The 221,495-nt window shown below is 62.9% G+C and carries 230 protein-coding genes and 2 riboswitches (1 of these 232 running past the window's edge); of the genes, 118 read left to right on the forward strand and 112 right to left on the reverse strand.

The annotated features are described in order from the left end of the window. The 13 genes from KBY86_RS02705 to KBY86_RS02765 form a co-directional block, all read right to left on the reverse strand. The coding region (locus KBY86_RS02705; RefSeq protein ID WP_255140075.1) for a hypothetical protein at window positions 1-1,172 on the reverse strand (1,172 nt) is incomplete at its 3' end. Further along, window positions 1,162-2,712, reverse strand: coding sequence for a class I adenylate-forming enzyme family protein (locus tag KBY86_RS02710; RefSeq protein WP_255140076.1), 1,551 nt, complete (start codon window positions 2,710-2,712; stop codon window positions 1,162-1,164). The genes KBY86_RS02710 and KBY86_RS02705, both read right to left, overlap by 11 nt. A gap of 150 nt (window positions 2,713-2,862) precedes the next feature. After that, entirely contained in the window at window positions 2,863-3,549 is a 687-nt protein-coding gene (locus tag KBY86_RS02715; RefSeq protein WP_255140077.1) for an LrgB family protein, read from the reverse strand. Further along, on the reverse strand, window positions 3,546-3,908 hold the full coding sequence (locus KBY86_RS02720; RefSeq protein WP_255140078.1) for a CidA/LrgA family protein: 363 nt from the start codon (window positions 3,906-3,908) through the stop codon (window positions 3,546-3,548). Before KBY86_RS02720 ends, KBY86_RS02715 begins: the two co-directional genes overlap by 4 nt. Before the next feature lie 50 nt (window positions 3,909-3,958). Further along, a complete protein-coding gene (locus KBY86_RS02725) occupies window positions 3,959-4,408 on the reverse strand; it encodes a 2,4'-dihydroxyacetophenone dioxygenase family protein (protein ID WP_094510770.1) in 450 nt (149 codons plus the stop codon). Between the two features lie 337 nt (window positions 4,409-4,745). After that, on the reverse strand, window positions 4,746-4,949 hold the full coding sequence (locus KBY86_RS02730; RefSeq protein WP_255140079.1) for a hypothetical protein: 204 nt from the start codon (window positions 4,947-4,949) through the stop codon (window positions 4,746-4,748). Window positions 4,950-4,961: 12 nt separating this feature from the next. Further along, window positions 4,962-5,195, reverse strand: a complete 234-nt coding sequence (locus tag KBY86_RS02735; protein WP_255140080.1) for a DUF433 domain-containing protein — start codon at window positions 5,193-5,195, stop codon at window positions 4,962-4,964. A 142-nt stretch (window positions 5,196-5,337) separates the two neighbouring features. Next, window positions 5,338-5,838 (reverse strand): GNAT family N-acetyltransferase, encoded by a 501-nt coding sequence (locus KBY86_RS02740; protein WP_255140081.1) that lies wholly within the window; start codon window positions 5,836-5,838, stop codon window positions 5,338-5,340. Continuing rightward, window positions 5,835-6,128 carry a DUF1778 domain-containing protein gene (locus tag KBY86_RS02745; protein ID WP_255140082.1) on the reverse strand — a complete coding sequence of 98 codons (294 nt, stop codon included), beginning with the start codon at window positions 6,126-6,128 and terminating at the stop codon, window positions 5,835-5,837. Before KBY86_RS02745 ends, KBY86_RS02740 begins: the two co-directional genes overlap by 4 nt. A gap of 211 nt (window positions 6,129-6,339) precedes the next feature. After that, complete coding sequence (locus KBY86_RS02750; RefSeq protein WP_255140083.1) at window positions 6,340-6,705, reverse strand: type II toxin-antitoxin system VapC family toxin; 366 nt, start codon at window positions 6,703-6,705, stop codon at window positions 6,340-6,342. Next, a complete protein-coding gene (locus tag KBY86_RS02755) occupies window positions 6,705-6,953 on the reverse strand; it encodes a CopG family transcriptional regulator (protein WP_255140084.1) in 249 nt (82 codons plus the stop codon). The genes KBY86_RS02750 and KBY86_RS02755 overlap by 1 nt, the downstream gene beginning before the upstream one ends. Window positions 6,954-7,108: 155 nt before the next feature. Further along, entirely contained in the window at window positions 7,109-7,378 is a 270-nt protein-coding gene (locus tag KBY86_RS02760; RefSeq protein WP_255140085.1) for a hypothetical protein, read from the reverse strand. Then, window positions 7,375-7,656 (reverse strand): toxin, encoded by a 282-nt coding sequence (locus tag KBY86_RS02765; protein WP_255140086.1) that lies wholly within the window; start codon window positions 7,654-7,656, stop codon window positions 7,375-7,377. Before KBY86_RS02765 ends, KBY86_RS02760 begins: the two co-directional genes overlap by 4 nt. Window positions 7,657-8,129: 473 nt before the next feature. On the opposite strand from KBY86_RS02765, the gene KBY86_RS02770 reads away from it, so the two are divergent. From KBY86_RS02770 to KBY86_RS02780, 3 genes are all read left to right on the forward strand, one after another. Continuing rightward, a complete protein-coding gene (locus KBY86_RS02770) occupies window positions 8,130-8,336 on the forward strand; it encodes an addiction module protein (RefSeq protein ID WP_255140088.1) in 207 nt (68 codons plus the stop codon). A 2-nt stretch (window positions 8,337-8,338) separates the two neighbouring features. After that, window positions 8,339-8,497 (forward strand): hypothetical protein, encoded by a 159-nt coding sequence (locus tag KBY86_RS02775; RefSeq protein WP_255140089.1) that lies wholly within the window; start codon window positions 8,339-8,341, stop codon window positions 8,495-8,497. Between the two features lie 446 nt (window positions 8,498-8,943). Next, window positions 8,944-9,294 carry a nucleotidyltransferase domain-containing protein gene (locus tag KBY86_RS02780; RefSeq protein ID WP_255140090.1) on the forward strand — a complete coding sequence of 117 codons (351 nt, stop codon included), beginning with the start codon at window positions 8,944-8,946 and terminating at the stop codon, window positions 9,292-9,294. 68 nt (window positions 9,295-9,362) lie between these two features. On the opposite strand, the gene brnA is transcribed toward KBY86_RS02780, so the two are convergent. Together brnA and KBY86_RS02790 are read right to left on the reverse strand one after the other, a co-directional pair. Then, window positions 9,363-9,593: a type II toxin-antitoxin system BrnA family antitoxin gene (gene brnA / locus KBY86_RS02785; protein ID WP_015109348.1), complete on the reverse strand. Its 231-nt coding sequence runs from the start codon at window positions 9,591-9,593 to the stop codon at window positions 9,363-9,365. Further along, window positions 9,580-9,843 (reverse strand): BrnT family toxin, encoded by a 264-nt coding sequence (locus tag KBY86_RS02790; protein WP_255140091.1) that lies wholly within the window; start codon window positions 9,841-9,843, stop codon window positions 9,580-9,582. Before KBY86_RS02790 ends, brnA begins: the two co-directional genes overlap by 14 nt. A gap of 312 nt (window positions 9,844-10,155) precedes the next feature. On the opposite strand from KBY86_RS02790, the gene KBY86_RS02795 reads away from it, so the two are divergent. Continuing rightward, window positions 10,156-10,326 carry a hypothetical protein gene (locus KBY86_RS02795; protein ID WP_255140092.1) on the forward strand — a complete coding sequence of 57 codons (171 nt, stop codon included), beginning with the start codon at window positions 10,156-10,158 and terminating at the stop codon, window positions 10,324-10,326. Between the two features lie 47 nt (window positions 10,327-10,373). On the opposite strand, the gene KBY86_RS02800 is transcribed toward KBY86_RS02795, so the two are convergent. From KBY86_RS02800 to KBY86_RS02820, 5 genes are all read right to left on the reverse strand, one after another. Continuing rightward, complete coding sequence (locus KBY86_RS02800; protein WP_255140093.1) at window positions 10,374-10,703, reverse strand: DUF86 domain-containing protein; 330 nt, start codon at window positions 10,701-10,703, stop codon at window positions 10,374-10,376. An 18-nt stretch (window positions 10,704-10,721) separates the two neighbouring features. Next, window positions 10,722-10,988, reverse strand: a complete 267-nt coding sequence (locus tag KBY86_RS02805; protein WP_255140094.1) for a nucleotidyltransferase family protein — start codon at window positions 10,986-10,988, stop codon at window positions 10,722-10,724. Window positions 10,989-11,133: 145 nt separating this feature from the next. After that, window positions 11,134-11,343 carry an addiction module protein gene (locus KBY86_RS02810; protein WP_255140095.1) on the reverse strand — a complete coding sequence of 70 codons (210 nt, stop codon included), beginning with the start codon at window positions 11,341-11,343 and terminating at the stop codon, window positions 11,134-11,136. Between the two features lie 131 nt (window positions 11,344-11,474). Then, the gene (locus KBY86_RS02815; protein ID WP_255140096.1) at window positions 11,475-11,828 is read right to left on the reverse strand and encodes a DUF5615 family PIN-like protein; all 354 of its coding nucleotides are present in this window, start codon (window positions 11,826-11,828) and stop codon (window positions 11,475-11,477) included. Then, window positions 11,825-12,058, reverse strand: coding sequence for a DUF433 domain-containing protein (locus KBY86_RS02820; RefSeq protein ID WP_255140097.1), 234 nt, complete (start codon window positions 12,056-12,058; stop codon window positions 11,825-11,827). The genes KBY86_RS02815 and KBY86_RS02820 overlap by 4 nt, the downstream gene beginning before the upstream one ends. Window positions 12,059-12,216: 158 nt before the next feature. Between KBY86_RS02820 and KBY86_RS02825 the strand changes: the two genes are divergently transcribed. Beyond that, on the forward strand, window positions 12,217-12,510 hold the full coding sequence (locus KBY86_RS02825; RefSeq protein WP_255140098.1) for a hypothetical protein: 294 nt from the start codon (window positions 12,217-12,219) through the stop codon (window positions 12,508-12,510). On the opposite strand, the gene KBY86_RS02830 is transcribed toward KBY86_RS02825, so the two are convergent. The 4 genes from KBY86_RS02830 to KBY86_RS02845 form a co-directional block, all read right to left on the reverse strand. After that, on the reverse strand, window positions 12,445-12,945 hold the full coding sequence (locus KBY86_RS02830; protein WP_255140099.1) for a GNAT family N-acetyltransferase: 501 nt from the start codon (window positions 12,943-12,945) through the stop codon (window positions 12,445-12,447). The genes KBY86_RS02825 and KBY86_RS02830 overlap by 66 nt on opposite strands. Then, a complete protein-coding gene (locus KBY86_RS02835; RefSeq protein ID WP_255140100.1) occupies window positions 12,945-13,217 on the reverse strand; it encodes a DUF1778 domain-containing protein in 273 nt (90 codons plus the stop codon). Before KBY86_RS02835 ends, KBY86_RS02830 begins: the two co-directional genes overlap by 1 nt. 543 nt (window positions 13,218-13,760) lie before the next feature. Then, window positions 13,761-14,045 carry a HigA family addiction module antitoxin gene (locus KBY86_RS02840; protein WP_198948224.1) on the reverse strand — a complete coding sequence of 95 codons (285 nt, stop codon included), beginning with the start codon at window positions 14,043-14,045 and terminating at the stop codon, window positions 13,761-13,763. 4 nt (window positions 14,046-14,049) lie between these two features. Further along, window positions 14,050-14,328 carry a type II toxin-antitoxin system RelE/ParE family toxin gene (locus KBY86_RS02845; protein ID WP_255140101.1) on the reverse strand — a complete coding sequence of 93 codons (279 nt, stop codon included), beginning with the start codon at window positions 14,326-14,328 and terminating at the stop codon, window positions 14,050-14,052. Between the two features lie 72 nt (window positions 14,329-14,400). Here KBY86_RS02845 and KBY86_RS02850 point away from each other — a divergent pair, with 72 nt between their 5' ends. From KBY86_RS02850 to KBY86_RS02860, 4 genes are read left to right on the forward strand one after another with little or no spacing between them, the layout of a single operon-like run. Then, entirely contained in the window at window positions 14,401-15,189 is a 789-nt protein-coding gene (locus KBY86_RS02850) for an HNH endonuclease (RefSeq protein ID WP_255140102.1), read from the forward strand. Window positions 15,190-15,215: 26 nt separating this feature from the next. Then, complete coding sequence (locus KBY86_RS15260) at window positions 15,216-15,317, forward strand: hypothetical protein (protein ID WP_399221010.1); 102 nt, start codon at window positions 15,216-15,218, stop codon at window positions 15,315-15,317. A 3-nt stretch (window positions 15,318-15,320) separates the two neighbouring features. After that, window positions 15,321-15,866 carry a DnaJ domain-containing protein gene (locus KBY86_RS15205; protein ID WP_255140104.1) on the forward strand — a complete coding sequence of 182 codons (546 nt, stop codon included), beginning with the start codon at window positions 15,321-15,323 and terminating at the stop codon, window positions 15,864-15,866. An 8-nt stretch (window positions 15,867-15,874) separates the two neighbouring features. Continuing rightward, the gene (locus KBY86_RS02860; RefSeq protein WP_255140105.1) at window positions 15,875-16,954 is read left to right on the forward strand and encodes a hypothetical protein; all 1,080 of its coding nucleotides are present in this window, start codon (window positions 15,875-15,877) and stop codon (window positions 16,952-16,954) included. Window positions 16,955-17,176: 222 nt separating this feature from the next. Here KBY86_RS02860 and KBY86_RS02865 read toward each other — a convergent pair whose 3' ends face one another. Beyond that, a complete protein-coding gene (locus KBY86_RS02865) occupies window positions 17,177-21,466 on the reverse strand; it encodes an NACHT domain-containing NTPase (protein ID WP_255140106.1) in 4,290 nt (1,429 codons plus the stop codon). Between the two features lie 364 nt (window positions 21,467-21,830). Here KBY86_RS02865 and KBY86_RS02870 point away from each other — a divergent pair, with 364 nt between their 5' ends. From KBY86_RS02870 to KBY86_RS02880, 3 genes are read left to right on the forward strand one after another with little or no spacing between them, the layout of a single operon-like run. Further along, a complete protein-coding gene (locus KBY86_RS02870; protein ID WP_255140107.1) occupies window positions 21,831-24,995 on the forward strand; it encodes a DUF3427 domain-containing protein in 3,165 nt (1,054 codons plus the stop codon). Between the two features lie 29 nt (window positions 24,996-25,024). Continuing rightward, on the forward strand, window positions 25,025-25,351 hold the full coding sequence (locus KBY86_RS02875; RefSeq protein WP_094510609.1) for a nucleotidyltransferase family protein: 327 nt from the start codon (window positions 25,025-25,027) through the stop codon (window positions 25,349-25,351). A 1-nt stretch (window position 25,352) separates the two neighbouring features. Then, a complete protein-coding gene (locus KBY86_RS02880) occupies window positions 25,353-25,706 on the forward strand; it encodes a DUF86 domain-containing protein (RefSeq protein WP_255140108.1) in 354 nt (117 codons plus the stop codon). A 317-nt stretch (window positions 25,707-26,023) separates the two neighbouring features. Here the strand turns inward: KBY86_RS02880 and KBY86_RS02885 are convergent, their stop codons facing one another. Then, window positions 26,024-26,455 carry a hypothetical protein gene (locus tag KBY86_RS02885; protein WP_255140109.1) on the reverse strand — a complete coding sequence of 144 codons (432 nt, stop codon included), beginning with the start codon at window positions 26,453-26,455 and terminating at the stop codon, window positions 26,024-26,026. A gap of 313 nt (window positions 26,456-26,768) precedes the next feature. Between KBY86_RS02885 and KBY86_RS02890 the strand changes: the two genes are divergently transcribed. Continuing rightward, on the forward strand, window positions 26,769-28,049 hold the full coding sequence (locus KBY86_RS02890) for a hypothetical protein (RefSeq protein ID WP_255140110.1): 1,281 nt from the start codon (window positions 26,769-26,771) through the stop codon (window positions 28,047-28,049). Between the two features lie 97 nt (window positions 28,050-28,146). Here KBY86_RS02890 and KBY86_RS02895 read toward each other — a convergent pair whose 3' ends face one another. Further along, complete coding sequence (locus KBY86_RS02895) at window positions 28,147-29,880, reverse strand: YdiU family protein (protein ID WP_255140304.1); 1,734 nt, start codon at window positions 29,878-29,880, stop codon at window positions 28,147-28,149. Between the two features lie 90 nt (window positions 29,881-29,970). After that, window positions 29,971-31,551: an FAD-dependent monooxygenase gene (locus KBY86_RS02900; RefSeq protein WP_255140111.1), complete on the reverse strand. Its 1,581-nt coding sequence runs from the start codon at window positions 31,549-31,551 to the stop codon at window positions 29,971-29,973. A 76-nt stretch (window positions 31,552-31,627) separates the two neighbouring features. On the opposite strand from KBY86_RS02900, the gene KBY86_RS02905 reads away from it, so the two are divergent. Further along, a complete protein-coding gene (locus KBY86_RS02905; protein ID WP_255140112.1) occupies window positions 31,628-31,825 on the forward strand; it encodes a hypothetical protein in 198 nt (65 codons plus the stop codon). Window positions 31,826-31,855: 30 nt separating this feature from the next. Next, window positions 31,856-32,515 (forward strand): glutathione S-transferase family protein, encoded by a 660-nt coding sequence (locus KBY86_RS02910; protein WP_255140113.1) that lies wholly within the window; start codon window positions 31,856-31,858, stop codon window positions 32,513-32,515. Window positions 32,516-32,554: 39 nt separating this feature from the next. Here KBY86_RS02910 and thiD read toward each other — a convergent pair whose 3' ends face one another. Next, window positions 32,555-33,349, reverse strand: coding sequence for a bifunctional hydroxymethylpyrimidine kinase/phosphomethylpyrimidine kinase (gene thiD, locus KBY86_RS02915; RefSeq protein ID WP_255140114.1), 795 nt, complete (start codon window positions 33,347-33,349; stop codon window positions 32,555-32,557). Window positions 33,350-33,373: 24 nt separating this feature from the next. Then, window positions 33,374-33,910 carry a PadR family transcriptional regulator gene (locus KBY86_RS02920; protein WP_255140115.1) on the reverse strand — a complete coding sequence of 179 codons (537 nt, stop codon included), beginning with the start codon at window positions 33,908-33,910 and terminating at the stop codon, window positions 33,374-33,376. Window positions 33,911-34,109: 199 nt separating this feature from the next. Here KBY86_RS02920 and KBY86_RS02925 point away from each other — a divergent pair, with 199 nt between their 5' ends. The 4 genes from KBY86_RS02925 to KBY86_RS02940 all read left to right on the forward strand — a co-directional run bounded on the left by KBY86_RS02925 (window position 34,110) and on the right by KBY86_RS02940 (window position 39,548). Then, entirely contained in the window at window positions 34,110-35,324 is a 1,215-nt protein-coding gene (locus KBY86_RS02925; RefSeq protein WP_255140116.1) for an efflux RND transporter periplasmic adaptor subunit, read from the forward strand. Beyond that, a complete protein-coding gene (locus KBY86_RS02930) occupies window positions 35,324-38,455 on the forward strand; it encodes an efflux RND transporter permease subunit (RefSeq protein ID WP_255140117.1) in 3,132 nt (1,043 codons plus the stop codon). Before KBY86_RS02925 ends, KBY86_RS02930 begins: the two co-directional genes overlap by 1 nt. Before the next feature lie 65 nt (window positions 38,456-38,520). Continuing rightward, window positions 38,521-38,727, forward strand: a complete 207-nt coding sequence (locus tag KBY86_RS02935) for a hypothetical protein (RefSeq protein ID WP_255140118.1) — start codon at window positions 38,521-38,523, stop codon at window positions 38,725-38,727. Continuing rightward, on the forward strand, window positions 38,724-39,548 hold the full coding sequence (locus KBY86_RS02940) for an HlyD family efflux transporter periplasmic adaptor subunit (RefSeq protein WP_255140119.1): 825 nt from the start codon (window positions 38,724-38,726) through the stop codon (window positions 39,546-39,548). The genes KBY86_RS02935 and KBY86_RS02940 overlap by 4 nt, the downstream gene beginning before the upstream one ends. A 34-nt stretch (window positions 39,549-39,582) precedes the next feature. Here the strand turns inward: KBY86_RS02940 and KBY86_RS02945 are convergent, their stop codons facing one another. Continuing rightward, window positions 39,583-40,755 carry an SAM-dependent methyltransferase gene (locus KBY86_RS02945; protein ID WP_255140120.1) on the reverse strand — a complete coding sequence of 391 codons (1,173 nt, stop codon included), beginning with the start codon at window positions 40,753-40,755 and terminating at the stop codon, window positions 39,583-39,585. 47 nt (window positions 40,756-40,802) lie between these two features. On the opposite strand from KBY86_RS02945, the gene KBY86_RS02950 reads away from it, so the two are divergent. Beyond that, window positions 40,803-41,651 carry a TPM domain-containing protein gene (locus KBY86_RS02950; protein WP_255099271.1) on the forward strand — a complete coding sequence of 283 codons (849 nt, stop codon included), beginning with the start codon at window positions 40,803-40,805 and terminating at the stop codon, window positions 41,649-41,651. Between the two features lie 17 nt (window positions 41,652-41,668). Here KBY86_RS02950 and KBY86_RS02955 read toward each other — a convergent pair whose 3' ends face one another. The 3 genes from KBY86_RS02955 to KBY86_RS02965 all read right to left on the reverse strand — a co-directional run bounded on the left by KBY86_RS02955 (window position 41,669) and on the right by KBY86_RS02965 (window position 44,837). Continuing rightward, entirely contained in the window at window positions 41,669-42,439 is a 771-nt protein-coding gene (locus KBY86_RS02955) for an endolysin (protein WP_315855830.1), read from the reverse strand. Window positions 42,440-42,918: 479 nt separating this feature from the next. Next, complete coding sequence (locus tag KBY86_RS02960) at window positions 42,919-43,992, reverse strand: hypothetical protein (protein WP_255140121.1); 1,074 nt, start codon at window positions 43,990-43,992, stop codon at window positions 42,919-42,921. Beyond that, on the reverse strand, window positions 43,986-44,837 hold the full coding sequence (locus tag KBY86_RS02965) for a TIGR04168 family protein (protein ID WP_094510775.1): 852 nt from the start codon (window positions 44,835-44,837) through the stop codon (window positions 43,986-43,988). Before KBY86_RS02965 ends, KBY86_RS02960 begins: the two co-directional genes overlap by 7 nt. A gap of 123 nt (window positions 44,838-44,960) precedes the next feature. On the opposite strand from KBY86_RS02965, the gene nadA reads away from it, so the two are divergent. From nadA to KBY86_RS02990, 5 genes are all read left to right on the forward strand, one after another. Beyond that, entirely contained in the window at window positions 44,961-45,908 is a 948-nt protein-coding gene (gene nadA / locus KBY86_RS02970; RefSeq protein ID WP_255140308.1) for a quinolinate synthase NadA, read from the forward strand. A gap of 68 nt (window positions 45,909-45,976) precedes the next feature. Continuing rightward, window positions 45,977-46,990, forward strand: coding sequence for a ligase-associated DNA damage response exonuclease (locus KBY86_RS02975; protein WP_255140122.1), 1,014 nt, complete (start codon window positions 45,977-45,979; stop codon window positions 46,988-46,990). 348 nt (window positions 46,991-47,338) lie between these two features. Beyond that, complete coding sequence (locus KBY86_RS02980; protein WP_255140123.1) at window positions 47,339-47,683, forward strand: hypothetical protein; 345 nt, start codon at window positions 47,339-47,341, stop codon at window positions 47,681-47,683. A gap of 579 nt (window positions 47,684-48,262) precedes the next feature. Further along, on the forward strand, window positions 48,263-49,897 hold the full coding sequence (locus tag KBY86_RS02985; protein WP_255140124.1) for a M10 family metallopeptidase C-terminal domain-containing protein: 1,635 nt from the start codon (window positions 48,263-48,265) through the stop codon (window positions 49,895-49,897). A gap of 179 nt (window positions 49,898-50,076) precedes the next feature. Then, the gene (locus KBY86_RS02990) at window positions 50,077-51,789 is read left to right on the forward strand and encodes an ATP-dependent DNA ligase (protein ID WP_255140309.1); all 1,713 of its coding nucleotides are present in this window, start codon (window positions 50,077-50,079) and stop codon (window positions 51,787-51,789) included. Window positions 51,790-51,856: 67 nt separating this feature from the next. On the opposite strand, the gene KBY86_RS02995 is transcribed toward KBY86_RS02990, so the two are convergent. The 4 genes from KBY86_RS02995 to KBY86_RS03010 form a co-directional block, all read right to left on the reverse strand. Beyond that, on the reverse strand, window positions 51,857-52,483 hold the full coding sequence (locus KBY86_RS02995) for a DUF4178 domain-containing protein (protein ID WP_255140126.1): 627 nt from the start codon (window positions 52,481-52,483) through the stop codon (window positions 51,857-51,859). A gap of 93 nt (window positions 52,484-52,576) precedes the next feature. Next, complete coding sequence (locus KBY86_RS03000) at window positions 52,577-54,124, reverse strand: polyamine aminopropyltransferase (protein WP_094510624.1); 1,548 nt, start codon at window positions 54,122-54,124, stop codon at window positions 52,577-52,579. Beyond that, a complete protein-coding gene (locus KBY86_RS03005; RefSeq protein WP_094510625.1) occupies window positions 54,121-54,354 on the reverse strand; it encodes a hypothetical protein in 234 nt (77 codons plus the stop codon). Before KBY86_RS03005 ends, KBY86_RS03000 begins: the two co-directional genes overlap by 4 nt. A 30-nt stretch (window positions 54,355-54,384) precedes the next feature. Then, the gene (locus KBY86_RS03010; protein WP_255099278.1) at window positions 54,385-55,398 is read right to left on the reverse strand and encodes a hypothetical protein; all 1,014 of its coding nucleotides are present in this window, start codon (window positions 55,396-55,398) and stop codon (window positions 54,385-54,387) included. Window positions 55,399-55,462: 64 nt separating this feature from the next. Here KBY86_RS03010 and KBY86_RS03015 point away from each other — a divergent pair, with 64 nt between their 5' ends. The 5 genes from KBY86_RS03015 (at window position 55,463) to KBY86_RS03035 (ending at window position 62,560) form a co-directional block, all read left to right on the forward strand. Beyond that, window positions 55,463-55,672: a DUF350 domain-containing protein gene (locus KBY86_RS03015; protein ID WP_094510627.1), complete on the forward strand. Its 210-nt coding sequence runs from the start codon at window positions 55,463-55,465 to the stop codon at window positions 55,670-55,672. An 82-nt stretch (window positions 55,673-55,754) separates the two neighbouring features. Continuing rightward, entirely contained in the window at window positions 55,755-58,271 is a 2,517-nt protein-coding gene (locus KBY86_RS03020) for a DEAD/DEAH box helicase (RefSeq protein ID WP_255140312.1), read from the forward strand. Between the two features lie 47 nt (window positions 58,272-58,318). Continuing rightward, window positions 58,319-59,041 carry a PspA/IM30 family protein gene (locus tag KBY86_RS03025; RefSeq protein ID WP_094510628.1) on the forward strand — a complete coding sequence of 241 codons (723 nt, stop codon included), beginning with the start codon at window positions 58,319-58,321 and terminating at the stop codon, window positions 59,039-59,041. After that, entirely contained in the window at window positions 59,038-60,003 is a 966-nt protein-coding gene (locus tag KBY86_RS03030) for a substrate-binding domain-containing protein (RefSeq protein WP_255140127.1), read from the forward strand. Before KBY86_RS03025 ends, KBY86_RS03030 begins: the two co-directional genes overlap by 4 nt. Before the next feature lie 340 nt (window positions 60,004-60,343). After that, complete coding sequence (locus tag KBY86_RS03035) at window positions 60,344-62,560, forward strand: PhoX family phosphatase (protein WP_255140128.1); 2,217 nt, start codon at window positions 60,344-60,346, stop codon at window positions 62,558-62,560. A gap of 15 nt (window positions 62,561-62,575) precedes the next feature. Here KBY86_RS03035 and KBY86_RS03040 read toward each other — a convergent pair whose 3' ends face one another. Both KBY86_RS03040 and KBY86_RS03045 read right to left on the reverse strand, forming a co-directional pair. Beyond that, on the reverse strand, window positions 62,576-64,720 hold the full coding sequence (locus KBY86_RS03040; RefSeq protein ID WP_255140129.1) for a 4Fe-4S binding protein: 2,145 nt from the start codon (window positions 64,718-64,720) through the stop codon (window positions 62,576-62,578). 188 nt (window positions 64,721-64,908) lie between these two features. Then, window positions 64,909-65,547 (reverse strand): hypothetical protein, encoded by a 639-nt coding sequence (locus KBY86_RS03045; RefSeq protein ID WP_255140131.1) that lies wholly within the window; start codon window positions 65,545-65,547, stop codon window positions 64,909-64,911. Window positions 65,548-66,784: 1,237 nt separating this feature from the next. On the opposite strand from KBY86_RS03045, the gene KBY86_RS03050 reads away from it, so the two are divergent. The 3 genes from KBY86_RS03050 (at window position 66,785) to KBY86_RS03060 (ending at window position 67,955) form a co-directional block, all read left to right on the forward strand. Next, entirely contained in the window at window positions 66,785-67,297 is a 513-nt protein-coding gene (locus KBY86_RS03050; RefSeq protein ID WP_255140132.1) for a hypothetical protein, read from the forward strand. Beyond that, complete coding sequence (locus KBY86_RS03055; RefSeq protein ID WP_255140134.1) at window positions 67,294-67,548, forward strand: DUF1651 domain-containing protein; 255 nt, start codon at window positions 67,294-67,296, stop codon at window positions 67,546-67,548. Before KBY86_RS03050 ends, KBY86_RS03055 begins: the two co-directional genes overlap by 4 nt. Window positions 67,549-67,667: 119 nt before the next feature. After that, the gene (locus tag KBY86_RS03060; RefSeq protein WP_255140135.1) at window positions 67,668-67,955 is read left to right on the forward strand and encodes a helix-hairpin-helix domain-containing protein; all 288 of its coding nucleotides are present in this window, start codon (window positions 67,668-67,670) and stop codon (window positions 67,953-67,955) included. Window positions 67,956-68,081: 126 nt separating this feature from the next. On the opposite strand, the gene KBY86_RS03065 is transcribed toward KBY86_RS03060, so the two are convergent. From KBY86_RS03065 to KBY86_RS03080, 4 genes are all read right to left on the reverse strand, one after another. Next, window positions 68,082-68,882: a hypothetical protein gene (locus KBY86_RS03065; RefSeq protein ID WP_255140136.1), complete on the reverse strand. Its 801-nt coding sequence runs from the start codon at window positions 68,880-68,882 to the stop codon at window positions 68,082-68,084. 92 nt (window positions 68,883-68,974) lie between these two features. Further along, window positions 68,975-70,489 carry a DUF1254 domain-containing protein gene (locus KBY86_RS03070; protein ID WP_255140137.1) on the reverse strand — a complete coding sequence of 505 codons (1,515 nt, stop codon included), beginning with the start codon at window positions 70,487-70,489 and terminating at the stop codon, window positions 68,975-68,977. Window positions 70,490-70,654: 165 nt separating this feature from the next. After that, complete coding sequence (locus KBY86_RS03075) at window positions 70,655-71,149, reverse strand: type IV pilin-like G/H family protein (protein ID WP_255140138.1); 495 nt, start codon at window positions 71,147-71,149, stop codon at window positions 70,655-70,657. Between the two features lie 104 nt (window positions 71,150-71,253). Further along, complete coding sequence (locus KBY86_RS03080; protein ID WP_255140139.1) at window positions 71,254-71,901, reverse strand: hypothetical protein; 648 nt, start codon at window positions 71,899-71,901, stop codon at window positions 71,254-71,256. Window positions 71,902-72,675: 774 nt separating this feature from the next. On the opposite strand from KBY86_RS03080, the gene KBY86_RS03085 reads away from it, so the two are divergent. Next, window positions 72,676-73,047 (forward strand): AbrB family transcriptional regulator, encoded by a 372-nt coding sequence (locus tag KBY86_RS03085; protein ID WP_255140140.1) that lies wholly within the window; start codon window positions 72,676-72,678, stop codon window positions 73,045-73,047. 31 nt (window positions 73,048-73,078) lie between these two features. Here KBY86_RS03085 and KBY86_RS03090 read toward each other — a convergent pair whose 3' ends face one another. The 6 genes from KBY86_RS03090 to KBY86_RS03115 form a co-directional block, all read right to left on the reverse strand. Beyond that, complete coding sequence (locus KBY86_RS03090; RefSeq protein ID WP_255140141.1) at window positions 73,079-73,540, reverse strand: hypothetical protein; 462 nt, start codon at window positions 73,538-73,540, stop codon at window positions 73,079-73,081. A gap of 381 nt (window positions 73,541-73,921) precedes the next feature. After that, window positions 73,922-74,749, reverse strand: coding sequence for a class D beta-lactamase (gene blaOXA, locus KBY86_RS03095; protein WP_255140142.1), 828 nt, complete (start codon window positions 74,747-74,749; stop codon window positions 73,922-73,924). A 39-nt stretch (window positions 74,750-74,788) separates the two neighbouring features. Then, window positions 74,789-75,148 carry a VOC family protein gene (locus KBY86_RS03100; RefSeq protein WP_255140144.1) on the reverse strand — a complete coding sequence of 120 codons (360 nt, stop codon included), beginning with the start codon at window positions 75,146-75,148 and terminating at the stop codon, window positions 74,789-74,791. Window positions 75,149-75,205: 57 nt separating this feature from the next. Further along, window positions 75,206-75,448 (reverse strand): hypothetical protein, encoded by a 243-nt coding sequence (locus KBY86_RS03105; RefSeq protein WP_255140145.1) that lies wholly within the window; start codon window positions 75,446-75,448, stop codon window positions 75,206-75,208. A 107-nt stretch (window positions 75,449-75,555) separates the two neighbouring features. Continuing rightward, complete coding sequence (locus tag KBY86_RS03110; RefSeq protein WP_255140146.1) at window positions 75,556-76,110, reverse strand: DUF4236 domain-containing protein; 555 nt, start codon at window positions 76,108-76,110, stop codon at window positions 75,556-75,558. A 5-nt stretch (window positions 76,111-76,115) separates the two neighbouring features. Further along, window positions 76,116-76,589: a MerR family transcriptional regulator gene (locus KBY86_RS03115; RefSeq protein ID WP_255140147.1), complete on the reverse strand. Its 474-nt coding sequence runs from the start codon at window positions 76,587-76,589 to the stop codon at window positions 76,116-76,118. A gap of 97 nt (window positions 76,590-76,686) precedes the next feature. Between KBY86_RS03115 and KBY86_RS03120 the strand changes: the two genes are divergently transcribed. The 6 genes from KBY86_RS03120 (at window position 76,687) to KBY86_RS03145 (ending at window position 79,400) form a co-directional block, all read left to right on the forward strand. Further along, window positions 76,687-76,938 carry a DUF3721 domain-containing protein gene (locus KBY86_RS03120; protein ID WP_255140149.1) on the forward strand — a complete coding sequence of 84 codons (252 nt, stop codon included), beginning with the start codon at window positions 76,687-76,689 and terminating at the stop codon, window positions 76,936-76,938. 14 nt (window positions 76,939-76,952) lie between these two features. Further along, the gene (locus KBY86_RS03125) at window positions 76,953-77,378 is read left to right on the forward strand and encodes a hypothetical protein (RefSeq protein WP_255140150.1); all 426 of its coding nucleotides are present in this window, start codon (window positions 76,953-76,955) and stop codon (window positions 77,376-77,378) included. Between the two features lie 56 nt (window positions 77,379-77,434). Continuing rightward, complete coding sequence (locus KBY86_RS03130) at window positions 77,435-78,040, forward strand: HupE/UreJ family protein (protein ID WP_255140152.1); 606 nt, start codon at window positions 77,435-77,437, stop codon at window positions 78,038-78,040. Further along, window positions 78,037-78,588, forward strand: coding sequence for a hypothetical protein (locus tag KBY86_RS03135; protein ID WP_255140153.1), 552 nt, complete (start codon window positions 78,037-78,039; stop codon window positions 78,586-78,588). The genes KBY86_RS03130 and KBY86_RS03135 overlap by 4 nt, the downstream gene beginning before the upstream one ends. Before the next feature lie 19 nt (window positions 78,589-78,607). Further along, a riboswitch (cobalamin riboswitch) is annotated at window positions 78,608-78,772 on the forward strand. A 23-nt stretch (window positions 78,773-78,795) separates the two neighbouring features. Next, a complete protein-coding gene (locus tag KBY86_RS03140) occupies window positions 78,796-79,077 on the forward strand; it encodes a HupE/UreJ family protein (protein ID WP_255140154.1) in 282 nt (93 codons plus the stop codon). Further along, entirely contained in the window at window positions 79,047-79,400 is a 354-nt protein-coding gene (locus tag KBY86_RS03145) for a hypothetical protein (protein WP_255140155.1), read from the forward strand. Before KBY86_RS03140 ends, KBY86_RS03145 begins: the two co-directional genes overlap by 31 nt. Before the next feature lie 10 nt (window positions 79,401-79,410). On the opposite strand, the gene KBY86_RS15265 is transcribed toward KBY86_RS03145, so the two are convergent. From KBY86_RS15265 to KBY86_RS03165, 4 genes are all read right to left on the reverse strand, one after another. Next, window positions 79,411-79,614, reverse strand: coding sequence for a DUF3721 domain-containing protein (locus tag KBY86_RS15265; RefSeq protein WP_399221027.1), 204 nt, complete (start codon window positions 79,612-79,614; stop codon window positions 79,411-79,413). Beyond that, entirely contained in the window at window positions 79,611-80,888 is a 1,278-nt protein-coding gene (locus KBY86_RS03155) for a di-heme oxidoredictase family protein (RefSeq protein ID WP_255140156.1), read from the reverse strand. The genes KBY86_RS15265 and KBY86_RS03155 overlap by 4 nt, the downstream gene beginning before the upstream one ends. Next, window positions 80,888-81,793: an imelysin family protein gene (locus tag KBY86_RS03160; RefSeq protein ID WP_255140158.1), complete on the reverse strand. Its 906-nt coding sequence runs from the start codon at window positions 81,791-81,793 to the stop codon at window positions 80,888-80,890. The genes KBY86_RS03155 and KBY86_RS03160 overlap by 1 nt, the downstream gene beginning before the upstream one ends. 247 nt (window positions 81,794-82,040) lie before the next feature. Next, window positions 82,041-82,706 carry a Fe2+-dependent dioxygenase gene (locus KBY86_RS03165; protein ID WP_255140159.1) on the reverse strand — a complete coding sequence of 222 codons (666 nt, stop codon included), beginning with the start codon at window positions 82,704-82,706 and terminating at the stop codon, window positions 82,041-82,043. Window positions 82,707-82,887: 181 nt separating this feature from the next. Between KBY86_RS03165 and KBY86_RS03170 the strand changes: the two genes are divergently transcribed. Both KBY86_RS03170 and KBY86_RS03175 read left to right on the forward strand, forming a co-directional pair. Beyond that, a complete protein-coding gene (locus KBY86_RS03170) occupies window positions 82,888-83,100 on the forward strand; it encodes a hypothetical protein (protein WP_255140160.1) in 213 nt (70 codons plus the stop codon). 141 nt (window positions 83,101-83,241) lie between these two features. Then, the gene (locus KBY86_RS03175; protein ID WP_255140161.1) at window positions 83,242-84,831 is read left to right on the forward strand and encodes an iron uptake porin; all 1,590 of its coding nucleotides are present in this window, start codon (window positions 83,242-83,244) and stop codon (window positions 84,829-84,831) included. Between the two features lie 56 nt (window positions 84,832-84,887). Here KBY86_RS03175 and KBY86_RS03180 read toward each other — a convergent pair whose 3' ends face one another. The 7 genes from KBY86_RS03180 to KBY86_RS03210 form a co-directional block, all read right to left on the reverse strand. Further along, window positions 84,888-85,298, reverse strand: a complete 411-nt coding sequence (locus KBY86_RS03180) for a hypothetical protein (protein WP_255140163.1) — start codon at window positions 85,296-85,298, stop codon at window positions 84,888-84,890. Between the two features lie 115 nt (window positions 85,299-85,413). Continuing rightward, the gene (locus KBY86_RS03185) at window positions 85,414-88,863 is read right to left on the reverse strand and encodes a DEAD/DEAH box helicase family protein (RefSeq protein WP_255140165.1); all 3,450 of its coding nucleotides are present in this window, start codon (window positions 88,861-88,863) and stop codon (window positions 85,414-85,416) included. Further along, the gene (locus KBY86_RS03190; RefSeq protein WP_255140166.1) at window positions 88,860-89,063 is read right to left on the reverse strand and encodes a HEPN domain-containing protein; all 204 of its coding nucleotides are present in this window, start codon (window positions 89,061-89,063) and stop codon (window positions 88,860-88,862) included. Before KBY86_RS03190 ends, KBY86_RS03185 begins: the two co-directional genes overlap by 4 nt. After that, window positions 89,056-89,400: a nucleotidyltransferase domain-containing protein gene (locus tag KBY86_RS03195; protein WP_255140167.1), complete on the reverse strand. Its 345-nt coding sequence runs from the start codon at window positions 89,398-89,400 to the stop codon at window positions 89,056-89,058. The genes KBY86_RS03190 and KBY86_RS03195 overlap by 8 nt, the downstream gene beginning before the upstream one ends. A gap of 13 nt (window positions 89,401-89,413) precedes the next feature. After that, on the reverse strand, window positions 89,414-91,552 hold the full coding sequence (locus KBY86_RS03200) for a DUF262 and DUF1524 domain-containing protein (protein ID WP_255140169.1): 2,139 nt from the start codon (window positions 91,550-91,552) through the stop codon (window positions 89,414-89,416). Beyond that, window positions 91,549-92,733 (reverse strand): restriction endonuclease subunit S, encoded by a 1,185-nt coding sequence (locus tag KBY86_RS03205; RefSeq protein ID WP_255140170.1) that lies wholly within the window; start codon window positions 92,731-92,733, stop codon window positions 91,549-91,551. The genes KBY86_RS03200 and KBY86_RS03205 overlap by 4 nt, the downstream gene beginning before the upstream one ends. Beyond that, window positions 92,730-92,888 carry a hypothetical protein gene (locus KBY86_RS03210; RefSeq protein ID WP_255140171.1) on the reverse strand — a complete coding sequence of 53 codons (159 nt, stop codon included), beginning with the start codon at window positions 92,886-92,888 and terminating at the stop codon, window positions 92,730-92,732. The genes KBY86_RS03205 and KBY86_RS03210 overlap by 4 nt, the downstream gene beginning before the upstream one ends. 13 nt (window positions 92,889-92,901) lie before the next feature. On the opposite strand from KBY86_RS03210, the gene KBY86_RS03215 reads away from it, so the two are divergent. Genes KBY86_RS03215 through KBY86_RS03230 form a run of 4 tightly spaced genes read left to right on the forward strand, consistent with a single transcriptional unit; the run spans window position 92,902 to window position 94,205 of the window. Next, window positions 92,902-93,165 carry an antitoxin MazE family protein gene (locus tag KBY86_RS03215; protein ID WP_255140172.1) on the forward strand — a complete coding sequence of 88 codons (264 nt, stop codon included), beginning with the start codon at window positions 92,902-92,904 and terminating at the stop codon, window positions 93,163-93,165. Beyond that, the gene (locus tag KBY86_RS03220; protein WP_255140174.1) at window positions 93,162-93,491 is read left to right on the forward strand and encodes a type II toxin-antitoxin system PemK/MazF family toxin; all 330 of its coding nucleotides are present in this window, start codon (window positions 93,162-93,164) and stop codon (window positions 93,489-93,491) included. The genes KBY86_RS03215 and KBY86_RS03220 overlap by 4 nt, the downstream gene beginning before the upstream one ends. 43 nt (window positions 93,492-93,534) lie before the next feature. Beyond that, a complete protein-coding gene (locus KBY86_RS03225; protein ID WP_255140175.1) occupies window positions 93,535-93,852 on the forward strand; it encodes a CopG family ribbon-helix-helix protein in 318 nt (105 codons plus the stop codon). Then, entirely contained in the window at window positions 93,849-94,205 is a 357-nt protein-coding gene (locus KBY86_RS03230; RefSeq protein WP_255140176.1) for a type II toxin-antitoxin system PemK/MazF family toxin, read from the forward strand. The genes KBY86_RS03225 and KBY86_RS03230 overlap by 4 nt, the downstream gene beginning before the upstream one ends. Window positions 94,206-94,231: 26 nt before the next feature. Here KBY86_RS03230 and KBY86_RS03235 read toward each other — a convergent pair whose 3' ends face one another. The 3 genes from KBY86_RS03235 to KBY86_RS03245 form a co-directional block, all read right to left on the reverse strand. Further along, entirely contained in the window at window positions 94,232-96,097 is a 1,866-nt protein-coding gene (locus KBY86_RS03235; RefSeq protein ID WP_255140177.1) for a class I SAM-dependent DNA methyltransferase, read from the reverse strand. 105 nt (window positions 96,098-96,202) lie between these two features. Further along, window positions 96,203-96,511 (reverse strand): chaperone modulator CbpM, encoded by a 309-nt coding sequence (locus KBY86_RS03240; protein WP_255140178.1) that lies wholly within the window; start codon window positions 96,509-96,511, stop codon window positions 96,203-96,205. Continuing rightward, window positions 96,504-97,556 (reverse strand): DnaJ C-terminal domain-containing protein, encoded by a 1,053-nt coding sequence (locus KBY86_RS03245; protein ID WP_255140180.1) that lies wholly within the window; start codon window positions 97,554-97,556, stop codon window positions 96,504-96,506. The genes KBY86_RS03240 and KBY86_RS03245 overlap by 8 nt, the downstream gene beginning before the upstream one ends. Before the next feature lie 242 nt (window positions 97,557-97,798). Between KBY86_RS03245 and KBY86_RS03250 the strand changes: the two genes are divergently transcribed. The 5 genes from KBY86_RS03250 (at window position 97,799) to KBY86_RS03270 (ending at window position 103,259) form a co-directional block, all read left to right on the forward strand. Continuing rightward, window positions 97,799-99,109, forward strand: a complete 1,311-nt coding sequence (locus KBY86_RS03250; protein ID WP_399221035.1) for a CobW family GTP-binding protein — start codon at window positions 97,799-97,801, stop codon at window positions 99,107-99,109. Window positions 99,110-99,231: 122 nt separating this feature from the next. Continuing rightward, window positions 99,232-99,415: riboswitch (cobalamin riboswitch) on the forward strand. Between the two features lie 26 nt (window positions 99,416-99,441). After that, entirely contained in the window at window positions 99,442-100,071 is a 630-nt protein-coding gene (locus KBY86_RS03255; RefSeq protein ID WP_255140181.1) for a HupE/UreJ family protein, read from the forward strand. A gap of 77 nt (window positions 100,072-100,148) precedes the next feature. Beyond that, a complete protein-coding gene (locus KBY86_RS03260; protein ID WP_255140182.1) occupies window positions 100,149-100,292 on the forward strand; it encodes a hypothetical protein in 144 nt (47 codons plus the stop codon). 335 nt (window positions 100,293-100,627) lie between these two features. Beyond that, a complete protein-coding gene (locus KBY86_RS03265; RefSeq protein WP_255140183.1) occupies window positions 100,628-101,680 on the forward strand; it encodes an extracellular solute-binding protein in 1,053 nt (350 codons plus the stop codon). A gap of 61 nt (window positions 101,681-101,741) precedes the next feature. Then, window positions 101,742-103,259, forward strand: coding sequence for an iron ABC transporter permease (locus tag KBY86_RS03270; protein ID WP_255140185.1), 1,518 nt, complete (start codon window positions 101,742-101,744; stop codon window positions 103,257-103,259). Between the two features lie 40 nt (window positions 103,260-103,299). On the opposite strand, the gene KBY86_RS03275 is transcribed toward KBY86_RS03270, so the two are convergent. Beyond that, window positions 103,300-104,454 (reverse strand): esterase-like activity of phytase family protein, encoded by a 1,155-nt coding sequence (locus tag KBY86_RS03275; protein WP_255140186.1) that lies wholly within the window; start codon window positions 104,452-104,454, stop codon window positions 103,300-103,302. 187 nt (window positions 104,455-104,641) lie between these two features. Here KBY86_RS03275 and KBY86_RS03280 point away from each other — a divergent pair, with 187 nt between their 5' ends. Both KBY86_RS03280 and KBY86_RS03285 read left to right on the forward strand, forming a co-directional pair. Then, on the forward strand, window positions 104,642-104,971 hold the full coding sequence (locus KBY86_RS03280; protein ID WP_255140188.1) for a hypothetical protein: 330 nt from the start codon (window positions 104,642-104,644) through the stop codon (window positions 104,969-104,971). 459 nt (window positions 104,972-105,430) lie between these two features. Further along, window positions 105,431-105,697, forward strand: coding sequence for a hypothetical protein (locus KBY86_RS03285; protein ID WP_255140190.1), 267 nt, complete (start codon window positions 105,431-105,433; stop codon window positions 105,695-105,697). A gap of 20 nt (window positions 105,698-105,717) precedes the next feature. On the opposite strand, the gene fldA is transcribed toward KBY86_RS03285, so the two are convergent. Next, window positions 105,718-106,242, reverse strand: coding sequence for a flavodoxin FldA (gene fldA, locus KBY86_RS03290; RefSeq protein WP_255140191.1), 525 nt, complete (start codon window positions 106,240-106,242; stop codon window positions 105,718-105,720). Between the two features lie 247 nt (window positions 106,243-106,489). On the opposite strand from fldA, the gene KBY86_RS03295 reads away from it, so the two are divergent. Beyond that, window positions 106,490-106,708 (forward strand): hypothetical protein, encoded by a 219-nt coding sequence (locus tag KBY86_RS03295; RefSeq protein ID WP_255140193.1) that lies wholly within the window; start codon window positions 106,490-106,492, stop codon window positions 106,706-106,708. Window positions 106,709-107,167: 459 nt separating this feature from the next. Here the strand turns inward: KBY86_RS03295 and KBY86_RS03300 are convergent, their stop codons facing one another. Both KBY86_RS03300 and KBY86_RS03305 read right to left on the reverse strand, forming a co-directional pair. After that, window positions 107,168-108,193, reverse strand: coding sequence for a chlorophyll a/b binding light-harvesting protein (locus KBY86_RS03300; protein WP_255140195.1), 1,026 nt, complete (start codon window positions 108,191-108,193; stop codon window positions 107,168-107,170). 271 nt (window positions 108,194-108,464) lie between these two features. Continuing rightward, window positions 108,465-109,004: a ferritin gene (locus tag KBY86_RS03305; protein WP_255140196.1), complete on the reverse strand. Its 540-nt coding sequence runs from the start codon at window positions 109,002-109,004 to the stop codon at window positions 108,465-108,467. A 494-nt stretch (window positions 109,005-109,498) separates the two neighbouring features. On the opposite strand from KBY86_RS03305, the gene KBY86_RS03310 reads away from it, so the two are divergent. Beyond that, on the forward strand, window positions 109,499-109,735 hold the full coding sequence (locus KBY86_RS03310) for a hypothetical protein (protein ID WP_255140197.1): 237 nt from the start codon (window positions 109,499-109,501) through the stop codon (window positions 109,733-109,735). 145 nt (window positions 109,736-109,880) lie between these two features. Here the strand turns inward: KBY86_RS03310 and KBY86_RS03315 are convergent, their stop codons facing one another. After that, on the reverse strand, window positions 109,881-111,077 hold the full coding sequence (locus KBY86_RS03315; protein WP_255140199.1) for an ABC transporter ATP-binding protein: 1,197 nt from the start codon (window positions 111,075-111,077) through the stop codon (window positions 109,881-109,883). Window positions 111,078-111,555: 478 nt separating this feature from the next. Between KBY86_RS03315 and KBY86_RS03320 the strand changes: the two genes are divergently transcribed. Next, complete coding sequence (locus KBY86_RS03320) at window positions 111,556-112,131, forward strand: ferritin (RefSeq protein ID WP_255140201.1); 576 nt, start codon at window positions 111,556-111,558, stop codon at window positions 112,129-112,131. Between the two features lie 134 nt (window positions 112,132-112,265). On the opposite strand, the gene KBY86_RS03325 is transcribed toward KBY86_RS03320, so the two are convergent. The 7 genes from KBY86_RS03325 to KBY86_RS03355 form a co-directional block, all read right to left on the reverse strand. Continuing rightward, window positions 112,266-112,541, reverse strand: a complete 276-nt coding sequence (locus tag KBY86_RS03325; RefSeq protein WP_255140203.1) for a hypothetical protein — start codon at window positions 112,539-112,541, stop codon at window positions 112,266-112,268. A 65-nt stretch (window positions 112,542-112,606) separates the two neighbouring features. Next, the gene (locus tag KBY86_RS03330) at window positions 112,607-113,203 is read right to left on the reverse strand and encodes a helix-turn-helix domain-containing protein (protein WP_255140205.1); all 597 of its coding nucleotides are present in this window, start codon (window positions 113,201-113,203) and stop codon (window positions 112,607-112,609) included. Window positions 113,204-113,945: 742 nt separating this feature from the next. Further along, entirely contained in the window at window positions 113,946-114,428 is a 483-nt protein-coding gene (locus KBY86_RS03335) for a Fur family transcriptional regulator (RefSeq protein ID WP_255140206.1), read from the reverse strand. A 101-nt stretch (window positions 114,429-114,529) separates the two neighbouring features. Next, entirely contained in the window at window positions 114,530-115,522 is a 993-nt protein-coding gene (locus KBY86_RS03340; protein WP_255140207.1) for a lysylphosphatidylglycerol synthase domain-containing protein, read from the reverse strand. Further along, complete coding sequence (larC, locus tag KBY86_RS03345; RefSeq protein ID WP_255140209.1) at window positions 115,522-116,763, reverse strand: nickel pincer cofactor biosynthesis protein LarC; 1,242 nt, start codon at window positions 116,761-116,763, stop codon at window positions 115,522-115,524. Before larC ends, KBY86_RS03340 begins: the two co-directional genes overlap by 1 nt. Window positions 116,764-116,768: 5 nt before the next feature. Beyond that, entirely contained in the window at window positions 116,769-117,467 is a 699-nt protein-coding gene (locus tag KBY86_RS03350) for a hypothetical protein (protein WP_094510889.1), read from the reverse strand. Window positions 117,468-117,471: 4 nt separating this feature from the next. Next, window positions 117,472-118,257, reverse strand: coding sequence for a hypothetical protein (locus KBY86_RS03355; RefSeq protein ID WP_233132805.1), 786 nt, complete (start codon window positions 118,255-118,257; stop codon window positions 117,472-117,474). Window positions 118,258-118,423: 166 nt separating this feature from the next. Here KBY86_RS03355 and KBY86_RS03360 point away from each other — a divergent pair, with 166 nt between their 5' ends. Beyond that, window positions 118,424-119,374, forward strand: a complete 951-nt coding sequence (locus KBY86_RS03360; RefSeq protein ID WP_255140211.1) for a M48 family metallopeptidase — start codon at window positions 118,424-118,426, stop codon at window positions 119,372-119,374. Here the strand turns inward: KBY86_RS03360 and KBY86_RS03365 are convergent. Continuing rightward, window positions 119,319-119,615, reverse strand: a complete 297-nt coding sequence (locus KBY86_RS03365) for a hypothetical protein (RefSeq protein ID WP_255140213.1) — start codon at window positions 119,613-119,615, stop codon at window positions 119,319-119,321. The two genes, KBY86_RS03360 and KBY86_RS03365, sit on opposite strands and share 56 nt — an antisense overlap. Window positions 119,616-119,680: 65 nt before the next feature. Here KBY86_RS03365 and xth point away from each other — a divergent pair, with 65 nt between their 5' ends. Both xth and KBY86_RS03375 read left to right on the forward strand, forming a co-directional pair. Beyond that, entirely contained in the window at window positions 119,681-120,526 is an 846-nt protein-coding gene (gene xth, locus KBY86_RS03370) for an exodeoxyribonuclease III (RefSeq protein WP_094510887.1), read from the forward strand. Window positions 120,527-120,692: 166 nt separating this feature from the next. Beyond that, window positions 120,693-121,166 (forward strand): hypothetical protein, encoded by a 474-nt coding sequence (locus tag KBY86_RS03375; protein ID WP_094510886.1) that lies wholly within the window; start codon window positions 120,693-120,695, stop codon window positions 121,164-121,166. A 77-nt stretch (window positions 121,167-121,243) separates the two neighbouring features. Here KBY86_RS03375 and KBY86_RS03380 read toward each other — a convergent pair whose 3' ends face one another. From KBY86_RS03380 to KBY86_RS03390, 3 genes are all read right to left on the reverse strand, one after another. Then, window positions 121,244-122,035, reverse strand: coding sequence for a DUF305 domain-containing protein (locus KBY86_RS03380; RefSeq protein WP_255140214.1), 792 nt, complete (start codon window positions 122,033-122,035; stop codon window positions 121,244-121,246). Between the two features lie 121 nt (window positions 122,036-122,156). Further along, entirely contained in the window at window positions 122,157-122,876 is a 720-nt protein-coding gene (locus KBY86_RS03385; protein ID WP_255140216.1) for a glutaredoxin, read from the reverse strand. 221 nt (window positions 122,877-123,097) lie between these two features. After that, window positions 123,098-123,751: a TMEM165/GDT1 family protein gene (locus tag KBY86_RS03390; protein ID WP_094510883.1), complete on the reverse strand. Its 654-nt coding sequence runs from the start codon at window positions 123,749-123,751 to the stop codon at window positions 123,098-123,100. Between the two features lie 1,160 nt (window positions 123,752-124,911). On the opposite strand from KBY86_RS03390, the gene KBY86_RS03395 reads away from it, so the two are divergent. From KBY86_RS03395 to KBY86_RS03405, 3 genes are all read left to right on the forward strand, one after another. Next, entirely contained in the window at window positions 124,912-126,048 is a 1,137-nt protein-coding gene (locus KBY86_RS03395; RefSeq protein ID WP_255140219.1) for an alpha/beta hydrolase, read from the forward strand. Window positions 126,049-126,868: 820 nt separating this feature from the next. After that, window positions 126,869-130,144: a beta-ketoacyl synthase N-terminal-like domain-containing protein gene (locus KBY86_RS03400; RefSeq protein WP_255140314.1), complete on the forward strand. Its 3,276-nt coding sequence runs from the start codon at window positions 126,869-126,871 to the stop codon at window positions 130,142-130,144. Window positions 130,145-130,321: 177 nt separating this feature from the next. Continuing rightward, the gene (locus KBY86_RS03405; RefSeq protein WP_255140221.1) at window positions 130,322-130,933 is read left to right on the forward strand and encodes a hypothetical protein; all 612 of its coding nucleotides are present in this window, start codon (window positions 130,322-130,324) and stop codon (window positions 130,931-130,933) included. 2,061 nt (window positions 130,934-132,994) lie between these two features. On the opposite strand, the gene KBY86_RS03410 is transcribed toward KBY86_RS03405, so the two are convergent. The 3 genes from KBY86_RS03410 to KBY86_RS03420 are packed head-to-tail and all read right to left on the reverse strand — an operon-like array spanning window position 132,995 to window position 135,391. Further along, a complete protein-coding gene (locus KBY86_RS03410; protein ID WP_255140223.1) occupies window positions 132,995-133,978 on the reverse strand; it encodes a sulfotransferase in 984 nt (327 codons plus the stop codon). Beyond that, window positions 133,965-134,492, reverse strand: coding sequence for a hypothetical protein (locus KBY86_RS03415; RefSeq protein WP_144036916.1), 528 nt, complete (start codon window positions 134,490-134,492; stop codon window positions 133,965-133,967). Before KBY86_RS03415 ends, KBY86_RS03410 begins: the two co-directional genes overlap by 14 nt. After that, window positions 134,489-135,391, reverse strand: a complete 903-nt coding sequence (locus tag KBY86_RS03420) for a hypothetical protein (RefSeq protein ID WP_255140224.1) — start codon at window positions 135,389-135,391, stop codon at window positions 134,489-134,491. Before KBY86_RS03420 ends, KBY86_RS03415 begins: the two co-directional genes overlap by 4 nt. A 1,008-nt stretch (window positions 135,392-136,399) precedes the next feature. Between KBY86_RS03420 and KBY86_RS03425 the strand changes: the two genes are divergently transcribed. Then, window positions 136,400-137,404 (forward strand): lipopolysaccharide assembly protein LapB, encoded by a 1,005-nt coding sequence (locus KBY86_RS03425; RefSeq protein WP_255140225.1) that lies wholly within the window; start codon window positions 136,400-136,402, stop codon window positions 137,402-137,404. 35 nt (window positions 137,405-137,439) lie between these two features. Then, on the forward strand, window positions 137,440-140,040 hold the full coding sequence (locus KBY86_RS03430) for an HlyD family secretion protein (RefSeq protein ID WP_255140226.1): 2,601 nt from the start codon (window positions 137,440-137,442) through the stop codon (window positions 140,038-140,040). A gap of 2,178 nt (window positions 140,041-142,218) precedes the next feature. Here KBY86_RS03430 and KBY86_RS03435 read toward each other — a convergent pair. The 3 genes from KBY86_RS03435 to KBY86_RS03445 form a co-directional block, all read right to left on the reverse strand. Beyond that, window positions 142,219-143,040, reverse strand: a complete 822-nt coding sequence (locus KBY86_RS03435) for a hypothetical protein (RefSeq protein WP_255140228.1) — start codon at window positions 143,038-143,040, stop codon at window positions 142,219-142,221. Between the two features lie 1,212 nt (window positions 143,041-144,252). After that, window positions 144,253-145,554 carry a hypothetical protein gene (locus tag KBY86_RS03440; RefSeq protein ID WP_255140230.1) on the reverse strand — a complete coding sequence of 434 codons (1,302 nt, stop codon included), beginning with the start codon at window positions 145,552-145,554 and terminating at the stop codon, window positions 144,253-144,255. Window positions 145,555-145,706: 152 nt separating this feature from the next. Continuing rightward, window positions 145,707-147,074 (reverse strand): sulfotransferase, encoded by a 1,368-nt coding sequence (locus KBY86_RS03445; RefSeq protein ID WP_255140231.1) that lies wholly within the window; start codon window positions 147,072-147,074, stop codon window positions 145,707-145,709. Window positions 147,075-148,835: 1,761 nt separating this feature from the next. Here KBY86_RS03445 and KBY86_RS03450 point away from each other — a divergent pair. The 3 genes from KBY86_RS03450 to KBY86_RS03460 all read left to right on the forward strand — a co-directional run bounded on the left by KBY86_RS03450 (window position 148,836) and on the right by KBY86_RS03460 (window position 159,439). Further along, window positions 148,836-154,643, forward strand: coding sequence for a type I polyketide synthase (locus tag KBY86_RS03450; RefSeq protein WP_255140232.1), 5,808 nt, complete (start codon window positions 148,836-148,838; stop codon window positions 154,641-154,643). Window positions 154,644-154,942: 299 nt separating this feature from the next. Next, window positions 154,943-157,195, forward strand: coding sequence for an SDR family NAD(P)-dependent oxidoreductase (locus KBY86_RS03455; protein ID WP_255140233.1), 2,253 nt, complete (start codon window positions 154,943-154,945; stop codon window positions 157,193-157,195). A gap of 1,950 nt (window positions 157,196-159,145) precedes the next feature. Then, entirely contained in the window at window positions 159,146-159,439 is a 294-nt protein-coding gene (locus KBY86_RS03460; RefSeq protein WP_158217425.1) for a hypothetical protein, read from the forward strand. A gap of 178 nt (window positions 159,440-159,617) precedes the next feature. Here the strand turns inward: KBY86_RS03460 and KBY86_RS03465 are convergent, their stop codons facing one another. Beyond that, window positions 159,618-160,247, reverse strand: coding sequence for a metallophosphoesterase family protein (locus KBY86_RS03465; protein ID WP_255140234.1), 630 nt, complete (start codon window positions 160,245-160,247; stop codon window positions 159,618-159,620). Further along, window positions 160,234-160,470 (reverse strand): hypothetical protein, encoded by a 237-nt coding sequence (locus KBY86_RS03470; protein WP_255140235.1) that lies wholly within the window; start codon window positions 160,468-160,470, stop codon window positions 160,234-160,236. The genes KBY86_RS03465 and KBY86_RS03470 overlap by 14 nt, the downstream gene beginning before the upstream one ends. Before the next feature lie 192 nt (window positions 160,471-160,662). Between KBY86_RS03470 and KBY86_RS15270 the strand changes: the two genes are divergently transcribed. The 6 genes from KBY86_RS15270 to KBY86_RS03495 all read left to right on the forward strand — a co-directional run bounded on the left by KBY86_RS15270 (window position 160,663) and on the right by KBY86_RS03495 (window position 165,570). Next, window positions 160,663-161,277, forward strand: coding sequence for a M28 family peptidase (locus KBY86_RS15270; RefSeq protein WP_399221050.1), 615 nt, complete (start codon window positions 160,663-160,665; stop codon window positions 161,275-161,277). Between the two features lie 581 nt (window positions 161,278-161,858). Further along, entirely contained in the window at window positions 161,859-162,050 is a 192-nt protein-coding gene (locus tag KBY86_RS03475; protein WP_094510869.1) for a Thivi_2564 family membrane protein, read from the forward strand. A gap of 90 nt (window positions 162,051-162,140) precedes the next feature. After that, a complete protein-coding gene (locus KBY86_RS03480; protein ID WP_255140236.1) occupies window positions 162,141-162,848 on the forward strand; it encodes a cupin domain-containing protein in 708 nt (235 codons plus the stop codon). Window positions 162,849-162,930: 82 nt separating this feature from the next. After that, complete coding sequence (locus tag KBY86_RS03485) at window positions 162,931-163,320, forward strand: hypothetical protein (RefSeq protein ID WP_094510868.1); 390 nt, start codon at window positions 162,931-162,933, stop codon at window positions 163,318-163,320. 554 nt (window positions 163,321-163,874) lie between these two features. Continuing rightward, window positions 163,875-165,206, forward strand: a complete 1,332-nt coding sequence (locus KBY86_RS03490) for a hemolysin family protein (RefSeq protein ID WP_255099511.1) — start codon at window positions 163,875-163,877, stop codon at window positions 165,204-165,206. Window positions 165,207-165,348: 142 nt separating this feature from the next. Further along, window positions 165,349-165,570 (forward strand): hypothetical protein, encoded by a 222-nt coding sequence (locus KBY86_RS03495; RefSeq protein WP_094510866.1) that lies wholly within the window; start codon window positions 165,349-165,351, stop codon window positions 165,568-165,570. A gap of 320 nt (window positions 165,571-165,890) precedes the next feature. Here the strand turns inward: KBY86_RS03495 and KBY86_RS03500 are convergent, their stop codons facing one another. Both KBY86_RS03500 and KBY86_RS03505 read right to left on the reverse strand, forming a co-directional pair. Continuing rightward, a complete protein-coding gene (locus KBY86_RS03500) occupies window positions 165,891-166,562 on the reverse strand; it encodes a DedA family protein (RefSeq protein ID WP_255140237.1) in 672 nt (223 codons plus the stop codon). Window positions 166,563-166,572: 10 nt separating this feature from the next. Beyond that, window positions 166,573-169,374 (reverse strand): cation-translocating P-type ATPase, encoded by a 2,802-nt coding sequence (locus KBY86_RS03505; protein ID WP_399221053.1) that lies wholly within the window; start codon window positions 169,372-169,374, stop codon window positions 166,573-166,575. 18 nt (window positions 169,375-169,392) lie between these two features. Here KBY86_RS03505 and KBY86_RS03510 point away from each other — a divergent pair, with 18 nt between their 5' ends. The 3 genes from KBY86_RS03510 to KBY86_RS03520 all read left to right on the forward strand — a co-directional run bounded on the left by KBY86_RS03510 (window position 169,393) and on the right by KBY86_RS03520 (window position 172,924). Beyond that, entirely contained in the window at window positions 169,393-170,553 is a 1,161-nt protein-coding gene (locus tag KBY86_RS03510; protein WP_255140239.1) for a cation:proton antiporter, read from the forward strand. A gap of 66 nt (window positions 170,554-170,619) precedes the next feature. Then, complete coding sequence (locus KBY86_RS03515) at window positions 170,620-172,023, forward strand: TrkH family potassium uptake protein (protein WP_255140240.1); 1,404 nt, start codon at window positions 170,620-170,622, stop codon at window positions 172,021-172,023. 115 nt (window positions 172,024-172,138) lie between these two features. Beyond that, a complete protein-coding gene (locus KBY86_RS03520; protein ID WP_255140241.1) occupies window positions 172,139-172,924 on the forward strand; it encodes a methyltransferase domain-containing protein in 786 nt (261 codons plus the stop codon). Between the two features lie 10 nt (window positions 172,925-172,934). On the opposite strand, the gene KBY86_RS03525 is transcribed toward KBY86_RS03520, so the two are convergent. After that, on the reverse strand, window positions 172,935-173,843 hold the full coding sequence (locus KBY86_RS03525; RefSeq protein ID WP_255140243.1) for a lipid kinase: 909 nt from the start codon (window positions 173,841-173,843) through the stop codon (window positions 172,935-172,937). A gap of 533 nt (window positions 173,844-174,376) precedes the next feature. Between KBY86_RS03525 and KBY86_RS03530 the strand changes: the two genes are divergently transcribed. Then, window positions 174,377-174,592 carry a Nif11-like leader peptide family natural product precursor gene (locus KBY86_RS03530; protein ID WP_094510861.1) on the forward strand — a complete coding sequence of 72 codons (216 nt, stop codon included), beginning with the start codon at window positions 174,377-174,379 and terminating at the stop codon, window positions 174,590-174,592. Between the two features lie 161 nt (window positions 174,593-174,753). On the opposite strand, the gene KBY86_RS03535 is transcribed toward KBY86_RS03530, so the two are convergent. Then, window positions 174,754-175,140 (reverse strand): hypothetical protein, encoded by a 387-nt coding sequence (locus KBY86_RS03535; RefSeq protein ID WP_255140244.1) that lies wholly within the window; start codon window positions 175,138-175,140, stop codon window positions 174,754-174,756. A gap of 96 nt (window positions 175,141-175,236) precedes the next feature. On the opposite strand from KBY86_RS03535, the gene KBY86_RS03540 reads away from it, so the two are divergent. From KBY86_RS03540 to KBY86_RS03560, 5 genes are all read left to right on the forward strand, one after another. Beyond that, window positions 175,237-175,704, forward strand: coding sequence for a TspO/MBR family protein (locus KBY86_RS03540; RefSeq protein WP_255140245.1), 468 nt, complete (start codon window positions 175,237-175,239; stop codon window positions 175,702-175,704). Window positions 175,705-175,717: 13 nt separating this feature from the next. Then, window positions 175,718-176,380, forward strand: coding sequence for an HD domain-containing protein (locus KBY86_RS03545; protein ID WP_255140246.1), 663 nt, complete (start codon window positions 175,718-175,720; stop codon window positions 176,378-176,380). 207 nt (window positions 176,381-176,587) lie between these two features. Continuing rightward, complete coding sequence (locus KBY86_RS03550; protein ID WP_094510858.1) at window positions 176,588-176,728, forward strand: chlorophyll a/b-binding protein; 141 nt, start codon at window positions 176,588-176,590, stop codon at window positions 176,726-176,728. A gap of 299 nt (window positions 176,729-177,027) precedes the next feature. Then, a complete protein-coding gene (locus KBY86_RS03555) occupies window positions 177,028-177,264 on the forward strand; it encodes a chlorophyll a/b-binding protein (protein WP_094510857.1) in 237 nt (78 codons plus the stop codon). 93 nt (window positions 177,265-177,357) lie between these two features. After that, window positions 177,358-177,789: an Rrf2 family transcriptional regulator gene (locus KBY86_RS03560; protein WP_255140247.1), complete on the forward strand. Its 432-nt coding sequence runs from the start codon at window positions 177,358-177,360 to the stop codon at window positions 177,787-177,789. Between the two features lie 75 nt (window positions 177,790-177,864). On the opposite strand, the gene KBY86_RS03565 is transcribed toward KBY86_RS03560, so the two are convergent. The 3 genes from KBY86_RS03565 to KBY86_RS03575 form a co-directional block, all read right to left on the reverse strand. Continuing rightward, window positions 177,865-178,674, reverse strand: a complete 810-nt coding sequence (locus KBY86_RS03565) for a class II glutamine amidotransferase (RefSeq protein WP_255140249.1) — start codon at window positions 178,672-178,674, stop codon at window positions 177,865-177,867. Between the two features lie 7 nt (window positions 178,675-178,681). Beyond that, a complete protein-coding gene (locus KBY86_RS03570; protein WP_255140250.1) occupies window positions 178,682-179,737 on the reverse strand; it encodes a sulfate ABC transporter substrate-binding protein in 1,056 nt (351 codons plus the stop codon). A 123-nt stretch (window positions 179,738-179,860) separates the two neighbouring features. Then, window positions 179,861-180,925, reverse strand: coding sequence for a sulfate ABC transporter substrate-binding protein (locus KBY86_RS03575; RefSeq protein ID WP_255140251.1), 1,065 nt, complete (start codon window positions 180,923-180,925; stop codon window positions 179,861-179,863). Between the two features lie 194 nt (window positions 180,926-181,119). On the opposite strand from KBY86_RS03575, the gene KBY86_RS15210 reads away from it, so the two are divergent. Further along, entirely contained in the window at window positions 181,120-181,674 is a 555-nt protein-coding gene (locus tag KBY86_RS15210) for a Crp/Fnr family transcriptional regulator (protein WP_144036909.1), read from the forward strand. 172 nt (window positions 181,675-181,846) lie between these two features. Here KBY86_RS15210 and KBY86_RS03585 read toward each other — a convergent pair whose 3' ends face one another. Next, window positions 181,847-182,911, reverse strand: coding sequence for a sulfate/molybdate ABC transporter ATP-binding protein (locus tag KBY86_RS03585; RefSeq protein WP_255140252.1), 1,065 nt, complete (start codon window positions 182,909-182,911; stop codon window positions 181,847-181,849). 122 nt (window positions 182,912-183,033) lie between these two features. Between KBY86_RS03585 and cysT the strand changes: the two genes are divergently transcribed. Next, window positions 183,034-183,903, forward strand: a complete 870-nt coding sequence (gene cysT / locus KBY86_RS03590; protein ID WP_094510851.1) for a sulfate ABC transporter permease subunit CysT — start codon at window positions 183,034-183,036, stop codon at window positions 183,901-183,903. An 86-nt stretch (window positions 183,904-183,989) separates the two neighbouring features. Continuing rightward, window positions 183,990-184,865: a sulfate ABC transporter permease subunit CysW gene (cysW, locus tag KBY86_RS03595; protein WP_255140253.1), complete on the forward strand. Its 876-nt coding sequence runs from the start codon at window positions 183,990-183,992 to the stop codon at window positions 184,863-184,865. Window positions 184,866-185,158: 293 nt separating this feature from the next. Here cysW and KBY86_RS03600 read toward each other — a convergent pair whose 3' ends face one another. Continuing rightward, window positions 185,159-185,731 carry a peroxiredoxin gene (locus KBY86_RS03600; RefSeq protein WP_094510848.1) on the reverse strand — a complete coding sequence of 191 codons (573 nt, stop codon included), beginning with the start codon at window positions 185,729-185,731 and terminating at the stop codon, window positions 185,159-185,161. Window positions 185,732-185,880: 149 nt separating this feature from the next. Beyond that, on the reverse strand, window positions 185,881-186,717 hold the full coding sequence (locus KBY86_RS03605) for a hypothetical protein (RefSeq protein ID WP_255140254.1): 837 nt from the start codon (window positions 186,715-186,717) through the stop codon (window positions 185,881-185,883). A gap of 76 nt (window positions 186,718-186,793) precedes the next feature. Between KBY86_RS03605 and KBY86_RS03610 the strand changes: the two genes are divergently transcribed. The 3 genes from KBY86_RS03610 (at window position 186,794) to rdgB (ending at window position 188,581) form a co-directional block, all read left to right on the forward strand. After that, the gene (locus tag KBY86_RS03610; protein WP_094510846.1) at window positions 186,794-187,453 is read left to right on the forward strand and encodes an NAD(P)H-dependent oxidoreductase; all 660 of its coding nucleotides are present in this window, start codon (window positions 186,794-186,796) and stop codon (window positions 187,451-187,453) included. A gap of 154 nt (window positions 187,454-187,607) precedes the next feature. Continuing rightward, the gene (locus tag KBY86_RS03615) at window positions 187,608-187,982 is read left to right on the forward strand and encodes a hypothetical protein (RefSeq protein ID WP_144036908.1); all 375 of its coding nucleotides are present in this window, start codon (window positions 187,608-187,610) and stop codon (window positions 187,980-187,982) included. Next, the gene (rdgB, locus tag KBY86_RS03620) at window positions 187,979-188,581 is read left to right on the forward strand and encodes an RdgB/HAM1 family non-canonical purine NTP pyrophosphatase (RefSeq protein ID WP_255140255.1); all 603 of its coding nucleotides are present in this window, start codon (window positions 187,979-187,981) and stop codon (window positions 188,579-188,581) included. Before KBY86_RS03615 ends, rdgB begins: the two co-directional genes overlap by 4 nt. 67 nt (window positions 188,582-188,648) lie before the next feature. On the opposite strand, the gene KBY86_RS03625 is transcribed toward rdgB, so the two are convergent. After that, window positions 188,649-189,359, reverse strand: a complete 711-nt coding sequence (locus tag KBY86_RS03625; RefSeq protein WP_094510844.1) for a BMC domain-containing protein — start codon at window positions 189,357-189,359, stop codon at window positions 188,649-188,651. Window positions 189,360-189,585: 226 nt separating this feature from the next. On the opposite strand from KBY86_RS03625, the gene KBY86_RS03630 reads away from it, so the two are divergent. The 4 genes from KBY86_RS03630 to KBY86_RS03645 all read left to right on the forward strand — a co-directional run bounded on the left by KBY86_RS03630 (window position 189,586) and on the right by KBY86_RS03645 (window position 191,425). Next, window positions 189,586-189,885: a hypothetical protein gene (locus tag KBY86_RS03630; RefSeq protein WP_255099494.1), complete on the forward strand. Its 300-nt coding sequence runs from the start codon at window positions 189,586-189,588 to the stop codon at window positions 189,883-189,885. Window positions 189,886-189,922: 37 nt separating this feature from the next. Next, complete coding sequence (locus tag KBY86_RS03635) at window positions 189,923-190,405, forward strand: hypothetical protein (RefSeq protein WP_233132800.1); 483 nt, start codon at window positions 189,923-189,925, stop codon at window positions 190,403-190,405. 70 nt (window positions 190,406-190,475) lie between these two features. Beyond that, window positions 190,476-190,949, forward strand: coding sequence for a VOC family protein (locus KBY86_RS03640; protein WP_255140257.1), 474 nt, complete (start codon window positions 190,476-190,478; stop codon window positions 190,947-190,949). Then, a complete protein-coding gene (locus KBY86_RS03645; protein ID WP_255099493.1) occupies window positions 190,949-191,425 on the forward strand; it encodes a cupin domain-containing protein in 477 nt (158 codons plus the stop codon). Before KBY86_RS03640 ends, KBY86_RS03645 begins: the two co-directional genes overlap by 1 nt. Here the strand turns inward: KBY86_RS03645 and KBY86_RS03650 are convergent. The 3 genes from KBY86_RS03650 to KBY86_RS03660 are packed head-to-tail and all read right to left on the reverse strand — an operon-like array spanning window position 191,404 to window position 194,094. Continuing rightward, window positions 191,404-192,036, reverse strand: a complete 633-nt coding sequence (locus tag KBY86_RS03650; protein ID WP_255140258.1) for a DUF2808 domain-containing protein — start codon at window positions 192,034-192,036, stop codon at window positions 191,404-191,406. The genes KBY86_RS03645 and KBY86_RS03650 overlap by 22 nt on opposite strands. A 19-nt stretch (window positions 192,037-192,055) precedes the next feature. Then, entirely contained in the window at window positions 192,056-192,784 is a 729-nt protein-coding gene (locus KBY86_RS03655) for a DedA family protein (RefSeq protein ID WP_255140259.1), read from the reverse strand. Beyond that, complete coding sequence (locus tag KBY86_RS03660) at window positions 192,781-194,094, reverse strand: glutathione S-transferase family protein (protein ID WP_399221062.1); 1,314 nt, start codon at window positions 194,092-194,094, stop codon at window positions 192,781-192,783. The genes KBY86_RS03655 and KBY86_RS03660 overlap by 4 nt, the downstream gene beginning before the upstream one ends. A gap of 747 nt (window positions 194,095-194,841) precedes the next feature. On the opposite strand from KBY86_RS03660, the gene KBY86_RS03665 reads away from it, so the two are divergent. From KBY86_RS03665 to KBY86_RS03690, 6 genes are all read left to right on the forward strand, one after another. Further along, window positions 194,842-195,594 carry a hypothetical protein gene (locus KBY86_RS03665; RefSeq protein WP_255140260.1) on the forward strand — a complete coding sequence of 251 codons (753 nt, stop codon included), beginning with the start codon at window positions 194,842-194,844 and terminating at the stop codon, window positions 195,592-195,594. Between the two features lie 431 nt (window positions 195,595-196,025). Then, on the forward strand, window positions 196,026-196,160 hold the full coding sequence (locus KBY86_RS03670) for a hypothetical protein (protein ID WP_255140261.1): 135 nt from the start codon (window positions 196,026-196,028) through the stop codon (window positions 196,158-196,160). Between the two features lie 240 nt (window positions 196,161-196,400). Next, complete coding sequence (locus tag KBY86_RS03675; protein WP_094511054.1) at window positions 196,401-196,706, forward strand: helix-turn-helix transcriptional regulator; 306 nt, start codon at window positions 196,401-196,403, stop codon at window positions 196,704-196,706. Beyond that, entirely contained in the window at window positions 196,707-197,318 is a 612-nt protein-coding gene (locus KBY86_RS03680; RefSeq protein WP_094510835.1) for a pentapeptide repeat-containing protein, read from the forward strand. Between the two features lie 65 nt (window positions 197,319-197,383). Beyond that, complete coding sequence (gorA, locus tag KBY86_RS03685) at window positions 197,384-198,790, forward strand: glutathione-disulfide reductase (RefSeq protein WP_255140262.1); 1,407 nt, start codon at window positions 197,384-197,386, stop codon at window positions 198,788-198,790. 259 nt (window positions 198,791-199,049) lie between these two features. Further along, entirely contained in the window at window positions 199,050-199,775 is a 726-nt protein-coding gene (locus KBY86_RS03690) for a response regulator transcription factor (protein WP_094511053.1), read from the forward strand. A gap of 41 nt (window positions 199,776-199,816) precedes the next feature. Here KBY86_RS03690 and KBY86_RS03695 read toward each other — a convergent pair whose 3' ends face one another. Together KBY86_RS03695 and KBY86_RS03700 are read right to left on the reverse strand one after the other, a co-directional pair. Continuing rightward, on the reverse strand, window positions 199,817-200,164 hold the full coding sequence (locus KBY86_RS03695; RefSeq protein ID WP_315855832.1) for a ribbon-helix-helix domain-containing protein: 348 nt from the start codon (window positions 200,162-200,164) through the stop codon (window positions 199,817-199,819). A gap of 360 nt (window positions 200,165-200,524) precedes the next feature. Next, the gene (locus KBY86_RS03700) at window positions 200,525-201,040 is read right to left on the reverse strand and encodes a DUF3122 domain-containing protein (RefSeq protein WP_255140264.1); all 516 of its coding nucleotides are present in this window, start codon (window positions 201,038-201,040) and stop codon (window positions 200,525-200,527) included. 309 nt (window positions 201,041-201,349) lie between these two features. Between KBY86_RS03700 and psbA the strand changes: the two genes are divergently transcribed. From psbA to petC, 3 genes are all read left to right on the forward strand, one after another. Next, a complete protein-coding gene (gene psbA / locus KBY86_RS03705; RefSeq protein ID WP_255140265.1) occupies window positions 201,350-202,429 on the forward strand; it encodes a photosystem II q(b) protein in 1,080 nt (359 codons plus the stop codon). 52 nt (window positions 202,430-202,481) lie between these two features. After that, window positions 202,482-203,126, forward strand: coding sequence for a DUF3365 domain-containing protein (locus tag KBY86_RS03710; protein WP_255140266.1), 645 nt, complete (start codon window positions 202,482-202,484; stop codon window positions 203,124-203,126). A gap of 69 nt (window positions 203,127-203,195) precedes the next feature. Beyond that, window positions 203,196-203,744: a cytochrome b6-f complex iron-sulfur subunit gene (gene petC / locus KBY86_RS03715; RefSeq protein WP_255140267.1), complete on the forward strand. Its 549-nt coding sequence runs from the start codon at window positions 203,196-203,198 to the stop codon at window positions 203,742-203,744. Between the two features lie 28 nt (window positions 203,745-203,772). Here petC and KBY86_RS03720 read toward each other — a convergent pair whose 3' ends face one another. Next, window positions 203,773-204,696 carry an ion channel gene (locus KBY86_RS03720; protein ID WP_255140268.1) on the reverse strand — a complete coding sequence of 308 codons (924 nt, stop codon included), beginning with the start codon at window positions 204,694-204,696 and terminating at the stop codon, window positions 203,773-203,775. 127 nt (window positions 204,697-204,823) lie between these two features. Between KBY86_RS03720 and KBY86_RS03725 the strand changes: the two genes are divergently transcribed. After that, on the forward strand, window positions 204,824-206,119 hold the full coding sequence (locus KBY86_RS03725) for an FAD/NAD(P)-binding oxidoreductase (protein ID WP_255140269.1): 1,296 nt from the start codon (window positions 204,824-204,826) through the stop codon (window positions 206,117-206,119). On the opposite strand, the gene KBY86_RS03730 is transcribed toward KBY86_RS03725, so the two are convergent. Further along, window positions 206,120-206,467 (reverse strand): helix-turn-helix transcriptional regulator, encoded by a 348-nt coding sequence (locus KBY86_RS03730; protein WP_255099481.1) that lies wholly within the window; start codon window positions 206,465-206,467, stop codon window positions 206,120-206,122. A gap of 128 nt (window positions 206,468-206,595) precedes the next feature. Between KBY86_RS03730 and KBY86_RS03735 the strand changes: the two genes are divergently transcribed. The 7 genes from KBY86_RS03735 (at window position 206,596) to KBY86_RS03765 (ending at window position 211,846) form a co-directional block, all read left to right on the forward strand. Continuing rightward, a complete protein-coding gene (locus tag KBY86_RS03735; RefSeq protein WP_255140270.1) occupies window positions 206,596-207,717 on the forward strand; it encodes a rhodanese-like domain-containing protein in 1,122 nt (373 codons plus the stop codon). A 70-nt stretch (window positions 207,718-207,787) separates the two neighbouring features. After that, window positions 207,788-208,342, forward strand: a complete 555-nt coding sequence (locus KBY86_RS03740) for a rhodanese-like domain-containing protein (protein ID WP_094510829.1) — start codon at window positions 207,788-207,790, stop codon at window positions 208,340-208,342. Next, complete coding sequence (locus tag KBY86_RS03745) at window positions 208,339-209,217, forward strand: sulfite exporter TauE/SafE family protein (RefSeq protein ID WP_255140271.1); 879 nt, start codon at window positions 208,339-208,341, stop codon at window positions 209,215-209,217. Before KBY86_RS03740 ends, KBY86_RS03745 begins: the two co-directional genes overlap by 4 nt. Next, the gene (locus tag KBY86_RS03750; RefSeq protein WP_094510827.1) at window positions 209,214-209,660 is read left to right on the forward strand and encodes an OsmC family protein; all 447 of its coding nucleotides are present in this window, start codon (window positions 209,214-209,216) and stop codon (window positions 209,658-209,660) included. Before KBY86_RS03745 ends, KBY86_RS03750 begins: the two co-directional genes overlap by 4 nt. A 244-nt stretch (window positions 209,661-209,904) precedes the next feature. Beyond that, entirely contained in the window at window positions 209,905-210,435 is a 531-nt protein-coding gene (locus KBY86_RS03755; RefSeq protein WP_094510826.1) for a DUF3122 domain-containing protein, read from the forward strand. Between the two features lie 399 nt (window positions 210,436-210,834). Continuing rightward, entirely contained in the window at window positions 210,835-211,239 is a 405-nt protein-coding gene (locus KBY86_RS03760) for a hypothetical protein (protein ID WP_255140272.1), read from the forward strand. A gap of 76 nt (window positions 211,240-211,315) precedes the next feature. Then, window positions 211,316-211,846, forward strand: coding sequence for a cytochrome b/b6 domain-containing protein (locus KBY86_RS03765; RefSeq protein ID WP_255140274.1), 531 nt, complete (start codon window positions 211,316-211,318; stop codon window positions 211,844-211,846). A gap of 16 nt (window positions 211,847-211,862) precedes the next feature. On the opposite strand, the gene KBY86_RS03770 is transcribed toward KBY86_RS03765, so the two are convergent. After that, window positions 211,863-212,258 carry a hypothetical protein gene (locus KBY86_RS03770; RefSeq protein WP_255140276.1) on the reverse strand — a complete coding sequence of 132 codons (396 nt, stop codon included), beginning with the start codon at window positions 212,256-212,258 and terminating at the stop codon, window positions 211,863-211,865. 157 nt (window positions 212,259-212,415) lie between these two features. Here KBY86_RS03770 and KBY86_RS03775 point away from each other — a divergent pair, with 157 nt between their 5' ends. The 4 genes from KBY86_RS03775 (at window position 212,416) to KBY86_RS03790 (ending at window position 215,415) form a co-directional block, all read left to right on the forward strand. Next, window positions 212,416-213,495, forward strand: coding sequence for a DUF389 domain-containing protein (locus KBY86_RS03775; RefSeq protein WP_255140277.1), 1,080 nt, complete (start codon window positions 212,416-212,418; stop codon window positions 213,493-213,495). A 4-nt stretch (window positions 213,496-213,499) separates the two neighbouring features. Continuing rightward, window positions 213,500-214,315, forward strand: coding sequence for a hypothetical protein (locus KBY86_RS03780; RefSeq protein WP_255140278.1), 816 nt, complete (start codon window positions 213,500-213,502; stop codon window positions 214,313-214,315). 429 nt (window positions 214,316-214,744) lie between these two features. After that, window positions 214,745-214,993, forward strand: coding sequence for an AbrB/MazE/SpoVT family DNA-binding domain-containing protein (locus tag KBY86_RS03785; protein ID WP_255140279.1), 249 nt, complete (start codon window positions 214,745-214,747; stop codon window positions 214,991-214,993). Window positions 214,994-214,998: 5 nt separating this feature from the next. Beyond that, complete coding sequence (locus tag KBY86_RS03790; RefSeq protein ID WP_255140280.1) at window positions 214,999-215,415, forward strand: type II toxin-antitoxin system VapC family toxin; 417 nt, start codon at window positions 214,999-215,001, stop codon at window positions 215,413-215,415. Between the two features lie 190 nt (window positions 215,416-215,605). Here the strand turns inward: KBY86_RS03790 and KBY86_RS03795 are convergent, their stop codons facing one another. The 3 genes from KBY86_RS03795 to KBY86_RS03805 all read right to left on the reverse strand — a co-directional run bounded on the left by KBY86_RS03795 (window position 215,606) and on the right by KBY86_RS03805 (window position 217,200). Then, entirely contained in the window at window positions 215,606-215,899 is a 294-nt protein-coding gene (locus KBY86_RS03795) for a nucleotidyltransferase family protein (protein WP_255140316.1), read from the reverse strand. Then, the gene (locus KBY86_RS03800) at window positions 215,823-216,599 is read right to left on the reverse strand and encodes a phytochelatin synthase family protein (protein WP_255140281.1); all 777 of its coding nucleotides are present in this window, start codon (window positions 216,597-216,599) and stop codon (window positions 215,823-215,825) included. The genes KBY86_RS03795 and KBY86_RS03800 overlap by 77 nt, the downstream gene beginning before the upstream one ends. Before the next feature lie 184 nt (window positions 216,600-216,783). Beyond that, window positions 216,784-217,200 (reverse strand): PIN domain-containing protein, encoded by a 417-nt coding sequence (locus KBY86_RS03805; RefSeq protein WP_255140282.1) that lies wholly within the window; start codon window positions 217,198-217,200, stop codon window positions 216,784-216,786. Window positions 217,201-217,230: 30 nt separating this feature from the next. Here KBY86_RS03805 and KBY86_RS03810 point away from each other — a divergent pair, with 30 nt between their 5' ends. The 4 genes from KBY86_RS03810 to KBY86_RS03825 all read left to right on the forward strand — a co-directional run bounded on the left by KBY86_RS03810 (window position 217,231) and on the right by KBY86_RS03825 (window position 219,834). Next, window positions 217,231-217,917, forward strand: a complete 687-nt coding sequence (locus KBY86_RS03810) for a DUF6629 family protein (protein ID WP_255140283.1) — start codon at window positions 217,231-217,233, stop codon at window positions 217,915-217,917. 90 nt (window positions 217,918-218,007) lie between these two features. Next, on the forward strand, window positions 218,008-218,703 hold the full coding sequence (pdxH, locus tag KBY86_RS03815) for a pyridoxamine 5'-phosphate oxidase (RefSeq protein WP_255140284.1): 696 nt from the start codon (window positions 218,008-218,010) through the stop codon (window positions 218,701-218,703). A 136-nt stretch (window positions 218,704-218,839) separates the two neighbouring features. Continuing rightward, the gene (locus KBY86_RS03820; RefSeq protein WP_255140285.1) at window positions 218,840-219,322 is read left to right on the forward strand and encodes a DUF4079 domain-containing protein; all 483 of its coding nucleotides are present in this window, start codon (window positions 218,840-218,842) and stop codon (window positions 219,320-219,322) included. A 35-nt stretch (window positions 219,323-219,357) separates the two neighbouring features. After that, entirely contained in the window at window positions 219,358-219,834 is a 477-nt protein-coding gene (locus tag KBY86_RS03825; protein ID WP_255140286.1) for a rhodanese-like domain-containing protein, read from the forward strand. Window positions 219,835-219,861: 27 nt separating this feature from the next. On the opposite strand, the gene KBY86_RS03830 is transcribed toward KBY86_RS03825, so the two are convergent. Further along, a complete protein-coding gene (locus tag KBY86_RS03830) occupies window positions 219,862-220,308 on the reverse strand; it encodes a DUF3122 domain-containing protein (RefSeq protein ID WP_255140287.1) in 447 nt (148 codons plus the stop codon). A 266-nt stretch (window positions 220,309-220,574) separates the two neighbouring features. Between KBY86_RS03830 and KBY86_RS03835 the strand changes: the two genes are divergently transcribed. After that, window positions 220,575-221,168, forward strand: a complete 594-nt coding sequence (locus tag KBY86_RS03835; protein WP_255140289.1) for an FAD/NAD(P)-binding oxidoreductase — start codon at window positions 220,575-220,577, stop codon at window positions 221,166-221,168. Between the two features lie 69 nt (window positions 221,169-221,237). Here KBY86_RS03835 and modB read toward each other — a convergent pair whose 3' ends face one another. After that, window positions 221,238-221,495, reverse strand: the end of a protein-coding gene (gene modB, locus KBY86_RS03840) for a molybdate ABC transporter permease subunit (protein WP_315855833.1). It continues 1,644 nt past the right edge of the window; 258 of the gene's 1,902 nt are visible here — the last part of the coding sequence; its start codon lies off the right edge, out of view; the stop codon is at window positions 221,238-221,240.

A 221,495-nucleotide genomic window follows, 5' to 3' on the forward strand; every position in this document is an offset into this window, starting at 1 on the left:
TTCAGCTGGGGATCGGCGTGGCGGGCCGCCTGGGCCCAGGCCTGACGGCGGAGATTGCGGGCGGCGATGGCGCGGTTGCGCCAGTGCTGCAGCGGCAGGCGGGCCAGGGGCAGGAGCAGCAGTAACAGGGCGTAGCCGATGGCGAATCGGGCCAGCCAGGCCACGGGAGGCAGCCAGGTGGGCGTGATCGCCAGCAGCCACGGCGAGAGCACCAGCAGGGCCCCGACGGCAGCGCTATAGGCGACCCGTTGCCCGCGTCCGGCCCGACTGAAGCGAAAGGCCCGCTCACGCAGGGGCGGCACCGGCCCATCAGCGCGGGCCGGTCTGGCCGGCAGGGAGGGGAAGCCATAGATCAGATCCCCGTCCTCACTCACCTCGGGGCGGCCGTCGAAGCGCAGCAGCACCGGCAGCATGGCGGCATCGGCGAGGTCACGGCGGCGGTCGGGATCGGAGGGGCAGTCGGGTAGATCGAGCAGGGGGGCGAGGTCCTCGGCGATCACCACGCCACCGCGCTTGTGCAGGAAGGCGCCGATGCGGCGCCAGCGCTGCGGTTCGAAGCGGGCATTGGGATCGCCATCGCCGAACAGGATCGAGAACACGGCGCTGAGGAAGCCCAGGGCGGCCGGATCAGCGCCCTCGCCGGGCAGGTCCCAGAGCAGGCTCCACAGCTGCTGCGGCGTGACGGAGGAGGAGCTCTCGCGCGCCGCCGGGGCCCTGATGCCGGAGGCGAGCAGATCCAGGATCGAGAGGGGCACCTGGGCCAGCCCCTGCAACAACGCCAGACCGGCATCGTCGCCGTCGTCGCTGGTAAACAGCCGCACGATCAGCAGCACCGACAGGATCAGCACCACCAGGGTGGTGACCAGCAGCAGCACCAGCCCGAAGCTGAGCCGGATCAGCCGGGCGGCCAGGCGCAGGGCCACCTGCAGCCGGGCCTGCAGGCGCCGGCGGCCGCTGCGGGCCAACAGCCGCATCCGCAGCGCGGGGGGGAAGACGAACAGCAAGGTGCCGTCCTCGGCCACCTGCAGGCGACCGGACACTTCGGCCACAAGGGCCAGCAGCCCCGGCTCGATTTCCTGCAGGGACAGCCCGGTGCCTGCGGCCGCCTCGCCGACGCTGCAGCGGCGGCCGCGGTTGCCGATCCAGTCGAGCAGGGAGGCCTCAACCGGCATGCAGCCCCTCCGCCGGCAGCTGACGCAGGGCCAGCCGGTCGGTCTTGCCCACGGGGGTGAGGGGCAGCTCAGGCAGCACGCGGATCTCCTCCGGCGCCTTGTAGCCAACGCGGGCCCGGGCAAAGGCGATCAGTTCGGCTTCGCTGGGGGCGGGCTGGTCCGGGCGGAGGGTGATGTAGGCCCGCACGTTCTCGCCGTGCACCGGGTCCTGGATGCCGATCACTCCCACCAGATCCACAGCCGGATGCTCCGAGAGCGCCTCCTCCACCTCCTGGGGGCAGATGTTGGAGCTGTCGTGGACGATGATCTGCTTGCGGCGGCCGCAGAACCAGACGTAGCCGTCGGCGTCGATGCGCATCTCATCGCCCGTGTCCAGCCAGCCCTGCCGGATGGTGTCGGCGGTGGCCTGGGGGTTGTCCCAGTAGCCCAGCATCTGGGAAGGGGCCTGGATCCAGAGGCGTCCCTGCTCGCCCGTGGCCACCTCGGTGCCGTCCTCGTCGCGCAGGCTGGCGCTGAACCCCGGGCAGAGCCGGCCGACGGAGCCGATCCGGTTCTGGCCCGACGGGGGCGCCAGGGTGGCGTAGCCGATCTCGCTCATGCCGAAGCATTCGTCGATCCCGAAGCCGGCGGCTCGGCGGAAATCCTCCTGCAACTGATGGGGCACCTTGTCGCCGCCGCTGATGCAGAGCCGCACCGAGCCCAGATCCGTCTGCTGGAGCTGGTCATCGCGCAGCAGCTCGAACAGGGCGGCGGGCAGCATCAGCAGCAGCGAGGGCCGGTGGCGCCGCAGCAGGGTTTCCACGGTGGCCGCATCGATGCGGCTGGCGATCGCGGCGGTGGCGCCGGCGGCCAGGGCGGCCAGCACGAGAGCACTGGAGGCGATGTGGGCCAGGGAGCTGCCGGCCAGCACCTCCTCGCCGGGCCGCAGTGCGACGGCCTGGATCAGCGAGGTGAGCACGGCGGCGAAGCTGACCCGGCTGTGGGTCACGCCCTTCGGCCGGCCGGTGCTGCCAGAGGTGAAGTGGATGAAGCAGGGCTCGTCGTCGGCCAGGGGGGGCCAGGGCAGGGCCTCGCCGCCGGCGGGGGCCGCGGCCAGCAGCTCGTCGAACCCGGTGGGATCGTCGATCCGGTGGCAGCCAAGGGGCAGCTGGCCCGCCACGGCGCTGGCCTGCAGATCGGCCAGCCGTTCGCCGTGGAACACCAGGGCTGCGGCGCCGCTCACCGTCAGCGCATGGTCGATCTCCGGGGACACATAGCGGTAGTTGAGCGGGGTGAGCACCAGGCCGCTGCGCAGGCCGGCCAGGTAGTGGACGACCAGCTCCACCCGGTTGGGAATCAGGGAGGCGAGCCGGTCGCCCCGCCGCAGACCCAGCCGCTGATAGGCCCTGGCCAGCTGCTCCGCCTGCCGATCGAGCTCGGCCCAGCCGATGCTGTGGTGCAGGTCCTGCAGCGCCGGTGCCGCCGGGTCGCGCCCCAGGCCGGCCGCCAGGAGGCGGTTCAGGTCGATGGATGGGGCCAGGGGCGGGCCGTGGTGGGGCATGGAATGCCGCTCGCCCGCCCACTCTGGCAGCGGTTTGGGGTCGCGCAGGAGCCGTTGCGGCAGCGCGTCCCGATCAGCGCCTGGGCAGGTCCAGCCACCCCTGCCAGCACCACCTCACATGCCGGTTGGAACCCATGGACCTCCAGCCGCTCAGGAGCGGCCGAGGCAGAGCGCCAGGGGCAGGGCCAGCAACGCCACCGCCACGGCCGCCAAAGCCATGGCCACGGAGGCGATCGCGCCGGTGAGTTCTCCCTCGCGGAACGCCTGGGCCACTCCCTGGCCGCTAGAGATGGTCCCCAGCGCCAGCCCCCGACCAAGGGGGCTGCGGACCCCAAGGTGGGTGAGCAAGGACGGACCGAGAATCGTGCCGAGCAGCGCCGATGCCACGACAATGCCCGCCACCACGGGAGCGTCGGCACCCACCTGGTGGGCCAGGGCGATGGCGACCGGGGCCGTGGCGCTCTTCAGGCCCAGGGCGGCCTGGAGTGGGACGTCCAGCCCCAGCAGTCGCGCCAGGGTCACGGCTGTGACCATGGCCACCAGGGTGCCGCCCACCACGGCCGCCGCCACCCTGACGCCATGATCCAGAAGAACCTGGCGATGGCGATGCAGCGGCACGGCCAGCGATACGGTGGCGGGCCCGAGCCACCAGGTGATGGCGTCGCTCGCGCCGCGGTAGCCGTCCAGCCCGCTGCCGGCCAACATGATCGCCACCATCACCATGGGGGTGCTCAGCAGCACCGGCACCGTGAGGGGCGAGGGATAGCGGCGGTTGATCCAGCGGCTCAGCGCATAGGCCAGCACCGTGAGCGCGATGCCCAGGAGGGTGAGGGTCATGGCGCGGGCGCCGGCGGCCGTTCCCTGAGAGCGGGCCGGGCGCCGATCCAACCCGCCGCTGCGATTCCTGCCGCCGTGCTGACCAGGATCACCAGCAGAAGCATCAACCCGTGCTTGCGCAGCAGGCTGCCGTAGGCCATCAGCCCCACCGCGATCGGCACAAAGAAGAAGGCGAGGTGACGCTGAAACAGAGCCGCCGCCTGCCCCAGCCACGACTCCCGCACCAGCCCGGTGAGCAGCAGCAGGGCCAGCAGCAGCATGCCGACGAGATTGGAGGGAAGCGGCAGCGGCAGATGGGGCGTCATCACAATCGCCACCCGGTCGATGGCGATCAGGCCCGCGAACTGGAGGGCGAGCACGGTGATGGGGCGGAGGACCGGGCTCCGTGATGGGCCGCCCTGGGGAGCGCTCACAGCACCAGCACGGGAGGCCGTCCGAATCCCTGCTCCTCGCACAGCTTCAGGTAGGTGTCGAGGCGCGCCTTGCCGAAGACGATGCTGGCGATGGATCCCTCGGCGTCGATGTTGAGATTGGCGCCATGGATGTGCCAGCGCACGTGGGTGTTGTCCTCAAGGATCTTGAGGGTGTGCACCGATGAAGCGGGTTCGAACAGAAAGGAGCCGGCACGGTTGACGAAATCCGATTCCAGGTACTTCCAGGAACCGGAAAAGGTATGGCCCCACACACTGCCGGTGTGCATGTGCATCGGGCTTTCGAAATCTTTCATGAAGATGTTCTCGGTGACCCACACGTTCTCGGTGGGAAACACCTGGAGCACCCGCAGCAGATTGCCGGCACCAATGTCCACGAATGGCAGATCGTCGGCGCCGAGATGCACCGCCGAAGGAGCCTGCTCCATCCACTCCCTGTGAATGGGGTGATCACCATCAACTCCGATCAACATGGTTCCGCTTGGTCTTGCCGTTGTGCCCCCATTCTCTTCCAGCCATTGGCGCGGAGAAAGGCGCAGGTCTGCGACCGTCGCCAAACGCCAACACCAGCAGGGATCCCAGCAAGGGGACTGGCGCGACGTGCCGCCCACAACCAGACCTGGCCCGGCCGCCCGGCAGCCGCCAGCATCGCTCCATGCCCCCGCCCCCCTCCGCCACCTACCAGCGCCTACGGCACTACGTCGACGAGCGGAAGCGCATGAGCCAGGTGGTCAAGCGGTTCATCGGCGCCGAGTTCACTGACGTTCAATGCCTCACAACCAATGCCTTCCGGCTCAACTCGATGAGGACATGGGTTTCAAACTGCCGGTTCAGCTCCGGCAGAACACGAAGCAGCAGAGCGCTGAGATCCTGGTTGCCGATGTTGCCTGTAGCCACAATCAGAAGCCTGGCGGGAGTGCCGCGCAAGAGATGACTGCGGCCAAACGAGAGATCGAGGGAGCTGGGCATCCAGCCGGATCCTCATGCAGAGAGGAGATCAACCCACTGAATACGAGAAAGCTGGGTTACGTACTCAAGCACTGCGGTGATGTCTTCAGCCTCGAGATCTGGATAATCGGCAAGAATGTCAGCCGCACTCATCCCTGCTGGTAACAGTTCGAGCACCATCTTCACGGGATAACGCAAGCTGCGGATGGTTGGCTTTCCATGGCAGATCTCAGGGTTGAGGGTGATGCGCCCAAGCTGGTCTGTCATGACGATTTCCTGGCTTCCCCAGCCTAAGGGGGACAGCAGATCACGACCGTGAGCTGGTTGTGGCGCTGGCATGGGGATCTTTTGGGCCTCTCCCTCACCAGTGCCACCCCCCGTCTCACACCCGCCAAGATGCCCCCATTGCTTACTGGAGGATCTTCCTAGCGTCCTTGAGCAGCAGAAGCAGTTGCTGCTGGCGCAGCGGAGATGCAGTGAAACCGAACCGTGTGTAAAAGCGTGCCGCGTCTTCGTCGATGGGATGGGTCAGGATCGCCCGAATTGCGGCCTGCTCGGCGATCACCAACGTCCGACGGATCGCGTCCTGAAGCATCCCGACTCCGAGGCCACATCCATGGTTCTCCCGTGACACGGCGAGCCTGGCCAGGATGACCACGGGCAGGGGGAATCGCCCGATGCCCTGACGGATGAGCTCTGGGGCCTCCAACGTGTCGACCTGGCCCACGGTGAGGCTGAAGTAGCCGGCGACGCTATTCGCCTGGTCGGCGACGACGAACGCTCGGGTGGAGCCACTGGTCTGAGCCTGGCGAGCGTGGTGCAGTAGCCAGTGATTCAGAGTGGGCCTGCCGCAGTCAAAGCCTTCCAGCCGGTGCTGGACGGCCAGCGGCTCCGGCGGCCGCCAGGTCAATGGGCGTCCCAGGGTGCCTGCCTGGCGAACAGATCACGCAGACCCTCGTTGGTCTGTTCGGGGCGGTCCAGCAGATCCATCAGGGCCTGGGCCTGGGAGCCCGAGACCATGAACAGGCGCTGATCAAGAAGCGTCTGCTCGGCAGCGAGACAGGCACTGTCGAGGATGAAGTCGGTGAGCGACTTGTGGGTCACCTCGGCGGCACGGCGCAGCACGGCTTCCTGTTCCGGCGTGGCGCGCAGGCCGAGCCGGGCTGAGCGCGCAGGAGGCGAAGCTCCGATGGCAGCCATGGCGAACCGTCTCCACCTTGAGTAGCTGGACAACGTTAGTACAAACGACGCACGCAAGGGCGTCCCGCAAGGCTTGGCCCAGGGCATGACGGAGGACATGGCATCGCGACAGGGCTTCCGCTCCACAAGTGCCACCCCCGTCTCACCCCAGCGGAACTGCCCCATGCCCCTGGTGTTGCCCCAGCGGCAGCTGCTCAGGGCCTGCTCAGGATCACCCTCCCTTTGCATAGGGAACCAGCACATTGGCCAGCATCGGGAAATGGCGTCGATTGAGCGTGGCCAGAGTTGCTCCGGCAGCCTGCACACACGCGGGAATCAAGGCCTCCGCGAGGCCCGTGCCATGGCTGCGGCCGTACTGACGGCGACACAGCCCCGCCTGCATCGCCGCCTCCTTCTCCAGCGGCAGCACCTCGAAGGCCGACACAAAGGCATCCAACCGCTGGCGCTCCACCCCCTCGCGCACACCCACAGACAGCTCAGCGATCGACACCACAGAGGCCGCCAGGGGCTGATCGCGGAGATAGTCGATCAAGACATCCGTGTCGATGACGAGCAAGCCGTTCGCGGCGGACGGCATCAGCCGCCTTCGGGGGGGATGCGGTCAAGTTCCTGGCGCAACTTCAGCCCATCCAGCGGACGAGTTCCGGCTGACCAGAGGCCCCTTCCCTTTCGAAGCTTGGCGAGCCGCTCTTCAGGCTGTTTGTTCTCGAGAAAGCGATCGATGGCTTCGCGGATCAGGGCGCTCTGGCTGCGTCCGCTGCGTTGGGCCAGGGCCAACAGGCCTTGCCGCTCCGGCTCCGACAGGTAGATCCGGGTGCGCTGCATGGCCAACCTCCTGGTGTATGCACCACACACCGCAGGCATGGACAATCACGAACGACTGGCCGGGTTGGCTGCAGCCGCAGCTCTCCCACGCCAGAAGGGATCCCAGCAGGGGCAATGGCCTGACGGGCCGCCCTAAGCCACGAAGCTCCACACGCTCAGGGGCGATCGAGAAGCCTGCCGCTCACGTACTTGTGAAGGACACTGCTGATCAGGGTCTGGTAGGGCATGCCCTCCTGCAGGGCACGGGCACGCAAGGCGCCTAGATCCTCACTGGTGAGGCGAATGTTGATGCGCTGATCCTTGGTGGCCGTTGACCTTGCGGAGGCTTCCAGGCGGGAGCGCTCTGCAGCAGTAGCCACCGAACGGAGCGTGCCCGCTTCGAAGGCTTCCAGGATCTCCTGCTCTTCGTGATCAAGAGGGTTCATGGTGCGTCTCCTGGGCGGTAGGCGATGGTGGCTTTGCGGCTGGGAATGATGGTTTTGAGAAAGAGGTGATCGTCGGCCTCGACATAAGGCACCAGATGGGCATAGCCGGAGATCAGAACGACAAGAATGCGCTGGCCTGGGTATCGAGCCTGATTCGGATGCTCAACGATGTCGAGCAGATCACCGGATTCGATGGCAACCACCACGGCCTCGAAGGAAACGCCTCGTTGAAGCTGAAGGACCTCGTTCTTGCCTGCGCTCCAGCGAAAGGGCTTCATGGCAACACCATAAGACCCTGTGTGCCTTTTGTCATCAGCGTTTGGGTGGGTGGGAGGCTAGGGCGGCATTGCCAGAAGGAATCCCAATAGGGGCGATCGCCTGACGGGCCGCCCAAAGCCAAACCTGGCCCGGTCGCCCGGCAGCCGCCACCATCACTCCATGGCCTCCAGCCCCTCTGCTGCCTTCCTTCGCCTGAGGGCGTTCATCGCCGAACGCATGCGCATGAGACCCATCGACCAACCGCTGATGCTCTAGCCGAAGGCTTCCGCGCAGCGGTTGGAACTGCTGGGCCACGGCGTTGCCTGGCAGGAGGCTGCCCTGCCCCGGCGCAGGACGTGGCCCGGCGGATCATGGGAAGCGCATGGTGGGCAAGGTGCTGCCGGAAAAGCGCTAGGGCTGCGAGGGCGACGCATCTGCAGGCCCCCGCTACCGTCAAACCATCTGGTCTCCGGCTCTGCCGGCACGGCATGTGGTGAATGACCTGCTGGCCCTGCCCCTGGCGCAACGCCTGGAGTTGGTACAGGCCCTTTGGGACTCAATCGCCACTGAACAGATCGGCCCTGAACTCACGGAAGCCGATCGGCAGCTGATTGATCAGCGGCTGGAGAACTTCCTGGCGGACGGCGACCCAGGCCTTGATGCAGATGCGGTGCTGGACTCCCTGGAGCAGACCCTCTGAGCATGGTGCTTCGGCTGCGCCCGGAATCCCAGCTCGATCTCGAGGCTGCGGCCCGCTGGTACGAATCTCAGGAGCAGGGCCTGGGTCGGCTTTTTCTGGAACAGGTGCGCGTGACCTTCCATCGCATCCGCAGCAACCCTGAGGCTTACTCCGTCGGCTAACGCGGCACCCGCAGAGCTCTAATCCGGCGCTTCCCCTACGGCATCATCTACTTGCCGGTTCCCGGGCAGGACATCATCGTGGTGCTGGCCGTTCTGCATTGCGGCCGTGATCCAAAACTCTGGAGGCAACGCTCCACACCTTGAGATGGGTGGTCTCCGAGGCCATAACCACCATCAGATGTGGCTGGAGCCCTTGTTTCCCTGGCCGAGGCGTGCTGCGAGCGTAGGTCCAGCACTGGGGCGGCATATCCACACCCGGAGCCAGGTTGGCTGCAGCCGCTCAACCCCACGCCAGAAGAGATCCCAGCAGGGTCGCCCTCCTGACGGGCCGCCCAACACCAAACCTGGCCCGGTCGCCCGACAGCCTTCGCCTGCGCGCGTTCATCCAGACCGCAGCGATGGTGTGCCTGCTACCGGGCGAAGCCAGTGGCCGTCAGAATGGAGAGATGACTGCCACCACAGCCTCCAAACCGATCGAGCCGAGGCTGGCGGACATGGTTGCCGGCATTCGCCAGCTGATTCCCGCTGCCGATGTCCGTCTGTTCGGATCGAGGGCCCGAGGTGATGGCCGGGCCGATTCCGATGTGGACCTGCTGATCACCGTGCCTGATGCCTGGCTGGCGCAACGCGACCGCTTTGCGCTGCTCGCTGACCTGTGGGGTGCCGTGGCCCAGCCGGATCTGTCGGTCGACCTGGTGCTCCACTCGAGCAGCGAAGTGGCCCGACGAGCCAAAGAGCCAGGCTCCCTGGTGTGCGAGGCCCTGCGAGAAGGCGTTCTGCTCGATGGCCAGGCCTGAAGCGCTGCGGCTGCTCGATCCCTTTGGGTGCGGCTTCACCCTTCTGGATAGAAGCCACAGCTCGGGGTTCAAGCAGACGTCCGCTGCTCCAGCCGCTCCGCGAGCCACACCTTGATGATCGACTGACGGGTGACGCCGAGGCGGCTGGCTTCGCGATCGAGCTGGTCGATCATCCACACGGGGATGTCAACGTTGACGCGTTTCTGCTCCAGCCGACGGCGACGGGCACCGCCGAGGTCGAGGGCGTCGAGCACGGACTCGCCGGCATCGAAACGTTGATCGAAATCAGAACTGTTCATAGAGCTCCACCTCTTCTGGTCTGGACCGCCGAACGGAAATCAATCGGATGCACCGGTCGCGATAGGTGATCACGGCCGACCAGTGCTTGAGGCCAATCTTGCCGATCACTAGAAATCTTGGCTCTCCGGTGGTGCGGGCCGGAACCTCCAGGAGCTCCGAATCGTTCCAGAGCTGCTGGGCAGCAAGGAAGTCGATGCCGTGCTTGGCAAGGTTGGAGTCACTCTTGACCGGATCGAACGCGAACTCCATAGGGTGCTTATTCTATACCTTTTCGGCTCTCTGGCGCATCTCCAAATCAGAAAGCCCCCGTCCTCGGGACAAGCTGTTGGATCCCGGTTCTCTCCCTTCTGCCGGCCGTCCACCCTCACAACGACGGGCCCTTTTCCACGCCACGGTCGAGAGCACGGGTCGGGGACTGGGGCGGCACGGCCACACCCGGAACCAGGTTGGCTGCAGCCGCCACGCGCCCACGCCAGAAGGGATCCCAGCAGGGGCAATGGCCTGACGGGCCGCCCAAAACCAAACCTGGCCCAGTCGCCCGGCAGCCTCCACCATCACTCCATGCCCCCGTCCCCCTCCGCCACCTACCAGCGCCTGCGCGAGTACACCTCCAAACCCATGCGCATAAACCCCCACGACCAACCGCTGGTGCTCATGGAACTCCTGGGCCGCCGCACCCCAATCAGCGGCTCGGTGAACGTCCTGGTTGGTTTTTCCGTGATCCGGAGCTGAACAGCTAGGGATGGATCTGCGCAACGCAATCGGCGCAACAGCCGCTATCAGAGCTCAGCCTCAACCACTTGGTCCAACTGGTCAGCCAGGGCTGGAATGCTCTCGGAAACAATCTGCCAGATGGTGTCTTCTTCCAGGCCGAAGTAGGCATGCGCTAGAACATCGCGGTGGCCAGCAATGCGTCGCCAGGGCAGCTTGGGGTGCCGCTCACGGACCGCTGGCGGGATCTGTTTCGCTGCTTCACCCAGCACCTCCAGGTTGCGGAGTACGGCGTCAACCAACATCTCGTCTGCAAGAAAGTGCTGCTTGGTAAGCCCCTGGCTGTATCTGAGGATCTTCGTGCAGCACCCTGCATGTCCAGGAGGAACAGCGACCAATTGCGGGCGCTTCCCCGTTCAGGCAAGCGGAATGGCCTCCTGCTCGATCAGCTGCCGCAGTTCAGGGCGAAGACCGCGGCGCGTCACCAGGTCCACCCGAGCGCTGAGCAGGTCTTCCAGGGCCAGCTTGAGGTCCATGTACTGCTCAAAACTGGGGCTGGAGGGGAAATCCACCAGCAGGTCCACGTCGCTCTGCAGCCCTGCCGCACCGTGGATCACAGAGCCGAAGACGCGTAGATCCCGGCCACCGTGGGCGGCTGTGAGCGCGAGCAGCTCGGGGGCCATCTGCCTGAGCCGCTGAAGCGTGGGTGGCTGTCTGGGATCCATGGCTCCCATTCTGCTGTCAATGCCGGCTCAAGCCATCCTTACCAGCGCTGGGTTTCGAGCAGATCCTCCACCGCCTCCGGCAGGAAGCGAACCGCTGGCATGGTCATCCGATGCCGAGCTGGCTCCGCACGTCATCCCAGGGCACTGCCGCTTCGGGGTTGGCGACATGGGTCGCCCAGCGCCGGTCGAGCTCGGCGCAGAGGGCAGGGTCCACCGGCAGCGCCCCATCACGGGACTGGTCATCGAGGCAGTCCCAAAGGGCGATCGCGAGGGCCAGCCGCTCGTTCTGGGGCAGTTGCAGCAGGTCAGACATGGGCATCATCGCCACTCCTCCCGGCAAGACGTCCACCGTAAGCGCGGTCGAAGCCGGGCAAAGGGACTGGAGAGATGGATGCCCATGAGCCAAGTGGTCATGCGGGTCATCACCGCCGAGTTCACTGACGTTCAATGCCTCACAACCAATGCCTTCCGGCTCAACTCGATGAGGACATGGGTTTCAAACAGCCGGTTCAGCTCCGGCAGAGCACGAAGCAGCAGAGCGGTGAGATCATGGTTGCCGATGTTGCCCGTGGCCACAAGCAGAAGCCTGGCGGGAGTGCCGCGCAAGAGATGATTGCGGACGAAATCTGCATCCTTGCTGAAGATAACTCTCCCATCGCTGTCGGCAATGGAGGAAATCATGTTGTCGGCGCTGCGATTCCCATCAGGCAGATCAAGGGTGTGCAGGACGTCACAACCCAATTGCTCCAGCGGCCGAACGAGAGATCGAGGCAGCTGGGCATCCAGCAGGATCCTCATGCAGAGAGGAGATCAACCCGCTGAATACGGGAAAGCTGGGTTGCGTACTCAAGCACTGCCGTGATGTCTTCAGCCTCGAGATCTGGATAATCGGCAAGAATGTCAGCCGCACTCATCCCAGCTGACAACAGTTCGAGCACCATCTCCACGGGATAACGCAAGCCGCGGATGATTGGCTTTCCATGGCAGATCTCAGGGTTGATGGTGATGCGCCCAAGCTGATCTGTCATGACGGTTTCCTGGCTTCCCCAGCCTAAGGGGGACAGCAGATCACGACCGTGAGCTGGTTGCGGCGCTGGCATGAGGGTCTTTTGGGCCTCTCCCTCACCAGTGCCACCCCCGTCTCACCCCGCCAAGATGCCCCCATGCCCCTGCCCAGGCGCAGGACGTGGCCCGGCGGATCCTGGGAACCGCATGGTGGGCAAGGTTCACTTTCAACGGCATCACCGCCTATGGCGATGGCCACGACAGCCTGATCCGCAGCGACGAGCTGAGCGATGGCGAGCGCGACGAGCTGCAGAAGCTCTGCCGCCAGCGCCTCGATGCCTTTCGCAAGCACCCCGATCAGCGGCTTGGTGAAGTACAGGGTTCCCCGCTGCGCCCTGCGCCGCACAGATCAGAACGGCAAGGTGGCCGCCACATCGGAGAGACGAATCAGCAGGGTGTCGGGATCGATGGGTGAGGGATCAAAGCCCATGTGGAGATAGAAGCTGCGGGCTTCCGCGGAGGCGGCATGAACCACGATGCCTCGCACGCCGATCTGTGTGCTGGCCTGCAGCACCCGTTCGAACGCATCGGCGAGCAGGGCGCGAGCGATGCCGCGTCCCTGGACACTGCGACAGACCGCCAACCGCGCCAACACCACCACTGGAATGGGATCGGGCATGTTGCGCCTGAAACGCCCAGGGGCTGAGGCCACGGCCACCGCCCCGGAGGCCAGAGCCACATACGCCTTGACGATGCCGTCGCCGTTGCACACCACAAAGCTTCGGGTCGCACCGCTTTGCTGGTTGGCCAGGGCACGCTGCTGGAGCCAGTGGTCGAGGCTGGAGTCACCGCAGTCAAAGCTGACGGTGCTGTGGTGCTGCGCCAGCGGCTGGGGCGCCAGCAGATCCATCAGCGTTGCCAGGGCCTCGGTGCCGTCATGGTGCGCTGCAGGCGATCCGTGGGGCTGGGCGGAGCATCGAGCTGGCGGAGAAACTGGTCAAAGTGCTCGGGCGAAACGGCCTGCCAGGCCTGCTGCACCAGCAGTTCACGGGCAGCATTGCGGGCCGCCTGCAGAACGAAGTCGGTTCGGGTGAGGCCAGAGGTACGGACCGCGCGATCAATCAGCGCCTGATCGTCGGGCGTGACCCGCAGATTCCAGCTGAGGCGAGGGGTGGCAGCCACGGATGAACAGCAGGCCTGAAGCCACCCTAGCCCCTTCAGGTAGACGGTGTCTATCCACATGATGATGGTGCATGGCGACAAGGGCATCACGCTGGGGCGCCGTCGTGGTGAACGTGATGGCAGCGCGAGTGGACAAGGGGGTGGAGCGGATGCTCTTGTCCGTTCCCCCGCTGGATGAGGCCCAGGCGTTGCCGTGGCCTGCCTATTGGTTCTGCGGATGAAGGGGACTGGGGCGGCATAACCACACCCGGAGCCGGGTGGGCTGCAGCCGAATCACGCCCACCCCAGAAGGGATCACAGCAGGGGCAATGGCCTGACGGGCCGCCCAAAACCAAACCTGGCCCGGTCCCCCGGCAGCCGCCCGCATCCCTCCATGCCCCCGCCCCACCGCACGACGTGGCCCGGCGGATCCTGGAAAGCGCATGCTGGACCGGGTTCACCTTCAACGGCATCACCCGCTGCGAGAAGGGCACCGTCGACCTGGTGGGCGGCGAGCAGCTGAGCGACAGGCGGCATCTGCTGGCACTGAACCGCCAGGCCTGCTCACGCCATTGGTTGAATTGGCACGATTGCCGGCAGCACGGTTTCCAAGGCTTGCTTGGCCAGCTTCAAATCATGGCTGGCCTGCATCCGCAGCCAGAAGCCCTCGCTCAGGCCGAAGAAACAACAGAGGCGCAGGTCGGTATCGGCGGTGATCGCCCGCCGACCCTTCACGATCGCGTTGATGCGGCTCTCCGGCACGCTGATGGCCAGCGCCAATCGGTACTGGCTGATCCCCATCGGCTTGAGGAACTCCTCCAGCAGCACCTCGCCCGGGGGCACGAGCATCACGTCAGTGGTAGTCAACGATCTCGACCTCCTCTGGCCCGGCTTCCGTCCAGATGAAGCAGAGCCGGAACTGGTCGTTGATGCGGATGCTGTGCTGGCCATGGCGGTTCCCCCTGAGTGGCTCCAGGCGATTGCCTGGTGGAACTTGTAGATCGTTGAGGCAGGCGGCCGCATCGAGGATGGCGAGCTTCCGGAAAGCGACGCGAGCGAAGCCTCCAAAGCGGCGCCCCGGCTTGCCTTCAAAGAGGGCCTGGGTGTCGCGGCAACGAAACGACCTGATCACACCGTTACCTTACCCCCGCTGGACGTAGGCACGCCAGGCAGTGGGGCCGGGTGAAGGCGATCACTCGCTGACATGGCGGCCTGGCTTGCCTGTGTTCCTCCTCTTGCAAGTGCCACCCCCGTCACACCCCCGCCAGGATGTCCCCAGGCCCCCGCCCCAGCACAGGACATCGCCCGCCAGATCCTGGAAAGCGCATGCTGGGCCAGGTTCACCCTCAACGCCATCACCGCCTATGGCGATGGCCACGACAGCCTGATCGGCGGCGACGCGTTGAGCGATGGCGAGCGCGACGCGCTGCTGGAGCTCTGCCGCCAGCGCCTCGATGCCTTCCGCGAGCAGCGCGGCGACGAGGTGTTCGCCCACCACAGCCGCCACCGCAGCCCGATCAGCGGCTCGGTGAAATACCAGGAGCTCACCCGCGCCCGGGGCCGCTGCGAGTGCAGCGGAACCCATGAACACCAGCGTGCCCTGGAGGTGGCACCCATCATCCCCAGGAACCACGGCGGCTCCGACGCCATCAGCAACCTGCAGGCGCTTTGCTTCCGCTGCAACGCCGGCAAGCGCGACGGCTGTTTGCCTACGCAAGAGGGCGCACCGACTTCCGCGGTGTGCAGGCCAGCTACGGCCACCGCGAAGCGGGCTGTGTGTTCTGCGCGCTGGAGGGCAGCGGCCGGGTGCTGCTGGAGAACGAGGGGGCACAGCCTGGTGATCCCGCGTCGCCATGGGGCCGGAGCTGGAGCTGCACCAGCCGGAGTGGAACGCCGTGGTGGAGCTGGTGAAGCTGCGGCGGGATCAGCTCAGTGCCCAGGACGCCACGATCAGCCGCTGGGCTGGTTTCACTCAACGCAAGAGGGGGGCTGAACTCAGGCGAGGCGGCAGGGCAGACGGTGTTTCATGCGCACTGGCATCTGATCCCCCGGCGAACAGATGTTGACAAATCCCCCCGCGGAGGCGTTCGGGGAGTTATCAAGGGCAAACAGCACTACTGAGACGTGGCCACCAAGACGCCAACGCGCAAGAAGCTCGATCGGCCAGCGGTCTTAGCAAGGATCGATGAGATCCTCTCGGCTGGGGATTTGGATGCTGAAAGCCTATTGGCGTTCGCGGAGTTTATCAACGGAAAGCCGTTTCCTGAACCTGTTCTCACGCTGACAGAGCTCAGATCGGCAGTGTGCAAGGTGTTTGACAGCAAGAATGCCACGGAGCTACGTAAGTCAAGTGAGTTCAACCTCGCGATGGCAGGCCGCACATTTGATCTCAAAACAAAGGCCGATTGGCTCAAGCTCTATCGGGAGTGGGTTGGAGTTCCCCATAGCGAGCGTGCTAAAACTGGCAAAACATCGATTAACGGCATCGATGTCTTAGAAAACTTCAGACCATGGCATGTGTTCTCACTTGATCCATCAACAGCGAGCGCCGAGGACATCAAAGAGGCCTTTCGCAGGCTTGCCAAGGAACACCATCCCGATGTTGGCGGCGATCCGCGCGTCATGGAGCGGCTCCAAAAAATGCGTGACTCCCTCCTTGCCTTCCTTTAACCAAGCCGATGACGACGACATCCAAGCGATCACGTGATGCCTTCTCCTTTCAGGAGACCGCCAGAATTCTTGGCATCAGCGCCAAGAAGCTCAACGGCATCTGCCAGTTCTTTGATGCCCACAATGATGATGAGTGGGAGTTGGTAGAAGGAGAATTCTTTGAATACGAGCCTGGCCAAGCACGCAGCCGGCGCTTTTACGAAGAAGGCGTGATGGCGCTGGCGAAGTATTTGGAGGAGAAGGAAGGTGGGAGCATTTTAGCCAAGATTCATGAGTTCTTTACCCAGCACCGTACACGGGTGACACGCACACTCGTTAAACGGCGCATTATTCAAGTCACTCAAGATCGGAGCGCCATCCAGATCCGAGGTGATCTTGTTTTCCTGGAGCAGCGCTCAGTCGTCAGGGTGCTGGGCACCAATGGGAAAGGGATGGCTGGCACCATCACCCGGATACAGGAAGAGAGCTCTGGCCTAGAAGGTGCTGAGGGGTTAGAGATCGGTGTACATTTTGATAGCTTTGAGGGCAACGATCAGCGCCATTGGAGCCAGCGCGGCATCGTGCGCCTGGCGAAGACGATGAGGGACAAAGGCAGAATCACCAAAGCACGAAAGGCTTGGGTGAAAGCAGTTGCCGATGTGGCGGAAGAGTGCTTTGAGGTCCAGCGAAAGCTGCTCGAAAGCCACGAAGCGAGGGTGAAGACAGCGAAGGATAAAGTTCGGCAGAGGGCGCTCCGTAAAGATGGTGCTGGCTGTGCCGTCTCCGGCCAAAAACCGTCAGCCTCCGATCAGCATCCAGTTGAACTAGAGGCGCATCATCTGTTTGATGCCAGTTCACGTCCCGACCTGGCAGCCTACGAAGAAAACTTGATTGCTATCAGCAGCAGTATTCATCGAAACTTCCATAAGTGGATGGGCTCAAAATCTTGCGAGCCCAAAGACTTTGTTGACTATCTCCTAGGCAATGAGATGAACCATTTTGATGGGCCACCCAGTGTTAAAAAAAGGAAGGAGCAGAAGCTCCAAAAGCTTATGAATCGGCTTGAACTGCTTCAAGCCAGATTTGAGGGGAATCACTTGCTGTACTAACTTGTAAACTCAGCAGGCGCGTTAGCGATCGACTGGAGTGCCTTGTTATGTGCTTTATATCACTTCACTTATATTCTCTACATCTGTTTTCGGGCAGAAGAGGACATTCGCAGCCCGAATTCTTGGCAAATCGCTCAACCTATCCTAGAAGTTCCAGAAACAGTCGCGAGCAGGCTTTGGGCTTCGATTTGGCTCTTGCTCCGATCCCATAGGCCTTGCCACTTATGAATCTGAGGCGTGTTCTCGTAATGTCAGATCTATGACGATTACTTCGATCGTCTCCACCCCGGGAAAACTTGCGGAGATCTCGTGCCAATAGCCTTTTAGGGCATTGGCCAATTCAACTAATCTGATCCTACGTTGATTGACCATCCATCTTCTCTCGGAATTCCTTCCTTGCCAGACCAGCAGCATTACGCCACATCCCGCACTTTCCTCTCTGAGGTAATCACCCGCCAGTTGGTTGCGCAGCCGCTCGCAAAGCTGTGGGCCGGACCAGCCCTTGTCGAGCAGCTTTAACTCGATAGGAACTGGTGATTGCACATACGCGTTCTGCAGCCAGATATCCATACGCTGGCTGTTGGCGAGTTCCGGCTCTTGTGCAGTCGTGTATTGATCACGGCAGTGCTGGTTGAGCCAGCCCGCTATCAATGTGCGCATCTCAGTTTCGCCGTCGACACGCTGCCAGGTTCTCCAGGGGCTGTCGTTTCCCCGTTCCAGCCAGTTCTTTAGGTCCTGCAAACGATGCACAGCAAGGTCGAAGAGCTGATGATGCGTTGCGGGCGTTATAGTTTGGAACATATCAAACGCGTTGACCTGCTCAGCTGTCCAAGGCTCAATGTCGCCATCTTCTTCAGCTCGCTTGTATGCCTGCTTGGCCATCCACGTACGATAATTAGGGTCCGGGTGCTCGTGGATCAGTCGCTCAATGGCTGTATAAGTGGCTTTGCCCGGCATTTCAGATAGGAGCTTGAACAAACTTTCTCGCGCATTCTGAGCATCATCGCGCAGCCTTGGAGAATCCTCGCGCCCACCACCACGATTGATGTGATCCGACGCCCGAACATAGCGGTGCGCCAGGGTATAGAGTTTTTTCAGATGCTCTGCTGATTGAAAGTGGCCGAATCCAGGGCCTCTATCTCTCGGTCCCTCCCTATCGATAAGCGCCTTAACGAATACCTGCGCCGCGGTTATTGCAACATTCCCGTCAAGACCCGAGAGCCACTGTTCGAGTTCCGGGATACCATTTTCCGGCTCGCAATCGACTCGGAGAGCATACCACGACGCAATACTGTTCGCGTCTGTTGTTTGAGCTATCTGGTGATTTGCCAATTCGGCAAGACTTGCTGCCTCCGTACCGCCGTTCACCAATATGTATATGCAGTAGTTCCGGTTGGCGTGAATGCACAAGGGGTGAGATTCGACCCATTCGAGTATCGCAGGAGCAATGTGGGTATGCAGCCAAGGTGCATGATAGGCCAAGTCATGGAGAATGTAGTGCATGGGCTCGTCTGGACTGGTGTTCTCAATCTCCCAGAACAATTCGCTGGTCACCGCCTCTTGGACCAAGCCCGGGAAAGCCTGGTGCATCCTCTCGAACCACGACGGAAATCCGTTAAGCGGCCAGGCGAGATAGCGTATAGCTTGGCGTGCTTGCGCTTCATCCAGATAGCCTGGGAAATCCGCATTCTCGGTAGCCTCAATTTCCAGTCCGGCTAGGCCAAAAATTAGAGCGTATGGGATGCTGTTACCTGGGTCTCCCTCGGACCTTAGGGATGGAACATAGCTACGCCAATGATTAATGGCGGCTTCACGATACTCCTGCGCGACGCCCTCACCGAAATCTGAAGTCAGCGCCGGCCAGTTAGAGTACTCAGAGCGGCTTGTAGCTAAGCAACTATTCTGCAGCTCGCGCATAAGGCAGTACTGGTCGCTCATGAACGTACCGGACTCCATTTCAGGTGGGGTGCGGACCCGCTCTGGGTTAGCACGTAACTCCGCTATCCACTCGGCTCGCTGCTTCTTTTGTCGCTCTTCCTCCTCACTGCGCCTCTGTAGGCGTTCTGCACGTTCCGCCTCATGCCTCCGAACCGTCTCCGATACCGGCGGATCGATCAGAAGTCCCAACTTATTTGTCAATTCAGAATCTTCGGAAACGACATTTTGTAGTTGGGCAAGAATGTCCACCGGTCGGTCATTGCGCGCATAAACTTGAAACGCCGTACTGAGCGCGACCGATCTATCGTCGTGCAGCGCGCGGGAGCCAATACATTCGAGTAGCCTCGGGAAACTATCAGCATCGAACTTCCAGAATGGGCCTAGCCATGAAGCTGGCCAATCATCGGTCAAGGATTCACCTGTACGCTCCGCCTGCGCTAATCGAGCTTGTTCAATGCTGAACCAATAAAGGGAATCGTTGAGCTCCGGCCATGTGGGTACAAGCTCATGAAGCCTGGTTTTGTACTCACTGAGCTCTTCATCTTGCCAATTACGCAAGGTTGTGACCATTAGCAGGATAGAGAGAGATGTTTCGCTTAAAGCGGCGTCGCTTCGAGCGACAACCAGCTTTTCTACTGCGTGTGAGGCTGGCCCTAGCAACCACGCACATTCCTTCGAAACAAGGCACTCTCGCCTCTCGACATAAGGTGGCTGTTCCAGATAAGCATGTAGACCACTTATCAATTGAGCGATGGCCTGATCCTCTTCAACATTCAGCAAGCGTTCCACCAAGCCGTGTAGAGCGCGAGCAAGGCCAGATGTCTCGTACCTTTGATGGGGCGGCAACTTGCCCAGTGCAATCACCAGCTTTTCGACAACTTCACTATCAGGCGAAGATTCTTCCACCAGCTCTGCGAGCAGTTCGCGGGGAATCGGGTCATCGCCATCGATAAGTTGTTGCCACACACTGGTTTTCTGCTCTACGGTCCCGCACGACATCACCGCGCGTGCCGATGCTATTCGGGCATAAATTCCCCGAGAAGCATCTGCTGCAATAGGAACCAGAGAGGCCACGCAACCTGCCATTTCTCCTTGCCAGACCAGCCGGCCTAGAAAGAAGATGGCGTCGTCATTGTCGCCGTAGGCGTTTATGAGCTGCTGAGCGTTGGCCGAGAGGTCTGGATTGGCGATTCGCGCGATTGCACTATTTTCTCGTGCGGAGCGATTATCCTGATCCGAAGTGATGCGCTTGACGATGTCTGCCAATATCCCCTGTCGTTCTGCCAATGGTAGGCATGATGGATCGCCACCTTCGACAGCAATCTCAGGGTGAATCTGAAGCGCCTTGCTCCGAATCGCGTCGTCAAACAGGATGAGCCACGGCAATATCGCTCGAAGTCTGGGGGTAACAATCTTTTGCCCATATTGCTCACGGAAGAAGAGAGCTTCGACTGAATGGCGACTGTTGCCCGACCTTAACAAGCCAAAGAACCACTCTGCAGCAAGCAACTCGCGCACTTCCCGATGGCGAAACCGTACTGCCCCATAAATGATGTCGTTGAAAATTCCGCGTTCAAGTAGAGCCCGAACATCTTCGGGATTCCAAGCAGCAAGGACGGTTTCAGCATCAACCCCAGGTTTGAGCGGCGTCGCATCCGGGACATTAAGGCCCGCCCGCCCGGACAGCACGACCGCAGCAGCCAAACAACGCGCGCCCTGTCTTGCTTGTTCCAGATTCAAGGGTTGACGTTGCGCCCTGTCAGTACTGTGCTCATCGCGTAGGCGCTTTTCGATGTTGTAGCGGAGCAGGTCTAAACGGCCACCTAGGACGTTGTCCTCAGCCCATTTGGCCAATATGCCTTCAAGGTCAAATGGACGCTCCGCCAAACTCCAAACGTCGGCACGATCGATTTCCCTGATCAGGCCGTCGACATTCTGTGCCGCCCGAGCAACGCAGAAACGCCGAATCCGCCCTTCATCCAACGGGCGCATAGTGAAAACGGTGAGGGCGCTTTGCGGCGTGGCTTGCCGATCACCATCCTCTTCTGTCTGTGCTGCGGGGAGATACAGAAGTTGATCTAGCAGTTTTTGGTCTTCCTTTGGCCGCCATGCATAGGGGCGACTCGAAATGTAGATATGAGCTCTGTGCGCGCCATTTGCGACCCCCCTGGCAAAGCTGCGAAGAGCCTTCTGCAAGGCTCTCGGGTGCTCTAGCCGAGCCTCATCAACAGAATCCAGGAAAAACCATGCCTCGTCCGTCGACTGCAGCCATGCGTGAAACTGGGCTTCTGTGCCTATTTCAAACGCGGTATAGAAATCAGTTTCGATATCTTCAATTCGGAGAAAGAAGGCTGCTTTTCCTTCGCCCCTGAGAGAATCGGCACGTTGCCGCAACTCCTCCGTCTTCCCCGCACCCGCTTCCGCCAATATGATGCAGCGGAATCTTTCCTCCAACCCTTCCCAAGCTATCGGTTTGGCATGCCCCCAAGCCAAGAGGATTTCGCCACTCTCCGCTTCTTTTTCACTTTTGTAGACAGGTGAAAATTCGCGATCTAACGGGACATAGTCTTCCATTTAGTATCCTCATGGCTCGTAAATGAAGAGCTATTATGGATCAGGATGACAAAATTACCCTGATGATCAAGAGCGAGCATGTTCAGCAGAGCTGTTCGATTCGGGTCGAAACCCGCCATTCCAAAACACATAACGCTGATTGGGCGGATCCCCATAAACTCCCTCTTGCTATCCCTGCATCCGCATAAGACGAATAAAAGAGCTTGGCTTCACTGAGCATATCCCTCGCTGGAACAAGCATCCGGCCTTGGTCGTCAATGCTGCCTGACACGTTATCCGGACCCGCATAACATCGCCACAGCCCAGTCCGATTCCTGGCTGGCGATCCACAGCAAGTACCGCAGCACAGGCACCTGGCCAGCCCATGCCCCACCAGGCCCTCCCCCCAGGCCCATACCAGCAACTCCTCACCGAAAGCCTGGAGCAGCAGCTGCGCGACCTGCAGGAAACCCTGGTCGCCACCGACGGCTTTGATCCCCAGGAAGCCCCGCGCCTGTTGGCCCGGCACCTGGCGCGTCTGGCCCTCATTGCCCTGGAGCACCTGAGCGGTGGCGCCACCCCTGAGCACCAGCTGGCCCTGGTGAACCAACTGGTTGGCCTGCTCCAGAGCCAGGCGCCGCGCGCCATCTCCATGGGCGACCTGCTGCACCCCTCCGCCCGGCTGCTCTCGGAGATCCGATCCACGGCGCTTCTGCCCGGCCAGGCCGCAACCATCCGCCCGCTCATCCCCCTGGCCGACAGCACCCTGCTGGTGAACGCCAGCGGCGAACCGTCGGTGGGGCAGGCGCTGATCCACGAAATCCCCTCCGCCCAGCGGATCGACTTGCTCTGCGCCTTCATCAAGTGGAGCGGTCTGCGCCTGCTCCAACCGGCACTGTCTGAGTTCCTGCAGGCCCAGCCCCGCCGCTCGTTGCGGGTGCTCACCACCGTCTACCTGGGCGCCACCGACCGCCGCGCCCTTGATTGGCTGGTGGCCCACGGTGCCGAGGTGCGCGTCAGCTACGACACCCGCCGCACCCGCTTGCACGCCAAAGCCTGGCTGTTCCATCGGCCTGGCCTCTCAGGTAGCGCCCCTTCCTCCACCGCTTACATCGGCTCCTCCAACCTCTCCACCGCCGCGCTGCACGACGGCCTGGAGTGGAACGTGCGTCTCTCCGCCCACGACAACGAGGGCATCCTCGCCAAGTTCCAGGCCGCCTTTGAGAGCTACTGGGAGGAGGGCGAGTTCGAGCCCTACCGAGCCAGCGAAATCGAGCAGCGCCGCTTTGATCGGGCCGCGCGCGAGGAGTCGGCGGGGGACCCAGCAGCAGACGCCACCCCGCTCAGCTTTTTCGACATCCGCCCCTACGCCTACCAGCAGGAGATTCTCGACAAGCTGTCGGCCGAGCGCAGCCTTCATGGCCGATGGCGCAACCTGGTGGTGGCCGCCACCGGCACGGGCAAAACCGTGATCGCCGCCCTCGATTACGCCCGCCAGGCCAGTTCGGGGCGCCCGAGCTTGCTCTTCGTGGCCCACCGGCGCGAGATCCTGCAGCAGAGCCTCGCCACCTTCCGCCAGGTGCTACGCGATGGCTCCTTTGGCGAGCTGCTGGTGGATGGCCAGCGCCCCAGCCAGTGGCGCCATGTGTTCGCCTCGGTGCAGTCGCTCGCTGGGCTGGATCCGGCAGACCTGGCGCCGGACACGTTCGACGTGGTGATCGTCGATGAGTTTCACCACGCCGCATCCGCCAGCTACGAGCGCTGGCTGCGCCACCTGGCGCCCGTCCTGCTGATGGGCCTCACCGCCACCCCCGAGCGCACCGGCGGCGAGCACATCCTGCATTGGTTCGATGGCCGCATCGCCGCCGAGCTGCGCCTCTGGAGCGCCTTGGAGCAGGGCCTGCTGTGCCCGTTCCACTACTTCGGCCTCCACGACGGCACCGACCTGTCGCGGATCGAATGGCGCCGCAACGGCTATGCCAGCGAAGCCCTGTCCAACCTCTACACCGCCGACGACGCCCGCCTGCGCCTGATCCTGCGCGAACTGGCAGACAAGGTCACCAACCTGGCGGCGATGCGGGCCCTGGGCTTCTGCGTGAGCGTGGAGCACGCCCATTGGATGGCCCGCAAGTTCGTGGCCGCCGGCCTGCGCGCCGCCGCCCTGGATGCCTCCAGCCCCCGGGAGCAGCGCGCCGAGCAGATCCGCCGCCTGCGCTCCGGCGAGCTGCAGATCCTGTTCGCAGTGGATCTGTTCAACGAAGGCCTCGACATCCCCGAGATCGACACGGTGCTGTTCCTGCGGCCCACCGAGAGCGCCATCGTGTTCCTGCAGCAGCTCGGCCGCGGTCTGCGCCTCTGCCGGGGCAAGAGCTGCCTCACGGTGCTGGATTTCATCGGCCAGGCCCACCGGAGCTTCCGCTTCGATTTGCGCTACCGCGCCCTGCTCGGTGGCACGCGCGACCAGCTGGAGCAGCAAATCAAAGATGGCTTCCCCTTCCTGCCGGCCGGCTGCAGCCTGCAGCTCGATCGGGTGTCGAGTGAGCGGGTGCTTGCCAATTTGCGCGAGTCGCTGCCCACGCGCCGGCCCCAGCTGCTCGCCGAGGCCCGCCGCCTCGGGCGCTGTTCGCTGGCGGGGTTGCTGGAGGGGCTTGGGATGGAGCTGGGGGAGTTTTACAAGGTGGCGGGCTCCTGGGCGTTGCTGCAGCGGGAGTTGGGGTGGGTGGCGGCGGGGGCGGCCTCAGGGGAGCCCACGGCGGATGAAGAGAGGTTGGGGCGGGGCATCGCTGGCGGCCTGCTCCACCTGGATGACCCGGAGCGGTTGCGCTGGCTGGCGGATCAGCTGCGGCGACCCATCGCGCCTGATCCAGCGGGCTTCGATCCGGAGACGGAACGCAGCTGGCGCATGCTGATGGCCCAGCTCTGGGGCAGCGGCCGGCAGCACGTGCCCCTGGCCGAGGCCCTGGTGCGGCTCTGGGCCGCCGCTGACCTGCGCGCCGAGCTGGTGGAGTTGTTCGAGCTGCTGCACGAGCGCACCGACCACCTGGTGAGCCCGCTCGACTGGGACCGCGCCGATCCGCCCCCCATCCCCCTCAAACTCCACGGCCGCTATTCCCGCGCCGAGGTGTTCGCCGCGTTTGGGTTGTTGAACGAAGCGCGGTCCTTCCCCGGCCGGGAGGGGGTGTTCTTTGACGAAGCCACCCAGTGCGACGTCTTCTTCATCACCCTCAAGAAATCAGAGCGGTTGTTCTCCCCCACCACCCGCTACAACGATTACGCCATCTCCCCGTGGGAGTTCCACTGGGAGAGCCAGAGCCTCACCCGGGAAGCGTCCACCACTGGGCAGCGATACATCCACCACGTTGAGCGCGGGAGCCGGGTGATGCTGTTCGTTCGGGAGGAGAACAGGCGTGGTGGGGTGACGCTGCCGTTTCTTTGCCTGGGCTTTGCCGACTACGTGAGCCACGAGGGCGAGCGGCCCATGGCGATTCGCTGGCGGCTGCACCGGGCGATTCCGGCTGCGTTCGTGCCGGAGCTGGCGTTGGCGGTGTGAGGGACTGAAAGGTCCATTAACCTGACCCCATGGACACGGTTGCCCCGCTGCTGCCCTTACTGGCCGATCGGTTGGAGCCGCTCAGGCACCTCTGCAACCGCTACGGCGTGGATCGGCTCGAAGTGTTCGGCTCGGCGGCGAAGGGCCTGTTCGACCCCGCCAGCAGTGACCTGGACTTCATCGTGCAGATGACAGGCCAACGGGAGCCTGGCTACGCCCGACGCTTCTGTTCCTTCGCCGATGAATTGGAAGCCCTCTTCGGCCGTCCGGTCGATCTCTTGACGGAATCCATGATTCACAATCCCTATTTCCGGAAGGACGTGGACGCCTCACGCCGGCTTCTCCTGGAACTCTGACATGCGAAGGGAGGCGCTGAAACGCCTGCTTGACGCCTTGGAGGCAATCGAAGCAATTGAACGCTTCATCGAGAACTGCACGCTTGACCACTACCTTGACGATGAGCTGATCCAATCAGCTGTGGAGCGCAAATTTGAAATCATCGGAGAGGCTCTCAAGCGAGCACTTGAAGCCGATCCAAGTGTGCTCGTGATCATTCCAGATGTACGTCGCATCGTTGGAACACGGAACAGAATCATCCATGTGTACGAAGCCGTGGATCAGCTGATTCTCTGGGATTCGATCCAGAATGACCTGCCTGGCCTGAGATGCTCTCTCTTGGCAGCGTTGGACAAGGATCCTCCCACCACTTAGCCATTGCTACTCTCACCGCCGACGCCCTGTGCATCCACCGCGAAGGCGTGATCTGGCACCGGACCTGCGCGACCGACCTACAGTTCATCAGCCTGCGCAAAAGCTAAGCCCTCTTCTCCCCCACCACCCGCACCCGCGACCTGGCCCTTGGCCCCTCTCGGTTCCATTGGCGGAGCCAGAGCACCGGCGCGAGGCCGGCCGGGCCGGGGGTGTCACCGAGCCGTTCCGGTGTCTGGGGTTTGCCCGCGATGAGAGCCACGAGGGTGAACGCCGCTTGGCCACCCGCCAACGCCTTGGTCGCCGAAAAGGTGTAGACCCTACTCAGCCCCGGTAGAAGCGTCAGGAACATCATCGAGCTTCTGGCAGACACCCTTTGAGTTCCACTTGGCGGGTTCAAGATCCGTGAACGAACCGGTTTCACCCTTGTAGCTGAGGTTTTGGAGATCGACGGTGTTGGTCTCCCACTCCATCTGGGGGCGATACCGTTTGACCTCCCAGTGAACCTCCTGCGAGGTGATCCTCACGAGCGTCTCATCCACCAGACCTCGCGCAGCCGGATCTGGGATGTCGGAGTTCCAGAAGGTGTTCGTCCTGTCCAACGTACGGGGATCCAGTTCCTGTACTTGTTGCTGGCGGGGATTGACGCGGACGGCCTTCAGCGAACCTTCCTCCAGCTGGCAACGCAGCAGAAAGGGCTTCGGCTTCAGGAGATGCTCACAGCCAGCGAGAAAGAAGGCCAGTGTCACCATCACCAGGTGCCGTGTGCAGAGTGGGAGCATCAGTGGAGGACCCAACGCTGAATCCAGATCCAGACCAGCAGCTTGGTTCAGGTGTCCTGCCTCGCTACCAAGGTGTTCACGAACCGCATCAACCAACCGCAGACATCAACCATCTCAGCGATAACCTCCGTGTGGCTGCCGCCCTGCTTGCAGCTGGGGGTGGTGTTGCTGTCTTTCCTGTTTGTTGGCCCGTGGGATTGGGCGCACGCCGGGCAGCATCGTTCCCACCCGAACTCCGCGGCGGTGCTGATGCTCGGTTCCATCCTCCACTGCCACAACCTCGATGATCCGTCTCACTGCAGCTCAACCTGAGCTATTGCGGTTGCTGGGGGAGCGCGGTGGGGCGCTCACCGCCGGAGAGGCGGCATCCCGCACGGGCCTCTCCCTGGAGCTGGTGGAGCGCCAGCTGCTGGAGCTGGCGGTAGCCGTTGGGGCGTCTCTGCGGGTAAGCGACGACGGCAGCGTGGCTTATCACTTCCCACGCCATCTTTGGCGAAGGTTGCTGGCGCGTTCCTGGCGGTTGCGGTTGGGGGCCACGCTCAACTGGCTCTGGCGGCAGTCCACCCGGCTGGTCCGCCTTGTGATCGGCACGCTCCTGACGTTGCTGGCGTTGCTGCTGGTCACTGGCCTGATGGTGACCGGCCGGATTCCGGCCTCCGCGGAGTTCCTCAAAGCCATGGCTGGTCTGCTGCTGCACGTTGTGCTGGGCGTGGGCGACAGCGTGGCCGGCCTCGCCAGGGGCCGCCGCCGTCAGCATGATGATCCGGTCGCCTTGCAACGGCAGAAAGCCATCCAGGACGACCTGGAGCTTCTGGAGTCGCTGTTTTCGGTGCTCTTCGGCGATGGCGATCCCAACCGCAACCTGGAGCAGCGGCGTTGGCGCCGCATCGGCTGCTTCATCGCCCATCGTGGTGGAGCCGTGATTGCCGAGGATCTGGCCCCTCTGCTGGATCTGCCCCGCCGGCCCGCCGACGGTGAACGGGCCGGTGAGATCGCCGATGCCGCGATGCTGCCGGTGCTGCTGCGCTTCGATGGCCGCCCGGAGGTGAGTGAACAGGGCGAGTTTGCCTATCACTTCCCGAGCCTGCAGGTGTGCTCCGGGCTCGCCAAGCCTGCACACGGCCGTGGCCAGGCCCTTGCTGCGGATCGCCCCTCACCACCGCTGCGGGAGCGGCGGTGTGTCTTCAGCCGGGCAAGCTCGGACGTGCGCTGGGCCTACGCCGTGCTCAGTGGCGCCCTGCTTCTGCTCGCCCCGATGCTGTTCGATATCCTTCGGACCACGCCGCCCCTGCTGGCGGGCCTGGCCTGGTTCAGCATCGGTTACGCCCTTCTGCTGATCGCGATCCCGCTGCTGCGGCTGGCGGCCCTGCGCTGGCGCAACCGCCCCATTGTGGAACGCAACAGTCTTCGCACCGGCTGGGCGCGCAGCGCCAGCTCCCCCACAGGGCGCCTCGACCGCAAACGATCCTTCGCCCGCAGCTTCGCCCGCCACCGGCACCTCGGCACAGACGGCTTGGCCTACACGACCGAGAAGGGAATGCTTGAGCAGGAGATTGAGTCCTGATCGCTGCTCAGCATCACCTTGGCGAAGCTCCGCGGGAAGGGGCACGGACTCGCTGTTGCCCCGCATGGACACACGGCTGGGTGTGGACAGGTTCGGCTCAGGACGAGCAGCTGTAGTGGGACACCCCTCCGGCGTTGAAGAACTCCCTGGGCTTGAGGCGGTCGTAGGTAGGCGCCAGTTCCGGGCTCAACTCTGCGTAGGGATGGCGAAACACCGCCTGTAACTCCTGGATCGCTGTGGTGTCGCCTTCGGCAGCCTGTTGATAAGCCGGTGCGATCAGCCATTCACGCCAGGTCACTGCCGGGTTCACACGCTTCATCGCTGCAGATGTCTCGTTGAGGTTGCCATTGGCCGTGACTTGTGCACGCCAGCGTTGCAACCACTGCGTCCATTGCGCATCGAGCTCATCTGAATTCGGCAGGTAGAAGCTCTCATTCAAAGCGGAGAGTTGCTCGGGAATGGCAGACAGCCTGCGGAAAAAGATCGTGTAGTCGACCTTGGAGTGCACCATCAGTTGCAGCAGCTCGTTCACCAACGTGGTGTCGTAGGAGATCAGGCCGAGCTTGCTGGCCCACATCGCCTCGATCTCCTGCTGCATCGCTTCGGCGAAGCCGTCGCGGATCTGATCCAGCCTGGCCAGGGCCTCCGTGTTGTCCTCGAGCAGTGACCGCAGGGCGGACCAGAACATCTGGAAGTTGGCTTCAGCCGCTGCCGGTTGATTGAAGAAGCTGAAATGCTCGCCGCCGCCGGTCCAGGGTTGAAATCTGGGATCAAACAGTTCACAGAAGCCGAAGGGCCCGTAGTCGAGGGTGTAGCCGCCTGCCGCGCAGTTGTCGCTGTTGAAATTCCCCTGGCAGTAGCCCACGCGGATCCAGTTCGCCACCAGTGAAGTGAGCCGCGCGCGGAACAATCCCGCCAGCTCCAGCACCTGGTCGCTGAACTGCAGACCCGGATCAATCTCCTGCCGGTAGTTGCGCTCGATCAGGTGGGCCACGATCATCCGCAACTCGTTCAGCGCCTCCGGATGGGCCTGGCGGCGGACACGGCGGGCGAACAGCTCCAGCTGGCCCACACGCAGGAAGGAGGGCGCCACGCGTGTGGTGATCGCTGCCGGGTTGTTCACCAGGATGTCGGGATCGAACGAGCGGGAGTTCGGCGTGTACCAGGGCCGGCGCACGGTTTCGGATCGGGACACATAGAGCGTGAGGGAGCGCGAGGTGGGCACCCCCAGGGCGTGCATGAACTCCTGCGCCAGAAACTCGCGCACGCTGGAGCGCAGCACGGCGCGGCCATCGGCGCCACGGCAATAGGGCGTGGGCCCACCGCCCTTCAGTTGCATCTCCCAACGCCGGCCGTTGAACACGCCTTCGAACACGGAAAGGGCCCGGCCATCGCCGTAGCCGTTGCCGGTGCCGAACGGGCACTGCTGGATGTATTCGCTGCCGTAGATCGAGAGGGCGTAACCAGTGGCCCAGCCGTAGGGCCGCATCGGTTCTGTGGCCGCGCTGATGTCGCCGGAAAACAGCCGCCGGAACTGGTCGTCGCGGACCAGTGATTCGCTCAGGCCCAGCTCGTGGAAGAGGGTGCTGCTGTGTGCCACCAGCTCTGGCGCTGGAAGCGGCGTGGGCGTGACCGGCACGTAATGACCGGAGAACACCTGACGGGGCTGGTGATCAACGCCATCGACCGTGGCCTGCGGATCCGCCCGTAATGAATCCAGCAGCGAGTAGTCGGCCCGTTGGGCAAACGCCGCGAACGTGGTTGTTGTCGGCTCAGCTGTTGTCGGCGCTGGTGCCGCGGCTGGTGCGGGCTCTGTTGACGGCGCGGATATCGGCACGGATGACGGCACGGAACGTTCGGGTTGGGGCGGCCTGGGCAGGGCCCTGACGCTGAGGCCCCCATCCTGGCGAAGCGGAGCGCATCAGCGGCCCTTCAACAGCGCCACATACCGCTGCACCGCGCTGCGGTGATCGGTGTCGGCCCGCAGGGCGATGAAGCCGTCGGGCCGCACGGCCAGAAGCGTGAGGGGCCCCAGACTCAGGCTGGACGCTTCCTCCAGCCGTAGGGACACCACCGCCTCCACCAAGACCTGCGGGACCGTGCCGGCAGCCCTGTCGGCCTCCAGTTCGGCCTGCAGGCACGCGAGTGCCTCCGGGGGCGTCTCGGGGCCCGCCAGCAGCAGCAGCGTGTGGCCGCACCGGTGTGTGAGCGTGTGCAGAAGGCTCGCGCCGGCATCGGGTGGCACCGCGATCGTGGTGGGCAGCCGTTGGCCGGCGCCTAAGCCGAAGGCTTCTGCGAAGCCGTGGGGCTGGCCCTCGCTGCCGCTCAAGATCGCCGAGCTGGCGTAGCTCACGTTCATCTCGGCTTCCGCCACCGCTTCCTGCTGGCTGGCCACCGGATTGGCCAGCATGGCGGCGATCGCCCGGTCGCGGGCGGCACGCTCGCCGCTGTCCTGCAGTAAGTGGGCCTGCTCGGTGGCGTCGCTGGAGCGGCAGATCTGCTGCGCCACCGGACGCCGCTCCTGCTCGTAGCTGTCCAGCAGGGAGGAGTCAGCGGCGCCTTGGTGCACCAGGGCCAGCTTCCAGGCCAGGTTGGCGGCATCGTGCAGCCCGCAGTTCATGCCGTGCCCCTCGGCGGGGGAGCACACGTGGGCGGCATCGCCGGCCACAAACACCGGCCCGGCGCAGAAGGCGCTGGCCACCCGGCTGTGGCAGTGGAAACGGCTGGGATTTTCCACGGCGCTGAAGCGGGCCTCTGGCAAGTAGCGCCCCAGCACGGCGGCGGCCTCCGCCACCAGGTCGCCCTGGTCGCCTGCGGGCCGCAGGTACACCCGCCAGCGGCCCTCGGGCAGGGCCGTGAGGATCAGGGGCGATGGGTCGAGGTAGGCCGCATTGACCTCGTGGCTCTCAGCCCAGCCCTCCACCGCGGCATCGAACACGGCCCAGGGGCGGGCGATGCCATGGCCATCGAAGCTGAGCCCGCTCAGTTCGCGGGTGGTGCTGCGCAGGCCGTCGCAGCCCACCACCCAGCGGGCCTGCACGGTCTGCTCCCGCCCATCGCAGTCCACCGTGGCGGTCACGCCGTCGTTGTGGGGCTGGAGAGCCACCAGCCGGCAGGAGCGGTGCACCGTGCCCCCCTCCCCCTCGAGATGGTCCTTGAGGATCGCTTCGGTCACCTCTTCGGAAAGGCCGAGATTGAAGCCGTAGCGACTGCCGCAGTCGGCCAGATCCAGTTCCCCCAGCCGCTGGCCATCGGCGTGGATCAGGATTCTTCGCTGCCGGCAGCCAGCTTCGAGAAACCGGTCCACCAGCCCGAGCGCCTCGAAGATTTCCAGCGAACGCGGGTGGATCACCGTGGCCCGGTCCCAATGCAGGGCTTCAGCGCGGGCGTCGATCAACAGGTTGGGAACGCCGCGGCGCTGCAGCTCTCCGGCCAGCAGCAATCCGGTGGGGCCAGCTCCCACCACGAGCACGCAGGTTTGGCTGGGAAGGGACAGAACCATGGCGCCCGGGCAGGTCAAGTCACCGCGAGGCACAGTAAATCGACCCAGGGGCGCGGGCGCAGTCGAGGCCTTGGCGATGCGATACGCCTGGTGTGGAGGGTGCACCCGCTGGCACGCCCAGCGGTCAGCCTCCCTGGCCGATGTCGTGGTGCTGGAGCGCGGCCCTTACGAAGCCGGAACCACCGGCCAGAGGATCACCGTTGCCACCGGCGGCATCGCTGCGCCGATGCTGGCCGTGCGCCTGACGGGTCGCGTTCTCCACCCAGAGCCCTGAAGCGGCCCTGCCGCCGAGCTGTTTCCCCCCATGACCATCGCCCAGCTCAAGCTGTTTCACGCCCCCGCCACCCGCAGCGCCCGTGTGCGATGGGCGCTGCACGAGGTCGTGGGCGAGGCCTTCGTGTTGGAGCGCCTCGATCTGGCGGCGGGCGACCAGTTCGCCCCCGCCTTTGCGGCCCTCAACCCCAACCGTTCCGTGCCGGTGCTGCAGGTGGTCCGCGACGACGGCAGCGTGCAAACCCTGATCGAGAGCGCCGCGATCGTGCTGTTCCTGGCGGACGCCTCCCCCGCCGCCTGCCTGCTGCCCCCCGAGCCCGCCTCACCGCAGCGCGCCGACGTGCTCCAGATGCTCCAGTTCGGTGCCACCAGCGTCGATCGCCTGCTCTGGCAGCTCCGCCTGCACGAGAAGCTTCTGCCACAGCCGGAACGAGACCCCGGTGAGGTCGAACGCGCCCGCCGCCGCTTCCAGCAACAGGTGGAACCCCAGCTGGCCGAGCGCCTGCGCCAGCACCCCTACATCTGCGGCAGCGCCTTCACTGCCGCCGATCTGGTCATGGGCCACAACGTGCTCTGGGCCCGGTCCATGGGTCTCTGCGGCGAGCGCATCTTCCAGCGCTACCTGGCCCTGCTGGGCCGCCGCCCCGCCTTTGCGCGCGCCTTCGATGACATCAAGACCGTCACCCCTTGACGCCTGCTGCGCAGCAGCAAGGGGCAATGGATCGCAGTTTCAGCCCAACGCCTGATGCCAATGGCAAAGCGGCCCCTGGCCGCCGCCGATCGCCAGGGCATGGCGCAAGCCGCCCGCCACGAAGGCCTTGGCGGTCTGGATCGCCGCTGCCAGTGCGGCGCCACGGGCCAGCTCCGCTGTGATCGCCGCCGAGAGGGTGCAACCGCTGCCGTGGCTGTGGGGCGTGTCGATCGGGGCCAAGCGAAACCACTGGATGCGGCCGTCACGCCACAGCACGTCGCTGCCGCGCAGGCCCCGCAACCCGCCGCCCTTGATCAGCACCGCCTTGGGCCCCAGCGCGGCGATGCGCTCCGCCGCCAGTTCCAGATCGTCGGCGCTCTCCAGCGGCCGCCCGACCAGCAGCCGTGCCTCCTGCACATTGGGGGTGAGCAGGTCTGCCAGCGGCAGCAGCTGGGCCTTGAGGGCCTCGATCGCCTCCGGCTCCAGCAGCACCGCCCCTGCCCGCGACACCATCACCGGATCGATCACCCGGGCGGCCGCCAGCGGGGCGATCGCGGCGGCGGTGGCCTCAATCAAGCCCTGGTTGAGCAGCATGCCGGTCTTGAGGGCCGCCACCGGCAGATCCCGCGTCACTGCCTCCACCTGGGCCCGCAAGGCCTCGGGGGGCAGGGCGTCCACCCGCTCCACGCCGCGGGTGTTCTGGGCCGTGACGCAGGTGATCGCCGAGCAGCCATGCACCTGCAGGGCGCTGAACGTTTTGAGGTCGGCCTGGATGCCGGCGCCGCCGCCGGAGTCGCTGCCGCCGATGGTGAGCGCAATCGGGATCAAGGCCATGGCAAGGGCAGCGACGCACCGTCTCTATCGCAGCCCCTCCAGGAAGGCGATCACTTCATCGCACCAGAGAATCCACTCCTGCTCGAACAGGATGCCGCGGCGCAGGGTGAGGTAGCGGTACTGCTCCTGCAGCGGCAGATCGGTCTGGCTGAGGAACAGCGCTTCCTTCTCCCGGTAGGACGCGAGCTGGCCGGCATGCACGCCGCGGCGGCGTTGCACCTCCGCCAGCAATTGGTCGGGATCGGCGTAGGGGCCGCCGAGCACCTTCACCAGCAGGTCTTCGCGGATCGGCGTGGGCATCGAGGGTTCGCTGGCCCACTGGCTCAGCTCCCGCCGGCCCGCCTCGGTGATCGCATACACCTTGCGGTCCGGCTTGCCGTGCTGCGGCACCACCTGGCAGCAGGCCCAGCCGTTCTGCTCAATCCGCCTCAGCTCCCGGTAGATCTGCTGCTGGCTGGCCGTCCAGTAGCAGGCCATCGATTCCTCGAACTGCTTGCTGATGTCGTAGCCGCTGGCCTCCTGCTCGCAGAGCACCGTGAGGATCGTGTGCGCCAGGGCCATGGCAGGGCAGAGATCGCAACGGCTGGCACCTGATCCTCACCCAGCCGCCGGCGGCAGTGATTGACCTACTCAAAAAGTTGTGCATACACTGACGCACATACTCAACCTATTGAGTAACTAGTTGAGCGGCCAACGCCGGGGGCCACTCCCTCTGCCCGCACGTCACTCCCCGCACGCCACTGCCCGCCTCCAGCCCGCCATGGATTCCGCACCCGCTGCCACGCCTGCCCGCCCCGACACGGCGTTGCGGCAGGCGTGGCGCGGTTCCCTCCAGGGCCGCTGGGTCCGCTGGGGCCTGCCGCTGGCTGCCACCACGGCCGTCGCCCTCGCCCTCTCGCCGGGCCTGCGTCCCCGCCCACCCGCGATCCGCCCCCTGCCGGTGGCGGTGGTGAGGGCCGAACCGGTGAGCAGCTACCTCACCACGCGCGCCTACACCGGCGAGGTGGTGGCCGGCCGCAGCAGCAAACTCGGCTTCGAGCTGGGCGGCACCCTCGAGCAGGTGCTGGTGGAGGAGGGCGACCGGGTGGCCAGCGGTGAGCCCCTGGCCCGGCTCGACCGTCGACGCCTGCAGGCCCAACGCCAGCAGGTGCTGGCCCAGCGGCGGGTGGCATTGGCCGGGGTGGAGGAGGTGCGCCAGCAACTGGTCCTGGCCGAGCTGCAACGCAAACGGCGCCAGCAGCTGCTCGCCCAGGGCGCCATTGCCCGCGAGGAACTCGACCAGCAGACCCAGAGCAGCGCCGTGCTTCGCAGCCGCCTGCTTCAGGCGGAAAGCCAGGTGGACGATGTGAACGCTCGCCTGCGCCAGATCGATGTGGACCTGGCCCGCAGCGTTCTGGTGGCACCCTTCGCCGGCACGGTGAGCCAGCGCCTGCTGGATGAGGGTGTGGTGGTGAGCAGCGGCCAGGCCCTGCTCACCCTGGTGGAGGCGGCCCCGCAGGAGGTGCGGGTGGGCCTGCCCCCTGCCGTCGCCAGCGGCCTGCGCCCGGGCGAGAGCCATCCCGTGCAGGTGGGCGATCGCCGCCTGCAGGCCAGCGTCAGCGCCCTGCTGCCGGAACTTGATGCCGCCAGCCGCACCGTCACCGCAGTGTTGCGGCTGCCGGTGAACGATCTGCCGGTGGGAGCCACCGCCCGGCTCAGCCTGGAGCGCCGCGAGCAGGGCGAAGGCTTCTGGCTGCCCACCACGGCGCTGGTGGCGGCGGAAGGGGGGTTGTGGTCGGTGTATGTGCTGGAGGCGGCGGCCGGTGGCAGTAGCGCCCCGTCCCAGGGGCAGCAGGTGGGTCGCCGCCTGGTGGACATCGTGCACAGCGAAGGGGAGCGCTCGCTGGTGCGCGGCACCCTGCGCCCCGGCGAGCGCGTGATCGCCACCGGCACCCAGCGCGTGGTGCCGGGCGTGTGGGTGCAGGAGGCGAACTGATGGGCGAGCTGTTCCATCGCAACCGGCAGCTGCTGCTGCTCAGCGTGCTGCTGGTGCTGGTGTGGGGGGTCAGCTCCCTGCTCACCCTGCCGCGGCTGGAAGACCCGCTGATCAGCCAGCGCAATGCCCTGGTGATCACCACCCTGCCCGGCGCCACGCCGGAGCGGGTGGAGGCGCTGGTCACCAAACCGCTGGAGGAGGCCCTGCTGGAACTGGAGGAGGTGGAGGAGGTGTCGTCCACCTCCGGCTCCGGCAGCTCGGTGATCGCCGTGGAGCTCAAGGATGCGGTGCGCCCGGTGGCGCCGGCCTGGAGCAGGGTGCGCAGCAAGCTGGACGACGCCACTCCGCTGCTGCCGCCGGAGGCCAGCGAGCCGGAGTTCCGCGACGGCAACGTGGGCGCCAGCGCCCTGATCGTGGGTCTCACCTGGGAGCTGCCCGGCCCCGCCGATCTGGGTCTGCTCTCCCGCCTCGCCGACGACCTGCAGACCCGCCTGCGCGCCCTGCCCGGCACCAACAAGGTGGAGATCAGCGGCGAACCCCAGGAGGAGATCCTGGTGGAGATCGGCGCCCGCGACCTGGCCCAGCTGGGCCTCACCGCCCGCGACCTCTCCGAACGGATCGCCGCCAGCGACGCCAAGGAGGCCGCTGGGCAGGTGCGCAACGAACGCGGCGAACGACTGCTGCAGGTGGATGGCGCCCTCGATTCGCTCGAGAGGATCCGGGCCATCCCGCTCAGCAGCGGCGCCGATGGCGCCACCGCCCGCCTCGCCCAGGTGGCAGTCGTGAGCCGGGGGGTGCGCAGCCCCGCCGCCCAGCAGGCGCTCGTGCGCGGCCGCCCCGCCGTGGTGGTGGCGGCCACGGTGGCCCCGGACGTGAGGCTCGACCACTGGGCCCAGGGCGCCCGCCAGTTGCTGGAGGAGGTGCGCAGCACCCTGCCGGCGGGCCTGGGCCTGCACACCGTGCTCGATCAGAGCCGCTACGTGGAGGAGCGCCTCGATGGGGTGATCGGCAACCTGATCAGCGGCTCGCTGCTGGTGGTGGCCGTGTCGGCGTTGATGCTTGGCGGCCGCGCCGCCCTGGTGGTGGGGGCGGCCCTGCCGCTCACGGCGCTGATGGTGTTCGGTTGCCTGCGGCTGCTGCAGGTGCCGCTGCACCAGATGTCGGCCACCGGGCTGGTGATCGCCCTGGGCCTGCTGATCGACAACGCCATCGTGGTGGTGGAGGAGCTGCAGCAACGCCTGCGGGCGGGCACCGCTCCCGGCGAGGCCGTGCGGCAGACCGGCCGCTACCTGCTGGTGCCGATGCTGGCCGCCACGCTCACCACCGTGCTCTCCTTCGTGCCGATCGCCACCTCACCGGGGGCGACGGGGGAATTCATCGGCAGCATCGGCCTCACGGTGATCCTGGCGCTGCTCTGCTCCCTGCTGCTCTCGCTCACGGTGATCCTGGCCCTGGCCGCCCGGCTGCACCGCTGGCAGCCACTGGGGCCCGGCGTGCGCTGGTGGGAGCAGGGCCTGGCCATTCCCGCCCTCGACGGCCCCTACCGCGCCGCCCTGCAGCAGGTGCTGCGCCGTCCCTGGCGCGGCCTGGCGCTGTGTCTGGTGCTGCCGGTGGTGGGCTTTGCCAGTTTCGCCAGCCTGGAGCGCCAGTTCTTTCCCCCCACCAACCGCGACCAGTTCCAGATCGAGCTGCACCTGCCGCAGCAGAGCGCCATCGCCCGCACCGAAGCGCTGGCGCTCCAGGCGCGGCGCCACATCCGCAGCCATCCCCACGTCGACGACGTGCACTGGTTTCTGGGCGAAAGCGCGCCGCAGTTCTTTTACAACGTGATAGCCGACCAGGAGAACGCCCCCCACTACGCCCAGGGCCTGGTGCAGCTGCGCAGTGCCGAGGGCCTGCGCGACACGATCCGCGCCCTGCAGCAGAGCCTGGATCGCCGCTTCCCGGAGGCGCAGGTGCTGGTGATGCAGCTGGAGCAGGGTCCGCCGTTCGTAGCGCCGATCGAGCTGCGCCTGCAGGGCCCCGACCTGCAGCAACTGCGCCGGCTCGGCGACGACCTCAGGCAGCGACTGGCCCAGCTGCCGGCGGTGACGCACACCAGCGCCAGCCTGAGCGAGGCCCTGCCACGCCTGGCCCTGGCGGTGGATGAGGAGCAGGCCCGCCGCAGCGGCCTCGACAACCGCGCCATCGCCCGCCAGCTGCAGGCCGGCCTCGATGGTGCCGTGGGCGGCTCGATCCAGGAGGGCACCACCACCCTGCCGGTGCGGGTGCAGGTGGCCGAAACGCAGCGGGGAAACGCGGGGCAGGTGGCGAGCCTCGATCTGGTGGCACCCAGCGGCGCCGGCACGGTTCCCCTGGCGGCTTTGGCCTCCTTGCGGCTGGAGCCTGAGCTGGCCTCGATCGCCCGCCGCGACGGGCAGCGCATCAACGCCGTGTACGCGTATCTCGCCGCCGGCACCCTGCCCAGCTCGGTGCTGGCCGAGTTCAGCCAGCAACTGGAGCGCGACGGCTGGCAACTGCCGGCTGGTGTGGAGCTCAGCTACGGCGGCGAAGCCGACGCCCGCGGCGATGCGGTCAGCAGCCTGCTCTCCACGGCGGGGGTGCTGATGGTGCTGATGACCGCCACGCTGGTGCTCTCCTTTCGCTCCTTCCGGCTGGCGGCCCTGATCGGTTCGGTGGCGGTGCTGGCGGTGGGCCTGGCGGCGCTGGCGCTCAGGCTCAGCGGCTCGCTGTTCGGCTTCACGGCGATCCTGGGCACGCTCGGCCTGATCGGGCTGGCGGTGAATGACTCGATCGTGGTGCTCAACGCCCTGCGCACCGATCCGGCCGCCGCCGGCGGCGATCCGGCCGCCAGCACCACCGTGGTGCTGCACAGCACCCGTCACGTGCTCGCGACCACCCTCACCACCGTGATCGGCTTCCTGCCGCTGATGCTCGATCCCACCGGCTTCTGGCCGCCACTGGCAATTGCGGTGTCCGGCGGGCTGGTGGGCGCCACCGCCTTGGCGCTGTTCTATGTGCCGGCCGCCCACTCCCTGCTGATGCGAAAGCCGGCGCGGGGGCCGGTGGCGACGCAGGGGCCTGTGGCAGCAGGGGTGAAGGCGACGGCCATCGCCCCACCCCGATGCTGATCTCACACCCTGTCACAACTTGGCCATGGCGCTTCCCGGCAGGCTGGGTAGGGTCTGCCCATCTGTTGGCTGCCTGGTTGAAGATGCCGCTCACGGGTCGATCTGGCCATGTCCTGGTGCTGGCCGCCGCCCTGGTCGGCGCGGAGCCGGTCCAGGCGCAGCAGTCGAAGCAGCAGGCGGAGGCCAACCGCGACCGCTGCTGCAATGGTGTGCTGATCGGCGGGGCCAGCGGCGGTTGCGTGATCAACCGGGGCGTGAACGAAGGCACATGAGGAGCTCCCGCCTCCTCGGTGTGATCGTGCTGCTGGCCTCAGGGGCCGGGGTGGTGCAGGCCCTGCGTGCCAGCGGGCCCTTCGAGCCGCTGTCGGCGCCCGGCCGGCTGGAGCTGGCGGGTGAGACCCGCAAGCTGGCCGCCCCGCTCAGCAGCAGCGGCGTCAGCCCGCGCCTGGTGCAACTGCTGGTGCAGGAAGGCGACAGCGTGCAGCGCGGCCAGGTGCTGGCCCGCTTCGACAGCGGCCCTGCCCTGCAGGCAGAGCGCCAGTTGCTGCAGCGCCGCTCCGAGCAGCTGCGCCTCCAGGCAGACCGCGTTCAGGCCGATGTGGAACGCTTCCGGCCGCTGGTGCAGGTCGGGGCCCTCTCCCGCGCCGATCTGCAGCAGCGCGAGCAGCAGTTGGTGGAGCTCCAGGCCGGCATCGAGAGCAACCGCCAGGCCATCGCCCGCACCGACGTTGAGCTGGAAAACAGTGCCTTGCGTGCCCCGATGGACGGCAAGGTGCTGCGGCTTTACGCCCGCGTGGGCGAGCGGCCGGGGGTGATGAACGTGCTGGAGCTGGGCACCAGCGACCGGCTCGAAGCGATCGCCGAAGTGGATGCCAGCGATCTGACCCGCATCCGTCTGGGCCAGCCGGCCCGGATCAGCAGCCTCAGCGGCGCCTTCCCCGGCAGCCTGGCGGCGCGGGTGCGCCAGGTGAATCCCGCTGATGGCGCCCCCACCGATGGCGTGGTGGATGTGCAGCTGGAGCTTGACCCCGCCGATGCCCGCCGTGTGCGGCAACTGGTGGGACTGCGCACGATCACCCGGTTTGCCACCTGATCCGGAGCCAGGGATCCCTCAGCTCGCTGCAGCGTCAGCCAGCTTCGGTGGGATCGGGGTCCTGCAGAAACTGGCTTGCCGCCGGGATCTCACCCTCGCTAGCGCTGCGCTGGAAGGCCAGCCAGCGGAAGTCACCCAGGGCGGTGGGATCCACCAGCCGTAGCAGTGCTTCGCGGCGTGCCAGCAAATCGGCCAGATCCATGCCGTGCCCGCTCGATTGCTGCAGCCCGTGCAGGCGCTGGGCCAGGCCCAGGGCGAGCAGGGCTTCGCCCTGGCGGCGCTGGCCCAGCAGCTGCCAGCCGCTGGCCGCCGCTGCCGCCACCAGGCTGTCGATGCACAGGTGGGCGGTGAGATCCCACGCGCCCGGCTCCAGCAGGGGATCGCCGCTGGCCCGCTGCTCCCGGTAGGCCATCAAGGTGCCGTCGCAGCGCGAGGGCGCGTAGTAGCGCCAGGCCTCCAGGGCGTAGTCGATCACCAGCAGCCGTCCTTGCCCCAGCGCCGCGCCGCAGGCCGCCAGCCAGGGCTCCAGGCCAGGATGCAATTCGCTGCACCAGCCCGCAGGCCGCTGGGCGCCCGGCGTCGCCAGCCCCAGGGGTTGCAGCCGCGCCACTGCCTCCGGCTCCAGGGGGTCGCCCGGCTCCAGCCGCAACGTCCCCTCGTGGAGTGTCACCCGCTGGCGGCGCCAGGCCGACCCGTCCGAAACGATCCGCTCCACCGCCAGGGCATCGAGCACCTCATGGGCGACCACCACGCCGGCCAGCGGAGCGTCCGCCAGCTGCCGAAAACTGCTCCAGCGCACCGGCAGCGGGCAGTGCTGCAGCCGCTCCCGCTGGCGGGCGGCCATCCCGGCATTGGGTTCCACCAGCACCAGTTCGGTGCGAGCAGCCAGCTGGGGCCAGCCGGCCACCAGTGCCTGCGCCAGTTGCGCCGCCAGCTGCCCCTCGCCCGGGCCTGTCTCCACCAGCGACAGCGTCCTGGCGGCGTCCAGCTGCTGCAGCCACTGGGCCAGCTGGGGGGCCAGCAGGGCGGCGAATTCCGGGCCGAGCGCAGGGGCGGTCACGAAATCACCGGCGCGGCCGATGCGCAGACGGCCAGCGCCGTAGGCGCCGTGCTCGGGATCGTGCAAGGCCCACTCCATGTAGGTGCGGAAGGGCACGCTGCCGCCTGCCGCTTGAAGGCGCTGTTGCAGCCAGAGGGGAACGGACACGGGCAGGCCTGGCGTTAAGGAGAATCGGAGCACATTGAACCTGCCGCATGGGCCGCTCCTCCGTCTCCCGCTCGCCGGCCTCGCCCGCGCCCCGGCGTCACGCCGCGGCAGGGTCCTGGCTGGCGCTGCTGGCCGCCCTGCTGCTGCTCTGGCCCTCGCCGGCCGCCTTCGCGGCCGACAACCCGGAGCTGCTGCCTGATCACCCCACACCCGTGATCGATCTGGCACGGGCGCTCACCGATGGCCAGCGCGCCGCCCTGGAAGACAAGCTCGACCGCTTCGAGGATTCCAGCGGCTGGAAGCTGCGGGTGCTCACCCAGTACGAGCGCACTCCGGGCCTGGCGGTGAAGCAGTACTGGGATCTCGACGAGCGCAGCGTGCTGCTGGTGGCCGACCCCCGCGGCGGCAACCTGCTGAACTTCAACGTGGGCGATGCCCTGTTCGCGCTGATGCCGCGCACCTTCTGGGTGGAGCTGCAGACCCGCTACGGCAATCAGTTCTATGTGCGCGACAACGGCGAAGACGGCGCGATCGTGGCCGCCCTCGGCGCCGTGCAGACCTGCCTGGAGCGCGGCGGCTGCCAGGTGGTGCCGGGCCTGCCTCAGGAGCAGTGGCTGCTCACCTTCTGCACCTCAGTGCTGGGCGGCCTGATCGTGGGCTTCGCCGCCTACCCGCGCAAGGAGGGCGACACCGTCGCCTGGAGCTGGGTGCTGCTGCTCTCACCGCTGTGGGTGATGCTCTTCGTGGTGTTCGGCCTCGGCCCGGTGGTGACCCGCACCTCCGATTGGCTGCCGGTGCTGCGCAACAGCCTCGGTTTTCTGGGCAGCTCTCTGGCCGCTTACCTCATCGCCCAGCGCACGGTGGGCAAACCTCCGGTGGGCAATGCGGGCGGGTGATCTCAGCGGCTGAGCGCTCAGGGGGTAGGCGTCACCTGCTCTAGCGCACAGGAAAGAGTGTCGTTGTCGCAGACCGGGGGCGGCGTGGGGATGGTGGCCACTTCGATGCGCACGTTGAGTGAAGCGCGCAGCTCGGCCAGGTTGGCTTCGTAGAAACGACGCAGCTCATCGAAGCGCTTCACCGGCTGGCCGTAAAAGCTGTTGCCGGCCAGGGTGGGGAAGGACGCCCATTCCGGGGCCAGCCGGGCGGCCAGCTGGGGGGTGAACACGCCACGGTCGGCTTTTTCGAGTGCGCCGCGGCGCTGAATCAGGAAGATGGCGGCCTGATCCTGCACATGCGGCCCGAAGCCATTGAGGCCCATGCGGCTGCTGGCCATGGTCCAGGTGAAGGGCATGAACTGGTAAGCGCCGGCGGCAGCACTGGCGTAGCCAGGTGTGCGGTTCACCCGGTTGGGATGACGATCAAGCGAGGGCATCAGGCTGCCGCCGAACATGATCCAGTAGCCCCGGTCTTCACCGCGGGCCCAGGTGCCTTCGGCGAAGCGAATGGTGTTGAGCAGCGCGCGGCGCTCCGGGGTGATCACGAAGAAGCGGGGATCCTGCGGCACTTCACTGGGCAGGGCCACCGCCATGGAGTGAGGACCGGTGATGGCGGGGGCCGGAGCCGGGCGACGGATCTCCTGCCACAGGAACGGCGTTCTGGGCACTGCAGCGTGGGCAGGAGCCGCCAGAGCGAGCGCGGCGGCGGGCAGCAGCAGGTGGCGGGCAGCGGAGCGGAGAGTGCGCAAAACGGGGATCGGAGTGAAGGGGACGTGGGAAAGGAAGAGGGCGGAATCCTGAGGGGGACTGCCGGTGGCTAGGCGCAATCGGTCAAAGGTTTGTTGTTTCCGTTGCGCATTCGCGTGGGAATGAAAAGTCTGTGAATCGGCTGAGAAGTGACCCTGAACCTTGACGTAGCGGCTCAGATGTGCAGGTCAGTTTCTTGTTTCTGGACCGTCGTAGAGAAGGATGAATCCATCGCGGCGGGTTTGGTTCGGCACAATGTGACAAACGCCAACATGGATCCAAGGGTTATATGTGCCAATCGCACGACTGTCCACCAGTTATCTTGAGGCGCCGCACGGTTCTGATCACTGTTGAGCACTGAGTTTTTTGCTGCTCCGATCAATCTGCGCTGGTTGATCAGATCTGCTGATTGAAGCCACTCAGTAGTGAAATACACCAGAACGGCTGCGCTGCAATGCTCCCCAGCGATCAGCGCTGTTGTTCAGGGCTCCATCCCTTCGGCCAGTTGCACCAACTGAGCCGCCGCTTGCTGAGCGCCATCGGCTGCCAGCGGACCGTCGCTGGGGGGCAGCAGCGGCTGGTCGAGCTGCCAGTCGCCGGCCAAGAGCTGCGGCTGGCTCAGCAGCCGGTGCCGGCCGTGGCGCCGCAGCCAGCCTTCCAGCACCGCCGCTTCAGCGAAGCCATGGCGCTCCACCAGATGCACCCCCGTGCCCTGGCCCAACGCCTCACAGAAGGTGCTGTAGCCGGCCTTGCTGATCTGGCGGCCGCACAGCCGCATCAGCTCCAGGGGGCGCACGTCCGCCGGCAGCAGGTGCACATTCGGCGCCGCCGCCGCGCTGGCGTCGGTGGTCACAAAGGTCCAGCCGGTCCAGCGGGCGTAGGGCTCAGGGCCCAGGGCAAAACCCAGCCCACCGAAGCTCACCATCACGCAGCGCTCCCGCTCGGCCGGCAGGTCGAGCCGCTGCCGCAACGCGTCCGCCGCCAGCTGCGGCGCTGCTGCCGTCAGGCCCACCGCCGTCTCCGGCAGGCCCCAATCCATCGCCATCGAAAACGGGCAGCGGATCACGTGCGTGCCGCGGCGGTAGTCGTGGTGGAAGCGCTCGGCCCAGTCGAGGAAGGCCCCCCCCATGGGCGCGTAGATGTCGTCCCAGCCGAAGTTGCCCATCCACACCAGCGGCCGCCGCACCAACGCCGCCAGCCGCGCCGCCGCCGGCGGCACATCCCCCAGCAGCAGCACCGGTTCCCCCTGCTGCTGCAGCCAGTGCGCTTCCGCCTCCAGCAGCGGCGGCAGCGAGGCAGTCACGGCCTCCAGCGCCGCCAGGGTGGCGTCTCCATCCACACCGAGCGCATCGGCCTGAATCGCGCCCACATCCCAGCGCAGCGGGCGATGCTCGAACGGCACCCCCGCCAGGGCCAGCTGGAGAAAGGAGGGCGGCAGCGAAGTGGAGAGCACCAGCCGCCAGCGTGGCCGGAGCGCCGCCAGCGCCAGCAGCACCGAGGCCACCCGGGAGCCATGGCCGAAGCCGTGGCCGCTCACGCACGTATAGATCAGCACGGCACGGCCAACGGTTGCTGCACCAGCAACTGTTCATAGAGCAGCTCACCGCCGGGGTGGTACCAACGGTGGCTGGCGCGCCGCACCCTGCCGTCCACCAGTTCCACCCAGGAGAAGTGGCGCAGGGCGCGGCCCTCCTGATCGACGCCGTGGCGCGGCACACAGGCGCTGTTGAGATAGGCGGTGCCGCTGCGGTCGATCACAAAGCTGCGGCGCAGGCCCCGGCCGCGCTTGAGCGCGTGGTGCATGTGGCCGAACACCACCAGCGGCACGGGCCGGTGGCGGCGGATGCGCTCGATCGCCAGGGTAAGGTCCTGGTCGCCCCAGTCACACGCGGGTGGTTTCCAGTCGCGACCGCAGGGGTCCTGGGCCTCGCTGCCCAGACCGGCCGGCCCACTGTGGGCCAGCAGCAGCAGCGGCAGGGCCGGATCGGCCGCCAAGGCGGCGTTGGTGATGCGCTGGGCTGAATCGTCGACGCTCATCGGCCCCCAAACCGCCTGCACCGCCTGTGAGAGATGGAAGCCACCGCCGGCGCTGCCGGGCCGGGCGCCCACCACCGCCAGCCCCGGGGGCTGCAGCTGCCGCAGCGCCCAGCCGCAATGGCGATCACCCAGCAGCTCGATCTGGCGCCGCAGGCAGCGGCCGCTGGCATCACGGCCGGCGTCATGGTTGCCGAGGATGCAGGCCAGGGGCAACTCCAGCCGCCCCAGGCTGGCGGCGATGCGCTCCTGGCCATCGCTGAGGTCGCCGACCACCAGCACCGCATCAGGAGCGAGCCGGTGGAGCAGATCCACATCGCTGGCATCCCATTGCCCGTGCAGGTCGCCGGCGATCGCAATGCGCATGCGGGCCGGGCCCCGTCCCTAGGGTGGTGTCATCTTGGCCCAGAAGCCTTCTGGGCGCCGTCCGCGACACCCTCCACTCCCGCCATCGACACCGTCACCACCAGCCCGCTCCCTACCAGGCCGCTGATCGTCGGCCCCGTTCCCGCCCGGCACGCGTTGCCGCAGGCGATCCGGGAGCTGGCCAGGCAACGCCGCGCCGTGATCCTGGCGCACTACTACCAGAACGCTGAGATCCAGGACATCGCCGATGTGATCGGCGATTCGCTCGAACTCTCCCGCCGCGCCGCCGACACCGACGCCGAGGTGATCGTGTTCTGCGGCGTTCACTTCATGGCCGAAACCGCCAAGATCCTCAACCCCGGCAAAACGGTGCTGCTGCCCGATCTGGAAGCGGGCTGCTCCCTGGCCGATGCCTGCCCCGCCGAAGCGTTCGCCGCCTTCCGCGCCCAGCACCCACACCACTACGTGGTGAGCTACATCAACTGTTCGGCGGCGGTGAAGGCGCAGAGCGACCTGATCTGCACCAGCAGCAACGCCGTGAGCCTGGTGCAACAGCTGCCCGCCGACCGGCCAATCCTGTTCGCACCGGATCAGAACCTGGGCCGCTGGGTGGCGCGCCAGAGCGGCCGTGAACTCACCCTCTGGCCCGGCAGCTGCATCGTGCACGAAACCTTCAGCGAGCAGGCGCTGCTGAAGCTGCGGCTCGATCATCCCGGGGCCGAGGTGATCGCCCACCCGGAATGCCTGCCCAACATGCTGGATCTGGCCGACTTCATCGGCTCCACCAGCAAGCTGCTGCACCGCGCCGAAACCAGCGAGGCCACCGCTTTCATCGTGCTCACCGAGCCGGGCATCCTGCACCAGATGCGCCTGAAGCTGCCCCATAAAACCTTCTATGAAGTGCCCGGGCAGGACGGCTGCAGCTGCAATGCGTGCCCTTACATGCGCCTGAACACGCTCGAGAAGCTCTGGCACTGCCTGGCCACGCTGGAGCCGGCGATCGAGCTGGATGAAGCGGTGCGCACCCGGGCGCTGCTGCCGATCCAGCGCATGCTGGAGATGAGCCGCTGAGCGTGGCCTTCGCGCCCTGCCCTGGCTCGAGGCCGGCGACCGAGCCCGGCTGTTGATCGCGCATCGCCATGCTGCCGCCGGGCTCCCTGATCCAGCACACCCCCCAGGGGCTCTACTGCCCGGCCGCCGACGCCTGGATCGACCCCTGGCGCCCGGTGCCACGCGCCCTGCTCACCCACGCCCACGCTGACCACGCCCGGCCCGGCAGCCAGGTGTACTGGGCGGTGGGCAGCGCCGCCGGCGTGCTGCGCCAGCGACTGGGCCAGGGCATTGATCTCCGCCAGATGGCCTACGGCCAGGAGCTGCGCCTCGGCGATGCCACCGTGTCGTTTCACAGCGCCGGGCATGTGCTGGGTTCGGCCCAGGTGCGGATCAGCGCTGGCGGTGAAACCTGGCTGATCAGCGGCGATTACAAGCGTGATGCCGACCCCAGCTGCGTGCCGTTCGAGTCGGTGCAGGCCGATGTGCTGATCACCGAGGCCACCTTCGGTCTGCCGGTGTATCGCTGGCGGCCTGGCCAGGAGGTGGCCGCCGAGATCCACGCCTGGTGGAAAGGTGCCCCGGAGCGGCCCTCGATCCTGTTCTGCTACGCCTTCGGCAAGGCGCAGCGTCTGCTGGCGGAGCTGCACCAGCTGGGCGTGCGTGAGGAGGTGCTCCTGCATGGCGCCGTGCAGACCCTGATGGCGCCTTACCGCGAGCAGGGGATCGCCATGCCGCCCACCCGGCCCGTGAGTGAGCTGCCCCGCAGTGAGCCATTGGCGGGCCGGCTGGTACTGGCGCCACCGTCGGCGCATCGTTCGGTGTGGATGAAGCGGTTCAAGGCACCGCAGACGGGCTTCGTGAGCGGTTGGATGGCGGTGCGCGGTGCCCGGCGGCGGGGCGGCTACGAGCGGGGCTTCGTGCTCAGCGACCACGCCGACTGGAACGGTCTGCTCACCACCGCGCGCCAGAGCCGCGCCCAGCAGGTGTACGTGACCCACGGCCAGAGCGACGTGCTGGCCCGCTACCTGCGCGACGTGGAAGGCATCAGCGCCGAGCCCCTCAGCGGCGGCATTGCGGCGGAGCGTGGGGAAGAGACGTAGGGGGGGGTGTGACCGTTGATCTGGTGTACGGAATCCGCGAGCCCTGAAGCTCTGCATCAGACGGCACACCTTGGCGTCGCGACTTGACTGCCTTCGTGCGTCGATGGGTTCGCTGTTGCCGGCCTTAACGGGCAGAGTTGCTTGCCTTCGGATGGAGGGTTGCCGGCGAATGATGAAAGCGAATGGCTGCTGACTGCAGGCTGAACCTTCATGAATTGCCGGTACACTTGCAGCGGCGACCCCTCCAATGCTGTTGCTCCCGGTTGTCCTCCGTGCCGGCTGCATGCGTGGGTCAGGCCGCAGGGAATGGTCGCCACACTGCAGATTTGATCACACACCACGGCTGCCATGACTGCATTCCGCACGTTGCTGATCTCGATGTTTCTTGCCCTTCTCGGCTACACGGCGGTGGTGATCAGCCAGCAAGGGTTTGGCCTGTTGGCTGTCTTCATCGGCAACCTGCAGCAGCTGAAGTGGTCCGGGCAGTTCAATCTGGATTTCTCGTTCATGCTGATGATCTCCGCCCTCTGGGTGATGTGGCGTCACCAGTTCAGTGGCGTGGGGGTGATGCTTGGCCTTGCTGCTTTTGTGGGCGGTGTTCTGTTTCTCAGCACGTATCTGTTCATCCAGAGCTTCCGGCTGAATGGAAAGATGGTGCCCCTGTTGATCGGCCCCCAACGGGTGTCTGCCTGAAACGCTGCCCAAGGAGCCCGTGTTTCCAGAACGACACGGACTGCGTGCAAGTCGCGAGACTGCCAGCATGAACCAGCGCAACCAGACGCCCTTGCCCTATGGGAGACAGTCGTCGTCGGTTCTGTAGGCAGAAGACACCGAACGAGCCCCTTGCCCTGCAGGAAGGTGTGAACCATTGGCAGAACAACGGCTGCTTTGGCCAGGATGAGGGGGTGACTGTCTTGTCGCTCTGTGGGGTAGTGGCTCTTCATCTCCCGTGGAAGTTCTTGTTGGTCACCACCACACGAGGCTGCAGGACTCACCGACGATCAGCCAGGCGCATCGACGCCAACAAACCATTGTCAACCTGCCACGCCTTGCTGGCTCCTTGGCGTGCGCCCGTTGAGGGATGCTGTGCATCCCAGGGGAAACCAATCAGTCGGCACGGCGTGATCGGCACCCCTGCAGGCCAGCGACTGATCACACGCACGACAGCATGGAAAGCCTGCAGCGCTCTACAAAGCTGTGGCATCGTCATGCAGTGCTCAGCAGAAGGGTTCTCTGTAGAGTTCAACCGAAGCTACACATCCGGATCATCGAATGACAACCGGCAGCCTGGCGATCAACAACAGCAGTGGCGAGCCGCTGAGCTACTGGGTGGTGTCCAATGGCTACACCTCCGAGCAGATCGTGAGCACGGGAACGCTCACTACAGGAACGAACAGCATCTCTGTGCCATCAGGCAGCAACTTAAGAATCTATGTGTCGAGCACGGATATCTTCACGAGCCAGAACAACGCCGGTGGCGGCGAACCGAGTGGGCTCTCCATCCGAGATGCCTTCAGTTTTTATGAGTACACCTGGGATGGAACCTACAGCAGCACGGGATTCAGTGCTGATGTGAGCTATATCAACGACTGGGCCTATCCCATTCAGTCGAACCTCAATGGCGTTACCTACGGATTCCTGGATGCCACGGCGATCGCCCAGGCCATGGCTGCCCTGCCTCCACAGAACTTCCTGCCCCAGAGTGCGGCAAGTCTGGCGGCCGTCGGCACCGTTTCCGACCTCTACGACGCTGCCAACCGTCGTTTCATCGGCCCGATGTCGATCTGGCAATGGCAGGCCGGTGAGTCTTTCTGGACCCAGCAGGCGGCGGCCGTCTCGCTGCCGCCGGCGATGGCGGCGGGATGGGCCAGCTTCGGTGCCGACGTGCCCTGGGGGCCGATGCCCTGGGGAGGAGTCTCCCCTACGGCCAGCGGGCTGCAGCCGTCCGGCCAGGCCAGCCAGCTGTCTGCGGGGGGAACCCCCGCCCTGCCCGCCCTGGCGGCCGGGGTGCCGCCGCCTGCTGGCTACCCTTCGCCCACCTTCGGCTTCGATTTCTCCAGCAATTTGAACTGGAGCACGATGAACAATGGAGCCGGATCGAGTGTGGATCCCTCCGGCGACTCACTATTCTATGCGTCCAACTTCAATGTGTGGAATTTCGGCTATGCCTTTGGCTCGCCGGATGCTCCTGCTGGCAATTATGCGCCGGACGATCCCTCCAATCCGAACGCTTACACGTCAATCCTGCGTGCCCAGGCCAATACCGATGGCGGGATGGGTCTTTATGCGAATGGCAACCAGAACTTCGTTGGATTCTACACCTTCGCCAAGGACGACTACAACGTCAATTATCAAGGCAATCTTCAGCAGCTCACCATCACCATCGGTGCGCTGGCTTCCGCCTCCACCGGCGGCTCCGGCAATGATGAAGTGGTGGGCACCCGCCGCAATGATGTGATCTCCGGCGGTTACGGAGCGGATCTGCTCTCCGGGGGAGCAACGCCGCCCAGTGGCCTGCAGGAACCCGGCCGTGATGCCATCACCCGTCAGCCCTTGGGGGGATCCAGGCAGGCTCTGCCAGGCCGTGATGGTCGCGATGTCTTCGTCTACGTCCGGGCCGACAGCAGCCTCAACACCAATCACCAGCGCGATGTGATCACCGACTTCGATCCTTCCGATCAGATCGATCTCTCAGCGGTGGATGCCCGTTCACTTCAAGCGGGGCAGCAACGCTTCAGCTGGATCGGGCAGCGGCAGTTCAATGGTACGGCGGGCCAGTTGAGGATTGATGTCTCCCCTTTCCGCCATGCTTTGTTGCAGGGTGATGTCGATGGCAACGGCAAGCCTGACTTTGAGGTGAAGCTCCTGGGCGTCGATCTGTTCACACGCTCCAACCTCCTGCTCTGAAGGAATTCACGTTCCGAGGGTTCTGCCAGGGCTGGCTTTGGCGCTTGAGGCTTCCGGCGCACGTGGCGGATGGCGCTCATCCTCCCGCTGATTGCCGATTGCCCATTGGTCACGCCACCTCACCTCTGATCGCTACAACCGGCGCCAGGGCCGATGCCCTGCCCACCCATCCCCTACCTGTGCACGCCTTCTGTGACCTGTTCGAGTGCCTGGATCGCAGCAGCGGCACCAAGGCGCGCGTGGCGGCGCTGGTGGGTTACTTCCGCGAAGCGCCCGCGGGCGATGCGGCCTGGGCACTTCAGTTGCTGCTCGGCAAGCGGCGCCGTCGGCTGCTCACCGGACGGCGTTTACGGGAGATCTGCCTCGGGGCGGCCGGGCTGCCGGAATGGTTGTTCGAGGCCTGCCACTCCCAGGTGGGGGATTCGGCGGAAACGATCGCCTTGCTGTTGCCCCAGCTGAAGCTGCCGGCTGGCGAACCGCTCGACCTGCCGCTGTCGGTGTGGATGGCAGAGCAGTTGCCGGCGCTGGCTGCGCTCGACGGCGAAGTGCAGGCGCAGGCGGTGCTGCAGATCTGGTCATCCCTGCCGCCAGCGCAGGTGTTCGTGTTCAACAAGCTGCTGACTGGCGGTTTCCGGGTGGGGGTATCCACCGGCCTGGTCACACGAGCCCTGGCCGAGGTGAGCCAGCTGGAGGAGGCGGAGCTGGCCCATCGGCTGATGGGTGGCTTCGAGCCCAGTGCCGCCGCCTTCACCGCCCTGCTCACCCCCACCGCCAGCGGTGAGGACGCACCGATCAGCCGCCCCTATCCCTTTTTCCTGGCCAGTCCACTGGAGCCGGAGCGGCTGCTGACGGACGACCCCGCTGATTGGCGCGCCGAGTGGAAATGGGACGGCATCCGCGGCCAGCTGATCCGCCGCGCCGGCACCACCTTTCTCTGGAGCCGTGGCGAAGATCTGGTCAACGAAAGCTTCCCGGAGCTGGTGGCCCTGGGCGATGCCCTGCCGGACGGCACCGTGCTCGATGGGGAAGTGATCGTGTGGCCGCCGGCGGCGGACCGTCCGCTCGGATTTGCGGCCCTGCAACGGCGCCTGGGGCGGCGCAGCGTGAGTCGAGCGCTGCGTCAGGCCTGCCCGGCTGCGTTCGTTGCCTATGACCTGCTGGAAGCGGGCGGCCGTGACCAGCGCCAGCACCCCCTGGCGGCGCGGCTGCAGGACCTGGTCCAGCTCGGCGCGGGGTTGGGGGAGACCGCCGCTGAGGAGTTGAAGGGGGTTCTGCGCCTGTCGACCGGGCTGCCGTTCCAGAGCTGGGAGGAGCTGGAGCCGCTGCGCAGCCAGGCGCGCCAGGCCGGCGCCGAGGGCCTGATGCTCAAGCGGCTGGATTCGCCGTATCTGGCGGGCCGCAAGCGGGGCCACTGGTGGAAACACAAGCTCGAGCCGATGGAGCTCGATGCAGTGCTGCTCTATGCCCAGGCAGGCAGCGGCCGCCGCGCCAACCTCTTCACCGACTACACCTTCGGGCTATGGGCCAGCGCACCATCTGACTCGGTGGATCCGGAACCGTCAGCACAAGGGACCAGCCCGCGCCAGTTGGTGACCTTCGCCAAGGCCTATTCCGGTCTTGATGATGCCGAGATCTCTGAGCTTGATCGCTGGATCCGGCGCCACACCACCGAACGCTTCGGACCGGTGCGGGCGGTAGAGCCGCTGCAGGTGTTCACCCTCGGCTTCGAAGGCCTCCAGCGCTCCGGCCGGCACCGCAGCGGGGTGGCTGTGCGCTTCCCTCGCATCCTGCGCTGGCGCCGCAACAAACCGGCGGCTGAGGCCGACACCCTGGCGGCCGCCGAAGCCCTGCTGGAGGATGGCAGGCCAGGACCAGGGTCCGCAGAAGGATGACGGCTGTAACCGTGGGATGGCAGCCACCTCCTGGCGGCAGGGTCACCGCCCCTTGCGGTAGACCAACTCAGCGGTACACCGAGCGCCCATCGCCGGGCAAGAGGCTGAGCTGGCCGGGATCGATCAGGCGGCCCACACTGAGCTCGGGTGGGTCGGGGGTCTGACCGGCAGCGGCAGCAGCGGCCAGATCCCACTGCTCCAGCGACAGCACCAGGCCGTCGCTGGCGGTGTAATCGGCGTAGCAGCAGCCGCTCTGGCGCCGGTTCATCACCCGCGCGCTGGAGCTGATCGAAGCCCGGCCCTGCTCCTTGAGCGCATAGGTGACACCGTCGAGCTGCAGCCGCGCCGGGAAGCGGCCCGCGCCGGAACCGGCCAGCGACGCTGGATCCAATGCCGAAGCGCTGACCCTCTCCAGCCAACTCACCTCCAGCCAGTCGTCTTCGCTGACGCTCAACCAGCGGGCGTCGTTGCCGTCACGCAGCAGATACTCCAGCCACTCGAAGCCTTCCTCGGCACACAGCAGCCTGTCCTCCACCACCCAGTCGCGCCCTTCGAACTGCACGATGTCGCCGTAGCGGAGGGTGAACAGGGTGCGGTCCTGGGGCAGGGCAGCCGGGCGGCGGCACCAGCGCCGCAGCTGCAGCACCACGACAGCTGCCACCAGCAGCCCCAGCAGCAAGATCCACACCGTCATCGGCTCGATTCCAAGGGCCGGCCACGGCCGCCGGTAGCGGCGAGCCTATCGACACCACCCTGGCGGCCAGGCACATCGCCACCATTGCTCAGCTCACGGCCCCGACCAGCGGCTCTGGCGCTGGTACTCGGACAGCACAGGACGCAGCAGGCGGTTCGGCCGCACCTGCTCGCCGGCCGGCAGGCGCAGGTCCCGCGGCAGCGGGAACAGGCGTGCGATCTGGGCGTCATCGGCCCAGCGGCCGCTGAACGGCAACGGGGCGGCCTGCAGGGTCTGGCCCGCGCGGTAGGCGATCACGAAGCCCCAGGGGCCGAAGCTGGGCACATCCACGCTGTAGGCGCGCGTGGTGAGCGGCAGTTGCTCGAAAGTGGCCTGGATCGAGGCCAGCACTTTGGGGGTGAAGAAGGGCGTGGAGGCCTGGGTCACCAGCCGCCCGTCCGGCGCCAGCAACTGCAGCAGACGGCCGTAGAAGCTGACGCTGTAGAGACGCGCCAGCGGTGCAGTGGCGGGATCCGGAAAGTCGGCGATCACCACGTCGTAGGCGCCTGGCAGGTGCCGCACCCGCTCGAAGGCGTCGCCACTGTGGAGATGCACCCGCGGGTCGTCAAGGCTGCCCTGGTTGAGCCGCCGCAGGAAGGGGTGCCGGCGCGCCAGCTGGAGCATGGCGGGATCCAGCTCCACCAGATCCACTCGCTGCACACCCGGCCAGCGCAGCACCTCCCGCAGTGCCAGGCCATCACCGGCACCGAGCAGCAGCACGCGATGGGGCTGCCGGTGGAAGGCCATCACCGGATGCACCAGCGCCTCGTGGTAGCGGTATTCGTCGAGGCTCGAGAACTGCAGGTTGCCGTCGAGGAACAGGCGCAGGTCATCGCGGCGGCGCGTCAGCACGATGCGCTGGTGACGGCTCTGCACCCGGCCCACCACCGGGTCGTCGTAGAGGCTGTCTTCGATCCTGTCGCCCAGGGGCAGCACAGCCCAGGCCACCAGAGCCACCAGCGGCAACGTGCCCCCCACCAGCCAGCGCCAGCGGCGGCTCAGGGGGAACACCCGGCAGATCACCAGGCAACTGAGCAGCGGCACCAGCGCCAGCAGGCCGGCGGTGGGCAGCAGGCCCAGCCAGGGCAGCAGCACCAGCGGGAACAGCAGCGCCCCCACCAACGCGCCCAGGTAATCGAGCGCCAGCACCCGTGCCAGCGCCGTGCGCAGGTGCTGCTGGGTCTCCAGCAGGCGGGTGAGCAGCGGCACCTCCATGCCGCCCAGCACCCCCACCAGCAGGGTGAGCACCACCAGCCCCAGCCAGACCGGCCCGCCGGCACCGAACAGGGCGAACAGCCCGAGCGGCGCCAGCAGGCAGAGCGGGCTGAGCAGCAGTTCCACCAGCAGGAACAGCCGCAGCAGCCGGGCGAACGGGTTGGGGCCACAGGCGAGGAACTGGCTCAGCCAGGCCCCCAGGCCCATCGCCGCCAGAAAGGTGCCCACCACGATGCCGGTGGCCAGGGTGTGGTCGCCCAGCAGGTAGCTGGCCTGGGTGGCGAGCATCAGCTCCAGCACCAGGCTCACGGTGGAGGACACCGCTGCCGCCGCCAGCAGCACCCACACCTGCAGGGGGCGCAGCGGCGGGGCGGCAGCGGTGGTCACTTGGCGGAGCCCGGTCCTCGCCCCTGAAAGCCCGACCAGCTGCGCGAGCGGTCCGGCGCCGCCACCCAGCGGCCCGCCCGGTAGCTGCCGCCGTAGCGCACGCCGCTGAAGCTGGCCGGCGTGCCCTCCTGGCCGAGGCGGAACAGAGCCGGCTGCAGGATGGCCGTGCCGGTGCCCACGCCCACGGCGCCGACGGCCAGCAGCAGGATCACCGCTTGTTCGCGGGGCATGGCGAGCGGTCTCCCAACTCTCTGAGCATCTCAGGCGCGGGCGCCCGGTGGGCGGATCGGCAGCAACGGCACCTGGAAGGCCGTATTGATGCCATCCTCCACCCACAGCTCCAGCCATTCGATCTCCCAGGGGTCGTCCTGGGGAGCGAAGGCTTCCGGCACTGTCACCCGCACCCGGTAGCTGCCGGGTTCCGCCAGCCGCAGGTAGTACGCCTCAGAAAGCGTGAGCCAGTGGTCGCCATCGCTCGCCTGCTTGACTAACGGCAGAGTGACCTGATGATCGAGGCGACGCTCGCCGGCCGCATCGCTGAGGCTTAAGCAGAGCAAGGCCGTGGTGGGCGGATACGTCTCAGGCTTGGCGCCATCGGGAAGCTCCCAGTGAGCGTTCACCACCAGCTTCACCAGCCCCGGCCCGCCTAGCGGCAGGCGGGCAGCCGCCACCCCGTGCTCCACCCGCAGCAGGCGCCGCGAGCGCGCCGCGCCGTACACCGCCCCCAGCAGGCAGAGCACGATCGCCTGGGTGACCACCGCCGTGAACACCAGCAGGCCAGCGGCAACGCTGTGGTTGCGCACTGTGCCGCGCAGTGTCACCGGTGCCTGGAGCGGTAAGCCGCTCGCGTCGAGCAGCTCTTCGGGCGTCACCTCGAGTTGGAAACGGCCGCTGCTCTGTGGGCGGAGCTGGAGCAGCAGGGCCGTGTCCTGCTCCTGCCAGCTGCCGCTGTTGCCGCCATCCGTCCAAAGTCCGCTCTCACGCCAGCCATCCTTGTAGAGCTCCAACACCGTTCTGCCTGCCTGATCGAGCAGGCGCACTTCCAACACCACCGTGCTGTTGGAAGGGATGTCCGCCTCCATGGCGATCCGCGGACTCCCCAGCCAGCCATCGCGCAGCTCGAAGGGCTCGCTGCGGCCCGGCTGCTCCTCCGTCGCCACCAATACCAGCCGTTGCGGTGGTTCGAGCGCGGAGAGCGCCAGCACCGCAAGGGGCAGCAGCGGCAGCAGCAGCAGGGCCAGCAGCGGCCAGCGCACCGTCGTGGCCGCCGTCACGCTGCCGCCAGGTCGGCCTGCTCCCGGGGAGTCCCTACCCTGACGGCGAAGGCGTGACGTGGTCATGGTCAAACCGCTGCTCCAGTTGCTGCTGACAGTTGGCTGGACGTTCTTCGGCGTCATCCTCATCTACGGCGGCCTGCTGCTGTTCGATCGCCTCTCGCCGATCGACTACCGCAGCGAGATCCGCAAGGGCAACATCGCTGCCGGGGTGGTGCTCGGCGCCGTGATCCTGGCGATCGCCGCCGTGGTGGTGGCCGTGCTCTCCAGCTGACGGGCGGCGCGTCTTGGCCAGCCGCAGGGGCGCGCCGCTCCGCCCGATCGAAGACTGGTTCCAGCTCCAGGGCTGGCGGCCGATGCCGTTTCAGCGCCAGTGCTGGAAGGCCTATCTGGAGGGCCGCGACGGGCTGATCCAGGTGCCCACCGGCGCCGGCAAGACCTACGCCGCCGTGATGGGTCCAATCGCCCGCATGCTGGCGCGTCCAGGTGCGGGCATCCGGCTGCTTTATCTCACGCCGCTGCGGGCGCTCAGCCGCGATCTGGCCCTGGCAATGCGCGCGCCGATCGAGGCGATGGGCTGGCCGCTGCGCGTGGGCATCCGCAATGGCGACACCGCCAGTGCCGAACGCAGCCGCCAGCTGCGCCAGCCACCCCAGATCCTGATCACCACGCCGGAATCGCTGTCGGTGCTGCTGGCGGGGGCCAAGGCCGACGAGCTGTTCGGCGGCCTCGAAACGGTGGTGCTGGATGAATGGCACGAGCTGATGGGCAGCAAGCGCGGCAGCCAGTGCGAGTTGTGCCTCAGCTGGTTGCGCCAGCGCCGGCCGGGCCTGCGCACCTGGGCGATCAGCGCCACGATCGGAAACCTGGAGGAGGCGGCGCGCGCGGCGGTGGGGGCAGCGGCTCCGCCGCCGTTGATCGTCACCGCCAAGCTGCGCCGCCACACCGAGATCCGCAGCCTGCTGCCCGACCAGATCGACGGCTTCCCCTGGGCGGGTCACCTGGGCCTACGCATGTATGAAGAGCTGGTGGCGGCACTCGATCCCACCGTCTCCACGCTGCTGTTCACCAACACCCGCAACCAGTCGGAGCGGTGGCATCAATGCCTGCGGTATGCCTGCCCGGAAATGGAGGGGGCACTGGCGCTGCACCACGGCTCGATCGACCGGGCCGAACGGGAGGCGATCGAAGCGGGGGTGAAGACAGGCGGGATCCGCTGGGTGGTGTGCACCAGCTCGCTCGACCTGGGCGTTGACTTTCAGCCGGTGGAGCGGGTGGTGCAGATCGGCAGTGCCAAGAACCTGGCGCGGCTGCTGCAGCGGGCCGGCCGCTCCGCCCATTGCCCCGGCGGCACCTCCCAGGTGCTGTTCATGCCCACCAACGCCCTGGAGCTGCTGGAGGTGAGCGCGATGCGGCGCGGTCTGGCGGCGGGGCTGGTGGAACGGCGCCGGCCACCGCAGGCGCCCCTCGATGTGCTGCTGCAGCACCTCACCACCCTGGCCTGCGGGCCGGGCTTTGAGCCGGCGCAGGAGCTGGCCAGCGTGCGCAGCGCCTGGAGCTACCGCCAGCTCAGCGACGACGACTGGCACTGGTGCCTGCGCTTCCTCGAGCACGGCGGCGACTGCCTCGGCGCCTATCCCCGCTACCGCAAGCTCGAGCGCGAGCCGTTGGCGGCGCCAGCAGGAACCACGGCAGTGGAAGGCACCCCGCTGGCGGGTGCGGTGCCTGAACGCACGCGTGAACCGCAAGACCACGCAGAAGCTCCCTTCCGTTACCGGGTGCGCGAGACCGCCATCGCCCGGCTGCACCGCCTCAACATCGGCACGATCACTGCCAGCCGTTCGATCACGGTGAAGGTGGTGCGGGGCGCCACGCTCGGCCATGTGGAGGAGGGGTTCGTCAGCCGGCTCAAGCCCGGCGATGTGTTCTTTTTCGCCGGCCGCCAGCTGGAGTTCGTGCGCCTGCGCGACATGACCGCCCTGGTCAAGGCCAGCACCCGCAAGAGCACCCTGGTGCCGGCCTGGGCCGGTGGGCAGATGGCCCTCTCCGACCTGCTCAGCGAACACCTGCGCCAGGAGGTCGACCGCTGCGCCCGGACCCTGGCGGCCAGCCGCGACCCCGAGGATGCCGCCACGCTCGACACCCCCGAGCTGCGCGCCCTGGAGCCTCTGCTGCGCCGCCAGCACGAGGTGTCGGCGTTGCCACGCGCGCATGAGTTTCTGGTGGAGATCACCCGCAGCCGCGAAGGCAGCCACCTCTACGCCTATCCGTTTGAAGGGCGCTTCGTGCATGAGGGCCTCGGCTTCCTCTGGGCCGGCCGCCTGGCGCGGCTTCAGGCCGGCACGATCACGGTGTCAGTGAACGACTACGGCTTCGAGCTGCTGGCGCCGCGCGGCTATCCCTTCGCCGAGCTGTTCGAGCAGGCCGGCGACGCGCTGCTGGAAGCGGCGGGGCTGCAGGACGACCTGGAACGCACGATCAACCTGTCGGAGTTGTGCCGCCGCCGCTTCCGCGCGATCGCCCAGGTGAGCGGGCTGGTGCTGAACGGCTTTCCTGGCCAGAACAAAACCGGCGGCCAACTGCAGATCAGTGCCAGCCTGCTGTTTGATGTGTTCCAGCAGCACGAGCCGGCCAACCGCCTGCTGGCCCAGGCACGCCGTGAGGTGCTCGACGAGCAGCTGGAGCTGGGCCGTCTGCAGGCCGCCCTCACGCGTCTGCGGGCCAGCGAGCTGCGGCTGGAGCACACGCCGCGTCCGGGGCCGTTCGCCTTTCCGCTGCTGGCCGAGCGGCTCAACAACCGCATGAGCAATGAATCGGTGCTGACCAGGCTGGAGCGGCTGATGGCGGAGGCGAGGCGGGCCGAGGGGATCTGAGCCGCACTGGACGGGCTACGTACGCTGGGGCGACGGCGCACCTTCCCGTGAAGCGACTGATCTACTGGCTGATGGGCGATCGAGCCGGCCGTGTGGTGGTGGGTAGCTGGCGCTGGCTGTGGGGGCGGCCGGTGGAATCCGGCGGCCAGGTGGCGGTGGCGGTGGCGGAGGAATCCCTGCAGTCGATGCAGCTATCCGTGCAGAAACTCGCCCAGGCGGTGGCCATGCAGGTGGGCGCCTATGAGCGGGCCAAGAAGAAGTACCAGACGAAAACGATCGAGCTCAGCACCTACGAGCAGCAGGCCCAGCTGGCCCAGCGGGCCGGCCAGATCGACGGCGCCAAGCTGGCGATGGGCCGCGCCATCCAGATCGAGAAGCTGTTGCCCGCCCTGGAGCAGCAGGTGCAGCAGGCTGAGGCCTATGTCACCGCCTCCAAGGACAAGCTCAACCGGGAGCGCCTCAAGCTCGAGCACTACAAGAGCGACATGCAGAACATGAAGGATCTGGCGGAAGTCAACGCCGCGCTGGAATCGATCGCCAAGGTCAACAACGACTTCGACATCGGCTCCGCCCGCTCCTCCTTCGAACAGGCAAGGAACGCGGTGGAGGGTCGAAATCTGCGCAACGCCGCCCTCGCCGAACTCAGCGAAAATCCGCAGGAAAAGCTCACGGCCGATCTGGAACAGCTTTCGCTCGATGCGGAGGTCACCCAGCGGCTTCAGGCCCTTGAAGCTGCCCCCCTGCCCCAGTTCGAAGACAGGCAACCATGAACGGTGAGACCCCGAGCGGCAAACGCAGCGGACCGCCGCCGATCGTGTACATCCTGCTGCTGGTGATCGCAGCCGGTGCTCTCTGGGGTGGCCGCAACCAACTCCTGGGCCTGCTGGGTGCCCGTCCTTCCCTGCCCGGCCTGCCGCAAGGGGTCCCCAGCCTGCCGCAGGGGCTGCCCGGTCTACCGGGCCAGGAGCCTGCGGCGGCCGCCTTCCCGCCGCCCAGCGCCGTGCCGGCCGGCACGGCCGTCAGCATCGATGGCTCCACCAGCATGGTGCTGATCAACGAAGCCCTCAAGGCCGGCTTCATGGCGGCGTTTTCGGGCACGGAGGTCACCACCGCCGCAGTGGGCACCGACAACGGCATCCAGGCGCTGCTGGGCGGCTCCGTGACCCTGGCGGCGATCTCGCGGCCGCTGACCTCTGAAGAGCAGGGGCGGGGCCTGAGAGCCGTGCCGGTGGCCGACGACCGGATCGCCCTGGTGGTGGGCATCGACAACCCCTTCCGCCGTGGCCTCTCCCGCAGTCAGGCGGTGCAGATCTTCCGCGGCGAGATCATCAACTGGGCCACGCTCGGCGGCCCAAATCGGGCCATTCGGGTGTTGAACCGCCCCAGCGTCAGCGGCACCCATTCGGCCTTCCGCGCCCTGGTGCTGGAGGGGCAGCCCTTCGGCAGTGGCCCCACCATCACCACCATGGAGCGCGACGCCACCACGCCCATGCTGCGCCTGCTCAGCGCGGACGGCATCGGCTACGCCACTTACGCCCAGGTCGCTGATCAACAGACGGTGCGCGTGGTGCCGATCGACGGCAGCACCCCGGAAGCGCAGGATTACCCCTTCAAGCGTCCCCTCTTCTATGCCTACCGGGAGCCGGCCGGCCCCGCCGTCCAGGCCTTCCTCGGCTACGCCCTCTCACCCCAGGGCAGCGCGGCGATCGCCGCAGGCGTGAAGGGGCCCTGAACCAGGAGCAGCCTGGCGACAGGCCCATCGCCGTGACCAACGCTCCACCGAACCGAAGACGGCCCTCACCACAACCCAACCCACCCTTGAGCGCAGCTTGAGCCAGCCTTAACCCCGCTCCGACAATCTGAGGGGAGGACAGTCCCGCCGGCAATGCCCGGAGCACACACGTCAGCGAGGGAGTGGGTTAGCCAGGCTCGCTCGAGCAGCCGCGCTGACCACCCGAACAGGTTCAGGCACGCTGGCCTGGCCGCCTGGATCGGACTCCCTCCCGTCCGGCGCATCCGCCAGTATTGCGATGGCCTCTCGGGCGTGCGCCCCCTGCGCATCGCCATGACCCATGGCTGCTGATCCGCTCCTGCGCCGCCGCGAGCTGCTCGCCCTGCTGGGGGTATCGGCTGCCGCTGCCGCCGCTTCTGGCGGGGCCAACCCGCCGGCCGCCCAGGCCCTTTCCCGCACGGCCGCGCGGCGGCCTCCCTCCCTGAACGCCCTGCCCTTCAAGCCCCTGCCCGGACCCCTGCCGTTGCCGGTGGCCGGGCTCAGTGGCGCCGAGCAGGAGCGGCTGTTCAGCACGATCACGCTCGATGACCGGCTGGTGGTGCCGGACGGCTACCGCGCCGAGCTGGTGGCGGTGTGGGGGGAGCCAGTGGCCGCAGGCCGCTTTGGCTACAACAACGATTACCTGGCCCTGCGGGAGCTGGGCGATGGCCAGGCCTTGCTGACGGTCAACTTCGAGTACATCAGCCCGCGGCCCTGGCTGGAAGGCTTCAAGGAAGCCACCGGTGCGGAGCTGCCCGGCCGTGCCGTGATCCAGGCGCTGCTGGAGCGGGGCGGGGCTGTGGACGTGCCGTCGCTCGATCCCAGCGACCCCCTGGCGCGGCAGTGCCGCCAGCTGGCGGCGGAAGCCCTGCGCGATCTGGGCGTCGGCGTGATCGCCCTGCGCCGCGATGGCGAGGGCAGCTGGCGGCGCGAACCGGGCCGCTACGACCGGCGCATCGATGGGCTCAGCGGTCTGGAGGATCCGACCGCCCTGCTGCGCGTGAGTGGGCCAGCGGCGGCTGTGTTCCGCGCCCGCGAGCGCCTCGGCTACGACGACGGCCTCGGTGATCGGGTGATCGGCACCTTCGCCAACTGCGCCGGTGGCGTCACCCCCTGGGGAACCGTGCTCAGCGCTGAGGAGAACATCCAGGATCAGGTGGTGGAGGCGGTGCATGCCGATGGGAGCGCCTCGTCGCCGGCCCAGCTGCCATTCCAGTTCGGCGAACAGCGGGTGAAAGGCCTCGGCAATCCCTTCGCCCTGGCCGGAAACAAGTACGGCTGGATGGTGGAGCTGGATCCGCAGCGGCCTGAGCAGCCCGCCGTGAAGCACAGCTGGCTGGGGCGCTTCCGCCATGAGGCGGTGGCGGTGCGCGCGCAGGCGGGTGAACCGCTGGTGGTGTATTCCGGCTGCGACCGCATGGGCGGCCATCTCTATCGCTTCGTGAGCGCAGGGCGGATCCGCGATGCGGCCGACCCTGCCAACTCTCGCTTGCTGGAGGACGGCCGCCTTGAGGCGGCCCGCTTCGCCGCTGACGGCAGCGGCCAGTGGATTCCGCTGGCGCCGGCCACCGCCGTCGATCCGCTGCTGCCCAGCCACTTCGAACGCCACGGTGTGTCGCAAGCCTGCCGGCTGCCCCACAGCGACCGGCGCCAGGCCGGCGCCGAAAGCTTCAGCAGCGATGCCCAGGTGGCCGACTACCGCCGCCGCTTCCCCACCCTCGGCGACCTCTACCCGGGCAAGGGGGAGCAACGGATGGGGGCGATCCTGATCGATGCCCATCTGGCCGCCAGCGCCGCCGGCGCCACGCCCTCCGCACGGCCGGAGGACACCGATCTCGATCCGCTCAACGGCGACCTGTTGGTCGCCTTCACTGCCGGCGGCGCCAATGACGACGGCCGCGCCGATCCCGCCATCTTCCGTGGCCCGGCCGGTGAAGCCAGCTGGCCGCACGGCTGGATCCTGCGCCTCAGCGATGGCGACCCCGAAGCGGGCAGCCGTTTCCGCTGGAGCATGGCGGCCACCGGTGGCACGCCATGGCAGGGCGGCGCCGGCTTCTCCAACCCCGACAACCTCGCCTTCGATCGGGCCGGCAACCTCTGGATGGTCACCGACCATTCCGGCCGCGGCAGTGAGATCCAGCAATTCGGCAACAACGGCTGCTGGCTGCTGCCCCGCAGTGGCCCGGCTGCGGGCGAGGCGCTGCTGTTCGCCACAGGGCCGATGGAATGCGAGCTGTGCGGTCCCTGTTTCGATGCCGCCGAAACCAGCCTGTTTCTTGCCGTGCAGCACCCTGGCGAAGTGCACGGCGCCAGGGCCGGTGAAGCCCGCGAAGGCCAGGGCTATCCGCTCGTGAACCGCGATGGCCGCACCTTCGAGCAGTTGCGGTGGGTGCCGCTGGGCTCGAATTGGCCGTCAGGGGTGCCGGGTCGGCCACCCATGCCAGGGGTGGTGGCAATCCGGCGCCTGGATGGCGCTCCGCTGCTGGCGCCCACCAGCCCGCGCCCGAGTGATCAGTGATCAACGATCAGTGCATCAGCCCACCGCCACCAGCCAGCGGCCCGCCGCCGCCAGCAGCAGCGCCGCCAACGAGCCGCCCCACAACGACAACCGCCCCGGCGTCAGCAAGCGGCGCAGCAGCAGCAGTGAGCCTGCGGCGCCCACCAGCACCACCACGCTCTGACAGAAGGCGATCACGTGGGGGTCGGCGCTCCAGGCCGGTAGCGGCGCCTGGAAGCTGACCGGCAGCACCAGCCCCGCCTCCGCCATGCCGAGCGGCAGATGGCGCGCCAGCAGGAGCGCCCACAGCAGCGGCAGCAGGCCATAGAGCGACAGGCGGAGACCGGGAGCTGGCACGGAGGCCCGCAGCGCCGCCACCGGCCGGACCAGCAGGAAGAGCGCGGACGGCAGCGCCAGTGCCACAGCGGCGAAGGCGAGCCGGGGCAGCAGCGGACCCTCCTGCAGGCTGGCGGGCGCCAGCGGCAGGCCGCCCAGCAGGCGTTGCCACACGTGAAGGCAAACGCCACCGGCCAGCACCAGGATCAGGCCGGCTTCCCCCGCCGGCGGCCGCATGTCGCGCTGCAGATCGGCGGCGGGGGGCCGCACACTGAGCTGTACCGAGCGGTGCGGACAGGCCTGGACGCAGGTAAGGCAGAGCACGCAGTTACGGTTGTCGGCCAGGTGGGCGGGATGGGTGCCGAGCGGGCAGCCGGCCGTGGCCAGCCCCTCGCCTTCCGCCGGCCCCCCCTTGAAGCAGGCGTAGCTGGTGCAGCTGCCCCCGCAGACGCCGGCCTGGGCACGCAGCTCCAGCACGGAGAGCTTGGCGAACAGGCCGTTCATGCCCCCCACCGGGCACAGATAGCGGCACCAGAAGCGCTTCTCGAACAGCACCGAGCAGATCACCGCGCCGGCGGTGATCACCAGCAGCAGGCTGCTGCTCAGCCGGGCCTGGTTTTCCATGCCGCTGAGCTCCTCCCACAGCAGGATCGCCGCGAAGCCGGCCGCCAGGCAGGGCGCCGCCCAGGCGTCGGTGTCGCCGTGGGGCCAGGCGGCGGGACGCCAGCCCACGGCGCGGGCCAGCCGCTGGGCGATCTCCCCCCACACCATGAACGGACAGAACGAGCACCATAGGCGCCCCACCAGCGGGTAGCCGATCAGGATCAGCGGCCACCACCAGGCCCAGAACAGCACCAACCCACCGTTGTGGGCGCGGTCCTGGGGGCCGGCCCACAGCCAGATGTTCACCAGCACGAACACCCAGCTCACCACGCCGAACAACAGCGCGTTCCAGAAGCGCGGCGAACGCATACGGGGGCGCAGAGAGGGCTTCCAGCGCCACAGATCGAAGCGCAAGCGCGGCTGACGTGGCGCCAGCCAGAACACCTCCTCAGGCAGTTGCGGTGGTGGGCGCTGGGTGGCGGCATCGGCAGACGGCACAGGCAGCTGGCGCAGGGCCCGCTCCACCAGCTGCTTGAGCTCGCGGATGTTGCCCGGGAAGTCGTGGGTCTGAAGCCGCCGGATCACCTCCGCCCCCACCGCCGGCGCCAGCGGCCAGCCCAGGTGGCGGCTCTGCTGGCGCAGCAGGTAGCGCAACCATTCGCCCAGGTCCTGGCGCCGCACCCGCAGCGCCGGCACCCGTATGCGGCTGCAGACCCGATCAAAGGCCGGCAGAGCGGATTCGGCGGTGAAGAACACCCGCCCGGCGAAGTGATGCTGCTCGCCAGCTTGGCCCTGGGGCGGCTCCCCCGGCGCTTGCCAGCTGCCGTCACGGGCCAGTTGCAGCAGCGCGGGCTGCAGGACGGGATCGACCCGATCGAGCTGGCAGATCAGCAGGGCGCCATCGCCGAGGGCCTCCAGCAGAGAGCCGCGCCCGCCACTGCCGGCGGCACCGAACAGGTCACTGCCATCGGCGCGCAGCAGCGCCCCATCCAGCCGAACCATCAGGCGGCGGCGGTGGCTGGAGCCACGGTGAATCAGGGCCGCCAGGTTGTCCTTCTCCAGCCCCGGCTCCCCCGAGAGCAGCACCGGCCCGTGGGCGGGGTCGGCGGAAGCGCGGTGCACCGCCTCACGCAAGGTGCGGGCGTAGCGGCTGGAGCCCACCACGCCCCGCCGCGCCGGGCCCACCAGAAACGGAGCCAGCCGCAGGAAGGCCTCGGGCACGTTGGACGAATCCTGCGTCACTGATGGTGGAGCCGGTTCCCTTTCGCGAGGCAAGGCGAGAGAGCCTTCGGAGTCCGGGGGCAGGGGCACGTTCAAGGCCAGTGCCTGCGAATAGCTCCACTCTGATGCGCTTTTGTGCGTTGCAACCGTGCTGCTGTGCGATGCAACCAAGCCAGGACGGCTGAGCCGCAACCAACCGGGCCTGCGCCTCAACGCTGCGGGCCGTAGGGCTGGGAGGGAATCGCCAGGGAGGGAGGCAGATCCGACAGACGCTCCGGCAGAGGGGAGCCGGTGCGCTGCAGCTCGGCGATCGGACGAACCTGGCCCATCGCCAGACCGGTGAGCATCGGCAGTTCTGTCTTCAGCTGATTGGCCGGTTTCGGATTCACAAAGCGAAAACTGAGCGTGGTTTTCTGGCCGGCGGTGTCATAGCCCACCACCGTGAAATACAGGTCGGCCGACTTGCCAGCCCTGGAGCCCGCGAAGGCTCCGCCCACCATGCCCCCCACCAGACCGATCGGGCCCAGCAGCACGCCGCCGGCAATCGCACCGGCGGTGCCGCCGCCGATCGCGCCCACCGTGCCGTTGGTGGTGTCGAAGGTTTCCTGGCCGCCCGTGAACCACTGGGCCACCCGACCGATCGGGATGAAACGCCCCTGAGCAGCGATACCGGTGGCGTCGAGGTTCACGGTGCAGGCACTGGTTCCGCAGAGCGCCTGGTAGGTGGAGGCCCGCGCCGGCAGATGCAGAAGCAGCCCCAGGACCAGGGAATAGGGAAGCAGCGAGGTGAACAACAGGCGTTGCAAGCGTCCGTCCATCGTTTCGGCACTCAGAGCCCTGTCAGTCAATCGAACTGCTCGCCAGGAGCAAGCATTGCCACAGAGCCAGCGGTGACCGAATGTGACCCAGGCCGCCTAATCGAGGCGCGTCATTACACCATGGTCTGAACAGACCAGTGGCCGTTGTGGCACAGGTGTGAGTGTCTGCTTCAGGCGATGCCTGCATCCCTCCACTCTTTTGCAGCGGTTGCAATCCAAGTCCATCAGCCGCTCATCAAGACTCCCAAGGGCGCCATCCGATCGAAGGACTGTCGATCCGAATGCATTTGCGGCCTCTACCAGCAGAACCACTCAGGGCAACGGAAAACTTACAGAGTCAGATGTCACTTGCAGGAGTGGATAACGTCAGATTTCAATCGCAAGACTATACGAAGTCAGATTTCAATTGCAAGCCGGCAACGTTCTTACCCCCCGAACGAAGCCTCATCAACGCTACGGCCGCCGAGGCCAGCACGGCTTCATTGAGGCCAACATTGAGCCCAGCGTCAGTTCGTTTCCGGTTCCATTCACAGCCAAGGGCCCAAGGGAGTAGGCGCGCGTCTCTCACGGGATGCCGACCATTGATGGAGTCATGCGTGAAACAGCCCCTTCGGTGCTGTCTTGACTCCGGCAATCAGCCATTGGCTTGCCGGCCAAGCTGATCGGCAACCCCAGGCCTTCCTGCCGAAAGCGGTGATGGGTTGATCGGGCAGCACAACCTGACCCATGGCGGCTGTGCACGAACCCTCATGGACACAACGTGCATGAGCATGGTGATTCATGCATGAGCAGAACGTGCCCTTGGTGATGACGATGCAACGAGAGTCAGTGGAAAGAACGCCATGCCGACTGGATCGTCTTTCTTTGGCTGGTAGGCGCCTGGGGCTTCAGTGGTAGGGCCACCACCGCTGTCGCCACCGGCGACCATCTCCTGGTAGTGGTGTCTTGTGCCTGAGATCCTTTGCCATTACAGGGCTGGGCTTGAGTTAGTCAAAGCTGGTGGACCAATAATGGACCGCTGACCGGATTATGTACCAATATTACTAGTCTTATTAGATCTGGCATACATTGCTTTGGTTCATGTCAGCCAAGGCTTATCCGAACACATGGGCCGGTGTAACCCCCGCAGCAATTGATGCTGGTGCTCGTTTTCCAGAGCTGGTAGCTGCACAGTGGGCGCTAGAGAGTGGACGGAGCACCTCACCCGCCGGTGCCATGGTTGGACCGAGGACATGACGCGCCAGCGGGGCTGGTGCCCAGAGGTGGCATGAGCATCCGGCGAACGGTGGTGGGCGTGATGGGTGCCGGAGAGGGCGCCTCCGCTGAGGCTGTGGCCCTGGCCGAGGAGCTGGGGGAGCGCATCAGCGTCAGGGGTTGGGTGCTGCTCACCGGTGGCCGCCCGGCGGGGGTGATGGCGGCGGCCAGCCGTGGCGCGGCTCGGGTGGAGGGGCACCTGGTGGTGGGGGTGTTGCCCGATGAAGGGAAGGGTGACGACAGGCAAAGCACGGCGGAGCTGGATCTGGCCCTGTTCACCGGCATGGGCAAGGCCCGCAACGTGATCAACGTGCTCAGCGCCGATGTGGTGGTGATCTGCGGGGGCGGAGGCCCCGGCACAGCCTCAGAAGCCGCCCATGCGCTCAATGCGGGCAGGCCGCTGATCCTGCTGGCGGTGCCGCCGCTGTGGCGTGAGTTCTTCTGCTCGCTCGGCAAGGGGGTAGAGAGCGCGAGCGATGTGCAGGAGTGCTGCCGGTTGATCGCGGCCCGACTCACAGAGGCATGAGTCGGCCATCACCTCGTGTCCCCCTGACGCCAAAGGAGGGCTGGCTGAGCAACGGCCGTCAGGTGCTGCGCTTTCGCCCGACCCGCTGGGAGCGCCAAGTGCAGCGGCTGGAGATCACCAGCGGCGAGTTGCTTCCCGGCGAGCAGGTGCCGCTGCTCAAGAACCGCCGGGAGATCAGCCGGGATGAAGCCCTCAAGCTCTGGGGTGAGAAACGCAAGGCGGGCTGGAGTCCCTGCAGCGCCCTGTGGTGATCGTCACCATCACCCAAACCGATCCACCCCTCCACCAAGCTGAGCTCTGAACCGATGGCCACCTCCTTGCCGATCATCAGCAGCCGTCAACCCCGGCGCTATCGCTTGGTTGCCCGGGGATGATCCGCGGCATCGGCCCGATCTACGCCAGCAAGCTCGTGGCGGTGTTCGGCGATCAGGTGTTCGAGGTGATCGAGCAGAGCCCGGAGCACCTGCGGGAGGTGCCCGGCATCGGCCCGGTGCGGGGCCAGCGGATCCGCCAGGCCTGGGCGGATCAGAAGGTGGTGCGCGAAATCATGGTCTTCCTGAACAGCCATGGCGTCGGTACCGCCCGGGCGGTGCGGATCAAGCGAAAGTCGCGCATCTCCGCGTCCTGCGCCACCTATGGCCCGGCCGAGCATCAGTAAGCCTGAAAGCAGCCAGTAGGGACATTTCTATCTCTACTTCCTTCACAAATCGTGGTGAAAGAAATCACTTTGCTTGCATCAAAGTGTGCGGCGACCAGCTGCCCTCGCCGGGCGGCACACAGGCCACTACTTGGCGCCAGCATTGAACTGGTAGTTGCCCTCAAGCTGGTCGAGAACGACGGTGTTGGGCGGGTTGGAGTCGGAGGCGGCCGTCAGAACCATCTCCTTGTCCAGTTTGCGTGATCTGAACTGCCATCCCTTCGGCAAGGTCAGGCGCTTGCCCAGGGTGGGCAGGTTTTCGATGGTGTTGTTGGGGTCGGCTTTCAGGGACAGGCTGAACATGGTGTAGACGGCGCCCTCGGGTGTGATCAGCTCATACACCGTTTCGCCCGCATTGAAGATCATGCGACTGTCACGTTTGGAGACCAACGGCTTGTAGGCCACCGGCGGTCCGGAAACGAACTCCTTGAAACTTGGGACTTCGAAGGTTCCGTCCAGGTTCAAGGGGATCCCGGCGATCACTCTCTGCTTGCAGCCATCCCAGGACGAAGCGGTTATGGTGTTCGCCACCAGACGGCGTGGGCCATTGAAGAAGACCCCGTCGCCCCCGAACTCCTTCTTTAAGGTATCCCCATTCAGGGCTCGGAAGCGCGCGTCCATCACGTCGTTGGGCGCGGGAAGGGCGTTGCTGAGAGAGTTGAAGTAGTTGCCGATGCCGCCGCCGTTGGGCTGGCGGAACATGAACAGAATCTCGTAGAAGGCCCTGCCGCGCCAGTTCTCAGCCTTGATTGGGCAAGGATTTGTCAGGTTGATGATCGGTCCGGTTGCCGGTTTGGCCTGCGCTTGAGCCGTGGGGTTCCAGGCCACTGCAGCGACCAGCGCGGCAGAGGCAAGGAAGGCCGGCACATCGTTCTGAAGAGTCTTCATGATCAAATCTTTCGAGGGGTTGAGTGAGGGGGAATCGAGATACCGAATCGGGATAAGCGCTAATCAGGGAACGAGACTGGCACCTCCGTTCATCATTTGGCCTGCATCAGCGCAGGCGGCTTCCAGCTGCCCTCGCCTGGCGGCAGGATCGAAGGCGGCGTGTCCTTCGGCCAGTACAGGCGCATCACCATGTAGATCGGGCCATCCGGCGCGGGCAGCCAATTGGCTTCCTTGTCCTTGCCGGGCGAATCCTTCTGGATGAGCAGCGTGAGCGACCCGTCCGCGTTCTTCTTCAGCGTGGGAAGCATCGGCGAATTGATCAGGTAGCGGTTGATCGGGTTGTCGATCAGCAACTGCGTCTTGCCGTCGTACATCGTCACCGACCAGAACGAATTCACCGGCGGCAACTGGTCTTTGCCGAAGGTCAGGGTGTAGCGGTGCTTGCTGCCGTCCAGCGCAGCGCCGGTGCCGTCGGTCTTGGCCAACGGGTACATGGCCTCGGCGGCGTCGTTGCCGTAAATGCCGGCCATCGCGGCGGCGGCGCGCAGCTCGTAGTCGCCCTTGAAGAAGGCGCGGTCGCCGAAGGCGGCGCCGACGAGCCAGCCGTTGATGTCCTTGCCGATCCTGTCGCGGCGCTTTTCGATCGCCTCGTAACCCTGCTTCACGGCCAGGCCCACCGCCGCCTTCTGCTCAAGCGAGAGGTCATTGAAGTTGAAGGTCTTGCCCGGGCCGATGCCGATGCTGGCGAACTTGGCGCGCAGCTCCTTTTCTTCCGGCACCACGGGTGCGAACTGAAGCAGAAAGTCGAGAGTGGCCGCGAAGTCGGTCTTGAACGGGGCCTGGCCAACGAAAGGCGGGAACGCGATGGCCGGTGCGGTGGGCGGCGCGGGCTGCTTCAGGAAGGCCGAAAGCGGCTGGGCGCGGATGCCGGCCTGCACCTTCTTCACGTTGTCGATGTCGGCAGCGTTGAAGAGCTGGGTGCGGAAGATGATCAGGCTGAACTGTGTTTCCGAACGGAACACCTTGGCGATGCCTTCGGGCTTGTCGCCCTTCCATTTGGGGCCAGCGACCAAGTAGCAGCCTGCACCGTTGCCGGTGGTGCGGCTGCCGACGTAGCCGTAGTTGAAGGAATACAGGTCGGCCAGTTGCACCGAGAAGTAGCGCCCTTTCTCGACCTCGGGCACGCAGAACACCAGCGGCTCGGCGCGCAGGTCGGCCTGGATCATCGAATAGGGCGTGTCGGCGTTCGGCGTCGGGATGGCCGTGTCTTTGGGGGTGAAGGTCTTGGCGTCGTTCCAGACCTGGTTGAAGCCGGCCTTGAACTGCGGCGACGCCTTGTCGACGTTGAACTCGTACATCGCCTTGTAGGCGGCGATCATCGGGAAGCCGTAGACGTAGGCCTGCTCGGCGATGCGCTTCATCTCCTTGATGCCGGGCGCAGGGACGCCGGCGACAATGTCCTTCTTCGCCGCCTGGCTGACCGCGTCGTCGCGCTTCCCAAAGGCGGGGAGCACCGACACCGATACGAGCAGCAAGCCGATCAATCCAGCTCGGACCGCGACGTTCGCCGAGCGCATGTTCAGGTGATTCATCGCCAGTGGCCCCATCGAAGAAGGAAAACGTATCGATACACCTTAATTTTAGACAGAAAAATCTTCATATTCTGATTGAAAAGGCAGCACAGAGATACGGATTAAGCCAAATCATGGTTGACAAACCAACGACCCCTTCATGTGCATACGCTCTTCCTGGCTGCACAACTGAGCCAGGCCTCATTCGTTGACCATCGAGGCCTTCACTTCAACCGAGCCATCGCCACATTGCACGAGGCGGCCGGTGGGATTGGCCATGAGGGTTCCGAGCACAAGCTGGGGATCCGCCGGACGGATCTGGCCAGGCTGAAGGTTCATGCAGATGATCGTGGTGATCTTGGGGTTCTGGCTGGGGGTGAGGAAGGCTGCTCCCACATAGGCATTGAGCAGGCCCACTTTCGGACCCTGGGCTGGAATCACATAGCTGTAGGCGGCTTCCGTGGTGGTGCGCACGGCATAGTCGAAGGTGGCGGGCAGGGTGATGCCGAAATCCTGCTGGATGTTGGAAACTGCGGCACGAAAGGCCCCGTTTTTCTGGTAGTAGGTGCGTTGGCCTTCCATCATCTGGGCCACGGCCTTGAGGGCGGCCTTCTGATCTGGATTCGCCGGAAGCTGAGCGTTTGCAGGCAGGCCTACCGCCTTGCCCACACCCAGCAACAGGGCGGAGACCGCCATGGACCGCAGCATGGTCTGACGGAAGGAAGGAAGCATGAACGGCCTCTGTTGCCGGGTGGCAATCTGGCGAAGTTACCAGCAGGAAGGCCTCCGTAACAGCCCTTTCAGGCCGGCGCCCCATAGGCCACCTGGCAGACCGCATTGAGCAGCTGGGCTTCTGCCGCAGAAGCCGGCGGCTGGCCGTCGACGAGGCCCGCCTGGCAGTTCGCTCCACCGAACAGCTGCGGGCCTCCATCGACGCTGTAGAAGAAGCTCGCCCCCTGGCTGCCCACGGCCTCCACTGAGCCGTAGTTGAGCGTGTAGGTGGTCTGCGGCACTGGGATCACGGCAGATTGCTGCGCCGCCGCCTGGTTCACCAGCGCCGTGATCGCGGCACCAGTGGCCAGCCCCGTCAGCCCCCAGGCGGCAGCACTTGGACCCCACCAGTTCCAGCCGGCAGGATTCACCTGATACCAGCCTGCGCTCCAGGGTCGTGCCCCCCAGTAGCCGCCATTGACCCAGGCTGGATGGAAGCCGGCGTAAGGCCGGGCGTAGAAGCCCCGGTCCACAGCGCCGACCCCCACAGCTGGCCGTACACCGGCTCCATAGACCGGGTGGTAGCCCGCGTAGCCGCCGCGAACTCCAACGTCACCACCGAAGCGATAGCCGCCCACACCGCTGCCCCAACCGCCTACGCCCACTCCGCCACCCAGTCCGAGGCGGGCCAGGGCCGGCTGGATACCCTGGCTGGCGGCCGTGGCCAGGCTGATCATCACCAGCAGCGCCGCAGTGGCACGGAGCCAAACGTTTTGGCGTCTCGAGACCGGATCGGGTGGGGTGATCGCCACGAACAGACGGTTCGTACTTGGCTTTTTCTAGTCCCAAGCTGTCACGAAGGACGGTGATCAGACGAGGAACGTCACCCGCTGAAGTTGGGATCAACCCAGATTGGTTTGGTGCATGGGAAGACCGAGGCCAAGCGAAGCGGCCCCTGCTAAGCAGGAGGTCTTCTCCCCGCTCGTGCCATGAAAAGGATCCATGAACTCGCTGTCCTGGTCGTCTCTGGTGTGGCTTTCTCCCTGGCCGCAGGCAGTGTCTGCCTGGCACGTCCGAATCCCGGGGGGATCGGGGGCCCGGCATCCGGGGCGGGTGTGGCTCCTGGGGCAGGGTTCGGTGCGGCGGGGCCTGGCCTCGATCGGGAGCCAGGGGTAGGAGCCGGTGGTGTCGGCGGTCCTGCCTCCGGCGCAGGGGTCCTGCCCGGCGCCGGTGTGGGAGAAGCAGGTGTCGGTGTGGAGGCACGACCCGTGGAGAATCCGGGTGGTCTCGGTGGGCCTGCCTCCGGAGCCGGGGTTCGCCCTGGCGCGGGCTTCGGAGCACCTGGCGCGGGGATGTACCGGCGCTGATGTCATCAGGCGTATCGATCTGGTCCGCAACGGTGACAGGCAAGCCTGCGAAAGCCTCCGGTGAAGGGACGGACACCCGCACCTTCTTGCTCTGGCAGCCAACAGCCTGATCGTTATGGTCCAGCTGATGGATGCATCACCACCATGGCCCTCACCGGATCTGACCTGCTCGCCAAAGTCAAGGAGCTGGGTGATGCCTCCAAGTCCGATCTGGTGCGAGCCTCCGGCTATGTGAGCACTAAGAAAGACGGCAGCGAACGGCTGAATTTCACGGCGTTCTATGAGGCGTTGCTGGAGGCCAAGGGCGTCAGCCTCGGAGAGGGTGGTGGCAACGGCAAAGGGAAGGCTGGCCGCAGCTTGAGCTATGTCGCCACCGTGCAGGGCAACGGCAACCTGCTGGTGGGCAAGGCCTACACCGGCCTGCTTGATCTCAAGCCCGGCGACGAATTCGAGATCAAGCTGGGTCGCAAGCAGATCCGGCTGATTCCCGCTGGTGGGGATGACGACGAGGAATGAGCCAGGCGCTTGCGGGGCCGTCGCTCTCAGGTCAACGGAAGGGCTCGCAAGACACCAGGAAGCCGCTGACATGGTCGGACCACTGGGCCAGCGCCAGCAGCTCGCGGGGTTCCCGGGAGAACCCTTTCTGGGAAAGAGCCGTGAGCTCGGCCAGGTTGTCGTGGGTAACCAGCGGTTTGCTTCGCTTGGCGGCTTCGCAGGCATCGACAAACTCCTGTCCCTGCTCCGCCAGGCATCGGGCATAGGCCTCCTCGAAGGGCACCCCCTGTTCCTGCAGCCGCACGAACTCGTCCAGCTCTGGCGGGAGGTGATCCAGCCATAGGGGAAGGCTCCGCACCGGCCCGATGGTGACGGCGCCGTTGTGGAGGTGCATCAGCACCACGGTGGCCTCCAGGGTCCAGCTGGGCTGGGCCAGCAGCTTGCCGGCGGCGATCTCGAAGGACTCGCGGTAGTCCTCGACCAGAGCCTGGTGGATGTCGGTGAGGTCAGCCATGGCGCTGGGTTACACGACAAAGCCCGGTGACGAGGCCACCGGGCTCTGAAGAAGTTTGGTTGATGGGGGCGGAGTGGCTGACGCTGGCACCTGGGGCCAGGGTTCCAGTGGGACTTCCCGTTGGGTCCGGGGCACCTATGGCGGTGCAATGGACGGCGACGGCGTGACACGCCAGGGAAGCCAGAGATCCGATGAGAGTGTTGGAACAGGGGCCGGATCCTCAGCGCGCTCCTCGAGGCTGCTCAGGGGGGGTGTCTTCCATCGATGGAGCCTCCGAATCCCGTTGCAGCCACGATGGGCCCACCGGCGGGTGTCAGCAATGGCTTCCGCCCATTCGACACCGCTCTTCACCGGAGGCAATGGGGCTTCATGAAGGGGACTTCACGGCTCAAGGACAGGCCCCCTCGGTGGCCCCGGCAGGATCCCAAGGGCCTGAAGGCTGCTGCGCCCCAGCCGATCGCGTTTGGGGGCATCGGCAGCCCCGGCCATGGCGATGTTGAGGGCAAAAGGAGTGATCTGGTCCCCCTTCTGCACCCAGCCCACCCACCAGCCCACGCCGGCTCCCGGGGCGTTCTGCCAACCGGTCTTGGCATGAAGGCGCCACCCCGGGCCGGAATCGATCTGGGTGATCTCGGCCACCTGCTGCTGTGCGCCCCGGGGGAAGGGCAGGCGCTGGTGGGCCAGGCGCGAGAGGAAGCGTGTCTGCTCCACCGCACTGATCGCCAGCGGGCCCAGCAGCCAGAAGGTGGTCACGTTGCTGCCGATTTGCTGGTTGCCGTAGTGCAGACGCTCAATCGCCTCACGCATCCGCACTAGGCCGATGCGACGGGCCAGCTCCTGATAAAGCGGCACGTTCGAGACCCGCATCGCTCCGCGCAGCCCCATGGGTTCGAGCCACTCGCGCATGAACGGGTTGGCATCGCCGGTGTAGGGGATCACCTCATCCACGTTCTGCACCGCGCCTAGGGACAGACCGATTAGGGCATTGGCGACCTTGAAGGTGGAGGCCGGCACAAAACGCTGTTCGGCCCGCTCACGGTTGTGGCCGCGCAGTTCCCCGCGGCCTTCATCCAGCAGCACGAAGGTGCCATCCACGCCGGCGTCGCGGAACAGGGCCGTCACGGCCGGCTCGTCTCGCCAGGGCGTTGCGGCTGCAGCTGTGGGCAGGGCCAGCACAGCCACCGCGACCAGCGTGAATGGCTTGACCATGGAGGTTGGCAGGGAATGCAGGCAAGCCTCGCCCAACCCTCAGGGCAGCACCAACAGCAGCAGCCGATTGTCCTCCGGATCCAGCAGCCAGGCCTCGGCACCAAAGGATTCCTGCCGCGGCGGATCCTCCAGGGAGTCACCCAGGGCCAGGGCTGCGGTGATCCAATCGTTGAGCACAGCATGCGCGCCCGATCCATCCGCCTTTCGTTGCAGGCAGAGCGCCAATCGCCCCGGCTGCCGCGGCTGAGGCCGGCTCCTGGATGGGGCGTACACCTCCAACCAACCACCGGCCGGCCAAGGAACCCGCCAGTGCGTGCTGCTGAGGCCCGGCTGCGGCTCCACGTTGAGCAGAGCTCCATAAAACCGCGCCAGGGCGGCGGGATCGTCGGCGGCCAGCACGAGTGAGCTGGTGATCGAGCCGGTGATGGCGGTGGCCTCTGGCTCGGGAATCCCAGATCAGCAGCAGAGAGCTCCAGGGCGGACCACCGGACGGATGCTGCTGACGGCAGCAGTGGGGCCGCGGCGCACGCGCACCCGAACCGTGCAGTGGGCCGGCCCCAGGTGCTCAATAAGGGCCTCTCGGGCCTGGTGCTGCAGCTCCTCCAGAGTCGGGGCGGTGATGCGGATGGGCAGGGTTTCGGCCTGGACTTCCAGGTGGCCGGGGCGTTCAGCCAGAACGAGGAACACGACCTCACGCATGCGGGGGTATCTCCTTCTTTCCGGCTCCATCCTTGGCCTGCCGAACGGTTCAGGCGGGTGCGTGCCGATACGGGGAACCGGCCTTGCGGGCACCTGCCCTAGCCGTCTCAAGCGAGCCAACCCCGTCCAGCGGCAAGCCTTGTGGCCTCCTGTACGGCCGTGATGCAGCGCTGGGCTCGGCGTTTCGCATCGTCCTGGCCCTGGGCCCGCAACACGTAGGCCTCCATCGCCTCCGGGGTTTCGATCAGCGCCAACAGGCCATTGGTTCGCGCACCGATCGAGGCATCGGCGAGGAGACGGCTCAACAGGCCCTGCTCCCACAGCTCCTCGCCTGCGGAGCCGGCAGCAAACAGGTCCTGGCGGAGCACTCCCAGCAGCGAGTGCTTGAGAGCATCGAGCTGGCCCCGCCGCAACCGGCGGCTGTTGGGCAGGCGCGCCGCAGGGCCGGCCGGGACCGCGGCGGGGCGATCCGGTTTGTGATCCACGCTCCAGCTCAGGCCGGTGCCCGGCAGCCCCACCGTGGTGCGGGGCCCACCGTTGCGGTTCACCGGGATGTTGAAGGAAGCCCCCCGCCCGCCAACGGAGATCGAGCTCAGTCCCCCCCTGGAGAAGTTGAACCTCAGCGGACCCAGGCGCGCGGAGCGGCGGAAACGGAACCCCATGGCAATCAGTCGTCGGCCTTGGAGCCACCGCAGTCCTGCCAGCTGTTCAGCAGACGAGCCAGCTCATCCTTCATGGCGGCCAGCTCGTCGATGCGCAGGCTGATGGAGTCCATCTGGGCCGTAATGCTGTGCTTCAGAGCGGAGCAGTTGCAGACACCGGAACGCCGAACTTCCAGGATCTTCGTCAAATCGGGAATCGACACATCCATCGCCCGTAGGGCGCGAATGATCGCCAGTTCAGCGAGATTCTCCTGATCAAACAGCCTGTAGCCGCCTTCCGAGCGAGCCTTCGGCTGGAGCAATCCCGCGTCGCAGTAGAAGCGGATTGTCTTCACCGGTAGACCCGTGCGCCGGGCCACCTCGCCGATGCGCAGGCTGGGATCAGGCGACGATGAAAGTGTTCCCTGGCGGGCCACGGCGAAAACCCTCCATTCAATGGAGCCTTGCGAACCTAGGCATCCGCAGGCGTCGAAGCCCACAAATCACCACTCTCCACTAAGTGTGCTCTGCTGGAGGCTTTTGGTAGGCTTGGTGTTCAGCAGCTATACCTGCGCTCGCTCCGCCCCTCCCTGTTCCATGTCGAGCCTTTCCAGTCCATGGGCAGCCCGGACGGCAGCCGCGATCGGCGCCAACCTCCTGCTCTCAGCCGCTGGCCTGGCTGCTCCAGCCACTGGCACGGGCGGCGTGCCCGCCCTCTACCCAAGCCAGGCAGAAGCGGAGAAGGCGGCCAAACTCCACTTCAACTGCACGGGCGCCCACAAGATGGGGAACCAGTGGATGCCCTGTGCCAAGCACGGTGACGGCCACGGCTCCGGGACCTCCCACTGACACCAGGCTCTCCCATGGCCCAGTGCGGCGACAAGCCCAAGCGGATCGCCTTCGGTTTGGCGCCCCTGGGCATCATCTCGATCGGCATTGTGCCGATGGGGGTAGTGAGCATCGGCGTGGTGCCGATGGGGGTCATCAGCATTGGCGTGGTGGGGATGGGTGTGCTCAACGCCTGTGTGGTGGGAATGGGCGTGCTGGTGGCGGGAGTGAACGTGATGGGGGTCTGGTGGGCAGGTCTTGAAGGCATGGGCCCGCGGCGCCTGGGGGCTCCTGCCGGTGCCCTGCATCAGCACCACCACAGCTCCCCCGGCCAGACGCCACAGAACCTGATGGCCTACCCGAGCCGCGAGCAGGCTCTGGAGAGGGCGCGGCAACTGGGTTGCAGCGGCGTCCATGCCATGGGCTCCCTCTGGATGCCCTGCGCCGAGCACCCTGAGTAAGGGATCTTTTGGGATTCGTCCGCAGGTCCAGGATGAAACCCATTGGCTCGCAGCTGATGAACCGCATCCACTGGCAATTCAGAGTGCTGCCCACTGCTGCAGCGGCCCTGGCCCTGGCGCCGGCGGCTGCCTGGGCCCATGCCGATGGCCACCCCGGCGGCGGTTTCGTGGCCGGCTTGCTTCATCCCATCTCGGGTCTCGATCACGTCGTGGCCATGGTGGCCGTGGGTCTCTGGGGGGCAGTGCTCGGCCCGCCGGCCCTTTGGGTGCTGCCGGTGGCCTTCCCGCTGGTGATGGCCTTCGGGGGGCTGCTGGGGCTGCTCGGGGTGCCGATTCCGGGGGTGGAGATCGGCATCGCCGTCTCGGGCCTGGTGATGGGGCAGATGGTGCTGTTTGAGCTCAGACCACCGTTCTGGCTGGCGGCGCTGATCGTCTCCGCCTTTGCGGTGTTTCACGGCCATGCCCATGGCGCTGAACTGCCCGCCGGCAGCAACGCCCTGCTCTACAGCCTCGCGTTTGTGATCGCCACCGGCCTTTTGCACCTGCTGGGGATCCTGCTGGGCGAGACGCGCCGCTGGCCCGGTGGCCGGCGCTTTGTGCAGGGAGCCGGTGGGGTCGTAGCGCTGATCGGGCTCTTGTTCCTCGAGCAGGCCCTCACGTGATCGCGCTCCTCGCCCATCTCACCCCCACCGGCTTCGGGCCCTGGGGTGATGGCATGGCGCGGCTGTTTCTGGAGCCCACGGAGCTGCTGCTGGTGATCGCCCTGGTGCTGCTGGCGGTGCAGTCCGGCAGACCCTGCACGGATCGTCTGCCGTTGCTGCTGGCGCTCGCCTGGCTGCTGGGGGGCCTGATCGGCCTCCACCTGTCCGCTGAGCTGCTGCAGGCGGTGGCCTGCACGGCCGTGGTGGCAGCCACCGGCTTGCTCGTGGCCCTGGGGGTGCGGCTGCGGGCGCGGGTGCTGTTGCCATCCGTCGCCCTCCTGGCTACTGGGTTCGCCCTGGTGGCGGGTTCAGCGCTCGCCGGACACCCCGGTGCTCTGGCGGCCCTGCTGGGGGAGACCGTCGCCATCGCCGTCCTGACCACCCTTCTGGGCCAGCTGCTGGCTCCGCCCCATCCCCGCTGGCGGGCCATCGCTGTGCGGGTGGGCGGCAGCTGGATCACCGCCGCCTCGTTGCTGATGTTCGGTTGGCTGGTCCGTCACCCACAGTGATGCCCCTGCAGCCAGCCGGACCCACAATGGAGATCACGGTTCCAGTGGGTCACTCCCTGGAGGCAACGAGGAAAGTCCGGTGGGGTGCAGGGTTCTCCTGAGCCGAGTCCGGCGCTGTCCCGCAGCTGTGATGGGGGGCATGGCCCTCTCAGTCAGAACGCTCGCCGTGCCCAGCCCCTTCTTCTCCGGCGCGGACCGGATTCCACCATGACCCTTTCTGCTTCTGCCAGATCTCTGGCCCTGTTTGGCGCGGCCTCAGCACTGGTGTTGCTGCTGGATCAGCCCGCCCAGGCCCATGGCATCGCCCACGGCGGCATCGCCAGCGGTTTCCTCCATCCCCTGCTCGGCACCGATCACCTGCTGCTGTTGATTGGGGTGGGGCTGCCGCCTCCTACATCTCTGGCCAGCTGCTGCTCTGGGCCCTGGCCGGCGCCATCGGTGGTGGCATCTTCGGGGCAATGGGCGGTGCCCTGCCGGCCGCTGAGGTGATCGCGGCCCTGGCGATTTCGGCCGTGGCGGTGTTGGTGCTGCGCAGCCACCGCTCCTGCAAGGCGCCTGCCCTGGGCTTCTGCGGCGCCCTGATCGCCACCGCCGTGGCGGTGCACGCCATGCTCCACGGTCAGGAGGCGCCCGGAGATCTCTCGGCCGCCAGCTGGTGGCTCGGGGCGTTCGCCGACTCGCTGGTGGTGAGTGGCGGCACCTATCTCGTGCTCAGGCGCCTACCGGCCCATTGGACCGCCAAGCTGGACCTGGTGCTGGCCCTGTTCGGCGGATTCCTGGTGCTCGGACCGATCGGGCTGCTGGTGCGCTGAAGGCGCTGGGTTACGGCTGTGGATGCTCACGGCAAGGCATCCACAGCGACCCCATGGCATGGGCGCCCTCGCAGCCCAGTTCCCTTGCCTTCTGGAGCGCCACCTGCTTACTGGGATAGGTGTATGGATTCGGAGTGACCCCCTGGTGCTCGGGGTAGCGCCAGGGTTTGGTCTGATCAGCCGCTCTTGTTTGGTGCGGAAACGATGCACTCAAAGCTGCCTCAACCAGGCCAGCAGGTCCTCTCGGCGTTGTTTCGGCAACCGCTCGAACCGGGTCTTCGAGGCCGCCGCTTCGCCGCCATGCCAGAGGATCGCTTCTTCGATCGTGCGAGCCCGGCCGTCGTGGAGGAACCCCGCGGAGGCGTTCACCCGTTGGGTGAGCCCCAGCCCCCAAAGGGGTGCCGTGCGCCACTCACTCCCGGCCGCCCCCCGCTCCGACACCCCGTCATCAAGGCCGGGGCCCAGGTCATGGAGGAGCAGATCGGTGTAGGGCCAGATCCTCTGGTCGTTGATCACCTGAGCCACCGCCTGGGGGGAACGTGCCGTGGCCAGTTGCGGCACGTGGCAGCGGGCGCACTGCAGCTCGCTAAAAAGCTCCTGCCCCCGACGCACCACCGGTCTGGAGGCCGGCTGGGCGGTGCGGGGCGCCCCCAAGGTCTGGCTGTAGAAGGTCACGAGCTCCAGGTCCCGCGCACCGATGTCCCCCGGGCTGGTGAGGCCCATGTCGTTGAGGAAGGCGGCGGCGGTCTGATCCCGCACCGAGGCCGAGAGCGCCTTCCAACCGAAGCGTCCTAGCTGACGCCGGACGCCATCGCCCTTGAGCCAGTGGGGCCGGCCGGAGATGCCGTCGCCGTCGCGGTCGTCGGGGTCGGCGTGCTCGAGGATCGTGGCCTCCGGCACCGCCTCCAGCAGCCCCAGTCCGATCAGGGGAGGCGCCACCCGCAGGGAACGGGCCACTGAGCGGGTCGAAAGGTCGATGGGGGCCTCCGCCTCAAGGCGAACCACAGGCCGCCGCAGGCCCGCCTGGTCCTGCCACTCCACCTGCACGGCGGCATCGGGTTGGACGCCCATCACGGCCCGATCACGCACCTGGTGGCCGATGCCCGGCACGGGCCGCGCATCCCGCAGGGCCACCCGCACCAGGGATTCCCCCATCAGCGGCCGCCCCCTGCCGTTGCGCACATGGCAGGCAATACAGGAGGCGGCATTGAAGCGGGGCCCCAGACCCGCCCCAGGGGCACCTTCCAGAGGCACATGGGTGCGATCGAAAAGCCCATCGGCCACCTGGTGGCGCTCCAGCTCCGCGGGGGTGAGGCCGGCGGCCGGTTGCTCAAAGGAGGCCGAGGTGCGATTGGCTACCGTCATCGCACCGGCGGCCAGCTGGGGATCGGCGGCTCCCCACACCTGCCGCAGGCCGAGCCCGAGCACCACTGCCAGGGCCAGGGCCGCCAGCAGGAGGCGCCTCAGACTCCGGTCGGGACGGGCCATCAGGACAACAGGGGCACCGATCGCTCCACCAGCTTCGCGGTGCTGTGCAGCTGGTTGATCAGCTCCTCCATCGCCTGCAGGGAGGCTGGGTTGTCGAGGTGATCGTTGATCGGGTGTGGTAGGGCCTTGGCCAAATCCACTGCCTGGGACGTCTGTGTGTCGATCTGTTGGCCCAGCTCCGCATCTTTGCTGCGGATCAGCTCCAGCAGACCAGTGCTCAACAGCACCTGTCGGGCGCCCTGCACATTGGCGAGCAGATCCTCCTGGGTGTTGCCGCTATCGGCGCTCTCCAGGGTGTGGGGATCTTTTGTTTTCAGCGGTTGGCCGAGTTTCTCGTCGCCCCCCTCCTGCAGCAGGCCGATCACCCCCTGCAGCATCTCCTGCACAGCCGTGCCGGCTTCGGCGGGGGCGCTAATCCGCGCGCCGAAGCCCTGGGGCCCCGACCAGCTGGCAAGGAGTCCTTCGGCCTGGCGGTGCAGGTCGTCGGCCGCCAGGCGCAGATAGGCCAGCTCGTTGGGTGTGAGCAGGGCGGCGTCGGGTGGTGCGCCGGTGCGGCCGCCATAGATCACCCATTCGATGCCGTGGAAGCCCTTGGCGGTGTCGCTGAGGGCGGCGAAGGTTTCAGGTGTGAACGGGGCACCTCCCAGAGCCGCAGCGAGGTCCTTGCGGTTCACGGGCCAGGAATCCAAGGCGCCGTCAAAGCCCTCGGTTTCGGCGGGGCCGAAAACCCAGCTTTCGCTGGTCTCCCAGGTCCGGCGCGCCGAGCGCCAGGCCTGCCGGGCCGCCTCAAGGTGCGCGTCGGAAGGCTGGTCCGTTAGGCGCCGGATGGCCGCCTGCAGGGCGCCGGTGTCCGCAACCATCTGGGTGTAATTGGGCAGAACCACCTTCTCCACGAAGGTCGTCACCACCGTCTCGTTCGTGGGCGCGGCCGTGCTGCTGGGTGTACCACAACCGGTGAGGGCCAGGCCCAGGCACAGAGGCAGGCCGAATGCAAGGGCTTGACTCCAACGGCGGATTCGGGGCACGGCTGTTGCATGGCGTGTGGAGCCAATATCCACCGGTCGTTTCCAACGTCTCTGCCAGGACGTCACCTGATCGCGTGACCATTGGTACCGGGAGCCAAATCACTTCAGAGGCTGCCGGCATCACCACTCACTCACCCCACATTCGCAACAGGTTGGTGTAACTGCGGGTGAGCAAATCGAAGATCTCTCCCTTACCCTGCTGGGCAAACAACAGTCGCCGCGCCGTGTCGAGCTCGAACAGCAGCTCCCGCTGCTCGGCGCTGCGGAGGCGGCTCTGGATCCAGCCCACACAGGCGAGCCGTTCCCCTTCCGTCACCGGCTCCACCCTGTGCAGCAGGGTGCTGGGGTAGACGATCAGATCGCCGGCGCCGAGACGAACCGCCTCCTCACCGTCGGGGATCTCCAGCAGCAGGGCTCCTCCCAGGTAACGGCCCGGCTCCGAGAGGAACAAGGTGAAGGAGAGATCGGAGCGCCCATCGGCCATGAAGGCGTTATCGACATGCCGGCCATAGCCCTCGCCTGGGCCAGTGCGACTGAACAGCAGGCCGTGGATCCGGGCCGGCAACGCCGCCGAGGCCAGCAGGGGATGGGCCAGCAAAGCTTCATGCACCAGCGGCGCCAGCTCCCGGTACAGGGCAGAAGCGCGATCCAGCTGCCGGTTGTGCTTCACGGAGCGGGCGTGCCAGCCGGCCGTCTCCTGGCCGAGCCGCCACTCCACCTCCGGTGCCAGGAGCCGGCTCCGCCAGCTGGCGATCTGCTCGGCCGGCAGCAGTGATTCGATCTGAAAACGCATCGACCCGACCCTGGCGCGGTTCCGACGAACGATGACGGGTCCCTGCACCATCTCTGCAAATCGCGGACAGCGAAGGAGCCAGCACCGACATCTGTCACCAATGACACGTTCGTCTGTGACTGTTGCAGGCCCGTTCAGAGCAAACCCATTCACAGTCGGCTGCGTTCCATCCGGATCGGCCATGCCGCAATCCAGCATCGCTCTTTTTCTCGCGGCCACCGGGTTGATCACCAGCGCGGCTGGCTGCGGCAAGGTGCTCGAACCCGCTGACACGCAGACCCCTGCGGTCGGCCAGCCGACGCCCAGCGGAGGCAAAGCCGTCAAATACCACAGTCAAAACGGGGGAGGGGAAGGTGGAGAGGGCGGCGAAGGGGGTGAAGGTGGCGAGGGCTGAAACTTCGATCAGCAGCGGCCTCATAGCCGGCGCGAGAAGAGGCCCAGCCGCCAATCACCTTTATCGATAACAATATTCGGTCTCTAAATCAATTCAGGTCATCTCTTTTCCTGAGCCATCTCCCCTTGTTTTCTCAATTCGATGAACCAGCTTCTGCTTCGCCTGATCGCACCCGCTGGCCTGACTCTTCTGGCACAGCTGGCTCCGCTCGGCGCCACCGCCGCCGAACTCAACCTGGAGGCCATCAACAGGTATGCCGCCGGATCCAGCAGGGAGAGTCAGGACCAGGTCACAAGCATCAACCAGTTCTCCGACGTTCAGCCCACGGAGTGGGCCTACCAGGCGCTCTCCAACCTGATCGAGCGCTACGGCTGCGTCGCCGGCTACCCCGACGGCACCTTTCGCGGCAAGCAGGCCCTCAGCCGCTGGGAAGCCGCCGCTCTGCTCAATGCCTGCCTCGATCGCATCACCGAGGTGACCGACGAGCTGCGCCGCTTGCTCAAGGAATTCGAAGCTGAACTGGCCGTGCTCAAGGGCCGGGTGGATGGTCTCGAAGCCAAGGTCGGCGAGCTGGAAGCCAGCCAGTTCTCCACCACCACCAAGCTGAGCGGCCAGGCCACCTTTGTGCTCGGCGCGAATGCCTTCGGCGGCAGTGCTCCAACAGGGGCGGTCCGCCAGGAGGTGGGCGCCACCACCTTCAACTACGACCTCCAGCTCAGCTTCGACACCAGCTTCAGCGGCAAGGATCTGCTGCGCACGATCCTGCGGGCCGGCAATTTCGCCGACAGCGCCTTCGGCGGCGCCGGCCCCACTGGCGGCCTCTCCACCCTGGAAGCGGCGTTCCAGGAGGATTGCGGCGACAACGCCGACTGCGGCGATGTGGTGGCGATCGACAAGCTCTTCTATCAATTCCCGCTCGGCAGCGGCTTCACCGCCACCCTCGGTGGCCGCGTCGGTCAGGAAGACATGCTCGCTCTGTGGCCGAGCGTGTACCCCAGCGACACGATCCTGAACGTGCTCACCCTCAACGGTGCACCGGCGGCTTACAACAAGAACCTTGGCCCCGGCGCCGGCCTCTGGTGGCAGAACGGTGGCTTCAGTGTGAGCGCCAACTACGTGGCCGCCAACGGCAACGCCGGCAATCCGAGCGAGGGCGGCATCGGCACCAGCGCCAGCGCCGGTACCGGCACCGTGCAGATCGGTTATGCGCAGGAGCAATGGGCCGTGGCTGCGATCTACAGCTACATCCAGTCAGGGGTGGGGGTGCCCGGCACCACGCCCATCACCGCCCTCGCCTTCGAGAACCCCAGCAGCAGCACCAATGCCATCGGCCTCAGCGGCTACTGGCAACCCTCCGGCTCCGGCTGGCTGCCCTCGATCAGTGCCGGCTGGGGCATCAACTCCACGTCCTACGACGGCCAGGAGGTGGATGGCGATGTGCGCACCAGTCAGTCGTGGATGGTGGGGCTGGAGTGGAGCGATGTGTTCGTGAAAGGGAACGCCCTCGGCATGGCCGTGGGCCAGCCGGTCTTCGCCACGGCCCTCGAAGGCAGCGACACCCCCAACGACGGCAATTACGTGTGGGAGTGGTGGTACAAGTTCCAGGTCACCGACAACATCTCCGTGACGCCCGCCCTCTTCTATCTGAGCCGGCCCCTGGGCCAGGCCACCCCCTCCGGCGAGACCTTCAACCAGCTGGGCGGCGTGCTGAAGACCACCTTCCGCTTCTGAGCTGGGTGCTGTGAGGCGGCGGGGTGAACTGGAGCGTGCATGGCAAGGTGCCCTGCTCATCCCATCGCGTGGCTGTTGATCTCATCGTGTGGCTTTTGCGCCGTCACCAGCCGTTGCCAAGCGCTGCCGGTGTCTGGGCGGCGCCAGGCTGACACCAGAATTCGGCGCCGCCTGGCGTGGAAGGTGACGAGATAGCGAAGCAAGCAGCGCCACGTTTCTCCCTCAAGCTGGCACGCACCTGCCTCCGCAAAGAGGCGGCAATCCTGCGGCAGCCGCTTGCCACCCTCCTGGAGGATGAGGTCTTCGGTGTGTTCACGGGCCTGCCGATGGTTTTCCTGATCGTTCAAGCCGCACGCCTGCACCAGCCAGTGGAGGACGCTCTTCGGCAAGCCGGAGCGCGGCAGGAGGAAGTGGCTCTGCTCAGCTGCATCCACGTCAAACAGAGTCAGCAGGGTGGCAGTGGGCACGAAGGCTGAGCTTGGGGGGCATTCGCTGATGCCACCAACCGGCTCCATTTGTATCAGCGAAATGCTGAACTTGCTTGGTAAGGCAGGGGCCAATGCAAGCCGCCAGTGGCCCCACTCAAGCCGCCAGTGGCACCTCGGCACGCTGACGAATCACGCTGAGAAGATCGCAGATGCGGATCACATCTGCTTCGCTGAACAGGCCTTCTGGTCCCATCGGAGCCAGATCGATGTAGGGCGGGGCGTAGAGGCGGGCCTGATCCATCACACCCCGGCTGGTGAGTTCATTGATGATCTCGTTGATGAACTGGATCTGCGCAGCGGTGTGCGTGCCTTCAATCAGAAAATCGGCGAACAGTTCCTTGGCGGCATTGCGGTCGAGCCCCACCAGTGAGCGAATGAAGAGGCCGAAACCGTTGGATTCCTCACGGGCGCGTGCGATGACACGTTCATTGCCGATGCCCTGGTTGACCAGAAACCGCTCCAGCTCCAGTAGATCGGTGGCGGTGAGGGGCTGGTTACGGCGCAGACGCTGCATGGTGAGGTGATCCTCATGCACCCGCAGAAACTCGCGAGCGCGCAGGCGGAACTGGCGAAATTCATCCTGGCTGATCAGGCAAGCGGCATCAAATTCCTCAAGCTCACCAAGTTCATCCGTGAACGTGGTGTACACGGGTCCGCGTGCTTGACGCTCGATCAATCCGATCAGGCTGCGCAAGCGGCGGCGCACGTTTTCGAGCATGGGCAGGGTCACGTCCTGCCACCAGTCGGCTTGAGTCAGATCCTGAATCAGCTCGATTTCCGTGGCCACCATCGGGATGGTGTGGCGCTCTTCCAGCAGGCCTGCGATCTCCTGAAGTTGTGCTTGAAGACGGGGAAAATCAGCTGTGCTGCGCAGCTTTGACAACTGCAGTTTGTAGAGCAGCAGATCGAAGCGGCGGGCATCGGGATCGGTGTCACCGTCGAGCTCTGCCTGAGCAGATGGCAGAGGGGCCAGGGTGGTCGCCAGTGCCGCATGTGCATCGGCATCGAGATCCGCCCAGGCCGCTGGCTGGCGAAACCGTTCCACCAGCTCCAGGTGAGGCCGCACCAGGAAGTTATCGCTGGGGCAGGCGGCCACATGACAACGCAGCGCTTCAGCCAGCTCCATGCGGTGGTGGAGCAGGGCCTGATCGGCGGGAAGCGGGGCTGTTGGATCGGCGCTGTTCGGAAGGCCCCGGGCGTCGAGGCCTGCCACTAACGCGAGCCGCACTCGAAACAGGCGGGCGCTGAGCGAAGCGGGCGGGGTGGCACGGTCGCGGCCGCTGTGCCCGAGGAAGAATTCAAGGTTCTGGCAGCAATCGAAGATCCAGAAGCACTCCTTGTGCTGCCCGGGCCCGAACAGATCGGGGCAGAGGCGTGTGCCTCGTCCCACCATCTGCCAGAACTTGGTGCGCGAACGCACCGGCTTGAAGAACACCAGGTTGACGATCTCGGGGATGTCAATGCCGGTGTCCAGCATGTCCACCGAGATGGCAATGGCCAGATCGCTGGCGGGATTGGCGAATTCGTCGATCAGGCTCTGTGCGTAGGGGGCGCGGTTGTCGATCACACGCGCGGCCTTGCCGGCGAGGTGGGGGTAGTGGTGATCGAAGCGGTCCTGGATGAACACGGCGTGGTCGTGATTACGGGCAAAGATGATCGTCTTTCCGATGGAATCACCGTTGGATCCACCCATGCCCTGGGTCATCAGCACCTGCAGGCCCTTGTCCACAGTGTCGGAATTGAACAGCCAGCGGTTCACCGCACCGGAATCCACACGCCCGTTACCGAGCACCCCTTCCTCCCATTCGAGCAGATCCCATTGGGCTTGCTCTGCGGCACTGAGCTCGGCGTAGGTGATGCCATCGCGCGGGAACTTGAGCGGCACCGAGATGGGCCGAAAGGGAACGAGATAGCAGTCGTCGACGGCCTGATCAAGGCCGTATTCATCGGTGGGCAGGCCCACTTCAAGATCGAAGAGGTCGTAGGTGTTGCGATCGATCTCATCGCGTGGTGTGGCGGTGAGCCCGCAGAGCAGGGAATCGAAGTAGGCAAAGATGGCGCCATATTTCTGGTACACGCTGCGGTGGGCCTCGTCCACCACCACCAGATCGAAGTGCCCCACCCCGAAGTGCTTTTCGCCCCGGCTGTTTTCCTCATCGATGAGGTTCATCATCGTGGGGTAAGTGGAGAGAAAGATGCGCCCTTCGCCGCCACGGTTGGAGACCAGATTCACCGGCGCACAATCCGGCAGAAAGCGACGGAAGGCGCGTTCGGCCTGCAGCACCAGGGCATTGCGATCGGCCAGAAACAGCACCCGTTTCACCCAGTTGCAGCGCATCAGCAGATCGGCCAGAGCGATCACGGTGCGCGTTTTGCCGGTGCCGGTGGCCATCACCAGCAGCACCTTGCGCCGCCCGCGTTCCAGCGATTCGTTGATCGCGCGAATGGCCCGTTGCTGGTAGTAGCGCTCCACGACCTGAGGATTCACCGCCGCCGCTGCCAGGCTCTGACGCTGACTGCGGCGACGGATCAGGGTTTCGAGTTCGCTTTTGCGGTAGAAGCCCTGCACCTCGCGGGGTGGGTAGCGGCTGTCGTCCCAGAGGCGATGGCGAAAGCCATTGGAGAGAAAGATCAGCGGCCGCTGGCCGTATTGACGTTCCAGGCAGTCGGCATAGAGCTTTGCTTGCTGTTGGCCCAGCATCGGATCCTTGCTGCTGCGTTTGGCTTCCACCAGGGCCAGGGGTTTGCCGTCATCGCCCCAGAGCACGACATCCACGAAGCCGTCGCCGGTTGCGTTCGGCATGCCGGCGATCGGCACCTCATCGGAGCGGCCTTCGCCATGCCGCCAGCCCACTTCTTCGAGGTAGTGGTCGATGTAGAGGCGGCGGGTGGCGAATTCGGTGAGATCGGCTTCGGGTTGAGCAGCCGCCTGGTTCGCCTTGCGCAGGGCCGTGATCTCCAGCCGCAGCAGTTCCACGGCCTCCTGCGACGCGGCGCTTTCCTCGCGGGCGGCCCGCAACTGCTGGTCGCGTTCGGCCAGCTGATTGGCGAGACGTTCCAGCTGTTCACGGCTCTGGCGCTGCTGTTGCGCTGCCGGCACGGCGGCGGGCAGCAGGGCCTTGTCGAAACGGTGGCCGCGCGCGTCAGCGGGGTTGCGGCCATAGGTGAGGACCAGCCAGCGCAGCACCTGAAAGAGCTCGGTGGCGGCCAGCACCGCGGTGCCGCTGCGGATGGGCTCGCTGCGGTGCACGGCATCGTTGCCCAGGTTCTTGAGCAACTTGAAGCGGCTCAGCAGCTGGGGGCCCACAAGTTCGCGGAAGTCGACGGTGTGGATCAGCTGGGAGAGGGAAGGCTCCCCCCAAGGCCGCTGCAGCTGGCTGTCGTTGGCGTACACCCACTCCACCAGCAGCTCCACGGTGCGGCGGGCGTAAAAGCAGGCGGTGCGTGGATCCGCGAGGGCATAGCGCTCCACCCGGGCTGCTTCTTCATGCAGCTCCGGCCACTGCTCGGCGATCAGGGAGAACTGGGACGGGGGGGTCGTCATTGCAACTGCTGCTCCACTTCATCAAGAAGTGCCGAAGCCGTCGCAAAGTGAATCCAGCTTTTCAGCGCTTTCTCGCAACCCTGTTGGAGCAGAAAGCCGATGCTGCTATCGCGAAAGCCGGAAAGCTCCAGCATGCGCTGGGCTTCCTGCAGATCCGAGCGAGCAATCCGCAGATAGCGCAGGGCATCAGGGTCAGCCATTCAGCAGGATTCCTTCCTGGTAGGCCTGGGTGGTAACGGCACTGCGGTACTTGGCGCGTTCGCGCACTTCGGCCTGGGAATAGAGGAGGAGATCGAGCGGAAGATGATGGCTCGCCAACTTCCGCCAGAGGTCCCCCAGCACCTGGAGGCGATCGTGGCCAGCAAGCCAGCCATCGGGCACCGTGATCAACAGGTCGGCATCTGAATCGAGGCGGGCTGTGCCACGGGCGCGGGAGCCGAAGAGTCGCACTTCGCAGCCGGGGATCTCCGCATGAATCTCTGCAGCGATCCGGGAAAGACGAGGGTCCAGGGGGGTGGCAGTGGAGCTGGTCGTCATGGGTGCATTCTGCTCAGCCGGCCAGGGGAATGTCGTCCAGCTGCCGCTCCAGCGACTGGCGAATCAGGCCGGTGGCATAGGGCACCTCGGCGAGGCTGGCCACGATGATCTGCACGTCGCCGTTGCCCCAGGTGCCGATGTTGGCCACATCCAGGGCCACGTTCATCGGATCATCGAGTTCTGCGAAGGGCATGTTCAAGACAAGCTTGAGCTGTTTGGCCTGGGGAACGATGTCCACCACGTTGGTCTCGCACTTGTAGGCGATGTAGTACTTGAGTACCTCCTGGTAGATGTTTGGATCCAGAGCCCGGATCCCCAGATCAAGGGCATTGAACAGGGCGCGGACCTGGGGATTGGCCAGGTGGGGGTGATCGGCCAGCGAGTAGGCCGCAGCAGGGTGGGCAGGCCTGCTCCAGTACTCGGACAGCTGCGCCTCCGATAGCTCAGGCGCCGCCCACACGGCGAGCGCCCGCTCGGCCAGACGGACCCCCCGCGCCTGAATCTCTTCCACGCCCCAGGACTCAAGTTGGCCCAGACCCTGGTTCAGCTTCAAGGGGCTGCCGGCAAAACCGCCTTCGTGGTTCCGCTTCTCGAGGAAGGGGCGATCGCTCAGCTCGGGGTTGTAGCCGGTGAGGGTGAGGTTGCCGAGGCGATGCAGCCATTCCTCCTGGAGGGCCTGCCAGTTCTCGCCCAGGGCCTGGCGCCAGGGACCGGACAGTTCAGGGTTCTGGGGAAGGATGTGCTCGATCGTGTAGTTGGCCACCGCGATCGGCTCCTTGCGCTGGTGGTTCTCCAGCCGCCTGAGCCAGTAGCTGCAGCTCTTGTTGAACTTGTAGAGGTTGCGCTCCTGGATCTCGCGGCGGAATTCCGCGTCGCTGGGGAAACGGCGGTAGGAGGGAAGGCTGAGCAGGTGAGCCTTGAAGCTGGGCAGGTAGTGGTCGTTCTCCTTGCGCAGGGAACGGCTGAAGGTGGCGAAGGTCTTCTGCTGGGAGTTGGACGGAATCGCGCAGACGGCCCGCCGGAACACATACGACTCCAAGAGCTGCAGGGCCTCAAGGAACTCGCCATGGCTGAGCAAGCCGGCTTCATGGTCGGCGTAGAGCTCCAGCAGGAGGGGGTTCACCACGCTGACCTTGAGCTCCCGCAGGTTGAAAAACGCCTGGTGGAGGGCGGGATCAGGCTCCTTGCCGAGCACGATGCGGCAGTACCGCTTCGCCACGGCGTGCACGTCCTTCAGCAGCGATTCGGTGCCTGCCTGCTTGATCTCCGGCCGGCGGGCGTAGGCCTTGAAGGTGTCGTACACCTGATTGAGCAGGGGCACTTCCCCGGTTTGCAGGGTGAGGAAATCGCGCATGAAGGCGCTGAACTCGTTGCCGCTGTAGGCCTCCTGACCAAAGAGCAGCTCCATCGGCCGCCAGTGCAGGGTGTAAAGCTGCTCCTGCAGTTCGGGCGGCTGCCCCATCAGCACAAAGTTGCGGATCAGATCGGCCTGGGAGAGCTCCCGACCGGTGGAGTTCATGCTCTCGAAGATCAGTTGGGGATTGTCCTGATCGCGGGCGAGGGCCACATCCACCACCAGCAACTTGCTGATGCCCCGACACACCACCGCCAAATCTGTGGTGGGTGCGCGCAACTGCTCCAGGAAGAACTGATGATTGGCCTGGATGCGGATCGAGGGTTCGGGTGGCGGTGCAGCGGCTGTTGGATCCACCAACGCCATCAGGGTGACGCGGTCGGTATCGGAGAGCAGCAGCTTGAAGCGCTTGTCGGCTTTCTGCAGCCGATTGATCAGGTAATACTCGCGGATCATCGCCGGGGCAAAGCCTTCGATCGGCTCCTGCTGGTCTTCCGGCAGAGCTTCCAGCACCTCGGCCAGGGCGGTGAGCAGCAGGGTGATGGTGGTGAGCCGCTGCTGGCCGTCGATCACCAGCTTGGGGGCTTGCACGGCCAGGTTGCCGAGGCCTTCATCGATGTGCACCACCGAGCCGATGAAGTGCACGCCGATGGCGTCCGTGGAGCCCGTCCGGAGAAGATCAGCCCAGAGCTGCTGGCATTCCTTCTCCGTCCAGGAATAGGTGCGCTGGTAGATCGGGATGATGAACTGGGAGACGGCTCCCAGAATCTGGAGGAGCTTGGCTTCGGTGGCTTTCATTTTTTGGCCTGTCCAGACTGCGAACCCAAGAAGAAACTACCCCTCAAAGATTGAAGCAACTCGCGAGAACGTCTAATCACGTCCTGATTCTTCTGCCACACCAACCAAGAGCCGCGACTTGAAAGAGATTCAAACTCATTTTGAATGTCAAGGCCAGGCAAGACTATCTTTACTTCTTTGAGTCTGCCGACGTTGATGCCAGCCATGATTGCGCCCCCGCTGATCAAGTCAATTTGCCTCTTGATGTCAGTGCTGTGATGTAATTGGTAAGCCGCAAAGCTGGGAAGGCACCTTGTCTCATCAAGGCGGATTCGGAGAAGGTCGGAATGCATGACCCCGCTCGGAAGTCTGTCCGGGTACACGGAGCAGTTGCCGACCGTGCCCTTCCGCGTCATAACAATGTCCCCTGGCTCCAGTGAATAGGTAGACAGTCTTGTCGCCGTATCTTCCTCGAGGAATTCACTGGTTGGGACCTCAAATCGTCGATTAACATGTTTTATGCCCCACAAGGGAACGCCTTTCGGCCTGAATTCGTGCTGCTTCAACTGAGTCCCAAATGGACCGCACTTGATATCATCTGCGCTGGCACACAAGTCAGCCAAGCATGCTCGGGGGAAGTCCTTGGCATTGACGACTGGATCGCCAATGAGTTTGTCGAAAAGCGATGCATTGAACTCTTCTTCAAGCTGAACAGCGCTTGCAAGACGGGAACAAAGATTCGAGGCCTTATCCAGAATCGTCGCGATGCGCCGCTGCTCCTCCAGTGGGGGGAGGGGGATCTTGGTCCCAAGAAATTCCCCTCTGTTGACGTGCTTCATGGTTGCGCCATGCAGATGGCGCTCCATGTCATCTAGCGCCCGTTCAAGAGCGTGCCTCAGGTAGTTGGCGTCTACTAGCGCGTCATCAGAAAGAACCCTAAAGATGTGCTGATTCAGGAGCCCCTGCGGGCCATTCCACTGGAAAACTCCCAGGGTTGCGGACCATGAGACAAGAAGATCACCCGGATTGACGACAAGCTTTTCTGAGACTTCTCGCCTGGTGTAGTTAAACGGCTTGCTTGAGTCAGTGAGATTCTGGATGCGGATGATTGGCAACCCATCATCGCCCCAGTCATCTGGCTTGAAGGCTGCACCATTAACAAAGTCGGCAATGTCTCCAAGCGGCACTTGGGGGTAGTTCATCGCAGCATCCCCTCCAGCTCCTCGATTCCCTGCAAGATCTCTTGCTCGATCTGGCGAAGTTCCGCCAGGATCTCCAGCGGTGGGCGGTCCTCCACCTCGTCGTGCACCAGCTCCTTGTAGCGAATCCCGCCAGGGCTAGGCTTACATGTAACCACTGCTGAAGCCCCGATGGACGCCGAAGCCACCCCGGACGCCAGCCCCCAGGAAGCCCGCCGCGCCGCCACCCGTCTGAAGGTGCGGGAGCACCGGCAGCGGTTGCGGGCCCAGGGGATGCGGCCGATCCAGATCTGGGTGCCGGATGTGCATGCGCCCGAGTTCGCTGCCGAGGCGCGGCGGCAATCGCGTCTGGCCAATGAAAGCCCGGAAGAGGCCGAGATCCAGGCCTTCATCGACTCGGTGTATGAGTGGCCGGATGACGAGTACAGCCAGTGAAGCGCGGTGAGCTCTGGACCATGGCCGGTGGATCCGGCTATGCCGGCAAGCCACGGCCGGTGCTGATTGTTCAGGACGACGCCTTCGCTGAACGTAACTCGGTGACCGTGTGCCTGATCAGCTCCGATCCCACCGATCTGCCCGTGTTCCGTATCCCCGTGACGCCAACGGCCGACAACGGCCTGCGCACCACCAGCCGCCTGATGGTGGACAAGGTGACCACCGTGCCCCGCAGCTGCCTGGGCCACTGCATCGGCCGCCTGGCCGACGACGACGTGATGCGCCTCAACCGCTCGTTGCTGGTGTTTCTGGGCCTGGCCCGCTGAGGAAGGGCCAGTAAGATCATACAAATACGCATACTCAGGCATCATGGCTCGCTCCAGTCCCCCCGCTGAACGGGTGACCGTGACCATGCCCTCAGAGCTGGTGGCCGGAATCGACCGCATCGAGCGCAACCGCAGCCGCTTCATCGCTGAAGCCGTGCGCCATGAACTGCAGCGGCGCCAGCGGCTGGAACTGCTGCGCTCCCTGGAAGCTCCCCACCCCGACACCGCCGCCAACGCCGCGCTCGGGCTGGCCGCCTGGGCTGAGGGCCTGCCCTCAGGCGACGACGATCTGCTGGATCCGTTCAGCGGAGCTGCCGTGCGCTGGATCCCGGAGTCCGGCTGGCAGGAGAGCGAGCCATGAGCCTGCCCCGCGGCACCCTGGTGATCGTGGATCTGGAGCCCACCCTCGGCCATGAGCAGCGCGGCACCCGGCCCTGCCTGGTGGTGAGCGATCCGGCGGTCAACGACAGCCAGCGATTCCCGCTGCTGGCCGTGGTTCCCATCACCGGAACACCCGCTCCCGGCGCCCTCTATCCCCCCCTGGCTCCGGGCGCCCATGGCCTCACCAAGCCCTCCTTTGCCCTGGTGGACCAGCTGCGCTCGATCGACAAGCGGCGCATCCGCCGCCGCCACGGCCTGGTGAGCGAAGCGGAGCTGGCTGCTATTGATGCCGGCCTGCGGCTGTATCTCGGCCTTGAGCCCGATCCCGGCTGAAGACCGTCGCCCGTTCCCATACCTGTTCATCGCAACATCCCCTCCAGCTCCTCAATCCCCCGCAGGATCTCCAGCTCGATCGAACGCAGCTCCGCCAGGATCTCCAGCGGCGGACGATGCTCCACCTCTTCGTGCACCAGCTCCTTGTAGCGGTTGAGGCTGAGGTCGTAGCCCTGCTCGGCGATCTCCGCTTTGGGCACGCAGAAGCTCTGGGCGGTGCGTTCGCGCTGCCGCTCTGAATCCTTGCGTTGGCGCCAGCGGTTCAGACAGTCGGGCAGGTTGTTCTTCCCGTGCTCGCCTTCGGCCAGGGGGTCTTTCGGAGCGGGGCCGAGTTTCTCCAGCGGCAGCAGCGGATTGCGCTTGTCGTCGAGGCTCCAGCCGTCGGCCGTCATGTCGTAGAACCACACCTGATCGGTGCCGCCCCGGCCGGTTTTGGTGAACAGCAGGATCGCCGTGCTCACGCCCGCATACGGGCGGAACACCCCGCTCGGCAACGACACCACACCTTCGAGGAAGTGGTCGTCCACCAGGGTGCGGCGCAGTTCCTTGTGGGCCTTGCTGGAGCCGAACAGCACACCATCGGGCACGATCACCGCCGCCCGTCCGCCGGGCTTGAGCAGCTGCAGGAACAGCGCCATGAACAGCAGCTCGGTTTTCTTGGTTTTCACCACCCGCTGCAATCGGGCGCTGGTGCTTTCGATGTCCAACGATCCCGCGAAGGGCGGATTGGCCAGGATCAACGAGTAGCGGTTTTCTTCGTCGGCGGTGTCCTCCGAGAGCGAGTCGCGGTAGCGCACATCGGGGTTCTCCACCCCGTGCAGCAGCATGTTCATCGCACCGATGCGCAGCATCGTGTTGTCGAAATCAAAGCCATGGAACAGGCCATGGTTGAAGTGCTCGCGCAACTGCGCATCACTGAACAGATCCGGGTTGTGCTCCCTGAGGTATTCGCCCACCGCCACCGGAAAGCCGCAGGTGCCGCAGGCCGGATCGGCCATCACATCGGTGGGCACCGGCTCGGTCATCGCCACCATCAGCTCGATGATGTGGCGCGGCGTGCGGAACTGGCCGTTGGTGCCGGCAGTGGCCAGCTTGCCGAGCATGTATTCGTAGATGTCGCCCTTGGTGTCGCGGTCGGCCATCGGCACCGCGTCGAGCAGATCCACCACCTTGGCCAGCAGCGCCGGCGTGGGAATCGTGAAGCGTGCATCCTTCATGTGGCCGGCATAGGCCGAGCCATCACCGCCGAGTTCGCGCAGGAACGGGAACAGGCTTTCGCCCACCAGCGCAAACATCTCAGCGGCGGCCAGATGCTTGAAGCGGCTCCAGCGCAATTGTTCGTAGGGGCGCTTGTGGACATCAGCGCCCTCCGGGAACAGGCGCCGCGCCATCGGTTGACCGGTGCGCTGGGCCTTGCGCTCCTCCAGGGTTTCGAGCTCATCGAGCCGCCGGATGAACAGCAGGTAGGTGAGCTGCTCCAGCACCTCCAGCGGGTTGGCGATGCCGCCACTCCAGAAGGCATTCCAGATGCCGTCGATCTGGGTGCGCAGCTCACCGGTGAGCACCGAGGCGGCGGTGGTGCCGGGGGCGATCGAGGGTTGGGCGGCGGCGACGCCATTGCCGTTGCGGCGGCTGCGGCCGTTGCTTGATGCGGCAGCAGCTTTGGGCGGTGGTTCCACCCCGGCCAGGCGCAACCCGCCGCCGGGCCCCTTCACCTTCACCGCAGCCCCCATGGCCACCAGATGATCCTTGGCGGCATCGAACTCCTCGGCGGTGAAGGGGTCATCGGCTTCCTCAAGCAGCGCTGCCTTGAGCTCGTCATTGCTCAGCCTGCGTCCGTCTTCCGGCAGCAGTGGCACCATCGCATCGACAAGATCGGCTCGAACGGGCATCGGGGCGAAAAGCTCAACGCTGCAAAGGCTCAGGCCAGTGTGGGCCTGCTCGGTCATTGGTGGCAGGGTTTTCGTGCGAACAACGCCCGGGCCTCACGTCACCCCTCACCGCGGCAGCTGGCACTCCAGTTCCCGCAGCCGCGCTTCCAGGGCCTCGATGCGTTCGAGGTAGGTGAGGGCCAGGGCCATGCCGGGCACGTTGAGGCCGAAGTCGTCGCGCAGGCGGGCGGCGCGGCGGGCCAGCGTCAGGGTGCGGGCGTGGAAGCACAAGGAGGTGCCAGTGCCGGTGAGCTGGAACACACCGAACTGGATCAGTTCGCTCACCTCTTCATGGGCCAGGCCCGAGGCCGCCAGCAACTCCTCGAGTGCCAGCGGGCTGTCGTCGTCGGCGGGAATCAGCGGATCGTCAGCCATGGGTGGCGGCTCCTTCGAACGATGGACGGGGGTTGAACGCGGAGGCTTCGGCCAGCTCGCGGTAGAGCTCCCGTTCGCGATCGCCGATCTGCTCCGGCATCACGATCTGGATCACACCGTAAAGATCACCGGCGCCCTCCTTGCGCCGTGGCAGGCCCTTGCCCGCCAGCCGCAGCTTCTGGCCGTTGCGCATGCCCGGCCGCACGGTCACCCGCGCCGTGCCATCGAGCGTGGGCAGATCGATCTCAGCACCCAGTGCTGCCTCCCAGGGGGCGATCGGCAGCTCCAGGTAGAGGTCGTGGCCCACGGGGCGAAAACGGGGGTGGGGCTTGAGCCGGATCTCCAGGAACAGATCACCCGCCGGGCCGCCACCGTGGCCGGGGCCGCCACGGCCGGGCACCCGCAGGCGCTCGCCATCAGCCACCCCGCGTGGCACCCGGATCGTGCCGGAGCGGGGCTCCCGCGCCATGCCGCCGTCGGCGCCGCGGCTGGGGACGCTGAGGGTGAACGCCACCTCGCTCCCCTTGGCCGCCTGCTCCAGCGTCAGCTCGGCGGTCACCTCCAGGTCCTGGCCGCGAACCGGAAAGCCTCCCGCCTGTTGGCCGAAGCCGCCGCCGCCGGGAAAACCGGTGGCGCCGCCAAAACCACCCGCGCCACCAAAACCGCCCCCGCCACCAAAACCGCCCCCGCCGCCAGGGACGCCGAAGCCCATCTGCTCGAACAGATCGGCCAGATCCACCTCCTGAGCGGCCTGCCCGCTGCCTGGCCGGCCGCCCTGCCGCCGGAAGCGGCTCTCCCAGTCGGGTGGCGGACTGAACTCCTCCCCGCTGCGGTGGCGGCCCAGGTCGTCATAGGCCTTGCGCCGCTTGGGATCGGAGAGGGTCTGGTAGGCCTCGCTGATCTCCTTGAAGCGCTCCTCGGCACCGGGCTCCTTGGCCACGTCCGGGTGGGTGCGACGGGCCAGCCGCCGGTAGGCCTTCTTGATCGCGTCGCCATCGGCGTCGCGCTCCAGCTCCAAGGCGGCGTAGTAGTCCTTGAACTTCATCGTCGCCGGGCCTCCGAACAGAGCTGCGCCTGGAGGGTGGCCGCCTGCGGGGGCGACCCGCACGGGGCTCCCCCCAACCCTGCCACGCCCGTCCGTGATCGCGCCGTGCCAGGTGCAGCAGCGGCAACGTCCTGGCCGCGGCCGGGCCGCTTGTCCGCCTGCTTCCGGCCTCCCGCGCCAGCCAGCTCGCTGTGGCCAGGCGCCAGACTGGGTGGATCAGCTCCGCCCTGGCCGCCCTTTCCATGACCAGCACCGCCACCGATCTCCGCGCCGACGGCCCTGCGACGGTGCCCATCCCCGCCATGGCGGAGGCCGGCATCATCAGCCTGCCGGTGACGATCCTCACCGGCTTTCTCGGCGCCGGCAAAACCACCCTGCTCAACCACATCCTCAGCAATCAGGACGGCATCAAGACCGCCGTGCTGGTGAATGAGTTCGGTGAGATCGGCATCGACAACGACCTGATCATCGCCACCGGCGAGGACATGGTGGAGCTGAGCAACGGCTGCATCTGCTGCTCGATCAACGGCGAGCTGCTGGAGGCGGTGGAACGCATCCTTGATCGTCCCGATCCGGTCGACTACTTGGTGGTGGAAACCACCGGCCTGGCGGATCCGCTGCCGGTGGCGATGACCTTCCTCGGCAGCGAACTGCGCGACACCACCCGGCTCGATTCGATCATCACCTTGATCGATGCGGAGAACTTCGACGACTCCACCATGGCGAGCGAAGTGGGGCGCGCCCAGGTGATCTACGGCGACATCCTGCTGCTCAACAAGACCGATCTGGTGGCGGAGGAGCGGCTGGTGGAGGTGGAGTCGCGCCTGCGCGAACTCAAGAAAGACGCCCGCATCCTGCGCTCGGTGAGCGGGCAGGTGCCCTTGCCGCTGCTGCTGAGCGTGGGGCTGTTCGAGTCCGATCGGGTGGTGGCGGAACAGGTCGGCGGTCCCCAGGCGCACAGCCACGACCACGGCCATGACCACGCTCACGATCACGGCCACCACCACGGCGACCCTCACGCCCACGGCCACGACCATGGCCCAAGTGCCGGCGCGGCCGAGGGTGCCGCCGCAACCCACGCCGCTGCCGCTGACCACACTGCCGCTGACCACAGCGCCTGCGACCACGACCATGGCCAGTGCGTGCATGACCACGGCCACGATCACGGCAGCCACGGCCACGGCCATGACCACAGCCACGATCATGCCCATGGCGACGGCGTCCATGCCGCCGACCATCTGGCGATCGAAGGCTTCACCTCGCTCTCCTTCGCTGCCGAGGGACCCTTCTCGTTGCGCAAGTTTCAGAACTTCCTCGACAACCAGATGCCGGCTGGGGTGTTCCGGGCCAAGGGAATCCTCTGGTTCAGCGAAAGCGAGCGGCGCCATGTGTTCCACCTGGCGGGCAAGCGCTTCTCGATCGACGACACCGATTGGAAAGGACCGCGCAAGAACCAGCTGGTGCTGATTGGCAAGGAGCTCGATCACGACAAGCTGCGCCGTCAGCTGCGGGCCTGTGTCGCCAGCGGCGCGGCCGGCAAGGGGTTTTCCTGAACCTGGCCCGCTTGCCCGGCTGCGTCCTCTGCTCGCGGCCCGGCATCCCGCCCGCTCCTGGCGCTGCATCCAGGCCCTGCATCCAAAGGTTGCCGTTGAACCCCGGGGCGGCGGGGCTGGCTTCATACTGACCCCGCAGCGGTTTGCCGGTGCGCACCCCGGTGAGGCAACGAGGAAAGTCCGGTGTCAGCAACACGTCCCCTCCGAAGGCGTGGTCGCCAGTCCGGCGCTGTCCCGCAGCTGTGATGGGCCCCTTCCACAGGCGTGCCCTCAGCCAGAACGCTCGCCCCTGCTCCTCCCCCTTCAATCCCCGGCGCGGACCGGAGTTCACCATGCCCTTCGCTTCCCTCAAGTCCTCGTCAGGCCGTGATCTGGCCCTGGCCGGCTGCGCCGGTCTTGGCCTCAGCCTGCTGGGCGCCCTGCCCGCCAGCGCCCACGGTGTGGCGGGCGCCGGCCTCGCGGGTGGCTTCAGCCATCCCCTCACCGGCCTCGACCACCTCTTCCTGCTGGTGGGTGTGGGCGCGGCCTCGTCCTTCGTGAGCGCCCAGCTCCTGCTGTTCGCCCTGGCCGGTGCCGTGATCGGTGCGTTCTTCGGTGTCAGCGGCGGCGGCCTGCCCGTGGCTGAGCTGCTGGCGGCACTGGCGGTTTCAGGTCTGGGTGTGCTGATCCTGATGAGCCGCCGCTCTGGCCACCCTCCTTCCATTCCTGCGGCCGGCACCGTGGTGACGGTGGCGGTGGCGATCCACGCGATGCTGCACGGCCATGAAGCCAGCGGTGCCAGCAGCTGGTGGGCGGGAGCCCTGCTGGCCTCCGGCCTCACCGTGGGGGTCACGTTCCTGTTGCTGCGCCGGCTCGGCACCGCCTGGACCGTGCGTCTTGCCGTTCTGCTCACCGTGGTGGGTGCGCTGCTGGCCCTGGGGCCGATCGGTCTGCTCGCCGGCGCCGGCGCCGGCGCCGCCTGAGCTGAGCACCAATCGCAGTCATCGACACAGTCCGCTCTCAGGTTCTGGCTAACGTTGCCGCAGTCCGGTTGGGTGTCATGGTCGAACTTCTGCTTTTCACCGGAGTCGTGGCGCTGTTCGGCCTGGCCTTCTGGCTCACCACCGACTCCGATGACGACAATCCCGGCGGCGGTCTGATGCAGCCGGCTCTGGTGCCGGTCCGGGTCCGGCCCAACCGCTGAACGATTCCATTGATCTCGTCCGAAGCGATCGTCAGCCCTGCTGATGGTCGCTTTTTCTTTGGGTTCCCGTGCCGTACCGGGGAATCTGTCCCTCGGGCCACTGGAAAGGGCGCAGCCCGCTCCTCATGCACCAGCCACCACAGCCGAGCAGCCTGGGCGTTTCGAGCAGCCTCGGCGGTTCTCGTTCCTGGGTGTTTCCCCCATCCACTGATCCCACGGTCTTTCTTCCGGTCACATTTGTTACTTCGGGTCGCACCCTTTCGGCGTGGGCGGACTGACCCTGATCCTTACGCTCCAGAAGTTGCATTCGCGCCATAGGGCGCTCCATCTCCTGGATGAAACGGATCTCTACCGCCACCCTGAAGCTGGCTGGTGCCGGCTTGACGGTTGTTTCGATCGCCACCGCCGTGGGTGCCGGCCTGGCCCAACAGGCACCCAATCGCCAACCCGTTGAAATCGGTGTGTACTCGGGCCGTCACTACAACACGGACAAAGAGCTGTACCGCCAGTTCACGGCCCGCACGGGCATCAAGGTGAACGTGCTGGAGTCCAAGGACGACGCCATCATCGAGCGCCTCAAGAGTGAAGGGCGCAACAGCCCTGCCGATGTGCTGGTGCTGGTCGATGCCGCCCGCCTCGACATCGCCACCGATCAGGGCCTGTTCCAGCCCGCCCGCTCTGCCGCCTTGCAGCGCGACGTGCCTGCCAACCTGCGCGATTCCCAGGGCCGCTGGTACGGCCTCACCCGCCGGGTGCGCGCTGTGGTGGTCAACCCGAAGCTGGTGAATCCCGCCACGATTCGCACCTACGCCGATCTGGCCAATCCAGCCCTCAAAGGCAAGCTCTGCCTGCGGGAACGCAAGAGCCCCTACAACCAATCGCTGGTGGCCAGCCAGATGATCCTGCGCGGCGATGCCACCACCCGCAACTGGGTGCGCGGCATGGTGGCCAACGTCAAGCAGCCGTTCTTCACCTCCGACACCCCCCTGGCACGTGCTGTTGCCCGGGGTGAATGTGCGGTCGGCGTGGTGAATTCCTACTACGTGGCCCGCATGCTCTCAGGTGCGGGCGGTGCCGAAGACAAGCGTCTGGCCCAACAGGTGAAGATCGTCTACGTGAACCCCTCCCACGTCAACATCAGCGGTGCTGGCGTCACGCGTTATTCCAAGAACCCCCAGGCTGCGCTCAGGCTGATTGAATTCCTGGCCTCCCCCACCGGTGGCCGCGGCTACGCCGAAGCCAACAACGAGTACCCGCTCAAGGGCGTGGGTAATAATCCCTACCTCAAGGGCTTCGGTACCTTCAGAGCGGATGGCGTCTCCGTTGAGCAAATCGGCTCTCGCACCAGGGCCGCCACCCAGATGATGGAAGCCAACGGCTGGAAGTAGGAACCGAATGGCGGCACTGGCAACAGCCGAACGCGCAACAGCTGGGAAGGGGGCGCCGCCGATGCGGCGCGCCTCCCTCACCACCGCAGTCGTGCTGGTCTCAGCCCTGGCCCTGGTGCCGGTGCTCGTTCTGGTGGGCTACGCCCTGCTGGCCCCCGGCTCCAGCACCCTCCAGCTGGGCGCCGAAGGCGTCGAGCAGGTGGTCAACACCGTGGTGCTCGTGCTCGGTGTCGGCCTGATCGGTGCCGTGCTGGGCACGGCCAATGGCTGGCTCACGGCCTGTTGCCATTTCCCCGGCCGGCGCTGGTTGCGTCTGGCGCAGGTGCTGCCGCTGGCGGCTCCTGCGTTTGTGCTGGCCGCTGTGCTGGTCGATCTCGGCAGCCGCTGGGGCTTCCGCTTTCACGGCATCGGCTGGGCCGTGGTGCTGCTCAGCCTCACCACTTACACCTACGTGTTTCTGCTCTCCACCGAGAGCTTCTCGATGAGCGGCCACCGCCAGCTGGAGGCCTGCCGCAGCCTGGGTGTCGGTCCCTGGGGCAGCTTTCGGCGGGTGGCGCTGCCGCTGGCGCTGCCTTCGATCGGTGCCGGCGTCGCCCTCAGCGGCATGGAGGTGGTCAATGAACTCGGCGCGGTCGAACTGCTCGGCGTGCCCACCCTCTCGCGCGGGATCCTGCAGCGCTGGCAGGGAGAAGGGGATCTGCAGGGAGCTGTGGGGCTCGCCCTGATCGCCCTGGTGATGGTGAGCCTGTTGGTGGGGGCCGAACGCTGGTTACGCCAGCGCAGCCGCCGCTGGAACATGGGCCATGACGGCACCAGCTCACTGCACTGGCAACTGAGCGGCTGGCGGTCGTGCGCGGCCCAGCTGCTCACCCTGGTTCCGCCGCTGATCAGCCTGGCGATTCCGCTCACCTGGCTGGTGATGAGCCGCGACCACCTGCAGAGCGATTCGCTCGAGGAGCTGGTGGCGCTCACGCTGCGCAGCCTCGGTCTGGCCCTTGCCGCTGCCCTGGTCACGGTGGTGGCGGCGGTGGTGCTGGCGATCGCCCGCCGCTGGATTCCCCAGCCCTTCCTGCGCCAGCTCACCTTCGCGGCCGGCATGGGGTACGCGATCCCCGGCACGGTGCTGGCCCTGTCACTGATGCTGATCGGCGGGCCCCTTGGTCTGAGCCCGTTGCTGCTGTTGCTCTGGGGCTATAGCGATCGCTTTCTGGCCGTCTCCAAGGGGGGCCTTGATGCGGCTCTGGAGCGGATTCCGCCCAGTGTCGATGAGGCGGCCACCGGCCTTGGCTGCAGCTGGACCCAGGTGCTGCGCCGTGTGCATCTGCCTCTGCTGAAAGGCCCGCTGCTGGTCGGTGCGCTGCTGGTCTTCGTCGATACGGTCAAGGAGCTGCCGCTCACCTTCTCCCTGCGCCCCTTCGATTTCGACACCCTGGCGGTGCGCGTCTATCAGTACGCCGGTGATGAACGGGTGTCGTCCGCGCTGGTGCCGGCGCTGCTGATCGTGGCTCTGGGCCTGGTGGCGGCGGTGGCGCTGATGCCCAGCCTGGAAAGGCTTGGCTCCGGTCAGGACCGGAGCTGAAACGCCAGCCCAGAGCTGGGCTCACGCTGCGGGTCCTGGATCAGGGACGTGCAGGGCAGCGGGGGGCGATCCGGGCGATCCGGTTCGCCTGCATCACGTTGAAGTTGTCGTCGCTGGCCAGCAGCAACGTGGGGCGTCCATCGGCGAGGGCCGGCCCCACGGCGAGGGCTTCCCAGTTGTCGGGGCTGAGCCCTGCTGCCAGCAGATCCCACTGCCGCACCGGTGTGAGCGGTGGGACGTCCTCGCCTGCGGGCCGGTTTGACGGCAGAGGGAAGGCCACCAGCCGCGCCCACCAGCGGTTCGGTGCAGCAAAGCCCCGCACCAGCCCCAGCAACAGCCCTGAGCGAGGCGGAGCCAGTAACTCGGTGAGGCCCCACTGGGGACCCTCCAGCGCCACCGCCAGCCGCCCTGCCGGGAAAATCGCAGGCTTCAGGGCTGGAGTCTCAGGGGTGGTGGAGGCCGCAGGAGCGGCCGGGGCCGCGCTGACGGGAGTGGCTGGGGAGGCGTTGCTTGCCAGGCTCCTGGCCACTGGACCGAAACGCAGCAGGCGCAGTGCTCCCTCTGGGTCCTGCAGCAGTGGCCGCTCGGCCGCCAGCAGCAGAGAAGGGGGCAGGCCTGAACCGCCCGCCGCCAGGGGTGATGGCGGCAGCAGGGTCAGCGCTTCCGGCCCTTGGTTCGAGCCCAGGCCCCGCCCCGGTGCCGCCTGCCAGGCCTCCGGCAGATCCCAGGCCTCCAGCAGGCGCCCACTGGCGCGCTGAAAGCGCAGCAGGCGCGGCGATTCCTCCGGCGTGCGGCGCCCCTCGCTCACGATCCAGATGTCCTCGCCCTTGATCACCAGCCCTTCACCGTCGAGGGGGTGGGCAAACGGCTGACCGTTGGCATCGGTGAGCCTCAGCCGCCGTCCGACCACCGGCGGCCTGCCGCTGCTCTCCCCGAGGCGTGCCGCACCATGCAGCGGCACCAGAAAGGGAGCGGGGGCGTCACTGAGCAACCAGAGGCTGCGTCCCTCCGGGTCCATGGCAGCGGCCGAGAAGCCGCCAAGCGGTTGGCCGTCGGTGCCCTCCCGAGGCAGCTCCACCTCGGCCAGCACGTCCCAACGCACTTCTCCCGGACAGGGCAGCACCCAGGCAGGCCCAGCGGGATGCTGCAACGGCAGCGGCGCAACGGGAATCACAGCGATCAGAGCAGACTCCAAGACCCACGATGGCGCTGCTCCAACTGCTTTGGTGCTCCGCGAAGGCCTGGTCGCCTGTCGCTGACTCAAGGGCCGCTCAGTGGATGCGGTTGCATCAGCGCTGGCTCAGCGGGTGCAGTTGGATCAGCTGTGGCTCAGATGGTGCGGTTGCCTTGGCTGTGGCTCAGCGGATGCAGATGCCTGAGCGGTGGGTCCGCTATCTCAGCGGCAGATCAACGGCCTCCATAGCGGCTGGGCGTTGGATCAGCTTGAACTCATTCAAGAGGAGTCCAGGCAGCAGCAACTGGATCAAGAGGAATTCAGCCAGATCACTTTCTTTGAGATCGTTACAGGCAGGAGTCGTTCAATCGGGATCTGCCGATTCTGGATCAACTCAATCAAGATCAACGAAGTCAAAATCAACACAATCAAGATCGATGCAATCAAGGTCGATGTCATCAGTTTCAATCATTCTATAGTCAGGCTCTTGGCGCTCAACCATTCTCGGGCCAAGCTCATCATGTTCGGTCTGTCTTGAGTCAGTCTCCTCAGATTCAACCATTTTAAGATCGGGCTCATTGGGTTCAGTCTGTCTACGGTCAAGTTCATCAAGTTCGTCTTATTGAGGTCATGTTCATCGAGTTTAGTCTCATCGAGTTCAGGTTCATCAAGCCATGCTTCTTCAAGTTCAACTAGTTCGGTCTCATCAAGCCATACTTCTTCAGACCCAACCTCTTCGGGTCTAACCTCTTCAGGACCAGCCTCTTCAGGACCAGCCTCTTCAGGTCCAACCTCTTCAAGGTCTTCCGATCCAGGACCAACCGATTAACCGTCAATCGTTCCAAGATCAACCGATCCAAGGGCAACCAGCTCGAGGTCAACCAGTTCGAGGCCAACGTTTCCGCGATCCAGCGCATGATGAGGCGTAACGGAGTTGTTCAATTTGCTACGCCTGAGCGTCGCAATTTCTTAGCAAGTCGCAGGGATCACCACGAAGATGCAGTCACCTCACCGCCATGGCGTGATCGTGATGGACGAGTCACAGATGCACTCGAGCGAAGACATCGAGATTCTCAATCGTATCCTCCAGCTCACCAGCCTCAGGGATTGGTGCATGGAGCGTCTTTCGGTGCTGTCGTTGCGATCGGACCTGGAAGATGCCCGCTGTCTGACCAGCGAGCATCTTGAAATGTTGGCGGAAACCAATGCCTGGACAACCCTTTGGGTTCCTTCCTTATGGAGACGCCGTGTTGACGAAGACTGATGCCATCACGATCGAGAGTGTCAGAACATCCCGGGTGCTTCTGATTTGAGTTGCTTCACCCACTGCACAAGTCGTTCATCAGTGAGATCGGGTTCACTGTCTTCGTCAACAGGCAGGCCGCAGAAGAGCCCATTCACCACACTCTTTGATTCTGAAAAGGTGTAGCCATCAGGAGATACCCTGCCGACCATTCTGGCACCAGACTGGATGAAAGCCGTGTAGAGCTCTTCCATGGCATCGCAGAAGTAATCGGAGTAGGAGGAAGAGTCTCCCAGGCCCACGATGGCCACGGTTCGACCGATCATCTGCAGATCAGGAATGCTTTCCACGTGGCTGTCCCAGGCGGTGCCGGAGCGCATTGAATCTGCTCCGGTGTTCCAGGTGGGCACGCAACAGATCAGGTCGCCCGAAGCTTCCAGCTCCTCGGTGGCGTCGAGATCGCCCACGTCCTGCACGCTGGCAGAGGGTCCGATCAGCTCAGCGAGGCGGGTGGCAACGTCCTCCGTTTTTCCGGTGGTGGTGGCAAACAAGATGCGAATGGGCATTGTGCTGAATCAGAACGTTGATGGTCTAATCACCAGCAGTCCTTGTGGAGCTTTGTGAAACGACATCGACAGGTGACATTGCCGACATCAGCTCAGCATCAATGGATTCAGGCGATCAAGTCATCAACGTTATGTTGATGCTGTTGCCTTGTGTTTCATGCCCAACACTCTCAGTTTCACAGCCATCTCCTCCTGGCCCTCCTGTGCGTTTATCTCCCATCACAGCAGCAAGCCAGCCGTCCATGGATTGGCTCTGCTGAGCAAGATCCGCCAGTATCAGCCCATCCAGAAGCTTAGCCTCGATCATCCGGCTCTCACCCAGGAGCAGCTTGCCCTGGTGCAGGGAATCCAGGCGCAGGAACAGACATTGGCTCAGCTTTATCAGGAGTTGCAGGCGGTTGAGGTGCTCAAGGTTGAGCTTGAACGAGAGCTGATTGATTCTCTCTGCAAGACATCACCACTCTGATTCTCTGCCTGCAACTGCAGGCAGCAGAAAGCCCTGGCCTTCCGGCCAGGGCACAGTTGTGAGGCTCACAGTCGCGGTTTCGACGGTTGTGAATCTCTCGGTTGGGATTCATGCAGCCGTGGGTTTCACAATGATGAATACCTTGGTTTTGGTCAACTCAGTGGTTGCTCACTGAGTGGTGGCTCATTCAGTGGTGGATCACTCAGTGGTGGTTCACTAAGTACTTGTTCAATCGGTGGTGGATCACTGAGATGGGCTTCCGACTGTTGTTCACTCCTTGGATTTCGTTCACGCCGTTGTGGTTCTGATCGGTGTGACTCCCTGGTTTCTGGTTCAAGGAGTGGCGTTTCCACAGTGTCGCTTAACCAGGGAGTTCGACTAGGAAGTTAGACCAGGAAGTTCGACCAGGGAGTTTCACAAGGGGAGTTTCACAAGGGGAGTTCACCCGGCACTTGAGTTTCAGGCAGTCTCCATCATTTCAAGCGCCTTGCCCACCCGGCGGAAATCAAAGCCGAGAGCCCGCAGAGCGTGCCAGAGATGGCCTTGCAGGAAGAAGAAGGCCAGAAAGAAGTGGGCATTTGCCAGCCAGGCACGAGCGGTGTGAACCCCCAACGGCAGATCCACACTGTCGGCGAAGTAGGGAGAGAAGGAGAACTTCATCGTGAGCGCAGGGCCGAAGAATTCCACCGGATACACCGTAGTGTTCGAGGCACACCAGAGGCTGGCCACAAATCCCATCAAGGCCACCGATCCAATCGAGTACGACAGAATCGATTCGGCCGACTGGAGAACCAGCTTGCGGGCGAAGGGCAACGGTGGCACCAGAATGTGCCATACCCCGCCCAGGCTGAGCATGAAGGCGATCACCACATGGCCACCGATCACATCTTCCAGGTTGGAGATCGAGAGGAAGCTGGTCTGATAGCTCCAGATTGTGGCCAGATCCACGTGGGGTTGCACGGTTCGCACCGCTTGAAGGGCAGGGTCGTAGATGCCTACCCGTTTGGCCAGTTCAACAAAGGCAATGGCTCCCAGGCCCAGGAAGATCAGGTGATGACCCAGGATCACCCCCAGCTTGGCAGGGTCTTCCCAGTTGAAGTTGAAGCGCTTGGCGCCGCCCTGCGTGGTGCCAAGGTCGGTGGGGGCACGGAAGAGGTGCCACATCCCCCCGGCGGCCAGTACGGCGGCGCTCACCAGGTGGAACGCGGCGATGGCGATGATCGGCTCCGCATGGGCGATCACACCACCTTCCCCAACGCCAAAACCAAGGCGCGCCAGGTTCGGCAGAAGGATCAGGCCCTGCTCACCCATCCGCTGGGCAGGGTTGTAACGGCTGAGCTCGTAGATGGTGAACGAGCCCGCCCAGAACATGATCAAGCCGGCATGAGCAGCATGTGCTGAGATGAATGTGCCGGCTTCATTGGTCACCAGTGAATTGCCTGCCCACCAGTCATAGCTGACCTTTGGGTTTCCATACGATTGCATCAAGCTTGCGCGAGGCATCGTCAATGTAAGTCGAAGCTCCAATGATTGATGCGTATGAAATGACTATCTGCCAGGTGATTGCGTACCGGAATCTGTATCAATGAAGCGTTCGTGTCGTGCCTTTGCAGACAATGACCGTGGCCATGCGCCTGGTTGGAGTTGCCGGGGCAGTGGCTGGAAGTGGCTGGAACCTCACCAGATCGGCTTTCTTCAGGAACTACCCACTCGTCACAACGCCCCAGAAGCCCCTCCCCACGGACATTGGCGACCCTCAGGCGGCGCCACCGCCACCCCGGTAGCGGCTTGCCGCACGCTTCACGCTGGCGAGAGCGGTGCCATCAAGGAACTGCTGGTCCAGGAGCAACAGGGCGGCGGAGTTGTCCCCTGCCAGGCGCAGACGCTGCAGCACGAAGCGGGCTTCTGCTTCTTCCTGGATCTGTTCTTCGACAAACCAATCCAACATGGCAGAAGCGCTCCGCTCCCCATCCGCTTCCGCCAAGGTGTACAGGCGGTTGATCGAGGCTGTGACGGCTTTCTCCATCACCAGCACCTGATCGAACAACGCCTGGGTGGAGTCCCAGGAGCGTTGCGGGGACTGAATGGTGGGCAGAATCACCTGTTCGTCACAGTCGAGCAGATAATCGATCATGCGGGAGGCATGACCTCGCTCTTCATTGCTTTTGTTGAGCATGTATTCGGAGAAGCCCGCCAGATCCTTCTCTCGCAGCCAGATCGACATCGACAGGTAGCTATGGCTGGCGTGAAATTCAGCCTCCAGGTGGGTGTTGATCGCTTGCGTCAACTCTTTCATGTGGTTCTTTCAGTGATGTCTCTCTTGATCTAGCAACCTGAGTGCTCCCCATAGGCCTGAGTTCACAGGTTGTCGTGTCTGCCCGCAGAGGGTATGAGCGATTGCACACGACTGCCCTTCGAACCATCGATCACCACCGCTGGTAACTTTCGTCGCGTTGATCGGCCGCTGCTTCAGAGAAAATCTGCTGACAACAATCTGAAGTCCCTTAACCTCCTTGCGCCATGAGCAGCGGTTGCGACTTGCGCCATGAGTTGTGGTTGCGATTTGCAGTCCACGATCTGCATCACGATCACCGATCCCTACCGTCCATGTGTGACAAACCAGGCGTTTCCAACCATGACTAAGCCTTTCCATCCATCACCAAACGTCCATCCACCACCAGGCCCATCCATCCATCACCGAACCGGAGACGTTCTGAAACCCATGCTCTGCTGGTTGTCATCCCTACCTGAATCCACTGAGTTCTCCCTGACCTCCAAACGGATCTGCCCATGCCCAATGACTTTTCCGGTGACATTCCCAGCCTGCCTATGGAGCAGCGCACCAGGAAACGCACCGATGAACTCTGTGCCATTCAGCAATGGTGCCTGGAGCGTATGGCCCAGCTGGAGAGGGAAGGCAACAGTGCCGCTTCACGCTGCCTTAAGCGTGAGCATCTCGAAGTACTGAGGCAACCAGACAGCCATCGCACGTTGTGGATGCGCATTGAGTATGACCCTGAGGACTGATCCGGCGCTGAGTGGCATTCCTGTTTTCTGGAGGTGCCATTGGCCACAGGATGAGGCGCTGAAGATGACAGCCCCTCAGGCGGATTGCACCCACACTCATGGCGGAGACGGACTCCCTCACCTGGTGGGCTGAGGGAGTTTTTTCTCAGCTTGGAACCAGCGTGGGTTGAAGGCTGGACGCGGCTTGAAAGGTTGTCACCACAGCAGAAGGGCGCAGACGCAAGGCGCAGTGCTGGCCGATCTGCAGCGGCATGTCCATGGGCCGGCGCACACGCAGGCGCACATCCCCCTGCTCCACCTGATAGAGCCAGCTCCGGCCCAGAAACTCGCGGCCGATGACCTTGCCGGCACCGGAATCGTCCGCCTCCAGCTCAATGTCGTCGGGGCTCACAAGCACCTCCACGGCTGCTTCCTGCACATTCAGGCGCGGGAGCGAGGCACCACTGAGCGGATGCACTGGCCCCAGCAGTGTGAGCAGCTCCGAGCCGTGCCACCAGGCCGGCAGCACATTGCCCTGCAGCACAAAACGCCCCACGAAGGAGGTGGCGGGTTGGTTGACCAGTTGCTGAGGGCTGGCGCATTGGTGCAGACGCCCGTCATGGAGCACCGCCACCCGATCACAGATCGCGAGCGCCTCTTCGGGGTCGTGGGTGACGATCAGTCCGCTCGTGCCGCACTGCGCCAGCACGGTGGGCAATTCGCTGCGCAGCCGCAGCCGCACCTCCACATCAAGGTTGGAAAAGGGCTCATCGAGAAGCACCACTGCCGGTTCCGGTGCCAGAGCGCGCGCCAAGGCGAGGCGCTGACGCTGGCCACCGGAGAGCTCGTGCGGGTAGCGCTCAGCCAGTTCACTCAGACCCAGCAGGTTGAGCAGCCAGGCGGCACGGCCCTTGTTCTGCCGCTGTCTGAGACCGAAACAGACATTGCCCCAGGCCGTGAGGTGGGGGAACAGGGCGTAATCCTGAAAGACCATGCCCACGCCGCGGCGCTCGGGAGCCAGGCAGCGGTTTGGACCGGACACCTCACGGCCCGCCAGGCGGATCACGCCTCGCTCCGGCCATTCGAAGCCGGCGATCAGGCGCAGCAAGGTGGTTTTGCCGCAGCCGGAGGGGCCCAGCAATCCCACCAGTTCGCCCCGCTCCAGACGTAGATCAATCCCTTGCAGGGTCCATTCCGAGGCGCCGGGGCCACTGGGAAAGCGGTGCCACAGACCCTGCAATTCAATCGCGTGGAGAGAAGCAGGATTGGGCGTGTGGAAGGGAGCTGAGTCGGGCGAATGGTGAACAGTGGGGGCCAGAGTGGGATCGGGGGATGGGTGGTCAGATTGATGCGATTGGAGCATGAATCAGGCCTCTCCTGTGGAGACGGTGGCCTGAAGGCTGATCCCCGTCGGATGCTGCTGGCACCGGCAATCAGGCCACCACATTGGTGTCAGTGGGCGAGCCAGAGAAGCGGCGACGAACGGCAAGATGGATGGCAATGGACGAGGCTGCGTGATCAACGGCCGCAGCGGCAGCAGCCACCCTTCCAGTTGGAACATTTGGAACGCTTGCAGCCTTTTTTCTTGGCAATCCGGATCCGATCGCGGCGTTGCCGCGTGGCCGTGGGTTGGGTGGCTGCGAGTTGCTCAGAGGAAGAGGCCGCTCCGGCCATGGCTGAAAGAGAGACTCCAATCAACCTAGGTGGCTGAGGTGACGACTGCCCTGTGGTGATCACGTCAGGGTGTGACAAATCGAACATGCCGTCGTGCTGGATCAAGCCACTGAACTGTTCGTCCTTTCGCCTCTCTAAGCTGAACCTGCACCAATCCGATTGCACACATGGTTCTTGGCACTCAGCACGCCACTGGCACCGTCCTGAGCGGCGGGCGGCCGGTGGCCCAGCCCATGCAGGACGTGCTGCTTGAGGCGCTTCAGCAGCATCTGGCGATGGAATTGAACGCCAGTTCCGCCTATTGGGCCCTGGCCGTCTGGTTCGCCGAGCGTGATCTGCGCGGTTTTTCCCGCACGTTCAAGGCGGAATCGGATCAGGAACGCAACCATGCCGGGCTGTTCGCCGATTACCTGATCGCCCGTGGGCAGCCTGTGGTGCTTGGCGGCATCAATGCGCCGAAGCAGGTGTGGAACGACATCGAAGACGTGCTCACGTCAGTGTTTCAGATGGAAGTGGATGTCACTACCTCCTTGCATCAGCTGTATGCCCTGGCGGAGCAATCCGGAGATGTGCGCACCACTGTGTTTCTGGATCCCTTGATTGATCAGCAGACGGCCTCCGAAGATGAAGCGGCCCATCGCCTTGGCCGTTGGCGCCTGGCAGGCGGCGAACCTGCGGCGATGCTGATCCTTGATGCCGAGCTCGATGGTGGCAAAGCCGCACCTTCCAAGCTGGCGGCATGACTCCGGCCTGAAGGTGCCTGGAGAGCGGTGGTGTCTGTTTGATCTGGAGCATTTCTTCCACCGCTTGTTCAGCCCTGAGGACTACCCGTTGTGCTCAGGCCATGGCTCTGGTTGTTTGCTTCAGGTTGTTTGCTTCAGGCCAGGCTGTGGCGGCGGCTGAGTTCCACCAGAAAGGCCACACTGAAGGGATCCAGTCCTGGTGCTCGGCGTAGGGCCAGACCGACGGCATGTACTTCGGCCTGCCGCACCGCCATCCGTTGCAACTCACCCTGCAGCCTGCGGATCAGGCCGGCATCACGGCAGCGGGGCAACTGCGTGGCGATCTGACGCCGCCGGCTGAGCAGCTTGCCCATTTCACGGCACAGGCTGCCAAGCAGGCTGTCGGCGGGGCCGCCGTTCAAAGGGGACAAGGGCGATAGGGCCTCTCTGCAAGGGGGCAGGAGTGGGGAAGAGCACACCACGATCAGCGCTCCGCTCAAGCCGCCGCCAGCGGCGCGGATTCCACCAGGGAAGGGGCCACGCGCATGCCGGCCTGTCCGCTGGGCGCTTCCATCAGCTCCGCCTGCCGGATCCGCGAGATCAGCCGGGTGGTGGTGACGCGGGTGGTGCCGATCAGTTCACCGATGCGTTCGTGGGTGAGGCGGAAGGGCAGGTCGCACCAGGGGCCGCAGCGGCGCCCCAGGCGGCGCACCAGCAGACCGAACAGCGCATGGAGCCGTTGCTCGGCACTGCCGAGGTGGCGGATGCGCAGCAGTTGCAGCGTCCATTCATTGACGGGGTCAAAGCCATCACCCGAGCCCGCTTCGCCGTCACTGCGGAAACACAGGGGCGTGAGCGCCTCCACGCAGACCCCTTCACTGCAGAGGCGGTCGGTACGCAGCTGATCGCCGGGTTGGAGAAAGGCGAGGGTCATGCCCTCGGTTTCCTCGCACGGGCAGTACACCCGGGCGATGCCTTCCAGCACCTCGATGCAACTGCCACTCGGACGGTGCAGGGGATCGAGCAGCACCGTCTGGCCGGTGGGCATGCGTACAGCGGCCGCGGGCTGATCGGGCAGAAAGCGGAAACTCACGGATGCGGCTTATTGAGAATGACTCGCACTCTAAACAGCTCCCCCGCCTTTTTGCAAGTGGTTCTCAATAGCAACTGGTAGTTGCAAGACCGGCTGGCCAAAGGTGCGGCGGTTCCTGGCTTCGGGCGGCCCATCGGCGGATGGTTCTGAGCTGCGGAAGGCCTGTGGGCGCATGGTTTTGGGCTGCGGAAGGCCTATGGGCGATGGTTCTGAGCTTCGGAAGGGGTGTGGGCAGTGGTTTTGCGCCCCGGGCGGCCGCGCGCAATGAATGGCACTTCGCTTTGGGCGACCTGTGGGCAGTGGTTCGGGCAACTCGTGGACAGTGCTTTGGGCCACCCGTGGACAGTGGCGCTCCACTTCGGGTCAGCCGCAGATCCCTTGTCGTTGGCCCGATGTGGGCTCAAGCGCGCTCCTGAGAGAGAAGGATCGGGGCTCTGTGGCCTGGTGGAGAGAGCCTGGGCTTTGGCGATCCAGGCTTGGCAACCGCGTCTGGTGCTATTTGGGCGCCTCGCATGTGGTGACGGTGCTGGCCTTTGTGCGGCGTCGACGCAACCTGATCCCATTCCCACTTCGTTCCCCATGCTTCGCATCCGCGGTGATCGTGCTTCCCTGCTGGCCGCGCTGGCCACCAACTGGGCCCATCAACAGCTCGGCCTCACGGCTCCGGAGCTGGGCTTCCCTGGAGCCGCCCTGGTCACGGCTGTGGACCAGGACCAGAGGGGGGCGGCTGCAGTGGCGCCGCTCAGCGTGGTGAGGCAGCGGCACAGCGGGGACACAGCGCCCGCACGGTGAGCACACACTCCAGCAGGCGGAAGCCGTGGGTCTGGGCGGCCGTTTCTCCTGCTGCCATCACCTGCGCGCTGTCGAACTCCTCGGTGCGGCCGCAGCTCACGCATACGAGGTGGTGGTGATCGCGGTGGCTGTCGCTGGCCAGCTCAAAGCGCCGTCCGCCTTCCGGCAGCTCCAGTTCCCGCAGCAGCTCCAGGGCACTGAGCAGGCGCAACGTGCGGTACACAGTGGCCAGTGACACGCGCGTCTGCTCCCCCAGCAGCCGTTGGTGCACTTCTTCGGCACTCAGGTGGCTGCCTTCACCGATGCGGCGGAACAGATCGAGCACCCGCTGGCGCTGGGGCGTCAGCCGCTGCCCGCGGCCGTGGAGGCTGTTGCGCAGGCCTTCAGGAATCGCGGGAACCTGGCCCCTACCAGTGGCTGAACGGGTGGGCACCAGGTGGGCGGCTGTGCTTCTCAACAATAGATGCTGTTGCGAATCCTGGACAGACCATGGCGTTGTCGTGATTGTTCCGTTCTCGACAACCTGTGCACCGATCAGGCGCGTTCACTGGCCAGCTGTTCGTCCAGGCGGGCCGTGAGTGCCCCGAACAGGTCGGCCACGGTGACAACCACGCGGTAGCTGAGGGCCACCGCCAGCAACGGCGCCTCCGGCACCTGGCCGCCCAGCCGGAGCACCAGCACCGCTTCGAACACCCCGAGGCCCCCGGGAGCACCCGGCACCACCAGCCCGGCCGTCCAGGCCAGGGCGAAGCCCGCCAGCCAGACCGGCCAGCTGAGTGACAGCTGCTGATCGAAGGCGATCACGGCGCAGGCAAAGCCGGCGAAGCGAAGTAGCACGAACGGGACCTGGGCCAGCAGGGGCAGCAGCGGGTAGCCGGGCAGAGACACCGGCGGCAGTTTGTCAGTGGCGTCATCGAGCGAGAGCTGGCGCGCCCGCTGCCGCTGCAGCCGGTTCAGAACACGGTTCGACCAACCCGGCATCAGGCCGATCAACGGCAGCGGCGCCACCAGTGCCAGCCCGTCTTGCCAGCCGCCGATCGGCACCATTGCCAGGGCGGCACTCGCCGCCAGCAGGGGATCGAGCAGCACGGCCACCAGAGCCAGTGCCGTGCCCACGGGCTCGCGGCTGGCCAGCGGATGGGGCGCCTGAGGCGTGGGGCAATCGGCGGCTGGCGCTTCCGGCCCCGTCCGCAGCGACTGCACGCGTGAGGCCAGGTGCCAGAACCCGCCGGGCAGGTACTTGAGCAGGTTGCTGCGCAGGTAGAGCCGCACGCAGGTGTCCCAGCGGGGTCGTGCCCCCAGCCACTGCAGCCCCACGCTCCAGGCCAGCCCGTTGACCACCAGGCTCAGCAGGCTTACCCCCGTGCCGACCACCAGCCACAGCCAGCCCTGTGGATCCAGTCGCAGTGCCAGCAGTTGCGGCGCATTGGCCAGCAGGGCGGCGAACAGAAAGCCGAAGCTGAGCAGGCTCGCCCAGAGCCGCACGCCGCCGGGCAGGGAGGTCACCAGGTGGCGCAGGTTGGGCATCAGTCCTGGTCCGGCATCGCCGCCGCATTGTGCTCGGCCAGGGCGGCCGGGTCGGCGAGCGCCTGCTGCACCGCCGCGCGCACCTGCCGCAGGCTGAGCTGCTCGCGCCTGGCCAAGGCGATCAGGTCGTCGTGCTCGGCCTTGAGCTGGCGCTGGCCATCGGGCAGCAGCGACACCTTCACCCGCACCGGCCCCCAGGGGGTGGCCAGCTGGGCCTGGTGGCGCGGCAGGCACCAGCGCTGCTGCAGCTGCTCCCGCACCCCGAGGCTGGTGCCATGCCGCCACCAGATCGCCCGCAGCGCTGGCGCCGCCTCGGGGTGTGCCACCACGCTGAGCAGCACGCCGCTGCGTCCCTTCTTCATCAACGCCGGCTGGCTGAACACCTCCAGGGCACCGGCCCGGCGCAGTTCGTCGGCCAGGAAGGCCAGATCTTCGGCGCTGGCGTCATCGATCTGCGCCTGCTGGAGCAGCACCGTTTCCAGCAGCATGTGCCCGGCCATCGGGGGGGCGCTGGCCTCGCCCAGCCAGAGCCGCAGCAGGTTGGGTCGATCGAGCACGCGGTGACCCAGGCCGATGCCCACGGCGCTGGGCACCATCGAGGGCTGGGCGCCGAAGGCCGTGGCCCATTCACTCAGCAGCGCCATGCCGGTGGGGGTGGTGAGCTCCCCGGCCGGCAGCTCAGCGGCGCCGGCCAGGGGCACCTGCCGCGCGCGCGCGAGCTCCAGCACCGCCGGGGCCGGCAGCGGCAGCAGGCCATGGGCGGAGCGCACCGTACCGTGACCGGCCGGCGGCGGCGCACAGATCAGCGGCTCCACCTGGAAGTGCAGCAGCCCGGCGCACACGCCCACCATGTCGACGAGGGCATCGACGGCCCCCACCTCATGGAAGTGCACCTGCTCAGGGGCATGGCCGTGCACCCGGCCCTCGGCTTCGGCCAGGCGGGTGAACACCGCCAGCACCCGCTGCTTCAGGGCCGGCTCCAGCGGCGCCGCGCCGATCTGCTCGCGCAGCTCCAGCCACTGGCGGTGCGGCGGATGCGGCTCCAGTCCCTCCACCGAGACGCGGGCGCCGCGCTGGCCACCGCTGCGGGCCTCGGTGACGGTGAGGCGGTAGGCGCCGGCCAGACCGAGTTGCGCCAGGGGGACCTCCACCACGGAGCGCGGCAGGCCCAGATCGAAGAGGGCGGCCAGCAGCATGTCGCCCGCCACCCCGGTCGGACAATCCAGATAGGCCAGCGCCATGGCGGTCAGCCGGGGGTGGGTGCCGCCTGGGGCTCCGTGCTGCGCAGCAGACGCGGGGCGGCGGCCACCAGGGCCTCGGCGCGCCCTTCCAGCTCGTTTTGCCGTGCCCGCAGCAGCTGCTCTACCTCACGGCGGGCGCGGCGTTGCTCCAGCTGGGCGGTGGCCACATCAAAGCCGGAGAGACCCCAGAGACGCCCAAGCAGGGCCTTGTCGTCGGAGCCGCCGCGCGAGTTGCCGTAGAGAAGCTGTTCGGCCACCATGCCCGCCTGCAGCACCCGGCTCCAGCGGCGCAGCTCCTCGGCCGGCAACTTGGCGTGGGCCGGCAGCTCGAATTCGGTGCTGCCGTTGGCGCTCAGTCCTTCGCGCAGGCAGGCCAGGCTGCCCACCAGCACCCGCCGCACCGGCAGCTGGTCGTGGTCGGCGACGAGGGCATGGCCGGCCTCGTGCACCGCGATCCGGTGCAGCCGCCCCGCACCACCCGGCAGTGCTTCAGCCAGCAGGTGGCCGCCGCGTCCCCCGAAACGCAACGCATCGAGGCTGAGCGCGGTGAGGGCGCTGCCTGCGGCCAGGGCGATGATCCAGGGCGAGAGACCCAGCACCGGGCCGAGCACCGCCAGCAGCGTGATCGTCGCCACGGCGATGCCGGCGTTGAGCGCGGCGGTGGACCCATCCCCCACCGGCTTTGCGGGACCAGGCGTGGCCATGGCCTCAGCTCCCCGGGCGCCGGATGGCGGTGCGTTGAGGGTCGCGGACAGGGCTGCCCGCTGCTGCTCCGCTGGCCGGCGCCCCGCTGGCGCCCGATCCCACCGGAGCACCGGCCCGGCGGTCACCGCCGCGGGGGGCGCCACGGCCGGCACCATCCCGCCCGTTGCCACGCCCTTTGCCACCGCGATTGCCCCGTTGGGCCACCGGACCGATCACCTCATACGACTCCACCTGCAGCGCCTGGCCATCGCGGCGCAGGTGCAGGGCCACGAAGTGACGCAGATGCTCCAGCGGGATCTCGCCGCGCAGCTGCAACTTGAACGGCTGCGGGCGGGTTTCCTCGCCCCGGGCCTGCTGGCGCACCTTCACCACCAGCTCACCGCTCTCCGGCCGGGTGAATACCAGCTCACCCCGCACGGAAAAGTAGCCATCGCCTTCCGGCAGCTGGTCCACCGTGGGATCGGCAGCAGCATCCGCATCGGGAGCATCTGCTTCGGCGGCCAGCAGGGTGCTCGGTTCCCACACGCCCACGATCTGCAGGTGCAGGGTGCCGGTATCGCGGCAGCGGGGGTACACCACCCACAGGTGGGGCCTGTCCGGATCGAGGCGACGTCGCACCAGGCTCAGCACCCGGCCCAGCAGCACCGCTTCCAGCTCGGTGCCGTCTGCCGTGCGGATCAAGCCGCGGGTGTCGTGCTCCGGATCGGTGGCCACGTACTGACCCTGCACCACGCCGATGGCCCGGTACTGCATCGGCTCGGTGACCGGGGAAATCGGATGGAGGCGCATTGGAGCGGGCGCTGGCAGAGGGGGCTGGCGGGGGATCCTGTGGGAGCGAACTCCTGACGGGATCAGGGTGTTGGGGGCGTGATCAGGGGTGATCCGCCGTTCCGCGGCCCGGAGCGGAATCTAGCTGTGCCTTCAGGCGTCAGACTTGCCGCAGCCACCCCTGCACATGTCGCCCCGTTCGTCCGTCGGCTCAGCCCTCTCCAGGCGCTCCGGGCTGCTGGCGGGCTTTGGCGTGGCTCTGCTGGTGCTGGCCTCGCTCATCGGCGGTTGGTGGCTTGGCCGGCAAGGCCCCAGCACCAGTGCCGAACTCCGTTCCCGCCAGGTGTTGCAGCAGGAGATGCTGCGGTTGCGGCAGCAACAGGCCGATGGCCAGGCCAGTGATGTGGAGCAGCGGCGCCTGCTGCAGTTGTTGCTGGCGCTGGAGCAACCGGCGGAGGCCACCCAGCTGCTGGAGGCGATGGCGGATCAACAGCCCGATCGCTGGTCGTTGCGGTTGCTGCTGGCGGAGCTACGCCGCGACCAGAACGATCGGGCCGGCGCCGAACGGGAAGTGCGTCAGCTGCTCAACCTCAAGTCCGACCGCATCGAGGCCCTGCAGCTGATGGCGCTGCTGCAGCTGGAACAGGGGCGCGGCGCCCAGGCCCAGACGCACCTCACCAGCGCCTATGTGGCGGCCACCAAGCCGCAGCTCCAGCCCCAGGCCCTGCCGATCGGCCTGATCCTCGCCGACCTGATGCTGCAGCGCGGCCAGCTGGAGCAGGCCGATGGCCTCTACCGCAGCCTGGCCGCCAGCTTCCCCGGCGATGTGCGGCCTGTGCTGGCCCGTGCCCTGCTCAAACAACAGCAGGGGAACAGCAAGCTGGCGCTGGAATTGATCGCCAAGGCCCGGGCGATGAAACCCGAGCAATGGGATGCACGGGTGGATCAGGTGGCCGCCAGCTGGGGCCTGAAACCCCTGCAGCGGCCAACGAAGGGAACAGCCACCAAGAACCCGGCCCCCACCAGCGATCCGCCGGCGCCGTCCATCAGCAGCCCGGATGGGGCCACAGGCGCTGGGGCTCCTACGGCCCCTTCACTCCCGCAGAACCCGGCGTCGACTGCGCCTCCATCTCTCTGAGCGCCCGGTCGATGGCGTCGCCCGGCGGTGTGGCGTTGTCCATGGCACTGCTGCGGCGCAGCTGGTTCATCAGCTCCAGCGGGTTGGTGGCATCAAGCACGCTCTTGGGCCGCTCGCCCGGGCCGTCGAACACGTTCTGCTGCTTGGTGGGCGGCGCGTAGGGGTTGTCAGCGCGTGCCTCAGGCATCGCCAGCGGCATGGCGAGCACGGCAAGGGCCGCAAGAGCCACGGGACGGACCATGACGGGTGACCTGAGGTGACGGAGCGTGAGTCAATGCTAGGGGTCTTCGACTGACGCCTCCGCCCATGCGCATCGCCACCTGGAATGTGAACTCCATCAGGATGCGACTGGAACAGGTGACCGCCTGGCTGCAGCGGGAGCGGCCCGATGTGCTGTGCCTGCAGGAAACCAAGGTGGAGGATGGCAAGTTCCCCGCCGAAGCCTTCACCGCCCTGGGCTACGCAGTGGTGATCAGCGGCCAGAAGGCCTACAACGGGGTGGCGATTCTCAGCCTGTTGCCGCTCGAGCAGGTGTGCGTCGGTTTTGAGGCCCTGCTGCCCGGCGACCCCGAAGCCGTGGCGCTGGGGGAACAGAAGCGGGTGATCAGCGCCCTGGTGGACGGCGTGCGGATCCTCAACCTGTACGTGCCGAACGGCTCGGCGCTGACGTCGGAGAAGTATGCGTACAAGTTGGCCTGGCTCAGCTGCCTGCGCCGTTATCTGGCGGCCCAGGAGCAGGAAGGCGATCCGCTCTGCATGGTGGGTGACTTCAACATCGCCCTTGACGACCGCGACATCCACGATCCTGAGCGCCTCAGCGGCGGCATCATGGCCAGCGCGGCGGAGCGCGAGGCGCTCACGGCGGCGCTGGGGGAGCGGCTGGTGGATGTGTTCCGCGTGTTCGAGCCCGACAGCGGCCACTGGAGCTGGTGGGATTACCGCACCGGTGCCTGGGACCGCGACCGGGGTTGGCGGATCGATCACATCTATCTAAGTGCGGAGCTGCTCGCCTGCTCCACCGGCTGCGTGATCGACAAGGGGGAGCGGGGCCACGACCAGCCCAGCGACCATGCGCCGGTGGTGGTCAATCTGGAGCTGCAGCAGGACGGTGACGCTGACGAGGACGGGGAAGCTGACGACGCTGCGAGCTGAGTCACTGGTGATCACCTAGCCCCTGAGCCCGACAGCCGCCTTGCTCTGCTGGGCCGCCGCCGTGGATGGGGCCAACGGCCGTGGGGGAATTGTGAGCGTGTTCTCAGGCCATGGAGGGAAAACGTTCTCAACGTTTCAGTAGCGCCTTACGATCGCCGCCACTCGCATGCCACTCATGCTCTCCCGCCTGCTTCCTCTGCTGGCTGTGCCGCTGCTGATCGGTTCGACCGGTGTCGCCTCCACAGCGCAGACGTGCCGGTTTCTGCAGCCGATTGGTGGCACGGGCAGTCCGATCGTGGCCAAGTCGGTGGGTGCGGGCAGGATCTTCGGCAAAACCAACTGGAACACCGATTTCATCGTTGATCAGCCCTACAGCAGCTTCAAGTTCTTTTTCACCGCCAATTCTTCCGACGCCAATGCCACCTATCCGGTGGAGGCCTTCATGAAGTTCACCGATGGCTCCAACCTTCAGGTGGTGAATGAATCGATGAACCCGCCGATCGGCCGAGGCCGCATGTTCGGTCCGTTCCCTGCCATTCCCGGCAAGCAGGCCAGCCAGATGAATTTCAAGGTGGGAGCCAGCAACGACCCGGGCGCCCTGGGCTTCAGCTATCGCATCTCCGTGCAGGGCTGCAACTGATCACGGCGGGGCCCCAGGCTGATCCGATCTCTCTCCTTTTCTGCTGGGGCTTCAGCCTGCGGTGCAGCAGGCCTTGATCAGAGCCGGAACAGGGGGTCGTAGCGGTAGTACTCAGGCTTGCGCAGGCCCTCCACAGCCAGCATCCGGCGCAGCTCCATGATTTCGGCGCGCTGCGCCACGATCACCCCGCGGGCAAACCGACGGATCGTGGGGTTGGTGCTCTTGGCCAGAGCATCGTGCGCCATCACCAGTGCGCCGCCGTGGTGGTCGAGCATGCCTTCGAGGAACCACACCACCCGGTTCTGCGGTGTAGGGAGCGCGCCCATCATGCGCATGCTGTCGATCTGGGCCTGGCTCATACGGGTGAGGCCGCTGAGGCTGTTGGGATCCCCACCGCTGGCCAGCGCCACGGGATAGACGGGCGCCTGGGGGTACCAGGCCCGGCGCCAGAGGCCCATCGCCCGGATCTCATTGGCCTGATCGCGCCAGATCGCCTTGCCCAGCGCCCCCACGCCCGGCTGGCCGATGCCGAAGACGATTTCACTCATGCGCAGCGCCCCGGTGTGGTGCTGAACCATGCCGTCGATGAAGCGCAGGTCGTAGGTGGCGCCTGCAGGGCCCACGTCATGGGCGTGGCTGCTGTGGTCGTGGTGGCTATGGTCATGGCCGGCATCGCCTGGGGCTGGCTTGGCCGCGGGAGTGTTGCCCGGTGTGCCGGTCATTCCGGGTACGGCGTGATGGTCGCCGTGCTGCCCGTGGTGGTCTGCGTGGCGCTGCAGGTCCGGGGGAGTTTGGGCCAGGCCGGGGGCTGCCAGCACGAGGGCGGTGGCCAGGCCCATCAATGCGGCGGGAGCAGGGAAGGTGCGCATGGGGTCGGGCTGGATTGGCCCCACCGTATGGTCTCCCCCCTACTGGAGAGTCAAGTGGGCTGCGGGCTGCCGTGTGGCTCCAGGTTTGCGGAACCTGCCGGGCACGCTGTGGCGTTGCCCTTCAACCCCTCAGCAGCATCCACAGCCCCATGGCCACCATCGCCCCGTTTTCCAGCACGCTCACCAGGCCCAGTGGGGTGCGGCTGTTGCCGCCCACGCAGGCGCAATCAAGGTCGAGCTTGTCGACATAGACCGCCTTGATCACCGACACCCCACCTTCCAGGCCCATGGCAAGCGCCAGCAGGGCGATCGGCGCGGCCTCGAGGCGAGCCAGCAGCGCCAGACCCAGCAGCAGTTCGAGGTAGGGGAACACGCTGGCGTAACCCCCCAGCCACCGGGTCAGCACGTTGTACTTGCGGAAGGAACGGCTGAACGCCGGTGGATCCATCAGTTTCAGGCAGGCCAGCAGCGCCAGCGCCATCCCCATGAAGCCCCCCGCGCCGTTGCCGAGCGCCAGCGCGATCAGCGCCGCGATGGCAAACACGGTGATGACTGGCCTGTAGCTGCGACCCCCCGGCTGGCGTGGTTTGACCCCGAGCCGCCGGGCCAGCTCTGAGTAGCCGCCGATGCGTTCGCCCTCGGCGAACACCTGCGGGGTGGTGCTCACCCCATGGGCCGCCTTGAAGCGCTCCACCTCCTCCTGGCTGAGCAGCAGATGGTCGTCGTAGGGAATGCCCAGCTCCTGCAGCAGGCCTACCGCCAGCTCGCCATAGGGGCAGACGTGGCCGGAGATGGCGATGCGGTGCAGCCGCACAGGTGGTGGCAGGCGGGCGGGTGTCATGGCTGATCAGGCAGTGAGCCTCACCGTATGGTCTCCTCTCAGCTGGAGAGTCAAGAGGTCGTCTGGAGAGTTTGCCGCGTGGTGAGCCGGCGCACGCCGCCTCTGCCAGGGGGCGCCGACACCTTGCGCAACAGACACGACCGGGGCAATGCGTCGGGCCCCTCGATCCACAGCCCCTTGACCCGCCTGGCGCGGTGATCCGTAGCGCAAGCCGGCGGGATTCAGCGCATGGCCTGCTGCAGGGCGAACAGGCCGAAGGCCAGGAACAGACCGCCACTGAGCCGGTAGAGCATCTGCTCGCTGATCTTCTGGCCGATCCACTTGCCGGCACCCACCGCCAGCCCGGTGACCAGGGCATGGCCGCCCAGGGTGCCCGCCAGCAGCGCGCCGAAGGGGAAAGAGGGCGCCGTGGCAAGAAAGATGGTGGCGAACTGGGTGCGATCTCCCAGCTCGGCGATGAACACCAGCGCGAAGGATTCCCAGATCACTGCCAGCGGCGTGGTGATCCGGTAGCGGCGCTCGGCCGCCTCAACGGCCTCTTCCGCATCTCCGGCCTCAGCCGCGGCAGCCCCCGGTGCCATGGCCTGGGCGTCGATCAGCAGCTTGATGCCGAAGCCGAGAAACAACGCAGCTGCCAGCCACGGCACCACGCTGGCTGGCAGCAGTTCCCGCAGGCCATAGCCCATGCCCAGCGAGATGAGCGTGACGGCCGTGAGGGCCGCAAAGGAACCGATGAACACCCAGCGGGCCCGATGGCGGGCCGCCAGGATCAGGGCCATGAAGAAGGTCTTGTCGCCCAGCTCGGCCAGGGTGATGGCCGTGAAGCTGGAGCCGAAGGCAGCGGCCCCATGGCCGGTGAGGAAGGGAAACGCCATGCGCTCAACGACACCCTGAACGGATCAGAACCAAGGCGTCGGGGGCGGTCACTGTCAAGTCAGGTCCATGCATGGCTACTATGCATGAACATTCCCGCATGAACCATCCCCGCTACTGCCACAGATCCGATGGTGTGGCGACCCCTAGCTTTACCGACGGGCAGGCTTGACCGACCCAAGTCCCAGAATACAATAAGAACACAGTAAAACACAGCACCGTCCCTGATCATTCTTTTGTGATCTCATCACTTGGCTGTGGTTTTGGCCGACAAGCTGCCGAGAGGCGGCAATGACGAGGAATCCATGGCCAAGTCACGCAACCCGTGAGAAGTTTCTCGCTGAGATGAACAAGCCGGGGCTCTGAGATGCACTGGTCGACTTAGCGAGTCTTTCAACTCCTAAATCAGCTCCAATGCAGGACGACTGTCCAATGCGCTGGGTACCGTGCTGCTGATCCACCTGTTGCAGGAGCGGAAATCACTGAGCGATCCTGTGATGGAGGAGCCGCTGCCTTGATTGAACTGCTCACCTGGTAGCAGACCCAGCGAGCCGCGCTGCGGGCAGCACTGCCACAGCGACGTCAGGTTGGTGCCCCCCACCAGCGCTAGAGATCCCCTCCTGTCGACATCGGCTGACATCACACCCATGTCTACGAGAAGGCCCGGCACTAACACCCGCTGCAATGGCGCCGATCCAGCCTCTGCTGGCGCGAGCCAGAAGTGGTGTGGATCAAGAAGCCGCCAGAAGAGCCGATCCGGATTCTGGCAGCACCCTTGCCCTGGGAAGCTTGGAGAGCAGCCCGGGAGTGACAGTTGTCACGACGTTATCGTCAAGGCTGGCGGCACATTATTCAATTTCTAACCACGCCCCACTAAGAAAGTCAATACTGGTAGTGAACGTGGATTGAGGAGGAGTTGTTCGTGGTGAAAGTGACCGCAATGTGTCTGTCGTGGCGGAGCTGTGACCAAGACCAACCGAAAGCCAGAACCGTGTCAGCCGTTGTGGATCCTTCTGCAGCTGTCGTTGCCTGAAAGTGACTGCGACAGAAGGTGTCAGGGTTGAAGATCAAGCGTTGAGGCAGATGTCCACACGCATCGATCGGATGGCTCATCGATGCCACTTCTATGGTGCATTTCGCCAAGGCCTGTAGGATGCTCAGGATGTCCGAGTTCGCATTGAACACCGTAATGGCGCACATCAAGGGTGATCACATGGAAGATTTTGTTATGACAAGTTCTGACCATTCACGTATTGAGGCACACCCATATATGGCCCCACAGTCGAGCTCTTTCAATGCCGCTGCTGCCAATCAACCTTCTGTATTACCCGCAGTTTCTTCTGGTAAGTCACCAAGAAAGCTGAGGTTCCATCTTTTGATGCTGACAGCGTTTCTTCTGATGGATACGATGCTCTCAAGTTGTGCCATGGCACGGCCATTCAAGCGTCGCGTTGAGGGACAAAGGCAATCAGCAGCATCCAAACCAGTCAATGTGTCGACGAGTGGAACTGCTTACTCTCCATTGATCTCGGGCGCTCCAATTGGCAGTAACAAGCTTGATATCTATCCATGCAAGCAAACTTCCGGACGTCCATGCCCGACACTAGTCTATGTTCACGGAGGTTCTCTGATGAGAGGAGATAAGAGGAGCGTCGGCTCTATGCCGGAACTCTTTAATCGTAATGGCTTTTGCCTTGTCTCACTCAATTATCCAGTCTACGGGCGTCCCATCCCAGGTCTGATCGAGCAGCAAATGTCTGCACTGTCTTCTGCCACTGCATGGCTCAAGGGCAATCTTGGAAGGGTCAACCCATCATGCTCGATGAATGATGCTGCCATCATGGGACATTCAGCAGGTGCATACCTGGCATCGCTTCTTGCCACTAGTCCACAGTATGGAACGTCAGCAGATGCTTATCAGAAGTTTATTCTGAATGACTCGAACTGGTACACGGGTAAAGTTGGAAGATACAAGGACAGTCTGGCGATTATCTTTGGTAAGAATGCCGTAAGCGGGTCAGGTAAGAACTCTACTATCGCCAAATGGGTTCCCGCTCAGCTGGTTAAATCATCATGCCCGAAAGAGTCATCACCCACCGATGTGATGATCATGTATTCAACGCAACGTCCCAAGAGTCAGCAAGCTGAAATCAGGTCATTCGCCAATACGCTGAATGGATGTTCCGCTTTCAATGCATCCCTTTCGGCTCATGGGTATGATCATAAGGCAATGCATACCAGCATCGGAAAGCCTGGCAGTACGACGGGAGCGGCCATCCTTGCATTTCTCAAGCGATGAGATAACGCCGATAACTGATAGGTAAAGGCCAGCCGCTGGAAAGGGCCTTTCTTATCAGTCTACGTGGAATCAACATCATTCTCGGTGTTGTCTCCCTACTCGACTTGATGAGTCCTTCACGGGCTTGAGATTACAATGACTAAAGGTTAATCGAACGGTCTGGTGGAGTCACTGGTTATCTGCACCAGCCTTCATCTTCTCCTAGGTACCTCCTACGCCGCAGTATCTGTGGCAAGGTCACAGATCATCTGGTCCATGGGCTCAACCAACCCAGGCTGAACTCACCCAGACATCATAGAGATGGCCTGGGCTGAGGCGATGGCTTTGACCACTTGTCAGATCAAGTTGGCCAGCGAAGGCATCAGCATGCTCCTGTGATTGTTGAGGTTTACCGGCATGGGCCCTGTCATTTTGCTTGGCCTAGCACGGTTGAATCGATGCCAGTCAACAGCATGATTTCAATGATTGGTAACCAAGATGACTTTCACATTTTGGTGTTTCTGCTAGGAATAGGTGATGGCTTGCTGTATCGCGATGAATTGACTACCGAGAGCGTTGACCAAGTCACTCCTCGTGTAAACGCATCGCTGGGCCTGGCTATCCCCTCCTGCCACGAATGGAGACGGAGAAGTCATGGTTGCGTCAGGGTTCCTGCTCTCATTCGGACCATTCAGTACGTCTTGCGGTAAGACCTACGCTATCTGCCCCCCGCCATGTTGTCTCCGTGTTTTGGCGGTGTTCCCACAGTCCCCTCTGGACATACTCATGCTAGCCTGATATGAGTCACAAGGTTTCTATGCAGGGCTACGCAATTGTAGGCATGGCTTGCAGATATCCGGGAATCAAAGATACTTCATCATACTGGGATGCACTCGTCAGGGGTGAATCACTTCTGACAGAAATGAGCGATTCTTGGTCTAGGGCTTACTATAATCAATTCCAAGATAGATCAAATCCGCGCGAATCATACTCTACGATCTATACAAAGAAGTATGGATCTATCGCTAATAACAGCTGGATTGATTCCATTCGGTTTGCGTTCCCTCCTAACCTAGTTGAAGGAGACCCATCTCAGTATCTCTGCCTGCAAGTGGCCGCCGAGGCCATGGCTGATGGGTTGCGCGGACGTGCGCCGGATTGGATTCCTCATGAGCGTACAGGTGTGGTGGTTGGGATGGGTGACCATCCCCATCGAGGAATCGTAGGGGCGTTGATGAACGGCATGATCATGGAGCATTTTATTGATGTTCTTGCTGATTCTGTCGGTGCTGTTCTGAAAGGTGAGCGCAGAAAGCAGCTACGCTCACTCCTTTCATTGACCTATGAGTTGGTTGCTGATCCGGCTATAACACCAAACCTGATATCCAACGTAGTCTCTGGAACAATCGCCAACAGGCTTGGCCTCCTTGGCCCTAATTACCTTGTGGATGGCGCATGTACGTCTGGCATGATTGCAATTGATCATGCAATCAAGCAATTGGACGCTGGCGATGCCGACTTGATGTTGGTAGGTGGTGTCCAGGCAACAATGAACTTTCCTATCTACCAGTTATTTTGCACGATTAATGCTTTGTCTGAAGAGGGTATTTTCCCGATGTCAAAATCCGCATCCGGAACGCTTCTTTCCGAAGGTGTGGGCTTTGTCGCAGTAAAACGCCTTGAGGATGCGGTGCAGTCTGGAGATACGATTTATTCGATCATTCGGTCAGTTGCACTGGCCAGTGATGGGAAGGGCGAAGGGCTGTTGGCTCCAAACCGCCAAGGACAAGTCGTCGCGATGAAACGGGCCTACGAAAAATGTAGCCTTGAGCCGTCGGATGTTTCCTTGGTGGAGGTTCATGCAACAGGAATCCCCCATGGCGACAACACAGAACTCTCCTCAATGCTTGAGGTCTTTGGTGATTGTCATCGTGGTCTTTCAACCATTGCCATTGGATCAATCAAGTCATTGATCGGCCATACGATACCCGCATCGGGGGTAGCTAGCATTATCAAAATCTCTCTTGCTTTGCAGAACAGGCTAATTCCTCCTTCGATTTGCCCGGATCCGTTAGAGGCTGTTGCTGACCATTCAACTCCATTCTATATCAATCGCACATTGCGGCGTTGGGTGCATTCACCCTCCAAGCCACGTGTGGCTGCCATCAATTCGTTTGGCTTTGGTGGGATTAACGGCCACTTACTTCTTCAGGAGTTTACCGCCCCTGATCAACGAAACTCGTCCCCAGTGGTTCTGTTCCCATACCAAGTCTCACACACTCCCGATGCCGCTGAGAATTCAGGGGCCCCCCTTGCAACCGATCTGTCTGGAAGAACGTACCGTGGGTTGCTTCAGTACAAGCAGCATGGTTATACCACGATTGGTCGAGCAGCCTTTCTGGAGGCAAGCTCCCGTCCCGAGTTGCAGTCATTGATCGCTGACATTGATGTTGATGAGATCCAGCAGGCGGTTCTCATCCGCAGATCACCTGCCAAGGAGCAGACCGCAGAGGCTTCGCTCAGGCTCGTTGTCTTTGCGCCGTCACTCATGAAACTCAGTGAAGGGTTGCAGGATGCATCTGCATGGCTAGGTGGCAACCCATCTTCTCAGGGACATCGTGGACGTAACTTTATCTTTTCGGAGTCGACAAGCTCAAAGGGTAAGGTTGCATTTCTGGTTCCTGGAGAAGGTGTTCAGTCTCCAGAAATGCTTAGTGATCTCACAAAGAGTATTGATCTCTTTTCCTATTGGTACAGCTTCATGGACGGAGCCTTGGATCGGGATATTTCACTTGGCTTGGTTACCAGTATGCCGAACGCAGATCTTGATTGTGCTAAATCGGCCAATGCAAAGCGAATGGAACTTCTTTTTGCCCAAGATTCGGCCACGCAAATCATAGCTGCTTGCCTGATGTCTTTCTACGAGATTGCCTCTCGGATTGGACTTAAGCCTGACCAGCTTATTGGGCATAGCCAAGGAGAATCGAATGCAGTGATGCTTTCAGGCAGTCTTACCACAATGAAGAACGAAGACGACCTTCGGACGAGAGTAAGGCAGATTCATGATTTCTTTTCTCAGGCAGATTCAATCGATGAGTTCCCCGAAGGATCTACGTTTGCCATTTCCGGTCTTGAATCTAACCAGCTAAAGGAGATCCTTGAACGTCGTAGTGAATGGTCACTCATTTCAGATAATTGTCGCTCGCAGCGTATTGTCTTTTCTGAAGCTGCCTTCAGCAAGGAGCTTGAGGAGAATGTGCTCGCCGCAGGTGGATCTCTGTTGCCAACTCCTCTAACACGGCCTTATCATACTCGCTATTTTCAGCAAGGAGCTGAAACTCACAGAAGGCTCTACAGCCAATTCCCTCATTCTATAAGGATTGAGCCTCATCATGCAACTGTGTACAGCTGCCTGACCACTCAGCCTTATCCCAATGACTACGAAGAGGGCACACGCATCTTCATTGACCAGTGGGTTAATCCTGTTAGATACGAGGAAACAATTCGGAATATGTATGCGGATGGAGCCAGGTACTTTGTTGAGTTGGGTCCTAATACAACGTTGACTAGCTACACTAAAGAAGCTCTTTCTGAATACTCTGATATCGTCGCCGTCTCGCTCGGCACCTCTCGTAAAGACAGCACCACTGCCTTCCTGCAATCGATAGCAACCTTATGGACGTCTGGTCTAGACCTAGACCTTGATGCTCTCGATGGCCTCTTTATTGAGCGCTATAGGACTGGCTTGACGATGGTGACGAGGCCTGCCGCTGCTGTTTCAGTTCTCTCCGAGATCCCTCAGTACAACTCCACAGGTCTCAAGGAGTTTCTTGCTTCCCTGTCTACGGATTCCCCGACTGCTGCCAACACAGATCGGCAGGCGTCAACAGCCCAACTGATACCTATCGAGGAGGAGAAGTCCATTCCTTCTCCTGTTGAATCAAATTCACCTGGCATCCGGGCTTCTGCCCTTCATTCCCACTCTTCCGAATTGGTTGGCTCACAGGAGGATCCAGCTTTGCAGCAGCAGCTGCTGCTGGAGCACAGCCGAACCATCATGGCGATTCTGGCTAGCGCTGATGCCACCTCAAAGCAAATCTTCAGTCAGGTTGATTGATCAGTGCAACTAATGCTTGTCCGGGCAGTTGACCCATTCTTGAGCAAACAACTCTCACACAAGTATCTATCTTCTTGCGAGCAGAGATATCTGTCGGCATGTAATCACCCTTCAAGAGTTTCTGATTATGTTACTAGCCGGCTTGCCGCTAAGTTATTGCTATGGAGATGGCTTCAGTTGTCCCCTGTTGCCGCTAAAGAGCTTGCCCTCTATGGTCTCCCAGCTCGTCCACCAAAACTCTATCTGCATCAGGCGATTCTCAACGAGTTACATGTTTCTGTTTCCCATTCCAAAGGCCTGGTTCTCGTTGGCATTACTGATAGTCAGCCATTTGGTGTCGATATTGAACACATCTCTGGGCATGATTGGACAGCCATCTTCGCCTTTATGCGCTGGCCGCTCCCCATCCCGCCACATCATTGGCAGATGGATCAGTATTGTTGTTGTGTCTGGGCAATATACGAAGCCGGATTCAAGCTTTTTGGTGGAGCAGTTGTACAGGCGGATTTCCGCTTGCTTTCCATCGACATTCCTGCAGACTGCACCGTGATTAGCGGTCTTCCATATTCTTTTACTGCCTCCTTCTCAACGCTGAGCTTCGCCGGAGAGGGACTTGTCTCCAGCGATTGGGTGATCGCTGTGGCTATGGAGCCTTTGCGTTCCACTGATGATTCTTTGCTTGATGGAATCACGGATGCTGATGTTAGCTGCGCGACAGTTCACCCACATGAACTATCCATTTCCCCTAAACCCAAAAGATCCATGCCATCCGAATCTCTCATGCATTGAATCGCATCCCATCGAGTGAGTGCATCATTGAAACCCAACTTTTAGCATCAATGACAAGATTGGCAGATTTGGTGGTTCACAGGATGGAACACGTTTCTGCCGCGGACGTGGTAGCTGCAATCAGTGCCTGGTCGCTATGCCACTGATGGGGTGGTACGAACTTGAGCGTGTTGTGGTGCCGCCCATCTTCGCGAGAAGCCTGCGGCAAGGCGTTGCTGTGGTCAGCGTGCAGAACCAGCGGCTCCAGACGTCGATCACCAGGTAGAGAAACAGCCACACCCCGCACCGTGGTGGGCAGACAGGTGATGTCTCACGACCACACAGCAATGGATCGATACGCTCGCAGGCGCGGCACCGGGCCGTGGCTCCTATGGCTGTTGTGTACGGCTCAGCGATGGGCCCGACCATGCGCGTGCAGCGCCCAAGTAACAGCTGGACTCGGAGCCGAAGACGAAGTCTTCTCCGGAGGAGTTGAACAGGTCCTGATCCGCGCCAGTGCGGGCATGATTTGTCCTGGTGGCAGCGAGTCGTATTCGTGCTGATTGGAAGTGAGCAGGTTCTGCCGGTGTTCCTCCTTGCTCAGGCGGTGAGCGCTATCGCGGGGGCTGCTTTTGTGGTGGTCCTGACCGTCCCCACCACCCAGGACGGCACGCCGCCAGCGCTTGAGAGTGCGCAGGGAAATGCCGACCTGCCGGCCGTAGGCGCCGGGCTCGATGTCGTTGAGACCAGCGGTTTCGAGCACAACGTGAATGCCGACAGCGCCCTAGCCTTCTGCCTACTTCTCGGAGGCGGGCACCATCTCCTCCTGACATCAGCACCCTGCTGCGCGGAAGACGGCAGCTAGACGCCCTCGCTGTAATGACACATTGGTCTTGTCCCTCCCCCCCGGGAGTGAGATTGTGGGGGGCGCCATCATTCCTGAAAGTGGGGCCTTCAGGAATAGATGCGGGAGTATCCTAACGCGACTAGCGCTTTGATCTTCAAGGTAAATGAGCCGTAGATGATCAGAAGTCTATGAAATAGACTTCTGATCTGTCAAGACGAGAAGAAAAGATGAGAGTTTGCGAATCATCCAAGTGATGAGTTAACGTTGGGACAAGGTCACTATTGTGATGGACAATGCTGCCGCTAAGGGTGAATGTAGATCCAGAGTCGTCGGAGAAGTATAGTGATGAAGTCGTATAATTGATTGAGTAGACATTGAAAGAAGGCGCAGCCTCCTTTGGTGGCGTGGTTGAGACGCTGGAGGGTGATGCCAGCACCAGGCCCAATGAAGGGTAAATCAGATTTGACGATTCAGGAGATATTGATAGTCTGTTGTCGATTGAGAAGATAGGACGTCCAAGTACAAGAGAGGGAGTGGATGAGCCATTGCATATGAATAGCCGGGACTCGACGCCACAACTGAGTGTTCTGATCGAAGAGTCGTTTGCAACAACTGCAACAACGTCACTTACAATCTCGACAGCATCCACAACTGTGAGATTGGGATACATGGCCCTAACTGTTTTAATGGCAGTCAATAGTGCCGGTTTGGACGTGAGTTCAAATGCTCCCTGCTGAAGGACGGCTTTAACGAGGAGAACATCACGTAGGCTATGGTAGGGTACAAATAGGCTTGGATAGGTTGACTCGTTTAGGACGTTGTCATGCAGCAACGGAGAGTCATGAAGCGTCGAATCGGTAGATCCTGGTTTATGCGATTGGCAGATCTCAAATAGTCTGGCACATTCGTCATGATCAAGATGCAGATCCGTCTTGGTTACGGTGATCCCAGAATTAGGTTGGTAACTGATAACATACAGGATTGGAGCGGCAGATTCAGTACCATCAGCAAGAAAAAAGAGCTGACCATTTGAGGATGAACCTAAGTATAGGAAGTTATAGGGGAGAACAAAGTAGGAATCTGAATGTGAAGGTGTACAGTAGACAAGCTTGCGAGAAGAGTCTGAGGAAAGGATAATCCAAAGTCCCACCCCATTGGGGGAATGATGGCCAGCCAGAATTTGGCACGTCTCATGACTTCCAATAGGAAGCGAAACGGAAAGAAGTCTTAACTGTTTAAGCGTATCCAAGCTGTGCCTCCATGTCCATAACCAGTTCAAGCATGGAGAAGTCCCATGACTTTAAGCGAGCAATAGCATCTTGATCCTCAAGCTTGTTCAAATAGTAGCTAGTAAAGGCAGGCTTACCATTTGACGCGAGAAACTCTCGAACAACCTCACGAGAATATTTCTTGCGTTTCATTTGCCTAAATTCCGGATTAGTAATGAACTTAGGATCATTGCCACAAGGTGCCATGCGTGGACCATAAAAGGCATAGGGTGATTCTTCAGGCTTGAGCATCGCATCAATACATGAGCTATCGCTTGAAACACCAAGCCAGCGACAGATCTGAGGAAGAACTACTCTTGGATCAGACAGAATTGCTTCACCACTAACTGTAAGGAAGTTTGACGGTGGAACAATGGAGCGAAACTTCAGGATGTTTCGATGCATTGCATACCACATTAATGCATAGTTCTCCTTGACCATTGGATGTCCTGCGGCAGGACTATGAACTGTGCGTCGAAATTCGAAGAACTCCTTCAAGGACTTTGAAGCTCCAACAACACTTCGTGTTAAGTGAATGAATCTGGCATTTGGATAAAACTTGAATAACCTGACCATGCGATCAATTGTCTTGGTATTCGGCGGAGACTTTTCGATGCAAGCCTTAGGATAAAATGGTTGGCAGAGATACTCAAAAAGTTCCTTGCTAGTCATTGACTGATTGTTAACAAGCCACATCCAAGCGCGGCTGCAGGCAGCACTATCTTGCTTGCCTTCATGAACTTGAGCGATGGCTCTCAAAAGTCCACTTGGTGCAAATCTTGCATACTTAATATTTGACTTATTGGATAGTAGATGACCGATGTCATCTCTATAAAGCAGGTGTAGCTCGGGGAAGCAATAGAGTTCTGGATGCTGTCCGAGAATAGATGAAACGACCGAAGAGAAAGACCGAGGAGGACTCAGCAAAAAAATAGGTTCAACCATGACCATTTACACTGCTAAAGAGATTACGCCGAATCACATTGTAGCGATGCTGCATCCTATCTTTTAAATTCTGGAGATCCTCTACTAGGTCATCAGAAAGGACCAATTCTGTTGATTCACAGTCCTGTGAAGATTCACTGGGTTCAAATAGAAAGCTGAACAATGCCTTGTGAGCATTTTCAGATTCCATTTCGGTAAACGGTTCTGTTACGAGTTCAGAGCTTGCTGGCTGTGGCGCGACGTCGTGCTCACCGTCATCGCCTTCCGATACATCAATAATAGGTTCTGCCGTGTCCTTGTGCGTGAGTGAAACAATCTGAGTAAATGTATTGTATTCGAGACTGTTTTCACGGCCTGCAACTGTGCTATCAAGATTGACAAGCTCCATGAGGGTCTCCAGTTGGGAAGTGACCTCGTCGCCATCCAAGCCAGGCAAAAGGGTTAGTTCTTGATTAACGTTAGAATCGCGTTGGATAGACGACATAGAGGAGGCTGAACTGGTTGGAATCAGATCAATCATAACGAAGAAGCCGGTAAGGAGTCAACACGAGAGAGCTCAAGCCTGGAACTTACTGAACGAAGATACGCCTGATAATGCCTAATAACGCCTGTGAGGTAGAGGCTGTTGAGGTCATCTCTCATTTCCGTATCTAATGTAAGACAATCATGGGACTTTAACGGGGGGAGTGACCTTGTGTCAATTACAACCTGACTAAGCAGGATGTCCTCTAGTGAGGTCGAAGAAGTAAGCACATCAATTCTCTTCAAACCCAACATCGTCGCATGATGCAAGCACATCCTTGCATGCCTGTCTTCAGCATGGAGAAACATTCGGAGTCGACTGCTAGGAGTGGTAACCTTCATCCCCGTCCATTCTGATGGAAACTGCTGATAGGAATCAGCGGGCCCTGCGATAAGCAGAACACCGCAGAGTTCGAAGTCAATGGCCATCACTGCTGCATGACCGGCTCCCTGGCTATGGCCTACGACCAGTGTTTGAAGAAGGATGTCTCGATCGGATAGATGGAAGCCGTGATGCTGCCTTACTTGAGTAAGAAACGTTCCCATGATCGACTCTTCATAGGCGATGCCAAGCTTTGAGTTCGGCTGGGAAGCGCTGCCATAGATGAACTCACGCCGTACCTGAAGAAGCGAGTCAGAATCAAAAAACTCGGAATTCAGCTTTGCTACAGTGGAAGATAATGGATAGTCAACAAAGTAGTAGTCGCCACTATCAGCTAAGCACGTACTCAACCAGAGGTAGTCTGAGCTGCGGCGAAAGCTACCTGGCAGGAAAAGGATGAACATTAAGCTGATGTTGAATGGCTTAGGACTTTTGAGTGCCTTCTGAATCCTAGTATGGAATACTGGCAGGTTATGATCAAGATCTTGAACATCAGACAAGCGTTCTGGCTTCAAGGGATACACATCCAATCATTCTAAACTTGCTTAACCTTCCCAAGAGCACATTGCTGTAGTTCAAGAAATTGTACAGTGCCAAGCATTCATTGATTGAGTTCCAACTCTGGGCTGATTGTTGTCAGAAACCATGCACCCATTCCCCAGGCGATTTGGCAACCACTCAGGAAAGCTTGTGTACCGAACATCTGTGTTTGAAGGAGAAGAGGACCGCGCGAAAGAAGATCATCAACTCATAGCCGTTCAGGACATTACTGACCCCCATCAGTTCCCCATGTGCTGTCGGATACTCTTTTCGATAGCATTTGGCCTAAACTGGCGGAGCTTGTAAGTCATACCAAAGAGTCCAGGATGTTTAAGGTGGAACTCTTGATATTTTGCATCGTTTAACGATCTTGCAATGGTTTGGATCTTTGCTGAATGAACGTCCCTGTTGGTGGCGCCTTGCTTAATCAGATGCACCTGTTAATGCATAACGTTGTGACCACGGCATAGAAGCTTCGAAGAGATCCATCAGCATCAAGAGTAGGTCGCCTGCGTTTGGCTTGTATCTAGTCACGTCAATACTATAACCAAGCGGCAACCTAATGCTGAGAACTTCTGATGTTAGGTTATGCTATACAGTGCTGGGATCTCGCGGAAAACCTATAATTCCCTTGTACGCTCAAAATCATATCATGCATTGATTGTCGTCGTACAGATGCATCGGAAACTCCGTCGTGCGCATGTGTGCGTTACATTGGGATGGGCCTGATTCTATGGCCAAGGCGCTATCACAGGTGGATAGATATGGCATTCCGTTCGCAACAATGCAGGCGACTCGTCAGCCTATACATGCACATCCATGATGCTAACCATTTCAGCTAGGTGTATGGAAACTGCGAATCACGTCACTGCTGTAGCTTCATAGGTGAGGGCGCGCTCATACGCAGTTGACCTCAGCATGAAAATCATGCTACTGTGCGATTGCTCATGGTTTTTATTATGGCTCTTGTGCTTCCAGGTCACTTGAAGTCCACCTTCAAGCAAGTTCGTTCTTTGATCCTCAAAGAAAAGAACTTCCCTGAAGCCAGGCGGATCTTGGCCGGCGTACCTGATGGTGAGCTCTATTCGCCTTACCACGTTGCCATGGCCGCAATTGCACGGTCAGAAAGTGATACAGCCGTAGCAATGGCTCACCTTGAGAAGGCTCTTTCACTTGCACCTGATGATATTCGGTTGATTTCTCGGATTGGTAAGCTTAGGCTTCAAGAAGGCAATACAACTCTTGCTCAAGAATATGCGAACAGAGCTCTTCAGCAGAAGTCTTCCAAAAAGTCGGACGTTACTGCACTAGCATCTTTTCTCCAGCAGCTTGGCGATTATACTAATGCTGCCAGTATCTTGCGTCACGCAGTTCTTGAGAATCCAAACGATACCAAGCTTCGTAGAATGCTTGCCTTGGCTCAGCTCCAACTAGGACAACTCGATGACTGTGAGCGTAATCTTAACAACTGCTTGAGGCTTGATCCAAAGAACCATTATTCACAGATTTTGTTGGGAGAAATCCTTATTGCTCAAGGAAATAAAGTCCGTGGTCTCGCGGTTCTTCGTACAGCTGATAATGATGAATGCCCATCGAAGCTGAAGGAGCGTCTCTCTATTGATGCAGCAGAATGCTACATTGATCTTGCCGAGTATAGTGCGGCTAAGGATGAGCTTACAAGGGTACAGAACAGCAACAGTCCCCGATTCAATTACTGTTGGGGCAAAGTTCAGTACCAAGAGGGTGATTATGAATTCGCTCTTACTAGTTTGATGGCAGCATCAAAGTCAGTTGCTCATGAGGATGCTCCTTCAGTACCACCTATTGATCCATCAAGTCTGACAGTAGAAGATCAGAAGACTCGTTGTCAGAAACTGATTCAAGATCTGTCAAGCAAACTTGAAAAGCTTAGGGTTTCAGGTATCCAAGCAGATGATACCAGCTTCAATCAATCTACTGTGCTCGATTCAGTTGATGAGGATTTCTAGATCCTTCATTCATACCTCCCCATCTTCCCACTCCAATGATCGTTGTTGATAATAACTGTTATCGTGTTAATCCTTCGATACGAACTTCTCCATTGGTTGAAGGACAGTATCGATTGTATTTCGGGGACCGAACAACCTCGCTAAAGTTATCAGCCTCTGAGTGGGAAGCTATTTCTGATTTTAATTCAAGAGATGGCTTGTTTGACGATCTATATGAGAAGTGTTCAGAGTTCTTTGGAGCAACTCGTGCTGGAATTACTAGAGATGACTATCTCAACTGGTTGTGCACTCACGGAATCTTGCTTTCCGTTGAAGCTCCAACCCTTTCAGCACAAGTCTCCACGAATGTTCTGCACGCCAGCGAACTTAATGGTCATTCAAATCAGCTGAATGGGTCAGCGAATGATCTCCATCAGCCACCATCCCAACTCCAGGATCGAAAGATCTTGCTTGTTAACTTTGGCTGGATTACGTCTCGAGGGCTGTTAAGGCCCCCTCGGGTTCTGATCCGGCTTCAAGCTTGGCTTTTCCCCCTGGTTGCTCTTCTCTTTATCGGCACAATCCATAGTTTTTATTTTGGGGTCAAGCCTTTAGGTGTATTGATCGCCGAAAGATCAGACCCGTTAACTGGGCTATCACGGCTATTTATCATGTTAATTGTAATTAACCTGATAAGTGTTATGGTGTCGATCCTGTCGACATACTCCATGAATATAGATGATCAGAAGCTGTATCTTAGGCTTAAGTGGGGATTCTTGCCAAGGCTCGCGAAGGAGCAAAGCGCCAAAGCTATTAAGCAGTCAGCAAGCAAACTTGAAGAACTCATTTTACTCGCCCAGCCACTTCTGATTAGATCATATCTTGTTATTCTCTCTATACTCTTCCTTTATGTTTATACGCCAATACCTGATTCCTCTCCGTTTTCTCGTCTAAATATACTGGTTGCAATCATACAAGGTTCTCTTGCTAGCATGATAATCCTTTTGATTCCTGTACGCAATACTCCAGGCAGAAGGCTCTTGGAATTCTTTGGACTCATGCCAAAGAATTATCTGAAGATATCGGCTAAAAGAACGCTAACTATCTTTTCTCATCTTTTTCATGGGCGGTTTAAGAGTATTTCTATCTCTCGTTCAGATGTCAACAGTATTCTGTTCCTCTGCACGCTTTTACTGGCTTTTATTATCAAGCTTTGCATTCTATACTTTATATTAATTCCAAACATTGCTGCCGAAATACCAACGTTTGCAGGCCACTGGACTTCCCTGATAGTCAGGGTAGCTCTAACGCTTCTTCTTATTCGATTTCTTTACCTTACGGTTATTACCAAGTTAATCAACAAGAGGGTGGAGGGAAGGCCGGACAGATCAATCAATCGAACAACCAATGGTCCAGCATTGCTGCCAAGTTCCAGTCAGCAGCAATCTACAGAGTCTATTGTTGTTTCCAGCTCAATTCTTTCATCCGTTTCAGTTCATAATAGAATTACCAATACTTTTAAAAGTAGGTATTTCCTTCCGTTCATTTTGGTTGTTATATTTCTGTTTCCCTTCAGTGCATCTGTGACCGGATCAGCAAACGTAACTGAAGGTGAGGCACTTGACATTCGTGCAACTGAGGCTGCGACAGTAAGGTCTATCTTCCAGGTTGGTCCATCTTCTGCCATTTTGGACAAGGGCTCTAAGATTCTAGAACTCTTTTCTCCAACCCTCAGCACACAGCGCAGCCAACAACTTCAGCTGATCTCAAAGTTAGAATCCGATATACGTACTAGGAAGTCTCTTATACGTTCCATTAAAACAGGAAGCATCAAACTTGAAGGTGATAATCGTAACGAAGAGCTCTTAAGTGCAAGAGCTATGGTCCAAAAGTCTCAATCTCGGGTTCGTGCTCTTGAGAATCAGATCAGAATACAGGATGATCAAATCGAAAAGCTTAGATCATTGACGAAGTCTGGCGCGATAAGTGAATTTCAGCTCCAAAATCTTTTATCCACGCAAGCTGCTCTAACAGGCGAACTTGAGGGTGCAAGGAGCGAGCTAAAATCAGCGAATGCAGATGTTATTGTTGCTAGACGTAAGCAGAAGATTGATCAAGATATAAACTCTGAGGAACAACTCTCCAACGCAATGGATGAATTGAGTGCTGCCGAGAGCAGCCTGAAAGTCGGTAAAATTGCCTTAGAAGCTATTGACTCACGATTAGCAAAGCTAGTGGTCACAATGCCGTTTGATGGGGTGATTAGTTCTAACACCAGGGCGCTGCTTGGTAGAACTGTCACTCCTGGTGAAACCATCGTGACAGTAAAGGCGCAGCCATTGACTCAGACTATAGTATTAATTCCTGAGTACGACCGTGCACGAGTACGCACTACACTTCCATGCATACTAAGATTATACTCGGTTTCCAATGAAGAGTTCAAGGGGAGTGTGTCGTCGATCAGTCCTACTACAGTTGAAATTGATGGCCTGCAATATGTAGAACTTCAAATTCAGCTTGAGGAAAGTCTTCCTACTAACTTCATTGGTTCGAAAGGGTATGCCAAGATCGACGTAGGATTTACCTGCATTCTATTCAATCTCTTGGCCCCAGTTACCAGATTTGTCAATGTAGACCTTTGGTCCCTTCTTCCTTAGAGTCAATGTCACCCATCATCAACGTGGTGAAAGATGCATCTCATTCCATTGCTGCATCCTCGGACTATCAGCGATTAACCTTCGTAATCAGTGCCCCTAGAGGTGGTGCTCTAACCTTCTGCAGGAAAACTGAAAGACTGGGGCACATTGGTCTTCCACATACGCATCTCCCATTAAGGGGAATGCCTCAACTGTTAAAGTCCCTTCAGTCTCCACTTGATCTTTATAGTATTGATGATGGTCTGCTTCGGGCCCTGTCATGTGTCGTTTATGGTGGGTTGGAACCTTATCAGCTTGAAGCGGCGTACCACGACATTGGTACTATGTATGCTAGGGACACATTCTCCGACACCTACGGACGGTTTCTAGCTAAAACCACAAGTCGCATCTTCGATCCTTCATTCAGTCTGTCTCTGTACCCTAATGCAGTGTTACAGCTTCAGGATAGTTTCCCGCGCTCACAGTTTATCTACATCTTCAGGGATCCATTCTTCTATGCTTCTTCCATCCTGAGTACCATTCATGGTTTAGACTCACTTCTGGTTTGGTGGTCAATCGCTAGACAGTCAGATCCTGACATTGCTATGGATCCACTTGTGATGTGGTGTTGGATCAATGAGAAGCTACTCGAATGCAAGGCTAAACTTAACAAGGAAACCATTGTCAGTGTCCTGAATCACCCTGAATCCGTTGGCCGTTATTCTTTCGAGCGTTTCTCGCATTTCATGCGATCTGACTACTCATCGCTTGTGCCCACACTTGCAGGACCATCCTCTTCTAGGTTCTATAAAGACCATGCTAAATGGAGGTTGTCAATGAGTCGAACTCTTTCGAGCCTGCTTCCAGTTAACTCTCTTGACTATAGTTCGCCAATTCAGGGCAGGTCGTCGTGGTGGTTGGATATCACCTTGGGGGGCGATCCTTCTGCTAGTATCTCACACTGTTCTAATCCAGGCAGCCTTGTCCCAGAGTATTGGGAGCAATTAGTGGAAAATAGTGAACTCATCGATCGTTGTGATCACTTGTGTCATGCTTTATCTTTTGCTCCTATCTCCTCCCGGCTAGCTACAAACTGATACACGTAACTACTGGCTGCCTCTTTCCTGCTGACAGCATCCTTGCCTTGCCTGCACTGCTTCCATTCAGACAGCCATCGTAAAGGTAGCTGGTTTGGCAGTTATGTTCAACGGCAGCGCGCGATCCACACCATTCCTGATAGAAGTAAGCCACGCGTTGAGTGTGACCACTGGCGTGGAACCCTGTTGTGCGCCTGAAGGGAGACAGCAGCCCGGTGGAGTTTTCTATTGCATCACCGCACCTGTGCTGGCGTGGCATCCTGATCTTGTTTCCGCTGTTGCGATGCCGCTACTTGTACAAGTCCTGAAACCACATCACCTTCTGGTCGGCCTCTTTCGCACTGGCGAATAGGCAACTTTGGCCATCAGTTCAACTGAATTGCCTGTTGCTCTCCTTCGTGGGAGCGATGGTTCAGATGGCGTTAGCGGTCTCTTTGGTGATCAAGATCATCACATGTCCTGATTCTTGAGTGAGGTGCTGAGCAGCGCTGCCGCTTCAGCCAGAGCCTTCTGCTTCCACCTGAGATCCTGCTACGCCCTGCCTTGAGCCGCTGGTTTTCCTACTGGTTCCTAGGCACGGAGCCCAGCGGCGTACGTCTACCCCCAGAAGCTTTGCGGGTGCACCCCAGCGGTTTCCAGCACCACCGTGAGTTTGTCAGTGGTTGTGCAGCCCTCAATCACCTTCTGGGCTGCCATGGCCACCTCTCCTTGCAGGCGCCAGGCCTTCCTCCACGTTGTCGAAGCTGATCACGTGAAGGCCCAGTTCTGCGGGGATCTGGGACACGTTCTGGGGATGCGCTAGCTCATCACCCTCCTGACCTCAGCCTGTTGCTACGTACAGGCATGCGGCGAGACGCGTTCGCTGTAACGACGGAACCTCGGCTCCATCAAGCCCCATGGTGGACAAAGTGGCCGGGATGGAGAGGCGTCAACCTTCCTGGCAGACGGGGGGATGGTGCGGCGTCAACGTTGCTGGACGTTGGTCTATCACCACCTCCAGGCAGGTTGAGATGTGCGGTTGCTGTAACTCATATAGAGGGATTACATAACGTAGCCCATGTGTGAAGACAGGTGGAGTCTTTTCCATCACCATGACACATTGTCAGTGAATCTTATCAACTGCTGATGGTGCAACAGCATCAAGTGCTTTGCTCAATAGAATGGTGAGATCCCTCCCAATCTGGCTGTTGGGATCTGCAATTTCTCGTGATATATCTGTATGGCCAAATGGGTATGACTTTACCGTAGCTTCCATCTTCAGCTTTTGCCTAAGCAGGGAGGCCAGAACCAGTGAACTTTCACGGCTAAAACGCTTCATCGTCGTGGCCAAATACGCCCATCCACCATTGATTCTTGTCAAGTCAACCGGCATACTCGCCATGTTATCCACGGGTGAATAGGTTCTGATCAGACCTTCAAGGTCATTTCTGTCGTTCGTTCGATAGCCAACTAAGCGTTCGATCTCCTGCTTTACATTTGGCCTCGCAGCACTATAGCGCTTTGACAAGTCATAAGCTGCAGAGTCTATAAGAATAAAGGATGAGTGTTGATTGAGAAAGAGCCCCTTGGATAGGCCTAGTGCAATCAAATAGGAGCCAGCTGAATGCCCAAAGTAGACAATAGGTGCATTGTCATTGACCGGACATAGGAGCTGTAGCTCAGTCTTCACCCATTGGTCCAACGACTTCAGAGCAAGCAACTGCTCATCAATGACAGAGTCGGTACATTGTGCAACTAAGGGGTAGTTGCAGGAAAGGAAGTTAAAGCCCAAGCTATTGAAGAATAGATCCTTTCCCGCAATATGACGCTTTGATCCTTTTCTAAGGCCTCCCCCATGCAGAAATATAACCGTACCCTTGGCAGGGCTTGATACAAGTTGATACGCATCAAGCGTTACCCTTGCATCATGAACTGCGCTTAGCATCGGAGCATAGCATATGTCGCTATGTGACCGAACTGACACGTCAGAAAGGCGTTTTATATCTGAACTCGAACCAGGGCTAGCCAAGAGTAGTTCTTTAATGCGGACCAAGCATTTCCAAGGTCTTAATCTCATGCAGTTACTTCGCCTGTAGGGATGTCATTTGGGCCAGATCAAGTTACAGATGATATCCAAGCTACCCTACCCCTGCCTAGGGGGCTTCATGGGCAGAATCCGAGGTGTCTACGTGATCATTCCGATGGCTGAACTGGGCTGCACCCGAATCGTGATCCTAGCTTCAATCCGTCTCAGTCTACACAAATACGAGTATTATGCCGGCGGATGTGTCGATGTCAATGAATGGCCAAGAAGCGCTCACTCTGCTACCGCTCATATGCAGTTCAGACCCCAGACTTCCGAAGTGCGGAGGTGGAGGTGCCACGCAGACTCTCACCGGTCATGCTGCTAAGCCCAGCCGGAAAGTCTGCTACTATTGCCAATCTTCTTATCCCAAAACAAGTGGGTGTCTATTCGTATGAACCCGTTTAAGCGCATGTCCAGTTATCTGCCCGCACGAACCACCTTGTGGTAGCAGCGATTGTTAGTTTCCAACTCTGACCTTCTCATTGAGCCATGCAACTAGCTCCCTCTGCACAGTCACCCCATTTCTATATGGCTGGATTGTCAATCTAAGCCTCTTCTTCTGATAGCTTCTGTTTAATGGAGCCATTTATTGAAGTGCATTCGGCCAGTTTACCGTGTGAGCTGGAAAGTGCAGTAGGATCACAGTTGAAGTCTGACTACTCTGCATGGAGACGCACGAAGGGGCTGAGGACCAATCATTCCACATTGAAATGGTTCGGCAACTCAATCTCTTGCCTAACAAGTTCCATCAAATATCTCATGAAGATCTTGACCACCTAAATGAAATCTCCATTAAAGAAGCCGAGAGGCAGTTATCTCTTACGTCGGCGGCGATGAAGTTGTTTTCAAACTTTGAGAAGCTGCTTCCAAGTGGACCTATTGCAGCGAAGAAACTCGGCGGTTTCGCTAGCACACCGAATTCCCAGTCGAAGTAACATCTAGCGTCATTCATTGGAACCGACTACTTCTACTTCTACTTCAGTATTGTAGGCCACTTGCTGATTGACGTGGCCTCACAATGCCAATGATTCCATTCCAGATATTCACCCCACTGTCAGTAACTCTACAGATCTATAGTGCAATGATCTGACAGCCACCCTTTGGATTATGCTCGTATTGACCAGGATCTGTATCCGATGTTCGTGTTAGAACCTTTGGCCCAAATGGATTTGCAGTGCATACATATGTTTGACCATTCCATTTTACGATGTTTCTGATTCCAAAGTTGTAGATATTGTTGAACCCATTGTGAGTTATGCAGTTCCAGTCCACTCCATCTTCAGAAGACCAAAGCTCTGCCCCTCCGTATGAAGAGAGGAACACCTGCATGGATTCCCAATCAAGAAGTCTACCAAATCTAGTCTTGCGTTCTTCCCTTATCGCCCATAGACCAAATACCGACCAATCCATTGTTCCCAGAAGCAGTCGATCATCTATGCTCACAATCTTCCAGATGTAGGCGTTAAAATAGTTGCCGAAGCCTGGCCCTCTTCCGCTGAGTGGCAACAAGCCATCACGTGGGTTGGCACAAACTAGCTCTAGCTCATCGTTGGGAGCAAGTCGCAATACTTCTGCTGCGGCTGGCCCGACATTGTTGGTTCGATCGTGTCCACCATTCTGAATCCCAGTTCCAATGTATAAGTAGTCGCGATGACTGCATAATGAGATAATCCCCTGATTCAACGCGCCTCTTCCACCGCCATCCTTAACCACTAACTCCCAAGTGAATTCATATTTACCTGAACGCCTGCCCCTCCATAGTTGAAAACCATTGATTCCTCCTGTTCCAGCATAGAGTAATCCCTGATGGATGCAGAGTTCGTATACCACGACAACCTCTGGAAAGGTACCTAGACCCTTGCCGTTGATTGAATGCCATTGTCCAGAAGTTGGGTCATCTGTAGCGAAGATCGTAGTGATCCCAGCCCCGTTCACATTACCGTTGGATGCCCCTGTAATGGTTGTGACCAAGAGCTCTTCATATTGAAGCAGTGATCTAATTGATGTGAGCGTGATCTCGTTTGAAGAAAACTCTGAAATGATGCTTGGCTTTGGTAGTCTTGAAAAGCTTTCTCCGTCGTAGCTCACCATGAGATCAGGACCATCCCCTCTCGACCGGGATGTGGATGCGACATACAGAGCTATATCTCTAGATCCATCTCTATAGGTGCACATGCTACGATAACCGTAGTGGCGTCTGAATGAGATTCCATTTTCAAGTTGATACCAATCAGCTTGATGGACACGTTTCGGGGTCGATGAATTCGGGCTAAAACGCCAAATCTCTGCTGCAGAAACATCGTTCTCAAATGCTTGCTCGTAATTCTTGTATTCAATTGGAACAGGCCACATATCTATGTGGACATTTGGCATCCCAAAACGAAGAAAGACAAGATTGGCACGTCCTGTGCCAATGTACATTGAACCCTTGAATACCGCCGCCGAATACGCATAGGCATTGTATTGATCCCCAAAGCCATTGGCGCATACAGGAACTGGATTGATCCGATTGTGTAAGGCTACTGTCACTGTTGCACCTCATAGCCTGGGATATTACCCATGAGACCTACACTAATCTCTGACAACGAATGTAGAGCTGGAAACGACCTCCAGATATCCGCACGATTATCTACGATTCTGTTTTCCAGGAAAAACTTGAGGTCACCTGCGAATTCATTTGTTTCAATCTGCATACTCTGTTCTGCGCTATAAGGATTAGCACAGCTGGCGTAGAATGGTAGGCCTAAAAATGAAAGCAATTCGTCCATAGACTTATCAGGACTCGTGACAAGGTCTTCATAGTTGAGGTAATGGATGCGACTATTGTCAATGTCCTTCAAGACTGATTGAATATTTTCATGGCACAGAGCCCAAATCATCTCTGGAATCGCTGATGTATCGCCGGTGTAGCGGCGTGCAAATGGAATGATTTCTTGGAGCTGTGAGTCAACAAGTGACTTCACCACTGCCGATGGGTGGCGAACAAGATAGATGAACTTAGCATCAGGAAACTGTGCTGTAATACGTTCTAACGTATGTCTGCTGTATGCATAAGAAGGGGTCTTGTCTACAAGGTACTCTTTTGAAAAATGCTTTTCTATTTCCTTGAAAAAGCTGATAACAGGCGTTTCACTCTCAACTAGTTCGCCCTCAAGACGAGCTGAATCTTCCAAGCTGATTCCATTGACCTTGGCACGAAGGCGGACAGTTCCTCCCAGCAAATGCTTCGTCTCTGCATGGCTTAGAGCTGTCTGGCGCTGTGCGTATGTATCATAATGGAGCAGATGCAATTCTTCTGGAGATTCAATTTCTGGATGCTGATCTAGCATCCTTTGCAGCAGAGTCGACCCTGATCGTGGAGAAGAAAGAATAAACACAAGTTTGTAGCTCGTGTCGATGGTATTGTCGGCTGAAAACGTTGGCGTCTGGATTAAGGACTTGAACTCCTCAAATTGTATGGAGCTGAATGGGGAGCGTTTGTATTTGCTGTCTTCAACATCCTTCGGTTGCTGACCCTGACAACCAGCGGAGCTTTTGGTACTTGTTGGGCCAATCGAAGCAGACTGCTTGATTATATACTCGCTAAGTTCTCCGATGCTCAAGTCTGAAACATATTGCCCTTCTACGGGCATGACTAACTCAATGAATGATAGCCTGTCCGGACTAAGTGACTGACACTTCTGAAAGATCGATACAAAGTCGACTGAAGTTAGCCCAAGATCGGCTATAAGCTGGGTATCTGCGGAGAGAGGATCATCATAGAAGATGTCGTTGTTCTCTGAATAATCACCAATGACCTTTATAACTTCTTGTAGCATTGTCTCGAAAACGCTGCTTGAGCTTAACATGGAATCCACGGAACGCGCCACAGGCTTTCTGTCCAGGCGGTTCATCTGCTCCAGGGAATCTACTGCCATGCTACCCATTAGGAGAATGATGGCTGAACACTAGTCTTCAGTCAAACCCAATACAATCTTCCACGCCAAGCGTGCGAGTATTCAAGAATTGAACAGAGTATGATTGACGATTTGCTCATAGACCACGCTTTTCCTATCAATTCACCACCACTTCAACACTGAGCAACTATTTGAATTGCCAGTTGTCACGCCAACCCTCTTTCCCGACGATCGACATACTGACCTTCTGTACATCCCATCAAAATGAGTTAGTGGATTAAGCATCTGTTCGTGGGCGCCAGTGATCTGTGCTTGGGGCCGAAACAGACAGAGTCCAAGGATGGCACTACCGACTTTGCAATGCATTTGACGAACATCACTGCTTCTCATCTGCCTGACGGCTACGGCCAGCTCCAGACTGAGTGCAAACGCTCACAGAACTGACCAAAGTCGCCGTGATGACAACGAAGTTCGGAAGCCATAATTCACGATCATATGCGGCTCAGCGTCACCCACCAGAGTGAGATGCCCTTCAAGAGTTGATCCACGAGTTGCTCTTGCCGACACCTGGGTGCAACGCAACGCTGTGGTTCCATGGCCAAGATCGATACGAATGAGCTAGAGCATGCCTACAGTCGAATTTTCCGGATGATGGATTACCTGGCCAACGCCGCCTTGCCAATTGGTGTGATCCGATGAGTCTCAGGCGCGTCTCATGTGATGGCGCGTAAGTCACCGGAAGCGCGAAATTAGTAGCCTTTGCGATCCACCTTAGGGTAAACCTAGCCTTGTGGCCATACAAGAAGGCACACCAGGCAACCACCATCAGGATGCTTTTCAGAGGCTCTGATGTAGAGTTCTCTCTGGATGTGCTGAAGATCGCTCTGTAGCATAGAGGCAATGCATCGATCAACGCCTCCGATGGTTTCCTTTTATTCCATACAATAGAGATTACTGCCAGCAGTCTGAATCGCCAAGAGTAAGCCAGTAAGGCATACGCGTTTGCTATTCCAACATCTTTCCAGATCACAATGGCGAGAGCTTAAGCACGGTCTGTTGGTGTGCCTGCGAGGACAAGAAACTGTTCTTCTGCAGTTTGACACTGTTGGTTGACATGAAGTCACTATTCGACCTCGCCGTGTGTAGAGTGAGCTCTACGCAATAGCTACCCACCCACCCCCCACCCTAGGATTAAAAAGTCTCCATCCCGTCCCTAGGGAAACTGAATGCAGTTCCAGTCCTTTTCATAATGGTTGACACAGTACAGGATGTTTTATACACCAATACATCTTTTCAGCGGCCTTCCATCTATGTGTTGACAGAATTGTTCCCGTATGAACTGTCAGCTGTACATATTCTGCGCTGATATGGATCCAACTACATTCCTGGTCTTTTGCGGATTAATATTGTTGACGTCTTGATCATCACAGGATTATACGTAATTCTCGGCACGTATTAGGTTGTGTTCGAGCGACTGCCTCAAGAGCACTCACCTAACCTGCTTTGTCTGCATAACTATGGCGCAAACTCTTCCCTTTCGATTACTTACTGCCTACCACTAATACTCTTTATCATGTCATCACTATTGCCTTAGTGCCCTGTGATACATTATGTCAACTTCACCGGCTAATCACAAAGGGGCCTCCACCCTTGACTCGGCGGGCCTATGTGTGCAACTCCGCATGGTGGCCTACCCGATCGAAAAACGTCGCACATTTTGACTTATGGGTTAATATGTGATCAGGTGTGCTCAAGGTAATGAATACCACCAATCAGGTTTTGGTGACGGTTCGCCCCTTTGGAGACTGGGTTAGGTCATCGGAGCGTGTATTGGCTGCTGGTGCAACACTCTGTTTGGGAACCTTTGGATTTGAAGATGATTTAGAAGAGCTTTGGAATCAAGGACTTTCACTGCTGATATCCCGCATTTCATTCGTCTCTTGCAGAGACTTTTCCGTTGCACAGTCCATACTTTCTCTAGTAGAAAGCCAACAATCGAACGCCGCTCAACCGCCGCGTGTCATCATTCCTTGGAGCAAAGTCACTCATGACCAGCTTGATTCGCTAAATAGCTTGCAACCCGTCGCAAGACTCGGTTCCATCTTGGAAGTCGAGCAGTATTCGATGTCACCTTGGGGTGAGGCTGAAAACAGACTTGTTCTGATTGAAGGCTATGAATCCGGTGGACTATGCGGGAGCGATTCGCAGTATATTCTATTCCAAAAGGCTATCAGTACACTTGACAATTGCAGGATCATCGTATCAGGCCCCATTGGCCTTCTTTCCTTTTCTGCCCTGAATAGTCAGGGAATATTCTCTATATTGCTAGATGAGCAAACTCTGCTTCTTCAGGATTCGTATCTTCCACTTCGCAACAGACAACTTCTCAACCGAGTCAACGGAAGGCAGTCCATCGTCCTACGTTCAGGGACAGATCCATCCTTGGATGTGAGGTGCATTTGTCTTCCAGGTAAAGATTCTCCTGGCTACCTCTTCGGCAGCACAATTGATGTCCCTCAGCTTAATGAACTAGCCACATGGAGTTCCGACTGGATCTTTCCTGTCGGTGAGGGTATTGATCTTGCTAAGGACTTCTCGCAACAGTATCGAACTCTCGGCAGACTCATTTCAGCATACCGTTCTATCAAGGTTAATTCTACTTCGGCTACAACCCACCCCAACACAATTGCAACGCAGTTTGGTGTTAAGTATCCAATCATTCAAGGCCCAATGTCACGGGTTAGTGACACGGCTGAGTTTGCGGCAAGCGTTGCGCGAGGAGGTGCCTTACCTACCATCGCTGCGGCGATGCTTACTGCAGAAGCACTTGAGAAGATCCTTATACAGACGGCAGACCTGATACCGGACCTTCCTTGGGGTGTTGGCTTACTTGGGTTCATTGACTCAACCCATTTAAAGTCACAGATTTCAGTTCTGAAGCGTTCAAAGGCAAGCTTCTGTATACTTGCCGGTGGAACTCCTGCTCAGGCTAAGGAAATAGCATCCGAGCACCTAAGGGTGTTTATCCATGCACCAACTCCAGAACTGCTTGATCTATTTATCAAGGAAGGTTGGAGAGACTTCATCCTTGAAGGACGCGAATGCGGAGGACATATCGGTCCACTCAGTTCTCTGAATCTGTGGGAGAGGTCAATCAGAGTTGTTCTAGGCCAAAGCAAAGCTGTGAGTCGAGATGTATGTCTGGTTCTAGCTGGAGGTATCCATGATGAGGCTTCGGCTGCTTTTGCTGCCTACATGGTTGAGGATCTAGTCAAGGCAGGTGCAACATGTGGCTTACTAGTTGGTTCGGCTTATCTTGCTACGCGAGAGATTGTTGAAGATCGGGCCATTACCCGTACATACCAAGAGGTTTCACTCCAATGCTCCAACACTGTCTTTCTTGAGACCTCTCCCGGTCATCAAAGTAGATGTGCTGACACAGCATTTTCCCGCGAGTTCAATTCTATGCGAGATGAGCTCGTCAAAGCTCAGGTTCCTGTTCGTGAAATATCCAGCAAGTTAGATCAACTCATTCTCGGACGTCTGAGATTGGCGTCCAAGGGGCTTCAACGAGGAGAGGGTGGGTTGGTTGCCGTTACCGAAGCTGATCAACTTCAACTGGGAATGTACATGTTGGGTGAAGCTGTATGCCTGATCAATGATCAGACAACCATTCATCAGCTACATGAAGCTATTCGTAATGGTTTGGAGACCCCAGCCAGACGAGCTCAGCAAGATATCTCTGAGAGGGCGCAGCCAGCTGGTGTTGTCAGTGAATACAGAGGACAGCACGACATTGCAATCATTGGGATGTCTTGCAAGCTACCAGGTGCCAATGACCCTGAACAATTCTGGAACTTAGTTCTACAAGCCAGGAACCAGATCAAGGAGATCCCTGAGGACCGCTGGTCTATCACTGACTTCTATTCAGCTGATCCGAAGGAGACTCATCAAATCCATTCCAAGTGGGGTGCTTTTCTTGATGCTGTCCAATTTAATCCGATTGAGTTTGGACTTCCTCCACAGTCTCTCTCTTCAATTGACCCAGCCCAGCTCTTAGCCCTTGTATGTGTCAAAGAGGCACTTCAGAATGCAGGCTATCCAGAGGACTGTCTGTATGATCGTGAATCTACATGCGTTGTTCTTGGTTTCAGCGGAGGTTTAGGAGAACTTGGTCAAGCTTATGTCATGCAAGCTGAGTTGGCTCCTCTCTTGAGCCGTCAGCACAATGTCGAGGATATGTTACCAACCTGGACGAGTGATAGTTTTGCTGGAATTCTTCCTAATGTATCCGCTGGAAGAGTTGCCAACAGATTCAATCTCGGTGGGACCAACTGCACCATTGATGCAGCCTGCGCATCCTCACTTGCCGCTTTGGACCTTGCTGTTCATAAGCTTAGACAGGGTGACGCCAATATGGCTGTAGTTGGCGCTATAGACACATTACAGTCACCTTTTGCCTTCTTCTGCTTTTCAGAAACTCAAGCGCTTTCTCCTACTGGTGAAGCCAAGTCGTTTACCAAAAGTGCTGATGGAATTGTGCTCGGTGAAGGTGCAGGCATCCTTGTCCTCAAACGGCTTGAAGATGCTGAAGCCTCTGGAGATTCAATTCTGGCTGTGATCAAAGGAATTGGTAGCTCGAGTGATGGTCGAGGCCGAACCATGACGGCACCGTCACATCAGGGACAGGTTCAGGCGTTCGCTCGAGCCTATACAGATGCTGGCGTGAATCCAGCCATGCTTGGGTATTATGAGGCTCATGGAACTGGCACACCTGTTGGTGACCGATCTGAAATCCGGGCTTTGACCACATTCCTGGAAACCCAGAACAATCCAACCACCCATTGTGCGGTTGGATCAGTGAAAACACTGATTGGTCATACGAAGAGTACGGCTGGTTTGGCTGGACTTTTGAAGGCTACGCTAGCCCTGAAGCATCAGTCTATTCCATTGCACAGTAGAAAGGAAGAGCCTATTGACGAAGTCAGTTCTTCTAATACGGTCTACCTTCCAGCCGGCACCTTTCCCTGGCTGCAGTCAGATTGCCTTGGCCCTCGGACTGCTGGTGTCAGCGCATTCGGATTTGGTGGTACTAACTTCCATGTTGTTCTGCAAGAGTATATTCCTAAGCGTTTGGCGGACAGACCTTGCACGGACCTAACACCCAGACTCGCGACCAGTTTTAGACTGCTGTACTTCTCTCCTGAGCGTGGAAGCCTTTCGGAATGTATCCGAACGGCCTTGAAGCACACACGTTCGATTGAACACGAATGCGCTCTTAATGGCTACACCACATCAGTCAACCATCTGGTTGCTGACACAATTAAAAGCCAGGATGTATCTGCTCACCCACGTGATGCTACTGGTGACTTCCTTATTCTTCTTGTTGATCAGTCTCGTGCTGATATTGGTGACAAGCTTGAAGATGCTCTATCCGTCCTTGAAGGACGGCTTGACTACACCAGCACGATGCGCGACTGGCTTGTACTTCAATCTTCATCAGCAGGGTTGCAGATTGACTATAAGACTGCTGAGCAGACTGCGCTACTTTTCCCTGGGCAAGGATCTGATTACCCCGGAATGGGGGCAACATGCCTGTCTGCATCGTCTCTCCAAACCCACGAGCTACTGCTGACCCTATTTCCAGAATCCCGTTCAAGACACGACGTTCTTGCGAAGTACCTTTTCGGCAACTCTGAGCCCGGCACGGGTCTTACTGCTGATATCAAGCAGTCCCTGCTTGCGATCACCGAGGTTGCTTATCTAGAGATTCTTTCATTCCTCGAGGTACCTTGGTCCCTTGGCCTTGGCCATAGCCTTGGTGACTTTGTCAGTCTGTACGCGACAGGGTGGCTAAGTGCGAGCGATTTAGTAACCCTTCTGCAAAGTCGTGGGAAGGCCATCAACGGATTTGTTGATTCCGGATATGGCATGTTGATACTCTTCTGCTCTCCTCAACAGGCTAACGATTTACTTCTTAAGGCAGCCAAGTCATCTTTGACACTTGCAAATATCAATTCACCAACGCAAGTTGTTTTGTCAGGCCAGTTGGCTGACTTGGACATCATCGAACAGACGTGCCTACAGGATGGTATATCTACACAGAGAATGCAGACATTATATCCGTTCCATTCAATGTTTATGCAGGATTGCAATGAATCCTTTAAGACTGCTCTCAACTCATTCAACTTTTCAGCAGGGAACACGAATTCCAGTCAGACAATTCTCAGCACGTCACCACAATCTGGTCCTGTTTCTGAGCAGACTATCAGCCACTTGCTCGCCTCCCACATGGTTTCAGGAGTCGACTTCATAGAGTCTGTTAGGCAGGCTGAAGCCCTTGGATCAACCTTCTTCATTGAAGTAGGGCCTAAGAAAGTCCTATCGAAGCTTGTACGATCATCTCTCGGCTCTTCAGATTCTATCGCCGTCTCCCTTGATGGACCACGTGGAACGGAGGACTTTCTGGCCTCTATTATGCGTATAGCAAGCCACGGGGTAACCCTTAATTGGTTCAAACTAAGCGAAATGCTACAGGTTCCTGCTGTACCACTGACAAGTCAAGCTTCTGGAAATGCTGCCACGAAGCCAGGATTTAGCTATTTTATTAATGGTGCCCATGCTTGGAAATCCCAGCATAAGATACAACAGAATATCCAGCACAAGGTTCATGAAGCTCTGTCAGGGAACGTCAGTCGCAGCGATGAAGCCATATTGCATGCAGATTTAGCAGAGCCAGTCCTGCTAACATCTATCCAACCGTCTCCTTCTCAACCGCAGTTAACCCCAATGAACCAACCCAACCAGTCGAGCCAGATCAGCAATCTTCGCTTAGAAGCGTTTCGGACTTATCACGAAACTCTGCGTATGATGATCAATTCCCAGACCCAAGTCTTTTCTGCATTCCTTTCTAATTCTTCCCATGGTGTAGCTTCGTTGGATAGTACAGAGACGATTTATACACAGCAGCAAGTGGTTGGATTGGCAGCTCCTCCCGAAACCATCACATCAGCATTTGCACCCCCTGTTCAAAGCATCTCTCAACCCTCTTCTTCCACGATTCTTCAGCAGCCAGTTCAGGCGCTTGCCACCGTTTCACCTCCTAGTGGCAACGGAGATATTGGCCACGCTCATGCAGCTACCCCCACCAAAGCTGTACAAGCCCCACTCAATGGTTTGCATGTCGATACCCCACCGGTACCGCCTTCGAATGGCCATGGAGCGACCACCACTGAGCCCAAGCAGGTACCAGGTGCAACTGATGCATCCTCCATTTTGCTTCAATTAACCTCCCTGCTATCAGAGAAGAGCGGCTACCCAGTCGAGTTGCTTGATCCTGATCAGGATCTAGAGTCTGATCTTGGCATCGACTCCATCAAGAGAATTGAGGTGATGGGAGGTCTGTTGGCTACCTTGCCAAACGTATCTCCTGAGGCTCTTCAGAGCATTCAAACCGGGACTAGAGATCTGAGAACACTCCGGGAGGTGGCTGGCCACATCGCAGCAATCCTGGATGGAAGCATTAACACTGTTGCCGAAGCAGAGGCTACCCAGCCGGGAAAGTAGTTGGCGGGAAGGACGAACCCTCACAGCTTCGTCTTTCCCATTTTGAAAGCACTTCCTTCCGACTAACTTGCTCTAGATCTGGACACTGTCTTGAGAGGGCTGACCGACAGTTCATTGTCTTAGTTCCAGACTCAAAGCTTGACTTCTATTCAAATCTATTCGCCAACCCAAGACACGTTTCAGCATTCAATTATTCAGTTACTTCTCCAGATCAGACTCTTCCTATTTCCATTGGAGGCGATCAGAAGATTCCCGAAAGTTCCACGAATGTGGCCTCTGCTACTGGTCTGACTATCATCTTGCACCTTGATGACTTTGGACAGAAGCTGACTAGTCTTGTTGACTTTGAGCCATCCAATGCTGTGTCTTCTTTGTGGACAGCATTTGACAATATTCGGAATCTTCTCTCTTCCTTACCCATTCCTGGCAATGATTATCGCCTTGTATTGCTCCATCATGGCCAAGGTGACTTTGGCAGGCGATCTGAGAGCAACGCTCCATCTGGCTTCCCAACCTTCTTCCTGACCTATGTTTCGGCTCTGTCCGGAATGCTTAAGTCAATTACGTCCGAATTTCCATCCGTCAAAACAACCGTAGTTGATGTTTCTGATACAGTCCTTCTCTCTGATAGCACCCAATCCTATCTCGACTTCATCCTGTCACTTGATGAACCTGAGAAGGAGTACTCCATCAACGAAGAAGGGCTGCATGTCCATACGATGATTCCTTGCCAACCTTCCAGCGCTACTTCGGAAGGTGCTTTACTCCCCGTATCTTATCCTTCTTGCATCTTGGCTATTGGTGGTGCTCGTGGTATCGCAGTTCCTGTCTTAGAGCAGCTTGGATCAAAGAATGCTTCCCTTGTAGTAACTGGCAGATCTGATATAAATCTTCCCCAATGGTATTCTCCCGGTAGTACCCTGCCTCAGATCAGGTCTGAACTGATCAAGATGCATAGAGACTCAGGTGATACCTTTACTCCAGCCTCCATTGAAAAGGAAGTGAGGAGGATTTCTTCTTCTGTTGAAGCTATTGCAAACCTTGACAGACTGTCCAATCTCTATGCATCAGTTATCTATATCAAAGTAGACCTGCTTGACTCCAATTCTCATGCGTCGGTTATTTCTGAACTTAACACCAAGGGTTTACGAGTCGATACTATCATTAATGTAGCCGGTATTATTGAAGACTCATTGGTTAGCAAGAAGAAGCTTGATAGTTTTAACCGCGTCCTGTCAACAAAGATGAATTCGCTGAAGCTTGTCTTTCAAGTGTTAGATGAGCATCCAGTTGCTAACGTAGTGAACTATGCATCGATTGCTGGCAAGACTGGCAACTATGGTCAAGCTGACTATTCTGCTGCCAATGAACTTCTAAACGCAGGTAGCTGGCTCTCTGCTCTCCTTCACCCTAGGCTCAAGGTTACTTCATTCAATTGGGGACCATGGGCTTCATCGGGCATGGCGACTCAAGAAGTTAATGATGCTTTTGCCGAACGCGGAATCATTCCCATTCCTCTTGACGTTGGCGCACAAAGTGTTGTATCAATCTTAACCAATCAATCTGAGCTTCCCCTTGAGGTTACATCAGGCCTGTATGACTCTACTAAGTTTACCCAATCCAACTTTGACATACAGCGCCTTTCTGAGTCTTACCCATTCTTGGGACAGCATTCTGTTTCGACCACGTCATCTACAGAGCATGGACAGCTCAAGGAGACTTATAAGTTCTATCTTGACCCTCACAGTATTCCTTATATTTCCTCCCATCGAAAGTTCGGGCAACCTGTTCTGCCAGCTGCGTCTTCCTGTACATTTGCGCTTGAAGCTTATCAGCGCCACCTTGGGTCGAGTGCTCTCTCTTTAGGTCGTTCTGCCTTGCGTGTCACCACTGACGTTCTCTCAGGAATCGTCTTCAGTGACTTTACTCCTCGCCAGCTTCTCTTTGAAGCCAATGTCGCAGATAATCAACCTTTCACCTGCAGCTTAAGGGATCATCGTTCAAAGCGCTATTCTTACCGAACTCAAGTAGAACAAGTACCTCATCCAGACATTAGTAGCAAGCTTTTATCCTCTCTATCCAGGTCCAGCAATGATGGCCAACCTCCTCTCAGTGTCAGTCAGAGTGATGCCTATGATAGGTATCTGTTCCATGACGGTGTGATGACTGTCATTAGTGGTACCTCCTTGATCTTCCAAGATACTGAGGTGATTGTCTCCACTTTGCAGTCCCATGGTACCCGTCGGCTACTAGGCGTAGATTCCGCTGCCGAAAGTTTTCTTGATCCATCTCTGCTTGATGGACTTCTTCAGATGGGTCTCATTATCCTCCGTGATCTCTACCAAACTAGTGCTCTGCCTAATCGCCTTGTTGTCGATGTTTATGCTGCTCCAGTCCACGGCAAGCAGTACTTAGCTACCGGACGCATTGTGGAGGTCAACGCTGTTACTAGCAAAGCCTATTATGAAGGACTTATTACTTCGGAGGATGGTACTCCTCTTCTTTGCCTTTCCTATGCAGAAATGACCCATTCTCCAAGCATGATTGATTAGGCTTTCTGTCTACCCCCCTCCCCTTCCTTTCGCTCTATTGTGGCGACTCTCCTTCTGTCTTTATCCTCAGGCGCATAGGCTACCTGAATAGCGGTTCTATCTTCTTTGTCGTAGTCTTCAGTCTTCAGCACCTTTCGCATTGAACTTCGAATGTTGCTCTCCCTGTAGTCTTTTGATTTCTCCGAGTCGTTGCCCAAGTCTTTGTGTCCCTTCTTTCCGTACCCAATCACGTCAGAAGCCCTTTTGTTTCTATAGCTTCGCATCACCTCTGGTCATTCTGACTGCTTTCTCTTCAGTCGACTATGATCTATGTGTCAGCAGTCAATCTCTTCTTGACGCACTGTTCTTGAGCCGTGAGTCTGTCTCCATTGACCGCTGATCATCTCTTGTCGTGTTTGGTCAGTGTCGATTGTTTTGTTCCCTAAGCCAGGCTGGCGCCTTATGGAACAGCTTCCGATTCTTTTCTATTGTTATTCTTGTCATCATCGTTTTCCAAGTCACTGTCGCTTCTGCTGACATCAGCCGGTTGCTCAACCTTTTGTTTGATCCCATCGATGAGTCTATCCACTAGGCTCGCTTGCGGGTTTGTGAGGCTTTGTTTGTTCACTGCATCTCCCCAGTTGTGAGTCGGCCAGGGAGCACTGTTTCTTTTGGCTTATGACTGGCCGGCAGTGCTTAGACTTAGCGACTACCTCTAAGCATCTTCGGTGATCTCACCTCCTGCTTTTCCTTTGTACTTCTAGCCAACAGTACACAGGCCATTAGGGTATTGGCTTGGTGCGTGCTTCCCTCTATCTTGATGTCCGGACTCAACGCGTGTAGCCAAAGCTACCAGACAGTCCATCGATGACGAAACCCACCAGAACCGTTCGCCAGGTTCAGCGCACAGTTGATACCAAACGCCGTGGATCTCTGCCTCCACCTGTGGATTCCTTTCCAGCAACACCACTGCTCAGCGCCTTGGCCTCACTCCAGCAGCCTGCACCGCCGGATACGGCAGGGCCGCATCGCTTGCAGCCACCTGGGCTTTTCACACCACGTTTTGCGTATCAGCGAAGAGCTCGCTGAGTTCACACGGCAACACCTGCCAGACCGCGAGCTCAGGAGGGAGACGGACTGCTCAGGTTGGCTGAATCCCAATGTTTCCTACCCCGCAGGGCTTCCGCTTGCGGTCGGTGCAGCTGCTGCCAAGAGGTTTTGCCTGATCGATGAGCTCACTTGGTTTTCTTCAGAGGCAAGGCTCTGCCGGCAGCCAGGGAGGCCCGGCGGACCATCCGACGCCAGGCCGCGACGCTAACCCCTGACATTGATCAAGCGTCTTTCTACGCCGCGCCTGTCTGTTCGCATCCCATGGCCGCACAACCCAGTGGCACCCTGTCCCGCTCGGAGCCTTCGAGCAGCAGATCTTCAGGCGCTGATCCGTGAGCCGCTGCTCCCCCGGCGCCATCTGCTCTGGATCCGCTGTCTGGTCTACCGGAGGCTGAGCCTTGATGGCTGGAACTTCAATCCCAGAGGAGAGCCATGCAAACGGTTTGACTATGGCTGCAGCGACCCCTTTCGCGTTGTCGAGAGCGCCCAAGGTCAGACGACAGATCAAGGCACGAATGCTGCTGTGTTCCAATCTCCCGCAGTACGTCTGAGAGATTGACTTTCACTACGGCCAGAGGATGGCTGGCCGACTGTTGAATCTTCTTTGCTTGCTGGATGACCAGAGCCGTGTCCGTCTGTCCGTTTATGGCAGCCGACGCTGCAAGTCTGTTGACGTGATGCCTACGATTGGGAATGGACGACCCCACTTCTTCCTGTCCGGGGTTAACGATATGAGGGGCCGGCACTGACCACTCGAAAGCACCCACTCCAGTCCGGGAGGATGTCGTTGGCTGAAGTCAGGCTTCCATCCCGCCATCAGGCCACTGGTGGTACTACCTTTGCAACGCCCCACAGCTGTCTATGACCAGGCTTCTCCCCGTCAGTCTCTGTGTGACTTTCACCTTGCTTGCAGGCTGCGGTCGTCCAGATGGTCAGGCTCTCCAGAAGCTGGCCTGCGAGCAGGTCGCCAGCTCCATCGACCTGCAATCCGTCGGACAACTCGACGCGCTGCGCAAGGCACTCGGGTTGGCACCCGGCGTTGATCCCCTGCAAACCTGCCGTGACCTTGGGGTGAAGATGGAGCCCACACCCCAGCCTGACAACAGCTCCTCCGAGCAGGGCAACGCCGAAGTAGGCGGCGGCAACGAGAACTGAACTGCGGCCGGCTTTCCTTACCGATCAGCTGTTGGCTGTTGGACGCGTTGTTGACTTGGCGGCAGCTGTTTGGTGCCCTCTCTCTGGTGTGAGATCAGTGGTTTCAGAGCAGATCTGATCCACGTCTTTATTGACGCCTGCTCCCCCTTCGCCCGGGTTGATCCATGGGGCTGCCCGTCTAAGTGGCGGTCTCAATCCTTAGCGCCGTCAATCTGCCACTCAGATAGGCCCCCGTATCAATTCCGATGCGGTGCGGCAGGTGGGTGATCTGGAAATCGTGGCGGAATGTGTGGCCGTGCACCACGGTGTATGGAAGCCCATGGGGCTTGGAGAGAAAGGGCTTGCGGATCCAGATCAGATCCTCGAAGGCCTGGCGCTCCAGCGGCACCCCTGGCCGCACGCCGGCATGCACAAACAGATAGCCGCCGCGAATCGCCGTGACCGGCAACTGTTCGAACCACTCCCGGTGTTCGCTCGCCAGTGGCAGGAGCGCGGGTTCGCCGCCGTTGTATCGCCATCGATCGTAAGCCGCCCCTGCTTTCGATTCCGCTAATGCCTCGAGCAGCATCTGCTCATGGTTGCCCCGTAGCACGGTCACACCCGCCAGGCCGTAGGCCGCCGGGTTGTCCTGCAGCTGCCAGACCCGCTCCAGCACCTTGCGATCGCCGTCCGGTTCAGGCGCTCGATCGATCAGATCCCCCAGGAAGATCAGCTCCACGCCGGAGTCCAGGTGTGGGGTGAGTTCCTGCTCGAGCAGGGAGGCGCAGCCATGCACATCTCCGATCGCCACCACATCAGGACTGGTCATCGTCCCCCTCATCGAGGTTGGTTCTGGAGCACAGCGACTCTCGGCTTAGGCGCTTGCGGCTGAGCTTGGGATCGTTCAGCATCAGTGACAGCTTTTCGTGAACCATCTCCAGTTCGTTGTTGATTTCGTATGAGGCGGGCATCTTCAACAGGCTTGCGCGCAGATTACTCAGACTGAGGGTTGCGGTGCCGTGATCGCCTCGATCGAGTTCCTCGCTTGTCACTCACGGCAGGTGCAGGTGCTCGACCAGGCTCTGGTGCTCGCCGCTGCCGGGCGCCTCCCAGGCCAGCCGCATGCCGAGGATCTCCTGGTTGGGAACCAGCCGGGCAGATTGAGCTGCAGGCCCACGTTGAGCTCCTCCCCGGCGCGCAGGTTGGGGAGTTGGTGATTACCGGCACCGTTGGTTTTGAGGTCGTTGAGCAGATCCACCACCTCAGCACTGATCAGCCACCACTGTCACCTCGTCGTCGAAACTGACGTTGGCGAGACGCTCACGGTTGCTATTCTCCCCGGCCAGCGCCCGCAGCTCGACCCGCTGCTGGTGGCGTCCCACTACGACGGGCCCCTGCACTCGATCGGCGTCGACGTGACCGCCTCTGGGCTGGCGGCCCTGATCGAGCTGGCCATGCACCGGGCCGCTCCGCCGCCCCGGCGAACCGTGTGGGTCGTGACCTTCGATCAGGAGGAATGGGGGAGGCTCGCCACCAGCGTGCTGGAGCTTGAACTCAAGGCCAGAGGCCAGAAACTGCCGCTGATGGTGAGACTGGAGATGATTGCCTACACCAGCGCCACTCTGAGCTGGGCTGGGTGGGCCTGCTTCCGGTGCCGGGGTTCACCTCAGCGTTGGGTTCGGGGCGCCGGCCGCTGGGGTGTACTGGCGCTGAGGGGCGCTTTCTGTGGTGCCGTGAGGTGCTTCGGGAGGCTTCGCAGGCCCCGACGATCTGGCGGACACTTCAAGCTGCAGCGAGCGCTGCAGGCGACAAGGAGCCGTCACGTCAGCATGATCGGGGGTAGAGGTGGGCAGCGTTGACAGACCCCGGCTGAGGCAGGTTCTGAACAGTGAGTGATCGGCGGCCATGCCATCAGTGCTTCTGTGTTGTTCTTGGAACCCGCTGCGAATGCATCCACTAGGTTGATCAGCCTCTGCCGTTATCAGACTGCTGCTGTTGTGAGACTGATGCTGTGTTCAGATCCGTGCGGCGAACTGGATTCATGGTGTGATCGGATTTTTCTGTCCCTTGTGAGGGATGGGGAGTGTGAAGCCCGTGGGTGGAGCATGCAGCCTCGGGTCACCCTGATGAGTCCTGGCTTCTGTTCATGAATCAAGGAAAGGTGCTGTGCCTTGCTTTCATCTTTGCAAGCGTGGCTTGCCCGTCTGATTGTGCCTGCTGCACATCTGCCTCCTGTTTGCCTCCTATCTGCAGCATCCTCTTGGAGTTGATCCCCTGGCTTCTCGCTTCTTCACTGGCTTCGTTGACTGAACGGGCAAAGGTATGGCTAGAGATGGACTGGGCATGGTGATGGAGCTGCCAAGAGAGCCGCCTCCGGTTCTTGCAATGCAAGCTCCCTATCGGCTCTGTTCATGACGCTCGTACTCTGGAAAGCTATCCAATGACGCTGATTTCGCTTCTCGTTACACTCATCGTTGTGGGGGTGTTGTTGTGGCTGGTTAACAACTACATTCCGATGGATAGCAAGATCAAGAACATTCTCAACATTGTCGTTGTCATTGCTGTCGTCATCTGGCTGCTCAATCTGCTGGGCCTGACGGACAACCTGCGCGGCATCCGCGTGGGGAGTTAGGCGCTGGCCGGGGTGGGCTTGGTGGCGCACGGGGGTTGCGGTGAGGGGGTTGGCAGCCAGGCGTCTGCCGGGATCCAGCAGAATCAGGCCATGGATCTCCATGCTGATCTGAGCCGGCCCGTGGTGCTCGACACCCACGCCCTCCCCTGGATTCCCTCGCCGATGCCGGGGGTGGAGCGGCGCCTGCTCGACCGGCAGGGTGAGGAAGTGGCGCGGGCCACCTCCTTGGTGCGTTACGCACCTGGCAGCCACTTTCCCCCCCATCGCCATGGCGGCGGCGAGGAGTTCCTGGTGCTTGAGGGCACCTTTTCAGATGAGCTGGGCGATTACGCCGCCGGCAGCTACCTGCGCAATCCGGTGGGCTCCAGCCATGCCCCGTTCAGCGTGGCGGGTTGCACGATCCTGGTGAAGCTGCAGCAGATGCATCCGGCCGATCAGCAGCGCGTCTGCATCGACACCCGCAGCACCTGTTGGCTGCCTGGCCTTGTGGAAGGGCTTGAGGTGCTGCCACTGCATGCGTACGGCTCCGAACATGTGGCCCTGGTGCGTTGGGCACCCGGCACGGTGTTCCAGCTGCACGGTCATCCCGGTGGCGAGGAGATCTTCGTGCTGGAGGGGGTGTTCCAGGACGAGCACGGCACATACCCGGCTGGTAGCTGGTTGCGCCACCCCCCAGGCAGTGTGCACAGGCCCTGGAGTGAGACTGGCTGCACGATCTGGGTGAAGACCGGCCATCTGCCAGTCACCTGCGGACCGGATGGTGCGCTGAGCTCAGCCCCCAAGACACCCGTGGCATGAGCCACAGGTTGGCTGCAGCACACCCGTGACCGTGCCCGCCTAGCGCGCTGTGCCTAGCCTGAGCCAATTCCGCCAGGTGGCCATGGCTGTGGTGAACCGCTGCGCGGTGGGGGTCTACCCCAGTGAGCAATTGCTGGATTGGGCCCGGAGGCTGGAGCTGGAGGTGGATGCGGCAGGAGCCCGGGAGCCCTGCTTGTACCTGATCCCCGATTACGACACACAGGAGGAGGCTGAGGAAATCCTCGCGGAGGTGTACGAGGCGATCTTTGAAGCGGAGCTGGATTACTGGCACCGCGACATCGGGGCCTGGCCGGCTGAGCGCACCTACCCGGTGTTCCGCAAGTGGTTTGATGTGCGCTTCTACCCCTTGATCCAGGATCTGGTGGCCGATGAACTCACGGCCACCGAACTGGACGACGAGTTGGTGGGCACCATCACCACAGCATTGGAAGGAATGGCGAAGGCGCCTTGAGGGACAGGGCAAGCGTGTGGCTGCCGATGACCTGAAGCGAGCGCTTTGCTGTGAGCATTGCCCTGATGGGAGCACTGCGATCTAAAGCATGGGCTGTGCGAAGTTTGCCAGGGGGAAACTTGTTGCGGGAAATGTGCTTTAGCTGTCGGTCTGCTGTTGCTTCCAAGGTGGTGCCGATGGCCTGGTAACTTCAACGTGCTGTTGCTGTCTCTCGCTTTACTCGGTCCTCGGCACTGTTGATCATGGGCAGTGTTGATCTTGGGCAGTGTTGATCATCATCGGGTGGCTGTCATCGAGTTCGCCTGGATGTCGGGTTCCAGTACGAGACATGCATCCGATTGGTGGTAGAAGCTGCGCAGATCAGCTGGGTTGTTCAGGTGCGGCATCCCTGTGGAATGATTGAACCTGCTCTTCTGCTGCAACCTTCAGTTTCTCTGATCGCGTTGATGATGCGTGATTCTGGTCATACTGGAGGCGCCAGGAAGCCATGGCCATCCGGGCAAAGCCATGCACCTATCTGTAGAATCGATCCATCGTGAGCTTTTCCCCCCTGCTTGGCGCTGGAGATTCTGTTCATCCTGTTGCTGATCGTGGCCAACGGGATCTTTTCTGGCTCTGAGATCGCGATTGTTTCGGCGCGCAAGGTGCGGCTGCAGCAACTGGCCGATAAGGGGAGCAGGCCGGCGCGTATCGCCCTGCGCCTGGCGGAAACGCCGAACGATTTTCTTTCCACGGTGCAGATCGGCATCACCCTGATCGGCGTGCTCAGTGGTGCTGTGGCTGGCGCCACGGTGGCGCAGAAGCTCAAACCCTTCGTTGATCAGCTTCCGGCTCTGCGGCCCTACAGCGAAGGGCTGAGCGTCACGCTGGTGGTGGCTTTGATCACCTACCTCTCTCTGGTGATCGGCGAGCTGCTGCCCAAGCGCATCGCCCTCACCCATCCGGAGAGGATCGCCTGCACCATCGCGCCGGCCATGCGAACCCTTTCGCGGTTGAGCGCGCCCGCCGTGCATCTGCTTGGTGCCTCCACCGATGGCCTGCTCAGGGCTCTGCATGTGTCCGCCAGCACCGAGCCCGACATCACCGAGGAGGAGATCAAGGCATTGATTCGCCAGGGGGCAGATTCCGGTGTGTTCGAGCCCACGGAGCACGACATGGTGCAGCGGGTGTTGCGGTTGGGTGATCGCACCATCAAGACGATGATGACCCCACGCACTGACATCCAGTGGCTTGATCTGGAAGCAACGGAGGAGGAGATTCTCGCTGACGTACAGGATTCGAACCACTCCCGCTTTCCGGTGGGCCGTGGCAGCCTTGACGACTGCGCCGGCATTGTGCGCGTGCGCAGTTTGCTCAACGCCCAGCTGGGGCGTGAGCCGCTGGATCTCGAGGCCTTGTGCCAGCCACCGCTCTACATCGCCGAATCGAGCCGTGCTCTGAGTGTGCTGGAGCAGTTCAAGCGCGCGGGCATCCATATCGCCCTGGTTACCGATGAATATGGCGGCGTGGAAGGGCTGGTGACCCTCAACGATCTGATGGAAGGCATCGTGGGCGATCTGCCCGACCTCGACGATAACGAAGATCCTTCCTTTGTGACGCGAGAGGATGGCTCCTGGCTGGTGGATGGTAGCCTGGATATCAACGCCTTTGATGACCGCATCGGCACGGAATTGCTCAGCTCCGATGAGCAGCCCACTTATCACACCCTCGCTGGATTTGTGATTCATGCCCTGGAGAGGATTCCCAGATCCTCGGATCACTTCCTCTGGCTGGGCTACCGCTTTGAAGTGGTGGACATGGACGGCAACCGCGTGGACAAGGTGCTCGTGACGCCACCGGTGAAGCCCCCTGCCAGCAGTGATCCATCCGGTGATCTTGACGGCTAAACGTGGCCATTGCCTCGGATCTGGTGCTGCGGCGCCCCTAGGCTGCGTGGTGATGGTTGCTGCTGCGATGGCTGCCATTGGGCTGCCAAACTGAATCAGCGATTGACCTATCAACGTGGCCTGTGAACGCTGCGGTTGCCGCATGATCACCAAAGCGAACCACGCGAAGGGATTGTTGATCTGTGCGGACTGTGGCCACCGTGTGGCTCAGGTCCAGCAACGGCAGACGCTGGGCAGTTGGTTGGCCGCCAGCTTTTTGTTGCTCTTCCTGATGGCGCTGGTGGTGATCACCGCCAGGCTTGAACCCAGCGTCTCCAGCGATCTGGAATTGGAACCTGTCAAGGAGCGCTCAAGGGGAGAGTGATTCAGGCTGTGGCCCCCCGGAACACTCACGCCACTCACTGCGTGACCACTCGCTTCTTGAGGAAAGCCCCCTTGCCTTCCTGCGCTGTTCGCAGCGACAGGCTGAGCCGTGCCAGGTCCCCCTGCTATACAACAGCGGGCCAACTCCGTCTATCCGCCTGCTGGCTGCTCTCCCTTAATCAGCCAGCATTCCCTTTAAGAGTTCCGTTGGCAGCTTCGTGATCGGTTGTCTGTGCTCTTTGCTCGTTGGCCTGTGATTGGTGACCCGTGATCAGTGGTTTGCGATCGATGATCTGTGAATGATCACGCGCTGATGAGTGATCACCTGGAGTTTTTTCGCAGCAGTCGGGCCAGCGCCCACACCCCCATGGAGGCCATCAGCACGAGCAGTAGCTGGACAACAAAGCTGCCCATGGGTGCGATCCATAGCAGGATCTGGCGGTAGTTCGCTCCCAGCACCATTCCTGACGTCACCAGAACCAGGATCCAGATCAGGCTGCCCGCACTCGTCCAGAACAGAAACGAACCCTGTGGCATCAGTTCAATGCCGGCCGGTATGGAGACAAAGGGCCGGATTCCAGGGATCATCCGGCCCCAGAACACCACCGCTGGCCCATGGATGGAAAACCAGCGGCGGCTGGCGGCCAGATCGGCTGCCCTGAGCCCGAACCAGCGGCCGTGCCGGCCAATCAGATGTTCCAGCCTCTGCTCGTTCACCAGGCGACCGATCCCGTACCAGAAGCAGGCCCCGAGCAACGTGCCGATCAAGGCGGCAACCACAACGGGAACGAACTCAAGCTTGCCCTGCTGAATCAAAAACCCGCTGAGTGGCATCACCAGCTCGGAGGGGATCGGCGGGATCACGTTCTCCAGCAGCAAGACAAGAGCGATGAGCACATACCCCTGCAGCGGGTTGGTTTCGGCTGTGTCTGCGATCAGTGCCAGAAAGGATTCGGCCCAGCGGTGCAACCCACTGGCGGCAGGTTGCACCATGGCCTGCAACTCAGGCATTGGCATGGGCACGGCGGCGCCAGAGCCGCCACAGCTTTTCCATCTCCAGATAGGTGAAGAAAATGAGGCTGAAGCCAACGCAGATGGCCAGATCCTGGAGGCTGAGCGGAGTGGTTTCGAAGAACGCCGACAAGAACGGCACGTAAAGCAGGGCCATCTGCAGGCCGGTGGTGAGTACCACAGCCCAGATCAGCCAGGGATTGGAGAAGGGATTGATCTGCACCAGCGGCAGATCACTGCGGGCGGCCAGGGCATGGCCCATCTGGGCGAGGCAGAGGCTGGTGAACACCATCGTCTTCCACGGGGCTCCCGACCCAGCGGCGTAAACCATCAGCACGATGGTGATCACAGCAAACACCACCCCGATCCGCAGGATGTAACTGCCGATTCCACGCGCAAAGATCGATTCGCCCGGTTCGGCCGGCGGGCGTTGCATCAGACCTGCCTCGCCCGGCTCCAGCGCCAGTGCCAGGGCAGGAACGCCATCGGTCACCAGGTTCATCCAGAGGATCTGCAGGGGCGAAAGAGGCACGCCCACCATGCCCAGCAGTGGGGCGGAGGCAATCGTGATCAGTTCGCCGACGTTGCTGCCGAGGATGTATTTCACGAAGCGGCGGATGTTGGCGTAGACCAGCCTTCCCTCTTCCACCGCATTCACGATGGTGGCGAAGTTGTCGTCGAGCAGCACCATGTCGGAGGCTTCCTTGCTCACCTCCGTGCCGGTGATGCCCATCGCCACGCCGATATGGGCCTGCTTGAGGGCGGGAGCGTCGTTGACGCCGTCACCGGTCATGGCCACCACCTGGCCATTGGCCTGCAGCGCTTTCACGATCCTCAGCTTCTGCTCGGGAGGAACACGGGCATAGACACTGCAGCGGCTCACCACCTCCTGGAGCCTCGCATCGTTGAGCTGCTCGAGCTCCCGGCCCAGCACCACCTCGGCGTTCGCATCCACGAGGCCGATTCCTTGCCCGATCGCCCGGGCGGTGAGCGGGTGATCCCCCGTGATCATCACGGGCCGGATGCCGGCTTCCCGGCAGCGGGCCACAGCCTCAGCCACTTCCGGTCGGGCTGGATCGAGCTGGGCCATCAACCCCAGCAACACCTGGTGATCCAGCGACTGCTCCGGGCTGGTGTGATGGGGAGCGCAGGCGAAGGCCAGCACCCGCAGGCCTGAAGCCGCCAGCTGACGTGCCTGCTCCACCCACCACTGCCGCTGCGGATCGCTCAACACCGCCACGCCATGGCTGCCGATCCAGCGGTCGCAGGAGCCAAGAATCACCTCAGGCGCGCCCTTGGTGATCAACAACGTGCTGGAGCCCTTGCTCACATCTCCCAGGGGCTGTTGCAGGGTGCCAGTGGTGTCGTCCACCCACACCGCCATCAGCTGGCGTTCCGAGCTGAAGGGAATCTCGGCCTTGCGTTTGTAGTGGCTGCGCAAGGCGAAGCCATCGAGGCTGGCCTTGCTGGCCGCCACCACCAGCGCCCCCTCGGTGGGATCCCCGAGTACGTCCCAGCTGCCATCCTCTTCCTTCTTCAGTTCGGCGTCGCTGCAGAGCACGCCGGCTGCCAGCAGCAGGTCCCGGGCGCCAGCGGTGATGCCAGGCACGGCTCCTTCAGGCGGCGAGAGTTCGGACACCGTGAAGGAGCCGTGGGGGTCATAGCCCCTGCCGCTGACCGCAATCGACTGACTGCCGCAACGCAGCTCCTCCACCACCTGGCGGTTCAAGGTGAGGGTGCCGGTCTTGTCGGTGCAGATCACCGTGACCGATCCCAGCGCCTCCACCGCGGGCAGGCGGCGGATCAGGGCAGCCCGTTGCACCATGCGCTGGGTGCCGATCGCCAGAGTGACCGTGATCACGGCGGGCAGACCCTCCGGCACGATCGCCACGGCCATGCTCAGCGCCACCTCCAGCAGCCCCAGCAGCGGCTGCCCCAGCAACCAGCCACCCAGCACCACCAGCGCCACCAGCGCCAGCGCGGAACCCACCAGCACATTGGCCAGCCCATCGAGCCGTTCCTGCAGCGGCGTGGTTTCGCCCCCGGCGGCGTTGATCAATTCAGCGATCTGGCCCAGCTCTGTGCCCATGCCGGTGGCGGTGACCACCGCCGTGCCCCGACCCCGCACCACTTCGGTGCCCTGAAACAGGCAGTTCTGGCGCTCCAACACCGGCGTGGCGGCCTCCATCACCAGATCCGCCTTTTTGAACACCGCTTCGGCTTCACCGGTGAGGGCCGCCTCGCGCAGCCCCAGCTCGGCCACCTCCATCAGGCGGGCATCGGCAGGCACGCGGTCGCCCGCTTCCATGCGGATCAGGTCGCCGGGCACCAGTTGCTCGCTTGGCAGCCGTTCCCAATGGCCATCGCGGCGCACCGTGACCAACGGCTGGGCCATCTCGCGCAGCGCCAGCAGCGCCGTCTGGGCGCGGCTTTCCTGCAGGTAGCCCAGCAGGGCGTTGAGCCCCACGATCAGCACAATCGCGATCGCATCCTTCGGGAAGCGCTGGGCCGAGAACGCAATGGCGGCCGACACTGCGGCAACGGCCAGCAGCATGATCAGCATCACGTTGCTGAGCTGATCCCAGAGAATGCGCAGGTTGCTGCGGCCAGGCGCCAGCTCCAGCTTGTTCGGCCCCAACCGGGCCAGCCGTTCGGCGGTCTGGGCGGTGCTCAGACCCTCAGCCGTGGCCTCCAGCTGCTGGAGGCACTCCTCCACAGTGAGGTTGTGCCATGCAGGCGAATCAATGCGGCTCAAGGAAGGCACGGGGCGATCAGCCGAAAACACTAAGCGCATTTTCTGACTCACAGGCCCATGCCGACCCTGCTCACAACTCTGCTGGTGCTGCTCACGGGCGTGCTGGCAGCTCGCGTTTCAGCGGGCCGGCTGGTGGCCTGGGCGGTGCCCGCCATCGTGCTGGAGCTGGCGGTGGGCTTCATCCTCGGGAACACGGTGTTGCCGTTCGAGGCGATCCGGCCGCTCAGCGGCATCACCGAGCTGGGTGTGCTGACCCTCTTCTTTCAGGTGGGGCTGGAGGTGCGCGGCGATGTGCTCTCGGCGCGGCGCAATGCCGTGCTGCGCACGGTGGCACTCAGCTTTCTGGCTCCCCTGCTGGCCTACCTGCCGCTGAGCCAGGGTTTCGGGCTGGCCAGAAGCGAGACCCTCCTCTGTCTGGCGGTGCTCAGTGCCACGGGAACAGGGGTGACCCTGAGAGTGCTGGCCCTCGGCCAGGGGCTTCAGACCCCCTCGGGTCGCCTGCTGGTGGGGGTTTCCGTGCTCGACGATCTGCCGGCCATCGCCTTGCTGTCGGTGGCGATGGCCAGCGCAGGCGTGCCGATGGGTGGCGTAGGGCTGGCGGTGCCCGGCCCGCTGCTCGGCCTTGCTGCCGCCGCCGTGAGCTACTGGGCGGTGGGCCTCTGGGCCCGGCACCGCCGTGAACGGCCCACCGCACCGCTCTCGATCCTGCTGGTGTTGATCGGGTCGTCGTGGTTGGGAGAAGCCAGTGGGCTCACCTCCCTGCTGGGGGCGCTCTGGGGTGGCGTGCTGCTGGCCCGGCTCAGCCCGCCGCAAGCGGAGGTGAACCGCACCCTGGCCGTGCTCTCGGATGTGTTCCTGCCGCTGTATTTCATCAGCGTGGGGATGCGAATCCCGGCGGCGACCCTGCTGGATCCCCAGGCCTGGAGCCTGGCCGCCGCCCTGGTGGGGATGGCGGTGCTCACCAAGCTCCTCTGCGGCCTGGGCATCACGGCGGCCGACCGCGCCGCCGGGGTGGACCGCTGGCTGGTGGTGTTCGGCCTGATCCCCAGGGGCTTGCCCGGACTGGTTTTCGCCACCACGGCACTCGGCGCCGGGGTGATCAATGCGTCACAGTTTTCCGCCTTGGTGATCATGGTGACGCTCACCACGGTGCTGGGCCTGCTGCTGCTGGAGCGCCGCCTGGCTTTCGTGCGCAAGGCGGCTGAGAATCCTTCGTGAGGGGTGATTCCTGCGGTGGTGATCGCTCCAGTACGTTGATCGTCGCTTGAATCCCCTGAGCCGGTGATGCTGCATTCGGTTCATCAGCTATGGGGACGCCTGCTCGCCTGGCGGCACCGTCTCACGGTGCCACAGTTCACGGTGGTGACCGGCGGCTTGGTGATTGCGTTGGGCACAGTGCTGCTGGCCTCGCCGCTCTGCTCCAGCGACGACGTAGGCCTTTGGCAGGCTCTGTTCACCGTGACCTCGGCGATCACGGTGACGGGTCTGTCGATCATCGATGTGGGCAAGGATCTCACCCTCTTCGGCCAGATGACCCTGGCAGGGCTGATCATCACAGGCGGGCTTGGCCTGATGGCGATCACCACCTTCTTGCAAGGGTTTGTGCAGGGCCGCTCCGGCCTGCGCCATCGCCTCGACAAGGGACGCATGCTGGATGAGTTTGGGGTAGGCGGCATCGGCCCCACCTTTCACCGGATCCTGATCACAGCCGGCTGTGTGATGGGAGTGGGCACGATGATTCTGTTCTTCTTTGGCTTCACCGATATCACCAACGTTGGTGAACGCTTCTGGGCCTCAATGTTTCACTGCATCAGTGCCTACAACAACGCAGGTTTTGGGCTGTGGGCCGACAACCTGGTGGGCTACAAGGGAAATCCGGTGGTCAATGGTGTGATCGGCAGCCTGATCGTCGTCGGCGGTATCGGCTGGCGGGTCACCAATGATCTGTGGGAGAACCGCTCCCGCCTCAGGCGCATCCGCCATCTCTCCCTCCATACCCGGCTGGTGCTGCGCAGCACCCTGCTGCTGATCGCCATCGGGGCACTGGGCCTGCTGTTCACAGAACAATTCGCTCCTGATGGTGTGGTGATGACCCTCGGCCTGTGGGAGAAGCTTCAGGTCACCATTTTTCAATCGATCACCACACGCACCGCAGGCTTCAACACCGTGCCGCTGTCGATGGAAACACTTTCGGATGCAGGCTTGCTGCTGATGATCGTGTTGATGTTCATCGGCGCCAGCCCAGGCGGCACAGGTGGGGGGATCAAAACCACCACCTTCGTTCTGCTGATGGGCACCACCCGTTCGATGCTTGAGGGCCGCAAGGATGTGGTCATTGGGCGGCACGAGATCCCCGCGTCGATTGTGTTCAAATGCGTTGGCGTCGCACTGGCTTCCGGCCTGTTCGTGATCCTGATGACCCTGCTTCTTGGGCTCGGACCAACAACGGCTGGAGAACCAACAGCTCAGTCTTTCAATTTCCTTGAAAAGCTGTTCACCTGCATGTCCGCCTTTTGCACCGTTGGACTGGATGTCGGTGTTACTGCCAATCTCAATCGTTGGGGCCAGTTGGTGCTGATGGTGGGCATGTTTGTGGGTCGATTGGGGATCATGCTGCTGCTTCAGTCCCTCTATGGCAGCAGGCCTCCTTCCCGGGTGGGCTACCCCCAGCAGGAGGTCTTCATTTGACGTTGGAAGCTGTTCCGCTCCACTTCGAGCCGCGGTGCCTGTCCGCGCAGCTGATGCTGTTGCTGCTGCCAGTGGCATGGCTGGGTGAGCAGCTGGATCCCTCTGAGGGACGGCCATGACCGACATCCCCTCCGTGCCGTTGCCCATTGGCTTCCGGGATGTGGATGCCACTGCACCGGAGGCGTGCGTCCGCTGCCTCGATTGCCTGCACCAGTTGCCTGCCGGCCGTGCCTACAAGGCCCGCGCCCTCGCCGCGCTGCAGCTCGTGCCCGGATGCGCCGCGCTCGATGTGGCCTGCGGCCTCGGCGACGATGTGGTCTTGATGGTGGCTGCCGGCGCGCGTGCCGTTGGCGCCGACTGCAGCCGCACGCTGCTGGCTGCCGCCCAGACGCGCCACAGCGCCACAGCGGCCAGCTTCCAGCTGGCGGATGCCAAGGCCCTGCCATTTGTCTCCGGCAGCTTTGATGCGGTGCGCATCGACCGGGCACTGCAACACATCGCACAGCCGGAACTGGTGGTGAAGGAGATGGCCCGCGTCACCCGCCGGGGCGGGGTGGTGCTGTGCGCTGAACCCGATTGGGGCACGTTCCTGCTGGGTGGTACCCACAGCGGGGTGAGTGAGCGCATCCAGCACGACTGGATCCGTTCGTTCCAGAACCCCTGGATCGGCCGCGCCCTGCCCGACCTGCTGAGCGCTGCCGGTGTTGGCGAGCTGCAACGCGAGGAGATCTGGCTGCCCACCCACGGATTCGCGGAATCGGATCTGCTCTTCGGCATTGAGGACAATGCCCGCAAGCTCGCCGCTGAGCAACCTGAGGCGCTGGACTGGCTTGAGCACTACCGCGACGGCGAGGCCTACGCGGGCGTGCTGATGCTGATCAGCTGGGGGCGGAAGCTGTAAGCAGCTGGCGTCAGTCGTCCGCCGTCGAGGTGGGCGCCGGCACAAACACGTCGAGCACGGCGGGGCACAGCTCAAACACGGCAGGGGTTTTGGTGGTGACCTCTCCGTCGGTGTTGACGCGCTTCCGCAATCGCGTGTGCACCTCGAAGGTTCTGCCCTGCCAGCGGTGGATGCCGAAACGGGAGTTGCCACGTCCAGACTTCAACGCCGGCAGCACGAAGAAGAGTTGCCACCAATGGGGGATTTCCAGGCTGTAGAGATCCAGCCGCTGGTCGTCGATGGCGGCATCCTTCACCACGGTGAGCCCACCGCCGTAGAACACTCCGTTGCCTACGGCGATCTGCAGGGTACGCCGATGGAGGATCTGCTGCCCATCGATATGGATCTCGGCATCGAAACGTCGCAGCGTCAGCAACGCCTTCGCCGCCGCGATCCCATAGGCAAGGATTCCCCAGCGCTTCTTGAGGTCTTTGGAGAGCGCATCTGTGATCTTGATGCTCAACCCGCAACTGGCCACGTTGAAGAAATACTTGCCGTTCACCCGGCCAAGGTCGATGGTCTGGCGATGTCCGTTGGCTACCACGCTGCAGGCCTCGGCCAGCGTCAGAGGCAGATTCAGGGTGCGGGCCAGGTCGTTGGCCGTGCCCAGAGGCAGGAGGCCCAGGGGAAGGTTTGTCTCCAGCAGCGCATCGATCGCCAGGTTAAAGGTGCCGTCGCCACCGCCGATCACCACAGCAGACACCTCGTCCTGGTGCCAACGAATGCAGTGCGAAAAATCTTCTGACCGCATCACCTGCCCAATGATGTATCTCACGCCCAGAGAGTTGAAGGCCGCCACCACCTCACCGAACCGTTCAAGCCCCTGCTTGGAGTGAAGATTGATCAACAGGAGGATGGGTTTTCCCGATCTGTCTGCCATGGCGTGGCGTATGGATCAAGTCGCTGATCGACTGTAGGGGTGGCTGAGGAATTGTGTGCCGCTAGGCCAAACAGAACACGACCAGGTTGTATCGAGCAAGTGAGTCCTCAGCCAAGACGTGCAACAGCGAGCAACGCAACGACTGAGAAGGCATCACCTGCTGAGCCATCACCTGCTGAGCCATCACCTGCTGAGTCATCACCTGCTGCGTCATCACTCGCTGAGCCATCACCGGCTTGAGACATCAGACATTCAGTGACATCCAACCCAGCCCGCCCTATCACGCCCCAATGTCACAGCTTCCAGACCATCCTCTCAACGATTGCTAGGTAGGCCTTGTCTTCGGTTTGCGTTTGCCTGCCTTCGTTCACACCTTTCGCCTGTGAGCACTAGGGATCACCATGGCCAGCGCCCCTCCAGGATCTGCGCCCGATGCGCCATGCACCGAGCCCTGCTTCCGCTTGCACCTGACCTCGCCGTCAGATGCCGTCACATGCCGTCAGGGACAATGCTGGCAGGTTGGCTTGGGCCCCATGTCGCGCGAACAGCTCAAGGCCTTTCTCCTCCGCATGCAGAACGACGCGGCGTTGAAGCAGCAGGTGCTGGCGGCTTCCACAGCCGACGACGTGGCTCAGATCGCCATCAAGCTGGGTTTTGAGTTCTCAGGGGACGAGCTGCTGCGGGCGTCCGGCCAGAAATTCGACAAGGTGACGGTACGCAAGAACGACGTGCCTGGCGAATACAGCTGAGAGCGGAACACACCCTCGGGCCTGCATGGAACCCATCCTGCGGCCGCCACACAGAGCACACCACGGCCGAGCACACCACGGCCGAGCACAACAAGGCCCAGCACAGCAAGGCCCAGCACTGTGAGCCCCTGCATCCAACGTCATCCCTTCCTTCTGAGCCTTCACAGTGCCGTGAAGGTGAGCGGTTCGTAGCGGGCCAGGCTCAGCCGCCAAAGTCCTTCGCCCCGTTGGCGCAATTGATCGAGCAACTCCGTGGTGTCGCCTTCGCGGATCCAGCGCGCCTTGAGTGCCGGCAGCTGCTCCTGCATCACCGCCAGAGGGAGCTGCAACAGCAGCAGGCTGGTGTCGCCGCCGCAACGGCTCATCGGCTGTGCGTCGCTGCGCTGCCACAGGCGGATCAGTAGCTCCAGGGCCAGGGTCTTGCCCGCCTCCCCCGGGCCTGATCCAGGGGCGATCGCCTCCTTTTGCGAGAGGCCATTGAGCGGCATGGCCCGCTGACCTCCCTGCTCGAGCAGGGCCAGACAGATCAGATAGGGCGCGTCAGCCACGGCAGCATCCACAGATTCCGGGTCCAGCTTGAGCGGTCGCGGTGAGGCCCACCCGGCGACGGGCGCGCCAGGCTGGAGCGGACTGTTTCGAGCGCCATGGTCGCTGCCCTGCTGATCCTGCTGGTGATGGTGGCGGTGGGGGTGTTGCTCAACCCCGGACGGGACCAGTTCGCCTGGTTCATCCGCCTGCGCCGCCCCGCCTGGCTCACCTTCGAGCGCCTGATTCCGGCGATCTGGGTGGCGATCTACGCCTGCTTCTATGCCTCGGCGTTGCTGTCCTGGAACGCCAGCTGGAGCTGGGGGCTGATGGCGGGCTACTTCGGGCTGCTGGTTCTGGTTCAGAGCTACACCTGGTTCATCTGCCGCACGCGCCGCCTCGCCAACGGCACCGCTGTGGGATTTGCGGGCTGGGTGTGGGGTCTGGCGCTCACCGTGGTTGTGCTGCAGATTTCAGTGCTGGCGGCTCTGCTGCTGGTGCCGTATCTGCTCTGGAGCCCTGTGGGCACCTTCGTGACCTGGCAGATGCAGCAGCTCAACAACGGACGCCCCCAACGCTTTGAGTGACCCCGCGCAGCCCATGGTGATCACGAGCCGCTACAGCCAGGCCCTGACCTGGGCCGATGAACTGCACCGCCCCCAGCGCCGCAAGGGCAAGCCGAACGTGCCCTACATCTCCCACCTGATCGCCGTCAGCGCTCTGGTCTGGGAAGACAGCGGCGATGAAGATCAGGCCATTGCGGCGCTGCTGCACGACGCCATCGAAGATGCGGGCGTCAGCCAGCACCAGATCGCCGCGCAGTTCGGCGAGCGGGTCGGCCGCATGGTGGCGGATTGCACGGACACCAGCGGAGCTGTGGCGGCGGGCGGGCAAAAGGAGCCCTGGATCCTGCGCAAGACGCGCTATGTGGAGCACCTGCAAACCGTGTCGCCGGATTCCCTGCTGGTGACCGCCGCCGACAAGGCCCACAACGCCCAGGACATGGTGCTGGATGCCCGCCGGGAGTCCGACAGCTGGAGTCGCTTCAACGCCGGTCTCGATGGCACTGTCTGGTATCTGCAGCAGATCCATCACACCCTCAACCAGCGCCTGCCCCACAGCCGCTCGAAGGAACGGCTGGGCGAAGCGCTCAAGGAAATGATGGGCAGTGAGGCCTACCTCCGCCTGGTTCCTGCTGGGGTGGCAGCTGAGGACTGGGCCAGCAGCTATCTGGAACGGCTAACGGCGGACTCTCTCTTCTGAGTGAGCTGGCTGCGGGAATTGGGCTGCGGAGTGGGTTGAGGGGCTGGGCCGTGCCGATCCCCATGGCAGAGCGCTGCAGAGGAACGGTTGGAGCTGCTGGTTCGATCGGATTGGCGTGATCGGATCGGAGGCCAGCCCGTGTTCGTCGGCCGGCCGCCCACCCCCTTCACAATCTGTTACAGTCAATGAAACATTCCGCAACACCCCATGGCTGAATCCTCCCGCTTCGGTTTTGTCGCCTTCGCCGAAACCTGGAATGGCCGCCTGGCCATGCTCGGCTTCGTGATCGGGCTCGGCACCGAGCTGCTCACCGGTCAGGGCATCCTTTCCCAGCTCGGCCTCTCCTGATCGTCATGGACACCGATTACACCGCTTCGATCGCCGCTGTCTTCGCCCTCGTGGTGGTGCTCACCGGCATGGTGACCTTCATGCTCACCCGCCCCAGCGACCTCGCCTCGAAAAGCCAATGACCGCCACCCTCGCTCTCGTTCTGTTTGGCACCTGGTTGGTGGGCGCCCTGCTCCAGCCCGCTCCGGCTTCCGACTGACGGCCGGTTTCGGGCTGACCTTCTCTGCCTCGCCAGACCTGCAGCTCCCCGGCTCACGTTCCTTTTTCTCCCGCTCACCCGATCCCCCGCCCCTCCAGCCATGACCAACACCCCCATCAACGCCCGTTACGCCCCTGAGCGGGATGAGCAGCAGCTGCACATGGAGCAGCTCCAGCGCGCCGAGCGCTTCAACGGCCGCGCCGCCATGCTCGGCATCGTGATCGGCATCCTCACCGAGGCCCTCACCGGCGCCGGCATCGCCCACCAGATCGGCCTCGGTCCGCTCGTCGACGGTTACGTCGCCTGCCGCACCCAGTTCCTGCCGTTCTGCTTCTGAGCCCGGCTGCCTGCTCGTGCTCAGGCCTGGGCAGGCTTTCCTACCGGTGAAGTGTCTTTTGCCTGGCACAGTGGAACGTCGGTGACAAGGGCCATGGCGTTCAGCGCGAAAACGGAATATGGCCTGATCGCCCTGATCGATCTGGCCGATGCCCATGGCACCGGTGAACTGCGGCAGACCGGTGACATCTGTCGCCGGCATGGCATTCCGGTGCGCTATCTCGAGCAGATGCTTACGGCCCTGCGCAAGGATGGCTTTCTCACCAGCATCCGGGGACCACGCGGTGGTTTCCAGCTGGCCCGGCCGCCCGGGGACATCACCATCGCCGCGGTGGAGATCTGCCTGGAAGGTGATTCCAGCAATGAGCGCCAGGGCGACCGCGACGACCCGGAATTTCAGGTGCTCAAGGCATTGGATCAGAAGCTGGAGGAGGCGCGCGCGTCGTTGCTCTCCAGCACCACCCTGGCCGATCTGCTGGTGGAACGAAACAAACGGCTCCAGCCCCAGCCGATGTTTTACATCTGAGCGCTCGCTGCTGACTGGTGGGCTTGCATCAGGATCCTGAGCTGTAGGAATAGTGGTGAATCCTGAGCGCCTGGCTCACACCTGAACGCTCTGCAATTCCTTCCTGCTGGGCTGCAGGCGGCGCCGGATTTCCCCGTCGATCAGCAGCATCGATTCCCCGCGCGCGAAGGGCTGCCACTGTTCATCGGTGGTGAGCGGCTCGGTGCTGAGGATTGTCACCACATCCTTGGCGGTTGTCACGCAGGAAAAGTCCACCTGCAGGGGCACATCGGCCAGGGTGGCCCTGCCAAACGGCGCCCGGCGGGTGAGCCAGTGCAGCCGGGTGGTGGCGCTGGCGAACAGCCAGCGGCCATTGCTGATCAGCACATTGAAGGTGCCCCTCTGTGCCAGCTCGGCGGCGCAGTGGTGCAACAACTCGAAGAGGGCGGCGGGATTCTCTGCATCGGGCTGGGCCGCATCGAGCTGCTGCAGGATCCAGCAGAAGGCTGCTTCGCTGTCGGTGCTGCCGCAGGGGCGGTGCTGATCTCCCAGCGGAATCTCCCCCTGCAGATCCCCGTTGTGGGCGAACACCCAGCGCTGGCCCTGCCAGGAACGGGAAAAGGGATGGCAGTTGTCGAGGGCCACCACACCGCGGGTGGCCTTGCGGATGTGGGCGATGCTCACCAGTGCCTTGGGGGAGCGCTCCGCCAGCTGATCCGCCAGGGCGGAGAAGGCGGCGGGGGCGTCCTCCCGCAGCACGGTGAGGCCATGGCCATCGGGGGTGAAGCTGGCCAGCCCCCAGCCGTCGGCATGCTCGCCGGTGGCCCCCCCGCGGCGGCTCAGCCCCCGGAAGGAGAAGCCCATGTCGGTGGGGGTATTGGCGTTCAGGGCCAGCAGCTCACACATGGTCGGCTCAGCGGGTGTTGGCGAATAGACGGTCCCAGAGCCCGCCGTCGCCGAAGAACTCCTTGTTCACCTTGGGCCAGCCGCCGAAGTCGGCCACCGTGAAGAAGGTCTTCACTGGGGCAAAGCGACCCTTCACCCGCGCCCAGACCGTGGGGTTGGTGGGGCGGAATCCCTCCTCGGCAAAGACGGCCTGGGCCTCTTCGCTGAACAGATAGGCGGCCAGGGCCTCGGCGGCCTTGCGCGTGCCCTTGCGCTCCACCACCTTGTCGACCACGGCCACAGGACCTTCGATGCGGATGTTGAGCTCCGGCACCACGAAGGGATCCTTGAGCACACCACTGCGGGTGGCCAGGATCGCTTCGTTTTCGTAATTCAACAGCACATCCCCCTGGTCGCGCTTGAGGAACACATCGGAGGCTTCGCGCGCATCCTTGGGCAGGTTATCGACGTTCCTGTACACGCTGGAGACAAACGTCTCGGCCTTTTGCTGGCTGCCGCCGGACTGGGTCACCGAGCCCCACAGGCCCAGGAAATTCCAGCGGGCACCCCCGGAGGTTTTCGGGTTGGCTGTCACCACCGTGATGCCGGGCTTGGTCAGATCGGCCCAGCTGGCGATGCGCTTGGGGTTGCCGGGCCGCACCAGGAAGGCCACGGCGGAGTTGGTGATGATGCTCGCGTTGGGGAATTCCTTTTCCCAGCCGGGATCCACAAACCCGGACTCCTCGAGTTTGTTCACGTCCGCGGCCAGGGCCAGGGTCACCACATCGGCATCGAGGCCATCGATCACCGCCCGGGTCTGGGTGCCGGAACCGCCGTAGCTGGTTTTGATCGCGAGCTCCTGGCCTGTTTTCGCTTTCCAGGACGCGATGAACTTCGGCAGCAGGCGGTCGTAGGCGCCTTTGGTGACGGCGTAGCTGACCAGCAACAGCTCCTGCCGTTCGCCGCCGCTGCCGGCCGCGTCGCCAGCGGCGTCCGGGGCTGGCGTCGAGCCGCCGCAGCTGGTCAGCAGCAGCAGGGAACCTGCTGCGGAAAGGGCGAGCAGGCGCAGGGAAGACTTAATCACGTATTCCGGTCGGAAACTCGCCTTAAAGATACCACGGCAATCCGATCGGAAACTGTGTTCAAGCCATCGGCCCCAGGCCGCGTGGGCTGGGGCTGGAGTTGAAACTGGGACTGGCGCCGCTGCTCAGCGGGTGGCGCGGAAGATCTGATCCCAGATGGCGCCATTGGCAAAGAACTTGCTGGTCACCGCAGGCCAGCCGCCGAAGGTGTCGATCGTGAAGGCCTTGAAGGCTGGGAATCTTCCCCGGGCCAGAGCCTTGCCGGCGGCGGTGGCGGGCCGGAAGCCGTTCTCCACGAACACTCTCTGAGCTGGAGCGGTGTAGAGAAACCGGGTGAAGGCCTCCGCCACCCGACGGCTGCCGCGCCGGTCCACCACCCTGTCCACGACGGCCACGGGCTGGGCCGTCAGCACATTGGGCGAGAAGGTTTTCCAGGGTTCCTTCCACTCCCCTTTGCGCCTGGCCAGGATCGCTTCGGTTTCCCAGTTGAGCAGCACATCTCCCTGGTTGCGCTTGAGGAAGAAGTCGGTGGCTTCGCGGGCATCTTTTGGCAGAACTTCGGCGTTCTTATAGACATCCCGGATGAAGCTTCTGGCCTTGGCCTCGCTGCCGCCCGGCGACTGGGTGACGGCTCCCCAGAGGGCCACGAAGTTCCAGCGGGCGCCCCCTGATGTTTTGGGATTGGCAGCCACCAGATTCACATCAGGGCGTGCGAGATCAGCCCAGCTGTTGATCCGTTTGGGGTTCCCCTTGCGCACGAAGGCCACCACCGTGGAGTGGATCGGTGCCGCATTGTTGGGCAGTCGGTTCTGCCACCCCGGCCTGATCAGGCCGGCCCGTTCGATCGCCAGCGTGTCAGCAGCCAGGGCCAGGCTCACCACATCGGCTTCCAGCCCATCGATCACGGCACGGGCCTGGCTGCCGGAGCCGCCATAGCTGCCGCGGAAGGTCACGGTCTGGCCGGTCTTCTGTTTCCAGTCGGCGGCGAACAGCCGGAAGATCTGGTCATAGGCGTTCTTGGTCACCGCATACGACACCACCGTGAGCGTGATCGGTTTGGGCGGTTGCTGGGCCTGGGCGATGGAGCCATGCAGGTGGACGGCGGCGCCGGCCGTCAGGGGCAGGAGGGCCAGTCCGGTGAGCAGCAACTGGCGGCGCCGCAAGGGGGCCGGCGTCGAAGAATCAAACACGGTTCGTCGATCGGGAACTTGTGCAAGTTATGGCGACTGCGCCTGAGGTGGTGTGCCTCAAAATACCGGTACCTCGATCGGGAATAAGTCATAGTCTCCGGCAGTTGCTTGCCCCCCATGGCCTGTTCGTCGCGAATGCCCCTGTTGCTCGCTTTCGCCGTGCCCGAACCGCCACCCCATCGCCCGCCGACACCGTGACACCTTCCCTGCACCACAGCCCCTTGCAGCTGACGCTCCACCCTCAGGACGTGCTCCCCGAAGCGATGAGCTGGCGCCTGCATGAGGGCTATGTGCGTTCTGTGGCCTGGGATCTCGAAGGCGAATGCCTCGCCCTCGGCCTCTGGGGGCCTGGCGAGGTGATCACCTCTGAGGATCCCGTGATCCAGCCCCTTGAACTGCAGTGCCTCACCACCGTGGTGGTGGAGCACATCACCTTTGAGCCCGGGCTTCAGCAGCAGCACCTGCGCAGAGAACGCCAGATGCTGGCCGAACTGCTCACCATCCAGCGCATCCGCGCCGGCGATCGCCGCCTGCTGACGCTGCTCACCTGGATCGCCCGGTCCCATGGGCAGATCAACCGCCATGGCTGCCGCCTGTCGTTGAGTGAGCTCAACCTCACCCACCGCGGTCTGGCCGAACTCTGCGGCCTCACGCGCGTCACCGTGACCAAACTGCTCAGCCGCTTTCGCGCTGAAGGCCGCCTCGTCGCCGTGGGTGACAACGATCTGCTGATCCCCCGCCAGCCATGAGCGCCGTCACCCCTCCCTGGTGCCTCCATTGGGGCCGCGACGGCGAGCTCGACAGCCGCGATCGCCAGGACGTGCTGGACGCACTGCTGGTTCAGGAGCAGGGCCTGGCCCGCCTGCTGCTCCATCAGGCCCGGCCAGGTGCGCTGCCACCGCGCCCGCCCGGAGCTGAGGCTCAGATCACGAAGTCGGACACGAAGGTGCGCGCTTCCCGGCTGGTGATGTGCAGGGCATCGCCGGCCTTGAGGTCGTGGTAGTCGATGCGTTCGCGTGGCAGCTGGGCCATCACCACCTCGCCACTGCCGAGCACCAGTTCGGCCTGGATGTCACGGCCCATGTGAGTGAGCCGGCGCAGCACGGCCGGCACGCTGCCGCTCTGGGCGGTGCGGTGCAGCTCCAGATCATGGGGGCGGATGAACAGATTGCCTTTCTGCTGCTGCTCGCCGGCAACGGCAGCAGCGGCCGCCTCGGCGGCACCGCCTGCAACAGCGGCACCACTGGGGGCCAGTGGAACATGGGCCGGCAGCACGTTCACCGCTCCCACGAAGCTCATCACGAAGGGGCTGGCCGGCTGGTCGTAGATCTCCGCGGGGGAGCCGATCTGCTCGACCCTGCCGTTGTTCATCACCACAATGCGATCCGCCACCTCCATGGCTTCTTCCTGGTCGTGGGTCACGATCACCGTGGTCACGTGCATCTCGTCGTGCAGGTTGCGCAGCCAGGCGCGCAGTTCCTTGCGCACCTTGGCGTCGAGAGCGCTGAACGGTTCATCCAGAAGCAGCACACGGGGCTGTACGGCCAGCGCCCGGGCCAGGGCCACCCGCTGACGCTGGCCGCCGGAGAGCTGGGAGGGGTAGCGGTTGCCGAACCCCTGCAGTTGCACCAGCTCCAGCAGTTCATCGACGCGGCGTCGAATCGTGGCAGGGCTCCAGCCACGCAGCTCCAGCCCGAAGCCCACGTTCTGACGCACGCTGCGGTGCTTGAACAGGGCGAAGTGCTGGAACACGAAGCCCACCTGCCGATCCTGCACCGAGCGGCTGGTGGCTTCTTCGCCTGTGATCCAGATGCGGCCGTCGTCAGCCTCCTCAAGGCCGGCGATCAGGCGCAGCAGGGTGCTTTTGCCTGAGCCGGACGGCCCCAGCAGAGCCACCAGCGAACCCGTTTCCACGTCGAGGCTGACGTCGTCGACGGCGCGGAAGGAACCGAACTGCTTGCTCACACCGGCAACGCGGATGCCCATGACAGAGGGAGGCGGTGAACGACCGCCGCACGCTACAGCAATAGTCCTATTTCCCACCGGCGTACCGTTGAACTAATCGGCAAACGGTGATACGGTCCCGCCAACCGCTGCCGTCTTCCGCCATGACTCCTGTCCTGCTGGTCCGAGCCCGACGACTGGAGCTGCCCAGCTGGCTGCAATTGAGCTGGTCGTGGCGGATCACCTGGCTCTACATGGCCTTCGTGCTGTTCCTGCCGCTCGGAGCCCTGGCCCTCAAGGCCGCCTCCGTGAGCCCGGATCAGTTCTGGCGGCTTGCCACGACCCCTGAAGCACTGGCCACCTACCGGGTCAGCTTCGGCCTGTCGCTGCTGGCCGCCCTGCTCAACGGGGTGTTCGGGCTGGTGATCGCCTGGGCCCTGGTGCGCTGCAGCTTCCCCGGCCGGCGCCTGCTCGATGCCCTGATCGACCTCCCCTTCGCCCTGCCCACCGCCGTGGCGGGCCTGGCCCTGGCGGCGATCTACAGCACCAACGGCTGGATCGGCGGTCCCCTGTTCGCTCTGTTCGGGCTGAAGGTGTCGTTCACCTGGCTGGGGGTGGCGATCGCGATGGTGTTCATCTCCCTGCCCTTCGTGGTGCGCAGCGTGGAGCCGGTGCTTGAGGCCCTGGAACGCGACCAGGAGGAAGCCGCCTGGTGCCTGGGCGCCAGCCCCAGACAGACCCTCACCAAGGTGGTGCTGCCGCAGCTGATGCCCGCGATCCTGGCCGGTGTGGCCCAGGGCTACAGCCGCGCCGTGGGGGAATACGGCTCGGTGGTGATGATCTCCTCCAACGTGCCGTTCAAGGATCTGATCACCCCCACCTTGATCATCCAGAAGCTGGAGGAATATGACTTCGAAGCCGCCACCGTGATTGGCATGGTGATGCTCGGCTTCTCGCTGGTGAGCCTGCTGATGATCAACGGCCTGCAGGTGTGGGGACGCCACTGGGAAGCCAACCCAGCCACCGGCGCCTGAGCAGTGCGGTGGCTGTGAGCAGTTCGTTGGCTGCGTTCAGCCCGTTCCATCCAATCAGCCCTTGAATCGTTACCCCTGAGATTCCGATGCCTTCACCGTTACGCGTTTGGCGCCTGCCTGTGCCCAAGTTTCAGGCTGCCAGCCTGATTCCCGTGATCGCCATGCTTTATGTGGGCGTGATCATCCTGCTGCCAGCTCTGGAGGTGGTGGCCGGCGCCTTCGCCAAGGGGCTGGCACCCTTCATCGATAACATTCAGTCCGAGGAACTGCGCTCGGCAGTGATGCTGACGCTGCGCTGCACCGCCATCGCCGTGCCGGCCAACACGGTGTTCGGCCTGGCGGCGGCCACGGCCATCGCCCGGCGCCAGTTCCGCGGCAAAGCCCTGCTGCTCAGTGTGATCGACCTTCCCTTCTCGATCTCGCCGGTGGTGGTGGGCCTGATGCTGGTGCTGCTCTACAGCCCCACCAACGGACTGCTCGGTGGTGTGGTCAGCAGCCTGGGCTGGAAGATCATCTTTTCCTGGCCCGGCATGGCCCTGGCCACGATCATCGTCACCTTTCCGTTCATGGCGCGGGAGGTGATTCCGCTGCTGGAGGAGGAAGGCTGGGACCAGGAAGAGGCGGCGCGCACCCTCGGCGCCTCCAACTGGCAGGTGTTCTGGAAGGTGACCTTGCCTTCGGTGCGCTGGGCGGTGGTGTACGGGCTGATCCTCACCACAGCCCGCGCCCTGGGAGAATTCGGCGCGGTGGCCGTGGTGAGCGGCAATATCGCCGGCCAGACCCAGACGCTGCCGCTGTTCGTCGAAGATGCCTACAAGCAGTACAACACCGAACTGGCCTATGGCGCGGCCCTGGTGCTGGCCGGTGCCGGCCTGGTATCACTGCTGCTGAAGCTGTTCGTGGAGCAGCTGATCGGTGGCGCCCGCAAGGAGAGCGTTCCCGAGCCGGAGTCGATCAGCTGACAGGTGCCGCCACGATCGACATGGTGCTGTCAAGGATGCAATGGTGTGGCCAAGAGTGCAATGGTGCGTCAAAAGCGAGAGGCTGCGGCCATCAGCGCCATGGTGTTGCACGGAGCTTAGTGGCGTTGCAAGGAGCTGATGGGTGCCGCCAGGCGCTTAAGGAATCAGCCCGGCCTTCAAGAATTCCACGGGCCGCAATCGTTTCCCTCGGACATCCTTCAGCCAAGACAAAAGCCCAGCGGCAAACCGCTGGGCAGGCAGGACAGGTGAGCCCGGAAGCTCAGCTGAGGCGATCAGCCCACGAAGGCACGCACCGGTGCTGACACGCCGGGCGACTGGGTGCCCTTCAGGTAGGCAAGCATGGTGTCGGCATCCGACACTTCAAAGGGGTCGCTGGCGCAGTTGTCTTCGTAGCCGGGCTCCACGAACAGCTTCTCGATCGTGCCGTCATTGACGAGCATCGAATAGCGCCAGGAGCGCAGACCGAAGCCCAGATTGCTCTTCTCCACCAGCATCCCCATCTTGCGGGTGAATTCGCCGTTGCCGTCAGGCAGCAGGAACACCTTGTCGGCGCCCACTTGCTTGCCCCACTGGTACATCACGAAGGCGTCGTTCACTGAGACGCACACGATCTGATCCACACCCAGGGCCTGGAACTCGGCGGAGAGCTCCTCATAGCGGGGCAGGTGGTTGGAGGAGCAGGTGGGGGTGAAGGCCCCGGGCAGGGAGAACACCACCACTTTCTTGCCCTTGAACAGGTCGTCGGTGCTCAGATCCTGCCAGCGGAAGGGGTTGGGGCCCTCCACGGATTCGTCGCGCACGCGTGTCTTGAAGATCACGCTGGGAACACGGTCGATGACAGCCATGAAAGGGAATGCGGAACGTACAGATCGCTGCAACGCCTGGGGGCGTCGTCGCGGTCAGATTAAGTCATAGTCATTTCGGATAAGCGGCGTGAAGGGTCGGTTTTCGCCACCTCCTCCGCCCATCAGCGCTGCAGGGTTCGCCACGTGGGTCATGGCGCTCGCGGTGGCTGGTGCCGGCTCAATTCCCAGCGGCTCAGGTGATGGGCGGCGTCAAAACTGAGGCAGACCTGCGCAAAGTGATCGGCCCTCAGCAGGCAGCCGAACTGGAGCTGAAAGGGTCCGGCGGGCAGGCGATCGGGCAGCGAGCACACCAGGTTGTCGTCGAAGGCGGCGGTGTGGCAATGGAGGGCGAACGCAGCCGGCTCAAAGCCAGTGATCGGCGCGGCAGCGGAGGGCTCCTCCGGCCAGACCCCCGGTTCAAGCACGTGCCGCTCACCCGGCCAGCCGCACACCCGTTCCAGCAGCTCGTCAGCGGAAGCCAGCGGCCCCCGCGGCGGATCGATCGAGCCCCGCTGGCACCGGAACGCTGTGGCGCCAACCGATTCAAGCTGGACGGAGCCGTCACTCATCGGCTCAAACAGAGCGATCAGCATCGAGCGGGAGCGGCCGCTGAACAGGTTGATCTCGTGGCCGCAGCGGGCCACGTCACCGGTCATCGTCAGGCTCGACTGGCCTCCCGCCCCGGGGAATTGCCAGCAGCTGCCACTGCTGTTGTAAGTGTTGCGGCTCAGCGGCAGGATCCGCTCGTTGCCAGGGGCGAAGCGCAGGCCGGTGCCGTGCCAGGTGCCGTGGTCGGCATCGCTGAACGCAATGGCATAGGTGCTCTGGGGAATGTCCAGCGAAGGCCGCTGGAAATCAAAGCCGCTGGGCTGACGGAGATACCAGCGGGTGGGCCCTTGCCAGTGGCCATCGAAATTGGCGCGGTTGAGTTCCCACTGGCGCTTCTGCCCTAGCGCCTCCCGATCAGAGCCAGGCGGCCTTTCCATTGGCTCAGCCTATCGATCACGGCCGGCCAAACCCACCACCTGTGGCCAGAATCGCCTCAACCCGGCACCACCTTGCATGCGCCCCACTCCCGCCACCGACCCCCTCACCGTGCTGGAGGCTCTGCAGTGGCGCTACGCCACCAAGATGTTCGATGCCGCGCGCACCATTCCCGCTGAGCTCTGGAGCAACCTTGAGCAGTCGCTGGTGCTCAGCCCCTCCTCTTACGGCCTGCAGCCGTGGAAGTTCCTGGTGATCGAGGATCCTGCCCTGCGCAGTGAGCTGCGTCCCTTCTCCTGGAACCAGTCGCAGATCACCGACGCTTCCCATCTGGTGGTGTTCCTGGCCAAGCGCACGATCGACGGTGCCGATCTCGATCGCCTGATCGAGGCCACCAGCACGATCCGCGAGCAGCCGATCGAGCAGCTGGCCTTCTATCGCTCGATGATGCAGAAAGACCTGCTCGATGGTCCCCGCAGCGCCCTGATCGATCAGTGGTCCACCAACCAGCTGTACATCGCCCTTGGGACCTTCATGACGGCGGCCGCGCTGCTCGGCATCGACACCTGCCCGATCGAGGGCTTTTCTCCCCCCGACTACGACCGGCTGCTGGGGCTTGAAGCCTCCCCCTACCGCAGCGCAGTGGTCTGCGCCGCCGGCTACCGCTCCGCTGATGACAAGTACGCCAGCCTGGCGAAGATCCGTTACTCCACCGCGGAGTTGATCGAGCACCGCTGAAGGCGTCGGCCTGCGCAGCCGCCGCATGCCGCTGCCACTCCGGGCTGAGCCACAGCCCTCTGGTTGGCCTCCCCGCTCGCCCGCGCCCGCGCCAGCTTGGGCGAACGCTGAGCGAAGATGCGGGGATTCGCTGACCCCCATGGCTCGATTGATCATGGTTCTCAAGCCCCGCGGGCCGGCGGCGGAACAGGATCTGATTCCCGTTCTGCTGCCTGCGCTCGTTCAGCTGGGCACCGAAATCGATCAGCAGGGGCCCGTCCACCTGAGTGGCCTGCTGCGTGTGCCGCCCCAGGGCCTGGCGGTGCAGCTGTTCGCTGATGTGCAGCCCCAGTCGGATGGCCCCGAACTGGATGTGGTGCTGATGAGCGGCGAAGCCATGACCAAGGGCGCACCACTCACCCGCCAGACCCTGCAATCCCTGATTGATCTGTTGCCGCTGCATGCCGCCGGCCTGGAGCTGATCTTCCGCTCCGACCGCGACGGTCCGCTGCCGCGTCAGAAGCGTGCTCCGGCTCCCGCCAGCCGGTGATCCGCGCCGTTGGTGATGGGGGGCCGCTGCTGGTGATCGCCAGCAGCAACCGGCACAAGATCCGCGAGCTTGCGGCGATGCTGGAGGCGGCTCGTCTGCAGGTGCTGCCTCAGCCCGACGGGCTCGAGGTGGAGGAAACGGGCGCCACCTTCGCCGAGAACGCCCGGCTCAAGGCTGAAACCGTGGCCGCCCTCACCGGCCGCTGGACCCTGGCCGATGACTCCGGTCTGTGTGTCGATGCCCTGGGCGGCGCGCCGGGCATCTACTCGGCCCGCTACGCCCCAAGCGATGCCGAGCGCGTCAGCCGGCTGTTGCAGGAGCTTGGTGACACCCCCTACCGCAGCGCCGCCATCGTGTCGGCGCTGGCGCTGGCGGATCCCAGCGGCCGCACCGTGCTGGAAGCCGAGGGCATCTGCCGCGGCGAGATCCTTACCCGCCCGGTGCAGGCCTCTGGCTATGGCTACAACACGCTGCTGCATGTGCGCGAGGCCGGCTGCACGCTGGCCGAGATGAGCACCCATCAGCTCGAGAAGCTCGGCAGCCGCGCCAAGGCCGCCCGCCAGCTGGCCCCGGAGCTGCGCCGGTTGCTGGGCGTCTGAGCTCTGCCGGCTGCGGAGCCTGTCCGCAGCGGATCATCAGCGCCACACTCTTCGGCCAGGGTGGCGGCTAGCGGTTGATCACCTCGATCGCGCGCATGGCTGCGGCATAGGCTTCGTCCACATCGCCTTCGCGGCCCGCAAGGGTGAGGCGGCCGTAGGCGCCCACGGCTTTCACATCCACCACGGTGATGTTCGACGACTTCTCTGCCTCGTTGGCGGCGATCAGCACGTAGCCGGCGGGCTCGGTTTCCAGGATGAACATGCTCATGCCCGACTGGATCATCGAGCCGCGGCGGTTCTGGCGGTTGATCAGCACTGCATGGTCGGGGGTGATGGCGCGGATGATCTCCGACCAGGTGACCTCGCAACGCCCGCGCCGCTCCACCGTGGTGCCCATGGCATCCACCACCGCCTGGCCGGAGAGCAACACGCTGCTCTGATCGCGGTGATAGAGCGCCAGCGAGCCGAAGGCCCGCTCCACCACCTTCTGGCCGAGCCGCACGGTGCTGGCCTTCAAGGCGATGTCGGTGAGGCGGTGCACCGCCATGCCCGGTGCCACCTCCAGCCAGAGGCAGGCATCGCCGGGGATCGGCAGGAACCCCTGCGACACCGTGCCCATGTAGGCCGCCAGCTGGGGCTGCAGCGAATCGAGGAACACGTAGGCCCTCAGCTCGATCTCCGCGCCCAGCTGAATCGAGGGGCTATGGCTGCCGGTGAGACGCGTGAGGCTGGACCGGCGGGCGGGCTGCGCTCTGGAGTCGCCGGGGCTGAAGGACACGTTCGCTGGCAGTGGGATCGATCGGCGGACGGGATGCAATCGGCTGGATTCGCCTCCGCCGCGCCTGTGCACCGCAGGCCGATTCCCCTGGACGTGGGGCGTTCAATTGGTGCGGATCCTACCGTTCGGCCCCCACCAGGCCTGGCTGCGCGGGGCTCGGTGGGAAGGGCTACAGCAGCGGCCGCCAGCGCCGCTATCACAGGGGCCTGCCGCTGCATCGCTCGCCATGCTCACCCCCACCACCCGCTTGAAGCTGCAAGCCATCCTGCGCCGCATCGAAGCGGCCCAACCGGTTACCTTGCAGGAACGCATCTATCTCCAGAAGTTCGCCAGCCGCGATGGCGCCGTGGCCAGCTGGGTGCGCCGAACCGAGCGGCGGCGTCTGCACGACGCAGACGATGGCCTGGATCGCCTGCTGAGCGATCTGGATCTTGCCGATCCCGATCCTGCAGCCCCATTTCATCCCGATCACGATGACATCGGCGACTGGTTCAGTGGCGCCCCCCACTGGTTGAGACGCAGTTGAACCGGTAATTTCCGGCCACGTGTGTCTCTTTCCGGTCATGACCACCAAGCGCACCAGTTCCGCCGCTGCCACCACCGGATCCACCACGCCGATCCCGCGCGACCCGAACGGCGGCGGGGATGGGTCGTTCGCCAGCTGGATCGCCGGCGCGATCGATCAGGGCGTCAAGCCGGAGCAGGCGCTGGCGGTGGTGGGTCTGGGTCTGATGCGCGGCATGGGCGGCGCGGCGATCGGCCTGCCAGTGGCCCAGGCCGATGGCTTCGATCTGGAAAGCCCGGTGCAGCTCCAGTCGATGAAGGGGCGGCTTGAAGCGATCGCGCTGGCGATCAGCACCGGCGCTCCCCTCTCCACCCATGAGGTGGGTCTGCTGCTGGGCGCCCGTCCCGGCGCTCCCCGGGTGCGGCGTGCCGGTGTGGTGGCCGAGCGCATCGGCCGCAACGTCTGGCAACTGCGCCGCTCCAGCGACGACGAGCGTTCCTCCAACGCGGGCTTCAGCGAAGGCTTCCGCCGCCGGCTCTGAACGCAAGCCTTCAGGCTGGTCCGAGCGTGTGCGTCCCTTTCTGTGATGACCGCGCCGGCGCTTTCCCCTCATGACCGCGCAGGCGCTGTTCCATCTCTCGTTTCCGGCGTTCGACCTCGACGCCACCGAACGGTGGTATGTGGAGGGCCTTGGCTGCCGGCGCGGCCGCCGCAGCGCCACGGCCCTGGTGCTGGGCCTCGGTGGCCATCAGCTGGTGGCCCATCTGGTGCCGGCCGAGGGTGCTGAGGGGTCTGATCCGCCGCAGCGGGGCATTTACCCGCGCCACTTCGGCTTGATTGTGGCCGACGCCAGCCACTATGAGGCCCTTGAGCAGCGGGCACGGCAGCAGCAGCTGCGCTTCGGGGTCTCTGCCAAGACCCGCTTTGCCGGCGAGATGCTGGAGCACCGCAGCTTCTTCCTGATTGATCCGGCCGGCAACTGGCTGGAATTCAAGTGGTATCTCCATCCCGAGGCGGTGCTCGGCCTGGCCGACCTCGATCGGGTGGGCGAAACCGCCCCGTCTCCTGCCACCCTGCCGCCGTAATGAACGAGCTGATCGCCGAGCTCAACCTGCTGCCCCACCCGGAGGGCGGCTTCTACCGGGAGATCCATCGCTCGCCGTTGCAGGTGCACCGCGAGGACGGCGCCGCGCGCGCCGCCTTCACCGTCATCCATTTCCTGCTGCCGGCGGGGGTGACCAGCCGCTGGCACCGGGTGAACGGCGCCGAGGAGAGCTGGCATCACCTGGCCGGTGCGCCGCTGCTGCTCTGGCGTGGGGCAGAGGATCCCGCCATCGCGCCGCCAGAGCAGCTCGAACTCGGCCCGCGCCACCCGGACCGTCCGCAGCAGGCGCCGTTTCAGCTGATCCCGGCCGGCTGGTGGCAGGCGGCCCGCAGCAGCGGCGCCTGGACCCTGGTGCACTGCTGCGTGGCGCCGGGCTTCAGCTTCGAGGATTTCGAGCTGCACCAGAGCAGCGAAGACCTGCTGCCGCAGCCGGATCAATACCAGTCGGGGGTGTAGATGCGCACCCGGCCCACCCCCACGGGGCTGGCCACCGGCTGCGGCCCCACCGGAAACGCCCGCACCGTGTAGAGGTAGGTGTCGGCCACGATCGGGTTGCGCACGGGCCGTAGCGACACGGTCACGGTTTCGCCGGGCATGGGCGGCTGGGGGAAGCGGATCAGAAACTGACGCCGCGCCTCATCGAAGCTTGCCTCCACCGGCACGGACCTGCCTTCGCGGCGCGGCTTGCCGATGAAGGCGCGGGTGCGGCTGGCGTCGAAGTCGAATTGCCAGTCGGCACCACCGATCTGCTGAACCTCCAGCGCTCCCAGCGCCGCACCGGCCTGCTCCGGCATCGGAATCGTGAGGTAGTACTCCGGCCAGGGTTGGGAGACGTTCGAGCTGTAGGTGATCAGGCTGAGCTGAAACGGGGCTTTCACGAAGTAGGTGGAGCCGCGGATTTCCACCGCTGCTGCCTGGCGCTCAAGCGTGGCCGGGGGCAGCGCGGCAGCGAGCAGCAGCGCCACGCTCACCAACGCTCCCGTTGCCGGCGCGAGGCGGCGTTGGATGTCGCTGAATCGCCAGGTGCGTGGGAGGACGCCAAGGCGCCTGCGGGTGGGGTTGAGCATGGGCGGAGCGCGGAGCGCCTCAGGGGGTGGCAGGGTCGCTGGGGCCGGCGTTGACGGGGGGCACTGCGGCTTGCGGCGCGGCAGATTCCAGCAGGGGCGATTCCAGGCGGCTCAGCAGGCGGGGCAGCAGCAGGATCAGCACGATCAGCAGCAGGGCGCCGAGGCCGAAGCCCACCACACTCGAGAGCATGCGATCCAGGGGAATCCAGCGCCCGCCCAGCCAGGCCAGGGACACCATCGTGGTGGACCAGAGAGCGGCACCGGCGAAGTTGAACAGCAGGAAACGGCCATAGGGCATGCCCACCGCGCCGGCCAGGGGACCGGCAATCACCCGCAGCACGGCAACGAAGCGTCCGAGCAGCACCGAGGCATCGGCATGGCGGAGGAAACGGCGCCGCAGCACTTCCATCTGCTCGGGCCGCTGGCCCAGCAGGCGGCCCACCCGCAGCACCAGCGTCCAGCCGGCCCAGCGCCCCACCAGATAGCCCAGGTTGTCGCCGATCACCGCACCCACCAGGGCGGCGCCGATCACACCCCCCACCTGCAGCTGGCCGCTGCCGGCGGCGTAGCCCCCCAGCAGGGTGAGGGTTTCACCGGGCAGCGGCAGACCGGCGTTCTCCAGCAGCATGCCGGCAAACACCACCAGGTAGCCCCAGCGGCTCAGCAGCCCCTGCAGCTGCTCGGTGCTGATGTCCGGCAGTGTGAACGCCAGAGGCAGCTGTGCGAGCAGCTCCAGGCTGATGGTCATGGCCGGTTCCGCCTTGCCACGCTGCGGCTGTCGCTGGTGAGCGTCGCTTCGCGATGGAAGGCGGCGGGATTCTGGTCGCGGCGGTGGCGCAACGGGAGTGCCGGCGCAGCGGGAATGGCAGCGGCCGCGCCTGCCGCCATCGCCACGATGGCGCTGTCGGCGGTGGCGGTGAGGGCCTGACGCAGCCGCCGGGCTGCATGGAGCGACATGTCCCGCGGCACGCTGATGCGGTCGCGCAGATAGTGCAGTCCCATCACGGCAGCGGGATCGATCCCGGCAGGCAGCGGGCAGGGCGTGTCGCGCGCCAGGGCTGTGAGCGCGCAGCGCAGCGCCAGATCGAAGGCTTCGGGCGGGGCGGGATTCACGCTGCCCAGGGTGTGCCGGTGCCGCAGCACCCGCTGCAGCGCTTCAGCTGCCGCACCGGCGGGCTCGGGGACAGAGGTTTCCGGATCGGGCGCACCGAGCGGCCAGGGTCCATGGTCGACCCGCTCGGCCGCTGCCTGCTGGGCGGGCGTGCCGCTGGGGTGGCACCCCCCCATCTGGGGTGGCAGGTCGTGGGCGTGGGTGTGGAAGTCGCTCTGGGTGCCCCGGTAGGTCTCCCGGGTTTCCATGGCCTCGAACCAGCGGGCGATGGCGCCATGCCGCTGCCGGATGGCATAGGCCTTGTAGTAGTAGAGGCTGGCGCTCATGCGCTCGATGTAGGGAGTGAACACCACATCGGCGGTGCCGAAGCGTTCAAGGAAATAGGGGCCGGCAGTGGTGGCGAGGGCGCCATCCACCCGTTCGGCCACCCGATCGAAGGCTTCAGCGGCGAGCTGTTCGGCGCGGGGGGTGAGGCCGGGCCGGCAGAGCCAGAGGCACCAGGCCCGGAACAGCTCCCGCTCCAGCTGGCGCAAGGGCAGCACGCGCGCATTCAGCAGCCCATCGCCGAGAGGCCCGAAGGCCTGCTCCAACGCCGCGAGGATGTCGTCGCTCTCGGTATGGAGGCGGCCATCAAGCTCGACGGCAGGCAGCATGCCGGAGGGAACCAGGTTCCCGTACCAGGCCTCCTTCTCGCCGTAGCAGAACATCGTGACCTTGCGGACCCTGTAGGGGATCCGTTTCTCCTCCAGCCACAGCCACACTTTCTGGCAGTAGGGGCACCAGGCGTGATGGTCCCTGTACAGGGTGACGCGCACGGCACTCTCCGGCTGCCCGAACAATCGCAGCCGCGATTGGGCATTGCACGGACCCTCCACCCTGTCGGGGGGGTCAGGTGCCAGCGCTTCCAGCTCCGGCCAGCTCAGGGGAATGGTGGAAGGGTCCGGCAAGGGACGTGGTGGAGTGCGTCCATTCACGGTAGAGGGCAGGGCAGGTGTGCCGAACCGCACTGGGACCCATCAGGCCGGCTGGGTCAGGTTCAGAAGGGCCGTCACTCTCTGGCTGTGCCGAGCAGGCAAAGCGCCTCAGGGTCCTGACGCGCACCGGTTCACACGGGCCCATGTCCCCCCGCAGGGTTCATGGTGAATGGATAACCAAAGCCAAGCCGACTCGCGCACCAAATAGCACAATCTCATGGATCATTTGTCACAGTTATCTGTCCCTTCCTGGGGAAGCACCACCAAGACGCCATGGATGGAGAATTGGAAACGCAATGACCCATGGACTGCCCACTGCAAGAGGAGTGGATTTCATCATCTGACTTCATGAAGATTGTGGATGGCCGGTTCACCCAGCAAGACGTGGCCGTTCCGGACAATCCCAGCCCTTCGGGCCTGGGAGCTGCCAATCACGCCAGGAGTGGCCCTGAAGAACCGGACTATTGGCATTAACAAGTAATGCGGCTTAACTATTTTCTGCATACTCGCCAAAAGCTGGTCAACTTCTGAGCAGGAATTACGCTAATAGCTCCATCAGGCTGTTGAGTGGTGGCAGATTCTTCTGCTTCCGTGCCTGCCCGCATGAATGAACGGCTAGACACCAGGATGGTGATGCGGTGGCTTCCTCTCTACGAGCTGTGCTCCTACGCGGGAAGTTGCAACCGGGCCGCTGCGAATAGCAGATACTCCCAGGCCACCTTGAACCGGGCCCATCGTTGTCTGGAAGAATTGCTCGCCAAGGCGGAGGGCCGCCATCTTTATGATCTGCTCGATACCCTGCGGATGGCAGCTCAGAAGATGCGCACAGCCGAGGGTGTGTGCCGGGTGGAGGCTGATCCCTTCATTCGATTTGGTGGCAATGGCTTCATGATGGAGCGCTGGGCGCGCACCCATGCGGACATCTCCCGAAGCCTGCAACTGCTTAGTGAGCGGGTTTGTGATGCGTTCGTTGGCTCCATCTACGAGCTGGATCTGGAGCGGGGTCGCAAGATTGTGCACTTTCGTGGCCAGCAGATGCTGGCGGAGGCATTGGTGCGTACGCCGCTCTGGCGGTTAGCCCCACGCCATACGGCGGCAACACTCGGCATCAAGGATTCTGAACGCTTGGCGTTGGAGCCAACACTTCATCATCCGCGTCTGGTGCGTCGCCTGGAAACCAATGGTTACCGCATCCTCCCGGCAACGATCCGTAAACCTCGCCAGCACGACTACACCGTGGCCAGGGTGGTGAACCAACTTCAGGTGAATACTCTGCCCAAGCCCTATGTCTATTGCATGCTTGATCAAGCCCCGATTGACGATGACGTTATCGGCATCGTCTACAGCGCAACCTACGCAGAACAGCAGCAGTCGTTTAGGGTCCTGATGCAGCAGATGACCCAGCACTTACGACAGTGCCTGGAAGATGAATTGCTGCTTTCCAAAAACAACCTCTCGTCGCTCATCAGCTGATGTAGGCATCGTGCAACGGGCCGCTCAAAACGATCCTCAGAACCTCTGCTCTGTGCAGGCCACATGCTGTTAGCCGCTGGGGGGGCACTGCAAGCTCGCTGATCGCAGACGCCGGTTTGGGGGCGGTGGCGGTTGCGCGCGCCTCAGTGATCCCTGGCATGGCCGTGGAGAGGGTGCGGATGGTCGGCAGGTTTGCCGTCTGGCCAGGCAGGTGTTCCTGAAGTCTGCAGGAGAGTCAGCGGATTTGTTTCCTGACTTTCCTGTTGGTTTTGCCACTGGTTCGCACCAGTCAACGGTGTGGGCGATGTCGCGCTGGGCATCGGTTGGTCGGTGGGAGGATGATTTCTATCGCTTCACATGGATCATGCAGACTCTTGTGATCGAAGTCGAGGTTAGTGATCACTCCATCCTGCTTAGGCATCTTCAGCGGCATGATCAGCGGCATTGATCGCGGCAACGTTCAGGTTCAGCTGAAGGTGAAGACGGCGGCACCGAGCATCAAGCGCGAGGCCAGCGCGCGCATCCCAGCCCGCTCAATAGGATTGGCTAAGTACACCTTCGCGTGAAGATGGTGCTGATGATGGTTGCTCGCCCGACGAGCAGCGATTGCGGATAGGTAGAGGCTTTCGTGGTGCCTCAACTGAACTCAACTCTTGTGCCGTTCTCTGGTGTGCTTAGTTTCCACGGCGCAAACCCACTGCCTTGCCGCTAGGCAGCCCGGCAAGAGGAGTTGACCCTGCCAGCTGTAGGCTCACCAAGTACGTGAGCGTCTGGACACGAAGGCGGTGGAAGGGCGTGAAGGCATGATGGAAGCTCTGGCAGAACACTTCAAGGTCTTTTCTGAGCCCAGTCGTCTGCTCGTGCTCCAGTGTTTGCGCCACGGCCCCCTGAACGTCACGGCGGTGGTTGAAAAGACCGGCCTCAGCCAGGCGCTGGTGTCAAAGCACCTCAAGCTGCTCATGATTGCCGGTGTGGTTCGGCGGCGGCCGGAAGGCAGCCTGGTGTTCTACGAAGTGATTGATCCCAACGTGTTCCAGCTGATCGCCGCCTGCCAGGACCTCCTGCTCGCAGCCCGCCGCCAGCAACTCGACGCCCTCTCCACCAGCCTCTGAATGCCTACCCGGCTGCCCGCCACCATCAACGACCTGCGCCTCTCCTTGGCGGCCGGTGAACGGGCGTTTCCAGGTCTGGCCTTGCCTGAAGCAGATGCGGTGGAGCTTGTGCTCGCGGGTTGCGACCTGCGGGGCGGCCAGTTTCGGGCCATCCGGCTCGGCCACGCCGATCTGCGCGGCAGCCAGCTGGAAGGAGCCTGTTTCCAGCAGGCATTGCTGTGGGGCGCTGACATGCGCCAGCTCAGGGCCCACGGCAGTTCCTGGCAGGAGGCCGATCTCTCCGGCGCCCGCATGCAGGGTGCGGAATTCAATGGCGCTGCCCTGCATCGCAGCTGCCTGCGGGGCATTGCGGCGGCCGGCAGCGTGTGGCGTCAGGCGCGGCTGGTGGAGGCGGATTTCCGCCCCGGGCAGGATCAGCCCACCGACCTGAGCGGTGCCGATTTCACCGACGCTGACCTCAGCTTTGCCCGCCTCTCCGGGGTGCGGCTGCAGGGGGCCCGCCTTGTGGGGGCCTGCCTGTATGGCGCCGATCTCCGGCAGGCCGACCTGCGCGGCGCCGACCTGAGCGGCTGCGACCTGCAGACCTGCCAGCTCGATGAGCTGCCGAGCTGAGTGCCAGGCCGGCACGGGGGCACGCCTCGCCCTGCATGATTGAAGCCATCGTGCTCCGATCAGCCGTGACTGCTTCCCCCCAACCCGCTGAAGACGGCTTCGATCTGGTTGTGATCGGCGCCGGCTCCGGTGGCCTGGCAGCGGCCAAGCGGGCTGCCTCCTACGGCGCCCGGGTGGCGGTGCTTGAAGGCGATCGGGTGGGCGGCACCTGCGTGATCCGCGGTTGCGTGCCCAAGAAGCTGTTGGTGTATGGCTCGGCCTACCGCCACATCCTTCACGACGCCGAGGCGTTCGGCTGGACGGTGGAGGCCGCCCGCTGCGAGCCAGCACGGCTGCTGGCCAATGTGCGCGCCGAGGTCGACCGGCTCAATGCCCTGCACATCAGCTTTCTCGAAAAGGCCGGTGTGGAGCTGGTGCGCGGCTGGGGCCGCTTCGCCGATCCCCATCATGTGGATGTGGTGGCGAGCGAAGACTCCACCGGTGAGGCAGCCGCCACCACCGCCAGCCGCCGCCTGCGGGCGGAGCGGGTGCTGATCGCCGCCGGTGGTGTGCCCCAGCGACCGGTACTGCCGGGCGCCGAGCTGGCCTGGGTGAGCGATGACATGTTCCTGCTGCAGGAACTGCCTCAGCGGGTAGTGATCGTGGGCGCGGGCTTCATCGCCTGTGAGTTCGCCTGCATCCTCAATGGCCTGGGCGTGGCCGTCACTCAGCTGGTGCGTGGCGATCACCTGCTGCGGGGCTTTGACCTCGAGCTGGCCGGCGCCGTGCGCGAGGGGATGGAGGAGGCCGGCATCGAGATCCGCTTCAGCCACAGCCCCGCCGCCATCAGCGGCACCCCCGGTGATCTGCAGGTGACCACCCAGGACGGCGAGCAGCTGGCCTGCGGCGGTGTGCTGCTGGCCACCGGCCGCCGGCCCCGGCTGGAGCCGCTGCATCTGGCAGCTGCCGGTGTGGCCAGCGAGGCGGGCCGCATCCCGGTGGATGCTGATCAACGCACCAACGTGCCCCACATCTATGCGGTGGGCGACGTGACCGATCGCATCAACCTCACGCCGGTGGCGGTGGATGAGGGCCGCGCCTTCGCTGACAGCGTCTATGGCGGCAAGCCGCGCCAGGTGGATCACGAGCTGGTGGCCAGCGCCGTGTTCAGCCAGCCGGAGCTTTCCACCGTGGGCCTCAGCGAAGAAGCGGCGATCGAGCGTTTCGGCGCCGATGGCATCCGCATTCATCGGGCCCGCTTCCGCTCGATGGCGCAGGCCCTGCCCAAGAGCGGCCCCCGCTGCCTGCTGAAGCTGGTGGTGGAGGTGGCCACCGGCAAGGTGGTGGGCTGCCACATGGTGGGCGAGCACGCCGCCGAGATCATTCAGATGGCGGCGATCGCCATCGGCATGGGAGCCACCAAGGCGGATTTCGATCGCACCATGGCGTTGCACCCCACCGTTTCTGAGGAATTTGTAACGATGCCGAACTGAGCGCAGCGGGGAGGACGCACCCACGGTCGGCAGCACGGCGGGACACGGTGCAAAAGGGTGACTGAGGCCAGGACCGGGGGCAAATCCAAGTCAGTGACTGGGGCCGAGGCAGGGCGGATGCTGAGAAACCGAAAGAGAATTGATTGAAATCATAAGCAAATCAGGAGCTTCAGTATTTCTTTATCAAGACATTCCACTCACTTGATGATGAAGGTCTGCAGGATTGAGTCAGTTCTTCTTGCAGTACCTTCTGTTGCGCGTGCAACCCCTGATCCAACTCATCGACCATGAGCCGGAGGTGGTCGAGGTGCTCACCCCGCTGCTGGAGCAGGTGGGCTGGCGCATTTTGCACGCCGGTGACGGCTACCACGGCCAGGCCATGGCCATGGAGCACCAGCCCCATCTGATCGTGCTCGACCTGCTGCTGCCCAAGCTGGACGGCCTCTCGGTCTTGCAGCGCCTCCGCCGTGATCAGCGCACCGCCCGCTTGCCGGTGATGGTGCTCACGGCACTGGCCAGCAAGGAAGACAAGATCAAGGCCTTCAACTGTGGCGCCGACGACTACGTGACCAAGCCGTTCCAGGTGGAGGAGGTGTTCGTCCGCATCCGGGCGCTGCTGCGCCACCAGCTGGAACCGCCGCTGGCCTTGGTCACACCGGAAATCCTTTCTTTCGGGCCTCTCACGCTTTGCCCTGAGCAGCTGGAGGTGCAGTGGTTTGACCAGCCGATACGCCTCACCAGGCTGGAATTCGAACTGCTGCACTGTCTGCTGCAACGCCATGGCCAGGCGGTGTCGTGGGGGGTGATTCTCAAGGAGGTGTGGGGCCACCCTAGCGGTGACGACATTGAGTGCATTCGCACCCACATTCGTCACCTCAGAACCAAGATCGAACCGGAGCCGCACCGCCCACGTTTTCTCAAAACGATCTATGGCATGGGCTATTGCCTTGATCTTCCCCATCAGCAGACGCAGGCGATGGCCTGAGAGATGCCTGGGGGTTACTGCCACCGCCGCGATGGGGCGGCTCAGACATAAGCACCGTTCGTTGCTGACACTCCCACAGGCATCGAGTGGCTGTGCTGCGGTTGGCTTCTTTCGCTGGTGCTTGGGGGCTGAACGTAGGCCTGGCTGTGTGCAGGAGCGGGCGCTTGCTGGTGGAGCACTTCCTCCAGCAGGAAGGCGCAGAGATTGGACATGGAACGACCCTCCTCTTCCGAGCGGTTCAGGAGGGTTTGATACACCTGATGGCTGATGGTGATGGAGATGCGGCGTGGCTGACGTTGCATGATCCGAACACGCTCGCTCGTGGTCTGGGAAGCATTGCCTACGGACTTGGAGTTGGGAGTTATGGAAGTCATGGCAGACCTAAACATGGGGTAGGGGGGTGATGCACAACGAATAACGTGTGATCGCTACGAACTGAGAGAATATTTCAAGGATTCATGCCCTCTTCATCTTGATGCGGATGGAGAGCCACGCCAATAGCCTCGCCACAACCGAGACAATCGGGAGGGAGAAACCAGGTCCTGCGTCAAAGTCGTTGGGTGGGGTGGTCCCAGATGTTGGCTGGCTTGCGGGCAAGATCTGATCAGAATCTGACTATTTCAAAAACTGCCTGAATGGCCCGCTCCTCCATATTGATGTGTTCTCACCATCATAATCCCATGGTGTGATATGGGGTGTGGTGTGAATCCCGCCCTTGCCATGCCGGTTCAAAGGGCGCTGGTGGCCTGTCAAAGGTCGGCAGCTCGTCGGGCCAGTTGCTTGGTGGGATCCGCTCCGAGCATGAGCGCAACATCGGCGGCCCCATTGGCAACCGGCACCAGCAGACGCAGGGGCCGTAAGTCGCTGGGGGCAGGCACCAGGCCAGCCGCATCAAACTGGGCGGCTCCCTGCGGTAGTGCCGTCTCTTCTGCCGCCACCAGCTCCTCGCTGCGGTTGGGCAGTTGCCAATGCTGACCCGCTCCATCGTCGATCTGCAAGGGGCGTAGGTGATCGATCCGGAGGCCCGGCGTCAGGGCATTCAGGCGTAAGCGCGGGCCTGCGGGATAGATGTGATCGGGTTGCTCGAACAACACCAGGCCCCAGCGTTGGCCGGCCGCATCACTGAGCGTCCAGCGCTGGGGGGAGCCCCCCGCCATGGCCTGTCCCTCCGCCATGCCAGCCCCTGGCAGCAGCGACAGGCCGGCTGTGAACATCACCACTGCCAGCGCCGCAACCAGCAGACGAGCCAGCAGTCTCGCTGGCACGACAGCGGCGGCTCCAACCGCGCGAAGCCTGGGCTCCCTCCCTGATGAAACGGCCATGGTTTGCAGAGCTTGCGGGCCTCTCGACCCTATGCCGGTCTGCCGAAAGGCGCTGAAAGGGGGAGGCACGCGCGGGCACGGAGATCAGCGGTAGTATTCATGTGGGCTTAAGCGCTAAACCGCATAACCACACTCACGTGATGCCTGCTTGTGCGCCTGCACAGCCGGTTCCTTCTCTGAGCGCCGTTGGCGGTGAACCGTCGTCCCTGTGGCGAGCGGTCGCTTCTCCCCCGTCCTTCGTGTTTCGACACCATGGTCACTACGTCCCTACGCCGCCTTCCGGGTCTTTCCTGGGGGTCCTTCAAGGACTGGGTCACCAGCACCGAGAACCGCCTCTATGTGGGCTGGTTCGGCGTGCTGATGATCCCCACCCTGCTGGCGGCCACCGTCTGCTTCGTGATCGCTTTCGTGGGCTCCCCACCCGTCGACATTGACGGCATCCGTGAGCCCGTTTCCGGCGGCCTGCTTTATGGCAACAACATCATCACCGCCGCGGTGGTGCCCAGTTCCAATGCCATCGGCCTGCACTTCTACCCGATCTGGGCTGCCTCCAGCCTTGATGAGTGGCTCTACAACGGTGGCCCCTACCAACTGATCATCTTTCACTTCCTGATCGGCATCTTCTGCTGGATGGGGCGTGAATGGGAGCTGAGCTACCGGCTCGGTATGCGCCCTTGGATCGCCGTGGCCTATTCAGCGCCCGTGGCCGCCGCCACCGCCGTGCTGCTGGTGTATTCGATTGGCCAGGGCTCCTTCTCCGACGGCATGCCGCTCGGCATTTCCGGCACCTTCAATTTCATGCTGGTGCTGCAGGCCGAGCACAACGTGCTGATGCACCCTTTCCACATGCTCGGTGTGGTGGGTGTGTTCGGTGGGGCGCTGTTCTCCGCCATGCACGGCTCTCTGGTCACCAGTTCCCTGGTGCGTGAAACCACCGAGGCCGAAAGCCAGAACCGTGGCTACAGATTCGGGCAGGAGGAGGAGACCTACAACATCGTGGCTGCCCACGGCTACTTCGGTCGTCTGATCTTCCAGTACGCCTCCTTCAACAACAGCCGCAGCCTGCACTTCTTCCTGGCCGCCTGGCCGGTGATCGGCATCTGGTTCGCGGCACTGGCGGTGGCGAGCTTCTCGTTCAACCTCAACGGCCTCAACTTCAACCACTCCGTGATCGACCACCAGGGCCGGGTGATCAACACCTGGGCCGATGTGCTCAACCGCGGTGGGCTGGGCATTGAGGCCATGCACGAGCGCAACGTCCACAACTTCCCGCTTGATCTGGCCACCAGTTCCAGCACCCCCGTGGCGCTCACCGCTCCAGCGATCGGTTAGTGGGACTTTGACCCCCACCCAGCCGCTTTAACCCCCACCGTCGGAGCTCCCCATGTCCCATCTGCTCCTGCCACTGCGGGCGCTGGTCCGTTCGGCCCTTGCCGCTGTGGCACTGGGGGTGCTCGCTGCTGTGCTGCTCTGCGCCACTCCGCCGGCTCACGCCAGCCTGGCCCGTTCTCCGGTGGAGCCGGCGGAGCTGGCCAGCGCGGTGGCGGAGATGGAGCAGCTCGACCGGATGCGCATCGCTCTGGCTTCCAGCCTGGAGGGCCAGAGCGATGCCCCCACCATCGAAACGATGAAGGAGGTGTGCAAGCCGGTGGGAATGAAGGCGATCGCGATCGGCAAGGAGCACGGCTGGCAGGTGCGCCAGGTGGCCAGCAAGACGCGCAATCCCGACCATGCCCCCGCCAACGCTCAGGAACAGGACGTGATCGATCTGTTCCAACGCCACCCGGCGATCACAGGCCTGTGGCAGCCCGCTTCCGCCGAGCAGGGAGCTGGCGTGAACTACTACCGCCGCATTGATGTGGTGCCCAGCTGCATGGCCTGCCACGGCTCGAAGGAGAGCCGCCCCGCCTTCGTGAAGGCGAACTATCCCGACGACAAGGCCTTTGATTTCAAGGTGGGAGATCTGCGCGGCATGTACGCCGTACACCTGCCGGAGGTTCAGGCCGCACTGGTCGCAGCCGGGCGCTGACCAACCGCAACGCCAACCCATAGCTCCAGTGGACGTATCACGTCACGACCAACCCTTCGCGCTCCAGCCATGACTCTCACTCCCGCACCACCTGCCAGCAACGAGGTCCCCAGCCTGGGGCGTCGCCAGCTCATGAATCTGCTCACCTTCGGTGCTGTCAGCGGGGTGGCGCTCGGCGCCCTCTACCCGGTGCTGCGCTATTTCATCCCGCCAAAGGAGGCTGGCGCCTCGGGTGGTGCCCTGGCCCTGGACGAACTCGGCAATCCGATCGCGGCCAGCGGTTGGCTGGCCAGCCACAGCGACGGTGACCGCAGCCTGGTGCAGGGCCTCAAGGGTGATCCCACCTATCTGATCGTCGAAGGGGAGGGCGCCATCGGTGCCATCGGCCTCAACGCCATCTGCACCCATCTGGGTTGCGTGGTCCCCTGGAACAGCGGTGAAAACAAGTTCATCTGCCCCTGCCATGGCAGCCAGTACGACCCGGAGGGGGCCGTGGTCCGCGGCCCCGCCCCGTTGCCCCTGGCCCTCGCCCATGTGGCTGTGGAAAGCGAACGGGTGCTGCTCAGCACCTGGAGTGAGAGCGATCCCCGCACCGGCGAGAAGCCTTGGTGGAGCTGAGCTGAGCGTTTAACGCTTCTCCAGCTGGTCAGGACGGTTTTGCGGATGGGCAGGTGTAGGTCTGATTGAAATTGGCAAAGTCGAAACTTTTGCACTCACCTTCCTCCTGCATCATGTCCACAAAGCCGCGGCCAAACAGCACATCGGTGAACGAGTAACAGTGATGGGCATAGATCGGCCGCTCCAGGGTTTCATCAATGCCACTGAAAGAAATCAGAATGTCTGCTTTCCTGGCGGCCAGATCCTGGGGCGTCAGTCCGTGCAGGGGGCTATGGGCATCGATCGGATGCATCAACGTCCAGGTGAGCAGAAAGAGGGGTGAGCGATCGCGGCTCAGCGTCATCGTGTGGAGACGCCGCATTCGGTGCCCCTCCGTTGTGCGCTCATCGATGGCGAGATAGGCCTGCACCCTGGCTTCCAGGATGGTCTTGCGGCGTTCGTTGGCGACGCGAAACATCAAGGTGAGCCGACCGTCGTAATCGTGAACGGTGACCCCATCAGAAAACAGGATCCGTGCCGACGAGCGGGAGAAGCGGCTGAACGCCATCCCCGTTATCAGGGCGATCACGATCAACCCCAGCAGCGATTCGACGGTGACGGCCAGATGGGTGTACAGGCTGGTGGGATGGAAGGCTCCATAGCCGATCGACCCCAGGGTCTGCACGCTGAAGAAGAAGGCTTCCGAAAACGTGGTTGTCCTGCCGGCCACCCCGGCAATGCCGTGCGGATCGATCAGGTAGAGGAGGGCGAACAGCAGATTGAGCAGTAGATAGCCAGCGGCGACCAGCCCGAAGAAGCCCGCCCAGGGAACCGCCAGCATCAGGTGATTGGGGTGGCGCCAGTGCCGGAGCCAGTCGGACGGATTCACCGCGGTGAAAATCCCCCCGTGCTTCACCAGCCGCAGCGGAGGCGCCGCCAGGGTTGAGGGTGCACGCCGCTGACCTGGAGTCATCCGCCTGACCGCAGAAGTTGCAATCTAGCCATATTCCTTTATGCGTGTAGACACAATAAGCTATGTGTGCAGGGTGATCGCCCCACGGCGTCCGGCTTCAGAGTGATCCTGAAGCTGTGGAGGTGGTGTGGTCGCCAACGGATCAGCGAGCCATCGTCACCACCAGGTGTTGATCGTGGGCGGTGGCTCCGGCGGGATCACCGTGGCCGCCCAGTTGCTGCGGGCCCGGCCGGGCCTGGATGTGGCGATCCTCGAGCCCGCCACCGTTCACGACTATCAATCCGGCTGGATCCCTGCTGGCGCCGGTCTGCTGCCACTCGCTTTCACCCACCGGCCGGAAGCCAGCGTGATCCCGCCGGAAGCCTGCTGGATCCAGGACAGCGCCGCCCGCTTCGAGCCGGAGGCCCAGCGGGTGATCACCGCGACTGGTGAATCCATCAGCTACCAAGTGTTGGTGGTGGCCATGGGCCTCCAGCTCAACTGGAACCACATCCAAGGACTGCCGGAGGCCCTCGGCCACCACGGCATCGTGAGCGCCTATTCCCGCGACCACATCACCGCCACCTGGGCGGCGATTCGCGGCTTCCAGGGGGGTGTCGCCCTGTTTACCCATCCGGCCACACCGATCAAGTGCGGCGGCGCTCCTCAGAAGGTGATGTACCTGGCCGACGACGTGTTTCAGACCACCAGTGGCGTGGGGGTGAATACGCAGGTGATTTTCTGCACCGCCATGGCGAAGCTCTATCCGGTGGAGGCCTACAACACCACCGTTGAGCAGGTCGTGGCGCGCCGCCACATCGACGCCCGCATGCTCCACAACCTGATCGAAGTGCGTGCCAGCGAGCAGGTGGCGGTGTTCGACGTGCGTGAACCAGGGGTCGAGCCCCGCCGCGAGGAGATCCGCTTCGACCTGCTGCATGTGGTGCCACCGATGGCGGCGCCGGATGTGGTGGCCCACAGCCCCTTGGCGATCGATGGTCCTGGCGGCTGGGTGGAAGTGAACAAGGACACCTGCCAGCACAAGCGCTTTGCCGATGTGTTCGCTCTCGGCGATGTGAGCTCACTGCCAACGTCGAAAAGCCTGGCCGCCATCCGGGGTCAGGCGCCGGTGCTGGTGGCGAACCTGCTGGCTCGGCTCGATCAACGCCCCCTGCTGGCCCATTACGACGGCTACACCGCCTGCCCCTTGATCACCAGTTTCCACAGCGTGGTGATGGCGGAGTTCAACTACGAGCTGCAGCCGGTCAGTTCCTTCCTGGTGGATCCCACCAAGGAGCGCTGGAGCATGTTTCTGGTGGAAACCCGTGTGTTTCCCTGGGTGTACTGGCACCGGGTGCTCAAGGGCCGCCTGCACGAGAGCCGCTTCCTCAAGCCGTTCGCCCCGCTGGTGCGCGCGCTGGGGCTGGCATTCAAACAGCCGTGATCAGACCGGCTGCAGTTGCCGGAGCTGCTCCTCAAACCGTTGCCTCAGACGCCCCTGCACCAGATTGCAGAGTTCATCCACCAAGGGATCGGCAACGGTGTAGATCAGCCGCACCCCATCCCGCTCGCAACGCACCAGGCCAGCCCGTTGCAGCTGCCCCAGCTGGCGGCTGATGTGGGACTGGCTGAAACCCGTGGCCTCGATCAGGGAGGCCACATCCATGGCTCCTTGCTGTTTGAGCTGGCAGAGCAGTTGCAGGCGTGCCGGTTCGCTCAGCAGACGGAAGAAACCACAGAGTTCTTCGAGGAGCTGGGGGCTCGGCAGGGACCCGGCAACGGGCGCAGCCATGGCAATCAGATATGTCGCTTACAGCATTATGCAGTGGAACTGGAGTAGGTGAGGGCTTGCGGCTTAGCAAGAGTTGCCTTTATGCCCTCTATGCGGCTAAGCTCATAGCAATTGCTGATGGACCACCCATGGCCGTCGCTCCCGCGTCTGTTCTTTCCCTCGCCGCCGCCGCCGGTGGCGGCAGCCTGCTCTTCCGCCAGCTCTTCGACGGCGACACCGGCACCTTCACCTACCTGCTGGCCGATGTGCGCAGCCGCCAGGGCCTGCTGATCGATGCGGTCTTCGAGCAGCACGACCGCGATCTTGCCCTGATCCGTGAACTGGACATCGATTTGGTGGCCTGCCTGGACACCCATGCCCATGCCGACCACGTGACGGGCAGCTGGCTGATGCACGCCGCCACCGGCAGTGCCATTGGCCTTGCCGCTGCTGTCGGTGCCGAGTACGTGAGCCTGCCACTGCGGCACGGTGATCGGGTTCGCTTCGGCGAGCGCGCCGTGGAGGTGCGCGCCACCCCCGGCCATACCGACGGTTGCCTCACCTACGTGCTCGATGACCAGGCGATGGCCTTCACCGGCGATGCCGTGCTGGTCCGCGGCTGCGGCCGCTGCGATTTCCAGCAGGGCAACGCCCACACCCTCTGGACCTCGATCACGGGGCAGATCCTTTCTCTGCCCGAGGCCTGTCTGCTCTACCCCGGCCACGACTACACCGGCCGCAGCGTGACCTCCGTTGCCGAGGAGAAGGTCTTCAACGCAAGGCTTGGTGGCAATGCCACCGAGCGGGATTTCGTCGGCCACATGGAGGCGATGAAGCTTCCCCATCCCCACAAGATCGCCGAAGCCTTGCCTGGCAACATGCGCTCCGGCAAGCCACGCGAGCTGGCGGCCGTTCCCGCCTGGGCGCCCCTGACCCGCAGCTACGCCGGCCTGCCTGAACTCACACCGGCCTGGGTGGTTGCCCATCAGAGCGATCTCACCGTGCTCGATGTGCGCTCTGCCCAGGAATTCAACGGCCCCGACGGCCGGGTGGCCGGCAGCCTGCTGATCCCCCTGCCGGAGCTCGAAGGCCGCTCCAGCGAGATCCCCACCGACCGGCCGCTGGTGGTGGTCTGCCATTCCGGCAGTCGTTCCGCCCTGGCCACCCAGCAGCTGCTGAAGGCTGGTCACGCCCAGGTGGCCAACCTGCACGGCGGCCTGAGCCGTTGGGCGGCCGAGGGCTTCCCGCTGGATGGCGCCATCCCTGCCTGAGGGGTGCGCCCCTGATCGCTTCGATCACCGACTCCGCTTCGGCATTGCCCCGTTCTCTGCTTCTCCACCGATGGCTTCCACCCCTGCAGCTGCACAACTCCACCGCATCAGCGCCCATGACCTGGCCGACCAGCTGGCGGCTCAAGGCGTCACCGTGATCGATGTGCGCGAACCGATGGAGTACGCCTCCGGCCACATCAGCGGCAGCCTCAACGTTCCCCTCTCGCGCCTCACCCGGGCCGACCTGCCGAGCGGAGCGCTTGTGCTGGTCTGCCAGAGCGGTAACCGCAGCACCAAGGCCTTGACCCAGCTTCTGCAAAAGGGTCACCCCCATCCGGTGGCTGACCTGCTCGGTGGCATCCCCGCCTGGCAGGCGGCTGGTTTCTCCGTGCGCAAGCTCAAAGGAGCACCACTGCCATTGATGCGCCAGGTGCAGATCGTGGCAGGAAGCCTGGTGTTGCTGGGGGTGATCCTGAGCCAGACAGTGGCTCCCGGCTGGATCTGGCTGAGCGGATTCGTGGGGGCTGGCCTCACCTTCGCGGGCCTGAGCGGCTTCTGCGGCATGGCGCGGCTGCTGGCTGTGATGCCCTGGAACCAGGTGGCGACGGGATCGCGGGGGACATGAACGCCTCGACCGTGGCGCTGCTGGTGGTGGGTGGCGCCCTGATCGGCTTTCTGCTCGCCGTGCTCGGGGCCGGCGGCTCCATTCTGCTGTTGCCCCTGCTGGTGAGCGGTGCGGCCCTGCCCACCAAGGCCGCGGTTCCGCTCTCGTTGCTTGTCGTCACCTTGCTGGCCCTTGGCAATGTGGGCCCTTACATCCGCCGCCGCCAGATCGCGATCCAACCCGCCCTTGTGCTGGGGGTGCCGGCCCTCGCCGGCAGCTGGATCGGCGGCCTGCTGGTGAAGGCTGGTCTGATCCCGGAGCCGCTGCAGCTGGGAATCTTCACGGCAGCGGCGTTGCTGGCCTCCTGGCTGCTCAATCGCCGCAGTGCCAGAGAGCGTCGTCCCAATGACGGACGCGCAGCGGGTTCCCCCGTGCTGCTGGCCAGCCAGGGCGTGTTGGTGGGCCTGCTCACCGGCGTCGCCGGGGTGGGCGGTGGTTTTGCGATCGTCCCGGCTCTTGTTCTGCTGGCGGGTCTGTCGATGCCGCTGGCGAGCGGCACGAGCCTGTTGCTGATCTCCACCAATTCCCTGGTCGCCCTTGCCGCCCTGGGGCATTGGCCCTCCGCTCACCTGCCGCTTCTGTTTCCACTGGTGGCTGGTGGTTTTCTGGGGACGGTGGTGGGCCAGCGGCTCGCGCCTCACCTGCCGGAGGTGCGGCTGCGCCAGGGGTTCTCGGCGCTTCTGATCGGATCGGCCCTGCTCACCGGAGCCGAGGCCTGGCGTCGCCACGACCACCTGCCCGCTGCTCCCATGGCTTCCAGCCGCCAGAGCCTGCAGGCTGCGCACCGGTCAGCCGCTCCGGTCTCCTCATCCTCAGCCGTGTCAATCGCACCATGAGTGAACGCACCTTCCAGTTCAGGCTGCGCAGCAGCCACCCCGCTCCGGATCGCGCCACCCATGACCTGGTGGTGGAGTTCCTGGGCGACTCCGGTGCCTGGGAACCCCAGCTGCTCAGCTTCACCATGCCGGGATTCCGGATGTATCTCATGGCGTTGCTGCTCTGCCAGCACTTCTATCTGGTGGCCAATGCCAGGGAGAAGGCCATTCCGCTGCAGCAGGTGGAGGCTGATTTGGTCGTCACCACCAGCAGCGACTGGATCGTGGCCAGGGTGGAGGGCGACTTCCGGATCCAGCTGGATGCCGCCGCCTCCGAGCAGGAACGGGGCCTCGCCGATGCGGAGGCGATCGCCTCCATCCAGGAACGCATGAAGCTCTGTCCGGTCTCCCGCAACCTGCCCGATGGGGTGCAGAAGCGCATCGTCCTCACCTCGCTGCGCTGATCTGAGGGAGCCCTCCGCTCAGCCCCCCACGAGCAGCACCCGCCACGTCCTGGTGCCGGTGGATGGCAGTGAGCTGGCGGGGAAGCCCGCCAGAGATTTATCGACAATGCGAAAGATGTTGAGAAATGAAGGTATAAATTGCCCCTTGTGTAGCAAGGCTTGCGCTTGTCCAGGAGAGGGGATTCCCGCCGGTTTCTTGCCTCGGATCTGACTAGGTTGAGGGCGTAAACATACAGTTCTCACCATGAAGACATCCTTCACTTTCCCGTTTTTCGCATGGCTTCAGCGTTTTGCCGCTCATGGCACCCTCTGGGTGATGACCTTTGCACTGTTTGTGCTCGGCACACTGTGCAGCCCATCGGTTGCTATGGCTGCCGATAGCTCGGGCAACTGGAACCTTGAGGATGGTTCGGGCCACCGGCTGGGGGCCGTGCTCTATGAACGATCAAACATTGATTCGTCTGCTGGTCTGCGCCTGAAACTGACGGCGGAGTCTGACGGGCTCAAACTGGATCATGCCCGTCCCCTGATGCTCAGTGATGGGCGTGGTCAGAATTGGAGTCTTGCCAACCGCAGCGGCGAACTCATGGCGAGTAACGATGGCGCCACCACGGTGGCTTCGTCCCAGTACGACGCCAGTTGTCTCAACCCCACCCCGAGTGATGGCGTGCCCTTGGAGATGACAGTCGTCAGTTCTGCAGGTGATCTGAGCTTTGCACTTTCGCCAGGCCAGGTGCAGACCCTGCACTCCCTGACTGACGCCTGTGCGAACTGAAAGCCGCCCGCTGCAGCGGAAATGGCAGCTGCGCATGAATGGCGAACCAGGACATGAGCTGGATCCTCACCAGGCATCCACACCAGCAGCGGCCAACCCCCCACCGCAGGTGAAGGATCTGTTCCGTCGCCTGCCCACCATCCATGCCTCTCTCCATGGGGCTCGGTGCACGGATCGCGGCTTTCCTGAATCTCTGAACCTTGGCTTCGCGGGGCCAGCCCTGGCCAGCACCGCCGTGCTCCTGGAGGCGCCGATTCATACTCAGAGATACACGGCAAAACTGCGATGTCTGCCGTTGATTCAGGCATGCTCGGTGGGCGGAGAGGGCTGGTCCTGGCCGTCGCCGCGGGCCTCGGCCTGCTGGCCTTCGTTGTTGTCCGGTGTGGTCCTTCACCGCCTTTGTCGATTGTCTGCCGCCACAGCGACGATCCCAGGGGCCTGAAGGACTTTCGGGTCGAGGTGGGGCACGGCAAGGATCAGGTGTGTTTCGCTGATGGCCTGACCCTGCCGGTGGAGTCCGGCCACGACACGATCACGTTTTTGGAAAAGGAGTCGAACGCCTTCGCTCTCAATGACAACGACGGCGATGAAGCTGCCCTGGGAGTGCCCAGCCCCGAGAAGCGTGCCCTCGGGATCCCCGCCCGGGTGGCCCCCGCGGTGATCCATTTCGACCACCGCCACGATGAGGTGCACCGCACCACGATCGACCGCCGCAGCCTCAGGTTCAAGGAACACGCCCTGACGAAGCGAGACGGCCGTGGCGAAGAGTTGATGGACGGCGTCTGCAGCAAAACCCCGGCCTGATCCGCAGCCTTCACCTGCTGCTGCGGAGCTCCAGCGGCAGGCCTGTGGCACGCTGTGCCGACAACCCTTGAACACCATGGGGCGCCCTTACCAACCCTCGCTGCTGAGGCTGCTGCACGGACTCACGGCGGTGTTGGTGCTGGGCTGCTGGCTGAGCGGGCTGTTCGTGTACAGCCGCTACGACGGCCGCTGGGGACGGCTGCCCTTCGTTCCGGCCGGCAGCTGGATCGATCTGCATGGCCAGGTGGGCTTTTTCCTGCTGCCCGTGGGCCTGGCCTTCACCGCTTACGCGCTCACGCTCGGCAAGGCGCGGCTGCGGCGCGCCACCAACGCGATGGCGCTGGTGGCGCTGGTGCTGGCGGTGGCCACCGGCAAGCTGATGCAGGAAGACTGGCTGCGTGACGGTGAGCTGCACTACCTGGTGTATTCGCTGCATCTGGTGGCCTGGCTTGTGATCGGCCTGGCGGTGCTGGTGCATGTGGCAGGCAGCCTGCAACTGGGGGGCTGGCCGCTGGTGGTGTCGATGTCGAACACGAGCCTGCGGGAGGGGGATCTGCCCGGCGATTGGCCCTCCCAGATCCGCCGCTACTTCAAACGCAAGCGCTGAGGCTGCCGAACCTCGCTCAGAGCGGATCACCGGGCAGGAAACGCCGGATGAACTGGGCCAGGGGCATCGGCCGGCAGCGGGGCTGCCAACTGGTGCTGCCCGGCAGGCGCCGCCAGCACTGCACCTGCACGCCGGCCGGATCGCAGGCAGCGTCGCCACCAGCTTCGCCAGCGAGCAGCTGCACCTGGTAGCGGTAGTCGGCATCGGCGGCCTGCTCGGGGGCCGCCAACGGTTCGGCGCCCGGCTGCGTGCTGAGGAACGCGGACAGGAAGGCGGCCATCTCCTGCTGCTCGCGCAGCGCTGTGGCGAAACGCCAGGCGGCGCCGGTGGGGTAGCCGTCGTGGTGGAGGTAGAGGTGGCGCACCGGGGCGCCGGGAAAGCCTGTGAATGAATAGACGGCGCGGGTGGCCAAGGGGGCGGAGCGGCTGCCTCGACCAGTGCCCCCGGTGTCTCAGGGATTGTTCATGAAGAAGGGGCTGGCTGCATCTGGCTGTAACGGCGCCGGGCGCGTTGGCGCCTCGCTGGATCGCGGCCCAAGATGATGCGCGACCCGAGCGAGGGCTCCCCGCATGACCTCCACGACCACCGCGCCGGAAGACAGCCGTCTTGTGCTGTTGCGCAAGGAGTTCGAGCGGGACGCCAGCTTCAATCTGGTGTTTGTGGTGCTGACGGTGGGCGCCACCTTGATCGCCACCCTAGGCCTGCTGGCCAACAGCCCCGGCGTGGTGATCGGCGCGATGGTGGTGGCTCCCTGGATCATGCCGCTGCAGGCGATGGCGTTCGAGATCCTGCGGGGGCGCCTGCCGATGTTTCTGCGCGCGCTGCGCACCCTGCTGCTGGGCGTGGTGATCTGTGTGGTGCTGGCGATGGTGGTGGGCCGTCTGGTGGCCTTCCCCAGCTTCGGCAGCGAGGTGATGAACCGCACCAGCCCCAACCTGCTGGATCTGGGCGTGGCGCTGGTGGCCGGTGCGGTGGCGATGTTCGCCAAGCTCCGCAAGGACGCGATCTCGGCGCTGGCCGGCCTGGCGATCGCCGTGGCCCTGGTGCCGCCGATGTGTGTGGTGGGAATCCTGCTGGCTTCGTCGTTCTGGGCCCAGGCCTACGGGGCGCTGCTGCTGTTCGCCACCAACCTGCTGGGCATCATGGTGGGGGCGATGGCGGCGCTCGGCGCGCTGGAGCGGGTGTACCGCAGCCGCCTGTTCCACAGCAGGCTGGGCCTCACCAGCGTGGCGCTCACGGCGCTGCTGGTGATTCCACTGGGCAGCAGCTTCTTTCGCCTGCTGAACCAATCACGGCAGGAAACGAAGGCCAAGGAAGTGGAGCAGGTGATCGAGCAGCAACTGCGCAACAGCACGATCACGCTCGGCGGTGATCCGGCCATCGACCTGGTGGGCCTCTCGATCGACTGGCAGAAGAATCCGCCGCTGATCCGCGCCCGGGTGCGGGTCACGGATCCCTCCCTGCCCACCTCCGCGCAGGTGGCGGGCGTGCAGGCCTTCATCAACAAGAACCAGGCGCCCTTGCGCTTCCGGCTGGTGGTGCAACGCACCGCCGTCGATCTGATCGGACCGGAGACCGCCCCCAACCCGCCGCACCTGGAAGTGGTGCCCCCTTCAGCGCTGCCTTCAGCGGACTCCAAGGGGGAGTGAGGGCGTGACTGACACCGCCGCCGGACAGCTGGAGCTCCATGGGGTGCGCGATCCGAAGCTGCGGCGGGTGTGGGCGTTCCTGCGGGTGTGCCTGGTGCTGGCGAGCATCGGCGGCACCAAGCTGCTGGTGCGCCGGCTGGGGTGGGAGGTGCTGGCCCCCAATCCGCTGTTTCCGGCGCTGGTGGCCTCCGAGGTGGTGCTGCTGGGCTTCCTGCTGAACGGGGTGCTGCTGGATTACAAGGAAGGCGAGACGATGCCGGCGGAATTGGCCGCTGCAATGGAATGCCTCGCCAGTGAAGTGCGCGGTGTGCAGGTGCTGCATCCCGAGGCCGAGATCCGCTCGGCCCTGGCGGCGCTGACGGCCTTCAGTGAGGCGTTGCTGGCCTGGATGCGGGATGGCGGCGGTGTGGCCGTGCTGCTGGATCAGCTCGATGCCCTGCAGCAGCTGATCGAGCAGTTGCGCGTCTGGAACCCGGCTCCGTTGCAGGCCCGCCTGCTGCTCGAACTGGCCACGATCCGCCGCCATGTGCATCGCATCGAGGTGATCCGGGAAACCACCTTCGTGCCGTCGGTGTATGGCATGGCCTATCTCGGCACAGGCCTGCTCACCGTGGGTCTGGTGCTCACCGACATCGAACCGTTCAGTGAATCGATGTTCTTCATCGGCGTGATCTCCTTCCTGCTGATCAAGCTGCTCTACCTGATCACCGATCTGGATAATCCCTTCGCCGCTGGCGACGAGCTGTCTGTGGAGAATGTGTCGCTGAGGCCGCTGGCGCTGGCGCTGCGGCGGTTGCGGGGTGGAAAGGAGGTGGGGTGAGGGTAAGGATGTGGATTGAGGGCGAAGCCGTTGTAGCCACCGATGGGTTGGAGGTCACCACCAGAGAGCGTGTGATGTGAGCGGTCCAAGGGGATAAGTGTTCGTACGTTGGACACATAAAAACCGGCCCTTGCACTCCGCCAGTACCCGTTTCCGCTGCTCTGCAGGATCACGTTCAGGTGAGGAGGGGATGGACATGATGCAGGCCCGGCGGGCGCGGACGTTTTGTAGAAGCGGTTGGCCTTGCGGCTGGGGATGATCGTGTTCAGAAACAGGTGCCCTTCGGTTTCGATCATTGGTATCAAGTGGATGTAGCCATGGAGCCGCACCACGAGGATGCGCAGGAACCACCTCATCCAGCCGCGTGCCCGTGCGAGCCGCCCGCAGCTAGCCTTACCAGGTAATACCCAGCCCCGGGAGTGCGTTTCGATGGACTCTGCCGATGCCGTCACCAGCTCGATCACCAGCAAGGGGCAGGTGACCATCCCCAAGGCGTTGCGCCAGCAGTTCGGGCTGGCCAGGGGCAGCCGCGTGAGCTTCGCGTTGGTGGGGGATCACATCGAGCTGCGCCCCTGGAAGCCGGAGCAGACCCTGGCGGAGAGCGGGTTCGGATTGCTCAGGTCCAGCCGGCTAGCCGTCCCGGCGGACTTCGACCCCGCCAGCCTGCTGCGCCCGTGATTGGTGTGGACACCAATGTGCTGACCCGCTACTTCGTGGCGGAGGACGCCGCCGATGCAGCCACGGAACGCCAGCGCCGGGCCGCCCGGGATCTGATCGAATCCGGCCAACCGCTGTTCCTGGCCAAGACGGTGGCCCTGGAGCTGGAGTGGGTGTTGCGTGGTTACTACGGCTTTCCGGTGGAGCAGGTGCTACAGGTGTTCGACCACCTGCTGGCCCACCCCGGCCTCACGGCAGAAGACCGGCCAGCCCTGGAGCAGGCCGTGGCCGGTGTACGCAACGGGCTCGACTTCGCTGATGCCCTCCACCATGCGAGCTGCCGCAGCTGCGCGTCGATGGCGTCGTTTGATGATCGGGGCTTTGTGCGGCGCATCCGCCAGCTCAATCTGGCACCACGCCTGTTTGTGCCGGCAGGTTCCTGAGCGGGAATCAGGGCCTTTGTGGCTCAACCAACGTGGAGTCTGCCCCCGCCGCCCGCTCTTGGTGTTCCTTGAGGGTGACGCTCTCGGCGTCTTTCCATTTCCCCGATCACGATCAGGTTGCGGACCTGGGTATAGCAACGGATTCTTTCCGAAGCTTCAGCAATGCTTTCGAGATCGGGCAGGTCTTTACTCACAACGGCCTGGCTTCTGCGATCACCTGAATGCCGATCGTTGGATGCAGCTGATCGGGTTCGGCTAGATCAACACGGCAGTTGAGCTGGGATTCCAGCTCCTGCTGAAGTGCGATCACTTCCAGCAGGGAATGGCCTTGTTCAAGATCCACCAACAGATCAAGGTCACTTCCTGGCCGGTCAAGCCCACGAGCTACCGAACCGAACTCGCCCCCCTCAGCCCCGCCGCACCACCACCACGCCGCGGCTGCGGCCGGAGCTGCTGTCGGTGGTGCGGATCGCCTGCCAGAGATCGGCGAGGGGCACCCACACCGACGGGTAGCGGTAGCGAGCCACATCCAGAATCAGCACCCGATCGGTGCTGGCGTTGTAGGCGGCCAGCGGGGAGATGTGGCCGCCGCCGGCCTGGCCGAGGGACGGGCGGAAGTAGTTGACCAGCAGGCGGTCGTCGGCGCGGGCGAGGTTGCTGCGCACCAGCAGGCGGAACTGGGCCAGGCTGAGCCGGTCGCCATGGATGGCGCGGGCCTGCAGGCCATGGCTGGCCAGCAGCGCCCTCAGCTCCTGCAGGGTCATGCCCTGGCGGGCCACCAGCTCGGGGCTCAGCACCGCCCGGGTGGCGGCGGCGTCGAACACGTTGTCCTGCGTCCAGAAGCGGTAGCTGCCGTAGCCCGCTGCCGCCGGTGCCGGCACCGCCAGGCTGTTGAGCACCATCACCATGCTGGCCACGCCGCAGTAGGCCAGGTTGGCCTGGGTGAGGAACTGCTCCGCCAGGGGGCCGTAGTCGGCGCGATCGGCGCTTTGCAGCAGCAGGGTCTGGCCCTTGGGTTCTGGCAGGGGGATCGCGGCTGCCGGGGGTTGGGCCAGGGCCCGGGGCAGCAGCGGTGGCAGGGCCAGCAGCGCCAGGCCCAGAACGGCCGGCAGGGCACGGCAGGGGCGGGAAGCGGGCGGGGTCAGGGGATGGATCTGCGGTTTTCCGCCAGTGTGGCGACGCAAGCGAGCCTTGGCGGTTTTTGGATCCCGGAGCTGTGGCACCCGTTCCAGGATTCGAGGGGTCCGTCTTCAGCAATGCCGTTGATGGCGGCTTTCCGCTGGCACCGGATGCGCGCCAAAAGCCTGCAGGATCACGGCCCAGGGGAGAACGCTCCGCCTGTTCAGGGTGGTGATCGTGCCCACAGGGTCATGGTGCCTGCCAGGAGTTGATCCGATCGATCACGATCCCTTCGAAATCGGCCACATGGCGGGTGGCCAGGCGAGCACTCCGGGCCAGGGTGGTGGCAGCGATCACCGCATCAGCCGTGGTCATCGGCCGGCTCAGGCGTTCCCGCTGCCTGGGTACCTCCGCATGCCAATGCGCGGCTTCGCGATCGAATGCCCACACCCGTTCGTGGAAAAGGGCTGGCAGCAGTGTGTCCCAGCTTCGCTGCAGCGCCTCCCGCCGACGGCCCTCCGGCAGGCGAGCGATGCCATGCAAAATCTCGGCCTCATTCATCGACGTGAGGCCTGCCGTTCCCGGAGCCAGGCGATCTGCCCAGGCCAGGGTCATCCGCAACCTCAGGCGACGCTGCCACCCCTCGCCGCGCCAGGCTGACGACAACCAGTTGCTGCCGGAGACGGCCTCACGCCGATGTGTTTCTCCAGCAGCGCCAGCTTCGTGGTGGCGGCGGCGCTGTTGCCCGTGGGCGTGGCCTCCGTTCGTTATTGCCGGCAAGCCCAGCGCAGCGATCTGCTGCCTCTGGCGCTCTCGCCGCTGTTCTTCTCGGTGCAACAGGCCCTGGAGGGTGTGGTCTGGCTTGGTCTGGCGCCGGGCGGCGCCGCCGCGCTCGTGCGTCCAGCCGCACTCGCCTATCTGTTCTTTGCCTACGCCTTCTGGCTGGCCTGGTTTCCCTGGTGTGCCCTGCGTCTGAACCAGCAGCCGCGGCCCGGACTGCGTCACCGCCTGCTGCAGATCGCTCTGGTGCTTGGCCTGCTGGTGGGCGCCGGGCTCTGGCTGCCGCTGCTGCTGGATGGCGCTCTGATCGAGCCGGTGGTGGTGAACGGGTCCCTCAACTACACCACCACCCTGCTGGCCGACCGCTGGATCAGTCTCGGTTTCGGCAGCACGCTCTACGGCATGGTGATCATCGCTCCCTTGCTGCTCAGCCGCTCGGGGCGGCTGCGTGGGTTCGCTGGATCTTTGCTAGTGCTGTTTCTGCTGTCGCACCTTTCTTTCAGCTACGCCTTCACCTCGGTGTGGTGCTTGTTCAGCGCGTTGTTGTCGGGTTCGCTCTATTGGATTCTTCGCGATCCGGAGCCTGTGGTGCTGGTGGCCTGACGACGCCCCGCTGTGCCTTGAAGCTGTGCTTCGAATCTGTGGTTCGAAGCTGTAGCGCCAAGGGGTGAACCGCCTCTGTGATCCGCCGCCATGAGTGACCCTCCCGTCCCCACCGATCCCGCCCAGCTGCGCCGCCACTACCAGCGGGCCGACCTGCGGCGGGCTGATCTGGCGGACGACCCGGTGGCGCAGTTCCGTCGCTGGTTCGATCAGGCCGTGGCCGCCGGGCTGGACGAGCCCAACGCCATGGTGCTGGGCACCAGCGATGGCGTGCGTCCCAGTGCCCGCACCGTGCTGCTCAAGGCGTTCGACGCGCGCGGCTTTGTGTTCTTCACCCACTACGACAGCCGCAAGGCCACCGAGATCGCCGCTCACCCCCAGGTGAGCCTGCTGTTTCCCTGGTACGGGCTGGAGCGGCAGGTGGCCATCCTGGGCCGGGCCGAGCGGATCAGCACGGCCGAATCGCTCGCCTATTTCCTCTCACGGCCGCTCGGCAGCCGGTTGGGGGCGTGGGTGTCGCAGCAGAGCGCCGTGATCAGCTCGCGCTCGCTACTGGAAGCGCAATGGGAGGCGATGCAACGCCGCTTCGCCGGTGGGGAGGTGCCGTTGCCGCCGGCCTGGGGCGGCCTGCGGGTGGTGCCGGCCGAGTTCGAGTTCTGGCAGGGCCGGCCCAACCGCCTGCACGACCGCTTCCGCTACCGGCGGGCGGGGGAAGGCGGCGGGGCAGAGGCGAGCGGTGGTGCGGCGAGCAGCAGCGCCTGGCTGATCGAGCGGCTGGCGCCCTGAGCCCAACCCCCGGCCCCGGCCCAGCACTCACCTTTCATGATCCGCAGGGCCGCTGGTGATCCACGGCGGCCGATCGTGGCCATGGTGCAGAGGACGCCGCAGTTGCGGAGTCCGTCTGTTCCACCGCCCAGGTTCGATGCCCTTCGCGCTCAACTTTGTTCACCCCGTGCTGATGTGGGGGCTCCTGGGTCTGATGCTCTACTCGGGCTATCTCGGCTTCAAGGCCAGCTTGATCCGCAAGGCCAGCCCGGAAGACCGCAAGGCCATGCTGCAGGAGCATTACGGCGCGCGGCACGCCCGGCTCGGCCCGGTGATCCTGGCGGTCACCCTGCTGGGCGCCCTCGGTGGCATGGGCGTCACTTTCCTCAAGCACGGCAAGCTGCTGATCGGTCCGCACCTGTTCGTCGGCCTTGCTGTGGCGGCGCTCGTGATCGTCACCGCCTCGCTCGGCCCCTCCCTGCAGAAAGGCAAGGACTGGGCCCGCACCCTGCACGTGGCCACCAACGGCCTCGTGCTCACCCTGTTCGGCTGGCAGGCCATCAGCGGCATCGCCATCGTGCAGAAGCTGCTCAGCTCCGCCACCTCGCTCACCCCCGCGCTTGCCCCTGTCGTGAGCTGACGGCAGTGCTTCGTTCCTTTGCTTGGCTTGCGTGGTTGACCACCGGGCTCAGCCTTGCCGTCTGCCTGCTGCTGGGCCCAGGCGCTGCGTTTGCCGACGTGGTGGCGGAGCCTGCTGCGGTGGTGGAGGTCTCGGCACCGATGGTGGCCTCAGTACCGGTGGAGCTGGCCGTGGATCGGTTTCTCGACTCCCTGCCCGCCGATGTGCTGGCCATCGGTTCAGTCGAGGCCCTGAATGCTCGGATCGCGAGTCGGAATCCCCTGCTGGTGGATCTGCGCAGCCCCGCCGACTACCGCCGGGGACACATCCCCGCAGCGATCAACCTGCCGCTCCAGGATCTCGCCCACCACCTGGAGGCCATTCCCCGCGATCGCGACGTGGTGCTCTACTGCGCCACCGGCTATCGCTCGGCGCTCGGGGTGATGACCCTGCAGCTGCACGGCTACCCGCGCGTGCGGGGGTTTGCGCCAGGTTTCGCCGGCTGGATGGCGGCAGACCAGCCGGTGGCCTGAATGCCACCGGCCGGCGCTCCACGCCTTTCATGCCTGTGGGTCGGTACCGGGACGGGGTACTGATCCCAGGGCGTGCAGGGTCATCGCCTGCTCCGGCGTGAGATCGAAGCCAAACGCTCCGGCGGTAGTGGGCACCGTCAGATGGAGCGGCAGCGCTTCACTCGGACGGGGCATCAGGGCATCGAGATCGAACTGGGCCGATCCGGCTGGCACCGCGGCTTCGCCTCTCTGCACCAGCTCTTCACTGCGGTTGGGCAGGCTCCATTCCTGGCCGAGGGAGTCGGTCAACACCAGCTGGTGGGTGTGATCCAGCCTGGTCTGGCCGTCCACCGCATTGAGGCGGAGGCGCAGGCCCGCGGGATACTCCGGGAACGGCTGCTCGAACACCTTGGCGGCAAGGCGATGGCCGGCTCCGTCGCTGAGCGACCAGCTGTCTGCAGCCAGTGCCGGTGAGCTGCCCAGCAGCAGACTCATCACAAGCGCAAGTAGCAGAAGTGGCAGCAGCGGAACCAGCGCATGGGGCTGGACTGGCAGTGCCGACGAGCTGGGCGCTGTGTGGCCGGGAGAAGGCGGCAGTCGAAGGAAGGGTTTCATGGTGCGACACCTGCAATGACTCTATAACGCTAGCGAGATGCTTGGGGAGTGGCCGCAAGTCCCCTTCCCTTCTCGTTCTCTGGCTGCTTCCCAGTCGGCTCCCAGTGCCGTCGGTCGGCGCAGCATGCGTCTGAACGCATCGGTTCGTGTGCGCTAGCGAGCAGGCGGCGGTGTTCGACGTGCGTGAACCAGGGGCCGAGCCCCGCCGCGAGGAGATCCGCTTCGACCTGCTGCATGTGGTGCCACCGATGGCGGCGCCGGATGTGGTGGCCCACAGCCCCTTGGCGATCGATGGTCCTGGCGGCTGGGTGGAAGTGAACAAGGACACCTGCCAGCACAAGCGCTTTGCCGATGTGTTCGCTCTCGGCGATGTGAGCTCACTGCCAACGTCGAAAAGCCTGGCCGCCATCCGGGGTCAGGCGCCGGTGCTGGTGGCGAACCTGCTGGCTCGGCTCGATCAACGCCCCCTGCTGGCCCATTACGACGGCTACACCGCCTGCCCCTTGATCACCAGTTTCCACAGCGTGGTGATGGCGGAGTTCAACTACGAGCTGCAGCCGGTCAGTTCCTTCCTGGTGGATCCCACCAAGGAGCGCTGGAGCATGTTTCTGGTGGAAACCCGTGTGTTTCCCTGGGTGTACTGGCACCGGGTGCTCAAGGGCCGCCTGCACGAGAGCCGCTTCCTCAAGCCGTTCGCCCCGCTGGTGCGCGCGCTGGGGCTGGCATTCAAACAGCCGTGATCACACCGTGACGGTGGCTGATTTGCCAGGGTTTTGATAGAACGAGAGTGAAGTGAAAAGCATCAGGGTTTAGGCCTTCAGATAGAGCAGTCGCGCGCGATCAATCACGAGTTCAAGTGCCTCGCTCTGGCCATCAAGTTCAGCCCATTCCCACTCACGTACTTCCACGTGTAGCTCATTGGCTCCCTCTGCGATCTGCACATACACACTGACCTGGAGGGCACCCCGACTGATCTTGACCACACGACAAGGACGAACGATCCGTGCTTGTGAGGCCGATGTTGTGCCAGCGGGAGCCAGGCGCAAGTGATTGGCTCGCAGGCCAAT

It is taken from the genome of Synechococcus sp. Lug-A (genome assembly GCF_024345655.1).
Classification (GTDB): Bacteria; Cyanobacteriota; Cyanobacteriia; order PCC-6307; family Cyanobiaceae; genus MW101C3.

Bases quoted from the DNA above. Each gene is read 5' to 3' on its own strand.
- KBY86_RS02710 (WP_255140076.1), bottom strand. From the start codon at position 2,712: ATGCCCCACCACGGCCCGCCCCTGGCCCCATCCATCGACCTGAACCGC.
- KBY86_RS02715 (WP_255140077.1), bottom strand. From the start codon at position 3,549: ATGACCCTCACCCTCCTGGGCATCGCGCTCACGGTGCTGGCCTATGCG.
- KBY86_RS02725 (WP_094510770.1), bottom strand. From the start codon at position 4,408: ATGGAGCAGGCTCCTTCGGCGGTGCATCTCGGCGCCGACGATCTGCCA.
- KBY86_RS02730 (WP_255140079.1), bottom strand. From the start codon at position 4,949: ATGCCCAGCTCCCTCGATCTCTCGTTTGGCCGCAGTCATCTCTTGCGC.
- KBY86_RS02735 (WP_255140080.1), bottom strand. From the start codon at position 5,195: ATGACAGACCAGCTTGGGCGCATCACCCTCAACCCTGAGATCTGCCAT.
- KBY86_RS02745 (WP_255140082.1), bottom strand. From the start codon at position 6,128: ATGGCTGCCATCGGAGCTTCGCCTCCTGCGCGCTCAGCCCGGCTCGGC.
- KBY86_RS02750 (WP_255140083.1), bottom strand. From the start codon at position 6,705: ATGCCGTCCGCCGCGAACGGCTTGCTCGTCATCGACACGGATGTCTTG.
- KBY86_RS02755 (WP_255140084.1), bottom strand. From the start codon at position 6,953: ATGCAGCGCACCCGGATCTACCTGTCGGAGCCGGAGCGGCAAGGCCTG.
- KBY86_RS02760 (WP_255140085.1), bottom strand. From the start codon at position 7,378: ATGAACCCTCTTGATCACGAAGAGCAGGAGATCCTGGAAGCCTTCGAA.
- KBY86_RS02765 (WP_255140086.1), bottom strand. From the start codon at position 7,656: ATGAAGCCCTTTCGCTGGAGCGCAGGCAAGAACGAGGTCCTTCAGCTT.
- KBY86_RS02775 (WP_255140089.1), top strand. From the start codon at position 8,339: ATGGTGCTTCGGCTGCGCCCGGAATCCCAGCTCGATCTCGAGGCTGCG.
- KBY86_RS02780 (WP_255140090.1), top strand. From the start codon at position 8,944: ATGACTGCCACCACAGCCTCCAAACCGATCGAGCCGAGGCTGGCGGAC.
- brnA (WP_015109348.1), bottom strand. From the start codon at position 9,593: ATGAACAGTTCTGATTTCGATCAACGTTTCGATGCCGGCGAGTCCGTG.
- KBY86_RS02790 (WP_255140091.1), bottom strand. From the start codon at position 9,843: ATGGAGTTCGCGTTCGATCCGGTCAAGAGTGACTCCAACCTTGCCAAG.
- KBY86_RS02795 (WP_255140092.1), top strand. From the start codon at position 10,156: ATGCCCCCGTCCCCCTCCGCCACCTACCAGCGCCTGCGCGAGTACACC.
- KBY86_RS02805 (WP_255140094.1), bottom strand. From the start codon at position 10,988: ATGGCCCCCGAGCTGCTCGCGCTCACAGCCGCCCACGGTGGCCGGGAT.
- KBY86_RS02810 (WP_255140095.1), bottom strand. From the start codon at position 11,343: ATGTCTGACCTGCTGCAACTGCCCCAGAACGAGCGGCTGGCCCTCGCG.
- KBY86_RS02815 (WP_255140096.1), bottom strand. From the start codon at position 11,828: ATGAGGATCCTGCTGGATGCCCAGCTGCCTCGATCTCTCGTTCGGCCG.
- KBY86_RS02820 (WP_255140097.1), bottom strand. From the start codon at position 12,058: ATGACAGATCAGCTTGGGCGCATCACCATCAACCCTGAGATCTGCCAT.
- KBY86_RS02830 (WP_255140099.1), bottom strand. From the start codon at position 12,945: ATGGATCTGCTGGCGCCCCAGCCGCTGGCGCAGCACCACAGCACCGTC.
- KBY86_RS02840 (WP_198948224.1), bottom strand. From the start codon at position 14,045: ATGCTCGTGCCCCCGGGCGAGGTGCTGCTGGAGGAGTTCCTCAAGCCG.
- KBY86_RS02850 (WP_255140102.1), top strand. From the start codon at position 14,401: ATGGCGGCCTGGCTTGCCTGTGTTCCTCCTCTTGCAAGTGCCACCCCC.
- KBY86_RS02860 (WP_255140105.1), top strand. From the start codon at position 15,875: ATGACGACGACATCCAAGCGATCACGTGATGCCTTCTCCTTTCAGGAG.
- KBY86_RS02865 (WP_255140106.1), bottom strand. From the start codon at position 21,466: ATGGAAGACTATGTCCCGTTAGATCGCGAATTTTCACCTGTCTACAAA.
- KBY86_RS02870 (WP_255140107.1), top strand. From the start codon at position 21,831: ATGCCCCACCAGGCCCTCCCCCCAGGCCCATACCAGCAACTCCTCACC.
- KBY86_RS02875 (WP_094510609.1), top strand. From the start codon at position 25,025: ATGGACACGGTTGCCCCGCTGCTGCCCTTACTGGCCGATCGGTTGGAG.
- KBY86_RS02880 (WP_255140108.1), top strand. From the start codon at position 25,353: ATGCGAAGGGAGGCGCTGAAACGCCTGCTTGACGCCTTGGAGGCAATC.
- KBY86_RS02885 (WP_255140109.1), bottom strand. From the start codon at position 26,455: ATGGTGACACTGGCCTTCTTTCTCGCTGGCTGTGAGCATCTCCTGAAG.
- KBY86_RS02890 (WP_255140110.1), top strand. From the start codon at position 26,769: ATGATCCGTCTCACTGCAGCTCAACCTGAGCTATTGCGGTTGCTGGGG.
- KBY86_RS02900 (WP_255140111.1), bottom strand. From the start codon at position 31,551: ATGGTTCTGTCCCTTCCCAGCCAAACCTGCGTGCTCGTGGTGGGAGCT.
- KBY86_RS02905 (WP_255140112.1), top strand. From the start codon at position 31,628: ATGCGATACGCCTGGTGTGGAGGGTGCACCCGCTGGCACGCCCAGCGG.
- KBY86_RS02910 (WP_255140113.1), top strand. From the start codon at position 31,856: ATGACCATCGCCCAGCTCAAGCTGTTTCACGCCCCCGCCACCCGCAGC.
- thiD (WP_255140114.1), bottom strand. From the start codon at position 33,349: ATGGCCTTGATCCCGATTGCGCTCACCATCGGCGGCAGCGACTCCGGC.
- KBY86_RS02920 (WP_255140115.1), bottom strand. From the start codon at position 33,910: ATGGCCCTGGCGCACACGATCCTCACGGTGCTCTGCGAGCAGGAGGCC.
- KBY86_RS02925 (WP_255140116.1), top strand. From the start codon at position 34,110: ATGGATTCCGCACCCGCTGCCACGCCTGCCCGCCCCGACACGGCGTTG.
- KBY86_RS02930 (WP_255140117.1), top strand. From the start codon at position 35,324: ATGGGCGAGCTGTTCCATCGCAACCGGCAGCTGCTGCTGCTCAGCGTG.
- KBY86_RS02940 (WP_255140119.1), top strand. From the start codon at position 38,724: ATGAGGAGCTCCCGCCTCCTCGGTGTGATCGTGCTGCTGGCCTCAGGG.
- KBY86_RS02950 (WP_255099271.1), top strand. From the start codon at position 40,803: ATGGGCCGCTCCTCCGTCTCCCGCTCGCCGGCCTCGCCCGCGCCCCGG.
- KBY86_RS02965 (WP_094510775.1), bottom strand. From the start codon at position 44,837: ATGCGCATTGCGATCGCCGGCGACCTGCACGGGCAATGGGATGCCAGC.
- KBY86_RS02975 (WP_255140122.1), top strand. From the start codon at position 45,977: ATGCTGCCGCCGGGCTCCCTGATCCAGCACACCCCCCAGGGGCTCTAC.
- KBY86_RS02980 (WP_255140123.1), top strand. From the start codon at position 47,339: ATGACTGCATTCCGCACGTTGCTGATCTCGATGTTTCTTGCCCTTCTC.
- KBY86_RS02985 (WP_255140124.1), top strand. From the start codon at position 48,263: ATGACAACCGGCAGCCTGGCGATCAACAACAGCAGTGGCGAGCCGCTG.
- KBY86_RS02995 (WP_255140126.1), bottom strand. From the start codon at position 52,483: ATGACGGTGTGGATCTTGCTGCTGGGGCTGCTGGTGGCAGCTGTCGTG.
- KBY86_RS03005 (WP_094510625.1), bottom strand. From the start codon at position 54,354: ATGCCCCGCGAACAAGCGGTGATCCTGCTGCTGGCCGTCGGCGCCGTG.
- KBY86_RS03015 (WP_094510627.1), top strand. From the start codon at position 55,463: ATGGTCAAACCGCTGCTCCAGTTGCTGCTGACAGTTGGCTGGACGTTC.
- KBY86_RS03020 (WP_255140312.1), top strand. From the start codon at position 55,755: ATGCCGTTTCAGCGCCAGTGCTGGAAGGCCTATCTGGAGGGCCGCGAC.
- KBY86_RS03030 (WP_255140127.1), top strand. From the start codon at position 59,038: ATGAACGGTGAGACCCCGAGCGGCAAACGCAGCGGACCGCCGCCGATC.
- KBY86_RS03035 (WP_255140128.1), top strand. From the start codon at position 60,344: ATGGCTGCTGATCCGCTCCTGCGCCGCCGCGAGCTGCTCGCCCTGCTG.
- KBY86_RS03050 (WP_255140132.1), top strand. From the start codon at position 66,785: ATGAGCATCCGGCGAACGGTGGTGGGCGTGATGGGTGCCGGAGAGGGC.
- KBY86_RS03055 (WP_255140134.1), top strand. From the start codon at position 67,294: ATGAGTCGGCCATCACCTCGTGTCCCCCTGACGCCAAAGGAGGGCTGG.
- KBY86_RS03060 (WP_255140135.1), top strand. From the start codon at position 67,668: ATGATCCGCGGCATCGGCCCGATCTACGCCAGCAAGCTCGTGGCGGTG.
- KBY86_RS03065 (WP_255140136.1), bottom strand. From the start codon at position 68,882: ATGAAGACTCTTCAGAACGATGTGCCGGCCTTCCTTGCCTCTGCCGCG.
- KBY86_RS03070 (WP_255140137.1), bottom strand. From the start codon at position 70,489: ATGGGGCCACTGGCGATGAATCACCTGAACATGCGCTCGGCGAACGTC.
- KBY86_RS03075 (WP_255140138.1), bottom strand. From the start codon at position 71,149: ATGGCGGTCTCCGCCCTGTTGCTGGGTGTGGGCAAGGCGGTAGGCCTG.
- KBY86_RS03080 (WP_255140139.1), bottom strand. From the start codon at position 71,901: ATGATCAGCCTGGCCACGGCCGCCAGCCAGGGTATCCAGCCGGCCCTG.
- KBY86_RS03085 (WP_255140140.1), top strand. From the start codon at position 72,676: ATGGCCCTCACCGGATCTGACCTGCTCGCCAAAGTCAAGGAGCTGGGT.
- KBY86_RS03090 (WP_255140141.1), bottom strand. From the start codon at position 73,540: ATGGCTGACCTCACCGACATCCACCAGGCTCTGGTCGAGGACTACCGC.
- blaOXA (WP_255140142.1), bottom strand. From the start codon at position 74,749: ATGGTCAAGCCATTCACGCTGGTCGCGGTGGCTGTGCTGGCCCTGCCC.
- KBY86_RS03105 (WP_255140145.1), bottom strand. From the start codon at position 75,448: ATGCGTGAGGTCGTGTTCCTCGTTCTGGCTGAACGCCCCGGCCACCTG.
- KBY86_RS03110 (WP_255140146.1), bottom strand. From the start codon at position 76,110: ATGGGGTTCCGTTTCCGCCGCTCCGCGCGCCTGGGTCCGCTGAGGTTC.
- KBY86_RS03120 (WP_255140149.1), top strand. From the start codon at position 76,687: ATGTCGAGCCTTTCCAGTCCATGGGCAGCCCGGACGGCAGCCGCGATC.
- KBY86_RS03125 (WP_255140150.1), top strand. From the start codon at position 76,953: ATGGCCCAGTGCGGCGACAAGCCCAAGCGGATCGCCTTCGGTTTGGCG.
- KBY86_RS03130 (WP_255140152.1), top strand. From the start codon at position 77,435: ATGAACCGCATCCACTGGCAATTCAGAGTGCTGCCCACTGCTGCAGCG.
- KBY86_RS03140 (WP_255140154.1), top strand. From the start codon at position 78,796: ATGACCCTTTCTGCTTCTGCCAGATCTCTGGCCCTGTTTGGCGCGGCC.
- KBY86_RS03145 (WP_255140155.1), top strand. From the start codon at position 79,047: ATGGGCGGTGCCCTGCCGGCCGCTGAGGTGATCGCGGCCCTGGCGATT.
- KBY86_RS03155 (WP_255140156.1), bottom strand. From the start codon at position 80,888: ATGGCCCGTCCCGACCGGAGTCTGAGGCGCCTCCTGCTGGCGGCCCTG.
- KBY86_RS03165 (WP_255140159.1), bottom strand. From the start codon at position 82,706: ATGCGTTTTCAGATCGAATCACTGCTGCCGGCCGAGCAGATCGCCAGC.
- KBY86_RS03170 (WP_255140160.1), top strand. From the start codon at position 82,888: ATGCCGCAATCCAGCATCGCTCTTTTTCTCGCGGCCACCGGGTTGATC.
- KBY86_RS03175 (WP_255140161.1), top strand. From the start codon at position 83,242: ATGAACCAGCTTCTGCTTCGCCTGATCGCACCCGCTGGCCTGACTCTT.
- KBY86_RS03185 (WP_255140165.1), bottom strand. From the start codon at position 88,863: ATGACGACCCCCCCGTCCCAGTTCTCCCTGATCGCCGAGCAGTGGCCG.
- KBY86_RS03190 (WP_255140166.1), bottom strand. From the start codon at position 89,063: ATGGCTGACCCTGATGCCCTGCGCTATCTGCGGATTGCTCGCTCGGAT.
- KBY86_RS03195 (WP_255140167.1), bottom strand. From the start codon at position 89,400: ATGACGACCAGCTCCACTGCCACCCCCCTGGACCCTCGTCTTTCCCGG.
- KBY86_RS03200 (WP_255140169.1), bottom strand. From the start codon at position 91,552: ATGAAAGCCACCGAAGCCAAGCTCCTCCAGATTCTGGGAGCCGTCTCC.
- KBY86_RS03205 (WP_255140170.1), bottom strand. From the start codon at position 92,733: ATGAACTACCCCCAAGTGCCGCTTGGAGACATTGCCGACTTTGTTAAT.
- KBY86_RS03215 (WP_255140172.1), top strand. From the start codon at position 92,902: ATGGACGCCGAAGCCACCCCGGACGCCAGCCCCCAGGAAGCCCGCCGC.
- KBY86_RS03225 (WP_255140175.1), top strand. From the start codon at position 93,535: ATGGCTCGCTCCAGTCCCCCCGCTGAACGGGTGACCGTGACCATGCCC.
- KBY86_RS03230 (WP_255140176.1), top strand. From the start codon at position 93,849: ATGAGCCTGCCCCGCGGCACCCTGGTGATCGTGGATCTGGAGCCCACC.
- KBY86_RS03235 (WP_255140177.1), bottom strand. From the start codon at position 96,097: ATGCCCGTTCGAGCCGATCTTGTCGATGCGATGGTGCCACTGCTGCCG.
- KBY86_RS03240 (WP_255140178.1), bottom strand. From the start codon at position 96,511: ATGGCTGACGATCCGCTGATTCCCGCCGACGACGACAGCCCGCTGGCA.
- KBY86_RS03245 (WP_255140180.1), bottom strand. From the start codon at position 97,556: ATGAAGTTCAAGGACTACTACGCCGCCTTGGAGCTGGAGCGCGACGCC.
- KBY86_RS03250 (WP_399221035.1), top strand. From the start codon at position 97,799: ATGACCAGCACCGCCACCGATCTCCGCGCCGACGGCCCTGCGACGGTG.
- KBY86_RS03255 (WP_255140181.1), top strand. From the start codon at position 99,442: ATGCCCTTCGCTTCCCTCAAGTCCTCGTCAGGCCGTGATCTGGCCCTG.
- KBY86_RS03260 (WP_255140182.1), top strand. From the start codon at position 100,149: ATGGTCGAACTTCTGCTTTTCACCGGAGTCGTGGCGCTGTTCGGCCTG.
- KBY86_RS03265 (WP_255140183.1), top strand. From the start codon at position 100,628: ATGAAACGGATCTCTACCGCCACCCTGAAGCTGGCTGGTGCCGGCTTG.
- KBY86_RS03270 (WP_255140185.1), top strand. From the start codon at position 101,742: ATGCGGCGCGCCTCCCTCACCACCGCAGTCGTGCTGGTCTCAGCCCTG.
- KBY86_RS03285 (WP_255140190.1), top strand. From the start codon at position 105,431: ATGCAGTCACCTCACCGCCATGGCGTGATCGTGATGGACGAGTCACAG.
- fldA (WP_255140191.1), bottom strand. From the start codon at position 106,242: ATGCCCATTCGCATCTTGTTTGCCACCACCACCGGAAAAACGGAGGAC.
- KBY86_RS03300 (WP_255140195.1), bottom strand. From the start codon at position 108,193: ATGCAATCGTATGGAAACCCAAAGGTCAGCTATGACTGGTGGGCAGGC.
- KBY86_RS03305 (WP_255140196.1), bottom strand. From the start codon at position 109,004: ATGAAAGAGTTGACGCAAGCGATCAACACCCACCTGGAGGCTGAATTT.
- KBY86_RS03310 (WP_255140197.1), top strand. From the start codon at position 109,499: ATGCCCAATGACTTTTCCGGTGACATTCCCAGCCTGCCTATGGAGCAG.
- KBY86_RS03315 (WP_255140199.1), bottom strand. From the start codon at position 111,077: ATGCTCCAATCGCATCAATCTGACCACCCATCCCCCGATCCCACTCTG.
- KBY86_RS03320 (WP_255140201.1), top strand. From the start codon at position 111,556: ATGGTTCTTGGCACTCAGCACGCCACTGGCACCGTCCTGAGCGGCGGG.
- KBY86_RS03340 (WP_255140207.1), bottom strand. From the start codon at position 115,522: ATGCCCAACCTGCGCCACCTGGTGACCTCCCTGCCCGGCGGCGTGCGG.
- larC (WP_255140209.1), bottom strand. From the start codon at position 116,763: ATGGCGCTGGCCTATCTGGATTGTCCGACCGGGGTGGCGGGCGACATG.
- KBY86_RS03350 (WP_094510889.1), bottom strand. From the start codon at position 117,467: ATGGCCACGCCTGGTCCCGCAAAGCCGGTGGGGGATGGGTCCACCGCC.
- KBY86_RS03355 (WP_233132805.1), bottom strand. From the start codon at position 118,257: ATGCGCCTCCATCCGATTTCCCCGGTCACCGAGCCGATGCAGTACCGG.
- KBY86_RS03360 (WP_255140211.1), top strand. From the start codon at position 118,424: ATGTCGCCCCGTTCGTCCGTCGGCTCAGCCCTCTCCAGGCGCTCCGGG.
- KBY86_RS03365 (WP_255140213.1), bottom strand. From the start codon at position 119,615: ATGGTCCGTCCCGTGGCTCTTGCGGCCCTTGCCGTGCTCGCCATGCCG.
- xth (WP_094510887.1), top strand. From the start codon at position 119,681: ATGCGCATCGCCACCTGGAATGTGAACTCCATCAGGATGCGACTGGAA.
- KBY86_RS03375 (WP_094510886.1), top strand. From the start codon at position 120,693: ATGCCACTCATGCTCTCCCGCCTGCTTCCTCTGCTGGCTGTGCCGCTG.
- KBY86_RS03380 (WP_255140214.1), bottom strand. From the start codon at position 122,035: ATGCGCACCTTCCCTGCTCCCGCCGCATTGATGGGCCTGGCCACCGCC.
- KBY86_RS03385 (WP_255140216.1), bottom strand. From the start codon at position 122,876: ATGACACCCGCCCGCCTGCCACCACCTGTGCGGCTGCACCGCATCGCC.
- KBY86_RS03390 (WP_094510883.1), bottom strand. From the start codon at position 123,751: ATGGCGTTTCCCTTCCTCACCGGCCATGGGGCCGCTGCCTTCGGCTCC.
- KBY86_RS03395 (WP_255140219.1), top strand. From the start codon at position 124,912: ATGTCCGAGTTCGCATTGAACACCGTAATGGCGCACATCAAGGGTGAT.
- KBY86_RS03400 (WP_255140314.1), top strand. From the start codon at position 126,869: ATGGCTTGCAGATATCCGGGAATCAAAGATACTTCATCATACTGGGAT.
- KBY86_RS03410 (WP_255140223.1), bottom strand. From the start codon at position 133,978: ATGGTCATGGTTGAACCTATTTTTTTGCTGAGTCCTCCTCGGTCTTTC.
- KBY86_RS03415 (WP_144036916.1), bottom strand. From the start codon at position 134,492: ATGATTGATCTGATTCCAACCAGTTCAGCCTCCTCTATGTCGTCTATC.
- KBY86_RS03430 (WP_255140226.1), top strand. From the start codon at position 137,440: ATGATCGTTGTTGATAATAACTGTTATCGTGTTAATCCTTCGATACGA.
- KBY86_RS03435 (WP_255140228.1), bottom strand. From the start codon at position 143,040: ATGCTAAGCGCAGTTCATGATGCAAGGGTAACGCTTGATGCGTATCAA.
- KBY86_RS03440 (WP_255140230.1), bottom strand. From the start codon at position 145,554: ATGCCAAATGTCCACATAGATATGTGGCCTGTTCCAATTGAATACAAG.
- KBY86_RS03445 (WP_255140231.1), bottom strand. From the start codon at position 147,074: ATGAACCGCCTGGACAGAAAGCCTGTGGCGCGTTCCGTGGATTCCATG.
- KBY86_RS03450 (WP_255140232.1), top strand. From the start codon at position 148,836: ATGAATACCACCAATCAGGTTTTGGTGACGGTTCGCCCCTTTGGAGAC.
- KBY86_RS03460 (WP_158217425.1), top strand. From the start codon at position 159,146: ATGACCAGGCTTCTCCCCGTCAGTCTCTGTGTGACTTTCACCTTGCTT.
- KBY86_RS03465 (WP_255140234.1), bottom strand. From the start codon at position 160,247: ATGACCAGTCCTGATGTGGTGGCGATCGGAGATGTGCATGGCTGCGCC.
- KBY86_RS03475 (WP_094510869.1), top strand. From the start codon at position 161,859: ATGACGCTGATTTCGCTTCTCGTTACACTCATCGTTGTGGGGGTGTTG.
- KBY86_RS03480 (WP_255140236.1), top strand. From the start codon at position 162,141: ATGGATCTCCATGCTGATCTGAGCCGGCCCGTGGTGCTCGACACCCAC.
- KBY86_RS03485 (WP_094510868.1), top strand. From the start codon at position 162,931: ATGGCTGTGGTGAACCGCTGCGCGGTGGGGGTCTACCCCAGTGAGCAA.
- KBY86_RS03495 (WP_094510866.1), top strand. From the start codon at position 165,349: ATGATCACCAAAGCGAACCACGCGAAGGGATTGTTGATCTGTGCGGAC.
- KBY86_RS03500 (WP_255140237.1), bottom strand. From the start codon at position 166,562: ATGGTGCAACCTGCCGCCAGTGGGTTGCACCGCTGGGCCGAATCCTTT.
- KBY86_RS03505 (WP_399221053.1), bottom strand. From the start codon at position 169,374: ATGCGCTTAGTGTTTTCGGCTGATCGCCCCGTGCCTTCCTTGAGCCGC.
- KBY86_RS03510 (WP_255140239.1), top strand. From the start codon at position 169,393: ATGCCGACCCTGCTCACAACTCTGCTGGTGCTGCTCACGGGCGTGCTG.
- KBY86_RS03515 (WP_255140240.1), top strand. From the start codon at position 170,620: ATGCTGCATTCGGTTCATCAGCTATGGGGACGCCTGCTCGCCTGGCGG.
- KBY86_RS03520 (WP_255140241.1), top strand. From the start codon at position 172,139: ATGACCGACATCCCCTCCGTGCCGTTGCCCATTGGCTTCCGGGATGTG.
- KBY86_RS03525 (WP_255140243.1), bottom strand. From the start codon at position 173,843: ATGGCAGACAGATCGGGAAAACCCATCCTCCTGTTGATCAATCTTCAC.
- KBY86_RS03530 (WP_094510861.1), top strand. From the start codon at position 174,377: ATGTCGCGCGAACAGCTCAAGGCCTTTCTCCTCCGCATGCAGAACGAC.
- KBY86_RS03540 (WP_255140245.1), top strand. From the start codon at position 175,237: ATGGTCGCTGCCCTGCTGATCCTGCTGGTGATGGTGGCGGTGGGGGTG.
- KBY86_RS03545 (WP_255140246.1), top strand. From the start codon at position 175,718: ATGGTGATCACGAGCCGCTACAGCCAGGCCCTGACCTGGGCCGATGAA.
- KBY86_RS03550 (WP_094510858.1), top strand. From the start codon at position 176,588: ATGGCTGAATCCTCCCGCTTCGGTTTTGTCGCCTTCGCCGAAACCTGG.
- KBY86_RS03555 (WP_094510857.1), top strand. From the start codon at position 177,028: ATGACCAACACCCCCATCAACGCCCGTTACGCCCCTGAGCGGGATGAG.
- KBY86_RS03560 (WP_255140247.1), top strand. From the start codon at position 177,358: ATGGCGTTCAGCGCGAAAACGGAATATGGCCTGATCGCCCTGATCGAT.
- KBY86_RS03565 (WP_255140249.1), bottom strand. From the start codon at position 178,674: ATGTGTGAGCTGCTGGCCCTGAACGCCAATACCCCCACCGACATGGGC.
- KBY86_RS03585 (WP_255140252.1), bottom strand. From the start codon at position 182,911: ATGGGCATCCGCGTTGCCGGTGTGAGCAAGCAGTTCGGTTCCTTCCGC.
- cysT (WP_094510851.1), top strand. From the start codon at position 183,034: ATGACTCCTGTCCTGCTGGTCCGAGCCCGACGACTGGAGCTGCCCAGC.
- cysW (WP_255140253.1), top strand. From the start codon at position 183,990: ATGCCTTCACCGTTACGCGTTTGGCGCCTGCCTGTGCCCAAGTTTCAG.
- KBY86_RS03600 (WP_094510848.1), bottom strand. From the start codon at position 185,731: ATGGCTGTCATCGACCGTGTTCCCAGCGTGATCTTCAAGACACGCGTG.
- KBY86_RS03605 (WP_255140254.1), bottom strand. From the start codon at position 186,717: ATGGAAAGGCCGCCTGGCTCTGATCGGGAGGCGCTAGGGCAGAAGCGC.
- KBY86_RS03610 (WP_094510846.1), top strand. From the start codon at position 186,794: ATGCGCCCCACTCCCGCCACCGACCCCCTCACCGTGCTGGAGGCTCTG.
- KBY86_RS03615 (WP_144036908.1), top strand. From the start codon at position 187,608: ATGGTTCTCAAGCCCCGCGGGCCGGCGGCGGAACAGGATCTGATTCCC.
- KBY86_RS03630 (WP_255099494.1), top strand. From the start codon at position 189,586: ATGCTCACCCCCACCACCCGCTTGAAGCTGCAAGCCATCCTGCGCCGC.
- KBY86_RS03635 (WP_233132800.1), top strand. From the start codon at position 189,923: ATGACCACCAAGCGCACCAGTTCCGCCGCTGCCACCACCGGATCCACC.
- KBY86_RS03640 (WP_255140257.1), top strand. From the start codon at position 190,476: ATGACCGCGCAGGCGCTGTTCCATCTCTCGTTTCCGGCGTTCGACCTC.
- KBY86_RS03645 (WP_255099493.1), top strand. From the start codon at position 190,949: ATGAACGAGCTGATCGCCGAGCTCAACCTGCTGCCCCACCCGGAGGGC.
- KBY86_RS03650 (WP_255140258.1), bottom strand. From the start codon at position 192,036: ATGCTCAACCCCACCCGCAGGCGCCTTGGCGTCCTCCCACGCACCTGG.
- KBY86_RS03655 (WP_255140259.1), bottom strand. From the start codon at position 192,784: ATGACCATCAGCCTGGAGCTGCTCGCACAGCTGCCTCTGGCGTTCACA.
- KBY86_RS03670 (WP_255140261.1), top strand. From the start codon at position 196,026: ATGATCAGCGGCATTGATCGCGGCAACGTTCAGGTTCAGCTGAAGGTG.
- KBY86_RS03675 (WP_094511054.1), top strand. From the start codon at position 196,401: ATGGAAGCTCTGGCAGAACACTTCAAGGTCTTTTCTGAGCCCAGTCGT.
- KBY86_RS03680 (WP_094510835.1), top strand. From the start codon at position 196,707: ATGCCTACCCGGCTGCCCGCCACCATCAACGACCTGCGCCTCTCCTTG.
- KBY86_RS03695 (WP_315855832.1), bottom strand. From the start codon at position 200,164: ATGTTTAGGTCTGCCATGACTTCCATAACTCCCAACTCCAAGTCCGTA.
- psbA (WP_255140265.1), top strand. From the start codon at position 201,350: ATGGTCACTACGTCCCTACGCCGCCTTCCGGGTCTTTCCTGGGGGTCC.
- KBY86_RS03710 (WP_255140266.1), top strand. From the start codon at position 202,482: ATGTCCCATCTGCTCCTGCCACTGCGGGCGCTGGTCCGTTCGGCCCTT.
- petC (WP_255140267.1), top strand. From the start codon at position 203,196: ATGACTCTCACTCCCGCACCACCTGCCAGCAACGAGGTCCCCAGCCTG.
- KBY86_RS03720 (WP_255140268.1), bottom strand. From the start codon at position 204,696: ATGACTCCAGGTCAGCGGCGTGCACCCTCAACCCTGGCGGCGCCTCCG.
- KBY86_RS03730 (WP_255099481.1), bottom strand. From the start codon at position 206,467: ATGGCTGCGCCCGTTGCCGGGTCCCTGCCGAGCCCCCAGCTCCTCGAA.
- KBY86_RS03735 (WP_255140270.1), top strand. From the start codon at position 206,596: ATGGCCGTCGCTCCCGCGTCTGTTCTTTCCCTCGCCGCCGCCGCCGGT.
- KBY86_RS03740 (WP_094510829.1), top strand. From the start codon at position 207,788: ATGGCTTCCACCCCTGCAGCTGCACAACTCCACCGCATCAGCGCCCAT.
- KBY86_RS03745 (WP_255140271.1), top strand. From the start codon at position 208,339: ATGAACGCCTCGACCGTGGCGCTGCTGGTGGTGGGTGGCGCCCTGATC.
- KBY86_RS03750 (WP_094510827.1), top strand. From the start codon at position 209,214: ATGAGTGAACGCACCTTCCAGTTCAGGCTGCGCAGCAGCCACCCCGCT.
- KBY86_RS03755 (WP_094510826.1), top strand. From the start codon at position 209,905: ATGAAGACATCCTTCACTTTCCCGTTTTTCGCATGGCTTCAGCGTTTT.
- KBY86_RS03765 (WP_255140274.1), top strand. From the start codon at position 211,316: ATGGGGCGCCCTTACCAACCCTCGCTGCTGAGGCTGCTGCACGGACTC.
- KBY86_RS03775 (WP_255140277.1), top strand. From the start codon at position 212,416: ATGACCTCCACGACCACCGCGCCGGAAGACAGCCGTCTTGTGCTGTTG.
- KBY86_RS03785 (WP_255140279.1), top strand. From the start codon at position 214,745: ATGGACTCTGCCGATGCCGTCACCAGCTCGATCACCAGCAAGGGGCAG.
- KBY86_RS03810 (WP_255140283.1), top strand. From the start codon at position 217,231: ATGTGTTTCTCCAGCAGCGCCAGCTTCGTGGTGGCGGCGGCGCTGTTG.
- pdxH (WP_255140284.1), top strand. From the start codon at position 218,008: ATGAGTGACCCTCCCGTCCCCACCGATCCCGCCCAGCTGCGCCGCCAC.
- KBY86_RS03820 (WP_255140285.1), top strand. From the start codon at position 218,840: ATGCCCTTCGCGCTCAACTTTGTTCACCCCGTGCTGATGTGGGGGCTC.
- KBY86_RS03830 (WP_255140287.1), bottom strand. From the start codon at position 220,308: ATGAGTCTGCTGCTGGGCAGCTCACCGGCACTGGCTGCAGACAGCTGG.